The organism is Amycolatopsis alkalitolerans (assembly GCF_006152065.1).
Classification (GTDB): domain Bacteria; phylum Actinomycetota; class Actinomycetes; order Mycobacteriales; family Pseudonocardiaceae; genus Amycolatopsis_E; species Amycolatopsis_E alkalitolerans.
Genome location: NZ_VDFW01000007.1, coordinates 1 through 220,194 on the forward strand (window position 1 = coordinate 1; position 220,194 = coordinate 220,194).

The following is a 220,194-nucleotide window of genomic DNA, read 5'->3' on the forward strand; positions in this document are numbered from 1 at the left end:
GGCCTGCAACGCCATCCGCGCCGCCGCCGGATGATCCCCGTTGTAGGGGTCGGCCAGCGGGTGGGTGAGCACGACGGCGGGGTTGACCTCCCGGTAGACGTGCACGATCCGGTCCACCAGCTGCGGTGTCTCGAGCAGCGGATAGTCCCCGGCGTCGAGGAACTCGATCTCCGCCCCGAGCGCCCCGGCCGCGTTGGTGGCCTCCTCGCGCCGGATCGCCTTGATCTGCTCCAGGCTGTGCCCGGCCCGCCACGCCTTGGCCGACTCACCCCGCTCCCCATAGGTCAGGCACAACACCTTCGCCCGGTCCCCGCGAGCGGTGGCCAGCGCGATCGCCCCCGCCGCACGCCACACGAAATCACCTGCATGCGCACTGACCACCAGCAACGAACCCATAACAGCACCCTAAGAGCGGCGGGCGCCGTAGCACGACCTTCCCGCGACTGGTCTGGCATACGACATTCGACTCGGTCACGCGCGCACCCGCCGGTCGTCCCGGGAACCGTCATCAGGCCGTTTCCGCAGGCCGGGGAACGTTCTAGGGTGCAGGGCATGAACTGTCCACTCCGGACCTGCCAGGTGGCGCGGCGATGAGACGGGCGGCCGTTTCCGCGCGGTTCGACGATCTTCGCGCCGGCACCGCGCTGGGCTTCGCCGACCTCGCCTACGACCTGGTGGCTACGCGGCCCGAGCAGGTGCCGCAGGTGCTCGCCGAGGTCGAGCACGCCACCAGGAAGGGCTGGTGGGCGTTCGGGTTCGTCTCCTACGAGGCAGCGCCGGGCCTCGATCCTTCGCTCGTTACGCGCGAACCGGCGCCAGGGCTGCCGCTTGCGTGGTTCGGCGTGAGCGCGGGGCCCGAACCGGTCCCGGTGCTCAAACCTCCCGATGCGCGCGACTATCGCGTCGGGCGGTGGCGGTACGAGTGGGACGCGGCCCGGCACGCGCGCCAGGTCGGCGAGGTCCGGCGGCGTATCGCCGAGGGCGAGACCTACCAGTGCAACCTGACCACGAGGATGACCGCGGCGGCCGAGGGCGACCTGTCCCAGCTTTACGCGGACCTCGCACTCGGGCAGGGCGGCTCGTACAACGCCTACCTGGACCTCGGCCGGTACGTGATCGCGAGCGCCAGCCCCGAACTGTTCTTCGCCACCGAAGGCGACCGGATCACCATGCGGCCGATGAAGGGCACGACCCGCCGGGGACGTACCCCGGCGGAAGACGAGCGGCTCGTCGCCCGGCTGCGGGCGAGTGCCAAGGAACGCGCCGAGAACATCATGATCGTCGACCTCGTGCGCAACGACGTCGCGCGGCTGGCCGTCACGGGCAGTGTGACGGTCACCTCACTGTGCCGGCCCGAACGGTACGAGACCGTGCACCAGCTCACCTCCGAGGTGACCGCGAAGCTCCGGCCCCGCACCGATCTCGTGGAGATCTTCCGGGCACTGTTCCCGTGCGGTTCGGTCACCGGCGCGCCCAAACCCCGCACGATGCGGCTTATCCGCGAGCTGGAGGACTCCCCGCGCGGCGTCTACTGCGGAGCGATCGGGGTGGCCGGGCCCGCCGGCGCGCGGTTCAGCGTCGCGATCCGCACCCAGGCGATCGACCGCGACACGGGCATCGCCACCTACGGCACCGGCGGCGGGATCACCTGGAGCTCCCGCGCGGACGCCGAATACGCCGAGCTGGAGGCGAAGGCCGCGGTGCTCACCGCACGGGTCTGACAGCACGGGTGTTGGTCATTTGTCGCGGTCAATTCCGTTCCGATGCCGGACGAAACGAGCCGCCTCCTCGGCTGTACTGGGCTGGCGGGGTATCCCGCGTAGAGGAGGTAATGCCTAGTCATGGGTGCCGAGAGTCTCGAGGCCGCCATCGGCCGCGCCGGATCCGCGGTCGCGCTGCTGCGGAACTCGGCGGTGCGGCCGCACACCTTCCCGGTGGCGCCGGAGTTCACGAACTGGCGATCCGAGCAGCAAGCGTGGCGCACCTCCTGCGCCCTGCTCGACCAGTCGCACCATATGACCGACCTGTACCTGTCCGGTCCGGACGCGCTGAAGCTGCTGACCGCGTACGGAGTGAACAGCTTCGCGGACTTCGGCCCGGGCAAGGCGAAGCAGTACGTCGCGGTGAACGCCGAGGGCTACTTCATCGGCGACGCGATCCTCTTCCATCTTTCCGGCGGGAACTTCGACCTCGTCGGTCACCCGACCGTCCTGGACTGGCTGCAGTACCAGGCCGAGACCGGCGGCTACGACGTCACGCTGGAGCGGGACGACAACTCCGCGGAGCGGGCATCGGGCCCGCCGAAGGTCTACCGCTACGAACTGCAGGGGCCGAACGCGAAGGCCCTCGTCGAGGAGCTGACCGGCGAACCGCTGCCCGGCGTGAAGTTCTTCCACACCATCGAATTCACCATCGCCGGGCACCGGGTGCGTGCGCTGCGTCACGGGATGGCGGCCCAGCCCGGGTTCGAGCTGTTCGGTCCGTGGGCCGAAGGGGAGAAGGTCCTGCGGGGTATCCTGGAGGCAGGTGAACGGTTCGGTCTCGTCCGCGCCGGAGCCAAAGCCTACTCGACGGCGAACCTCGAATCGGGCTGGATCCCCGCCGTGGTGCCCGCCGTGTTCGGGCCCGCCGAGCGCGGGTACCGGGAATGGCTCCCGGCCGGCGCGCTCGGTTCGCTCGGCGGCAGCTTCGACCCGGCCGATATCACCGACTACTACTTCACGCCCTACGAACTCGGCTACGGCAAGACGGTCAGGTTCGACCACGAGTTCACCGGGCGTGCGGCACTGCAGCGAATGGAGCCGAGCCGCGAAAAGGTCACGCTCGTCTGGCACGCGGAGGACGTCGCCGCCGCGGTCCGGGCGCTGTGCGAGCCGGGGCTCCCGGCGAAGTACATCGACCTGCCGAAGGCGCGATACGCCTTCTACCAGGCGGACAAGGTGCTGGCCGGTGACCGGCTCGCCGGTGTCTCGACCGACGTCGGCTACCTCACGAACGCCCACGCCTTCGTGTCCCTCGCGGTCGTCGACAAGGCGGTGAGCGAACCGGGCAGCCAGGTCACGGTGGTCTGGGGCGAGGAGCCGAATTCGGCGAAGCCCGCGATCGAACCCCACCGGCAGGTGCGGATCCGCGCGACGGTCGCGCCCGTGCCCTTCGCCGCCCACGAGTCCTACCGCAAGCCCTGAACCCCTTTCCCCACGCAGACGGGATGCTGGAAATGACGAACCCCCGCCGGGAGGCCGCCGGCAACTCGCGCCGGCGCGCGAAACTCGCCGAACTCGTGCGCACCATGAGCTACGAGGTGATGCCGTTCAAGAAGACCGAGGAGGACGTGCTCGCCTTCGTGCCCAAGACGGTGCCGCTCACCGTCACGGTCACCGAGGCGAAGGGGATCGAGACGACACTGAGCCTGTCCGAACGCCTGCTCGGGCACGGCTACCAGGTCTCGCCACACCTGCCGGCCCGCCAGTTCGTCGACGAGAAGCACGTCGCCGATGTGGTGGCGCGGCTGAGCGAAGGCGGGTTCACGTCGGTGTTCGTCATCGGTGGCGACGCGCCGGAACCGGCCGGAAAGTTCACCGACGCGTACTCGCTGCTGCAGGAGATGGAGGCAGCGGGGCATCCGTTCCGCCAGGTCGGCGTCGGGGGCTATCCCGAGGGCCACGGGAAGATCCCGCAGGAGGCGATCGACCTGGCGCTCAAGCAGAAGGCGCCGCTGGCGACACGCGTGCTCACGCAGATCTGTTTCGACGCCGCGAAAACCGCGTCGTGGGCGGCCGGGATCGCGAGCGCGGGGGTGGACCTGCCGGTGTTCGTGGGGATGCCGGGGCCGGTGAACCGCCAGAAGCTGATGCGGATCTCGGCCGGGATCGGGCTCGGGCAGTCGGCGCGGTTCCTGCAGAAGCAGCAGAGCATGCTGTGGCGGTTCCTGCTGCCCGGCGGCTACCGCCCGTCGAAGTTCGCCCGGCGGCTCGCCATCGCGGCGCCGAAGACCAGGAACAACATCAGCGGGCTGCACATCTTCACCTTCAACGAGCTTCGCGGAACCGAGCAGTGGCGCCAGGAGATGCTGGCCGCCGTGTCCGAAAAGGATTGATATGAACGAGGACTACGGTCGCCTGATCGTGCAAGGCGCCGACCGGCCGGGCATCGTCTCGAGCGTGTCGACCGTGCTGGCCGAGCAGGGCGCGAACATCGTCGCATTGGACCAGACCTCGAGCGACCCTTCGGGCGGGCGGTTCTTCCAGCGCACGGTCTTCCACCTGCCCGATCTGTCCACGCGGCTGGCCGAGCTCGATCACGCACTCGAACAGAAGCTCACGGACGAGTTCGGCCTCAGCTACCGGCTCGTGGAAGTCAAGCGGCACAAGCGGGTCGCCATCTTGGTGTCCAAAGCGGACCACTGCCTGCTGGACCTGTTGTGGCGGCAGCGCCGCGGCGAACTGCACATGAGCATCCCGATGGTCATCTCCAACCATCCGGACCTCGGCGACGACGTCCGGCAGTTCGGCATCCCGTTCTTCCACGTCCCGGTGGAGAAGGACAAGAAGGCGATCGCGGAGAAGGAACATCTCAACCTGCTCAAGGGCAACGTCGATCTGGTCGTGCTGGCCCGGTACATGCAGATCGTGTCGGGGGAGTTCCTCGACGATGTCGGCGTACCGGTGATCAACATCCACCATTCGTTCCTGCCGGCGTTCATGGGCGCGGGCCCGTACCAGCGGGCGAAGGAACGCGGCGTCAAGCTGGTCGGCGCCACGGCGCACTACGTGACCGAGGACCTCGACGAGGGCCCGATCATCGAGCAGGACGTGATCCGGGTGTCGCACCGGGAGTCCGCGCGCGAGTTGCAGCGCAAGGGCGCCGACGTCGAGCGGCTCGTGCTCTCGCGCGCGGTCGCGTGGCACCTCGACGACCGCGTCATCCGCGACGGCAACACGACAGTGGTGTTCTAGTGGCCGCGGAGATTCTCGACGGCCGGGCCGTCTCGGCGAAGATCCTCGACCTGGTGACGAAGGACGTCGCCGACCTGGGGCGCAAACCGGTGCTCGCGACCGTCCTGGTCGGGGACGATCCGGCCTCGCGCACGTATGTCCGGATGAAGGCCGGCCGCTGCGCGAAGGTCGGCATGGAGTCGCGGCGGATCGAACTGCCCGGACAGACCACGACCGCGGAGCTGGTGGCGCGGATCCGGGAGTTGTCGGACGATCCGTCGGTCGACGGGATCCTGCTGCAACACCCGGTGCCGCACCAGATCGACGAGCGTGCCGCGTTCGAGGCGATCGCGCCGGAGAAGGACGTCGACGGCGTCACGCGGACCTCGTTCGCGATGATGGCCTTCGACGAGGGCGGGTTCGCCTCGGCCACCCCGGGCGGCATCATGGCACTGCTCGACGCCTATGAGATTCCCTTGTCCGGCAAGCACGCGGTCGTCGTGGGCCGCAGCCCGATCCTCGGCAAACCGGCCGGCTTGCTGCTGCTCGCGCGCGACGCGACCGTCACCTACTGCCACTCGCGCACCACCGATCTGCCCGCACGCGTCGCCGAGGCCGACATCCTGGTCGCCGCGGTGGGCCGGCCCGCGCTCATCCGCGGGAACTGGATCAAACGCGGCGCTGTCGTCATCGACGCCGGCTACGCGGACAACACCGGCGACGTCGAGTACGAAGCCGCCGCGGAACGCGCCTCGTTCATCACCCCCGTGCCCGGCGGCGTCGGTCCCATGACCATCGCCGTCCTGCTCGCGCAGACCGCGCGGGCGGCACGGCAGAAAAAATGAGAAAGAGGCGGATGGCTCAGGCTATGACTCAAGCACAGGACAACTACGTGCTGGGGCTGGAAGAGAACAGACGCGGGCTCGCGCTCAACCGGATGTGCGGTTCGCTCAAGCACGCCGGCAACCGCGCGAAGTTCAGCGAGGACGAGGCGGCCTACTGCGACGCCTACGGGCTCACCCCCGCGCAGAAGAAGGCCGTGCTGGAACGGGACTGGACCGGCATGCTGGACCTCGGCGCGTCCATCTTCTACACCTTCAAACTCGCCACGCTGGACCGGAAGTCGATCCAGTACCTCGGCGGTGTGTTCACCGGTATGACGGCCGAGGAGTTCACGGCCGAGCTGCGCGCCGGAGGGCGGCGGTTTGGCTGAGGTCATCTGGGGCCTCGCGACTTCGCACGTGCCCTCCATCGGTGCGGCGATGGACAACCACAAGACCGGGGACCCGTACTGGAAGCCGCTTTTCGACGGGTACGCGCCCGCGCGCGAGTGGATGGCGGAGCACACGCCCGACGTCGCGGTGATCGTGTACAACGACCACGCGAACGCCGTCGATCTCGATCTCGTGCCGACCTTCGCGATCGGCACCGCGCCGCACTACGGCGTGGCCGACGAGGGCTGGGGCCGCCGCCCCGTGCCACCGGTGGTGGGTGCGCCGGAACTGAGCGCGCACCTGGTCCGCGAACTGGTGGACGACGAGTTCGACATCGCCACCTTCCACGAGCTCGACGTGGACCACGGGCTCACCGTCCCGCTTTCGGTGTACTGCCCGGAGCCCGGCGACGCGTGGCCGTGCGCGGTGGTCCCGGTGCTGGTCAACGTGATCCAGCATCCGCAGCCGACCGCTTCGCGCTGCTACCGCCTCGGTGAGGCGATCGGGCGGGCGATCCGGTCCTACCCCGGGGATCTCAAAGTCGCCGTGTTCGGCACCGGCGGCATGTCCCATCAGCTCGCCGGCGGCCGCGCGGGGCTCATCAACGCCGAGTTCGACCGGATGTTCCTGACGGCGATCGAGCACGAGCCCGAAAAGCTCGCCACGCTGACCCGCGAGGACTACATTCGCGAGGCGGGCACCGAAGGGATCGAGCTGATCATGTGGCTCGTCATGCGGGGCGCGCTGAACCCGGAGATCACGCGGATCCACGAGACCTACCACGTGCCGGCGTCCAATACCGCGGCGGCACTGGCGCTGTTCGAGAACGGCGGGCAGGCATGAGCACTTTCGTTCTGCTGCACGGGGCCTGGCACGGTGGCTGGGCGTGGCAGCGGGTCGTGCCGCTGCTGCGTGCCGCCGGGCACGAGGTGCATGCCCCGACGCTGACCGGGGTGAGCGACCGCGCACATCTGCTGAACCCGTCGGTCGGGCTGAGCACGCACGTGCAGGACGTGGTGGCGCTCATCGAGGCTTTCGACGCCGACGACGTGGTGCTGGTCGGGCACAGCTACGCCGGGCAGGTCGTCACCGGGGTCGCGGACCGGATCCCGGAGCGGCTGTCGCGGCGGGTGTATCTCGACGCGTTCGTCGGGGACGACGGCGAAGCGGCGATCGGCCTGCTGCCGGCGAAGGTGGCCGGGCACTACCGCGAGTCGGTCGAGGGGCCCGGGTTCGGCTGGCTCATCCCGGTGCGCTCGCTGCACGTGCTCGGCGTGACCGAAGGGTCCGATGTGGACTGGCTGACCGCGCGCCTGACCCCGCATCCGTGGCTCACCTACACCGAACCGTTGCGGCTGACCGGTGCTGCCGATCGCGTGCCCGCGGCGTTCGTCGAGTGCACCGACTGGATGCGCGTGTTCTCCCCGCACGCGGAACGGGCCTCCGCGCGCGGCTGGCCGGTGCGGACCGTCCACACCGGACATGAGGCGATGGTCACCGCACCCAAGGAACTGGCGGACATGCTGATGGAGGTCTGATGGACGCGTCGTTCGGCACGATCTGGGAGGCGGTCGCGCGCAGCCTCCCGGACGAGGTCGTGATCTCCGAACCCGGGCGGGACCACACGTACGCCGAGTTCGACGACCGGTCCGCGCGGCTGGCCGCCGCGCTGGCCGAAGCGGGGGTCGGGCCGGGCGACAAGGTGGCCTGTTACCTCTACAACGGAGCCGCCTATCTGGAGACGGTGTTCGCGGCGTTCAAACTCGGCGCGGTGCCGGTGAACGCCAACTACCGCTACACCCAGGAGGAGCTGTTCTCGCTGCTGCGCGACGCGGACGCGGCGGCGCTCGTGTTCAGCGACGAACTGGCGGCGAACGTCGCGGACGCGGAGCAGCACGTGCCCACGCTGCGGCTGGCGGTCCGGGTGGACGAGCGGTACGACGAATTCCTGCGTGCGCACGAACCCCGGCCCGCCGAGCCGCGCCCGGGCTCCGATCGGCTGTTCATGTACACCGGGGGCACGACCGGGAAACCCAAGGGTGTCATCTGGCGGCTGGGCGATCTGCTGCACTCGGTCTTCGTCGCCGTGTACCGGCCGCTCGGCGTCCAGTCGCCGCCGGAGAACCTCGACGAGGCGGTCGCGATCGCGGTCTCCGCCCGGCGGGAGGGGCGGGCGCCGGTGATGATGCCGGTCGTGCCGCTCATGCACGGCACGGGCCTGTTCAACTCGCTGGGCGGGCTGCTGGTCGGCGGGCGGATCGTGACCGCGCGGCGTGGCGGGCTCGATCCACGGCACGTGTGGGAAACCGTTGCCGCGCAACGGGTCGGGGCGCTCCTGGTGGCGGGTACCGCGGTCTGCCGCCCGCTCGTGGACGAGCTGCTGACCGGGCGCCCGTACGATCTGAGCTCGCTGCGGGCGGTGATCAGTTCGGGTACGACGTTCGGCGACGACCTCAAGCGGGTGCTACACGAGCGCGCCCAGGTCACGATCACCGACGCGATCGCCTCGACCGAAGGCGGCCCGTTCGCGTTCGCCATCACGTCCTCCGTGGACGATCTGCCGTCGCGGTTCTTCCCGGTGCCCGCGACGAAAGTCGTTACGGCGGAGGGCAAGGAGGTCGTGCCGGGCAGCGGGCAGACCGGCGTGCTCGCGTACTGTGGGCCGATCCCGCTCGGCTATTACAAGGACACGGCCAAGACCTCGGCGACGTTCCGGACCATCGACGGGGTCCGGTACGCGATTCCCGGCGACGTGGCGGAGGTGGCGGCGGACGGTTCGCTGCGGTTCCTCGGGCGCGGTTCGGGCGTGATCAACACCGGCGGGGAGAAGGTGCACCCGCCGGAGGTCGAGGAAGTGCTGCTGGCGCATCCGGCCGTGACCGACTGTGTCGTGCTTGGCGTGCGGGACGAGAAGTGGGGCGAGCAGGTCGCCGCCGTGGTGGCCACCCCCGGCGGGGTCACTGAGCAGGAGCTGCGGGACTGGACGCGGCGGAGCCTGGCCGGCTACAAGGTGCCGCGAACCCTGGTGCTGCTACCCGAACTGCGCCGCACCCCCACCGGCAAACTGGAAGTCTCCTGGGCCAGGCAAATCCTCACCACCGCCCACCCCTAACCCCACCCATCCCCGCCGAGATCTACATTGGAGACGGCGAGATCGGCGTCTTGGATGTAGATCTCGCGCGGGGGCGGTCGTCGGGGGGTTAGCGAGAGCGGTAGAAGGAGGCGGCGGTGCCGTGCAGGACGGAGTGGCGGGCTTCGCCGGGGAGGGCGGCGAGCAGGCGCGCCGCGCCGTCGCCGTGGTCGTGCGGGTAGTCGCTCGCGTGCATGAGGAACTCCGGCGCCCGCATCATCTCCACCAGCTGTGACACCTCCTCCGCGGACTCGGGCAGTTGCGCCGGCTCCGTCGTCGAGCGGAAATGCCGGTACAGGTACTTCTCCGGCGCCTCCTTCACCCACGGCACCTCGCGCCAGACCGAGCGCCATTCCTTGTCGAACCGCCACAACAGCGCCGGCAGCCACGAGAAACCGCACTCCGACAGGCAGATCCGCAGGTCCGGGATCTCGCTGAAGACACCTTCGGCGATCAGGCTCACCACATGCGCCTGCACGATCTGCCCGTTGCTCACGTAGTCCTCGAGATACGTGTGCGTGAACCCGGTCGCCGTCGGCGAACTGGAGATACGGCCCCACGCGTGCAGCCCGACGACGAGCCCGTGCCGCGCCGCCGCAGCCAGCAGCGGGCGGAAACGCACGTTGCCATACCGCGCGTCCTGGCCCCGCACCGGCAGCAGCACCTGCGCGAACCGCTTGTCCGGGCCGAGCCGGTCGATCTCGGCGACCGCCGCGCCGACGTCCAGCGTCGGCACGACCATACTGGCGCGCAGCCGTTCGTCGGCGTCGAGCCACTCCGTGCGGATCCAGTCGTTGATCGCGCGGGTCAGGGCGATCTCGTAGTACGGGTTGCGGCTGATGTCGAACGAGGTCGTGCAGTTCAGCAGCGCCCAGTCGAGCCCTTCGCGGTCGAGGACCTGCTCGCGCAGCAGTTCGACGTTGTCCGGCGGGAACGCGCCCGCCTCGCGCGCGGCCGGGGTCGCGGACGTCGGCGCCCCCGGCGGGTAGGCGTTGCCGGCCGACGGCGAAAGCCGCAGCTGCGCATCCTCCACATAGGACCGCCAGTACCCGTCGAGATACGGGAACAGCGTCTGGATACTCGCGGGCGCGCAGTGGACGTCGGTGTCGATGTGCTGGGTCACGGGCGCTCCAGTCGGTGGTACAGCCGGTAGGCGTTGTGGTCCATGATCTCCTCGCGCAGGTCCTTCGGCAGGTCCCGCAGCGCGGTGGCGGGGGAGTCGAAGTCCCAGTGCGGGTAGTCCGAGGCGAACATGATCCGATCGGTCATCCCGGTGTGCCGCAACGCCATCGGCAGGTGCCTGGACTCCGGCGGCTCCTCGATCGGCTGCGTCGAGAACCAGAAATGCTCCCGGAAGTACTCCGAGGGCCTGCGCCGGAGCTTCGGCACGTCGGCACGCAACCGGGGCCACGCCGCGTCGAGGCTCCACATCAGCGGGGCCGACCACGCTATCCCGCCCTCGACGAGCACGATCTGCAGCTCCGGTACGTCCTCGAATACGCCTTCGCAGATCAGGTTCGCCGCGACCATCGCCATCACGTTCCCGAACCACGCATGGTGCTCCAGGTAGAACGACGGCCAGCCGTCGCCGCGGTGATGCTCTATCCCGCCGAGGTGGATCGCGACGGGCAGCCCCGCCTCCGCCGCCGCGCGGTAGATCGGCAGGTACTTCTGGTGCCCCAGGAAGGTTTCCGCGCCACCGGGGAACAGCACCTGCACGAACCGCGGGTCCCCGGCGTAACGTTCGATTTCCGCGATCGCCAGGTCCGGAGACTCGTGCGGCACGCAGAGACAGCTCACCAGCCGCGGTTCGGGCTCGAGGAAGTCCTCCAGCAGGCACTCGTTGAGCGCGTGGCACAGCGCGGCGCCGTAGTCGGGCGCCTCCGCGCCATAACTGTGGGCCTGCAAGGGAATCAGCACGCCGTAGCCGACGCCGTAGAGATCGAGCACCTGCTCGCGCAGCATCGTCAGGTCACTGCCCGGAATCCCGTTGGCGGGGAAGGAGTCCAGCCGCATCCCGCCGTTGCGCACGCGCGGGTACATCGCCGGCGGCGGCGCGATGCGGGTGCCGAACATCGTGAACCGGGTGCGCCACGGCTCGGGCAGCTTCCCGGCGAGCCTGCCCGCCGGGATGGTGGGGTGGATGTCGGCGTCGACGAGCGCGGTGCGCTGCTTCGGTTCGGTGGTGGTCACCGGGACACCTGCCTTTCTCCCCTGGCGGCCGTATCGACCACCACGTAGTCGTCTTCCACCCGTACGTCATAGGTCTCCGCGACATACGGACCGGGCACCCGGTCCGGGAACCGCACGCCGTCGCCGAGTTCCTCACCGTGCGCCACGCTCACGCCGTAACTGCGGACCGGGGCCTCCCCGGGGCCGAGATAGGACTGGCCGGTGGTGACGTCGTATTCCCAGCCGTGCCACGGGCACGCCAGGAACAGATCCTCGTTCACCGCGTAGTCGCCGGGACCGGTGGAGCTCGCCGTCGGCGCCGTGCGCCCCAGGCACAGCGGACCGCCCTGATGCGGGCAGTAGTTGTTGAGCGCGTAGAACTTCTCACCGATCCGGAACACTCCGATGGAGCGCTTCCCGACCTGGACGATCCGCCGGTCACCCGGCGCGAACTCGGAAACCGGGGCCACCACTATCCGCATTGATCACGTTCCTTCCGGCGCCGGGTCCAGCGCCATGCTCTGCAGGAGCGCTCCACCATCCACAGCGTAAACACTCCCGGTGACGAAACTCGATGCTCCGGACGCGAAAAGCAGGGCGAGACCCCGCAGCTCGCGAGGATCACCCATGCGGCCCAGCGCGACGCTCGCCCCCCACCGGGCCTCCGCTTCCGCGTTCGGCTCGCCGCCGCCGATGTTCGTCTTGAACGGCCCCGGCGCGATGGCGTTGACCCGGATCCGCCACCTGGCCAGGTCCAGCGCGGCCTGCCGGACGAGGTTGACCACCCCGGCCTTCGCCACCACATACGAGTAGGAGACGAACGGGTCGGCGCGCAGGCCCGCGGTCGAGGCGGTCACCACGATGCTGCCCGAACGCTGCCGTTTCATCGGCCGCGCTGCCGCCCGCACGGTGTGCGCGACCCCGTGCAGGTTGACCTCCAGCAGGGCGTGCCAGTCGTCGAGTTCGAACGCGTCCACCGAGCCCGCGGGCTGGGTGAGCCCGGCGCCGCGGGCGATCCCGGCGTTGGCGAACACCGTGTCGAGCCGCCCGTGGCGCCGCACCACATCGCTGACCGCGTCCTCGACCGCCGCGGCGTCCGAGACGTCGAGGGGCAGGGCGTCGACGTCATGCAGTTGCTTCAGGCGTGCTTCGTCGCGGTCGGCGGCGATTACCGTCGCCCCGCAGCCGGCGAGGGTCTCGGCGATCGAACGCCCCAGGCCCGAACCGGCACCGGTGACGAGCACGACCGTGCCGGTCACGTCGAAGACTTCGTCCGCGATGCTCACCGGCGCCTGCCCAGCTGCCGCGAGAGCACGACGGCGATCACCAGCGCGGCACCGTAGAACAGTTGCTGCACGTAGTTGTCCGCGCCCAGCAACTGCAGGCCGTTGACGCCGGTGGCCAGGAAGTACACCGCGATCCCGGTGCCGAGCGCGTTGAACCGGCCCGGTTTGATGCTCGTCGCGCCGAGGAACACCGCCGCGTAGGCCGGCAGCAGGTACGGCCCGCTCGCGGTCGGGTCGGCGGACCCGGTCGTGCCGAGGAAGAGGATGCCCGCGATCCCGGCGACGAACCCGCCCAGCACGAACCCGCCCCAGCGGATGCGCGAGACCCGGATCCCGCTCAGCCGCGCCACGTCCCGCGACTGCCCGACGAACAGCGACCGGAGCCCGAGCGGGGTGAACGACGCGACGTACCAGACCACCAGCATGATGATGAGCCCGTAGTAGAACTCGAGCGGGATACCGGCGAGCTTCGTGGTGAACGTCCACCGTGACAGGTGCTGGTCGATGCCGACGATCGTGTTCGAACCGGACAGGAAGTAGATGAGCCCGGTGAACACCGTCCCCATCCCGAGCGTCACGATCAGGGCGTTGGTGTCGCCGCGCACGACGAAGAGGCCGTTGAGGTATCCGGCGGCGACCGCGACCACGAGTCCGATCAGGCAGGCCGGCACGATGCCGACGCCGTGCTTCGTGTTGAGCACCCCGACGACCATCGCCGTCAGGCCCATGATCCCGCCGAGCGAGAGGTCGAAGTCGCCGGTCATCGACGGCATCAGCGCGGAGATCGCGAGTACGAACAGCACGGCCTGCGAGCCGAGGATGTTGGCGGCGTTGTCCCAGGTGAGGAACAGGTCCGGGGTGAGCACCCCGTACACGACGATCAGCGCGATCCAGGCGGCCGGCAGCGCCGAACGCTCGGCCAGGACGGCGAAGTCGGTACCGTGGCGTTGCTTCGGCCGCGTCTCGGTTTCGGTAGCTGGCATAGGTTTCACTCCTCGCTCCCGCCGAGCACGGCGGCGGCGCCGGTCGAGTAGTGGTAGACGGCCGAGCTGATCCGGTCCTCGGTGACCTCGTCGCCGGTCAGCTCCGCGCGTACGACGCCGTCGGCCATGATCAGCACGCGGTCGCAGATGGTGGCGAGTTCCTCGAAGTCACTCGAAACCCACAGGGTCGCCATCTCGGCCTCGGCCGCTTCGCGCACCAGGCGGTAGATCTCGGCGCGGGCCGCGACGTCGACGCCCTGGGTTGGCTCGTGCAGCAACAGCAGGGCCGGACCGATCTCCAGCCATTTGGCGAGCACGACCTTCTGCTGGTTACCACCCGAAAGCTGGCCCATGGTCGCGTCGGGGCGGCGGGGCCGGACATCGAAACGGTCCAAAAGGGACCGTACGAGCTTCGCGAGCTTGCCCAGCCGCAGCCGCCCGAAACTCGTGTAGCGGTCGTTGACCAGAATCGTGGTGTTCTCCGCGACCGTCAGCGTCGGGACGATCGCGTCACGGCGGCGGTCGGCCGGCACCAGCGCGACGCCGCGCCGCACCGCGTCGAACGGGCGCAACGACGACACGGCGATGTTTTTCTCGCCCAGGGCCAGGGTTCCGGTTTCGCAGTCCCGCTCGCCGAACAGCAGGTATGGCAGGTCCTCGGCGCCGGAGCCGAGCAGCCCGGCCACGCCGACGATCTCCGTCGACCGCAGCGCGAGATCGATCCCGCGGACCCGGCCGCCGCGCAGGTCCGTGACCTCGCACAGGGCCGGCTGGCCGGCGAGTGCGGAGCCGGCCGGACGGCGGTGCGTCCCGCCCACGGTCTTGCCGCTTGCCGGACCGACGATCAGCTCGACCAGCGCCGCGTCGTCGACCTCGCCCAGCCGCGCCTGCCCGGCGACCTCACCGTCCCGCAGGACGACCGCACGGTCGCACAGGGCGCGCACGGCGGACAGGTCGTGCGAGATGAACACCGTGCTCGCCCCGTCCTTCACCACCGTCCGCACCAGGTCGAAGAGGAACTCCACCTCGGCCTCGGGCAGGAACACCGTGGGCTCGTCGAGGAACAGGATCGAATGGGTCACGTCGCCGCGTTCGCGGTAGAGCTTGAGCTCCTCGGCCGCGCGCACGATCGCGACGAGCGCCTGCCCGACCGGCGGGAGCTGGTTGACGGGCACGGTCGGGTCCAGGTGCACCCGGTAGGACTCCAGCAGGGCCTCGACCCGGTTCCGCTCGGCGCGCCAGTTGATCGGCCTGCGCGAGTTCGCGCTGCCGCGCTCGCCGACCATCAGGTTCTCCACCACCGACAGCGTCCTGGCGAGCCCGAGGTCCTGGTGCACGAAGCTGAGCCCGAGCCCGCGGAACTGCCCGGGCGGCAGCGGCAGCGGCACCTGCCGCCCGCTCAGGTAGAGCTCGCCGCCGGGCTCGGGCGCGTTGACCCCGGCCAGCACCTTGACCAAAGTGGACTTCCCGCAGCCGTTCTCGCCCAGCAGCGCGACGATCTCGCCGGGCCGCACCTGGAAGTCCACGTTCTTCAGCGCGCGGAACGTGCCGAAGCGCATGGTGATGTTCCGCAGGTCCAGTGCGGGCGGGGTACCGCCGGCCGGGGTGACCCGGCCGGCTTGGGAAACCGCGTCGGCGCTCATGCTCAGCTCAGTCCCCAGAGCTTCTCGTACCCGGACGGGAACTCGGTGCCGAAACCGCCGTTGACGGCCGCGGCCTCCTGGTAGTTCTTGGTCGTCCACAGCCGCGACGGGTCCTGGTCCTTGTCGGCGGGGACGGCGCCGGCCCCCGACAGCACGCGCAGCGTCTGGTCCATCGTGGCGTAGGCGCGCCACAGGTGGGTCGGGCCGACGTTGGAGTCCATCGGGATGCCGCCGCCCATCTGCGCGATGTACTCCGGCGTGCCGCCATAGCAGCCGTAGAGCTTGACGTCGCCCCGGCCCGAGGCCTTGACCGCGGCCGAGGCGGGTGGGACCTCACCGTCGAAGATCGGCACCACGGCCTTGATCTTCGGATCGGCCAGGATGGCGGAGCTGACGGCCGACTGCACCTTCGTCGCCCAGTCGGGCACCGCGATGTTCACCGACTTGACCTTGCAGTCGGGGCAGTACTTGCCGAGTTCCTCGCGCAGCGCCTTGTCCATCACGACCCCGGCAGGCACCTCGTTCGAGGTGATCTCGAAGACGTCGAACGGGTTGCCCTTGTGCTCCAGGATCGCCACGTCGATCGAGCGGCGGATGGATTCGGCGTTGGGGATGTTGGTCTGCGCGGTCACCAGCGGGTCGGACTTCGCGCCGTCCTCGGTGTCGCCGAGCCCGGAGTCGATCACCGCGATCCCCGCCGCGGTCGCCGCCTGCACCTGCGGTTTGATGAGGTTCGGGTCGATCCCGCAGATCAGCACGATCGCGTCGTAGTGCTGGCTGATCGCCTGCTGCATGCCGGGAATCCAGCCCGACGGGCCGCCGGAGTTCTGGAAGTAGGTGCCGCTCATGCCGACCTTGTTCGCGAGCGTGACCATGTCCTTGCCGATCTGGTCGCACACCGGCAGCTGGCTCGCGGTCGGGATGACGAAGATCCGCTTGCCCTTCGCCTTGCTGATGTCGAACGCCGGGCCGGGGGCGACGAACGTCGGCACCTCGCTCGCCTTGTCCACAAGGGACTGAAGCTGGGCCAGCTGGTCGGCGGGCAGCCCGGCGCCGCCGGAGTCACCGCCGCTGCTCGAGTCGGTGGTGGTGCAGGCGGACAGCACCAGGGCGAGCACGGCGGCGAACACCGCCACGGCTCCAAATCGGTTCTTACGGTTCATCGCTCATACCTTCGCAACGTTGAGAAGAGCTGAATCCGGTGGGAAAGCGGAACCTTCGCGGGCCAGGACAGCCGTCCGCCACACGGAAAGTTCGTGGTGGACCGAGGATCGCCGTTCTAGAATAGATTGTCAACATTTTTGTTGACAACATTTGGGAGGCGTCATGGACAAGGTCAAGAACTCGCCCGCCGAAGCGGTGCGCGACATCCCCCACGGCGCGAGCATCGCGATCGCCGGGTTCGGGGTGGCGCACCGGTTTCCCTCGAGCCTCATCGTGGCGTTGCACGAGCAGGGCACGCCGGGACTGACGGTCTACTGCAACGGCCTTGGCCAGCCGGGCGCGCCGACCGCGCACCTGCTCGCCGAGAACAAGCAGATCTCCCGGCTGGTCACGTGCTTTTCGGCGCGCCCGGGTATCGTCTCCGAGGCCGAGCGCCAGATCCGGGCGGGCACGATGGAACTGGAGATGGTCCCGCAGGGCACCCTGGTCGAACGGATGCGCGCCGGTGCCGCGGGCATCCCCGCGTTCTACACCCCGGCGGGCGCCGGTACCGGGATCGCCGAGGGGAAGGACGTGCGGCATTTCGACGGCAAGCCGTACCTCCTCGAACACGCCATCAGGCCGGACGTCGCGTTCGTGCGCGGGCACCGGGCCGACGAGTCCGGCAACGTCCAGTTCCGCGGCGGCAGCCGCAATTTCAACGTGAGCTTCGCGAAGGCGGCCGCGCTCACCATCGCCGAGGTCGACGAAATCGTGCCGGTGGGCGAGATCCCGCCCGAGCACGTCGACCTGCCGGCCGTGTTCGTCACCAGGGTCGTGCGCAGCACCGTGCAGATGGACGTGCGGAACCTGCCCATGCGGCCCAGCCGGTCCGCCGACAGCGCGCGCGAGTACGGCGGCAAGCCGGGCCTCACCCGCGCAGAGATGGCACGCCGGACCGCGGCGCTGCTGCCCGACGGAGCGGTCGTCAACCTCGGCGCCGGGATGCCCACCCTCGTTTCCGATTTCGTCGGCGACCGCGCGGTCACCCTGCACAGCGAGAACGGGATCCTCAACTACGGCCCGATCATCCGCGACGACTCGTTCGACCCGGACGTCCACGACGCGGGCGGCTACTTCGTCGGCCTCCGCCCCGGAGCATCCTTTTTCGACAGTGTCACCTCGTTCGAGATCGCCCGCTCCGGGCGGCTGGACGCGGTCGTGCTCGGGGCCTACCAGGTGTCCGCGCGCGGTGACCTCGCCAACTGGACGCTGCCGGCGATGACCGGCGGCGGGATCGGCGGCGCGATGGATCTGGCCGTCGGCGCGAAGAAGGTCATCGCGCTGCTGGAGCACACGGGTTCGAACGGGCAGGCGAAGCTCGTGGAACAGTGCGAGTTCGAGCTCACCGCACCGTCCTGTGTGGACATCATCGTGACCGATCTCGCCGTGCTCACCAGGACCCCGGAAGGGTTCCGGCTCGACGAGGTCGCCCGCGGGTTCACCGCCGGGGAGGTCCGCGACCTCACCGCGATGCCGCTGACGGTCGCCGAGAAGGTCGGCACGATGCAGGACCGGTGGTGAGCCCAGTGGCCCGGACGCCGCGCCGGGCCACCACCGCACCGTCACGGCTCGTGGACGACGACACCGCGGATGATCCGGCCCTCGTCGAGGTCGGCGTACCCGTCGTTGATCTCGTCCAGGGTGTACCGGCGGGTGATCAGTTCGTCGAGTTTGAGCCGGCCTTCGCGATAGAGACCGAGCAGCCGGGGGATGTCGTAGAGCGGGTTGCACATGCCGAACACATGGCCCTGCACGTTCCGCTGGTAGCCCACCAGCATCCCGTTCGCGGCGAGCTGGACCTGGACGTCGGTGCTGCGGCCGACGGAGGTGACGGTGACCTGGGAGCCCTTGCCGACGATCGCAGTCGCCTGCGACACGACGTCCGCGGTGAGCACGCCGACCGTGCAGATCGCGTGGTCGGCCAGCTGCCCGCGGGTGAGATCCACGACCGCTTCCCGTGCCTCGCCGGCCTCGGCGAACACGTGCGTCGCGCCGAAGTCCTTCGCCTTGTCCCGTTTGAACGGAACCGGGTCGACCACGACGATATGCCGGGCACCCGCGTAGACCGCGCCCTGGATCGCGTTCGAGCCGACCCCGCCGGCGCCGAAGACGACCACGGTGTCACCGGCGCGCACGCCCGCGGCGTACACCGAGGAACCCCAGCCGGTCGGCACGCCGCAGCCGGTGAGCGCGGCGACGTCGAACGGGATGTCGTCGTCGATCTTGACGCAGGAGGCCTGCGAGACCACCGCGCGCTGCGAAAAGGTGCCGAGCATGCAGAACCCGCCGAGGTCCTCCCCGGCGTCGTCGTGGAAGCGGAAGGTGCCGTCCGAGAGCATGCCGGTGGCCATCTCCGCGCCCTGGTCGCACAGGTTCTGGTGCCCGGTCGAGCAGTAGCGGCAGGTTCCGCACGCCGGGATGAACGAGCACACCACGTGATCGCCGGGCCGGACCCGGGTCACCCCTTCGCCGACCGCCTCGACGACACCGGCACCTTCGTGCCCGCCCACGATGGGCAGCCGGCACAGACTGTCACCGGTGCGCAGATGTTCGTCCGAATGACACATCCCCGATACCGCGAACTTGATCCGTACTTCGCCGGTCTTAGGTTCGTCGAGCTCCAGTTCGGTGAGCTCCCAGGGCTTCCCGGGTTCGCGGATGACAGCTGCTCGAGTTCGCATATCTGTCAAACTACGGAACGGCCCGAGTCCCGAGCGATGGACGAATGTTGCCCGGGAATACGTCATGCGTCGCTCCCCGGAAAACGGGATCGATGCTATCCATGAGCTATGTCAGTCGAAACCCGGCACCACACACTGGATCGTGGCCGGTCCGCGCCGCCGGACGAACTGCGCAGGCGGGCGGACTGGATACGGCTGAAGACCGTCGAACTCATCGATCAGGCCGGGCTCGGCCACTACTCGAGCACGTTCTCCTGCGCCGAAATCTTCGCCACCCTGTATTACCACGCATTGCGGTTGCGCCCGGGCGAACCGGAATGGCCCGACCGCGACCGGTTCCTGCTCGGAAAGGGGCATGTCGCCACCGGATTGTGGCCCGTGCTGGCCGATCTCGGCTATTTTCCGGAGGAATGGCTCGGCCGGTTCGGGAAGGTCGGCTCCCCGCTCAACGACCACCCGAACATGCGGCTGGCACCGGGTATCGACTTCAGTTCCGGCGCGCTGGGGCACAACATGTCCGTCGCGACCGGGATCGCGCTGGCCGGGCGCATGTCCGGGCACGACTACCGCACGTTCGTCGTGACCGGCGACGGTGAGCTGCAGGAGGGCCAGGTGTGGGAGGCGGTGATGGCCGCCAGCCACTACCGGCTCGGCAACCTGGTCGCGATCGTCGACGCCAACGGGTTCTCCGGTGCGGGGCCGACCTCCGACGCGATGAACATCGAACCGCTCGGCGAGCGGTTCTCCGCTTTCGGCTGGCACGTCGAGGAAATCGACGGGCACGACGTCGAGACCCTGTGCGCGACCTTCGACGCGCTGCCCGATCCCGGCAGTGCCAAGCCGGTCTGCGTCATCGCCCGCACGCGCAAGGGCAAGGGGGTGGCGATGATGGAGCAGGCCCCGCAGGCCTGGCATCTCGGGCTCCTGGAGCCCGACCAGCGGGACGCCGTGCTCCTCGAGATCAAGGGAAGGCTCTGATACCCACGATGTCCACGCCGAAGATGGTCGACGTCTTCACCGACGCCGAGATCGACACCGCGCTCGCGACCAACCCGGCCGGCTACGCGATCGCCGCCATGGCCGACGAAGATCCGAGGATCCTGACCATGAGCGCGGATCTGGGGGCGACGCTGGCGGACTTCCGCGAGAAGTACCCGGATCGCTACCTCGAGTTCGGCATCGCGGAGACGAACTCGATCTCGGTCGCCGCCGGGCTCGCGACCTGCGGGTACGTGCCCTACATCTACTCGATGTCACCGTTCGGGGTGCTCAAATGCGCCGAGCAGTTGCGCACCGACGTCGCCTACACGCACCTGCCGGTCCGGCTCGTCGGGCGGCTGACGGGGCTGGCCATGGGCTATTTCGGGACGAGCCACCACGCGGTCGAGGACATCGCGGTCGCCAGGGCGATCACCGGGATGACCGTGGTGACCCCGGCCGACTCGGGCGCGGTGCTGAGCCTGATGCGCTCGACGCGTGACGTGGCGGGCCCGGTGTACCTGCGGATCGCGGAAGGGGCCGAGCCGGTCTATGAAACCCCGCCGGACATCGAGTTCGGCCGGTGGCCGCATCTGCGTGACGGCAACGACGTGACGCTGATCGCGCACGGTCTGGGTACCGGGCTCGCCGTGCGGGCGGCGGCACGACTGGAGTCGCAGGGCATCGAGGCCGATGTGTACGACGCGGCGTACCTCAAGCCGTTCGACGAGGAGGCGATCGTCGAGTCGTTGACGCGGACCGGGCGGGTGCTGACGGTCGAGGACCACAGCGAGGTCGGCGGGCTCGGCGCCCTGGTCGCGGAGGTCTCCGGGCGGCGCAAGCTGGGCGCCGACCTGTCGCGCCTCGCCTTGCCGGACGTGGATCTCGAGGTCGGCGTCCCAGCGGAGCTGTACGAGTACTACGGCCTTACGGCCGACAACGTCGTCCGCCGCACCCTAGCCCTGATCGACGGCGACTAACCCCCCGGCGTGTTGGCCCCTTACGTCGGTGAGTTGGCCGTCCACGGCCAACTCGGCGACGGTGGCGGCCAACTCGCCGTGCGGGCCCTTCACTCGTAGTGGATCAGGCCGCGGATGTTGCGGTGGGAGCGCATGTCCTCATAGCCCTGGTTCACCTGGTCGAGGGTGTAGGTGCGGGTGACCAGATCGTCCAGCAGCAGGTCTCCCTGCTCGTAGAGCTCCAGGAGCCGCGGCACGTCCGCGCGCGGGTTCGCGTGGCCGAACAGGCACCCGACGACCCGCTTCTCCCACGCGGTCAGCTCGAACATGGGCAGTTCGATCTGCCGCGCGGTGACCGGCGCCAGCGAGGTCAGCGCGACCACGCCCAGCTTCCCCACCAGGGAGATCGCGTCGGCGATGATCGTCGGGGTCGCGGTGTCCACAGTGATCAGTGCCTTGTTCGCGAGGCGGCCGCGCGTCATGTCCGGCAGCACTTCGAGAGCGTCCTTTATGGACGCGAAGGTGTGCGTCGCGCCGAAGCGGCGCGCCTGCTCACGGTTGAACTCGGCCGGGTCGATCGCGATGATCTTCGTCGCACCGGCGATCCGCGCGCCCTGCACCGCGTTCGCCCCGACGCCGCCGATCCCGAGCACCACGACCACGTCTCCGGCCCGCACCTGCGCGCCGTAGACCGCCGTGCCCCAGCCGGTCGTCACGCCGCACCCGACGAGCGCGGCCTTGTCCAGCGGGATGTGGTCGGCGATGCGGATCACCGAACTCTGGCTGACCACCGTGTACGGCGAGAACGTGCCCAGCATGCACATCAGCCTCGCGTCGGAGCCGCGCACATGGTGGCGCGAGGTGCCGTCGCGCTGCAGCCCGACCGACAGCCCGGCGCCCTCGTCGCACAGGTTCTGGTGCCCCTCGGCGCACCACGTGCACTCACCGCACGCGGGGATGAAGCTCAGCACCACGTGATCGCCTTCGCGTACCTTCGTCACGTTCGGCCCGACGCGCTCGACCACGCCGGCGCCCTCGTGGCCGCCGATGCCCGGCAGGGCTTCCAGCGGCAGATCGCCGACCCGAACATGTTCGTCGGAATGGCACAACCCGGACGCGGCGAGCCGGACGAGCACCTCGCCGTCGCGCGGCTCGTCGAGCTCGAGCTCCTCGATCTGCCAGTCTTTGCCGTACTCCCATAGGACAGCAGCTGTGGTCTTCACGGCAGCAAGTATGGGGCGGCTCGTCCGCTTCGCCCGCGGCCGCTCGAAGAAATACGTCAAAGGACTCATGCCGCGTGGCCACCGCGGCGCGCCCGCCGTCCGCTCTTCGCGTCAGCGGAGTTCCCAACCGCGGCGCCGTCGTGTTTCGTGATCCGCATGAGCGTGCGTACCCTCACCGAGCCTGCCCGGAATACGCCGATCTACGGGGAATTCGACGTCGTCGTCGTGGGTGGGGGACCGGCCGGGCTGATGGCCGCCGCCGCGGCCGGGCGGGCCGGGCGCTCGGTCCTGCTGATCGAACGGTACGGGTTCCTCGGCGGCGCCGGCACGGCGGGCGGGCTCAGCACGTTCTGCGGTCTGCACGCGAAGGTCCACGGCGAGCATCGCCGGGTGATCCACGGGATCGCCGACGAACTGCTGGAACGGCTGGAAAAGCTCGACGCGCTCAACAAACCGCATCTGACGATCAACGACGGCATCCTCGCGCAGGCCTTCGACATCTCCAGCTACAAGATCGCCGCCGACGAGCTTCTGACCTCCTCAGGCGTGCGGATCCTGTTCCACGCCATGGCCGTCGGTGTCGTGATGGCCGACGAGGACACGATCGAAGCGGTGCTCATCGAGTCCAAGTCGGGCCGTGCCGCGGTGCGCGGGCGGATGTTCATCGACGGCTCGGGCGACGGCGATGTCGCCGCGTGGGCGGGCGCGCCCTTCGAAAAGTCGCCGCCGGTTGACGGGATGCTGTACCCGTCGCTGATGTTCCGGATCAACGGGGTGGACGTCGAGGCGGCGGGACCGGCGCCGTGGAAGACGGTCGAGCGGCTCATGAACGAGGCCGAGGCCGCGGGCACGCACCATTTCCCGCGCAAGAAGCCCATCGTGCGCCCGCAGCGCAACCCGCTGGAATGGCGCGCGAACCTCACCCAGCTGTCCACACCGGACGGTGGCGCGATCGACGGCACGGACGTCGACCAGCTCACGCGCGGTGAGCTGCAGGGCCGCGCGCAGGCGCTCGACGCGTTCGAGTTCATCCGCGACCGCACGCCGGGGTTCCGCGAGTCCTACATCGTCGACATCGCCCCGCAGATCGGCATCCGCGAGACGCGCCGGATCGTCGGGCGTTACCAGCTGTCCGAGGACGACGTGCTCGACTGCGCGGACTTCCCGGACGCGATCGGGGTCAACGGCTGGCCCATCGAGGCGCATGTCGCGGGCACGGTCGAGTTCCGCTGGCAGCGCGGCGAGAACCCGCGCGGCTTCAACCAGATGCCGTTCCGGATGATCGTACCCGACCGCGTCCGCAACCTCTACGTCGTGGGGCGGTGCGCGTCGATGACGCACGGCGGGCAGTCCTCGGCGCGGGTCACCGGTCCGTGCTTCGCCATGGGGGAGGCGGCAGGTACCGCGAGCGACCTCGCGCTGTCGCTGGACACCGTCTCCGGCGGGGACATCGACGTTTCCGCGCTGCAGCAACGACTCGAGCGCAACGGGGCGTATTTGGGAGGGCAGGTATGAGCGGGCTGCGCAGCAACTTCGAGCCGGGCACGACGCGGTGGGCGATGCGCCGCGCGCAGTGGACGGCGCTCGGGATCACCGGCGAGGACCTGGAGAAGCCGAAGATCGCGATCGTCAACTCGTCTTCGGGGCTCGCGAGCTGTTTCAGCCATCTCGACGGGATTGTGCCGCCGCTCTCCGACGCGATCCGCGCGGCGGGCGGGGTGCCGTTCGAGGTGCGGACCGCCGCGCCGAGCGACGCGATCACGAGCGCGGGCGCCGCGGGCCAGTACATCCTGCCGAGCCGCGACCTGATCGCGAACGACATCGAGGTCGCGGTCGAGGGTGCGCTGCTCGACGGCATGGTGTGTCTGTCCTCATGCGACAAGACGACGCCCGCGCACCTGATGGCCGCGGGGCGGCTCAACATCCCGGCGATCGTCGTCGGCTGTGGTTACCAGCCTTCGGGGCGCTACCGCGGTGAGCACGTCGATTTCGAAGACGTGTTCCTTTACGCCGGGCATGTCGCGACCGGCAAGATGACCGTCGAAGAGCTGGCGGAGATGAGCTCGTGCGCGATTTCCGGGCCGGGCGTGTGCGCCGGGATGGGCACCGCGAACTCGATGCACATCGCCGCGGAGGCACTCGGGATGGCGCTGCCGGGCAGCACTCCGGTGCTCGCGAACAGCCCGCGCATGTGGGAAACGGTGGCCGAGGCCGGAAAGCGCATTCTCGACCTGATCGCCGCGGATATCCGGCCGCGCGCGATCATGACGGACGGAGCGTTCCGCAACGCCGTGACCGCGGTACTCGCGATCAGCGGATCGGTCAACACGCTCAAGCATCTGCAGGCGGTCGCGGTCGAGGCGGGCTGCGACACCGACGTCTACGGGCTCTTCGAGCGGCTTGCGCCGGAGGTGCCATTGCTGACCGCGGTGAAACCAAACGGGGAACGGCGGATCGACGAGTTCGAGGCCGCCGGCGGGACCTCCGCTCTGTTGCGGCAGTTGCGCTCGTTGCTGGACCTGACGCGGCCCACGGTCGGCGGGCGGACGATCGCCGAAATCGCCGAAATCGCCGAAACCGCCGAGGTGCGCGACGAGGACATGATCCGGCCGGTGGATCGGCCGCTGGCGCGGCATCCGGGCATCGTGCTCGTCCGCGGCTCGCTCGCGCCGGAGGGCGGGATCGTCAAGCGGACGGTCGCCGACGACGCGATCCACCGGTTCTCCGGGCCCGCCAAGGTTTTCCGCTCTCGCGAGGAGGGGCTGGCCGGGATCCGCGCCGGTGAGGTCGAGCCGGGGCAGGTGCTCGTGCTGACCGGTCTGGGCCTGCGTGGCTCGCCCGGGATGGGTTTCACCTCGGCGTTCGTGTTCGCGCTCGACGGGGCCGGACTCGGCGACAAGGTCGCGGTGGTGACCGACGGGCAGATGTCCGGTCTGGTCAACAAGGGGCTGTCCGTGGCCGAGATCAGCCCGGAGGGCGCGCTCGGCGGCCCGCTCGGCCTGGTGCACGACGGCGACCGGATCAGCATCGACGTCGACGCCCGCACGATTGAACTGGAGGTGCCCGCCGAGGAGCTGGAGCGCCGCCGTGCCGGGCTCCCGCCCCTGCCGCCCGCACCCGGCTGCAGCTGGCTTTCCGTCTACGCCCGCTCCGTCCAGCCCCTCGGCCGCGGCGCCACCCTGGGCGGCTGACCCGCGTGTTTGCCCGCCCCGCGCGCGTGTTTGCTCCTCGCGCTGCCGTGTTTGCTCCTCGCGCTGCCGTGTTTGCCCTTCGCGTCGGTGCGTTTGCCCTTCGCGTCGGTGTGTTTGCCCCGTGCGCGGCCAACTCACCGGCGTGGGGCGCCAACTCACCGGCGTGGGGCGCCAACTCACCGGCGGGGGAGGCCAACTCACCGGCGGGGGAGGCCAACTCACCGGCGTGGGAGGCCAACACGCCGGAGGGCTGGGCCCCGCCACCTACTTCAACCCGAGCGCGCGGACCGCGTTGTCCTTGAGCAGGCCCGGTTTCACCTCTTCGCGGATGCCGGTCTTCTCCAGATCCGACAGCCAGCGTTCCGGGGTGAGCATCGGGAAATCGGTGCCGAACAGCACCTTCTCCTTCAGCAGCGTATTCGCGTACTGGACCAGGATCGGCGGGAAGTATTTCGGCGACCAGCCCGACAGGTCGATGTACACGAGCGGTTTGTGCAGGGCGACCGAAATGGCCTCCTCCTGCCACGGAAACGACGGGTGCGCCATGATGATGGTCAGGTCCGGGAAATCGACGGCGACGTCGTCGAGGTGAATGGGATTGGAGTAGCGCAGCCGCAGCCCGCCACCGCCGCGCGTGCCGGCGCCTGCCCCGGTCTGCCCGGTGTGGAACAGCGCCGGTAACCCGGCTTCCTGGATCACCTCGTAGAGCGGGTACGCGGCGCGGTCGTCAGGTTGGAACGCCTGCGCGCTCGGGTGGAACTTGAACCCGCGCACACCGTAATCCTCGATCAGTCGGCGTGCCTGCGCGACACCTTCCTTGCCGCGCGCGGGATCGATGCTGGCGAAGGGAATCAGCACATCGGAGTTCGCGTGCGCGCGCTCGGCGATCTCCTCGTTCGTCGGCTGGTCCGGGCGGTGCGGCGCACCGTCGACGTCGACGGTGAACGTCACGGCGGCCATGTCCTGCCCGCGGTAGAACTCCGCCAGCTCGTCGACCGTGTAGCTCTTCGCGTCGGCCTTGAAGTACTTCGCCATCGAGGCCATCGCTTCGTCGGACTCGTCCGGCGAAGCCGCCCGTACCGAGCGCTGCACGTGGGTGTGCACGTCGATCGCGCGGAGCGCGTCTACGTCCAATGTCGCATTCCGTCCGGGACTGTTCATGTACGTGCTCCGAATTCCTCGAGGAATACCTCGTCGCAGGATTTCACGCGACCGGAATCGTTGACAAGAAAGAAATCCGCTCGTTAGGCTCGATAATCATTTTCCTCACCGGACGAGCGGAGCCGGGGCCGATGAAAGCTGTGGTGTGCGCGGGGCGCGAAGCCGAACTCGCCGAGATCCCCGACCCCGCACCCGTTCCCGGCGAGGTGGTCGTCGAGGTCGACGCGTGCGGGCTGTGCGGTTCGGACGTGCACGCGCTGGCCGAGGGCAAGACCGCCGAAGGCCAGGTGCTCGGGCACGAGTTCGGCGGCCGGGTCGTCGAGCCCGCCGGGCCGTGGCGTGCCGGGGACGTCGTGGCGGTCAACCCGCTCGGTTCGTGCGGCCGGTGCCGCGAGTGCGCGAAGGGGCTGCATTTCCGTTGCGCGGCCAAGCCGAACGTGGGTATCACGGCGCCGGGCGCGTACGCGCAGTATGTGGCGGTCCCGCACGATCAGCTCGTCGCGTTGCCGGACGGGCTGCCCGCGGAACTGGGCGCGCACGCCGAACCGCTCGCCGTGGCCATCAACGCGGTCCGCCGCGCGGCGATCGATCCGGGCGACCCGGTGCTCGTCTACGGCGTGGGCTCGATCGGGCTCAACGCGATCATGGCGCTGCGGCTCGCGGGCGCCGGCGTGGTCGTCGCCGCCGGGCGGTCGCCGGGCCGGCGTGCCGCCGCCGCGAAGGTCGGCGCGGACGAGGTCCTCGACACCCGCGAGCTGACCGTGGCCGAGTACGCGCGGCGGACCGGCCGCCGGTTCGCGGCGGTGCTGGAATGCTCCGCCGCCCCCGGCGCGATCGCGGAATCGCTCGACGTGCTCGAGCCGGGCGGTACCTGTGTGGAGGTGGCACTGACCGATGAGATCGCCGGGGTGCCGCTGGGCCGGCTGGTCGCCGAAGGCTTGCAGGTCAACGGAAGTTGCGCGTTCCCGGCGGAGGTCTACGACGAGGCGGTCGGGCATATCGCCGCCGGCCGGGCGCCGGTGACCGACCTGATCAGCGAGCGCGTGAGCCTCGCCGCCACGCCCGACGCCCTAGTGCGGCTGCGGGCGCCGGGCGAACTCGTACGTGTGCTCGCGAAACCGAACGAAAGGGAGTTCTGATGCGGGAACTGGGCGGCAAGGTCGCCGTGATCACCGGCACGGGCAGCGGCATGGGCCGGGCCTTCGCGTACCGGTTCGCGGCCGAGGGCATGAAGGTCGTCGCCGCCGACATCGACGAAGCCGCGCTCGGCGAAACCGTAGCCGGGATCCGCGCGGCGGGCGGCGAAGCGGCCGGCGTGCCCACCGACGTGTCGGACCCGGCGGCGGTGCGGAGGCTGGCCGCCGAGGCGACGGCGAAGTACGGCCCGGTGCACCTGCTGTGCAACAACGCCGGGGTGGAGGGCTATCTCGACGGCGCGATCTGGGAGGCGGGCGACAAGGACTGGACCTGGACCGTCGACGTCAACTTCTGGAGCGTCGTGCACGGCGTCCGCACGTTCGTCCCGCTCATGCTCGAACACGGGGAAGACGCGCATGTCGTCAACACCGCGTCGATGACCGCGGTGATCACCCCGGGAAACATGTACGGCATCACCAAGCACGCGGTGCTGGCGCTCACCGAGGTGCTCGGCGCGGACCTCGCCGCGCGCCGCGCGAACATCGGCGTCACGGCGCTGTGCCCCGGCACGATCGCGACGAACCTGTTCCACGGCAGCCGCAACCGCCCCGCGCGGCTGCGCACCGAGACCGGGCAGTCGGCCACCGGGAAGGAGCTGCGGGAGCGTATGCACGCGACGCTGGCGGAAGGGATGTCGCCGGACGAGGTCGCGGCGAAGCTCGCGGACGCGGTGCGATCCGGCGCACCGTACCTGCTGACGGATCACGACTGGGACGAGCGGATCATCGCGCGCCACGAGGCCATCCTCGGCGGCGCGGTCGACGCGGTGGAGGTGGCGCGGTGAGGTTCGACGGGCGGGTTGCGGTCGTGACGGGTGCGGCGGCGGGCTTCGGCCTCGCGGTGTCGACGCGGCTGACGGCCGAGGGCGCGAAGGTCGTGATGGTGGACCGGGCGGCCGAGCAGCTGGAAAAGGCGGCGGCCGGGCTGGCCGGCGCGCTGCCGGTGGTCGCCGACGTCAGCGTCGAGTCCGAAGTGGACGGATACGTCGCGAAGGCGGTCGAAGCCCACGGGAAGATCGACCTGTTCTTCAACAACGCCGGGATCGAGGGCCGCATGGCGCCGATGACGGAGCTGGCGGTCGAGGATTTCGACCGGGTGTGGGCGGTCAACGCGCGCGGGGTGTTCATGGGCCTGCGGGCGGTGCTGAAGGTGATGAAGCAGCACAAGAGCGGCGCGATCGTCAACACCGCGTCGATGGCGGCCATCCGCGGCGCGGCGACCTTCTCCCCGTACGTGGCGGCGAAACACGCGGTCGCCGGGCTGACGAGGTGCGCGGCGCTGGAGGGCGCGCCGTTCGGCATCCGGGTCAACGCGGTCGCCCCCGGTCACATCGACACCCGGATGGCTCGGGACCTGACGGCCCAGATCAACCCCGACGACCCCGACGGGGTGTTCGAGCGCACTTCGGCGAGTGTCCCGCTCGGCCGTTACGGCACCGCGGAGGAGGTGGCGAACCTCGCCGTCTGGCTCCTGTCGGAGGAGGCCTCCTACGTTTCCGGCGCGACCCACCTCATCGACGGGGCGCTCAACGCCTGAGCGGTGACTCGAATTCGGCCAGCCCGCGCAGCACCTCGGCCTCGGCTTCGAGATGCTCGCGCATCGCGCGTTCGGCTCCCGCCGTGTCGCGGGAGCACACCGCGTCGATCACGCGGACCTGCTCGCCGGCGCCCCGCACCGCGCGGCCCGGCAGCAGCGCGATCTGGAACTGGTACCGCATGCTCTGGTAGCGCAGGCGTTCCAGGATCGCCGAGACCGTGCCGTGCCCGGCGATCTCGCGGATCCGCAGGTGCGCTTCCTGGCTCAGCCTGCCGTAGGAGACGACGTCGCCGCCTTCGGCCGCCTCGGTCAGCCGGCGTGCGACGAGGCGCAGCCCGCGGCGTTCCGGGGCCGTCGCGGCTGTCGCGGCCTTCGCCGCGCACAGGCCCTCGAGCATGGCCCTGACCTCGGTGATCTCGATCGCCTCGGTGAGCGGGACCGGCCGGACGTGGGCCCCTCGGTTGCGTTCACGCGTGACGAGACCTTCGTTCCCCAGCAACGTGATCGCCTCGCGAACGGTGCCGCGCGAGGCACCGTGCCGCCGCGCGAGTTCGGCCTCGACCAGCCGCTGCCCCGGCACGAGCGCACCCTGGAAGATCTCCGTCCGCAGGATACCGAGCAGGGCGTGTGCGGCGGACGATCCAGGAGCGACCATAATGTGATTGTGGGGCGGGAAATGCGGGCATTACGAGGCTGATCGCCCACACTTCGGCGGAATGCCCGGCGCGCCACGCGACATTTGTCGCGCCGGCTGCGGGACGGCCGGTCACCGGGCCGGTAAACATCCGGTCACCCCCTTGCGGCCACGCCTGTGGCCTGCACAGACTTGGGGCGCCGGCTCCGTGCCACCCGGCACGGAGAACGCTGCACGAAGGAGTTCAGCGTGACGCATGTGACGACCAACGAGGCGGGGGTGTGCCCTGCCTGCGGCAGGCCGCCGGGCGAGGACGAGCGCCGTGGGCAGCTCAGGCTCGCCGCGATCGCGCGCGCGGCCTCCAGCGTGGCCGACGCCGCGTCGCTCAGCGTGACGCTCGATGTCGTCGCGCGTGAGGTCGTGCAGGCCACGCATATCGCGGCCGTCCAGATCCTGAAGGTCGAGCAGGGCAAGATGAGGGTCGTCGGGAAGGCCGGGTTCACCGACGCCGACGACTTCGCCGAGCGGCTCGAAGAGTGCCGCCAACTGGGCGCCCGGATGATGTTCGTGGAAGCCTTCGAGGCGGAGAAGCGGATCGTGGTGCCGCACCGCAAGGCCGCCGTGCTGGCCGACCCGAAATGGGGCCCGCTGCACCGGATCATGGGCGCGCCGGACTGGGACACCTTCGTCGCGGTCCCGCTCGTGGTGCGCGGGCGCGCGGTCGGCGTGCTGAACGCGTTCTACTCGCCCGGCGAGGACCCGGTCGACGAGACACTCGAATTCCTCGAGGCGATGGCCGACCAGGCCGCCATGGCGGTCGACTCAGCCGAGCTGCTGGGCCGGTCCCGGCGCGAGGCCCAGCTGCACGAGCGGGCCAGGCTCGCCCGCGAGCTGCACGATTCCGTCGTGCAGCAGGTGTTCTCGATGCGGATGCAGGCGAAGGCGTTGCGGGCCCAGGTGGGTACCTCCGAACACGTCCAGGACGTCGCCGACGAGCTGCTGGAACTGGCGCAGAACGCACTGGCCGATCTGCGCGGGCTGGTCCTGCAGCTGCACCCGCTCGATCTCGCCGGGCGCGACCTGGCGGGCGCGATCCGTACCCTCGCGGAGTCGGTCCAGGCGGCGTCGGGAGTGCGGATCCAGATTTCGGCCACCGACCTGCCGCCGCTGCCGACCGATCTCGCCGACGACGTGTACCGGATCGTGCAGGAGGCGCTGAACAACGTGGTCAAGCACGCGCAGGCGACCTCGGCGGAGGTGAGCGTCGCCGCGGCGGGCGGGAAGCTGACGGTCGAGGTGACCGACGACGGCGTGGGCCTGGCGGGCGAGCCACGGCCGCAGGCGCTCGGGCTGGTGTCGATGCGGGAGCGAGCACAACGATGGAGTGGAACCACGGAGATCGGCAACAGCACCGGCGGCTGCCACGTCAGGGTCCGGATGACGCTGCCCGCGGACGGCCGGCCGTGACCGCCGCGATGACCGGACGCGACCAGATCGGCGTGATGGTGGTCGACGACCATGCGGTCGTGCGGCGCGGGCTGGCCGCGTACCTGGAAAGCGCCGACGGGATCGAGGTCGTCGCCGAGGCGACCGACGGGCAGGACGCGCTGGCGCGGCTCGCCCGGATGGCCGCGCAGGGGTGGTTGCCGCAGGTCGTGCTGATGGACGTGCTGATGCCGCGGATGGACGGGATCTCCGCGCTGTCGCTGCTGGCCGCGAAGTACCCGGACGTGCGGGTGGTGGTGCTGACCAGCTTCGGCGAGACCGAACGGGTGCACGCCGCGCTGCAGGCCGGTGCCGCGGGATACCTGCTCAAGGACGCGGATCCGGACGAGGTCGCGGCCGCGATCAGGGCGGCCGCACGCGGTGAGGTGCACCTGGACCCGGCGGTGGCCGGGCGGCTGACCAGGCAGCTGGTCTCGCCGCCGATGGGCCTCGCGGCGCTGACCGCGCGGGAGCGCACGATCCTCACGCTGGTCGGGCGCGGCATGTCGAACCGCCAGATCGCGACGGAACTGTCGATCAGCGAACGGACCGCGCGCACGCACGTGAGCCACGTGCTGACGAAGCTGCAACTGCCCTCCCGGACGCAGGCGGCGCTGTTCGCGATCCGCGAGGGCCTGATCGACGCGCCGAGCTGAGGCCGCCAGGTGCCGGGTGGCCATCCCCTGCCCGGTCCGGCGACGGTTTCAGCCCGCCGTGCGGGGCCGGGCCCGCGGCGTGGTGAACCACGCGTCCCCGGCCGGCAACCCGCGCCCGGCCAACGTCCGCGACAGCGAGCGTGCGGTCTCCATCAGGATCCGCGCCAGCGCGCGCGGGCGCGCCCGGACGGTCTCCACGACGACGCTGATCGCCGCGGTCACGTTGCCGTCGGCGCCGGTGACCGGCACCGCCACGACCATGTCGTCGACCGTGATCTGGCCGCGCGCCACCGCGACGCCCGTCTGCCGGATCCGGGCCAGGTGGCGTCGCAGCTCCGCCGGGTCGGTCACGGTCAGCGGCGTGAACCGCTCCAGGGGTGAGGCCAGCACCTCCGCCTGCAGGTCACGGTCCGCGTGCGCGAGCAGCACGAGACCGGTGCCGGTGGCGTGCATCGGCCAGCGGTCGCCCACGCGGCTGCTCACCGCCTTGCGGGCCCGCAGCGTCTCGACGTAGACCACCTCGAGACCGTCCCGGACGCCCAGATGCACGTTGCCGCGCGTGGCCTCGTGGAGATTGTCCAGGTACGGGAACGCCGCTTCGCGTAGCTGCAGCCCGCGCGGGGCGAGCGCGGCCAGTTCGAGCAGGCGCAGACCCACCGAATAGCGCCCGTCGGCATCCCGCTCGAGACCGCCCCAGTCGACCAGTTCCCGGATGAGCCGGTGCGCGGTCGGCAGGGTCAGCCCGGCGCGCCGGGCGATCTCGCTCAGCGAGAGGGTACGGTGCCGGGGCCCGAACGCGCTGAGCACCGCCAGTACACGCATCGCGGCGGTCGGCCGCGCCGGGGAAACCCCCACGGGCGCCGTGGGAACGGACATGTACACACCTCCGCAAGACTCCGCTGTCCGCACCGTCCGAAGTGGATCGATCTCCGGACAGGACAGGTGCTCGTCCGATTCTTCCCAGGCCAGAACGCACGCACAAGACACTTGCCGGAAGCGCTCACGGCTCCCGCGACGGATGTTGTAGGCGCGTTCTCCTGTCCGGGCAGGACGCCGGATCGTCTTCCGCCTCGCGAAATCCCGTGTTGCCGGGGCAGGGTCCGCTGTTCAGGCTGAGCGGCACCCAAGTGAGCTGTGTCACCTGGCCGGATTCGACTGTGGGAGGACGCAGGTGAGAACGAAGATTCGATGGTTAGCGCTCCTGTTCGCCACGATGCTGGGGCTTGCCGCGTGCGGCGGCGGCACCGGTGGTTCGGGCGGCAACGGCGCCACGCCGGCCGGGCCGCCGCAGCGCGGCGGTGAGATCACGGTGCTTGAGGACGGCGCGTTCGCCGGCGGCTGGCCCTCCGGTCTCGACCCGGCCACCAACACCACGGGCGGCGCGAACATTTCGCAGATGTACGCGATTTACGGCGGCCTGTTCCGGGTCACCGCCAACGACGACGGCAGCAACGCCAAGGTCGAGCCCAACCAGGCCGAGAGCTACCAGGTGCTCGACGGCGGCAGCACGGTCAAGATCACCCTCCGCGACGGCATCAAGTTCTCCGACGGCACGCCGATGGACGCCGAGGCCGTCGCGTTCAACTTCCGCCGCGACGTGACCGCGACCTGCACCTGCGCGCCGCAGTGGCAGCTGGCGAAGGACGGCATCTCGACCGAGGGGCCGCGCACGGTGGTGCTGAAGTTCGCCCGCCCCAACGCGACCGCGATCAACGCGTTCCCGATCTCGAACGTCAACTGGATCGTCTCGCCGACCGCGCTGCAGAAGATGGGGCCGGACCAGTTCAAGATCAATCCGGTGGGCGCGGGCCCGTTCACGGTCGTGTCGGACCGGTTGAGCTCGGAGCTGGTGCTGCAACGCAATCCGAACTACTTCAAGCAGGGCCTGCCGTATCTGGACAAGCTGACGTTCAAGTCGATCGGTGGCGACCAGCCGGCGTACCAGGCGCTGCAAGCCGGGCAGGCGCAGGCGTACGAGGGGCTGAGCACGGTTCCGCTGCTCGATCAGGCGACCTCGAACAGCCAGCTCACGGTGACTTCCCAGCCACCGACCTCCCCGTATGTCATCCAGCTGAACACCAAGACCGCCCCGTTCGACAACCAGCTGGCCCGCGAGGCGATCTACTACGCCACGGACTTCGACGCGATCTCGCGTGGTCTGTTCAAGGGCAAGTATCCGGTCAGTGAGAGCTTCACCGCTCCGGGCGGGCTGTTCTACCACCAGAAGGTGCCCGGCTACCGGACCTATGACCTGGAGAAGGCCAAGCAGATCGTGCAGCAGCTGGGCGGGCTCAACATCACGCTCGGCACGCTGGGCGCGTATGTGGCGCAGCAGGTGGTGACGGCGTTGCAGACGCAGTGGAAGGCCGCCGGCATCAACGTGAACATCGAGACCTACCAGCTGTCCTCGCTCGTGCAGCAGTTCAACTCGGGCAAGTGGCAGTCGATGCTGCAGACCGCGGGCGCGTGGGATCCGGCGGCCGGGGTCGGCGTGGCGTTCCGGTTCGCCTCGACCTCGCCGTTCAGCGGGATCTCCGATCCGCATGTGGACGATCTGCTGAACCAGGCTTCGGCCACGATCGACATGAGCAAGCGCGACGCGTTGTATCAGGAGGCCGGCAAGTACATCAGCGACAAGGCCTACGCACCGTTCGGGCTCGCCTTCGCAGCGTCGAACCTCGCGGTGAAGGGCGTGTACGGCCCCGGCCTGACCACGAAGATCCCGCCGCTCGTCGTCAACGCCGGTGTCCTGTGGGACGAGGTCTGGAAAGCGAAGTAACCCCACCCCACCCGCTGAGATCTACGTTCGGGACGCCGAACTCGTCGTCTCGAACGTAGATCTCGGGGTTAGGGGTAGATCGAGTTGTGGAAGGTGACTTCCGCGTCGAGCATGCGCGTCCGCGGTGCTGGACACGGCGCGGCGGCTGCCCCTGGTGCAGCTGGACCGGTTCGTCGGCGGCACGAGCACGGACTGGGTCGGCGTGGACGACATCGCGGCGATGCGGCTGGTGCTCGATCACCTGCACGAGACCGGGGCACGGTCGGTCGCGTTCGCCGGATCGCTGCTGACGAACTCCTCGACCGAGCAGCGGCTGGCCGGATTCCGGCGGCGCGCCGGGGAACTCGGGATGACGGCCGGGCCGGAATCGGTGCAGCTTGGTGACTACAGCGTCGAATGGGGGGAGGAGGCGGTGGCGCGGCTGGTCGGGGCGCGCGCCCTGCCGGACGCCATCGTGTGCGCGGACGATCTGATCGCGCTCGGGGTCACCCGCGGCTGCCGCGCGCGTGGCCTGCGCGTCCCGGAGGACGTGCAGGTGACCGGATTCGACAATATCGAGTTCGCGCGGTTGAGCGATCCCGCACTGACCACAGTGGACCAGCCGACCGACCGGATCGCGGCCGAAGCCGTCCGGTTGCTGACCGCCGCCGGCAAGGGCGACCGCGACGCGAGCGCCCATATCGCGCTCGTGCCGAAGTTGGTCGTGCGGCAGCGCACGCTTACACTCCCCGCTCATGACCGGCATCGACGAGCAGGGGCGCCCCGAACCTCCGGCGGCGGCGGGTGAGGTCGACACGCTGCTGGGGTTCCTGGACTTCCAGCGCGCGACGTTCGAGTGGAAGTGCTCGGGCCTGGACGCCGCCGGGTTCGCGGCGACGGTCGGCGCCTCGTCGATGACGCTCGGCGGGATGGTCAAGCACCTGGCGCTGGTCGAGGATCACTGGTTTTCCCATTGGCTGCACGGAAACGACCGGCGGCCGCCGTGGGACGCGGTGGACTGGCAGGCCGATTTCGACTGGGACTGGCATTCCGCGGCCGAAGACAGCCCGGCGCAGTTGCGGGCGCTCTGGTGGGACGCGACCGAGCGCTCCCGTACCCTCACGGCCGAAGCGCTGGCCGATGGCGGGCCGGCGCGCGTGTCGCGGCGGACGTGGCCGGACGGGCGCGCGGTGAGCCTGCGCTGGATCCTGTGCCACATGATCGAGGAGTACGCGCGCCACAACGGCCACGCCGACCTCATCCGCGAGTCCATCGACGGCCTGACCGGCGAATAACGGAACGGCCGGCGTGTCACACTCACTCGATGGAATGGGCGCCGGATCGCGACGCGCAGCACAGGCTGACGGGTACCCGCGGCACCGGAAGGATTCGCCTCCTCCGAATCACCCCGGTACGTCGGTCGCGCCGTCGCGGCGCTCGCCGCGGACCCGAAGCGGGCGAGATGGAACCAGCACTCGGTCACTTCTGCCCAGCTCGCCCGGGAGTACGGATTCCGCGACATCGACGGCTCCCAGCCGGACGGCTGGGCTCAGCACTGAGCGGTCACCGTCCAGTGTGGACGACGCGGCCCCGCTACGCGGCGGGCCTGCGCCGAGCCGCGGGCGGGAGCAGTGCCTCCTCGCCGGCGGGCCAGGCGAGCGGATCCGGGCCGAGCGGGACCAGTTCGGCCACCTGCTCGGCGCACCACGGGGAAACCGCGCGCCGCCCGGCGAGCACGTCCTCGGCGAAGGTGATCCAGTCCACCCATTCGCAACTGTCCACTTCGGACGGATCGGGTGCCGGGTCGGTTCCGGTGCGAGCGCGGAAGACCGGGCACATCTCGTTCTCGACGATCCCGTCCGCCATCACCGCGCGGTAGCGGAACCGCGGCAGCACGAGCGTGATGTCGCTGATCTCGGCACCGAGCTCCTGCCCGATCCGGCGCTCGACGCTCGCCACGATGTCCTCACCCGGCGCCGGATGGCCGCAGCAGCTGTTGGTCAGCAGCCCGGGAAAGGTCTTCTTCGTACGGGCGCGGGTGGTCAGCAGCAGCCGCCCGTCCGGGCCGAACAGGTAGCACGAAAACGCCAGGTGCAGCGGCGTCTCCGCGTGATGGACCTCCGCCTTGTCCTGGACACCGTTCGCTTCACCGGATTCGCTGAGCAGCACCACCTGTTCCATGGTCCTGATCCTAGGGCAGATCACCGCCCGGCGAGCCGATGCGGCCGGTCGGTGCCGACCGCGAACGTCAGCCGCACCCGGAGGTCACCACCGCCATGCCGCCGAGGGTGTCAGCGCCAGCGCAGCGATTCGACGATCCGGCGCCACGCGGCCTCGTTGTCCGCGCCGAGCGGGCTCGACAGGGTCAGCGTCACCTGGTGGCCGGCTCGCCAGAATTCGTACCGCTCGACGCCGAGCAGGACCGGTGACGGGGCCGAGGTGGCCTGCGCCTGGTAGGTCACGCGGATCGCGGGTCCCGCCCCGGTGCCGGCCGCGGTCACCGAACCGAGCACGAAGCGGTCGTTGGTGGTGCGCAGCACCGGCACCACCTCCGCGGTCACCGAATCGACCGAAGGGGCCCGCGTCGTCGCCGAGGTGTCCACGGCGACGCTGTCGAAACCCGAGGTGAACAGCAGCGAGCTGCCGCCCGCCGTGCGCAGCCAGCCCTCTGGTACGTCGACGGAAGCGGCCCCGTCCGCCGTCTGCACCGTGACATAGGGCTGGTTCGCCGGAATGGCGCCGATCGCCGATGTGGGCGGGGGAACGGCGGCCGGTTCGCCCGGCGGCGCCGCACACGCGCCGAGCACGGCTACCGCGGCCGTCACCGAAACGGCGCAACGGATCACGTCGCGCATGTCCCCCTCCTTCCGCGCCGCCCCACGCGGGTCCACCTTCGACGGTAGGGCTTCGCATGGCATGACGAAACGGCCATACAGGGCACATTCACTCGGTCGACAGCCGGTAGCCGACTCCGCGTAGTGTCTGGATGAACCCGGGCCCGATCTTCCGCCGCAGGTAGCCGACGTAGACCTCGACGATGTTCTCGTCCCCGTCGTAGTGCGCGTCCCAGACGTGCGTGAGGATCTCGTGCTTGCTCAGCGCCTCGCCGCGGCGCCGCAGCAGGAACTCGAGCAGGCCGAATTCGCGCGCGGTCAGCTCGATCTCTTCCTGTCCTCTGTGGACGGTGCGGGCGGCCGGGTCGAGGCTCAGCTCGCCGAGGGTGAGCACGGCGGGCCGTTCGGGTGCGCCGCGGCGCAGCAGCGCCCGCAGGCGGGCCACGAGCACCACATAGGAGAACGGCTTCGTGAGGTAGTCGTCGGCGCCGAGGTCGAACGCGTCCGCCTCGTCGTACTCGCCGTCCTTGGCCGTCAGCATCAGCACCGGCGTCCAGTTCTCCCGCTGCCGCAGGCTTTTCAGCACCGCGTAGCCGGACAGGCCGGGCAGCATGATGTCGAGCACGATGACGTCGTAGGTGTGCTCGCCGGCGAGCCAGAGCCCGTCGGGCCCGGTGTGAGCGACCTCGACGGTGAAGCCTTCGGCGGTCAGCCCCTTGCGCAGAGTCTCGGCGAAGGCCTGCTCGTCCTCGATGACCAGGATGCGCATTACGTGGTGTCCTTCAACGGAAGCCGGATACGGAAGTGTGCCCCCGGATAGCCGGGATCGCCCGCGCCGGCGCATTCGGCCGTCCCGCCGTGGCGCGCGGCGATCCCGGCGACGATGGCGAGCCCGAGCCCCGCCGAGCCGCCGGTGCCCGGCCCGTGGTGGCGGGCGTCGTCACGGCGCACGAACCGTTCGAAGATCCGCTCCCGGTCCGCCGCGGGTACGCCCGGGCCGTCGTCGGCGACCTCGACGAACGCGATCCCGCCCGCCGTGCCGGTCCGCACCAGGACGCGCTCTTTCGCGTGCTCGCGCGCGTTGTCGACGAGGTTGCGGATCGCGCGGCGCAGCTGCGCGGGATTCCCGCTCACCTTCGCCGGCCACGTGTCGATCTCGACCTGGAGTTGCGTGGCGCGGGCGCGCTCGGCCTCGCTGCGGGCCAGATCGTCGAGGTCGACTTCGGCATGCGGCGGGTTGTCGCTCGTGTCGTCGGTGCGGGCGAGCAGCAGCAGGTCGTCGACCAGTTCGCGCAGGCGCGCGGTTTCCCGGGACACGACGCCGAGCAGTTCGGCCGTGCTCATCGCGCCCGGATGGTGCTCGGACACCTCAAGGGCGGTGGTGATGGTGTTCAGCGGCGAGCGCAGCTCGTGGCTCGCGTCCGCGACGAAGCGCCGCTGCGCGCCCTGGGCCGAGGCGAGCCGGTCGAGCATCGAATTCAGTGTCGTGGCGAGGTTGTGCAGCTCGTCGTGCCCCGGCGGCAGGCCGACCCGGTGGCCGAGGTCGCGGGTGGAGATCTCGGCTACCGTGCGCCGCATCCGCTCGACCGGCAGCAGCGCCGAGCCGACCGCCCGGTATACCGCGAGCGCGGCGATCGCGAGCAGCGGGATCGCCGCGAGAGCCAGCAGCAGCGTGAGCCGTTCCGAGGCTTCGCTCACCGGCGCGAGCGAACGGGCCGAGATCACCGTGTACGGGCCGCCCGGTCCGGCGACCCCGGTCGAGACGAGCCGGTAGTCGTCGTCGGTGCCGTTGACCGGCATCGCGATCGTCTCGACCGTTTCGTGTCCGGGCGCCGGGCGTGCCGTGGTGAGCGGCGGGCGCCCGGCGATCGCGGGGTCGCTCGCGATCGGGCCGCCGGCCGGCCCGAGGATCTGGATCACCGAAGCGCTGTCACCGGTGCTGGCCACGTCGCTCGCGGTGAGGTCGCGCGCGCCCTCCTTGGCGATCTCCTTGATCACCTGGCGTCCCGCGCTGCGGGCGTTCTCGGTGGTGGCCTTGTCCAGCGACCAGCCCAGCAACAGCACCACCACGATCCCGGCCAGCAGGAGCGAGGCCGCCATCGCCACGACGGCGACGATGGTCGTGCGGGTACGCAGGCCCGGCCGGGGAACGGAAGTTGGCACCGGCGAAGCGTAGGCGCGAATCACGCCCGGTGCCCGCCCTTGACCGCGCGCAGGCGTTCGGCGCGCAGCGTGCTCACCTCGTCGAGCGGCAGGGCGGCCGGCGGGGCGCCGAGCACCCAGCCCAGCAGCAGGTCGGCCAGGGCGGGGTTGCGGGCGAGCACCGGGCCGTGCAGGTAGGTCGCCAGCACCCGCCCGGTGACGGCCCCGTCGGTGCCGTCGCCGTTGCCGGTGCCCGCGAGCACCCGGCCGAGCGGACGGCTGCCCTCGCCGAGCGCGGTCAGGCCCAGGTGGTTTTCGAACCCGGTGAGCGGCTCCACGCCGAGCCCGGAAGCGGCTTGGACGAGTACTTCGCCGACGGCCCGGCGCTTTCCCGGTGACGTCTCGGCGTCGAGCAGGCCAAGCCCTTCGTGCCGGACACCGCCGGAGGTGAGGAAACCGGTGCTCAGCAGCTGCAGCCCGGCGCATACCCCGAACACGACGGCGCCGCGCGCGGCGGCCCGCTGGATCCCCGGGTGACTCCGCAGATGGTCGGCGGCCAGCGACTGGGCTTCGTCCTCACCGCCGCCGAGCAGGTACAGGTCGAGCGACGAAGGGACCGGCTCGCCGTAGTGGATCTCCGTGACGGCGGCGGGGATTTCGCGCCACACCAGCCGCCGGCACAGCACGGTGGCGTTGCCGGAGTCGCTGTAGGTGCCCAGCACGTCGGGCAGTACCAGCCCGATCCGGACGGCGGAGTCACCCATCGCCGAATCGCTGCTTCAGGCCGCGGAAGGCCGTGTAGTTCGCGACGAGTTCGACCGATTCCCCGGCGAGCGAGCCGACCGCGGCGAGCGGGTCACGCGCGACGGTGTGCTGGACCTCGGCATAGGTCAGGCGGACGGCGAGGTCCGTCGCCCGCTCGCCCGCGGCCACCACGGGCCGGCCGGCCAGCAGCTCGAACGGGACGTCCCACAGCCACGACATGTCGCGGCCGTCGGCCTCGCGGCTGTTCACGGCGATGACGACCGGCGTATACGGCTCCAGCAGCCGCAGGGTCTCCCGCCAGCCTGCGGGGTTCTTCGCGAGCAGGAGCCGCACCGAGTGCCCGGCCACGCGGGCGCGGCGGTAGCGGCCGGCCACCGCGTCGATCGAGCGCACCCGCTCGATCGCGGTCTCCTCCGGGACGCCGAGCCGGACGGCCGCGGCCACGGCCATCGCGGCGTTGGCGGCGTTCGCCCGGCCCGGCAGGCCCAGACCGAGCGGGACTGACCCGCTTCCGGGCAGGCCGAGGCGGTCGCCTTCGAGGGTCCACCGCGGATAGGGGCGGGCGAGCCCGCACGTGCACCGCCAGTCCACGCCCTCGTGCGTCATCGCCTGCCCGCACCGGGCGCAGGCGAGGGCGTCCCCGTGCCAGCCCTGCCCGGCGCCGACCCAGACCGGATCGGCGCAGGCCAGCGCCGCGGACGCGACCAGCGGGTCGTCGCAGTTGGCGACCACGGTCGTACCGGGGAGGCGGGACACGACGGCCCGCAACTCGCGTTCGGTGGCGCGGACCTCGCCGACGCGGTCGAGCTGGTCGCGGCTGAGGTTGAGCAGGACGAGACAGGCGGGCCGCAGTTGCGTGGCCACCTCGGACACGTAGTTCTCGTCGACCTCGAGCACGGCCAGCGGCGCTTCCGGTGCGGCGACCAGGGCCGCGAGCACCCCGTCGGGCATGTTCGCGCCGTCGGCGTTGGCCGCGACCGGTCCGAGCGAGGTCAGGATCCGGCTCAGCATCAGGGCGGTCGTGGTCTTGCCGTTCGTGCCGGTCACCAGGACCACGGTGCGGCCGCGGCCGAGCCGCTCCAGCGCGCGGGGATCCAGCTTGAGCGCGACCCGGCCGCCGATCACCCCGCCGCCGCCGAGGCCGCAACGGCGCGAGGTGGCGCCGGCGAGCCGGGCACCGGCGATCGCCAGCCGCGTGCGGCGGGGGAGCGCGCGTACCAGGGGCGATACGAGCACCGGTTCACCGAGGCCGGCCGGCGAACTCGGGGTCACGTTCTGGGCTCCTTCGGGTCGGTCCAGGGGCGGTTCGCCGTCACTCTTCGTCACGGATGCTGTGAGGACCCTGAGAAGCACGGAACGAAAAGGATGGTCCACGCGAACCGGTCGGAACGCTCCCCGTCCGGAGGGTAGTCACCGGTTCCTGAGTGGACGCTGAACGCCATGGAGCGCCTGGCGCGCAAGGAAAGATCGCTAGATTGTCGGCCGTGCACGCCTCCACCATCCGGATCGACACCCTGCCCGCCGTCGTCGCCGGCGCCGTGCTCGCCCTCCTCTGCGTCGCGGCGGTGCCGTGGGCGTGGGACCGCTGGCGCCGGAAGGTGCCAGGGCGGATGGCGACCACGGTCCTGGCGGTCGTCGCCGTCGTCGCGGCCTGCGGGCTCGCGGTGAACGCCGCCGGCAGCTTCTACCCGACCCTCGGCTCGCTGCTCGGCACTTCGCCCAACCCCGAGGAGGGCACGGTCGCCGACGCCGGCCCGGACGGCCGCGATCTGGGCCGGACGCTCGCCACGGCCGCCCAGCGGTCGGCGAACGGGCAGGGTTCGCTGCTGCACCTGACCGTCACCGGGGCACGGACCCACCTGACCCGCGATGTCGACGTGTACCTGCCGGCGGGCTACACCTCGCCCGGGTACGCGGGGTTCCGGTTCCCGGCGATCGAGTGGATCCCGCATTTCCCGGGCGAGCCCCGCCAGGTCGCGACGCTGTACGGGCTCCCGGACCTGCTGGACAAGGCGATCGCGAGCCACCGGCTGCCGCCGACGGTGGTGATCATCGCCGACCCCAACGGGGAGCCGAGGCTGACCCACGACAGCGAATGCGTCGACGCCGTGGGCGGGCCGGCCAACGACACGTTCCTGTCCGCGGATCTGCGGTCGTGGGCGTACCGGACGTTGCGGGTCCGGACCGACCGGGAAGGCTGGGCGATCGCCGGCTGGTCGTCGGGCGGCTACTGCGCGCTGAACCTGACCGTCCGGCATCCGCAGTGGTTCGCCGCGGCGGTCAGCATGAGCGGCTACGACGCCACGCCCCGCGACGTCGAGACCGGGGACCTGTTCCATGGGCGCAGGGATATCCAGCATGCCAACGATGTAAGCGCCACGCTGCGTGAACATCCGTCCGCGGTGCGGTTACTGGTCACCGCGGACGGCTCCGCGGGGGACGAGCGGGCCGCGCTCGAACGGCTGCGCGCGGCCGCCGCGCCGCCGGTCGAGCTGACCACGTGGACGCTGGCGCCCGCGGGGCACAACCTCGCCGCGGTGCGCGAGGAGCTGCCCGCCGTGCTCGACTGGCTCGACACTCAGCTGGGCAATCCGGTGCCGGCCGGGCGTCTGCCGGCCGGCCAGGTCACGGCAGCCGGCGTGTGGCCGCTGCCGGACGTCGGGACCCCGGGCAGCCTCCGCGGCGAGGACGCGACGCCGTAAGCGTGCCAAGTGGCTCCCGATAGGGCCACACTGGGAAGATGGACGGCCCAGCCAAACGCCGCGCGGAGCTGAACCTGTCCCGCGTGCTCGGACTCGCCGCGCTGGCGGCGGGAATTCTCGCCGCGGCGGTGAACGCCGACGCGTGGTGGTTCCTGCTCGGCGTGATCGCCTTCGTGTTCCTGTTCGTCGCCGGCGAAGGCTGAGGTGACCCGTTCGCGCGCTGCAGACGGCTGAAGCCGCTCACCGGCACCGTCCCGTGGCACGCACGGGTCACCAGGTGACGGGCAGCTCGTACACGCCGTAGACGGAACCGTCGTGTTTGAACGGGATCTTCTCCAGTTCCGTCGCCAGGCGCAGGGTGGGGATGCGCCGGTAGAGCGCGCCGTAGACGACCTGCAGTTCCAGGCGGGCCAGCGGCTGGCCGAGGCACTGGTGCACGCCGAAGCCGAAGGCCACATGCCCCCACGTGTTCCGGCGGAGGTCGAGGCGGCCGGGGTCGGGGAAGACGGTGGCGTCGCGGTTCCCGATGTCGTTGGCCAGGATGACGCCGTCCCCGGCCCGGATGGTCCGCCCGCCGATTTCGATGTCCTCGAGTGCAGCTCGTGGCGGTCTCGGCGGTGATCGGCGCGGGCATCGGGTTCGCCTACGGGGCGTTGCCGGCGCTGATCATGGGCGCCGTGCCGGTGTCCGAGACCGCGGCGGCGAACAGCCTGAACACCCTGATGCGCTCGATCGGCACCTCGATGGCGAGCGCGATCGCGGGCGTGATCCTGGCCCAGCTCACGACCACCTTCGGCGCGGTGGAACTGCCCGCGCAGAGCGGTTTCCGGATCGTGCTGGGCATCGGCGCCGCCGCGGCGCTCGTCGCGCTGGGCATCGCCGCCTTCCTGCCGGGGAAGGTACCGCCGCCGGACGACCAGCGGCGGCCCGCGCCGACCGCTAGCGCCTCACGCGGTGGCGGAGGTAGACGACTCCCGAGCTGAAGGTGCGGGTCTCGACGAGTTCGAGATCCACCCGGCGCTCGTGCTGGGGAAAGAACGGGATGCCACCGCCGACGAGGACCGGGTGCACCCTGGCCCGGTACTCGTCGATCAGGCCCAGGTCGGCCGCCTGGGCGGCGAGCGTGGCGCCGCCGATCGCGATGCCGCCGTCTCCCGGTTCGGCTCGCAACCGCTCGATCTCCTCCGCCAGGCTGCCGGAGGCCAGGCGCGCGTGGCCCTGCACCGCCGGCAGCGTGGTGGAGAAGACCACCTTGGGGAGCGGGTTCCAGAGCGCGGCCCACTCGAGCATCGGCTCGTCGAGCGAGGGATCCTGGTCGGCGGTCTCCCAGTACAGCATCGTCTCGTACAGCCGCCGCCCCAGCAGGTGCACGCCGACCTCCCGGATCTCGTCGATGGCGAAGCGAAACAGCTCCTCCGGGGGCGCCGTCCAGTCGAAGCTGCCGTCCGGCCCGACGATGTAGCCGTCGAGCGACATATTCATCGAATAGGTCACGCTGCGCATGGGAAGTCCTTTCGCTACTTGCTGGCCACCCGCCGGTACCGCGCCGTCGCCAGCGGGGCGAAGATCGCGATGATCGCCACGCAGCACAGCACCGAGTAGAGCGCGGCGTGCTCGGCGGGCCAGCCGGCCTGCGGCGCGCCGAACCGGTTGCCGAACAGTTCGCGGGTCGCGTTGATCACGGCGGTGAACGGGTTCCATTCGGCGATCGCGCGCAGCGCCCCCGGCAGCTTGTCGAGCGGCACGAAGGCCGAGGAGACGAAGCTGAGCGGGAACATCCAGATGAGCCCGGCGCTCTGGGCCACCTCGACACTGCGGGCGGTGAGCCCGATGAGCGCGCCGACCCAGGACAGCGCCCACGCGAACATCAGCATCACCAGGTAGCCCAGCACCGCGTCGGCGAAGCTGCCGCGGATGCGCCAGCCGACGATGAGCCCGCACAGCGACATCACGATCAGCGCGACCACGCTCACCACGAGGTCCGAGGTGGTGCGGCCGAGCACCACCGCGAGCCGCGACATCGGCAGCGAGCGGAACCGGTCGATGATGCCCTTCTGCAGATCGTTCGCGAACCCGATCACCGTGAAGGCCGAGTTGAACGCGACCGTCTGCGCGAAGATCCCGGCGATCAGGAACTCCCGGTACGCCGCGCCGCCCGCGTCCCCGCCGATGGCGTTGCCGAAGACGTAGGCGAACAGCAGCACGAACATGATCGGCTGCAGCGTCGCGGCCATCAGCCAGTCCGGGTTGCGCCGCACGTTCATGAGGTTGCGCCAGGTGATGACGCCGCCGTCGGACAGGCCTTTCGCGATCGCGTTCACTTCTCCTCCTCGCTCGCGCCGTGGCCGGTCAGCGAAAGGAACACGTCGTCCAGCGTGGGCCTGTGCAGCCCGACGTCCTGCACGACGATGTGCTCCGCGTCGAGCCTGCGCAGGGCCTCGATGAGCGCCTTCGGCCCGGTGTCGACGAGGATCTCGGCGCGCCTGGTGTGCTCGTCCGCGGTGGGTTCGCCGGAGCCGACCTCGCGCAGCACGCGCAGCGTCGCCGGCAGGTCTCCGGCGGAGGCGAGCACCAGCTCGAGCCGTTCGCCGCCGGTCTGGGCCTTCAGCTCGTCGGCGGTGCCGCGCGCGATCACCCGGCCCTTGTCGATCACCACGATGGTGTCCGCGAGCTGATCGGCCTCCTCGAGGTACTGGGTCGTGAGCAGCACCGTGGTGCCGTCCGCGACGAGTTCCTTGATGACCTCCCACGTGTCGATGCGGCCCGCCGGATCCAGCCCCGTGGTCGGCTCGTCGAGGATCACCACGGCCGGCTCGCCGACGAGGGCGCCCGCCAGGTCGAGCCGCCGCCGCATCCCGCCGGAGTACCCCTTCGCCGGCCTGTCGGCGGCTTCCTGCAGCTGGAACCGGGCGAGCAGCGCGCGCGCCCGCTCGCGAGCGGCGGCCCGCTTCCGCCCGTAGAGCCGGCCCACCATGTACAGGTTCTCGTAGCCCGTGAGGTTCTCGTCGACCGCCGCGTACTGGCCGGACAGGCCGATTTCCCGGCGCACGGCGTCGCGCTCGGTGACCACGTCGTGCCCCGCGACCCACGCCTCGCCCGAATCAGGGCGCAGCAGCGTGGTGAGGATGCGCACGGCGGTGGTCTTGCCGGCGCCGTTCGGGCCGAGCAGGCCTAGCACATGCCCGGTTGGGATCTCCAGGTCCACCCCGTCCAGTGCGCGTGTCTGACCGTACGTCTTGACCAGCGCGCGCGCCCGGACCGCGATTTCCGGTGGCGACATTGCGATGTTCCCCCCTTTGTCCTCCTTGTCGAGGACCAACATAAGGGCAGGCACCGACAAAAACGTCAGGGTTTTTCCCTGGCTCGACCGGCCACTCGATCCGGGCGCCCGCGGCTTCCCGGCCCGGCCGGGCGGGACGAGATCGGTCCGCCGACGGGCGCGGCGGTGGTGAGGATCCGCACCGCGACCGCCATCCGGGCCTCGGCCCGAAATGCGACCTCTTCTCCGTTCACCTCCGCGTCGCCAGAGGATCACCGGAGTGGAAGCAGAACGGTGTTCTCCGCGGGGCCGACGCGAGGGTGAGAGGATTCAGGCAACCACCCGATCGGAGCAGAGTCCTCACCCACAGCTTCGAACCCGGGCCATATCCGGCCGTCTTCTCACCCTCGGTGAACAACGGCCGGAGTCGCGCCGGGCCTCCGTCGCTCCTTCGAGGAAAACGGATCCAGGTTTTCTACCGGAAATGCACGTGCACGTGGCGCGTGCATTTACCCGTGCAGCCGGCGGTGGTAGTTTGCTGGCTGCAAGATGCACGTGCATCCCAGGCTCCCTCGCGGGTACGAAGGACGGCGATTCGACCATGGGCTCCACGCACGACACAGACACGGTCGAAACCCGGCTGATGGACCTCATCGGCCGCGGTTACCGCTTCATCCATCCCCGTGACTCGGACGGCGCGGTCGTCGCGGTCGTCGGAGTCCGCCCCCATGGCACCGTCATCGACATTCTGCGCCTCGACGCCGAGAACGACGCCACCGCCCTCCGCGTGCCCGCCGACGAGCAGGATCCGCTCACCCCGACCCGCACCCTCTGGCACTGTCACGGCGCGGCCGATCAGGTGCTCGACAAGCTGCTCGCGCTCCCCGACGAGGCGGCCGCGATCTCGCCCGCCGGCTGATCCTTTCGCCCCAAAGGGAAGATCCGGGGTTCCGCTCGCGCGGCGCATGGCTCAGGATGTCGCGGTGCACAGTGTGGCTGCGTTCGGTGATGGTGCTGAGATTCCCTTGAAAAGACAGGCGGAAACCGCCGGTGAACCCGATCTGCTCATAGCGTTGAAGGCCGCGCAGGGCGGCGACGAGGACGCGTTCCGCCGGCTCTACCGCGCGATCCAGCCGGGTATGGTGCGGTATCTGCGCGTTCTGACCGGTGAGGACGCCGAGGACGTCGCTTCCGAGGCGTGGCTGCAGATCGCGAAAGGACTGTCGTCGTTCAAGGGCGATTTCGACGGGTTCCGTGGCTGGGCAACGACGATCGCCCGCAACCGGGCGCTGGATCATCTCCGCCGCCTGCGCCGCCGCCCGCTGGCCGCCTTCACCGACGAAGAGCTCATGGAACTTCCGGGCCGCGCGGACACCGCGGGGTCCGCTGTGGACTCGCTCGGCACCGACGCCGCGCTCGCGCTGATCGCGAAGCTGCCGCGCGACCAGGCCGAAGCCGTGCTGCTGCGAGTGGTCGTCGGGCTCGACGCGGCGGGTGCCGCGAAGGTGCTCGGCAAACGTCCCGGTGCCGTCCGCACCGCGGCCCACCGGGGGCTGCGGAAGCTCGCCGAGTACCTCGGGGAGGCCCGGTGAACGGCGGGAGTGACACTTTCGACGGCCGCGACGCTGAAGGACATGAGATGAGCGCGAACCGATCCCGTCGCATCGACCGGCGCACCGCTGAGCAGCTGCTTCGCGGTGAACCGGACCGTATGCGCGAGACGGAACGGGATGCCCTGAGCGAACTGCTCTCGGCGGCCGCCGCCCCCGCGACCGAGGGCGAGCTCGCCGGCGAGCAGGCCGCTCTCGCGGCGTTCCGCGCCGCTCATCCGGTCCCCGTCCTTCAGCCCCGGAGAACCTCGATGATCAAGACCACGCTGGCGAAACTGCTCACGGTGAAGGTCGCGGCCGTCGCCGCGGGCGCCGTGGCGGCAGGCGGCGTCGCGCTCGCCGCCACGACCGGCACCCTGGCCCCCCATTCGGGCGGCAGCACTCCCGCGCCGGCAGCCACCAGCCACGCCCCCGACGTGGCGCCCACCCCGCAGAACGATCAGTCCGTTGCGGGACAGGACAAGCAGACCGGCGCCGGCGGCAGCGACGCCACGCCTTCGCCGTCGCTCATCGGACTGTGCCAGGCCTACACCGCCGGCGCGGGCTCGGACCACGGCAAGGCGCTCGACAATCCCGCGTTCTCGGTCCTGATCACCACCGCGGGCGGCAGGGACAAGGTGGCGCAGTACTGCACCGGCCTGCTGAGCGACCACGGGAAGCCCGAGACCACCCACCCGGCGGCGCCTTCGGCGGCCGACAAGCGTCCTACCGAGACACATCCGACCGGCGCGCCGGCCACGCATCCGTCCGGCCCGCCGGAGACGCGTCCCAGCCACTGACCGCCGCCCCCCAGCGGCGACGGCTCCCACGCCCACTTCTTCCACGGGAGCCGCCGCCTGTGGACGAGCGGCGGGTACCGCCCCCCAGGCCCGCCGCTCGTCCCCCTTCAAACTGGCCGATCGCAGGAGAGGCGCGATGCTGAACTCTTGCCCGCACACGGTTGCGGCCGCGAGCTACCTGCTCGGCGTGCTACGCCCGGCCGAAAGCGAGGAATTCGGGCGCCATGCCGAGGATTGTCCTTACTGCCGCAGGGAAATCGTGGAGCTGCGGCCGGTCACGCGCGTGCTCGGTGAGGTCAAGGCACAGGCGCGCCCGTGAGTCATTCGCCGCGCAGCGAACGCCGGATCTCGGCCAGTTTCTCCTTGGCGACGCGATCGCGTTCGGCGATCCGTTCGTCGACCTCGGTCGTGTCACCGGACAGTTCGGTCATGCCCTCGGCGACGGCGGCGCGGTGCTCGATCCGGTCGCGGACGTAGTCGAAGGTCGGCACCCCGTCTCCGGTGTAGTCGCCCTGGATCTGCGGGTCGTCGGTCATGGGACCAGTCTGCCACCGCCGCCTACCCTTGCCTCATGAAACGGACTTCGTTCGCGAACTGGCCGTGTTCCATCGCGCGCACGATGGACCTGCTCGGCGACTGGTGGACCCCGCTCGTGCTGCGCGAGGCGTTCTACGGCGTCCAGCGGTTCGACGCGTTCCAGCAGACGCTGGGCATCGCCCGCAACACGCTCGCGGAGCGGCTTCGCCGCCTGGTCGGTGAAGGGCTGCTGGAGAAGCGGCCGTACCAGAGCGAGCCGGTCCGGTACGACTACGTGCTGACCGAGAAGGGCAAGGACTTCTTCGGCGTGCTCGCCGCGATGTCGCGCTGGGGCGACCGCTGGCTCGCGGGCGAGGAGGGCGTGCCGGTCGTGTTCCGGCACCGCGCGTGCGGGCACGAAACCCACGCCGAGGTCGTGTGCGCGCACTGCGGAGCCCCGCTCACGGCCGAGGACACCACGGCCGGCACGGGGCCCGGCTTCCCGGAGCGGCTCAAGGGGAATGCCGAGGTGCGGCGACGGTTCTCCCCGGCTTGACAAGCTGAGTCCTGTTGAGAAACTCTGTCCGTCATGGAGTGGACGGGGGCGCGGTACGCCGACCGGCCCACGGTCGAGGTGTCGACCTGGGTCGGCGCGGCACCGGACCGGGTCTGGGCCCTGGTGGCCGACATCGGACTGATGCCGCGGATGAGCGGCGAGTTGCGGTCGGTCGAATGGCTCGACGGCGCCACCGGTCCCGCGCTCGGCGCGAAGTTCGCCGGCCACAGCCGGCACGAAGCGTTCGGCGAATGGTCGACCACCTCGCACGTCGTCGAGTACGAACCGGGGCGGGTGTTCGGCTGGGCAGTGGAGGATCCGGGCCATCCCAGCTCGCGCTGGCGGTTCCGGCTCGAACCCGCCGGTGAGGGCACGCTGCTGTCGGAGTGGATGCAGGTCGGGCCGGGGCGTTCGGGGCTGTCGATGGCGATCGACCGGATGCCGGACAAGGAACAGAAGATCGTCTTCGTGCGGCTGCGCGAGCTCGAACGGAATATGACGGCGACGCTGCGGCAGCTCAAAGAGCTCGCGGAGGCCTGATGCGCACGGCCACCACCGTCGAGGCTTCCGGTGGCGACAACTGGCGCGAAACCGCCGATTTCGTGGTGGAGGCCGAAAAGCTGGGGCTCGACGTCTGCTGGGTGGCTGAGGCCTGGGGTTCCGACGCCCCGTCGGCGCTCGGGTTCTACGCGGCCCGGACCGAGCGGATGCTGCTCGGCTCGGGCGTCATCCAGGCCGGCACCCGCACCCCGGTCGCCATCGCGCAGGCGGCCATCACCCTGTCGAACCTGTCTGGCGGGCGGTTCCTGCTGGGACTCGGCGTGTCCGGGCCGCAGGTGATCGAGGGCCTGCACGGGGTGCCGTTCGCGCGGCCGCTCGCGCGCCTGCGCGAGACGGTCGAGATCGCCCGCCGGGTGTTCGAAGGCGGCAAGATCTCCTACTCCGGTTCGCGGTTCCAGATCCCGTTGCCGGGTGACGCGGTGCCGATGCGGCTGTCGATGCGCGCGCACCACGAGATCCCCGTCTACCTGGCCACCCTCTCGCCCGCGATGCTACGGCTGACCGGGGAGATCGCCGACGGGTGGCTGGGCACGAGTTTCGTGCCCGAAGGCGCGCCGGGAGCGTACTTCGCCCATCTCGGCGAAGGACTCGCCCGCGCCGGGCGGTCGCGGTCCGACCTGGATGTCTGCCAGGGCGCCGAGGTGGCGTTCGCCCGGGACGAGGATGCCTTGCGTGTCATGGTGGCCGGGCGGAAGAAGGAACTCGCGTTCAGTCTCGGCGGGATGGGTTCGTCGTCGGCCAACTACTACAACCAGGCCTACGGCAGGCAGGGATGGGCCGAGGTCGCCGGCGAGATCCGCGCGCGGTGGCAGGCGGGTGACCGGGACGGCGCGGCGGGTCTGGTCACCGACGAGATGGTGCTGGGCACCACCCTGATCGGCACCGAGGCGATGGTGCGCGACCGGCTGCGCGTATGGCGCGACGCCGGGGTGGACACGGTCCGGCTGTACCCGGCGGGGGAGACCCTGGATCAGCGGCTGTCCACTTTGTCCCGCGCGATCGACCTCGTGCGGCAGGCGTAACCCTCCTGCGCGAACCGCGCACCCCCGAACGCCGAACTCACCCGCAGCGAATTCCGACTCGCGCGTCTTGAAAGCCGGACTCGCGGGTGTGTCGCGAGTCCGGCTTTCGGCGCGCGCGAGTTGGGGTTTCGTCGTTGCGCGAAGTGCGCAATTTGACATAGTGTTGCGCATATAGCGCAGCCCGGTCGTCCCCGGGCTTGACACGTTCAAGGAGGAGCGTCGTGGCCGTTCCCATCAAGCGCCGACTCGAAGCGATCCCGGGCGGGATGATGATCGTCCCGCTGCTGGCCGGGGCGGTGCTCTACACCGTCGCCCCGGGCACCGGGAAGTTCTTCGGCTCGTTCACCGGAGCCCTGTTCTCCGGCTCGCTGACCATTCTCGCCGTGTTCTACGTCTGCATGGGCGCCGGCATCGAGGTCAGGGCGACGCCGTACATCCTGAAGAAGGGCGGCGCGCTGTTCGCCGCCAAGGTCGCGGTCTCCGTGATCGTCGGGATCATCCTCGGCCGGCTGCTGGGCGAACTGCCGATCGGTTCGGGCGCGTTCGCGGGGCTGTCCACGCTCGCCGTGGTCGCCGCGATGAACGACACCAACGGCGGGCTGTACATGGCGCTCATGGGCCAGTTCGGCAAGGGCAAGGACGTCGCCGCCTACTCGATCATGACCATCGAGTCCGGCCCGTTCCTCACCATGCTCACCCTCGGTGCCGCCGGCCTGTCCGCGTTCCCGTGGCAGACCCTCCTCGGCGCGGTCCTGCCGCTGCTGGCCGGCATGCTGCTGGGCAACCTCGACCCCGACATGCGGGCCTGGCTCGGCCGCGCGGTGCCGGTCCTCATCCCGTTCTTCGCCTTCGCGCTCGGCTCGAGCATCAACCTGAAATCGGTGTGGCGCGCGGGCCTGCTCGGCATCGGGCTCGGGCTGTTCGTGTTCCTCGTGACCGGCGTCGTGCTGCTGCTCGCGGACAAGTTCACCGGCGGCAACGGGGTCGCGGGTATCGCGGCCGCCTCCACCGCGGGCAACGCCGCGGCGGTACCGGCGATCGTGGCCGCGGCCAACCCCGCCTATCACGCCGCGGCGGCGCAGGCGACGATTCTGGTGGCGGCTTCGGTGGTGGTGACCTCGCTGCTGGTCCCGTTCGCCACCGCATGGTTCGCCGCCAGGGCCAGGGAAGGGCAGATGATCGAGCAGGAGCAGTCGTGACCGGCCGCCTCGTCATCGTCGCCGACGATCTCACCGGGGCCGCCGACGCCGCGGCCGCCTTCGGCCCGTTCGCCGAGGTCGCACTCGACGCCTCGGCCGCGCTGCCGGGCGCCGAAGTCGTCGCGGTCGACACCGACAGCAGGCACCGCGGCGCGGCGTTCGCGGCCAAGGCGGTGACCGCCGCGGTGCGCGCGGCCGCCGCCGCGGGTTTCCCGCTGTACAAGAAGATCGATTCGACCCTGCGCGGCAACATCGCGGCCGAGATCGGTGCCGCGCTGCACGAGCTGTCGGCGACCGCGCTGCTCGCCCCGGCCTTCCCCGGCACGGGACGCACCGTGACCGGTGGCGTCCTCCGGGTCGGCGGCGCGCCGCGAGGCGATCTGCGTGAACTGTTCGCCGGAACTGGTTTGCCCACCGCGCTGATCCCGCTCGAAACCGTCCGCAAAGGACCGTCCGAAGTGGTCGGAGCGCACCGGGCGGCCGGGGTCGCGGTCGTCTGCGCGGACGCCGAGACCGACGCGGATCTGCAGATCCTGAACGCCGCCGCGGCCACGCTTGGCCCCCAGGTGCTGCTCGTCGGATCCGCCGGGCTGACCCGGGTGGCCGCGCGGGCGCGCGGTGCCGGCCCGCGGCCGTTCCCGCCGGCGCCGGATGGAGCGGTGCTCACCGTGCTAGGCAGCTACTCGGCGCTCGCCGCCGAGCAGCGCGCGGCGCTCATGGCTTCCGGCGAGGTCACCGCCGTCCCGCTCGCGGCGCCGTTCGGGCTCGCCGAGCGGAACCGGGCCGCCGCGATGCTGGCCGCGACCGACGGGGACACGCTGCTCGTCCCCGATCCGGGCGCACCGGTCGAGCGCGCCCGCGCCGCGGACGTCGCGGACGCACTGGCCGCGGTCGCCGCCCGTTGCCTGAGCGCGAACCGGGAGCGGCTGTGCGGACTGATCCTCACCGGTGGCGAGACCGCGCGGGCAGTCCTGCTCGCCGCCGGGGTCACCGGATTCGACGTGCTCGGCGAGGTCGAACCCGGGGTGGTCCGCGCGAGCGTGCCCGCGCTCGGCGGACTGCCGCTGATCACCAAGGCAGGCGCGTTCGGCGGGCCGGGCACCCTCGAGCACGCGCGGCGCAGCTTGCACGAGCGGGCCGTTCATCCCACGGCCACGCATTGAACAGGAGGAGGGACCTTTCCATGGCACGACCCATCGTCGCCATCACCATGGGGGACGCCGCGGGCGTCGGACCCGAGGTCGTGGTCAAGGCGCTGGCGCATGAGGAGCTGTACGGCTCCTGCCGTCCGCTGGTCGTCGGCGATGTCGCGCGGCTGCGCAAGGCCATCGGGATCACCAAGGCCGCACTCGAGGTCCGGGCGGTCGCGGCACCGGAGGACGGCGCCTACACGCCGGGCGTCATCGACTGCCTCGACCTGCGCGTCATTCCCGAGGACCTGCCCTTCGGCACGCTGTCGCCGGTCGCGGGCGAAGGGGCCTACCGGTTCATCGAGGCGGCGACCGAACTCGCGGTGTCCGGCCGGGTGCAGGCGATCTGCACCGCGCCGCTGAACAAGGAGGCGCTGCACGCCGCCGGACACGCGTTCCCGGGCCACACCGAACTGCTCGCCGCGCTCACCGGCACGCCCGAGGTGTCGATGATGCTGTCCGCGCCGAAGCTGCGCGTCGTGCACGTGACCACGCATATCGGGCTGGTGGACGCGGTCGTGAAGATCGAACCGGGCCTGGTCGCGCGCACCATCCGCCGCGGTGAGGAGACCCTGCGCCGCTCCGGGATCGCGCGGCCCCACATCGCGGTGTGCGGGATCAACCCGCACGCGGGGGAGAACGGCCTGTTCGGTCACGGCGAGGAGGAGGAGAAGATCGCCCCGGCGATCGCGGAATGCCGTGCCGAGGGCATCGACGTCGACGGCCCGCTGCCCGCCGACACCGTGTTCTTCCGTGCCGTGCGCGGGGATTTCGACCTCGTCGTCGCGATGTATCACGACCAGGGCCACGGGCCGGTGAAGGTGCTCGGGCTGGATGCCGGGGTGAACATTACGATCGGACTGCCGGTGATCCGCACCAGCGTGGACCACGGCACGGCGTTCGACATCGCCGGCAGCGGGAAGGCCGACGAGGCCAGCATGCTGGAGGCACTGCGGCAGGCGGTCGAGCTGGCGCCGGAGGTGAAGGAGGAGCAGGCTTCGTGAACGCGAGCGCACGGCGGGCGGCGATCCGCGATCTGCTGCGAACCAGGCCGGCCGGGGTCGACGAGCTCGCCGTGCGCTTCGACGTGACCGCGTCGACCATCCGCCGCGATCTCGCCGTGCTCACGGAATCCGGCGAGATCGTGCGCACCTACGGCGGCGCGCTCGCACCCGGCACCGACGAGCAGCCGCTGCACGAGCGCGAGACGATGGCCGGGATCGAGAAGGCCGCGATCGCCCGCGAGGCGGAAAAGCACGTGAAGCCGGGGCAGTTCCTCTTCTTCGACGCGGGCACGACGGTGGGCGCGCTCGCCGCGCGGCTGTCGGGGTGGAGCGGGATCAGCGTGGCCTCGACGGGGCTGACCACGCTCAACGCGCTTGCCGACGCGCAGGGGGTCGAGCTGATCGCGCTCGGCGGGGTGGTCCGGCATATCAGCCAGAGCACGGTCGGTCCGCTCACCGAGCTGGCGCTGACCCGGCTGACCGCGGACGCGGTGTTCCTCAGCGGGGACGGGGTGACGGCGGACCGCGGGGTGTGCGAGGCGAGCGCCGAGCAGGCGTCGGCCAAGCGCCGGCTCATCGAGCAGGCGGGCGAGGTCTTCGTGCTGGCCGACGCGAGCAAGCTCGGCCGGGCCGGCTCCCACTGGTGGACGCCGCTGCCGCCCGCGTGGACGCTGATCACGGACTCGTCGGCGGCGGCCGGGCAGCTCGCCCCGTTCCAGGCGCTGCCCGGCGTCACGGTGATCGTCGCGGAACCGGGCTGAGGTTCAGTCCCCTTCGGGCACCGGGGTCCACAGGCTCGGGAGGTTGACCACGATGCCCTCCTGGCTGCTGCGGGCGATGATCACCACGGCGTCCTCGTCGCCCGGGTTCTCCTCCCGGTGCGGCACGTACGGCGGCACGAACACGTAGTCGCCCGGGCCGGTCTCGAGCCGGATCTCCTCGTCGCCGTCGGCGAACACGAAGACCGGATGCCCGGACTTGACGTAGATCGCCGTCTCCGCCTCGCCGTGATGGTGGTCGCCGGAGTTGGTGGCCGGGCCGACGTGCGTCTCGCCCATCCACACCTTCGACGAGCCGGCGGTCTTGCCCGAGATCGCTTCGAGCCGCCGCATCCCGCTCGTCTGCGTGGTGTCCCCGGACAGCTCGCCGCCTTTGATGTGCCGGAGCGGCCGGTGCCAGTCGTCGGTCATGGCACTGATCAGCCGGCCGAGCGGGCCGGGAGCTTCCAGCCGGGACGGACGAAGTGGCAGGTGTAGCCGTTCGGGTAGTGCTCGAGGTAGTCCTGGTGCTCCGGCTCGGCCTCCCAGAACGGCCCGGCGGGGGCGACCTCGGTGACGACCTTGCCCGGCCACAGCCCGGACGCGTCCACGTCGGCGATCGTGTCCTCGGCGACGCGCTTCTGCTCGTCGCCGGTGTAGAAGATCGCGGACCGGTAGCTCAGGCCGATGTCGTTGCCCTGACGGTTCTTCGTCGTCGGGTCGTGGATCTGGAAGAAGAACTCCAGCAGCTGCCGGTAGCCGAGCTTCGCCGGGTCGTAGACGATCTCGATCGCCTCGGCGTGGGTGCCGTGGTTGTAGTAGGTCGCGTTCGGCACGTCACCGCCGGTGTAACCGACGCGGGTGGCGACGACACCGTCGATCTTGCGGATCAGGTCCTGCATGCCCCAGAAGCATCCGCCGGCGAGGATGGCCTTCTCGGTGGGCGCTGTCATAGCCGTCAACTCCTTCTCGCGGGTTCGCCTCGGCCAGTTTACCGGGGCGAACGCGACCGGGACCGGGCTCGCGAGGACGGTAATCCGCCGGTAAGGACGAGAAGTAGAACCTGTTCTGTCATGGCTTGCGGGCGTCGCTGTCAACACCTTGTTCGCGGTGCGGTCTTATGCTCTACTCCTGATAGAACTTGTTCTAGCAGGAGGTGTGCGACGATGCGAACCCGTGCGGCGGCGCTGCTCGAGCAGCCGGGCAAGTGGCAGCTCGTGGAGGTCGAGCTGGACGAACCTCGCGCCAACGAGGTGCTGGTCCGGTTCGAGGCCGCCGGCCTGTGTCATTCCGACGATCACGCCGCGACCGGGGACATGCCGGTCGGGCGGCTGCCGCTGATCGGCGGGCATGAGGGGGCCGGCGTCGTCGAGGCAGTCGGTCCCGGGGTGCGCTCGCTCGCGGCCGGTGATCACGTCGTGGCGCAGTTCGTCCCGTCCTGCGGGCGGTGCCTGCCGTGCGCGTCCGGGCGCGGGAACCTGTGCGACCTCGGCATCTACGCGCTCGCCGGCTCGCAGGCCGACGGGACCTACCGCGCCCATCTGGACGGCGCCGAGGTCGGGCAGATGACCATGGTGGGCACCTTCGCCCGCCACGCGATCGTGTCGGAGTTCTCGCTGACCAAGGTCGACGACGACATCCCCTTCCACGTCGCCGCGCTGCTGTCCTGCGGGGTGCCGACCGGCTGGGGCTCGGCGGAGTACGCGGCCGAGGTCGAGGCCGGGCACACGGTGATCGTGATGGGCGTCGGCGGCGTGGGGATGAACGCCGTCCAGGCGGCCGCGACCCGCGGCGCGTCGCACGTGATCGCGGTGGATCCGGCGGCGTTCAAACGTGAGCAGGCGGCGACCTTCGGCGCGACGCACACCTTCGCCGACATCGACCAGGCGGCCGACTTCGCCCGCTCGGTGACCGGCGGGCAGGGCGCGAACTCGGTGATCGTGACCGTCGGTGTCACCACCGGCGAGCACGTGGCGCAGGCGGTGAACGCGGTGGCGAAGTTCGGCACGGTCGTGGTGACCGGGATCGGCGACGTCAAGGCCGAGGGGCTGCCGATCAACCTGTGGCTGCTCTCGATGATGCAGAAGCGGATCCAGGGCGTGATCTTCGGGATGGGCACGCCGAGCTTCGAGATCACCCGGCTCGCCGGGATGTACAAGGCGGGGCGGCTCAAGCTGGACGAGCTGATCACCAGGACTTACCGCCTGGGCGAGGTGAATCAGGCCTATGCCGACATGCATGCCGGCAGCAACATCCGCGGCGTGATCCTGCACGAATCCTGAGGCCGGGAGTATAACGACCTATACGGCGGTGAATGTTTGCCTGAGCTTCGCCGCGAGGTCGTTTTCGCGCCGTGCACGGTGATCAGACTGGTCGGTCGACGGCGGGCGCCGAACCGCCCTGACGATCCCCGGAAAGAGACGTGTTCATGACCGACCTCAACCGCCGCCGGTTCCTGCAAGTGGCCGGTGGTACCGCCGCGGCGACGATGCTGACCGACAGCATCGCCCGCGCGGCGGCCATCCCCGCCAACCACCGCACCGGGAGCCTGCGCGACATCGAGCACATCGTCGTGCTGATGCAGGAGAACCGCTCGTTCGACCACTACTTCGGCTCGCTTCGCGGCGTGCGCGGTTTCGACGACCCGCGGCCGGTGGCGCTCGCGAACGGCAAACCGGTCTGGTACCAGCCGGACGGGACGAAGGACGTCCTGCCGTTCCGGCCGCAGGTCGGCAACCTCGGCCTCCAGTTCATCCAGGACCTCCCGCACAGCTGGACCGACACGCACGCGGCGTGGAACCAGGGCAAGTACGACAACTGGGTCCCCGCGAAGGGCACCACCACGATGGCGTACCTGACGCGCGAGGACATCCCGTTCCACTACGCGCTCGCCGACGCGTTCACCATCTGCGACGGCTACCACTGCTCGTTCCTGGGCTCGACCGACCCGAACCGCTACTACATGTGGACCGGGTACACGGGCAACGACGGCAAGGGCGGCGGCCCGGTCATCGGCAACGACGAGAAGGGATACGGCTGGACCACCTACCCCGAACGCCTCGAGGAGGCGGGGGTCTCGTGGAAGATCTACCAGGACATCGGTGACGGCCTCGACGCGAACGGCTCCTGGGGCTGGATCTCCGACGCGTACCGCGGCAACTACGGCGACAACTCGTTGCTGTACTTCAACCAGTACCGCGACGCCCAGCCGGGAAACCCGCTCTACGACAAGGCCCGCACCGGCACCGACATCAAGAACGGCGGCGGGCTGTTCGACGCGTTCAAGGCCGACGTCGAGGCCGGGCGCCTGCCGCAGGTCTCGTGGGTCGTCGCGCCCGAAGCGTTCACCGAGCATCCGAACTGGCCCGCGAACTACGGCGCCTGGTACGTCTCGCAGATCCTCGACGCGCTCACCGCGGTGCCGCAGGTGTGGAGCAAGACCGCACTGCTGGTCACCTACGACGAGAACGACGGGTTCTTCGACCACGTCGTGCCGCCGTACGCGCCGCCGTCGGCGGCCCAGGGCGCGTCCACTGTGGACACCACGGGAGAGGTCCTCGACTCCCTGCCCTACGGCCTCGGCCAGCGCGTGCCGATGCTCGTGGTCTCGCCGTGGAGCAAGGGCGGGCGGGTCTGCTCGGAGGTGTTCGACCACACCTCGATCATCCGGTTCATCGAGCGCCGCTTCGGGGTGCACGAGCCGAACATCTCCACGTGGCGCCGCGCGATCACCGGCGACCTGACGTCCGCGTTCGACTTCTCGCGCACGGAGACCTCGGTGCCGGCGCTGCCCTCGACGGCCGGTTACGCACCGCCCGACGACAAGCGCCACCCCGACTACGTGCCCACCCCACCGGGCAACCCCGCGCTGCCGAAGCAGGAGCGCGGCCGCCGCCCCGCGATGCCGCTGCCGTACGACCTGAGCGTCGACGCGTCGGTCGGCGGCGGCACGCTGACGCTGCGGTTCGCCAGCAACGGCACGGCGGGCGCGGCTTTCCACGTGACCTCGGCCGGCGGCGCGACCGGGCCGTGGAGCTACACCGTCGGCGCCGGGCAACAGCTTTCCGCGCAGTGGAGCCTTTCCGACGGGGCGTACGACTTCACCGTGCACGGCCCGAACGGCTACCTGCGGCGGTTCGCCGGCGGCGGCACCGGGGTCGAGGTGGCCGCCCGGCCCGCCGGCGACAGCGGTGACCTGATGGTGGTCCTGACCAATGGGGGCGAGGCCACGGCGCTCGTCGCGGTCGCCAACGCGACCGGGTACGGCTCCACCCGGCCGGTGTCCTACCGGCTGCGCCCGGGCGCGCGGGTGGTGCACACCGTGCGGACCGCGCAAACGGCGGGCTGGTACGACCTGTCCGTCACCGACGGCGCGTTCGTGCGCCGGCTCGCCGGACACGTGGAGACCGGCCGGATCACGCTGTCGGATCCGGCGCTCGGCGCGCGCTGACCTGCCGCGGCGGGATCCCGGTCACCGCAGGCGGAAACCGAGATCCCGCCCGGCTTCGCGCAGTTCCTCCCGGACGCCGGGATGCGCCACCTGGTCGATGATCTGCTGTGCCTGATCCGCGGCGTCGTGCCCCCAGATCGTCGCCGTGCCCTGCTCGCTGACGATGAAGCTGTGCTGGAACGAGGTCACCGGACCGGTCAGCCGCGGCACGACGGTCGACACTCCGGCCTTCGGATGCCACGACGGCAGGGCGATCACCGCGCGCCCGCCCGGAGAATGCAGGGCGCCGACGACGAAATCCGTCTGGCCGCCGAACCCCGAGTAGATGACCCCGCGCACGCGGCCCGCGTTCGCCTGCGCGTACAGATCGACCTGGAGCGCGCCGTTGATGGACACCAGCGCCGGCTGCCGGGCGATCAGTCCCGGATCGTTCGCCTTCTCCGTGCGCAGCATCCGGACTCGCGGGTTGCGGGCGACCCAGTCGTACAGTTCCGCGCCGCCGAACGCGAACGAAGCCGTCACCGGCACGTCCGGATCGAGCGCGCCGGCTCGCTCCAGGGCCAGCACGCCGTCGCTGAACATCTCGGACCAGATCTTCAGGCCCCGGCGGTCCGACAGGGCCTCGAGGGTCGCGTCGGGCACCCCGCCGATCCCCAGCTGCAGCGTCGCGTTTGCCGGCACCAGTTCGGCGACCCGCGAACCGATCACCCTCGACACCTCCGCGGGCGGGCGCGGCGCCGGGCTCGGCAGCGGCTCGTCGACCTCGATCGCGTAGTCGATCTCGTCGAGGGTCAGGACGGCGTCGCCGAAGGTGTAGGGCATGCGGGGATTCACCTGCGCGACGACGATCCCGCCGCGGGCCCGGACCGCCTCGACCGCGGCGGGCAGGATGTTGACCTCGGTGCCGAGCGACACCGTCCCGTCACTGGGCACGCTCGTGTGCAGCAGCACGATGTCTGGTGGCAGCGCATCGCCGAGCAGGTGCGGCACCAGCGAAAGCCGCGACGGGAAGTAGCGGAGGCCGGGCTTGCCGCGCATCCCGCTCCCGACGAACGGCGTCTCGAGCGTGACGCCTTCGCGGTCGGGAATTCCCGCCTGCGCGTTGAGCATGAACAGCCGGTACTCGGCCACCGCCTTGTCCAGGATCGTCAGTGCTCCCGATGGCGTGGCGAAGTTGCCGCTGGCGACGACGCGCGGCACGCCCGGTACGCGGGCAAGGGTCGCGGCAAGCTGGTTCTCGGTGATCGTCCGCACGTGAGGATTCTCCCGGCTCAGGCGTGCAGGTGCGCTGCCCAGTCCTGCGGCACGCGGCCGGCCGGGCCGGGTGCGGTCTGGTCGAGCGGGCGGTGTTCGGGCCCGGCAAGCGCCGGACCGCGTTCGTACGCGGTCTCGTCGCGATAGTCCCAGAACCATTCCTCGCCCGGCTCGAAGCTGCGGACGAACCGGTGGCCGGTCTCGGCGAAATGCGCCGTGGCGTGCTGCATCGGCGAGGAGTCGCAGCAGCCGATATGCCCGCAGGTCGCGCATCGCCGCAAGTGGAACCACCAGCCGGGCGGATCGGCCGCCTCGCAGCCGGCGCATCCGGTACCGCTGGGCCGCGCGTCCGGTTCGATGCCTTCCATGCGCTCACGATACCCAGCCGGAAGCTGAACGTGGTGGGCGCGGACCGGGACGATCGTTTCCTTGTCGCGGCGGCCGGCCGGACGTGTGTCCGCCTGGGCTTTTTCAGTGCTTGACTTCCCGGATCCGGCGTACAAAGGTAGCGGGCGTACAGTCGTCCGTCTAGCGGACAGTCGTACGGATCTTGACACGAAGGAGCGTCGCGATGAACCAGCCGAACGAGTTCGCCCCTGGCCGGCCCGTGGTCCTGCGCGGTGGCACCGTCCTGACGATGGACGCCGGCCGCCGGGTGTACGAGCGGGGGGACGTTCTCGTGACCGGCGACCGCATCACCGCGGTCGGGCCCGAACTGGAGGCGCCCGCGGACGCGGTGGTGATCGACGCGAGCGGCGGCATCGTCATGCCTGGCATGATCGACACGCACCGGCACCTGTGGCAGACCGCGATGCGCGGCTACGGCGCCGACTGGACGCTCACGCAGTATTTCGTGTGGTACTACCTGGAAAGCGGCAAGCTCTTCCGGCCCCAGGACGTGCACGCGGGCAACGTGCTCGCCGCGATCGAGGCGCTCGAATCCGGCGTGACGACGGTGGTCGACTGGTCCCACGGGCTGCAGACGGTCGAGCACGCCGACGCGGCCGCCGACGCGCTGCGGTCGGTGCCGGGCCGGTTCGTCCTGGCCTACGGCAACATCCAGGCCCCGCCCGCGGAATGGACCGGCGCGCCCGAGTTCCGCGACTTCGTCAACCGCCGCGTGACCGGTGACGACATGTTCGGCTTCCAGATCGCCTTCGACGTCACCGGCGACCCGGCTTTCCCGGAGAAGCCGGCGTTCGAGGTCGCCCGCGACCTCGGCGTCCCCGTCACGACGCACGCCGGCGTGTGGGGCGCGACGGGCGACGAGGGCATCAAGCTCATGCACGACCACGGTTTCATGACGCCGGAAACCATCTACGTGCACGCCGCCTCGCTCTCGGCGGACTCCTACCACCGGATCGCGGCGACCGGCGGTTCCATCTCCGTGTCCACCGAGAGCGAGCAGAGCGCGGGCCAGGGCTACCCGCCCACCTGGCAGATCCGGGCCCACGGCATCCCGGTCTCGCTGTCCATGGACACGTCGGTGTGGTGGAGCGGCGACCTGTTCTCCGCGATGCGCACGACGCTCGGCGCCGACCGGTCGCGCGAGCACCTCGAGGCGCACGCCACGGGCGAAACGGTCACGCACGCGAGCCTGCGGGCCGAGCACGTCGTGGCGTGGGCGACCCGCGGCGGGGCGCACGCGCTCGGCCGCGAGTCCGATCTGGGCACCCTCGAACCGGGCAAGAAGGCCGACATCGTGCTGATCAAGAACGACGACTCCGCCGTCTCGTTCCCGTTGCTCAACCCCTACGGGCACGTCGCGTTCCAGGCCCAGCGCGGGGACGTGCACACGGTGCTGGTCAACGGCAAGGTGGTCAAGCACGAGCACCGCCTCGTCGGCATCGACCTGGCCGCGGTGCGCCGCGAGATCGACGAGACCGTCGGCTACCTGCGCTCGACGCTCGGCGCGGAGGCCTGGCAGCAGGGGATGAACCCGGACGTCCCGGAGACCAAGATCCTCGACAACCCCTACACATACACCGAATATCGCAGCGCCGCGACGCACACGAAGGCCGGTTTGAAAGGAAAAGAATGACGGGTCCACTTGCCGGAATCCTGGTCGCGGACTTCTCCAGGATCCTCGCGGGGCCGTACGCGACGATGCTGCTCGCCGATATGGGCGCCGACGTGGTGAAGGTCGAAGGCCCTCGCGGGGACGACACCCGCACCTGGATGCCGCCCGTGCGCGACGGCGTCTCGACCTACTACCTCGGCGTGAACCGCGGAAAGCGCTCCATCGCACTGGATCTGCGTGACGAGGCGGACGCGAAGATCGCGCGGGAACTCGCGCGGCGCGCCGACGTGGTGATCGAGAACTTCAGACCGGGCGGGCTCGCGAAGTACGGGCTCGACTTCGAGACCGTGCGGGACGGCAACCCCGCGGTGATCTACAGCTCGATCAGCGGGTTCGGTTCCGGCGCAGGGAAGGACGTGCCGGGCTACGACCTGATGGTGCAGGCGATCTCGGGGCTGATGAGCCTCACCGGCGACCCGGCCGGCCCGCCGTACCGGGCCGGGATCTCGGTGTTCGACGTGATGGCCGGGAACCACGCCACGATCGGCATCCTCGCCGCGCTGCGGCACCGGGACGCCACCGGGCAGGGCCAGCACGTCGAGGTCAACCTGCTCTCCTCGGCGCTGACCGGGCTGGTCAACCACAGTTCGGCGTATGTCGCGTCCGGCACCGTGCCGTACCGGATGGGCAACGCGCATCCGAGCGTGTTCCCGTACGAGCCGCTGCCCACCGCCGACAACGACCTCATCATCACCGCCGCGAACGACGGTCAGTTCCGGAAACTGTGCGAGGTGCTGGGCATTCCCGAGATCGCCGACGATCCGCGGTTCGCCCGCAACGCCGACCGGACCGAGCGGCGCGAGGAGCTGCGCCCGATCCTGGCCGAACAGCTGCGCAAACGTGGCGCGCTGGAATGGTTCGACCTGCTCGTCGAGGCGGGTGTCCCGAGTGGACCGATCAACACGATCGACGGCGGGTTCGCGATGGCGGAACGGTTCGAGCTCGACCCGGTCGTCGAGGTCGCGGGCGTGCCCACGACGCGGCATCCGATCCGGTTCTCCGAAACCCCGGTGAGCTACCGGCTCCCGCCGCCCGGGCTCGACGAGCACGGCGCGGAACTGCGGAAGTGGCTGGAGGGTCCGGATGACTGAGTACCCGACCGCGCTCGGCGCGTCCTCGCTGGAGAAGATCACCTTGCTGGGCCAGGATCTGGCCGGCGACGTGATGGGCAAGGTGTCCTTCGGGGAGCTGGCTTTCTGGCTCGCCACCCAGCGCCGCCCGGCGCCGGGGGAGACGCGCGTGTTCGAGGCGGTGCTCGCGGCACTGGCCGATCACGGGTTCACCCCGACCGCGATCGTCACCAGGCTCACGTACCTGTCCGCGCCCGACTCGATCCAGGGCGCGCTCGCGGCGGGGCTGCTCGGCGGGGGCTCGCGGTTCCTCGGCGTCACCGAGGACTGCGGGCGTTTTCTGCACGAGGTGCTCGCCGGTGCCCCGCTGCCCGCCGACGACGAGGGCTGGGACGCGCTCGCGCTGGAAACCGTGAAATCCCGGCGGGAAGCCGGAAAGTTCATCCCCGGGCTCGGGCACCATGTGCACAAGGACGGCGACCCGCGCACGCCGCGGCTGTTCGAGATCGCCGCCGAGGAGAACCTGTACGGTCCGCACCTCTCGCTGTTCGCGGCGATCGGGCGCGTGCACCCGCAGGTGCTCGGGAAGACGTTGCCGCTCAATGGCGCCGGCGTCTGCGGCGCCGCGCTCGCCGATCTCGGGTTGCCGCTGGAACTGTTGCGCGGCTTCGCGTTGCTCGCGCGTACGGCGGGGCTGATCGGGCAGCTCGCGGAGGAACTGCGGAACCCGGTCGCGAACGAGATCTTCCTGTCGGTGGATCTGCACAACGCATCCGTTCCCCCGGAACCCTATGGAGGTTCACATGGCTGAGCTGGTCGCGGTGATCGCGTCCACGCACCACCCGTTCTACTACCGCGCCAGCACCGCCACGGGCGAGGACCGGCCGCCGTTCGCCGACGAATGGGTGCGCAAGGTGGAATCGTTCCGCGAGACCCTGGCCAGGGCGCGGCCGGACGTGCTGGTGATGGTCGGCTCGGACCATTTCCACCAGCTGTGGCTGGACAACATGCCGCAGTTCCTCGTCGGCAAGGCGCCGGTCTACGACGCCAACTGGTACAACGAGGAACGCGAGTTCGGGCTGCCGCGGATGGTGTTGAAAGGCCAGGAGGACCTTTCGGCGTACGTGCTGCGCGAGGGCCTCGACGCCGGGTTCGACCTCGCGTTCTCCAACGAGCTGCGGATCGACCACTCGATCACCTGCCCGATCATCACCCTGCGCCCGCAGAACGATCTGCCGATCGTGCCGGTCTACACGAACATCTTCGCCCCGCCGCTCCCGCAGCCGAAGCGGTTCGTCCAACTGGGACAGACGATCCGGCAGCTGATCGAGTCCTGGCCGTCGGACAAGCGGGTCGCCGTGATCGGCACCGGGCACCTGTCGCTCGAGCTTGGCGGGCCACGGCAGTTCGGGCCGCACGGGCCGGACCCCGAGTTCGACCGCAAGGCGGTGGACTGGATTTCCGGCGGCGACATCGAGAAGTGCCTCGGCGAGGTGACGCTGGAAAGCCTGCACCTGCCTGGGAACGCGACGCACGGGTTCATGGACTTCATGCTCATGATGGGTGTCGCGGGCGAGGGCGCGAAGGCGGATTACGTCGACACCTACGACCTGTTCCACACGATGGAGGCCTACTTCACCTGGTACCCCGGCGGAGGTGTGCGGTGAGCAAGTACCTGCTGAACAAGTTCCTGTTCACGATCGACCGTGATCCGGAGCTCGTCGAGCGCTACCGCGAGGACCCGGCGGGCACGGTTTCGTGGTGGGAGGCCGAGCAGGCCAACCGGATCCTCGCCTGCCACGACGGCGAGCGCTCGACGTGGCAGAGCTTCGACGAGACCGAGCGGCTGGCACTGTCCACTCACGACTACCCGAAGCTGTTCGAGCTGGGCGCGCACCCGTTCCTGACGCTGACGCTGTTCATCGGGATATTCGAACGGGACCACGAACCGCTGGGCTTCCAGACCGAATACGCCCGCGCCCTCTCGCGATTCACCCTCCCCTACCCCGACATCGCCACCTGACCAGTTCGACGTTGGGTGGTGGGTCAGGTGGCGACGGTCTCCAGAGGGCGGGCGTGCCAGGCGTCCCAGTCGGCGCTGATCGCGCTGGCCGCGCGCAGCAGCAGCGGCAGGTGGTGGTCGACGAGGGTCTCCATCGTCGTCTCGGCGGCGTGGGCGTTGACGTTCACGGCGGCGACCACCTTGCCCTCCCCGTCGCGGATCGGCGCGGCGACCGAGCGGATGCCCAGCGCGAGCTGCTGGTCGGTGGCCGCCCACCCGCGGGCGCGCACGTCCCGCAGCGCGGCGTCGATCTCGTCGCGCTCCGGCGTCCACCGCTGCGGCACGCCCGAGCGGCTCGGTTCGGCCAGCACCCGGTCGAGCTCCCCGGGGCTGAGCGCGGCGAGCAGCACCTTGCCGAGCGAGGTGGGCAGCGCCGGGAAGCGGGTGCCGATGGTCACGGCCAGCGCGACGAGCTTGGGCACCGCGACCCGGGCCACGTACACGATGTCGGACCCGTCGAGCTGGGCGATCGAGCAGGACTCGCCGGTCTGGCTCACCAGCTCGCGCAGATGCGGCCGGGCGAGCTCCCACAGGTTGACCGAGCCGATGTAGGCCATGCCGAGTTCGAGCACGCGCGGTGTGAGGGAGAAGGTGCCGTCCGCACTGCGGACATAGCCGAGCTGCTCGAGCGTGATCAGGATCCGGCGCGCGGTGGGGCGGGCCAGCTCCGTGGCGGCGGCGACCTCGCTGAGCGTCATGGCCGGTCGGCCCGGCTGGAAGCAGCGCAGGACGTCGAGCCCGCGGGCCAGGGCTTCGATGAACTCGGGGTTGCCGTCTCGCCGCATAGGGAGAGGCTACCCGCTGGCCCAGCCTTTCGCGGACAGGTGTCCGTCACATGGCGACGACGACCTTCGCGCGGGCGTGCTCGTCTTCGAGGTAGCGGATTGCCTCGGGCGCTTCGCTCAGCGGGTACGTCCGGTCGATCACCGGGGCCACCTTGCCCGATTCGACGAGCTCACGCAGGGTCGCGAGGTTCTCCCGGCTCACCTTGGCGGTGAAGGCCCGCACCCGCAGGCGGGTGAACCGGTCCGCCAGCGCACCCCTGACGAACAGCGCCACGGGCCCGAGAAAACGGCCGCCCGCCCACATCCCGCCGCCGGAGAGCAGCAACTGGCCTCCCGGCGCCAGGACGCGTCGCAGCCCGGCCAGCGAACGGTTGCCCACCAGATCGAGCACGAGGTCGTACCGTTCGGTGCCCCGGGTGAAGTCCTCGCGCGTGTAGTCGATGACCCGATCGGCGCCGAGCCCTTGGACCAGTTCCACGTTCCGGGTGCCGCATACCGCGGTCACGTTCGCGCCCGAGGCTTTCGCGATCTGCACGGCGAAGGTGCCGACCCCGCCGGAGGCGCCGTTGATCAGCACGCGCTGCCCGGCCCGGACGTGGCCCGTGTCGCGCAGGCCGGTCAGCGCCGTGTTGCCGGCGAGCGGGACGGCCGCCGCCTGCTCGAAGGTCAGGTTCGCGGGCTTGCGGTCCACGGCGTCGCCAGGCACGCACACGTACTCGGCGAACGTACCGTCGGCCTCGCCGTACACCTCGTCACCGGGCCGCAGGCCGGGACTGTCGCCGCTGACGACCTCGCCGGCGAAGTCCCGGCCGCGGACCTGCACCGCAGGGCCGCCGAACCCCATCGGATGGCCCATGAAGCGGGCGACATACGGGTCGCCGCGCATCAGATGCCAGTCGTAGGCGTTGACCGAGGCCGCCCGGACCCGGACGAGGACTTCGCCAGGTCCGGGTGCGGGTTGGGGAATTTCGCGCAACGCCAAGGCTTCGGGTGCGCAGTACCGGTCCTGGACGATCGCCTTCATCGGGTCTCCCGGTGCTCCAGCCGCCAGTGCCGCCGACGTTAGAACACCGGGAGAATCCGGACATCAGGGAAAAACCCGGGTGTGTGGCCCCTCACCGCAACAGGTTCCGCACCAGGCCGCGCACCCAGCCGGGTTCCATGGGCTCGGTGGTGAACAGCGCGCGGTAGTACAGCGGGCTGAGCAACGCGTCTGCCGCGGTCTGGACGCCGGGCGCCTTCCCGCCACGGGAGCGCTCGCGCTCGAGCATCGCGTCGAGTTGGGCGTGGCGGTCGCCGACGCAGGCGCAGCCACCTTCGGCGGCCGAGCCGAGCGTGGCGCGCATCAGTGCGACGGTGTCCGGGTCGGACAGGTCGGTGCTCACGTCGATCGCCCAGCGTTCGAGGTCCTCGCGGAGGCTGCCCGAGTCCGGCACGACGATGTCGCCGCTGAACCGGCTCGTCGCGACCTCGCTGAGCAGTTCCGCGAGCGAGCCCCAGCGGCGGTACACCGTCGTCGGATGCACGCCGGCGCGGGCGGCGATGAGCGGCAGCGTCACGGCTTCGGCCGGGTTCTCGGACAGGAGTTCCTCGACCGCATGGTGGACGGCCGCGCGGACCCGCGCGGAGCGGCCGCCCGGCCTGGTGCTGGTAGTGCTGGGCATGAGGTTATTATCGCACCGATCGCTGCGTTTGCGCTAAGCTAGCTCCAAACGCATCGATCGTTGCCTTTGAGGAGTGGTCTTGTCCGAGCCAGTACTCGCCGCGACGCTGGGGGAGCCGGCCGCGGTGCGCAGACGCCTGCCGCATGCGGTCAGCTTCGTGGCCATCGCGGCGATCTTCGTCATGTTCATGGCCGCCTCCAGCGCGCCGTCCCCGCTCTACATCGTCTACCAGCAGGCTTGGCATTTCTCCGCCACGACCCTCACCGCCGTGTTCGCGGTGTACGTGCTCGGGCTCATCGCGTCGCTCCTCGTGCTGGGCGCGCTTTCCGACCACATCGGGCGACGGCCCGTGCTCGCTTCGGCGGTCGCCCTGGAAGCGGTCGCCCTGGTCCTGTTCTTCGTCGCCGGAGACGTTTCGGTGCTCTTCCTCGCCCGGCTCGTGCAGGGCGTCGCGACCGGCGCGGCGACGACGACCCTGGCAGCGGCGCTCGTCGATCTGAACCCACCGCACCGGCCGGGCCGGGCCGGTGTGGTCAACGGGGTCGCGCCGGTCGGCGGGCTCGCGGTGGGCGCGCTGGGCTGCGGCGCGCTCGTCGAGTTCGCGCCCGCGCCGACCCACCTGGTGTTCGCCCTGCTGCTGGCCGGCATGGTGCTCGCGGGCCTGATCGTCGTAACCATGCCCGAGACCTCCGCGCGCCGTCCCGGCGGTATCCGCTCGCTCGTGCCGCGGCTGGGCGTACCCGCCCGGTTGCGCCCGGACTTCTTCGCGCTGATCCCGATCATGGTGGCGAGCTGGTCGCTCGGCGGGCTCTACCTGTCGCTCGGGCCGTCGGTGGCGGCCGGGGTGTTCGGCCTGACGAACCATTTCGTCGGCGGGCTCGTGGTGACGCTGCTGTGCGCGACGGGTGCGCTGACCACGTTCGTACTCCGGAGCCGCCCGGCCGGGCAGGTCCTGCGCGCGGCGGCGCCGCTGCTGGTGGCCGGACTCGTCCTCACGCTGGCCGCGATGGCCACGGGTTCGATCGCGCTCGGGATCGTGGGCACGATCGTGGCCGGGATCGGGTTCGGCGCGGCGGCGCTGGCGATTTTCGGGACCATGGGGCGGATTTCGGCGCCCTCGGAGCGCGGTGAGCTGTTCGCCGTGGCGTATGTGGTCTCGTACCTGGCGTTCAGCGTGCCCGCCGTCGCGGCCGGCCTCGCGGCGACTAGCTTCGGCCTCCGCCCGACCGCGATCGTCTACGCGGGCGTGCTGGTCCTCGTCGCCGCGGCGGCTTCGGTGATCGGGCAGGTGCGGGCGCGCCGTTGACGTCGCGCCCTCAGCGCTCGACTCGCCCGACCCCGCCCGCGATGATCGCGCTCGCCTCGTCTTCGTCGTCGTGCTGGTGGTCGGGATCGTCGGGATGCCAGTCGGTCACCGGGCAGACGCCGGGCGGAACCAGCACGGTCCCGCCGAAGAAACGCTCGATTTCCTCGATGGGGCGCGGGTAACCGTTCTCGCTGACGGTCTTGTTGTAGACCTGGGCGGCCTCGGTCTGGAGCTCACGCACCCGTGAACTCGGCGCGCTCCTGCCGTGGCTGATGGCGAGATGGCTGCCCGGCGCGAGCCGGTCCACGTAGCCGCGGACGAGCCGAGCGGTCTGCTCGGTGTCCGGGAGGAAGTGCAGCACCGCGATCATCAGCAGCCCGACCGGCTCGCCGAAGTCGAGCAGCCGCCCCACCTGAGGATGCGCGAAGATCTCGCCGGGCTCGCGCAGGTCGCCGAGCACGCAGGTGACGTCCGGATCGTCCGCGAGGATCGACGTGCTCACGTCCACGGTGTCCGGCTCGTAGTCGACGTACACCACGCGCGCGCCGGGCGCGACCTCGTGGACGTTGCCGGAGCTGGGATATCCCGACCCCAGATCGAGGAACTGCCGGACGCCCTGGCCCGCGAGGTACCGCACGGCCCGCTGCAGGAACTGCCGGTTGTACCGCATGGTGCGGGACGCCAGCGGGAACGCGCGCTGGCTGGCGATCGCCGCCTCGGCGTCGACCTGCTGGCTGTACTTCCCGCCGAGGAACCATTCGTAGACACCGGCCGCGGTCGCCCGCGTTCGGACCGGGCGGGGACCTTCGTTGGTGGTGGACATCCGCGGCCACCTTTCACTGGGGGATGCGCGGTTTCATCATGGCACCCGGTTCGGCGCCGCGAGCGGTCACCGGATGATTCTCGCGTGCGCGCCGGTACCGCTGCGGGCTCAGGCCGTACTCGCGTTTGAACGCGGTGCTGAGCGCGAACGCGCTGCCGTACCCGACCTGGTGCGCGATGGCGCCGACCGTCGCATCGGGACGCTGGCGGAGCAGGTCCGCCGCGAGCGCGAGCCGCCATCCGGCGAGGAACGCCATCGGCGGCTGACCGATCGCGGTCGCGAAGCGCCGCGCGAGCGTCGCGCGGGAGACCCCGGTCCGTGAGGCGAGGGAGGTGACCGTCCACGGCTCCGCCGGGGCGCTCTGCAGCAACCGCAACGCCCGGCCCGCCACCGGATCGTGATGCGCCCGGTACCACGCGGGCGCGTCGCCCTCGCGGCGGGCGAACCACGTGCGCAGCACCGAGATGAGCAAGAGGTCGAGCAACCGGTCGAGCATCGGCTCCTGGCCGGGCTCGTCGCGGCCGATCTCGTCGGCCAGCAGGCCGACCAGTGGGCTGTTCCAGTCCTCGTCGCGCAGCACCAGTACCGGGGGCAGCGCTTCGAGCAGCCGGCGGCTGATCTCGCCCGGCATCGGGTACGTGCCGGTCAGCAGCACGGTCGGGCCGTCGGGCGCGTCGCCCCACGTTCGTGACGATGAGCCTCAACGTGCCGCTCAACAACGCGCTCGACGCGGGTGGCGCGGATTTCGCCGCCGTCCGCGCGCGGTTCGAGACCGCGTGGGTGCGGTGGAACAACGTCCGCACGGTGCTTTCGCTCGCGGGGTTCGGGTGCCTCGTGTGGTCGCTGGTCGTGCACGTGCGGAGTTGACACCGGGATCCATTCATCTATTGTGCTAGTTACCTAGATGAATGGAGGACTCGGTGATCGAGTTCCATCTCGACACGCGGTCGGGCGTATCGCCGTACCTGCAGCTCGTCCGCCAGGTGCGCCAGGCGCTGCGGCTGGGGGTGCTGCGCGAGGGAGATCAGCTCCCGACGGTCAAGGAGGTGGTCGCGCGCGTCGCGATCAACCCGAACACGGTGCTGAAGGCCTACCGAGAGCTCGAGCACGAGGGCCTGGTCGCCGCCCGGCCCGGAGTCGGCACGTTCGTGACGCGGACGTTGAGCGACGCCTCGCTCGCCGCGCACGGCCCGCTGCGCCACGAGTTGCGCCGGTGGCTGGCCAAGGCGCGCCGCGCCGGGCTCGACGACGAAAGCATCGAAGCCCTCTTCCTGACGACCTTTCGGGCCGGCGCCCAGGAGGACATAGCATGACGAGTGCACTCGAAACCCAGGCGCTGGGCAAGCGGTACGGCCGCCACTGGGCGCTGTCCGGCTGCACGCTGGACATCCCGGCCGGGCGCGTCGCCGGGCTCGTCGGGCCGAACGGGGCCGGCAAGTCGACCCTGCTCAACCTCGCCGCGGGCCAGCTGTCGCCCACCGAGGGCAGCCTGCAGGTGCTCGGCGAGCGCCCGGCTCCCGGCTCGGCGAAGATCGGCTTCGTCGCCCAGGACACCCCGACCTACGGCGGGCTGACCGTCGGCGAGCACCTGCGGCTCGGCGCCAGGCTCAACCCGCGATGGGACGCCGCCGCCGCGCGGGCGCGGATCGAACGGCTCGGCCTGGACCCCGGTCAGCGGGCGGGAAGGCTGTCCGGCGGCCAGCGCGCTCAACTGGCGCTGACCCTCGGCATCGGCAAGCGGCCCGAGCTGCTGCTGCTCGACGAACCGGTCGCCGCCGTGGATCCCTTGGCGCGCAGGGAGTTCCTGCAGGGACTGATGGAGGCGGCCGCCGAATACGAGCTGAGCGTCGTACTGTCCTCGCATCTGGTGACCGACCTGGAACGCATCTGCGACTACCTCGTCGTGCTCGTCGACTCGCGTGTGCGGATCGCCGGGGACGTCGACGACCTGCTCGCCACCCATCGCCTGCTCACCGGGCCGCGCCGCGATCCGGACGCGTTGCCAGCCGGCCAGCAGGTCGTGTCCGCGAGCCACACCGACCGGCAGAGCACGCTGCTCGTCCGCACCGGAGAACCCATCCTTGATCCACAGTGGACGGTCGAGCCGGTCGGGCTGGAGGACCTCGTCCTCGCCTACATGAGCGCACCGCCCGCCCGTCCCGCGCTGGAGGTCCTGAAATGATCTGGCTGACCTGGCGCCAGTTCCGCCTGCAGGCATTCGTCGTGTTCGGGGGCGTCGCCGCGCTGGTGGCCGCCCTCGCGATCACCGGGCCCGGCCTGGCGGAGCTGTACCACTCGGGTCTGGCCGCGTGCCAGGCGCACGGTAGCTGCTCGGCGTTCACCACCGAGTTCTGGCGCGGCCATCAGGGCGTCTTCTTCGGGCTCGCGATCGTCACGATGGTGGTACCGGGCCTGCTCGGGCTGTTCTGGGGCGCGCCCCTCATCGCGCGCGAACTGGAAACCGGGACGCACCGGCTGGTGTGGAACCAGAGCGTGACCCGGACCCGCTGGCTCGCGGTCAAACTCGGGCTCGCCGGGCTTTCCGCGATGATCGCCGCCGGGATCGTCAGTGCCGCCGTGACCTGGTGGTCCGATCCGATCCAGCAGACCAGCGCCGAGTCCCCGAGACTTTCCCCGGTGCTGTTCGCCGCGCGGGACCTCACGCCCGTCGGGTACGCCGCGTTCGCCTTCGCGCTCGGAGCGGTGACCGGGATGCTGGTGCGGCGCACGATTCCCGCGATGGCCGTGACACTCGCCGTGTTCGTCGGCATCCAGCTCGCGATGCCGTTGTGGATCCGGCCGCATCTGATGCCGCCGGTGCAGACCACCGTGGACATCACGGCGGAGAACCTGCACGGTATCGGCGGCGGCCCGGCCGGCATGACGAGCCTGGACGTGGCCACCGATCAGGCGGGCGCGTGGATCCTGTCCAGCGTGACGGTCGACCGCTCGGGGCAGGTGGTGCGGACGCTGCCCTCGTGGATCGACGACTGCATGGGACCGCCGCGGCAGGAGTCCGGAGTCGCCCAGGCACAGCGGGCCTGCTTCTCCCGGCTCGCCGATTCCGGCTACCGGCAGCGGATCAGCTACCAGCCCGACAGCCGTTTCTGGCTCTTCCAGTGGCTCGAGACGGGGGTGTTCCTGGTGCTCACCGCCGGACTGTGCGGGTTCGGGTTCTGGTGGATCCGCCGGCGGTTGTCGTGACGCACCGCCCTGGCCCCCGCGCCGGGGCCAGGGCGGCGGGGCGGGTCACGAACCGGTGAGCGCCGCCTCGTCCAGGCCGAACACCTCAATCGCGTTGTCCTGGTAGAACTGCTTGAGCTCCGCGGGGGTCAACGGCAGCGCGTCCTGCATGCGGACCTCGTCGGGGACGTACTCGTAGGGGTAGTCCATCGCGTACATCACGCGGTCCGCGCCGACCACTTCACGGGCGTACATGATGGTCGGTGCCCACGGCATCCCGCTCGTGGTCAGCCAGATGTTGCGCCGGAAGTACTCGCTGATCTTCAGCTCCAGCGGCTTGATCGCCTCGTACCGCTTCGCCTTCACCTGCCCGGCGTGCATGTAGTCGAGGCGGTACAGCCAGTACGGCAGCGCCTCGCCCAGATGCCCGACCACGAGCTTGAGCCGCGGGAACCGGTCGAACACCCCGGCGGTGATCATCCGCAGCAGGTGCATCGCGGTCTCCACGCCGAAGCCGAAGATCGCCCCGTCGAGGCCCGCCTCGTAGAGCGGTTTGATCATGTCGTTGTTCGGCGTGTTCGGGTGCAGGTACACCGGCACGCCGAGGGATTCCGCCGCTTCCAGGATCGGGAAGAACCGCGGCTCGTCGAGGTAGTGGCCCCTGATATGCGAGTTGCAGATCAAACCCTTGAGCCCCAGGGACGACACCGCGCGTTCGAGCTCCTTCACCGCGGCCGGGACATCGCCGAACCCGACGGCCGCCAGGCCGGAGAACCGGGACGGGTACGTGCGGGAGGCCTCGGCGATCCGGTCGTTGGTGATGGCGGCGATCTCGCGCGCTTCGTCGTCGCCGAGCACCTGCGTGCCGGGCGAGGTCAGCGCCAGCACCGCGTGGTCGATCCCCGCCGCGTCCATTTCGGACAAGCGTTTCTCGCCCGCGTCCTGCAGGCGATCGCGGACGAAGCGCGGGCGCTCGGCGTCGCTGGTCAGGTAGTGGCCCATCAGGCTCGAGAAACCGATGTCTTCGGTGGTCTCCAGTGCCGTGACGAACGCCTCGATCAGCTCGGGCGGGGCGTAGGCCTCCTCAGTGGCGATCCGCAGATAGCCGGCCTGGCCGCCCGTCGTCAAGGGTTCCGTCATACTCGTCCTTTCTGTCCATAGTGGAAATTCCGCGGCGGAAGGAGACCAGCGCCACGGCGGTGATCGCCGCGACGCTCGTCGCCACCACCATCACCACGAACACCACCGAGGTCGCGCCGTGGGTCCAGTCGAGTAGCCAGCCGATGAGATACGGGCCGAGGATGCCGCCGACGCGGCCGACGCCGAACATCATCCCGGTGCCCGTACTGCGCAGGTGTGCCGGATAGGTCTGCGCGGACAGGGTGTCCAAAACGGACTGCCCGCCGATGATGCCGAACCCGGCGAACCCGGTGAAGACGAGCTGGACGGCCGCGCCGGTGCTCACCCCGACGACCACGACCGCGACGGCCGCGACGATCATCAGCACGACCAGGCCCCGTGCGAGATCGCCGCGGCGGCGGTCGCAGACGAAGGCCACGGCGACCCCGCCGACGATCCCCGCCAGCTGCATGATCGCCAGGAACGAGAACGAGGCGGCGAACCCGTTCCCGCGGCTTTCCATCACCGACGGCAGCCAGCCCGACAGTCCGTAGATGCAGAACAGGATCATGAACGCGCACACCCACAGCGCGATGCTCGTGCGCCGGTACCGTGACCCCACCACGGTCCCGATCATCTCCGCCGTCGACGCGCGTTCGCGCGGCCGCACGAACCGTTCGCCGGTGTAGCTCCGGGTGGGGTTGATCTTCCCGAGCGTCCTCGCGACGTCGTCGTGGCGCTCGCGCATCACCTGGTACTGAACGGATTCCGGTAGCAGCGGGAACAGGAGCGCGCCCAGCAGGAGCGGTGCCGCGCCGATCCAGTACAGCGAATGCCAGCCCCAGTGCGGGGTCACGTAGATGCCCACCAGCGCGGCGAAGAGGCCGCCGAGGCTGAGCCCGCCCACGGCGAACGCGACGACGCGGTTCGCCGAGCGCGCCGGGGCGAACTCGTTGATGTACGCGGTGCCCAGCGGCATGATCACGCCGAGGAAGATCCCGGTGAGAAAGCGCAACAGGATGAACGGCCCGAAGGCGTTCGCCAGGCTCGCCGTGAGCAGGCTCAGGAAGCCCGAGCCGAACAGGGCGCCGAGCAGCACCGGGCGGCGGCCGATGCGGTCGGCGACCGGACCGTGCGCCAGCGCGCCGATGAGGAAGCCGATCAGCCCGGAGGAGACCATGAGCCCGGTCGAGGCATGGCTGAGGCCCCACGGTTTCACGGTGTAGTGGATCACGTACGCGGCGTTGAGCGTGTCGTATCCGTCGAAGATCATCGCGAGCATGATGCTCACCACGAGGATCAGGTGGAAGCCGCCGAAGCGGGCGGTCCGCAGTTCTTCGATCGCGTCGATCGGCTGGGGTCGTGACACCGTCGTCTCCTGCCTCTGTCGAAGGCCTGGATCCGAGCGAATCACGGGTTTTGCCAGAGCGGAAGATTTGCACGGTACATTTCCGCTATGGCGAAATCGCGCCCGGGGCTCAGTTCGGTGGACAACGCGCTCCAGCTCGTCCGGTTGCTGGCCCAGCACCGCGCGCTGCGCCTGTCGGAGGTTTCGGACCTGCTCGGGGTCGCGCCCTCGACCGCGCACCGGTTGCTGAACTCCCTGCGCGCACAGGGTTTCGCGGAGCAGGAGACGCGCAACGGGCCGTACCGTCCCGGTCCGGTGCTGCGTGAGGTGGGGCTGGCCAGTGCCGGGATGGATGTGCGGCAGGTCGTGCGGCCGGCGCTCGAACGGCTCTCGGCGCGCACCGGCGAGACGGTGAGCCTCGGCGTGCTGGAAGGGCGGAACATCCGGTTCGTGGACGGGATCGAGGGCACCCAGACGGTCCGGGTCGGCAACCGGACCGGGGTGCTGATTCCCGCGCACTGTACGGCGGCGGGCAAGGCGATCATGGCCGTATTGTCCGAAGTGGAGTTCGAACGCCGGTTCGCCGGGCGCGGCCTGGAGCGCCGCACCCCCGAGTCGATCTCGGCCTGGCCGGAGCTGACCCGCGAACTGACCGCGATCCGCAAGGCGGGCTTCGCGATGAACGTCGAGGAGGGCGAGAAGGGCGTCAGCGCGGTCGGCGCCGCGGTGTGCGACGTGGTGGGCGCGCCGGTCGCCTCGATCAACGTGGTGCTGCCGTCGACCCGGATGCCGACGAAACGGGTCGGCCGCGAGCTCGCCGGCATGGTCCTCGACGCGGTCGCGGACGCGTCGGCGGCGCTTCGGGAGATCACGCGCTGAGCGCCGGCCGAGCGGCTCCACTTCGGACCGCATGTCATCATCGGGCCCATGCGCGACGCCCGAGAGCCGGAGCTCAACAGCGGAATCCTGCCCGGCAATGTGCACGCGGACGACTGGATCATGCTCGTGCTCGCGGTGATCTCCGTGGGCCTGCCCGCGTACCTGATGCTGAGCCCGACCCCGCATGAAGCCGCGATGTGGTTCTTCTACACCGACGCGGGCGTCTGCGTGGCGTTCCTCGGGGACTTCCTGTGGAGATGGCGCCGGCACGGCTGGCGGAAGCGCTTTCTCGCACGCAACTGGTACGAGCTGTTCGCGATGGTCCCCGTCGCGCATCCGGTGCTGCTCGGCGGGCACCGGTTCGTCGTCGTGGTGCTGCTGCTCGTGCGGATCGGCCGGGCCGTCGACCGCGCGCTGGGGGAGCAGTTCACCTACCGCCTCGTCGACAAGCTGTCCGACCCGATCGTGCGCGCGGTCAAGAAGCCGGTGACCATCGCGGTCCTCGACGAGGTGGTCAAGGTCCTGGAGACCGGCAACTACCCGGAGAACCTCGCGCGCTCGCTCGACGCGCACCGTGAGGAGCTGCGCGCGATCATCACCGAGAAGGTGTCGCAGGACCGGCAGCTCGGGCGGCTGCGGCGGGTGCCGTTCCACGGCGAGATGGTGCGCGGCGTCGTGGACACGTCGTTCCGGGTCGTGCTGGAGGTGCTGCTGGATCCGCGTATCGACGAGTTCTTCTCGACCGTCGTCCGCGAGAACAGGGAACAGATCCGGCGCGCGGTGGAGCTGGGGCTGAACGAGCTGGAGGAGAGCGAGCTGGAGGAGCGGCTTCGCGTGCGGACCCAGCGTTCGGCCGTCAAGGAGTTCGACCGGCGCCATCGCCGGTGAGCACGGCCCACACCGTCTTCCCGCCGCCCGGCCGCGCACGGCTGCCCCACACCTCGGCCAGCCGCCCGACGAGCATGAGCCCGCGGCCACGGAGGTCCGTGACGCCCGATTCGCGCCGTTCGGGCGGCTCGTCGCTGGCGTCGTCGACCTCGACCAGCAGGCGGCCCCGCCCCGGCTCATAGGCGAGCCGGATCCCCAGGGCACCTCCGGCGTGGTCGTAGGCGTTGGTGACCAGTTCGGTCGCCACGAGCTGCGCGTCGGAGACGAAGCGCGGCGCCGCGCGCGGCAGGGTCTGTGCCGCCCACCGCCGCACCGCGACCAGGGGAGGCCGGTGGTCCGGTGTCAGGTCGAGCAGCAGTGACGGGGTTTCACTCATCGTTCCCAGCGCCGTCCAGTCGTGGCCGTCCTGGCTACCCCGTCCGGCGCCGGTCCAAACCCGGCCGTGCCCGGTGCCGCCCGGTGTCCACTTCGGACTCATGTCCGGCCCTCGCAGGCCGCCCCGCGGCGAAGATCACCACGACCAAGTTCCCCCGAACGAGGTCCTGACCCGCTGCGGACGGGACCGTCCTGTCGCGGCGATTCCGGTGGCGTTCGCCCACCGGGGACGGTTCGGGCAGTACCATCATCCGGTGGGGTTCCGCCCGCGCGCCGTCCGAGGGGGAGAGATGAGCTATCCAGGCCAGCAGCCACCGCAGTTCGGCGGGTACGGCGAGGGCCAGCCCGGGTACGGAGCTCCCCAGCAGCCCGGGTACGGGTCCGCGCAGCAGCCTGGTTACGGCGCTCCGCAGCAGCCGGGCTACGGTACGCCGCCGCAGTACGGCTACCCGGCCCCTCAGTACGGGTACGGGCAGCAGGGGCCCTGGGGTGCGCCGCCGGCGCGGAACAACATCCCGGCCGCCGTCGTGGTGATCCTCGGCGGTCTCGCCGGGGTGCTGCAGTTCTTCCTCGAATGGTTCAGCGACCAGGGGCGCGCCCTGACCGGCATGGACATCGCCAAGTTCGCCGGCCAGGCGAGCGATCTCGGCGCGTCCGAGGGCACGATCATCCAGATCGGCGTGTACCTGGTGCTGATCGGCGGCGGCGTGGCGATCCTCGGTGGCGCGGTCATGTTCGTCCCGGTGCGCAACCGCCGGATCACGGGCGCGCTGATGCTCGTGGTCTCGCTCGTGATGATCGCCGGCATGGTCTTCTGGCTCGCCAACGGCGAGCCGAATCCGGACAGCACCGGCCCCGGCTACTACTTCTTCCTCGGCGCCGGGGTCGTCAGCCTCATCGGCTCGATCATCGGGCTGATCAAGCGCTAGTCCACCAGCCCAGCGCCGGGCCGGGCTTCGCGGAACGCGGCGTGCGCGTAGAGCCGGCGGGCCATCTCGGCCGAGGTGCCGAGCAGATCGCGCGCGAACAGCATGCGTCCCGGGCCCTGCGGGGCGGCTGTGCGCGGGGTCCGCTTTTCCACATACGCCTCGTATTTGGCGCGCTGCGCCGCGGTCGCTGAATCGGTCGGGATCACCACGAGCCCCTGCGAGACGCGGGCCCGCTCGCCGTCGGGATGATGCGCCCGGAACATGCGGACCTGCGCCAGCTGGATCTCGGCGAAGTCCTCGGACTCCTCGGCCCGGATGACGCTGCTGGTCAGGAAGTTCATCCCGTGCTCGCCGGCCCACCGCGCCGAGCGCAGGCTCGCGCCGCCGTACCACAGGCGCCCGGCGAGCCCCGGCTGCCGTCGGGTAACGAACGGCGCGGTCACGATCTCGGCCGCGAGATTCTGGCAGGCGCGTCAGGTCCGGCGGCGGACGAGGTCCTTGCTCCGTTCCGGCAGCCCCTCGGCGGCGAGCAGGCGCGGCAGCAACTCGGGCTCGCGGGTGACCGCGCGGAAGGCCAGCGTCACCGTGACCTCGTGCGGGGGCCGGTGCACGATCTCGACCCGGTCCCCGGCCCGGATCTCGCCGGGCTCGATCACCCGCAGGTACGTGCCGGGCCGGCAGGCCGACACGAATTCCGCGATCCAGCCCTCGCGGCGCAGCCAGCCCTGGAAGGTGCCGCACGGGATGCGGGGACAGGACACCTCGAGTACGACCTCGCGCCCGATCCGCCATCGCTCGCCGATCAGGGCGCCGTTGACGTCCAGGCCGCCGGTCGTGAGGTTCTCGCCGAAGGTGCCGTTTCTCAGCTGCCGGCCCAGCTTGGCTTCCCAGTGGTCGAGGTCTTCGCGCGCGTAGGCGTAGACGGCCTGGTCGGGGCCGCCGTGATGCTTGACGTCGTGGGCGCGGTCCCCGGCGAGGCCCACCTCGCCGGTACCGGTCGTGGCGGGGGCGTGTACGGCCACCGGACCCCTGACGGGCCGCTTGTCGATCCCGGTGGTGCGCACCCGCTTCCACGGGTTCGCCCTGGGCTTCCCGACGTTGACCGACAGCACCTCCATGCCTTCACCGTACGGCTTCGGCGGGCACCCGATCAGACTCCCAGGCCGCCGTTACCCGAGCAGCTCCGGCCGCTGCCATTCCTTTCCGAGGACGTGGCTCGCCAGGAAGGCCAGCACGGTCTGGTACCACACCTTCGCGTGGTTGGGCGTGAGCACCCAGTGGTTCTCGTCCGGGAAGTAGAGGAACTTGTGCGGGCTCGAGCCGTCCTCGGCGGCCGAACGCGACACCAGGTCCCACCACAGCCGCAGGCCCTCGCCGATCGGGACGCGGTAGTCCTTGTCGCCGTGGATGACGAGCATCGGGGTGCTGATCCGGTGCGCGGACAGGTGCGGCGAATTGCGCGACGATGCTTCCGGGCTCAGCTCGCGGCCCCACCAGAACGCGCCGTCGGTCGTCCCGCCCATCTGATCCAGCGCCCACAGGGAAGCGTGCGTGACGATCGCCTTGAAGCGGTCCGTGTGGCCGGCCACCCAGTTCGCCAGGTAGCCGCCGAACGAACCACCCATCGCGGCCGTGCGGTGCTCGTCGATGTCCGGCCGCTCGATCGCCGTGTCGGTGATCGACATGAGGTCCGTGTACGGCGCCGCGCCCCAGTCACCCCAGCCGCGCTGGATGAAGTCCAGACCGTACCCCACCGAGATCGCCGGATCCGGCAGCAGCACGGCATACCCCTGCGCCACCGCGAGCCATGGGTTCCACCGCCACTGCCAGGCGTTCCACGAACCCAGCGGGCCACCGTGAATCCACAGCAGCAGCGGCGCAGGCGCCTCGGCGCTCGCGGACCGCGGAAGCGCCAGCCACGCGCGCACCCGCGCGCCGTCGGACGCCGTCGTGACGACCTCTTCCACCCGGCCGGGCACCTCGACCGCCGGTCCGGGACCGGGCAGCGCTTCGGCGGCGCTGCCGTCGATCGCCACCCGGTACGGCGCGGGCGGGCTGTCCACAAAGGACCGCAACGCGTAGACCCACCGCCCGTCGGGGGAGATCCGCACATCGCTGTACGCGCCGGACACGGTCAGCCTCGTCACGGCACCGGTGCTCGCGTCGACCCGCCAAAGCGGCGCGTGCCCGAGGTCGTCCGCGACGACCACCAGCGCGCTGCCATCCGGTGTCCACTCCGGACCGTGTGGCCACCGGTCCCACGACTCGGTCAGCGCGCGTGGCTCGCCGCCGCCGGCCGGCAGCACCGCCAGCCAGCTGTCACCGATCTTCGACGCCGTGGGGCGCTCGTGCACGACGACCGCGATCCGGCTGCCGTCAGGCGAGAAGCGCGGCTCGCTGTATTCGTGGTCGGCGTCTTCGGCGAGCACGCGCCGCTCGCCGGTCCCGACGTCGATCGTGGCGAGCGTGTCACGCTGGGAACCGCCGGGCTCGGCCACCGTCCACGCCGCGACGATCGTGCGCCCGTCCGGTGAAACGTCCCAAGTGGACTCGAAATCGAGCGCGCGGCCGATGTGCCCGGTGACGTCCCGCAACTGTTCGCCGGGCAGGCCCGCGAGCAGCCGGGTGCGGCCCGAGCCGAGATCGTGGTCCCAGTACCGGATCGGGTACTCCTCGTGCAGGATCGCCGAGACCGCGGCCTCCTTCCGCTGCTCGCGCAGCCGCTCGTCGTGCTCGGCATCCGCGGCCGAGGGCAGCATCGGCGAACCCGCCACCACCACGCCCGCCTCACGTGCGACGACCACGCCGGCCACCCCGCCGGGCGGCGACGCGATCACCTCCGGGTCCCCGCCGCCGGCCGGCATCCGCCACAGCGACGCCGCCCCGTCCCCGTCCCCCTCCGCGTCCGCCGCCGGGCGCGAAGAGACGAACAGCAGATCGCCGCCGGGGGTGAACACGGCGCCCGATTCGCCCTGTTTGCTGCGGGTCAGCCGCCGGGCCGGGCGCTCGCCCGCCGGGTCGACCTCCCACAGGCCGGGTACCCATTTGGTCTTCTTCGCGTCGAGCGTGGACACGCCCACGACAAGGCGGCGCCCGTCCGGTGAGAGGGCGAGGCCGGCGGCGCGGGGGATGGCGACGTAGCCGTCGAGGTCGGCGAACGGAGAGTCGGTGGTCACCAAACCTTCCTACCACCCGGGTGTGACATCGGTCCGCGCGTTTTCCCATGATTCGAGGCTGCGAAGCGTGGCGCGGCTAGCCTCTGGACGTGGTCGACCTGAACCGGCATCGCTACGGAAACGCCGACGCGCCCATCACGGTCGTCGAGTACGGGGACTTCGAATGCCCGTACTGCGCCGCCGCGGCGCCCGTGCTGCGCGAGCTCGGCGACACCTCCGAAGGCCGCGTGCGGCTGATCTTCCGGCATTTCCCCCTGTTCCAGAAGCACCCCTTCGCGCTCACCGCGGCCCTGGCCGCCGAAGCGAGCGGTGAGCGCTTCTGGCCCATGCACGACCTCTTGTTCGCCCACCAGGACCGGCTCACCGACGCCGACCTCGCCGGGTACGCCGCCCGGCTCGGCGTGACGGGCGCGGTGGGTGACGCGGCGCAGGCGTTCCGGCCGGGCGTAGAGGCCGACTACGCGGCGGGCGGGGAGGACGGGGTCCGCGGCACACCGACGCTTTTCGTCGACGGCCGCCTTTACACCGGGCTGGTCGAGCTCGCCGCGTTGCGTTCGGCGCTCGGGCTGGGCCGCTGAGTCACGCCGCCGTCGGGTCGCGCCACGGACCGGACGGCAGCGGCGGCGGGCCCTCGGTGGTTTCGAGCGAGCACAGCGGCAGACGTTCGCCGAGGTACCGCAGCAGGAGCGAACCGAGCACGGCCGCGACGAGCGATCCCGCCAGCACGCCGATCTTCGCGTCGGCGCGCAGGCTCTCGTCGTCGAACGCGAGGTCGGTCAGGAACAGCGAGATGGTGAACCCGATCCCGGCTAGCACCGCGCCGCCGATCAGGTGCCCGTACCGGACCCGGCCCGGCAGCTCCCCGAGTCCCGTGCGCAGGGTCAGGCCGGCCAGCACCGAGATGCCGATCGTGTCCCCGGCGATCAGCGCGACGAACACGCCGAGCGTCACACCCGAGGTCAGCGCGCCGTGCAGGACCTGCCAGTCCAGCCGCACCCCGGCGTTCGCCATACCGAACAGGGGCACCACGAACAGCGCGCTGAACGGGTGCACCGCGTTCTGCAGCCTGTCCCCGGCCGGGACGGTGGCACGCACCGCGGCCGAGGCCAGCCGGGCGCGGACCGGATCGGCGTGCTCGATGACCGCGCGCCCGTAGAACCGGAGCCGCTCGTGGGCGTGGGTGTCGCGCTGGACCACCGGCACGAGCAGCCCGACCAGCACACCCGCGAGCGTCGGATGCACCCCGGAGGCGTAGACGGCGAACCACAGCGCGAGCCCGGTCGCCACATACGGACCGAGCTGCCATACCCCCGCCCGCCGCAGCAGCACGAGCACCACGACGAGCAGGATCGCGACCGCCAGTGCCACGAGCGACACCTGCGCGGTGTAGAAGACGGCCATGACGGTGATCGTGCCGATGTCGTCGACGATGGAAAGGGCGAGCAGGAACAGGCGCAGCTGGTCCGGGCAGCGAGGGCCGAACAGCGCGAGGATCCCGATCACGAACGCGGTGTCGGTGGACATCGGGATGGCCCAGCCCGCCGCCGCGGGCCCGCTGGGGGAGAACGAGAAGTACAGCAGCGCCGGCACCGCCATCCCGCCGAGCGCGCCGAACGCGGGCACGACGACGGTCCGGCGGTCGCGGAGCGAGCCCACCGTGACCTCGCGGCTGATCTCCAGGCCGATGGTGAGGAAGAAGACCGACATCAGCAGGTCGTTGAGCCAGTGCCGCAGATCGAGCACCATTTCCCAGGAGCCGACGCGGACCATCGTCTCGGTCGTCCAGAACGCTTCGTAGCCGGCGCCGGGGATGTTCGCCCACAGCAGGCCGGCGATGGTGCACCCGAGGAGCACCGCGGCGCTGCTGGACTCTTCCGCGAGGAAGCGCTTGAGCCGCGGGGAGAAGTACGGCAGTGGCGCCGACGCGATCCCGCGGCTGCCGGGCCGTGGCGGTAGCGGCGTGCCGGCGCCCATCACCTGCCTCCTAGCCGATCGCCGGACAGCCTTTCACATGGTCGTCGACCACCCCCACGGCCTGCAGGTAGGAGTAGACGATCGTGGTGCCGGTGAAGGTGAACCCGCGCCGTTTGAGGTCCTTCGAGACGCGGTCCGACAGTTCGGTGCTCGCCGGGAGAGCCGCACCCGGGCGGCGGCGGTTGACGACCGGGCTGCCGTCCACCCATTTCCACAGGTACGCGTCGAAACTGCCCCATTCGTCGCGGGCGGCGAGGAAGGCCCGCGCGTTCTTGACCGTCGAAGCGACCTTGAGCCGGTTGCGGACGATGCCGGGTTCGGCCATCAGCTCGTCGAGTTTCTCCTGGTCGTAGCGCGCGATCCGGGTGAAGTCGAACCCGTCGAGCGCGCGCCGGTAGTTCTCCCGCTTGTTCAGCACGGTCGACCACGACAGCCCCGCCTGCGCACCCTCCAGGAGCAGGAGTTCGAACAGGTACGCGTCGTCGTGGGACGGGCGGCCCCATTCGGTGTCGTGATAGGTGATCATCAGCTCCGAGCCCATGGCCCAGGCGCAGCGGGTCACGCGGGTTCCTCTCGTGCGGCGGTCACCCCCGACCTTAACGGTCTTCCAGCGGCACGGTGATCCAGAGGATCAGGTAGATCAGGAACTGGGGACCCGGCAGCAGGCAGGAGAGCACGAACAGCAGCCTTACCGTGCCGGGCCGCCAGCCCAGCCACTCGGCGAGACCGCCGCAGACACCGCCGATCATCCGGTGGGACCGGGACCTGGTCAGCCGTTTCGGGTTCGTCATGGGTCCACGATGTCGTGGCAGGCGCCGCGGCGCATCGGGAACTCCCCGGATCCGGACCCGGAATCCCGGCTCAGGTGACCAGCAGGTCGAGCAGGTGCCCGCGGTCCGGCCCCGGCAGCGGGCGCGGCGGCTGGGCCTGGTTCGCGATCCGTTCGGCGATCGCGGGCCTGCGCACCACTTCCTGCGGTAACGCCAGGCACAGGACGGTTTCCAGCGCGGCGCGGAACACGTCGGGATCGTAGGCCGCGGCCATGAACAGCTTGTCTACAATGGAGGGTTCTTGGGCCGGGGCCCGGCCGTCGCGCACCGCTTCCATCGCGGAGATCCTGGCCCGGTCGGCGCGGATCTGGTTCCAGTAGAACGGAGCCACCAGCCGTTCGGTCGTCGCGTCCCAGGCCTGGGCGAACTCGAACGGGTCATCGAGGTGGTCGCGGACCGTGTCGCGCAGGAGTTGCCCGTGCAGCAGGCCGACGCTCAGTCCCCGTCCCGCGGTCGGGTTCGTGCACGCCCAGGCATCGCCGAGCGCCGCGTAGCCCGTCGCGACCGGGAGCCCGTCGACGGTGAAGCGGTGGTACCGGTCCAGGATCCCGCCCAGCGGCATGATGCCGGTGACCGGGGTGCCGTCCAGCCAGTGCGCGTAGAGCGGGCAGGCCTGCACCACGCGGCGGAAGCACTCTTCGTGCCGGAGCGCCTTCATCGCCTTGTCGTGACTGGACGCCCACAGCGTGACCGACCAGGTGTCGTTGTCGCCCATCAGGGTCAGCAGCGAGAACGTGCCGAACGGCCCGAGTGGCCCGGCGAGTGCCTTGGGCCGCTCGGGACCGGTGAAGTACCTGCTGTAGTACATGAACCCGACGTCCGAGGCGTCCACGACCGGGGGCCGGGCGCCCAACGCGGCGAGCAGGTCGCGGCTGGGGGAGCGGCGGCCCATCGCGTCGACCACGAGGTCGCCGCGCAGTTCCTCGCCCGCGGCCGTCCGCACCCCGGCGACGTGCGGGATGCCCTCGCGGGCCTCGGGTCCGGGCAGGAAGGCGGCGACGCGGACACCGCGGCGCACGGTCACGTGCGGCTCCTCCTCCGCGACGGCCGCGAACACGGCCTCGAGCACGGGTCTCCGGCCGGTCACGAACCGGAACTTCTCGTCGCCGGGCCGTGCCGAGCGGTCGGCGATCATGGGCGGCATGCCGGCGAGCGCGTCGACCCTGGCGCAGCCAGCCTCGACGAGCCGGCCGGTCAGCCCGGGTATTTCCTCGTCGGCGATGATCCGGAACCGGGAGAACAGGTTATGCGGCTGCCGGAATTGCGCGACCCCTTTTCGCTGCCAGCTCTCCCAGGCCGTGACCGGGGTTTCCGGGGCGGGCTGCGGATCGCTTTCCAGCACGGTGACCACATGCCCGCTCCTGGCCAGGATGACCGAGGTCAGCAGGCCTATCGGGCCTCCGCCGCAGACAATGATCGACGCCATCGCAGCCTCCCCGTGAGAATGGCTGGGAAAGCTCGATGGTCTCACCCGCGGCGGTTCCGGTCCACATTTACATCGAATTTCCCGGTCGCCGCGAAGGTCGTTCATTCTCAACCGGGAACCAATTCGGGGAATCACGGTCCGGCCGCCCGGTGCGCGGATGCCCGGTTCCCGACGAAAGCCGGGCATCGTGAGGTGGTTCGGTCCAAAGCATTGACCGGCGACAATGGTCTAGTCCATATTACGGGGAAGCGCAGCTCCCGTTCCGAGGAGGACACGTGCATCGCCGGAAACTCGCCTCGATACTCGCCGCCGCGACGGTCGCCGCCGGCACCGCCCTCACCCTCGTCACCCACGCCGGCGCCGCCGCCGGTGCGACGGCGGCCCTGAGCAACAACTGGTACGCGTCGGCCCCCTACCTCATGCCCCAGAGCAACAACCCGCCCGATCCCGCCGCCGTGATGGCCGCGACCGGGCAGAAGGCCTTCCAGCTCGCCTTCATCCTCGCTCCCGACGGCGGTGGCTGCTCGCCCACCTGGGACGGGACCTCCGCGGTCTCCGCCGACACCACCGTCGCGGGGGTGATCGGCAAGATCCGCGGCGCGGGCGGGGACGTCTCGGTCTCCGTCGGCGGGTACGGCGGGACGAAACTCGGCCAGACCTGCTCGGGCGCCTCCGGAACCGCCGCCGCCTACCAGCAGGTGATCGACAAGTACGGCCTGCACGCGATCGACTTCGACCTCGAAGAGCCCGAGTACGAGAACGACGCCGCGATCGGCAACGAACTCGGCGCCGCGCAGATCCTGCAGCGCGACAACCCCGGGCTGTTCGTGTCGGTGACCATGCCCGGCACCTCGGCCGGCACCGGCTGGTTCGGCACCCAGTTGCTGGACAAGTCGAAGAGCCTCGGCTTCACCCCGGACAACTTCTCGATCATGCCCTTCGACGGCGGGTTTGACGGCGCTTCGAGCCAGACCTCCGCGCTGGAGGCGTTCCACTCGCTGCTGATGAGCCACCTCGGCTGGGACAGCGCGGCCGCCTACGCGCACGAGGGCTTCTCCGGGATGAACGGCAAGAGCGACGCGGCCGAGTACTTCTACCAGGCCGATTTCCAGACCGTGCTCGACTACGCGACGAGCCACCACCTGGGCCGGTTCACGTTCTGGCCGGTCAACCGCGACCGCGCCTGCACCACGACCACCGACAACGGCGTGTGCAGCAACGTTTCCCAGAGTGACTGGGACTTCACGAAGTTCACCGCCAAGTTCGCCGGTGCCACGCCGCCCACCACCACCACCACGACCACGACGCCCGCGGGCAGTTGCGCGGTCGCGGCGTGGAGTGCCACCACGGCGTACAACGGCGGCGCCGTCGTTTCCTACGACGGACATGCGTGGACCGCGAAATGGTGGACCTACGGCGACATCCCGGGCGGCGGGGCCGGCGTCTGGATCGACAACGGCGCCTGCTAGGTGGTCTGGACAGCGGGGGCGGGTGGCCGTTCCAGGTGACGAAGCACGAGGACGCGGCGCCCAGTTCCAGCACCACGCGCCCGTTCGGCGGCGCCAACGGCATCGGGCTCGCGCAGGCCTGTCCGGACGTCTCGTCACTGGCTTCGGCCTACCGCAAGGTGATCAGCACCTAGCAGTTGTCCAAAGTGGATTTCGACATCGAGGACGGCGCGCTCGGTGACATCGCGGCCAGCACGCGACGCGCCCAGGCGATCGCCCAGTTGCAGAAGCAGCGGGATCTCGACGTGTCGTTCACCCTGTCCGTGCGGTTGGACGCGGTGAACGTCATGGCGATGGACTACGGCGACGGCGCCGCACCGAGCCCGTCAGGCCGGATGGGCCCTGGCCGGCCATGTGGTCGGCGGCCCGCGACCAGCAGCCGCTCGATTTCACGAAGGGCCCGGAGACGGAGCGGTTACGCTGGCGGGATGAAGGCCGCGGAACTGAAGAGGACCTGCCTGGGCCTGCCCGGGGCACGTGAGGAGTTCCCCTTCGACGAAGGCACCAGCGTGTTCAAGGTGGCGGGCAAGATGTTCGCGCTCAGCGCGTTGCGCGGCACCCCGCTGCGGGTGAGCCTCAAATGCGAGCCGGACCTCGCCGTGCAGTTGCGGCAGGAGTACCCGGCCATCACCGCCGGGTACCACCTCAGCAAACGGCACTGGAACACCGTGCTGCTCGACGGTTCGGTTCCCGGCCGGCTGGTCCGCGAAATGATCGAGGACTCCTACGATCTCGTGGTCGCGAAGCTTCCCCGCCGGGAACAGGAAAAGCTGAACTGGATCGCACTCGCCCGGGAATGATCTTCGTCGGCCGGTTCATGGCGCGAAACTCCGGCGAAGTTCCCCCGATTTCCACTTTTCTCACCTTATCGTGCAGCCCGAGTCGACAAGTTGACCTCATTCCGTGTTTGGTTTGGAGGCAGGGTTGCGCTATCGGGTGCTGCGGCCGCCGTACTGTTACCGCTGGGCGATCTTGCTGAGCGCGCTGGTGGTGGCGATCGCGGCGATGGTCTCGGCCTTCAGCTCCGCCGACGGCGCGCCGGCGCAGGCCCCGGCTCCCGCGGCGAAGGCGGTCGCGACCACCCCGGACGGACTCGTGCGCGAGACCGCGCGCGAGGGCAAGTTCGTCGCGCTCACCTTCGACGACGGCCCCGACCCGGTGTACACCCCGCAGATCCTCGACGCGCTGTCGCGGGCCGGTGCGGTGGCGACTTTCTGTATGGTCGGCACGAACGTCGCCCGCCATCCGGATCTGGTACGCGCGGTGCTCTCGCGCGGGATGCGGTTGTGCGACCACACCCTGAGCCACGACGAGGACCTGAGCAAGCGCAGCGAGCAGCGGGTCACCGCCGAGATCGCCGGCTGCTGGTCGGACCTGCAGGTCGCGGCCGGCGCCGACGTGCCCGTGCCCTACTTCCGGGCGCCGGGCGGGATCTGGTCGGACCCGGTGCGCCAGATCGCGGCGCGGCAGGGGATGAAAGCGCTTTCCTGGAGCGTCGACGCGCGTGACTGGGCCCTGCCCGGAACCGCGAAAATCGTCGAGACGGTGCGGCAGTCGGTCCGGCCGGGCGCGGTGATCCTCCTGCACGACGGCGGCGGCAAGCGAACCCAGACCGTCGAGGCCCTCAACCAGTTGCTGCCGTGGCTCGTCGCACAGGGGTACCAGTTCGACTGGCCGGGCTAGGCGTGGGGCGTGTAACAGCCCGCCTGGGCACGGCGACTACCTGGCACACGGGGAACATGCCGGTTTTTGCGGCGGTGGCTACCCGTCTCGCCTCGCGCTCGGACTCCCCCTCGGAGCGTCGCGGCGGGCGAGTGCTCCCGTGCGCGGGCTCCCTTGTCCCCCCGCGCCGGGAGTCACTTGCCGCGCATCCAGCTGTCCAGCACCATCAGCGTCTTGGTACTCGTCACCCGGTGGCTCGCGCGGATCTCGTCGACCAGCTTCTGCAGGTGCGCCATGTCCCGCACGCGCAGCCACACGAGCGCGTCCGGGTCACCGGCGATCGTGAACACCGCCTGGGTCTCGGGCATGCGCGTGGTCGTCTGCAGGATCTCGGCGACGTTCGTCGTGCCGAAGAACCGGATCTCGGTGAAGGCCTCGATGCCCCAGCCGAGTTTCGCGTGATCGACCTGCACGGTGAACCCCGTGATCACCCCGGTCTCCCGCAACCGGTCGATCCGCCGTTTCACGGCCGCCGTCGACAGCGTGACGCGCCCCGCGATGTCGGCGAGCGTGCGGCGGCCGTCCTCGCGCAGGAGGTTCAGGATCTCGTGATCCGTCGCGTCCAGGGGTTCTGCCATGCGCGCATCGTACGCAAAGAACCGACCGGCAAGCAGGCTCGCGGCTCCCGAATCTTGCGTCTTCCGCGCTCATACCCCGGTGCCTCTTGCGTGTGACCTGGCTCATTGCCTGTGCTGTGCGGCATGAGCTTCACGCTGGAGGACCGCTATCACCGCGAGGACGGCACGATCTACGTCACGGGCGTCCAGGCCCTGGTGCGCCTGGTGCTCGACCGCATCCGCCACGACCGCCGCGCCGGGCTGCGCACGGCCGCCTTCGTCTCAGGCTACGAGGGCTCGCCGCTCGCCGGGTTCGACCTGGAGCTGGCCCGCCAGGCGAAGCTGCTCGACGAGTACGACGTCGTGCACCGGCCGGGCCTGAACGAGGAGCTGGCCGCGACCTCGGTGATGGGCAGCCAGCTCGCCGAGGCCGCCGGGCTGCGCAGAGACGGCGTGACCGGATTCTGGTACGGCAAGGCGCCCGGGCTCGACCGCGCCACCGACGCGCTGCGGCACGCCAACCTGGCCGGAACCCACCCGCGCGGCGGGGCGGTCGCGTTCGTCGGCGACGACCCGAACGCGAAGTCCTCCACCGTGCCGTCCGCGTCCGAGGGGGCGCTCGCCGATCTCGCGATCCCCACCTTCTTCCCTGCCGACCAGCAGGACGTGCTCGATTTCGGCCGGCACGCGGTCGAACTGTCCCGCGCGACCGGCCTGTGGGCGGCGATGAAGATCGTCACGAACGTCGCGGACGGGGCGGGCACCGCGCTGGTGAGTCCGAAGTGGACGCCGCCGGAGCTACCGGGAAGCGCTTACTCGCACCGGCCCAGCTCCCGCCTCCTCGGCGCGGAGCTCACGGGGCTGGAGCAGAGCCTGCACGAGGTGCGGCTGCCGCTCGCGGTCGAGTACTTGCGGGCCGCCGGGATCAACCGGATCGTGCGGCGGAGCGATGGTGACCGGATCGGCATCGTCGCCGCCGGCAAGGCCTATCTGGACCTGCGGCAGGCCTTGCGCACGCTGGGGATCGACGACCTGGAGCCGGCCGGTATCCGGCTGCTCAAGCTCGGCGCGGTCTACCCGCTGGACCCGGTCGCGATCCGCGAGTTCGCCGATGGTCTCGACGAGATCGTGGTCGTGGAGGAGAAGCGCGCGTTCCTCGAACCGGCGGTCAAGGAGGTGCTCTACGGACGGGCCGGCGCCCCCCCGGTCCACGGGAAGGCCCTGTTCAGCGCGGTGGGGGAGCTGGATCCGGACACGATCGCCGGTGGCCTGAGGTCCACGCTGGCGCGCTACGCGAAGCTCGCCCCCGCCCGCGCCCGCCGTGAGCGCATCTCCCTGCCGCTGCTCGCGCGCACCCCGTACTTCTGCTCCGGCTGCCCGCACAACTCCTCGACCAGGGTGCCGGAGGGGACCATCGTCGGGGCGGGCATCGGCTGCCACACGATGGCCATGTTCATGGACCCCGAGTCCGTCGGGGACGTCGTCGGGCTGACCCAGATGGGCGGCGAGGGCGCGCAGTGGATCGGCATGGCGCCTTTCGCCGGCAACCGGCATTTCGTGCAGAACCTCGGCGACGGCACGTTCGCGCACTCCGGCAGCCTCGCGATCCGCGCCGCGGTGGCCGCGGGCGTGCACATCACCTACAAGCTGCTCTACAACTCGGCGGTCGCGATGACCGGCGCGCAGGAAGCCGTGGGCGGGCTGGCGGTCGAACAGGTGGCGCGGCTGCTGCTGCTCGAAGGCGCCGCGAAGGTGGTGATCACCAGTGACGCGCCGCGGAAACTCAAGCGCACCAAGGGTGTCGAGATCCGCCACCGCGACGAGCTGATGCGCACCCAGGAGGAGCTCGCCGCGGTCCCGGGCGTCACCGTGCTCATCCACGAGCAGGAATGCGCGGCGGAGAAGCGCCGCAAACGCCGCCGTGGCAAGGCGCCGACACCCGAGACGAAGGTGGTCATCAACGAGCGCGTCTGCGAGGGCTGCGGCGACTGCGGCACCAAGTCCAACTGCCTGTCGGTGCGGCCCGTGGCCACCGAGTTCGGCCGCAAGACCCGGATCCACCAGTCTTCGTGCAACCTCGACTACTCGTGCCTGGCGGGGGACTGCCCTTCGTTCCTGACCGTCGTGCCCGGCGGCGAGCGGCCCCGGCCTCACCTGCCGGAGCCCGGTGAGATTCCCGAACCGCGGCGGAAGACCGGGGATTTCACCGTCCGCATCACCGGGGTCGGCGGTACGGGTGTCGTGACCGTCGCGCAGATCCTCGCCGCCGCCGCGGTCATCGACGGCAGGTACGTCCGCATGCTCGACCAGACCGGCCTGGCCCAGAAGGGCGGCGCGGTGGTCTCGGACCTGAAGATCACCGATCAGCCGGTCGAGCAGGCGGCCAAGCTCGGCCTCGGCGAATGCGACCTGTACCTCGCGTGCGACGCGCTCGTCGGCGCCGACCCGGGCCAGCTCGCGGTGACCGACCGCGGCCGCACGACCGCCGTCGTGTCGACCACGGAGGTCCCGACCGGGCGCATGATCATCGACCCGGACGTGTCCTTCCCGGCGCAGGACGGGATCCGCGCGACGATCGACGACGCGACCGCCCGGGCGTTCTACTTCGACGCCCGCGGTCTGGCGGAGACCCTGCTCGACGACGACCAGTTCGCCAACATCCTCCATCTCGGCGCGGCGTACCAGGCGGGTGCGCTCGGGGTGAGCGCGGCGAGCATCGAGGAGGCGGTTCGGCTCAACGGCACCGCCGTCGAGGCGAACCTGCGCGCGTTCCGCCACGGCCGCCAGATCGTCGCCGCGCCGCCGGAGCCCGAGGTGCCCGGCACCGGGCTGGACCGGCTGCTGGAGATCCGCGTTCCGGACCTCACCGAGTACCAGGACGAGCGGTACGCGCGGGAGTACGCCGAGTTCGTCGAGCAGGTGCGGCGGCAGGATCCCGTGGTCGCCGAAGCGGTCGCCCGCAACCTCTACAAGCTCATGGCCTACAAGGACGAGTACGAGGTCGCGCGGCTGTCGCTCGATCCGAAGCTGACCGACGACATCGAGGCCCGCTTCGGTACCGGCGCCAAGGTCTCCTACCGGCTGCACCCGCCGGTCCTGCGGGCACTCGGCCTTCGCCGCAAGATCAGCCTCGGCCCGTGGTTCCGCCCGGTGTTCCGGATGCTGCGCGCGATGCGGCGACTGCGCGGCACGAAGCTGGACGCGTTCGGGTACGCCCGCGTCCGCCGCGTCGAGCGCGCCCTGATCGGGGAGTACCGCGACGCGGTGAGCCGGGCGCTCGCGGCCGCCCCGGGCGACCCGGCCGTCCTCGAACTGGCGGAGCTGCCCGATCTGATCCGCGGGTACGAGGAGATCAAGCTCGCGAACGTCGCTCGCTACCGGGAACGGCAGGCGAACCTTCTCGCAAGATTTGACGTGGATATATTACGAGTCTCGTAGTACATTCGAGGTCATGACAGATCAGGCACAGAGCTACCGGCGCAAGGTCAACTCGATCAACAAGGTGATCACCGGGCTGCAGCGGGCCGGGCTCGCGTTCGGCCCCACCCAGTTGCTGCACGTGAAGGGGCGGCGCAGCGGGCAGTTGCGCACGTTCCCGATCGCGGTGCTGCCGCTGACCGGCGGGAAGTACGTCATCCAGGCGTTCCCGAAGGCGGCCTGGGTCGCGAACGTGCGCGGCGCGGACACCGTGACGCTGGCCCGCGGGCGGCGCTCGAGCACGGTGCGGCTCGTCGAGCTGCCCGTGGAGGAGCGCCGCCCGTTACTGCACGAACTCGTGCGCACCAGCCCGAAGAGCGTCGGAAGGCGGTACGTCACCACGGGCCTGGCCGAATCGTCGACGCCGGACGGCGTCGCGGCGGCGGCCGAACGGATCGCGGTCTTCCGCGTCGAACCGGTCTAGCGGAACGCAATCGACGAAGCCCCCGGGCTGCCCGTAGGGTTTCCTCGTGAGCCAGCCCATCCTGATGACGGTCGACGACGACCCGGCGGTGTCCAGATCCGTCGCCCGTGATCTCCGCCGTCGTTACGGCCAGGACTACCGGGTCGTGCGCGCCGGTTCGGGTGCCGACGCGCTCGACGCCCTCCGCGAGATCAAGCTGCGCGGGGACGCGGTCGCCGCGATCCTCGCCGACTACCGGATGCCGCATATGGACGGCATCGCGTTCCTGGAACAGGCCATGGACCTGTTCCCGCACGCCCGCCGTGCCCTGCTGACCGCGTACGCCGACACCGACGCGGCCATCCAGGCGATCAACGTGGTCGACGTGGACCACTACCTGCTCAAGCCCTGGGACCCGCCCGAGGAGAAGCTGTACCCGGTCGTCGACTCCCTCGTCGAGACCTGGCGCGCGATGGGGGACCGGCCGGTCGAAGAGGTCAAGGTGATCGGCCACCGCTGGTCCTCGCCCTCGTACAAGGTCCGCGACTTCCTCGCCCGCAACTCGGTGCCGTACCGGTGGTACTCGGTCGACGAACCCGAGGCCGCGCGCCTGCTGGAGGCCGCCGGGGCGAGCGCGGACGAGATCCCGGTCCTCGTCACCCCGGACGGCGCGGTGCTGCGCAAGCCCAGCGGCGAACAGATCGCCGGCGCCGTGGGGCTCTCGACGCGTCCGGCGGAGCAGTTCTACGACCTCGTGGTCATCGGCGGCGGTCCCGCCGGTCTGGGCGCGTCCGTGTACGGCGCGTCCGAAGGCCTGCGCACGGTGCTCGTCGAGCGCCGGGCGACCGGAGGCCAGGCCGGGCAGAGCTCGCGCATCGAGAACTACCTCGGCTTCCCGGACGGGGTTTCCGGCGCGCAGCTGACCGACCGCGCCCGCCGTCAGGCCCAGAAGTTCGGTGCCGAGGTGCTCACCGCGCGCGACGTCGTCGGCCTCGAGGCGCGCGGCTCGGCGCGGGTGGTCAAGTTCGGCGACGGCACCGAACTGGCCGCGCATTCGATCGTGCTCGCCACCGGAGTCTCCTACCGCACGCTCCCGGCCGAAGGCTGCGCCGAGCTGACCGGCCGCGGCGTGTACTACGGCTCCGCCTCGACGGAGGCGCCCGAATGCGCCGGGCAGCACGTGTACATCGTCGGCGGGGCCAACTCCGCCGGGCAGGCCGCGGTGTTCTTCTCGCGCTACGCCGAGGACGTCACGATCCTGGTGCGCGGCGAGTCGCTGCGGTCCTCGATGTCGCACTACCTGATCGAGCAGCTCGACCAGATCGACAACGTGCACGTGCGCACGCACACCACGGTCAAGCAGGTGCACGGTGAGGAGCATCTGGAGAAGATCACCCTGTGTGACCGGCACGGCACCGAGGAAACGGTCGAGACCAGCCACCTGTTCGTCTTCATCGGCGCCGCCCCGCGCACCGAATGGCTCGGCGAGGAGGTGGTCCGTGACGAGCACGGGTTCGTCTGCACGGGCCCGGATCTGCTGGTCGAGGGCAGGCGGCCGCCGGGCTGGACGCTGGACCGCGACCCGCAGCATCTGGAGTCCTCGATTCCCGGTGTGTTCGTCGCCGGCGACGTACGCTCGCAGTCGGTGAAGCGCGTCGCGTCCGCGGTCGGCGAAGGCGCGATGGCGGTCACCCTGGTGCACCGATACCTGGAGCAGCGATGACCGAACCCGCACTGACGCGAGAGTTCCTCCGCGAGCTGTTCCTGTTCGCCAGCCTGTCCGACGCCCAGCTCGACTGGATCCTCGAGCACGCGACGATCGAGCAGTACCCCGGCGGGGGCAAGGTGATCAGCGAGGGCGACCCGGCCACCTGCTTCTACGTGCTGCTCTCGGGTGCGCTGCGGATGACCAAGCAGGATTCCGGCGGCGAGGTCGAGACGACCCGCTCGGACCAGCGCGGCGCGTACTGCGGGGCCACGCAGTTCTTCTACGGCCAGGATCAGCAGCGCTACGGGGCCTCCATCTACGCGCTGAGCGATCTGACGTTCCTGACCCTGCCGGCCCGCGACTTCGCCGAGAAGTTCCGCGCCTGGTTCCCGATGGCGACCCACCTGCTGGAAGGTTCGTATCTCGGCTGGCGCAATTCCGACGCGCTCATCGGCCAGCGGCGGCGCCTGCTCGCGCTCGGCCAGGTGTCCGCGGGCCTGACGCACGAACTCAACAACCCGGCCGCCGCGGCGGTCCGGGCGACGGCGGCGCTGCGCGAGCGTGTCGCGGGCATGCGGCACAAGCTGGCGATCCTGGCGAAGAAGGACATCGACCCGAACCTGCTCGAGCAGCTCATCGACGTCCAGGAGCAGCTCGTGAAGCAGGTCGCCTCGGCCCCGCCGCTGACCGCGATGCAGCAGGCCGACCGTGAGGACGAGATCGGTGACTGGCTCACCGACCACGGCCTGGAGCAGGGCTGGGACCTCGCGCCGATCTTCGTCGGCGCCGGGTTGTCGGCCCAGAACCTCGACGAGGTCCTGGATTCGGTCGGCGAGGAGCTCATCGACGGCGCGGTGCGCTGGCTCGCCTACGCGCTGGAGACCGAGATCCTGATGGGCGAGATCGAAGACTCGACCACCCGGATCTCCACGCTCGTCGGGGCGGCGAAGCAGTACTCGCAGATGGACCGCGCGCCGCACCAGTGGATCGACGTGCACGACGGGCTCGACTCGACGCTGGTGATGCTCGCCGGCAAGATCGGCGACGGGATCGAGCTCGTCAAGGACTACGACCGCACGCTGCCGGACGTACCGGCCTATCCCGGTGAGCTGAACCAGGTGTGGACGAACCTGATCGACAACGCGATCGGCGCGATGAACGGTTCGGGCACCCTGACCGTGCGCACCGCGCTGGTGAAGGATCAGCTGTGCGCCGAGATCTCCGACACCGGGCCGGGTATCCCGGAGGAGAACCGGCAGCGGATCTTCGAGCCGTTCTTCACCACCAAACCGGTGGGGGAGGGCACCGGGCTCGGGCTCGACATCTCGTGGCGGATCGTGGTCGAGCACCATCACGGCGATCTGCGGGTGCGCTCTGAGCCGGGGAACACCCGGTTCCAGGTGCTGCTTCCGCTTACGGAGCAGGCTTCGGAGTGAGCGCGAGCTTCCCGGCCAGCCTGTCCAGGTAGGCGGCGACCTCCTCGGGCGCGCGGTCGGGAAGTCCGAAAAGGACCTCGGTGACGCCGAGTTCCTCGTACCGGGTAAGCACTTCCGGCTGCGGCTTGCCCGCGAGCACGATGATCTCGGGTTCGCCTTCGCGGCCGGCGTCGCGCCACACCCGGTGCAGGAGCGTGATCTTCTCCTCCAGATCGCCCTCCATCGGCGTGGTCAGCCAGCCGGCCGCGGATCGCGCGATCCAGCCGAACGTCTTCTCCGTCCCCGCCGCGCCGACAACCACCGGCACCTCCCCGGCGGGTTTCGGCCATGCCCAGCTCGGCCCGAACTCGACGAATTCGCCCTTGTACGAGGCTTCTTCGTCCGTCCACAGTGCACGCATCGCGTCGAGGTACTCGCGCAGCATCGTGCGCCGCCGCCCGGGCGGCACGCCGTGATCGGCCAGTTCGTCGGTGTTCCAGCCGAAGCCGACGCCGAGCGTCACCCGCCCGCCGGAGAGGTGGTCGAGGGAGGCGATGGTCTTGGCGAGCGTGATCGGGTCGTGCTCGACGGGCAGCGCGACGGCGGTCGAGAGGCGGATGCGGGTGGTGACCGACGCGGCCGTCGCGAGCGCGACCCACGGGTCGAGCGTGCGCAGGTAGCGGTCGTCGGGCAGGGTCGCGTCGCCGGTGCGCGGGTGCGCCGCTTCGCGCTTGACGGGGATATGCGTGTGCTCGGGCACGCTGAACGAGTCGAATCCAGCTTCCTCGGCCGCCCTCGCGGCCTCGGCGGGCGAGATCCCGCGGTCACTGGTGAACAGGACGATACCGTGGCGCATGCCTCAGATTAGAACACGTTCTACCTGTCGTTGGCGAGTGGTCAGGTGGTGACGTGCACGTAGTCGACGACGAGTTGCTGTGGGAACCGGGTACCGCCGTCCGGCGAACCCGGCCAGTCGCCGCCGACGGCGAGGTTGAGGACGATGAAGAACGGGTGGTCGAACACCCAGCGGTTGCCGTTCAGGTCGGCCGGGGTCCTGGTCTGGTACAGGTTCCCGTCGACGTACCACTTGATGCTGTCCGGCGCCCAGTCGACGGCGAAGGTGTGGAAGTCGTCGGAGAAGTTCGGGCCCGTATACGGCGCGCCGATGCCGCCCGAGCCCGAGTAGCCGGGGCCGTGGATCGTGCCATGCACGGTGGTGGGTTCGCGGCCGATGTTCTCCATGAAGTCGATCTCGCCGCAGTCCGGCCAGCTGTTCGTGCCGATGTCGTCGCCGAGGGCCCAGAACGCGGGCCACATGCCCTGGCCGCGCGGCAGCTTCATCCGGGCCTCGAAATGGCCGTAGGCCTGAGTGAACTTGCTGGCGGTGTTGAGTCGGGCCGAGGTGTAGGTGCACGGGCCGTACCAGCAGTCGTGGCCGCCCTCCTGGCGGGCGGTGATCACCAGGTGGCCGTTGCCGTCGAGCGCGGCGTTCTCCGCGCCGGCGGTGTACCACTCCAGTTCGTGGTTGCTGACGTTGTCGCCGGTCTCGTTCGTCCATCTGGACGCGCCGACGGCCGCGCCGGCGGGGCCGTCGAAGTCGTCGCTGAACACCGTGGTGGCGCTGGCGTGGCCGGGCGCCACCACGGCGGCGGCGACCGCGAGCGCGGGCACGCCGATTCGCAGGAGGCGGGACAGGCGGGCGGTGGTCTTCATCGACGTTCACTGCCTCTCGTTCAGCCCTTTGTTGCGTTCGGAAACAAAAGTATGCCCGCCCTTGGTCCAGACCATCAACCAACTTAGGTAGGTTGGGGACGATGAAGTCGGCGTTCGCTGTGATCCAGGGAACTTGAGCCACGCCCTGGCGGCCCGCGGCGCCGCACCGTGCCGATAATCGGTCACCGTGACCCTGACCCTGCCGGCGCTGCTGTTCCTGGTCGTCGCCGGGGTCGGGGCGGGGCTCACCGGGTCGGTCGCGGGCCTGGCCTCGCTCGTGTCCTATCCCGCGCTGCTGGCCGTCGGGTTGCCGCCGCTGTCGGCCAACGTCACCAACACCATCGCGCTGCTCGGCACGACCGTCGGCGCCGCCGCCGGCTCGCGGCCGGAGCTGACCGGGCAGCGGGACCGGCTCAAGCGGCTGTGCGCGGTCACCGCCGCCGGCGGGGCGCTGGGCGCCAGGCTCCTGCTCTCGACCCCGCCTGGCGTTTTCACCGCTATCGTTCCGTTCCTGATCGCAGGTGCGTCGATTCTCCTGTTCCTCGGCCCGCGACTGCGGAAGAACCACGGCCACGGTCAAGCGCTCAGCCCGATGGCGGGCGCCGGCGCGTTCGCGGTCGCGATCTACGGCGGCTACTTCGGCGCCGCGGCCGGGGTTCTGATGCTCGCGCTGCTGTCGACGGTCTGGACGCAGTCGCTCGCCCGGTCCAACGCCGCGAAGAACATCGCCACCGGCGCGGCCAACTTCATCGCCGCGGTCGTGTTCGCCTTCACCGGCAAGGCCGCCTGGCCCGCGGTCGTCGCGCTGTGCCTGGGATCGGTGCTCGGCTCGTGGCTCGGGCCGGCGATCGTCCGCCGCGTGCCCGCCGCGCCGTTACGCGTCCTGATCGGGCTCGGCGGGCTCGCGCTCGCCGGGACGCTCGCATACCGGGCCTTCGCCGTGTGACGAGAATTCCGCCCGCCGTAAGACAAAAGTCTCCAGGGGTATGTTGGGTCCAGCCGTGAGGCATGATCTTCGAGGTACCCACCAGTTGGAGGCCCTAAGTTGAGCATCGTCGGTACCAGGGTGGTCCGGATCGAGGACCAGAAGCTGATCACGACAGGCGGGATCTATGTCGAGGATCTTCGTGAACCGGCACTGACGGGCGCCGTGCACGCGATGTTCGTCCGCAGTCCCATCGCGCACGCCCGGATCACATCCATCGACGCCTCGGCCGCCAAGGCCGCGCCCGGGGTGGTCGCCGTCTACACCGCGGCGGATGTCGATCTCGGCCCGCGCGAGGCGGGCCCCGTCGTCGAGCCGTGGCTCGCGTCCGATGTGGTGCGTTACGTCGGCGAGCCGGTCGCGCTCGTGCTCGCCGAAGAGCGTTACCAGCTCGAGGACGCCGCCGAACTCGTCGACGTCGACTACGACCCGCTCGACGCGGTCGCGAGCCTCGACGCGGCGCTGTCGGACGAGGCCGTGCTGTTCCCGGACAAGGGCACGAACGTCATGCAGGTCAACGGGATGGCCGAGCTCCCGGCCGACAGCTTCGAGGGCTGCGAAGTCGTGGTGACCCAGACGATCCTGAACCAGCGCGTCGCGCCCGCGCCGCTGGAGGTACGCGCTTCCGCGTGCGCCTGGGGCGAGGACGGCCGCCTCACCGTCTGGCTGTCCACCCAGAACGCGCAGATGGCCCGGAGCCTGTTCGCCGCCGGGCTCGGTGTCGGCGAGGAGAAGGTCCGCGTCATCACCCCGGACGTCGGCGGCGGCTTCGGCGGGAAGATCGGGACCGACCCCGAGCCCATCGTGCTGGGCTGGGCCGCGCGGCGCAGCGGCCGCGCGGTGCGCTGGACCGAGACCCGCAGCGAGAACCTCACCTGCATGACGCACGGCCGCGCGCAGCAGAACACCGTCACGGTCGGCGGCCGCCGCGACGGCACCGTCGAGGTGTTCCGCCTCGACATCGTGCAGGACGCGGGCGCGTACCCGCGGACGCTGTTCCTGCCCACCCTGACGGAGCTGATGGCTTCGGGCGTCTACCACTTCCCGAAGGTCGAGACGCGCAGCCGCGGGGTCGTCACCACGACCACCCCGATCTCGGCATACCGGGGGGCCGGCCGTCCCGAGGCGACCGCCGCACTCGAACGGGCGATGGACCTGTTCGCCGCCGAGATCGGGATGGACCCCGCCGAGGTCCGCAAGGTCAACTTCATCCGCCCCGAGGAGTTCCCGTACCAGACGAAGTCCGGCGCGAACTACGACACCGGCGAGTACGCGGCGGCGCTCGACCGGGTGCTCGACGCGGCGGACTACGCCGGGCTGCGCGCCGAGCAGAAGCGGCGGCGCGAGGCCGGTGAACCGGTCGCGCTCGGGCTCGGCATCGCCAGCTACGTCGAGATCACCGGCGGCGACGGCGGCGGCGAGAGCGGCCGCGTCGACATCAACCCCGACGGCACGGTCACCGCGTACACCGGGAGCTCACCGCACGGCCAGGGGCTCGCCTCGTCGCTCGCGATGCTGCTGTCGGACCAGCTCGGCATCCCGATGGACCGGATCACCGTCAAGCACGGCGACACCGACGACGTGCCCAAGGCGGTCGGCACCTTCGGTTCTCGTTCGCTGCAGCTGGGCGGTTCCGCCGTGCGGGAGGCCGCGGAGAAGGTGATCGCGAACGCCCGCGAGATCGCCGCGGACATGCTCGAAGCCTCCCCGGAGGACCTCGAGCTCAACGTAGACACGGGTGCCTGGCAGGTGAAGGGCGCCCCGGCGAGCGGTTCGGTCGACTGGGTGCAGCTGGCCGCGCGCGCCGAGGAAGGCACGCTGTCGGCGGACGTGTGGTTCGACAAGGGCAAGCCGACGTTCCCGTTCGGCTCGCACCTCGCGGTGGTGGACGTGGACACGGAGACCGGCAAGGTCGTGGTGCGGCGGATCATGGCGGCCGACGACGCCGGCCCGGTGGTCAACCCGCTGGTGTTCCGGGGCCAGCGGCACGGCGGGCTCGGCCAGGGCATCGGGCAGGCGCTGCTCGAGGTCATGGCCTACGATCCCGACGGCAACCCGACGACGGCGACGCTGGCGGACTATTCATTCATCACCGCGACCGAGCTGCCCGATTTCGAGCTGCTGGACTCGGCCACGCCGACGGACCGGAACCCGTTGGGTGTCAAGGGAATCGGCGAGGCCGCGACGATCGGTTCGACTCCCGCGGTGCACAACGCCGTGGTGGACGCGCTGGCGCACCTGGGTGTGCGCCATCTGGACATGCCCACGACCCCGCTGCGGGTGTGGGAAGCGCTCTCTGCGAAAGGTGAGGCGAAGTGAAGGTCTCCATCGAGGTCAACGGCAAGGCGGTGACCGAGGAGGTCGAGGACCGCACGCTGCTGGTGCACTTCCTGCGGGAGAACGCGGGGCTGACCGCCACGAACATCGGCTGTGACACGACGTCGTGCGGCGCGTGCACGGTGCTGCTCGACGGCGAGTCGGTCAAATCGTGCACGGTGCTGGCCGCGCAGGCCGACGGGCACGAGGTCACCACGGTCGAGGGGCTGGGCGGGGAAGGCGGCGAGCTGCACCCGGTGCAGCGCGCGTTCCGCGAGCAGCACGGGCTGCAGTGCGGGTTCTGCACGCCGGGCATGATCATGGCGTCGGTTTCGCTGCTGGCCCACAATCCCAAGCCCACCCGCGAAGAGGTCCGAGCCGGGCTGGAAGGCAACCTGTGCCGCTGCACGGGGTACCACAACATCGTCAGCGCCGTGATCGACGCGTCGGGACAGGAGGTCGACCGGTGATCCCGGCCCAGTTCAGCTACCGCCGTGTGTCCACTGTGGAGGAAGCGCTGAGCGTGCTCGGCGAGCACTGCGACGAGGCGCAGGTGCTCGCCGGCGGGCATTCGTTGCTGCCGTTGATGAAACTGCGCTTCGCCACGCCCGAGATCCTGGTGGACGTGGCGCCGCTCGCCGAATTGCGTTACGTGCGCGTCGAGGACGGCACGGTCGCGATCGGTGCCCTGTCGCGTTACCACGACCTGCACCACGACGAGGTCCTCCGCCGGCACGCGCCGCTGCTGGCGCACGTGTCCGGCTCGGTCGGCGACCAGCAGGTACGTCACCGCGGCACCATCGGCGGCTCGCTCGCGCACGCCGACGCGGCCGCCGACCTGCCGGCCGCGCTGCTCGCCTCCGGTGGTTCGCTCGTCGTGCGCGGGCCGGGCGGGCAGCGGGAAATCCCGGCGGGGGAGTTCTTCCTCGGCCCGTTCACCACCCCGCTGGAGCCGGACGAGCTGATCACCGAGATCCGCGTGCCGGACGCGGCCGGCACGGGCTGGGGCTTCGAGAAGTTCACCCGCCGGGCGATCGACTGGGCCATCGTGGGTGTCGCGGTGCTCGGGCAGTCGGTCGGCCTGATCAACATGGGCGGCACCCCGTTGCGCGCCACCGCGACCGAGCGGGCGCTCGCCTCCGGTGCGTCCATCGAGGACGCCGCGGCACTCGCGGCCGACGATGCGAGCCCGCTCACCGAACCGCACGCGAGCGCCGAATACCGCTCGCACCTGGCCCGCGTCCTCACCGCGCGAGCCCTCACCGCCGCCGCGGCCTGATGCCGTGAGGGACCCCCTCATGCCCTCCTGGGCCGTGAGGGGGCCCCTCACGGCACTCAAGCGGTCTTGGCCGCCGGGACCTCGGACTCCAGGGTGACCTTGTCGCGGGTAAGCGAGTCAGTCCATGACGCCGTGCCGGCGGCGGTACCACACGTTCAGCCGGGCCAGGGATCGCACGTGCGCCGCGCGCAGTGAGGGCGGCACGAGCGCCCCGACGAGGCGGACCGCGCGGCAGAACCGGCGGAACCGCCGTTGCTGCGGGGGAGTCCACGGGATTCCCAGCCGGTCCCGGAATCTTGGGGGCAGGGTCGCGGCGATCAGGAAAAGCTGCAGCCGCGCCTGCCGTTCGCGCACCCACGGCCAGAGCGCGTCGGGCAGCCAGCGGACCGGTTTAGGCACGGTGCGGATCGTTTCCAGCAGCGTGCCGATCGTCGCGTTCGGACCGAAGCCGTTGACCATTTCCTCGTAGTAGCAACGGAAATCCCGCCAGTCGCGGGGCATGTGGTGATCCTTGACGCCCAGCATCGCGCCGACCTCGCGCATCTGCGCGTAGTACTCGTCGACCTCGTCCGGCCGCATCCCGCGCCCGAAGAACTCCTGCGTGTCCACGGCGAGTTGCACGAGCGTCGCGTGCACCCACGCGTAGGCGTGCGGATCGAGCGCGGAGTACCGGCGCCCGTCCTCGCGGACGCCCGTGAATGCGCGATGCACCTCCCGCAGGCGCCGCGCCTCGAACTCCGCGCCGCCCGGCCCGCCGTAGACGTAGATCGACAGCGAGGCCGCCGTGCGCATCAGCCGGGTCCACGGATCGTCGGTGTAGTCCGAGTGATCCCGCACCCCGGCCGCCACCACCGGATGCGCCACCTGCAGCACGAGCACCTGCCCGGCGAGCAGGATCGCCCGGAAGTCGCCGAAGTACCGCCAGGCGGGCGTGCCGGGGGCGATCACCCGGTCAGCTCCTCTCCTTCCCGGCCGTCGCGCGTGTGGTGCGGGATGCCGTGCACCGTGTGGCCGGCGAACTCCAGCGCCTGCGCGACCAGTTCGGTCAGGTGGTCGCTGGTGATGCGGTAGAGCATCCGGCGGCCTTCCCGCCGCGCGCGGACCAGCCCGGCGAACCGGAGCCGGCCCAGATGCTGCGAAACCGACGAGCGGGACGCGGCGACCTGGGCGGTCAGCGTGCTGACGTCCTGTTCCTCGGCGAGCAGCCGCAGCAGGTGCAGGCGGGTCGGGTCGGCCAGGTGTGCCAGCACCTCCGCCGCGACGTCCAGCTGTTCGTCGTCATGCGCGCGCATGCTTGCATAATGCCGCTGAACAGGCCATTCTGGCAACATGCACGCTCACGGGCACGGTCACGGGCATTCGAGTGCCGAGCGGGTTGACGAGGTGCTGGAGACCAGCAAACGCGGCCTTCGTACCCTGGGGGGTTCTTTCGCGGTGCTGTTCGTGACCGCGGTCGCGCAGCTGGCGCTCGTGCTCGTCACCGGCTCGGTCGCGTTGCTGGGCGACACGATCCACAACTTCGCCGACGCGCTGACGGCGGTGCCCGTCGGGGTCGCGTTCCTGCTGGGGCGGCGGGCCGCGACGCGGCGCTACACCTACGGCATGGGGCGTGCGGAAGACCTCGCGGGCGTCGTGGTCGTGCTGATCATCCTCGCGTCCGCGGTGTTCGCCGGGTACGAGGCGGTACTGCGGCTCGTCCAGCCGCGCCCCGTCGAGCACCTCTGGGTGGTGGCGGTCGCGGGTGTTGTCGGCTTCGCCGGCAACGAGCTTGTCGCGCGGTGGCGGATCAGGGTCGGGCGGCGGATCGGCTCGGCCGCGCTCGTCGCGGACGGCGTGCACGCCCGCACGGACGGCTTCACGTCGCTGGCGGTGGTGTTCGGGGCGGGCGGGGTCGCGCTCGGCTTCCCGGCGGCCGACCCGGTCATCGGCCTGGTCATCACCGGCGCGATCCTGTTCGCGTTGCGAGACGCGGCGCGGGAGGTGTTCCGGCGGTTGATGGACGGGGTGGACCCGGCGTCGGTCGACCTGGCCGAGCACGCGGCCGCGCAGGTGCCCGGGGTGCTCGGCGCTGGTTCGGTGCGGATGCGGTGGATCGGGCACAGCCTGCGCGCGGAGCTTTCGGTTACCGTCGACGCCGGGCTGACCGTGCAGGAGGCCCACCGCCTCGCGCACGAGGTGGAGCGCATGCTCGTGCACACCGTGCCCCGGCTGACGGCCGTGGTGGTGCACACCGAACCGGCCGTCGGGGCGCAGAGCGCCCACGAGATGGTCTGATCATTCGAAGCGGGAAGGATCACCCGCGCCGCGGCGCACGATCACCGGCTCGTCGTCGGAGAAGTCGACCACCGTGGTCGGTTCCGTGCCGCAGTCACCGGAGTCGATGACGGCGTCGAGGACGTTGTCGAGCTCGTCCTTGATCTCCCAGCCCTGGGTCAGCGGCTCTTCGTGGTCGGGCAGCAGCAGGGTGCTCGACAGCATCGGCTCGCCGAGCTCGGCCAGGAGGGCCTGGGCCACCACATGATCGGGGATGCGTACGCCGACGGTCTTCTTCTTGGGGTGCAGCAGGCGGCGCGGGACTTCCTTCGTGGCGGGCAGGATGAAGGTGTAGCTGCCCGGAGTGGACGCCTTGATCGCGCGGAACACCGCGTTGCCGATGTGCACGAACTGGCCCAGCTGCGCGAAGTCACGGCATACCAGGGTGAAATGGTGCCGGTCGTCGAGATGGCGGATCGCGCGGATGCGGTCGATCCCGTCCTTGTTCCCGAGCTGGCAGCCCAGCGCGAAGCACGAGTCGGTGGGGTAGGCGATCAGCCCGCCGTCCCGGATGATCCCCACCACCTGATCGATAGAGCGCCGCTGAGGGTTGTCCGGGTGCACATCGAAGTACTTCGCCATTGGCTCAGGTTAAGGTGATCCATAGGCTTTCCGCACCACGGACACGGCCGTTTCTTCATCGGCCCCGATCTCCTTGGCGGCGCTCACGAATTCGGCCGCGGCGGCGCGCAGCAGCGCGGCCGGATCGGACCGCTCGGCGGTCTCGGCGACGACGGTGCCACGGGCGCGCGCGGTGCGTACCCAGCCCGCGGCCTCCAGCTCGCGGTACGCCCGGGCGATCGTGCCCGAAGCCAGCCCGAGGTCGCCGGCGAGCTGGCGGATCGGCGGCAGGCGCGTGCCCGGGGCGAGCGCGCCGCGCGAGATCAGCCGGATGATCTGGTCCTGGACCTGCCGCCACGGGGCGAGCCCGCTGCTCGCGTCGACGACGACCCGGACCGTGCTCATACGAGCGCGGAGGCGGAACGCCGGTCCGGGGCCGCCACCGCGATGCCCGCGGCCAGGCTCACCACGAGCAGCAGCATCGAGGGAAAGCTCGTCACGTGCTCGCCGATCCCGGGCAGCACGATCGCGAGCCCCGCGGCCACCCGCGCGCTACGGGCCCGCAGGACGAGATCGACCGCGGCGTCCCCGGCTGCGGGGCGGCGCAAGGCGAGTACGAGGACCACCCCGACGACGACGGTGCAGCCGATCGTGACCCCGAGCTGTGGCCACTCCCGCTCGATAATGGTCCGGACCATACCGCCCGCGAGGGAGGCCGCGAGCAGGATCAGGGCCCAGGCGGGCACGAGATCGGTGAGGACGCGGCGGGACAGCATCGCCTCGCGGCGCGCGTGCACGGGCGGTCGCCAGGCCAGGAGTTCGCCGAGGAGGGCGCCGAGCAGCATGGTCCCCCCGATGGCCCAGATGCCGGATTCGTGGCCGAGGCCGGTCAGCGGGATGACGAAGAACAGCCACGGGTACCAGAACCGGCGCCGCTTGAGGTAGCGCACGGACTCGTCGATGTCCATTTCGGACGGTGAGGTGACGCCCCAGCGCTGCAACAGCCGACGGCCGTGCTTCGGGCCGGGCCAGAGCACGATCAGGATCGCGAGGCCGTACAGTCCCATGATCGCGGCAACGCCGAGCGTGGTGTCCCAGGCCATCGCGGCACCTCCCTTGTGTCAAGTGCATGATACAAGGCGGGGTGGCCCCGGTGCCATGATGAGCTCGCGACGTGTCGAGTGTCCGGTTTCACGCGGCGCGGAGGCTCGGCTCGCGGGGCGTGAATGCCGAACTCACGAGCGTTGGCCGCCCGACTCGCGGCCGGTGAAGGGTCGGACTCGCGCGCCGTGAAGGCCGAATTCGCGGGCGGTGAGAGCCGAACCCACCGGCCGCGGAAGCCGAACTCACCGGCCGCGGAAGCCGAACTCGCGGCGGGGGCGGGGGGCGAGGCGGGCGTGGGGGGTCAGAGGTTTTCCAGGGCTTGCTGGGCTAGTTCGTCGCCGCGGTCGGCGGCGCGCTGGTACCAGCTGCGGCCTTCCTCGAGGTTGCCGCGCTGCCAGTGCAGCGCGCCGAGGTTGACCTCCGCGGGCAGGTGCCCGGCCCGCAGCGCGCGGTAGTACCAGCTCTCCGCGTCGTCGAACTCGCCGCGTTCCTGCAGCGCCGCGCCGAGGTTGAGCATCGCCTCCGGCAGGCCGTGCTCGGCCGAGCGCCGGTACCACTGCTCGGCTTCCGCGGCCCGCCCGCGCTGTTCCAGCAGCACGGCGAGCCCGAACTCAGCGACCCGGCCGTTCTCACCTTCGGCCGCGCGCCGGAACCACGTCTCCGCCGCGTCGAGATCGCCCTGGTTCCACAGGTTCCGCGCCAGATCCAGCGCCGTCTCACCGTCGCCGATCTCCGCGGTCAGCCGCCGCAGGGCGTCGACATCCGGCCGGTGCGCTTCCCGCTCCCCGGTATCCGAGAGCAGCCCCATCAACCGCACCGCCGCCGGGTCCCCGGTCAGCGCGACGCGGCGCAGCAGGTCGGCGCCGCGTTTCCGGTCGCCGTGCAGCAACTCCAGCACGGCCTCCTTGCGCAGCCCGTTCGGATCCCCCGCCGAAGCCGCGCGCCGGTAGGCGTCGCGTGCCTCGCCGATCCGGCCGGTCTGCGCGAACAGGCCGCCGAGGTTCGTCATCCCGGTGGTATCCCCGGCATCGGCCGCCCGCTGGTACCACAGTTGCGCCACCGAGACGTCACCGCGGCGCTCGGCGATCGCGCCCAGACTGGACATCGCCCAGCTGTTGCCGGCGTCGGCCGCGCGCAGGAACCACTGCTCGGCGTTCGCCTCGTCGCCGCCGGCCTGCGCCGCCCAGCCCAGGTTGAACAGCGCGAACTGGTCGCCGGACTGGGCCAGCTGGGTCCACAGCCGGACCGCATCCGGAAGACGTCCGAACCGGACCGCGGCGCGCGCGACCCGGAACCGCTGGCCGGCGGTCAGCAGATGCGTGCCCAGCAGCCCTTGCCACGCGGCGTCCGGCACGTCGGCGGTCGCGGCATCGACGAGGTAGTCGAACGCGACGTACCGGTCCTGCCCCGCGCGCACGAGGCACGGGCTCGCGCCGCGCACGGGCCGCACCGCCCAGTCCAGCGCGCTCGCCAGGTCCGTCTCGCCGAGCCGGCGGCGGAAGTCCTCCGACAGGTACCAGGTGTGCAGCGAGACCAGCCAGTCCAGCGGCACCGGGTCGAGATATCCGGCCCGCCGGAGATCGACGGCCGCGCTGACCAGCGCGGCGCCGGCTTCGTTCTCGCCCGAGCGCCACCGCTGCAGTGCCTCCGGCCCGGCGGCGATGTGCTCGGCCAGGCCCGCACCGGCGATCAGCGCCCCGGAGATCCGCGGATCCGTCCGCATCCGGTGGGCTCCCACGGTTTCGGTGCGGTCGAGCCGCCGCTCGAGCGTGATCGGGGTGATCCGGGTGAGCAGGCGGCGGGACCGCCCGTTCGCGCCGTCGGCGTCGATGCCGAGATCCTCGCGGGCGCGGGTGCGCAGCGTCGCCAGCACTACGCTGCCGGATCGCGGGCGCGGGCTCAGTGCCTTGAGGAGGACGTCGTCGAGGCTGTCGGTGGTGAGGTAGCGTTCGAGATCGTCCAGCCACACCACGGTTTTCGCCGGGCTTTCGCGCGCCAGTTCGCGCAGCCCCGCCTCGTCGCGCGGCACGGTCACCGACTCCCAGCCGAGCCGGAACGCGTTGCGCAGCACGGCATCATAGGCGGTGCGTGTCTTCCCGGCGGCCGCCTCGCCCTGCACGAGCACGAGCCCGCCGTGCGCGAGCGCGCGGTCGAGCGCGGAGTCGGCCGTGCGCGGGACATACGGCGGGATGGGCGCGCCGCCGGGCACGGTCCAGGCCGGGAGCACGCCCAGCCGGACGGGGTCCAGTTCGGTGATCCGCAGGACCTGGCTCGCCCGCGCGCCGCCGGGATCCGGCCGCGGCGCGGCATCGGGCTCGCCGCGCCGGGGTAGGAACGCGAGCAGCACGAGCAGCCCGGCCGCGGCCGCGGCCAGCACTTCGACCGGCCAGCCCACCGCGCCCGGGAGCGTGCCCCGGCTGGTGAAGAGCCCGGCCACCACGGCGACCGCGGCCGCCACCGCCGCGCCGGCAAGGCGTACCGTCCTGCTTCCCGTCTCGAGCGACATCGCGGTAACTTTCCCATAGCCCGCGCCGGGAGACGCTCAATGGTCGACGGTGGTCACCGTCGCGTTGCCGACGGCTACCCGCGGTACCGGCTCCCGCAGCCGGGGATCGGCTGTCGTCATGGCGACCCGGACCGGCCCGCCATGGGCGACGAGGATCAGTTCCCGCCCTTGACCGGCGTACTCCTTGAGCGTCCCGTGGATACGCTCGTAGAGATCCGTGATGCTCTCGCCGTCGCCGGGGCGCCGCCACGGCTCGCGCCACAACCGTTCGATCTCGTCGTGCACGACGCCTTCGCCGAGCGGGTCGGCCAAGCGCAGCCCTTCGAGGCAACCGAGATCCTGCTCGCGCAGGCGTGGATCCTCGCGCACGGGCAGGCCGAGCGCCGCGGCGATGACGTCCGCGGTCTGCCGGGCGCGGGGGAGATCGCTGGAAAAGATCGCCTCGGCGCGCGGATTCCGCTGCGCGAGCAGCGCGGCGGCGCCCGCGGCCTGGTCGAGCCCGCGCGGGGTGAGTGCACCGGCTTCGGGCGACTGGCCCTGCACACGGCCGGCCAGGTTCCATTCGCTCTCGCCGTGGCGCACCAGATGCAGTGTGGCCATCAGTACTGCAACCGCGGGTCGTCGTAGTTCTTGAACTCGATCACGTTGTTCGAGGGGTCCGCGAGCGCGAGCGTGCGGTGCTGCTCGGCCGTTCCCTCGAACCGCACCGAGGGACCCGTGAGCACGCGCAGCTTGCGGGTCTCGACCAGCCGTGCGAGCCGGTCGAAGTCCTCGGGACGAGCGAAGCTGACGCCGAAATGCCGCGGGTACATCACCGCTTCCTCCGGGACCTCGTCGGAGAGGTGGCAGACCAGTTGGTCACCGAAGAAGTCGAAGGTGACGCGGTCGGCGTAGCGGCGGGCCATCTTCACGCCGAGGCCGAAGACGTAGAACTCGACCGCCTCGTCGAGGTCCCGCGCCGGGATCGCGACGTGGCAGGCGTCGTGCGTATCGCGCATCGAATCTCCTTTGTGGACAGATATCAGACGAGGGAAACCGTGCGGGGCAGCGTCATCTGGAGCAGCGTGTCCCCCCGGACGCCGCGGCGCAGCGTCTCGACCCCGACCAGGTCGGCGGCGGCGATGTTGCCGAGGTTGACCTCGGGCCCGAGCGCGCGGATCAGCTCGACCTGCAGGTCCTTGGTCGGCGCCTCGAACAGCAGGCGCTTGGTGTCGGCGTGGGCGAGCACGGCCTCGAGCACGTCGTCGCGCAGATGCCCGTCCGGGCGAGCCATCCCGCTGCGGCCGCTTTCCCGGGTCTCGGTGATCACCAGTTCCGCGCCGGCGTCGAGATCCTCGTGGATCGCGCCTGCCCAGTCGGCGGGCGAGAGCCGCGCCGAACGTTCGGCGTCCTTGTAGCCGACCTCGGCGAGCACCGGCCGGTACCGCGACATCCGCCGCACGTAGCCGGCCTTGCCCTCCTGGTCCAGCGGGATCGTGCCGTTGGAGACCTCGATATGGGTCGCGCCGGTGCGCTCCACCAGGTCGAGGTAGTCGCCGAGCCGGTCCTGCACGACGTACCACTCGAACAGCGTGCCGCCGAAGTAGTAGCCGATCCCGGCTTCGCGCAGCGCGGCGATCTTGTGGTCGAGGTCGCGGGTCACCAGTGCCGTGCCCCAGCCGAACTTGACCAGGTCGACGTATTCGCCATGGCTGGCGATCACGTCGGCGAACAGGGCGGTCGGCAGGCCGGGGTCGATCATCATGGTGATGCGGCTCATCGGGCTCCTCCTGTGTTGGCGAGTGCGAGGTCCTTGGGATCGGGCGGGGTGGTCGGCCGGGTACGCCGGGACCACGCGCGGCCGGTGAGCGCGAGGCTCACCGGGGTGCGCCGGGCGGCGGCGGTGACGAGCCCGGACACGAGGTAGATCAGGGGCAGGAGCACCAGTACGAGCAGGGCCACCACCAGGTCGTACGGCACTCGCTGGGCGTCGTCGATGAGGCCGATCTCGGTGGCGGCCAGCAGCGCGCCCTGCAGCACCAGCGGGTGTATCAGGTACACGCCGAACGAAGCGTCCGAGGTCGCGACGACGAGCTTTTCGGCGAACCGCCCGTGCTCTTGCCACACGAGCCCGATGGCGAGGAAGGCCCACCCGATGGCGACGCTTTCGACGGTCACCACCGGCTGGAACACGGCACTCGCCTCCAGCGGGTTCTCGCCCCGGCCCCACACGTGGACGAGGTACACGACGATGGCCATCGCGACGACGCTCGCCGCGCCGCCCAGCACCAGTCGCGCGCGCTGCCGTGTCCACGCCACCAGCTCGTCCCGGTGCCAGGCGGCGACCGCCCCGGCCAGGACGTAGCCGAGGTAGCTGGGCAGCAACGCGTCCGGAGATCGGACCCAGCCCGACAGCGGGCCGAGGTCCCACTGGTGCTGGACCGCGTAGGTGAAGGTCAGCTGGAACACCGCGGCGAACACCAGCAGCGCCCCGTGCCGGCGCTCGGTGGCCCGCAACAGCATCCGGATCAGCGGGAACACCAGGTAGATCTGCATCGACACGAGCAGGAAGTACAGGTGGTACCGCGCGGTGCCGGTGAGCAGCTGCTCGACGAACGCCCGCCCGAAGTACGGTCCGCCGTCGGCGAAGAAGTACAGCACGGTCCAGACCACATACGGCACGACGACGAACAGGTACCGGCGCCGCCAGAACTTCGGCCAGCGCACCTTCTTGCGCCCGGTGCTGTAGGTCAGCACGAACGCGGTGAGCAGGAAGAAGACCTCGCGGCTGACGTGGAAGACCATACCGAGCGCACCGAGCGGCACCGTCGGCGGCACGGGGGCGAACGAAAGCACGTGCGTGCCGATCACGAGCGCGACCGTCAGCACACGGATCAGGTCGACGTAGTACAGATGTTCTCCGCGTCGGCTCACTGACTGCCCGCCAGCTCGGACCGGAGCGCGCGGCGCAGCACCTTGCCGGTCGGGCCGACCGGCAGCGCGTCCGTGATCTCCACCACCGTGGGGCGCTTGTACCGGGTCAGCCGCCCTTCACACCACGCGAGCAGGGATGCCTCGAGCGCCGGGGGATCGGACCGGCGGGTGGTGACGAACGCGACCGGGACCTGGCCGAGCCGTTCGTGCGGCGCGCCGACGACGGCGACCGCCGCCACATCGGGGTGCGCGAGCAGGACGTTCTCGACCTCCTGCGGGTAGATCTTCTCGCCGCCGCGGTTGATCACGTCGTCCACGCGGCCGGCCAGGCGCAGGAATCCCTCCTCGTCACGAATGCCGACGTCGCCGGTGCGCAGCCAGCCGTCCGCGTCCCGCGCCGGGCGGGTCCGCTCGGGGCCGTGCTCGCCGAGTTCGAGATACTCGCGGACGATCTGCGGGCCGCGCAACAGCACCTCGCCCTCCTCGCCGGGGGAGGATTCGCGGCCGTCCGGCCCGGCGACGATCAGGTCCACCTCCACGGGCAGCCCGACCGAACCGGCCCGGCGGCGCCGGGGATCCAGGGGGTTCGAGGTGATCTGACCGGCCGCCTCGGACATGCCGTAGGTCTCGAGCACACCCAGCCCGGTGTGCTCGGCGAACGCCCGCGCGGTCGCGGGCGGCAACGGTGCCGAGGCCGAGCGGACGAACCGGATGCCGTCCACGACGTGGCCGGGCGGTGCGGGGCGCTGGGCGAGCGAGGCCAGGATCGCGGGGACCGCGTTGAGCCAGGTGGGCCGGTGCCGCTCGACGCGCGCCCAGTACTCACCGGCCTCGAACCGGCGGTCGATCACCAGCGAGGCCCCGCTCTCGACCGTCGCCAGCAGACCCATGACCTGGGCGTTGACGTGGAACAGGGGGAGCGGGGTGTAGCCGCGCTCGCCGGGACCGAACCCGTGATGCCGCGCCACGCGCCCGGCCGCGTGCATCAGCTGTCGTTCGGTGAGCGGGATGCCCTTGGGGCGGCCGGTCGTGCCGGAACTGGTGAGCAGCACGGCCGGCCGCAGCGCGGCGCCGTCGCTCGGGCGGTTCGCCGTGGTCGTGGTCCAGACCCTCCTCGGGCCGGCGAGGTCCACCAGCACGGTGTCGAGCCCGGGGGAGATGACCGGGTCCTCCTGGTCGGTCGCGAACACGTCGATCCGCAGCCTGGCCAGCACATCGGACAGCTCGCCCGGGGTCAGTCGCGGATCGATCGGCGCGGCCGTCAGCCCGGCCGACAGGCAGCCGAGGTAGGCCGCGGTGAACGTCAGCGGGTCGGCGATCACCAGGCCGACTCTGCTGCCGGGTGGCGCCATGTCCCGCCAGCCCGTGGCGTGCTCGGCCACCGCGCCCCAGGTCAGCGCCTGCTCACCCGCCCCGGACAGGAACGCGACCGATCCGGGGCGCTCGCGCGCCCTGGTGGTCAGCAACCGGGACACAATCGCCATGAAAACCCTCCACACACTTTTCGCTGAACCCTGCCGAGTCTGGACAGCTTTCCTATGCGCGTGCTGGCAGCCTCATGAGAGTCACCTGAGAAGAACCCCCCGGTTCACGCTGGCTTTCCGGACGTGGCAGGCACAATGTCCGCATGAACTTGGTGGGCCACCAGCACGTTTCGCGAGCTACCGGACGAATGCGACGCCTGGTCGTGCTGATCGCCGCAGCCACCACCCTAGCGGCCTGCGCGTCGCCTTCCGGCAGTGAGCCCGTCCGGTCCGTCGAGCCCGTTCAGCCCGCCGAGCACACGGCGACCGCCGCGCCGGCGGTGTCGACGGGCGCCGGGACCGTGCAGCGGGAGCTGACCGTGGATGGGATGAAACGAACGTATCTCGCGGTCCGGTCTGCCAAGTGGCATAAGGGACTTCCGTTGCTCATCGTGATGCACGGCCGCGGGATCACGGCACAGCTCGAGTCCCGCCGCACGGGCTTTCTGCCCTACGCCGAGGGCGGGCTGGTGAACATCGTGTACCCCATGGGGATCGCCAGATCCTGGAACGCGGGGTACGGATGCTGCGGGGTGGCGGGCAAGGAAGGCGTGCACGACATGGCTTTCCTGACCGAGGTGGCCGCCGACGCGTCCCGGTACTTCGAAAGCGACTTGCGCCGGACCTACCTCGTCGGCTATAGCAACGGCGCGAGACTGTCCTTTTCGGAGGTTTGCGGTCATCCGGGCGTTTTCGCCGGACTCGCCACATACGGAGCGGTTCCGCTCGCCCCGTGCGCCGGCGGGCGGCCGATCCCGGCGCTGCTGGCTGACGGCAGTGACGACGCCGTCGTACGTAACGAGCATTTCTCGCCGAGTTCGACGATCGCGCTCAGCCAGGCGGTCACCCGGTGGCAGGGCCAGAACGGTTGCACCGGCCCGGGGGCCGTGCGGCATATCGGCGCGCTCACGCTCAGGTCGTGGACCGGTTGCCGCAGCGGCGCCGACCTGTCCTCGGCTGTCTACTCAGGACTGACGCACTTCTGGCCGAGGGGCACCCACGAGGCCGTCCCGTACACGACCTATGTCGGCCCCGAGGCCGCCGCCTCGACGATCATGTGGAGCTTCCTCAGCCGCCAGCACCTGAGCTGACGCGCGTGTTTGCCCGCTACGTCGCCGTTTTTGCGCATCGTGTCACTGATTTTGCGCCGCGCAGCCAATTCACCGACCGGAGCGGCAAACACACCGACGGGGACGGCCAACACGATCAGGGGGTGAACAGGGCGCTGACGGATTCGCCGTTGTGGATGCGGCGGATCGCCTCGGCCAGTGCGGGCGCGATCGACAGCACGGTGAGCTTCGGCGCCGCCTGCTCGGGGTGGACCGGCACCGTGTTCGTGCAGACGATCTCCTGCACCTCTGGCTGGTCACCGATGCGCTTGAGCGCGCCACCGGCGAACAGCCCGTGCGTGCACGCGACCCGGACCGAGCGCACGCCGCGTTCGCGCAACCGCGCCAGCAGTTCCAGCACGGTGCTGCCCTTGGCGATCTCGTCGTCGAGCACGATCACGTCCCGGCCGGTCACGTCGCCGATGATCGAGCTGATGGTGACCCGGTCGTCGGCGAACCGCTCCTTCGCCCCGGCCGCGACCGGGACGCCGAGCAGCCGCGCGAAATGCGACGCGGGCTTGGCGTTGCCGAGATCGGGGGAGATGACCGTCGTGTTGCTCAGATCGTAGCGGCGGAAATGCCCGGCCAGCTCGCGCAGCGCGTGCAGGTGATCGACCGGCACGCTGAAGAATCCGTGCACCTGCGGCGAATGCAGGGTCATCGTCAGCACCCGGTTCGCGCCCGCGGTCACCAGCAGGTCCGCCACCAGGCGCCCGCCGATCGAGATGCGCGGCGCGTCCTTCTTGTCCGAGCGCGCGTAGGCGTAGTGCGGCATGACCACCGTGGTGCGGCCCGCGGACGCGCCGCGCGCCGCGTCGAGCATGAGCAGCAGCTCGACCAGGTGCTCCTGCACCGGCGCCACGATCGGCTGGATGAGGAACACGTCGCGCTCGCGGCAGTTCGCCTGCAACTGCACCTCGAGGCAGTCGTTGGCGAACCGGTGCACGCTGACCGGTTCGAGGTCGACACCCAGCTGGCCGCAGATCTCCGCGGCGAGCTCGGGATGGGCAGTTCCGCTGAAGACGGCGATCTCCCGCACGCAAAGAATGCTACCGCCGCCCGGTTTGGGGTATCTGTAGGACATGATTCCGGTCCACGACGTCAACCCGCTGCGCCGCACGCCGTGGATCACCTACGGCCTCGTCGCGGCCAACGTGGTGGTGTTCCTGCTGATGCCGGCCGCCGCCCGCACCCTCTACGGCAACACGAACCTCGCGCAGCTGTGTGACCTGCAGGCCTTCGTCGAGCGGTGGGGCGCGGTGCCGCACGAGCTGCTGACCAACCAGCCGCCCACGCTCGTGCCGACGGGGCAGGCCGTGGTGAGCGGGCAAGGGCCCGGCTGCCTGCTCGGCCCGCCCGGCTACCACAAGGTGCCGGCGCTGTCCGTGCTCACGTCGATGTTCCTGCACTCGAGCTGGGCACATCTGCTCGGCAACATGCTGTTCCTGGCGATCTTCGGCAACAATGTCGAGGACCGGCTGGGGCGCCTGCGGTTCCTGCTGTTCTACCTGGTGTGCGGGTACGCGGCCGGGTACGGTTTCGCGCTGACCGACCCGTCGTCCGCGCAGCCGCTCGTCGGCGCGTCCGGTGCGATCGCCGGCGTGCTCGGGGCGTACATCGTGATCTACCCGCGGGCCCGGGTGTGGGGGCTGATCCCGGTGCTGTTCTTCCTGCCGCTGCGCGTACCGGCCTGGCTGATGCTCGGCATGTGGTTCATCCTCCAAGCCTTCTACGCGACCGGCTACGGCACGGCGCAGGCCGGTTCGGTCGCCTACGCCGCGCACGTCGCCGGCTTCGTCGTCGGGGCACTGCTGGGGTTCACCCTGCGACGGCGTCCGCGGGCTCGGCCGGGCGGGCGGTGAGCCTGCCGAGGCGGGCCGGCACGTTGAACCCGATCAGCAGAGCGGTGACGAGCGTCAGCCCGCCGGCGAGCCACACCAGCGCGGGGCCGAGTCCGATATGCCCGGACACCTGCGCGCCCGCCAGCGGCGCGACCGCCCCGCCGAGCGCGCCGACGTTGTAGGTGAAGCCGAGGCTCGCCGCGCGCAGCCGGACCGGGAAGTGGTCGCCGATGTACTTCGGCAGCAGCCCGGAGATGCCGGAACTGGTGGCCTGCAAGGCGAACAGCAGCACCCACACCGCGACGATGCTGCCGCCCCCACCGAGCGCGAACGCGGGGAACACGAACACCAGCGACGCCAGCAGCCCGCCGACGTACGTGGTGCGGGTGCCGAACCGGTCCCCGGCGATGCCCGCGAGGCAGGAGCCGAGCGCGTAGCCGAGCCCGGCCCAGGTCAGCGCGTTCGCCACCTGGCCGGCCCCGTAGTGCAGATCGGTCTTGAGGTAGGTCGGCAGCAGCGACTGGATCGGCCACGAGTACAGGAACGCGCAGAACACCGTCGCCATCAGCCCGACCACCATCGGCCAGGAGCGGCCGCCGACCTGGACCGCGAACGCGACGAACCCGAGCACGCACAGCGCGATGTAGAGCGGGTAGAGCGAACCGGCGTGGCCCGAGAAGATGAGCACGAGGCTGACCGCGACGACCAGGCCGATGACGATATTGGCCACGGTCCACCTGCGGTTCAGCAGCGCGCTCGCGCTGGTCGTCCGCTCCCCGGCGGAGGCGACCTCGTCGGTCCATTCCTTCGCCTCGGGCAGGGCACGGCGCAGCCACAGCGCGATGAGCACCGGCACGATCCCGATCCAGAACAGCCAGCGCCAGCCCAGATGCGGCACCACGAGGTCGTACGCGCGGGCGGCGAGGATCGTGCCGATCGGGTAGGCCGACAGCAGGAAGCCGCTCGCGCGGTTGCGCAGGGCTTTCGGCCAGCTCTCCATCACGTAGGTCGCGCTCGAGCCGTACTCACCGGCCATCCCGACGCCGACGATGGCGCGGAACGCGAACAGCGCCCAGTAGCTCCAGGCGAAACCGCACAGCGCGCTGCCCACCGCGTAGCAGAGGATGCTCACGATCATCGCCGGGCGCCGGCCGAAACGGTCACCGAGAGCGCCGAGCGCGAGCCCGCCGAACCACCGCGACACGAAAGCCGCCGACACCAGCGTCGCGGCACCGGCCAGCGACAGGTGGAACTCGGCGCGCAGTTCGGTCAGCACCAGCGTGATGAGCACGAAGTCGAAGCCGTCCAGCAGGTAACCGAGCCAGGCGGCGCTGAACGCCTTCCACTGGGGCCGGCCGATCTGGCGGTGCCAGGGAACGCGGGACGGCGTGGCAGCCATGTTCACCTCTTCGTCGAGGAACGTCATTCGTAGGACGTTGGACGTCGTATGATGCTCCGGTACGCTAGCTCACACGTCGAAGCGAGGGCAAGAGTGCGGGTCACACGAGGTCAGGAGCTGGTCGACGCCATCATCGAGCTGATCGACCGGCGGAAGCTGCGGGCGGGCGACCCGCTCCCGACCGAACCGCGGTTGATGGAGGAGTTCGGGGTCGCGCGGAACTCGGTGCGGGAGGCACTGCGGACGTTGCAGGCGCTCGGGATCGTCGAGATCCGGCACGGCTACGGCACCTTCGTCGGCGAGGCGAGCATGGCCGCGCTGAGCCCGTCGCTGCTGTTCCGGACCCGCGCGCGCTCGCGTGAGGACCTGCGGGGGCTGAGCGATCTGCTGCAGGTGCGCCAGATCCTGGAGACCGAGCTGACGCGCAAGGTCGTGGGGAACGGGGCGCTGCTCGCGTCGCTGAGCGAATGCGTCGACCGGATGGCCGACCCGGCCGCCGCGGCCGCCGCCGACCGGCGGTTCCACGAGCTCATCGGCGAGGCGGCCGGCAACGAGCTGGCGCTGGAGCTGATCCGGCTGTTCTGGGACGTCTATCGGCAGACGGAGTCCCTGATCGGCACCCCGACGTCCGAACGGGCGGCACTGGTGGCCAAGCACCACCGTATCCTCGAAGCCATCGCCGGCGGCGACAGCGCGGAGATCGGCGAGGCGGTGAACGAGCACTTCGAAGAGATCCGGAAGCGGATCGCCGCGCGCTGACGCCGGTTGACCCGCGAATCATCCGGAGCCTATCGTGGCGACATAGGACGTCCAACGTCCTATGTCTCATCTCGCGAACGGAGTCGTATGCCTGCCCCTGTCCTCGACCACGGTGTCGTCCCGCCCCTGTGCACGCCGCTCACGCCGGAACGCGAGCTCGACGTGCCTTCCCTGGAGCGGCTGACCGGGTTCCTGCTCGACGCCGGGGTGCACGGCCTCTTCGTCACCGGCTCCACGGGTGAGGTCGCCTACCTGCCCGACGACGCCCGCTACCGGGCTCTCGACGTCGTCGCCGGGATGGCGGCCGGGCAGGTGCCGGTGCTGGCCGGCATCGTGGACACCGCGACCCCGCGGGTGATCGCGCACGCCCACGCGGCGAAGGCCCACGGCGCGCGGGCGCTGGTGGCGACCGCCCCGTTCTACGCACCGACCGCCGCCGTCGAGTTCCCCGCGCACTTCCGTGCCATCCGGGCCGCGGTCGACCTCCCGCTCATCGCCTACGACATCCCGGGCTCGGTGCACGCCAAACTCCCCGCGACCGTCGTTGCCGAGCTTGCCGCGGACGGGACGCTCGACGGCGTCAAGGACTCCAGTGGCGACCTCGACGGGCTCCGCACCCTGCTCGAACTCGTCGACGCGCCGGGTTTCCGCGTGTTCACCGGTTCCGAGACGATGGCGGACGTCGCGATGTTCCTCGGCTCGCACGGGCTGGTGCCGGGCCTCGGCAACGTCGACCCGCACGGCTTTGTCCGCCTCTTCGAAGCCGCCCGCCGCGGCGACTGGACGGCCGCGGCGGCCGAGCAGCGGCGCCTGCGCGAACTGTTCCGGATGATCACGGTCGGCGGCACGCGGATCGGTCCGTACGCCTCGGCCGTCGGCGCGTTCAAATACGCCCTGGTGGCGCGGGGGATCATCGCCGGCAGGACGACGAGCCTGCCGATGGCCGCGCTGGACGACGCCGAGCAGGCGACGGTCCGCGCGTACCTGGAACGCGCCGGCCTGAGCTGAGCTACGCCCTCGGCACGGCGGAGGAGACGATGTCGCCGGCCAGCGGGGCGACGGCGGCGATGATCTGGTCCACCGTGGGGCCCGGTACCCCGGCTTGGCGCAGCGAATCCGACAGCAGCGTGGCCACCCGGTCGAAATGCGCCTGGCCGATGCCGCGCCCCCGATGGGCTTCGCGCATGCTCAATCCGGCGTAATGGTCCGGACCACCGAGCGCGCCGCAGAAGAACTCGACCTGCCTGCCCTTCAGCCGGTTCATGTTGGCCCCGGCGAAGAAGGGCGCGAGGTCGGCGTCCGCGAGGACCCGGAGGTAGAAGTCGTCGACGACCGCGGTGATGGCCTCCTGGCCACCGATCTGGTCATAGATGCTGGTCATGGCCGTCTCCGATCCTGGTGTGAGAAGTAGTCGGGCAGTTGCGCGAGCTTGTCGACCTCGTTGGCGAACGCGTCCGAAGCCGCGTGCAGCTGGACCTGGACCGCGTGGCAGAACGCGCGCAGCCACGCGAGCCGGCGTTCCATCTCGTCGATCTCGTCGGCGTACCGGCTCCCCGGTGGGCCGTGCCCGGCGCCCGCCACTTCCTGCGCCGCGATGTCGGCCTGCTGCTCGGCGTCCGCCAGCAGCGTCAAGGCCTGGCGGCGCGCGTCACCGGTGAGCCGCCGGCACTGCGCCTCCGCCTGCGCGATGTACGCCTCGGCCTGCAACTGCGCCTCGGACAGCAGGTTCACCGCCTCGACGTCCGCCTTGAGCGGGATCAGCGACGGGTCGACGTTCTCGCCGTGGCTGCGGTACCAGTCGCGCAGCCGGTCGATCTCGGCGCGCAGCCGCGCGTTCTCCGCCTCGCCCGCGGCGATCTCCTCGGCGAGGCGGTGCTGGAACAGTTCGACCTCGCTCGGATCGACTCCGCGCCGGCCCAGCGGGGACTTGCTGAACGTGATGCTGCGGATCCGCTCGGGGGTGAGCATCCGCCGGACCGCGGGTTGCCGCCGGTCACCTGCCTGCAGTGTCATGCTGGGTGATCCCTAATCCTGGTCAGAAGGCCGATCCCGGCCCCGCCGCCGGGTCCTGGTAACCGGTGAATTCCTCGGAATGGACGCGCTCGGCGCCGATGCCGGCCGCGTACAGCAGTTCCCGGGTCCCGGCGACCATCGCCGGCGACCCGCACACGTAGATCTCCTGATGCGGCCACGGGCCATGGCGTACGGCGGCGTCGGCGGCCAGGCCCTGCATCCCGGAGAATCGCGGATCGTCGGACACGACGGGGGTCACGCGCAGGGTCGGCAGCGCGCGGTCGAGCGCCTGCAGCGCAGGCGTGTCGTAGAAGTCCCGCGCCGCGCGGGCGCCGAGGAACAGATGTGCCTTGCGCGGCATGGGTTCCCGGGCGATCTGGCCGAGCAGCGCCTTCAACGGCGCGAGCCCGGTACCCCCCGAGATCAGCACGACGTCGCGGTCGTGGTCGAGCGTGAGCCGGGAGCCCACCGGGGAACCCAGCCGCAGTACGTCGCCAGGGGTGATCGCCTGCACGAGCGCGGAACTGACCGGGCCACCGTCGACCAGCCGGACGTGGAACTCGACGAGGTTGTCCGGTTGCGGTGGCGTCGCCGGCGAGTAGTACCGCCAGATCCGGGGCCGCAACTCGGTTTCCACCGCCATGCTCTGCCCCGGCAGCCAGTTCAGCGGCTGGTCGGGGCGCAGGGTCAGCACCGCGATCTCGGGCGTGCGCCGCTCGTGCCGGACGACTTCGGCGTTCCACCACGGCGGTGAGTTCTGCTCGTCCTCGCGGGCCGCGGCCGTCATGACGTCGGCCACCAGCTTGTACGCGGCGCTCCAGTCGGAGGCCAGGTCCGGGGTCCACTCGTCGTGCAGGAAGTGCTCCAGCGTCGAGAGGAGCGCGTGCCCGACGGCGGGATAGTGCTCGGCGGTGACCGCGAACTTGCGGTGATCCCGGCCCAGTTGCTGCAGGAACGGGACCGCGCTGTCGAGGTCGTCGACGTGGGCCACGACCGTGCCGAGCGCGCGGACGAGCTTGTCTCGCTGCGACGACATCCCGGCGGGAAACATCTCTCGGAGTTGAGGATGGGTGAGGAACAGGGTCGAATAGAAGAACAATGGCACTCCGCCACCGAAAGCCGCGACCGTGTTCCAGCTGCTGCGCAGCCGAGCGGTGTCCACCGTGGTTCTCGTTTCCCTTCTGGTACCCCGGGAAGGCCGGTCCGCGCTGAAGCGTAAGGCGAAGGCAATTTGCATTCAAGGGGTTGCCGCTGGGGGGAAAAAGTTTCGGTACCTCTTTCCTGAACGGTCAGTAGGTAACGACGTGGCTACGGTGCGCTATTCGAACATCCAGGTGAAAATCTGGTACCGGGGCCTTCGCGGTCACGTTTGGCCTGGTTGGCGGCCCGGGCAGGATCGACCCCACCTCCCCGCGTACCACGCTCAGCGTCGGCTCACCTGAGTCAGGCGGTGCGGACGGCGAGGTCGGCGCGGTACTCGTGGATCCAGCCGATCCGGCTCGGCAAGCCCGTCAGCTGAACACCGACGCACCCGGGACGGCATCCAGCAGCTGGCGGGTATAGTCGTCGGCCGGCGAGGTCAGCACTTCGTCGACGGGCCCGTGCTCCACGACCCGGCCGTCCTTCATCACGAGCACTTCGTGCGCGAGCGACCGGACCACGGCGAGATCGTGCGAGATGAACAGGTAGCTCAGTCCTAGTTCCCGCTGCAGCGAGGAAAGCAGGCTCAGGATCTGGTCCTGGACCAGAACGTCCAAAGCGGACACCGCCTCGTCGCAGACCACCAGGCGCGGGCCGAGCGCCAGCGCGCGGGCGATCGCGACCCGCTGGCGCTGGCCCCCGGACAGTTCGTTGGGGTAGCGGTGCGTCACGCTCGAGGGCAGCGCGACCTGATCCAGCAGCTCGGCCACCCTCGCCCGCCGTGCGGGCCGGTCCCCGATCCCGAAGGTGCGCAGCGGTTCGGTGATCAGCCGCTCGACTGTCCACATCGGATCGAGCGACGCGTACGGGTCCTGGAACACCGGCTGCATCGCCTTGCGGGCCGCCTTCAGCCGGGCACCGCGGAGCCCGACCACCTCGGCGCCGTCGAGCCGGATCGTGCCGGCGGTCGCCGGCACCAGGCCCAGCACCATCCGCGCGGTCGTGGTCTTGCCCGAACCGGACTCGCCGACGATCGCGGTGGTCCGCCCGCGCCCGACGGTGAACGACACGTCGTCCACCGCGCGCAGCAGCCCGCCGCGGCCGCGGATCCGGTACTCCTTCGACACGTTCGACACCTCGAGCACGAGGTCCGAAGTGGACTCCGCCGCACGCGTGGCCCCGCTGAGCGAAGGTGCCGCGGCCACGAGCCGCTGGGTGTAGCTGTGCCGCGGCGCGGTCAGCACCTCCCGCGCGGGACCGGTTTCGACCACCTCGCCCTCGGACATCACGACGATCCGGTCGGCGCGATCCGCGGCCAGCCCCAGATCGTGCGTGACCAGCAGCAGCGCGGTGCCCAGCTCGCGGGTGAGCTTCTCGAGGTGGTCGAGGATCTGGCGCTGGACGGTCACGTCGAGCGCGGACGTCGGCTCGTCGGCGATCAGCAGATCCGGCCGGCAGGCCAGGCCGATCGCGATGAGCACGCGCTGCCGCATCCCGCCGGAGAACTCGTGCGGGTACTGCCGCGCCCTTCGCGCCGGTTCGGCGATACCGGCCTGGCCGAGCAGGTCCACCGCCCGCGCCCAGGCTTCCCCGCGCCCGCAGATGCGGTGGGCGAGCAGGGTTTCCGCGACCTGGCGGCCGACCCGGGAGACGGGATTGAGGTTCGACATCGGATCCTGCGGAACCAGGCCGATCTCCCGGCCGCGCAGGCGGCGCAGCCGTTTCTCGCCCGGGTCCGTGATGTCCTCGTCGCGCCACCGGATCGTGCCGCCGGTGACCCGGCCGGATCCGGGCAGCAGGCCCATGATCGCGTGCGCGGTGGTGGACTTGCCCGAACCGGACTGGCCGACCACGGCGATCCGTTCGCCCGGCGCGAGGCTCAGGCTCGCCCCGCGCACCGCGTTCGTGCCGCCGAAGGCCACCGACAGATCGCTGATCTCCAGCAGGGTCATGAGGCACTCCTCGGGTCGAGCGCGTCGCGCAGGGCGTCGCCGAACAGGTTGAAGCCCAGGCAGATCAGCGCGAGCATGACGCCGGGGAACATCGCGGGCCACGGGGTGCGGAACAGGTACTGCTGGGCGTCGGAGAGCATGATGCCCAGGCTCGGGTCCGGCGGCTGGATGCCCAGGCCGAGGAACGACAGGATCGCCTCGCCGATGACGGCGGTCGGCATGATCACCGTGGCCTGCACGATGATCGCCGACAGCGCGTTGGGCAGCACGTGCTGGCCGAGGATCCGCCGCGCCCCGGCGTGCATCGTGTGCGCGGCGAGCACGAAGTCCGTTTCGGACAGTCGCAGCGTGTCCGCGCGCACGACCCGGATCATCATGGGGATATGCGCGATGCCCAGCGCGATCGCGGCGTTGGCCAGCCCGCCGCCGTTGATCGCGGCCAGCCCGACGGCGAGGATCAGGAACGGGAAGGCGAGCATGAGGTCCGCCAGGCGCGAGACCAGCGCGTCGAGCCAGCGCCAGTACCCCGACAGCAGACCGAGCGGCACCCCGACCACGACCGCCAGAAGTACCGACAGCGCACCGACTTCGAGCGAGGCGCGCGTGCCGTAGAGCACGCGGGAAAGGATGTCGCGGCCCAGATCATCGGTGCCGAGCGCGAACCCGATCGTGCCGGGCTGCTGGAAGGGCGTCGAGAAATGCACTTCGGTCGGCGCGTACGGCGCCAGCAGCGGCGCGAACACTCCGGCCACGACGACGATCAGCAGCAGCACGCCGCCGAACACGCCCATCGGATCGCGCGCGAGCCTGCGCAGCGTGCGGCCGCGGGTCCGGGCCAGCGGGGCGGGGGTTCCGGCGATGATCGTCATCGGGCTGTCCTCCAGACGCGCATACGTGGGTCGATGACGGTGTAGAGCACGTCGACGAGCAGGTTGATCACGATGTAGGCGGCGGTGATCACCAGCACCACGGCCTGGATCACCGGATAGTCGCGGGTGAACACCGAGTCGAGCGTGAGCTTTCCGATGCCGGGCAGGCTGAAGATCCGCTCGGTGACCACCGCGCCCGCGATGAGCCCGCCCAGCTGGAGGCCGACGATGGTGGTGACCACGATGAGGCTGTTGCGCAGGCCGTAGCGGAAGATCACCGCGCCGCGGCCGAGCCCCTTGGCCCGCGCGGTGCGGACGAAGTCGGCGGTCAGGGTCTCCACCATCGACGAGCGGGTCTGCCGCTGCACGACGGCCGCGTGCGCGAGGCCGAGGATGACCGCCGGCAGCGTCAGGTAGTAGACGCCGCGCAGCGGATGCTGGAACGGCGAAACATAGCCGGAGGCGGGAAACCAGCCCAGCTGCACGGAAAGGTAGAGCACCGCGATGATGCCCACCCAGAACGTCGGCACCGACAGCGCGAGCAGCGAAACGCCGTTCGCCGTCCATTCGGGCCAGCGCCCGCGGAACACCGCCGCGATGACGCCGCCGGCCATCCCGGCGAGCACCGCGATGATCGTCGCGTACAGCGCGAGCTGCGCGGTCACCGGCAGGGTCGCGCCGATCATCTCGCTGACCGGGGTGCCGGTGCGCGCCGACCGGCCGAAGTCGCCGGTGAGCGCGTGCCCGGCGAACTTGAGGTACTGCACGGGAAGCGGCTGGTCGAGGCCGAGCTGCGCGCGCACGGCGGCGATCGTCGCCGGGTTCGCCTCCTCCCCGGCCATCGCGGTCGCCGGGTCACCGGGCAGGGCGCGCACCCCGATGAACACGACGATCGACGAGAGCACGAGCGTCAGGGCCGACTGCCAGAGTCGGTGGAACAGGTAGCGCAGCACGGCTCAGCCCTCCTGGGTCTTCAGGTATGCGGCGTTGCCGAGCCGGACCACGCCGTCGGAGTAGACCTGGATCCCGGTCACCTGCGCGGACTGCACCGTCAGGTTGCGCAGGCGGTAGGTGTACACGATGGGGTTCTGCTGCTGGATGAGCCGCGTGGCCTGCCCGTACAGCTTGGTGCGCTCCCCGACGTCGATGCTGCGCGAAGCCTCCGACAGCAGACTGTCCAAAGCGGACGAGCTGAACCCGCCGTAGTTGCCGCCGGATCCCGTGGTCAGGAACCGGGAGATGTTGGCGTCCGGGTCGATCCGGCCGGACCAGCCGAGCATGAGCGCCTCGAACGTGCCGCGCTTCTGCACGTCCAGCAGGGTCGAGTACTCCACCGGCACGATCTTCAGATCGAACCCGCCCTCGGCGACGCTCGCCTGCAGTGCCTGGGCGTAGCGCAGCTGGTCCTGGGTGTTGGACACCTGCATTGAAACCGGATAAGGAATCCGAACCCCGGCTTCCCGCAGCAGCTGCCGCGATTTCCGGGGATCGAAGGCAGGGCAGGCATTGCTGGCGTCCGAGGCGTACGGCGTCTGCGGCGCGACGGGGGAGCACGCCGGGTCGAACCAGTTGTTGAACACGGTGTCCACGAGCGTCCGGCGGTCGATCGAGAGCGAGAACGCCTGCCGGACCCGCGGATCCTTCGCGATCGGCGTGTCGATCTGCTTCCGGGGCGTGCCGACGCCGTCGACGTTTCCGGTGTTGATCGTGACACTCTGGTAGCCCAGCGACGGCGACTGCAGCACCCGCAGCTTCGGGTCCTTCGCGAGCGCGTCCACGTCCTGCGGGGAGATCGTGTCCGCCACCTGGATATCGCCCGAGCGCAGGTTCGCCGCGCGGATGTTGGCGTCCGACATGATCCGGTAGGTGATCTTGTCGAGGTGCACGTCCTTCGCGTCGTAGTACAGCGGATCCCGGACCACCGTGATCGAGGTCTGCGGCACGCGGCCGGCGAACTTGAACGGGCCGACACACACCGGGTGGTCGCCGAAGTTGACACCCTCTTTGGCGAGCGCGGCGGGCGACATGATCATCCCGGCCCGGTCGGCGAGCGCGGCGGTGATCGGTGCGAACGGGCGCTTGTAGGTGATCACCACATGGCTCGCGTCGGTCGCCCGGATGTCCTTGACCGGCCCCATTTCGCTGCGGCGCTGGGAGGTCTTGAGCGTGAAGTGCCGCTGGAGGCTGGTCGCGACCGCTTGCGCGCCGAACGGTGTCCCGTCGGCGAACCGGATTCCCGTGCGGACCGGGATGGTCACGGTCAGCCCGTCCGGGGAGGTGGTGGGCAGCGCGGTCGCCAGCTGGGGGACCAGATGGCTGGTGGAGTCGATATCGTAGAGCTTCTCGCAGATCGTGCTCATCACGTAGCGGGTGTACAGCGAACTGGACGTCGTGGGGTCGAGGCGGTCGGGCTCGTTGGACAGGCCCATCACGAGCTCGCCGCCGTTTTCGACCGCCTGGTGGCCCACGGGAGTGCCGAAGTCGTCGCGGTGCTCGCCGCGCGCGCCGGGGTGCTGCACGGGAACGCACGCCGTCAGCACCACCGTCGCCAGCGTGGCGAATATCACGGTAAGAGACCGGGGGGACATGCGGACAAAGGTACGACGGTTTTTCCCCGACCCTATTTCCAGGACGTAAATGTGTGTTAATATCGTTATTTTTCGAAATTGCATGAGAAACAGCGGGCCGCCGATTCCGGCCCGCTGTTCCGTGGGAGCTTTTCGATTATCTGCCGGCCGCGTATCCCTGCATTCCGCGGGGGTTGGCGGCGGCCGAGAGCACGCCTGTCTCCGGGTCGCGCGCCACGGCGCACAACCTCCCTTCGGACCAAGGTTCTCCGACGTTCACGTCGTGCCCGCGCCCGTTCAGGGCGGCGATGATCTGCTCGCCGATCCGCGATTCCACCGTCACGCTGCCCGGCACCATTGCGCGCGGGTAGAAAGAGCTCGGGAAACTGTCGTTGTGCCAGTTCGGGGCGTCGATGGCGCCCTGCAGGTCGAGCCCGCCGCGCACCTTTTCACGTAGTGCGACGGCGAGGAGGAAATGTAGGCTCCACTGGTCCTGCTGGTCGCCGCCCGGCGTGCCGAAGGCCATCACCGGCACCCCGTCGCGCAGCGCGAGCGACGGGGTCAGCGTGGTACGCGGGCGCTTGCCCGGTGCGAGCGAGTTCGGCAGCCCGGGGTCGAGCCAGGCCATCTGCAGCCGGGTGCCGAGCGGGAAGCCGAGCGCCGGGATGACCGGGTTGGACTGCAGCCAGCCACCGCTCGGCGTCGCCGCGATCATGTTGCCCCAGCGGTCCACGACGTCCAGATGGCAGGTGTCGCCGCGGGTCGCGCCGTCCTCGGCGACCGTCGGTTCGCCGGCGCCGGCGGGGGTGAGGATGGTGCCACCGCCGGCGACGAACTCGACGTGCTTGGCCAGCTTCGGGTCCCGCCCGTCCGGCCGCCCGGCACGCAGTTCGCGAGACGCCTGGTCACCGATGAGCGCGCGGCGAGATTCGTTGTATTCCGGGGAAAGCAGCGCTGCCGGCGACATGTCGGCGCTGTCGCCGTACCACGCCTCGCGGTCGGCCATGGCGAGCTTCGTGCCCTCGATGAGCGTGTGGTAGTAGTCCGGCGTCGCGTACTCCAGCCCGTCCGGCAGGAGCGCGAGCTGTTGCAGGAACACCGGTCCCTGGCTCCACAGCCCGGCTTTCGCGACCGTCCAGCCGTTCCAGGTGAAGGTGACAGGGTCCTCATAGGACGCTTCGAACGACGTGAGGTCGTCACCGGTCAGCGTGCCGGGGTGGCGTTCGCCGGAAGTGTCCATTGTGGGCTTCGCGGCGAACTCGGCGATCGCCTCGCCGATGAAGCCTTCGCGCCACACCTTCCGCGCCGCGTCGATCCGCGCCTCGCGGCTGGGGCCGGCGGCCTCGGCGAGCAGGCGGCGCCAGGTGGCGGCGAGCGTGGGGTTGCGCAGCAGCGCGCCGGGCGCGGGTGGTTCGCCGCCCGGCAGGTAGATCTCCGCGGACGTGGTCCATTCGGTCTCGAACAGCTCGCGCACCGTTTCGACGGTGCTGCCGATGCGCTCGACGGCAGGATGCCCGTGCTCGGCGTACCCGATGGCGTACTTCAGCACGTCGTCGAGGGTCTTCGTGCCGTGATCGCGCAGCAGGAGCAGCCACGCGTCGACCGCGCCGGGCACCGCGGCGGCCAGCGGCCCGGTGCCGGGCACGAGGTCGAGCCCGAGCGACGTGTAGTGCCCGATCGTCGCCCCGGCCGGCGCCGGGCCTTGCCCGCAAAGGACTTTCGGCGCGGATCCGGCCGGCGCGACGATCATCGGCACCTCGCCGCCGGGCCCGTTCAGATGCGGTTCCACCACGTGCAGCACGAACGCGGCCGCGACCGCCGCGTCGTAGGCGTTCCCGCCGTCCTCGAGCACGGCCATCGCAGTGGCCGAGGCGAGCCAGTGGGTGGAGGAGACCATGCCGAAGGTGCCCTGCAACGTGGGCCGCGTCTGGAACATCCCAGCAGTGTCCCCCGCGGCCGGTCTCGACGTCCAAGACATCTGAGACACCATTCCGATAGCGTCAGGCTATGGAACGCCGGCAGCTGGAGTACTTCGTCGCGATCGTCGAGCACGGCGGGTTCACCCATGCCGCGCGGGCGCTGCGGGTGGCTCAGCCCTCGCTGTCCCGTGCGATTGCCAATCTCGAACGTGAGCTGGGCGTCGCGCTCTTCCACCGCGTGGGGCGCAACGCAGTGTTGTCCAGCGCGGGCGAGCTCATGGCCGAGCGCGCCCGGCTGGTCCTGCGGGATCTCGATGCCCTGCGCGCCGCGGCGCGTGCCGTCGGCGACGGGGCGGTCGGGCGGGTCGATGTCGCCGCGACCTCGTCGTCCGCGCTCGAACCGGTCATCAGCATCATCGCCGAACTGAGGGAGCGGCATCCCGGCGTGCTCGTCAGCACGTCCTCGGCGCTGTCGGCGGCCGAAGTGGTGGCGATGGTCGTGCGAGGCCGCTGCGAGGTCGGCGTGTGCGGGAGCGCGGAGCGCCCGGCCGGGCGGGGGCTCGTCGCGCATCATCTGCGGGACGAGGAGTTTCTCCTGGTCGCTCCGCCGGGCACCGAGATGGGCACGGGCGACACCGTCGCGCGCGAAGATCTCGGGGGGATGCGGTTCGTCGTGACGAAGCCGGCGACCGCGGTGCGCGCGCTGTTCGACCGGCTCGCCGCGAGCGTCGGCGACCTGCCGATCGCGGCCGAGGTGGGGGATCGCAGCGTCGTGCTGCCGATGGTGCTGCGGGGGATCGGGGCCGGGCTGATGCCCGACGGCTGGGGCGAACTGGCCCGCCGCGCGGGCGCGCGGGTGTACCGGTTCGCCCCGCCGGAACGGCTGCCGCAATGGCTCGTGCACAGGTCTGGACCCATCACCGCGGCGACCCAGGCCTTCGTCGACACGACCCTGTCCCGGCCCGTTACCAGAACGTGAACAGACCTGCGGGCTGAATCGATACCGAAACCTTCCGGTAGGCCATTCGGGGAAGTATGTTGTCGAACACAACATTCAAATGTTGCCGACCACAACATTTCCTGTAGGGGACGCAATGAAGCGGAGAAAGACCCTTGCCCTGCTGGCCGCCGGCACGGGCCTGGCGCTGGCGCTGACGGCCTGCGGGGCCAACAGTTCGAGCGGTTCGAGCAGCGACAACTCGGGCGGCGCGAGCAATGGTGGCCCGAAGGTGGGCGTCATCCTTCCGGAGACCGCCACCTCCGTGCGCTGGGCCGCGTTCGACCAGCCGATGCTGCAGGCGGCGCTCACGAAGGCGGGGATGAGCCCGATCATCGAGAACGCCCAGGGCGACAACCAGAAGTTCGTGCAGTACGCCGACAGCATGCTCAGCCAGGGCGTGAAGGTGCTCATCATCGGCGCGCCCAGCGGTGACGTCGGCGCCACGGTCGAGCAGAAGGCCGCGCAGCAGGGCGTCCCGGTCATCGACTACGACCGGCTCAACCTCGGCGGCAGCGCCAACTACTACGTCAGCTTCGACAACACCCGCGTCGGTGAGCTGCAGGGCGAGGCCCTCAAGAACGCGCTGGCCAACAAGCCGGGCGCGCAGGTGATCGAGATCGAGGGCTCGCCCACCGACAACAACGCGACCCTGTTCCACAACGGGCAGGAGAACATCGTCAAGCCGCTGTACGACTCGGGCGCGCTCAAGCTCGTCGCGAGCCAGGCCATCGACGGCTGGGACAACCAGAAGGGCGGCACCACGTTCGAGCAGTTGCTGTCGGCCAACGGCGGCAAGGTGGACGGCGTGCTCGCGGCCAACGACGGCCTCGCCGGCGCGATCATCACCGTGCTGCAGAAGAACGGGCTGGCCGGCAAGGTGCCGGTGACCGGGCAGGACGCGAGCGCCGCGGGCCTCAAGGCCATCCTGCAGGGCACCCAGTACTCGACGGTGTTCAAGCCGATCCAGCAGGAGGCCGACGCCGCCGCGCAACTGGCCGCCGCGCTCGTCAAGGGCGACACGGCCGGTGCCGACAAGATCGCGAAGGACTCTTCCAACGACCCGAAGAACAACCGTACCGTGAAGTCCGTGCTGCTCACACCGCAGACGATCACGAAGCAGAACGTGAAGACCGTGATCGACCAGGGCTATGTCAAGGCGAGTGAGGTCTGCACCGACAGCGCCGCCGCGGTGTGCGCCCAGCTGGGCATTTCCTGACCCTCGCGCGAGCCGTGGGAGAGCAGCCGCTTTCCCACGGCTCGCCCCCCGACGATGTGGAGGTACCGCGGTGAACGAGCCGATCCTCGAACTACGCGGTGTGAACAAGAGTTTCGGCCCGGTCCACGTGCTGCACGATGTGGACCTCACGGTGCGCCCGGGGGAGGTGACGGCCCTCGTCGGCGACAACGGCGCCGGCAAGTCGACGCTCGTGAAGGCCATCGCCGGTATCCACGGCATCGACAGCGGTGAAATCATCTTCAACGCCCAGACCGTGCACATCCACAACCCGCGCGACGCCGCCGCGCTGGGCATCGAGGTCGTGTACCAGGACCTCGCGCTGGCCGACAACCTGGACATCGTGCAGAACATGTTCCTCGGCCGGGAACGCATCAAGAACGGCCTGCTCGACGAGGCGTCGATGGAACTCGACGCGCGCAAGACGCTCGCCTCGCTGTCGGTGCGCACGGTGAAGTCCGTGCGGACGCCCGTCGCCTCGCTTTCCGGCGGGCAGCGGCAGACCGTCGCGATCGCGAAGGCCGTGCTGTGGAACAGCAAGGTGGTGCTGCTCGACGAGCCCACCGCGGCGCTGGGCGTGGCGCAGACCCGCCAGGTGCTCGATCTGGTGCGGCGGCTGGCCGAGCAGGGCCTCGGCGTCGTGCTGATCAGCCACAACATGAACGACGTGTTCGAGGTCGCGGACCGGATCGCGGTGCTCTACCTCGGCCGGCTCGCCGCCGATGTCGCGGCCAAGGACGTCACCAACAACCAGGTGGTCGAGCTGATCACCGCCGGCCGGTCGGGCGATCTCGGCCTGGCCCGGCCCGAAGTCGCGGCCGTGTAGGCGAGGAAACCGAAAATGACTGAGACACCCATCAAGCCGTCCGGCCCCGACTCCTCGGCGGTGGCCGACTTCGGGATCGACACCACCTCGCGCACCACCGGCGAGGCGATCGGCGACTACTTCCGGCGCCTGCGCGGCGGCGAACTCGGCGCGGTGCCGGCGCTGCTCGGCCTGGCGCTGCTGGTGATCGTGTTCACCAGCCTGTCCGACTCGTTCCTGACGCTGAACAACATCGCGAACCTGTTCACCCAGGGCGGCGGCCAGACGATCATCGCGATGGGCATCGTGCCGGTGCTGCTGCTCGGCGAGATCGACCTGTCGGCGGGCACCGCGTCCGGCGTGGCCGCCTCGGTGCTGGCGCTGCACTGGACCCAGCACGGGAACCTGCTCGGCGCCATGGGCCCGACCATGTTCTACGGGTTCATCGTCGGTTCGGTAGTCGCGGTCGCGCTGTGCGTGATGATGCGGATCTGGATCGGCGCGGCGCTTTCCGCGGTCGCGCTGCTGTTCCTGGTGATCGGGATCGCCGCGAACCCATGGGTCGAGATCGTGCTCACGATCACGATCGGCACCGTGATCGGCGTGCTGACCGGCGCGGTCGTGTCCAAGATCGGCATCCCGTCGTTCGTGGTGACGCTGGCGCTGTTCATCGCGTGGTACGGCGTCGTGCTCGCGCTCGTCGGGCAGGGCGGCACGATCCCGATCCGCGACAGCAAGGTCCTGTTCGACGTGGCCAACGGCAACCTCGGTGTGGTCGCCAGCTGGATCGTGTTCATCGTGGCCGGCGGCGGGTACGCGGTCATGGTGCTGTTCCGGCACTTCTCGCGGCTGCGGAACGGTCTGGTCGCGCAGCCGACCGCGCTCATCGCGATCAAGGTCGGCGCGGTCGTGGTGCTGGGCGCCGTCGCGACCTACCTGTTCACCATCAACCGCTCGCCCAACCCGAACCTGACCACGATCTCGGGCATCCCGTGGGTCGTGCCGATCATCCTGGTGCTGCTCGTGGCCGGCACGTTCGTGCTCGACCGCACGCGCTACGGCCGGCATGTGTACGCGGTCGGCGGCAACAAGGAAGCCGCCCGCCGGGCCGGGGTGAAGGTCGACAAGATCCGGATGAGCGTGTTCGTGATCTGCTCGTCGGTCGCCGCGGTCGGCGCGATCGTGTACAGCTCCAAGGTCGGTTCGGTGGACGGCAACGCCGGTAACGGGAACACGCTGCTGTTCGCGGTCGGCGCCGCGGTCATCGGCGGGACCTCGCTGTTCGGCGGCCGTGGCCGGATCCGCGACGCGGTGATCGGTGGTCTCGTGCTCGCGACCGTCCAGAACGGACTCGGCCTGCTCGGCTACCAGGCGGACACGGTTAACATCATCACCGGGCTCGTGCTGCTGGTCGCGGCGGCCGTGGATGCCCTGTCGCGCAAGCGTGCCGCAGCCGCGCGCTGACCGTGACGAGAGGACGAGGAGACGACCGCAGCAAGGAAGCCACAGGGTGACGACGACATCGACCTCCGGGACACGCCCGGACGACGTTCGCCGTCACAACCGGGCGGCCCTGCTGCGGCGCCTCCACGTCGAGGGGCCCTCCACCCGCGCCAGCCTCGCCACGTCGCTCGGGCTCAACCGCAGCACGATCAAGGCGCTGGTGGACGGGCTCGCCGAGGACGGGGTGGTCGAGGAGCGGGTGCCCGCGCAGCGCAGCGGGGCCGGGCGCCCGTCGCTGCTGGTCCTGCCGCAGCCACAGGCCGCGGTGGTGCTCGCGATCGACATCCGCGTGGAGCGCGCCGCGATGGCGCTGGTCGGGATCGGCGGCCAGATCCTCGGCCGGGACAGCTGGCGCGTGCGCCGCGGGCACGGTGAGCCCACCGAGGTGTTCACGAAGATCATCGACTACGTGGGGCCCCTTGTCGCCGAACAGGAGGTCGGCCCGGTCGCGGTCGGGGTGTCGGTGCCCGGCGTCGTGCGGCGTGCCGACGGGTTCGTGCACGAGGCGCCCAATCTGCATTGGACGGACGTGCCGCTGGGCGGCTGGCTGTCCCACGCGCTCGAGCTGCCCGTCCACATGGGAAACGACGCCGAACTCGGTGCGCTGGCCGAACATCTGCGCGGCGCGGCCCGGCATGCGGACGACGTCGTGTACATCAGCGCCGACGTCGGGGTCGGCGGGGGCGTGATCTCGAACGGCGTGTCCATGCGCGGCGCGGGCGGGCACCATATGGGCGAAGTCGGGCATATGGTGGTCAGGCCGGGCGGGCGGCAGTGCTACTGCGGTTCGCGCGGCTGCTGGGAAACCGAGATCGGCGAGCGCGCGTTGTGCCGTGCGCTCGGCATCGACGAGGATTCCCCCGTGGGGGCGATCGTCGCGGAGTTGCGCGCGCTGGGCAGCGCGGGGGAGGCGGCGCTTTCGCGGCTCGACGAGTTCGTCGAATGGCTCACGCTGGGGCTCGGCAATGTGGTGAACCTGCTGTGCCCGCAACTGGTGGTACTCGGCGACCTGTTCACCGCGCTGCCGGCGCCGCTCGTCGAGCGGGTGGAACGGACCGTGCGGGAGCGCAGCCTCGTCAGCCGCGCGCTCGGCGGCACCCGGGTCTGCACCTCGACCCTGGGCACGGACGCGAAACTGCTCGGCGCCGCCGAACTCGCCTTCGAAACCGTCCTGTCGGACTGGTGATCACCGCACGGGTTGTGTTGGCCCGCCCGGTCGCCGTGTTGGCTCGCCCCGTAGGCGTGTTGGCCCGCCCGGTCGCCGTGTTGGCTCGCCCGGTCGCCGTGTTGGCTCGCCCGGTCGCCGTGTTGGCTCGCCCGGTCGCCGTGTTGGCTCGCCCGGTCGCCGTGTTGGCTCGCCACGGCGGCTCCGGCCCGAGGAGGCAAAGTCACTGTCGTGGGGAGCAAAATCACCGACGGGACGGGCCAACACGAAACGGACCTGCCTTGGCACGGATCCAGACTAGCCGCCCGCCATGGCACCGACGACGAGGAACGGCTCGTGCCCGCTGGCGACCCGCTCGGGCAACGGCGTGTCGGGCGCTTCGTGCGAGAGGTCTTCTTCGCAGGCGAAGAAGCGCACGAAAGCCCGGCGTTCGTACGTCGACTGGTCACGAATCGTGCCGCGCAGCATCGGATACCGCGATTCGAGCTCGTCGAGCACGGCCCGCTGCGTCGCCGGGCCGTCCAGCTCGATCTTCACCTCACCGTCGATCCGCGCGAGCGTGCGCAGATGCGCCGGCAGCACCACGCGGATCATGGCAACGTCTGGACTTCGACCGACAGGACGGCGGGCAGATCGCGGACAATCGGGGCCCAGCTGTCCCCGGCGTCGTCGGAGGCGTACACCTGGCCGCCGGTGGTGCCGAAGTACACGCCGCACTCGTCGAGCCGGTCCACGGCCATCGCGTCGCGCAGCACGTTGACGTAGCAGTTCTCCTGCGGCAGCCCCTTCGTCATCGGCTCCCACTCGTCCCCGCCGCTCCGGCTGCGGTAGACGCGCAGCCGCCCGTCCGGCGGGAAGTGCTCGGAGTCGCTCTTGATCGGCACGACGTACACCGTTTCCGGGTCGTGCGCGTGCACGTCGATCGCGAACCCGAAGTCCGTGGGGAGGTTCCCGCTGATCTCGCGCCAGTTCTCCCCGGCGTCGTCGGTGCGCATCACGTCCCAGTGCTTCTGCATGTACAGCGTGTCCGGGCGGGCGGGATGCTGCGCGAGCCGGTGCACGCAGTGCCCGACCTCGGCGTCCGGGTCGGGAATCCCCGCGGACTTGAGGCCGTGGTTGATCGGCTGCCAGGTCTTGCCCGTGTCGTCGCTGCGGAACGCGCCCGCCGCCGAGATCGCGGTGTAGATCCGCTCCGGGTTGCCCGGATCGAGCTTGATCGTGTGCAGGCACATCCCGCCCGCGCCCGGCTGCCATTTCGGGCCCGAGCCGTGGGTGCGCAGTCCCGGCAGCTCCTGCCAGGACTGCGCACCGTCGACGGACCGGAACAGCGCGGCGTCCTCCACACCGGCGTAGACCAGGTCCGGATCGGACGGGGAGGGCTCCAGGTGCCAGACCCGGGCGAACTCCCAGGGATGCGGGGTGCCGTCGTACCACTGATGGGTGCCGGGCGTGCCCTCGTACTCGAACTTGTTGCCCATCGGAGCCCACGTCGCGCCGCCGTCGTCGGAGCGCTGGATCAGCTGGCCGAACCAGCTTGTGGACTGCGAGGCGAACAGCCGGCCCGGCTCGGCGGGGGAACCGGTGAAATGGTAGATCTCCCAGCCCGCGAAATGCGGGCCGTCGACCTGCCAGTGCTCACGCTTGCCGTCCGAGGTGAGTATGAACGCGCCCTTGCGTGTGCCGACCAGCACCCGTACGCCGCTCATCGCCGCTCCTTTCGCCCGAGTTGACCCAAATCTAAGCGGTGCGGCGGTGGGCGTCTTCTCCAATCTTGCGCGATCGGCCTTCCCGTTTCGCGCGGCGAGCCGGTTTCCCTATCCGGCAGGCCCTTCGGCGAGGGTCACGGTGGCGGACTGCTGCTGCCCGGTCTGGTCGATCCAGCTGAGGGTGACCTTGTCGCCGGGATGGAAGCCGTCCATCAGGGTGGTGAGCGTCGTGGCCGAGCCGATCGTCTGGCCGTTGAGCCCGGTCAGCACGTCCCCGGCCGACAGGCCCGCCTGCGCCGCGGGCGCACCCGAGACCACTTGCTGGACGATGGCGCCCTGTCCCGAATCTGCGACCGAGACACCCAGGAACGCGGTACCCCCGATGTGCACCGTCGAGGAAGCGGACTTCGCTTCGATCTGTTTCGCGATCGACAGTGCCTGGTTGATCGGGATCGCGTATCCGGTGCTGCTCGCGTCCTGGCCCTGCTGGTCGCCGAGGCGCCCGCCGCCCCGGCCGAACTGGTAACCGCTCGAGGCGGCGGTGTTCATCCCGACGACGTGGCCGTTGGCATCGGCGAGCGCGCCGCCCGAGTCGCCGGACTGGATGTTCGCGTCGACCTGGATGAGGCCCTGGAGCTTTTCGGAGCTGCCGGTCGACTGGTCGCTCGCGGTGATCGACTGGTCGAGCGCGGTGACGGTGCCGGGCGCGACGCTGGGCGCGCCGCCGGTGCCGCCCGCGTTCCCGATGCCCACGATCGCGTCTCCCACCTTGACCTGCGACGAGTCACCGGTGGTCACGGTGGCCAGCCCGGAAGCACCCTGCAACTGGAGGACCGCGACGTCGTGGCTCCGGTCGTAGCCGACGACGCTCGCCCGGTACGTCTTGCCGTTGCCGATGTCGGTGACCGAGATACTGGTCGCGCCCTCGACCACGTGGTTGTTGGTGAGCACTTCGCCGCCGGGCGTCAGGACCATCCCGGTGCCCGCGGCCTGCGCGTTCTGGTAGCCCAGGGTCGTGTTGATGTCGACGAGACCGGGTTTGACCTTGTCCGCGACGGCACTCGCGTCGAGGGATTGCGTCGTGTTCTGGCTCGAACCCCCTGGCGAGTACAGGTCCAGCGACCGCATCGAAGGCGCCCGGTGCAGGCCGCCGACCAGGAACGCGGCCCCGATGAGCGCGGCGAGCAGCACCGCGGCCATCACGAGGCCGAAGGTGCGCAGCGGGCCGGGCTGGCTGCGCTGCGGCGGAGGCGGCGGGTAGTAGCTCATGGGTTCAGTGAACGCCCGGGGGCTGAGAGCGGGCTGCGCCGGAACCATGAAAAACCTGAGAGGTTTCGTGAACTGGTCCCGGCGGCGGGGCGTGTACAGGGCGGAGACGACGCCCGCACGAGGGAGACCCAGCCGTGGAGCCAGGGCATCACCAGCGCACTCGCGTCCAGAACCGGCCTTATCAGGCGCGGCACCGGCCGGTTGCCGAGGATCTCGTGGCCACGCTGGTCAACCGCGCCGACGCTCGCCGGCGGGTGGACCGGCGGCGGTTGGCCCGCCGGGCGCTCGCGGCGGCGGCGGCCGTCAACCTGCTTGCCGTCAACGTGCTGTACTTCACGACGCTGCCGGGTGCCGACCTGCTCATCGAGATCGGGCGCTTCTTCGCGGTCAACGCCACCTTCGTCCTCGCGCTGCAACTGGTTCTCGTCGCGAGGATCCCGTGGCTCGATCACCGGATCGGTACCGACCGGCTCACTTCGTGGCACCGCCTGACCGGCATCACGCTGATCGGGACCCTCGTCTCGCACGGCGTGTTCATCGTGCTCGGCTACGCGGACACCAACGGCACATCGCCGCTCGCCGCGGCGGCCGACCTGGAGTCGACGGTCGACGGTGTGTTGCTCGGCACGGTCGCGGTGGTCCTGCTCGTCCTCGTCGGGGCGGTCTCGGCGCGATTCGCGCGGCGCAGGCTTTCCTATGAGGTGTGGCATCGCATCCACATCGGCACCTACGCCGCGGTGGTGCTCGGGTTCCTGCACGAGCGTGCGCTCGGCACGACGTTCGCGCGCTCAGCCGCGACCGGCCTGTACTTGGACGTGCTGTGGTTCGGTTCTCTCGGGGCGCTGCTCACCGGCCGGTTGCTGCTGCCGCTCGCGCGGAACCTGCGGCACCGGCTGCGGGTCAGCGAGGTGCGGCTCGAGACGCCCGACGTGGTGTCGGTCCGGATGACCGGCCGCGACCTGCGGCGGCTGCGGGCCCGCGCGGGGCAGTTCTTCCTGTGGCGGTTCGCGGCGCCGGGCCTGCGCTGGCAGGCCCACCCGTACTCGCTTTCCGCGGCCCCGCGCGGGAACGAACTGCGGATCACGGTCAAGGCGCGCGGCGACGGCAGCGCACGGCTGCGTGCACTGCGGCCGGGCACGCGCGTCTACTTCGAGGGACCGTACGGTGCTTTCACCGGCCTGAACCGCCGGCGGGAGACGGCCCTGCTCATCGCCGGCGGCGTCGGGATCACCCCGATCAGGGCCCTGCTGGAGGAACTGCGCGGTCATATCGTCGTGCTCTACCGCGTCCGATCGCCGGGGGAGGCCGTCCTCGTCCGCGAGCTGGACGCGCTCACCAGGCGCCGTGGCGCGGTGCTGTACCTGCTGACCGGTCCGTCGGCGGTGCCCACCCCGCGCGGTCCGGTGCTCGGCCCCGCCAGCATCGCCTCGCTGGTGCCGGACGTGCGCGGCCGGGACGTGTTCGTCTGCGGCCCGGAGGGCCTGACCGAGACCGTCCGGCGGACCATGGACATCCTCCGCGTACCCGCGGCGCAGGTCCATTCGGAGCGGTTCGAGTTCGCCACCTGAGCCTGATCCGCACGGTGTGACGGTTGCGCTAGGCCACGCTCTCCAGATACTTCTCGGCCTGCTCGGGCTCGAAGAACCAGTCCGCCATGTCCGGCGGGTTGTTGAAGCCGTTCGCGAAGCGGTTGGCGACCTTCTGATTGGTCTGGGCCACCCCGAGGATCTGCTGGACATGCTCTGGCGGCGGCATCAGCATCGCGTTGGTCAGCCGCACGACGTGCTGCGCGTACTCCCAGTACCGGTCGAACGCCGCCTGCATCCACTCGCGGTCGAACGGCTTGTCCCCGCGCTCGAGGATGCTGCCCAGGTACGATTCGGCGCATTTGGCCGCGTTGTTCGCGCCCTGCCCGGTGATCGGATCGTTGGCCACCACCACGTCCGCCATCCCGAGCACCAGCCCGCCCGAGGGCAGCTCACCGACCGGGCGCCGCACGACCGGCGGGTACCCGCCGACGAGCACCCCCTTCGCGTCGGTGAGCTCCGCCTTGCGGTACCGCTCGTACTCCCACGGCAGATACCGCCGGAAAAGCTCCAGATGCCGCCGGAACTGCTCCTGCGCCGGCGGCCGGTCGGCGAACGCGTCCAGCGGCCCGCCCGGGATTCCCGACACGTAAAGGATCTGGCACGGCCCCGACAGCGTGTACCCCGGGATCGAGATGTGCTCGCCGACCCCGGGCACCATGTTGATCCACACGTCGACGTCCCCCGGCGTCTCCGGCCGGGACTCGACACCGTGCACATAGGACACCGAAAGCGCCCGCTGTGGCTTGGTGAACGGGGAACGCGACGGGTCCCGGTCGAACAGCTGCACCAGTTCGCCCTTGCCCGCGGCCACGATCACCAGGTCGTACATGCTCGCGAGCGAGTTCAGGTCGGCCGTGGTCACCCCGTGGGTGATCACGTTGCCGCCAAGATCCTCCAGCAGTTCCAGCCAGGCGGCCATTTTCACCCGCTGGTCGATCGACTGCGCGGGCCCGGCCTCCCATTCGCCCAGCCAGTTCAGCGCGCGCTCACCGTCCGGCCCGGCCATCGAGAAGCCCTGGCCGCCCGCCGCCGGAGCCACGTCGTCCCACAGGTTCAGCCCGTGCTTGCGCTCGATGCCCAGCGAGTCGGCGAACATGCACTGGGTCGAGGTGACCCAGCCGCCGCGGATCTCATCCGGCGTCTTCGCCGACATGAGGGTGACGTCGTAGTCGTGCGCGCGCAAGGTCAGCGCCAGCTGAAGCCCCGACTGTCCCGCACCGACGATCAGGATCCTACGCATGAGAGGATCTTACTCCGCGGCGGGAGACATTCCCACGCTGGCAAGGTATTCGTCGGCCTTGGCCGGGTCGAGGAACCAGTGCTGGTAGTCGGTCGGATCGGAGAAGCCGTTGACGAACCGGCGCGCCACCGTGTCGTTCTCTTGTGCCGCACCGAGAATCCGCATCACGTGCGGGGGCGGCGGTTGCAGCAGCGCGTTCGTCCAGTTGGTGCAGTGCTGCGCGTCCTCCCAGTAGCTGTCGAACGCGCCCTGCATCCACTCGCGGTCGAACGGCTGGTCGCCGTTCGCGAGAATGCTGTCCAAATAGGACGCCGCGCATTTGGCCGCGTTGTTCGAGCCCTGGCCGGTGATCGGGTCGTTGGCCACCACGACGTCGGCCATCCCGAGCACGAACGCGCCCGAGGGCAGCTCACCGACCGGATGCCGCACGACCGGCGTGTAGCCACCGGCGAGCGTGGCCTTGTCGTCGGTCAGCGTCGCGTTCCGGCAGCGCTCGTACTCCCACGGGAAGTACTCCCGGATGAGCGCGAGCGTGCGGTCGAGATGGTCCTGCGGCGCGGGCTGATCGCCGAAGCAGTCCAGCGGCCCGGCCGGGATCCCTTCGAAGAACAGGATGTCGCAGTTCCCGCTGAGCGTGTACGCGGGAATCATGAACAGCTCGCCCACTCCGGGGTGGACGTTGAACCGCACGCCGGGCGAGTGCGGATGCTCCGGCCGTGGCCCCACGCCGTGGGCGTACACCACCGACAGCGCGCGTTGCGGTGCCGTGTAAGGAGATCGCGATTCGTCGCGGTCGAACAGCTGCACCAGTTCGCCCTTGCCGGCGGCCACGATCACGAGGTCGTAGTGCGCCGGCAGCGCGTCGAGGTCCGCGGTGGTGACCCCGTGGATGATCACCTGCCCGCCCCGCTTCTCCAGCAGTTCGAGCCAGCCGGCCATCTTGACCCGCTGGTCCACCGACTGCGCCGGGTGGTCGAGCCTGCCGAACCAGTCCAGCGCCCGGCCGCCGTCCGGCCCGGCGATCGACACGCCGAGACCCTCGATGTTCACCGTCTCGGACTCCCACAGGTTCAGCCCGTGGTCGCGCTCGTGCTGCAGCGCCAGGTGGAACATCGCCTGCGTGGACATCACCTTGCCGCGCCGGATCTCCTCCGGGGTGCGCGCGGACATGACCGTCACGTCGTAGTCGTGCTCTCGCAGCGTCAGCGCCAGCTGCAGGCCGGACTGGCCGGCCCCGACGATCAGGATCTTAGGCATGGGCGCGAACCCTCCCGGACTCGGAAACCTCCGCGAGCGACAGCGTATGGGAAACCAGTTCCTGCAACGCGGCCACCGCGGAGGCGGGTTCGCGCGCGTCGCACGTGATGAGCGGGATCTCCGGGCGCAGCGCGAGCGCTTCCCTGACCTCGTCGAGGTCGTGCGCCAGTTCGCCGTCGAAGAGGTTGACCGCGACGATGAACGGCAGTTCGGAGTCGTTCTCGAAGTAGTTGATCGCCGCGAAGGACTGGTCGAGCCTGCGGGTGTCGACCAGCACGATCGCGCCGAGCGCGCCCCGCGAGAGGTCGTCCCACAGGAACCAGAACCGCGACTGGCCCGGCGTGCCGAACAGGTACAGCATCAGATCCGGGTACAGCGAGATCCGGCCGAAGTCCATCGCCACCGTGGTGGTGGTCTTGGTGCCGTCCGGGGGCAGGTCGTCGACGCCTTCGCTCGCTTCGGTCATCCACGCCTCGGTGTTGAGCGGGGGAACCTCGGACACCGACCCGACGAGCGTCGTCTTTCCGACACCGAACCCGCCGGCCACCACGATCTTCGCGGAGATCGTGAGCAGGCCGGGCTCAGACGGGGAGCTGCTTGAGTCCATTGAGGATCCTCTCGAGCACGTTCCGGTCGTGGTGGTAGGCGTGGGCGGTGGGGTGGATGAAGACCGCGCCCTGTGCCGCGAGATCGCTCACGAGCACCCGCACGACGCCCAGCGGGATGGACAGCAGGGAGGACAGCTCGGCGATCGACACCTGGGACCGTGCGCGTTCGTAGAGCGCCTTCGACTCGGGCATGAGCCGGTCCGAGAGCGCCGGATCGTACCGGGGCACCGAGATCAGGGTTTCCACCAGCAGCTGGTGCCGGCCCCGGGTGCGCCCACCGGTGAGCGTGTACGGGCGGATCCGCTTGCTGCGCGGTTTCTTCACCGCCTGGCCCCGACCCGGATCTTGGGACATCGTGATCACTTCCTTCGTCGGGCGGTGCCTGGCTATCCGAGCGGTCGGCGGGCGGTGAGCACGCGGCGGAGATCCGCGCGCACCTCGGGGGTGAGCGCGTGTCCCGCGCCCGTGACGAACTTGGTCATCTCGTAGGCGACGACCTTCATATCGCAGTCGTGGCCGGTCAGCACCGCCAGCCCGGCGCCGGTGTCGATGCCCATGAACAGGAAGTAGCCCCCGGTGAGCCGGATGATGATCTGCTCGCAGGCGCCCTTGCCGAACAGGCTCGCGCTGTTGCCGGCGAGGCTGAGCAGCCCGCTGGCGATGGCGGCGAGCTGCTCGCTCTCCGTCGTGTTCATCGCGTCCGACGCGGCGAGCGGGAACCCGTCGGAGGACATGATCAGCGCGTGGCTGACGCCGTGCACCTGGTGGACGAAGTCGTTGATCAGCCAGGTGAAGTCCTGGTGGTTGGTCGCCGTCACTGCTGGGTTCCCTCGTCCTCGTCCGGTTCGCGCTGATCGGCCTTGGCGGCGCGCTCGCCGTCGGAGAACGCGCCGAGGTCGGCGAGCAGTTTGTCATGCCCGGCCGTGCGGTCGGCTTCGGTCCCGGGCGCAGCCGGGGCGGGATGCCCGTTGGGGGCCTTGATGCTGCGGGAGATCCGGCGCGGCAGCCCGCTCGCCGTGGTGCCGCCGATGGCCGGTTCGGCGGGCGGGCGGGGCCTCGGTGACGGTGGTGGCGCGGGCGCGGCGCCGCGTTCGGCGCCGGCCGCGACCGCGCGGGCCGGTGCCTCGGCCGCCGCGCCGTCGCTCCCGGGCACGGGGAAGGTCACCGTCTGGGCCCCGGACCAGCTGGCCTCGGGCAGTTCGCTGACGACCGCGGCCGGCAGCAGCACCGAAGCCGTGGTGCCGTGCGGGACACGGCGGTCGAGCCACACCTTCAGCTCATGGCGCGCGGCGAGCCGGCGCACCACGGCGAGCCCCATGTTCCGCACCGCGGAGTCGTCGAGCACGGGTTCGCCGGACAGGCGGACGTTGAGCTCGCGCAGGCGTTCCGGCGGGAGCCCGATGCCTTCGTCCTCGATGCGCAGGAGCACGCTGCCGCGTTCGGTCAGATGCGCGCTGACCCGGACCGGGGCGTTCGGCGGTGAGGACTTCGTCGCGTTGTCGAGGAGTTCGGCGACCAGGCGGCTGAGATCCTCGGCGGCGAACCCGACGACACCGAGCGAAACGACGCGGCCGATCGTGACCCGGGAGTAGTGGTCGATCGAGGACATGGCCGCGCGGATCACGTCGACGAGCGATGAGGTCTCCGGCGTCGAGTCGCTCGCGTCGCGGCCGGCGAGCACGCGCAGGTTCTCCGCGTTGCGCCGCAACCGGGTCGCGAGGTGGTCGAGGCCGTAGAGCTCGGCGAGGCGGTCGGTGTCCTCCTCCTTCGCCTCCATCTCTTCGAGCTGGGAAAGCAGGGAGTCGACGAGGTTGAGGTCGCGCAGCGCGACGTTCGCGCAGATCGCGGCGAGCGTTTCCCCGTTGACCCCCACCGGTTCCGGCCGGTGCGGCGCGCTTTCGAGCACGAGCGGCCGGGGCGGCTGATGGGGGGTGCCGAGGAACTGCGAGGCCGCCTCACGGGAGCGGTCCAGCAGTGCTCGTGAGCGCAGCAGCAGTTCCCGGGCCCGCGTAGCCATACTCCCACAACTTTCTCATCGCAATACGGGTTTCTGACAACCCCGGAGCGACCTCGTCCCGCTACCCCGCCCCGGCTGCATCATGCAATCAGAGACCGGGCGCCGTGTCCAGCGTGTGACAATTTCTCTACGGAGCGTGCGGGGTGAAATCACTGACCGCACACGGAGTAAGCGCTTACGCCAACTGCACGTCGTGGCGCGTCCAGGCGCCGTCATCGACGCGCACGACCGCGCGGTTCGGCGCGTAACTCGTTGCCACCACGGTATAGGTCCCCGGTTCGAGATCGCCGAAGGCGTAGTGCCCGGACTCGTCGGCGACAGTGGTACGGACCACGTGCCCGCCTTCCCCCAGGAGTGCGACGGTGACGACGGGCCGGGGGCCGTCGGGCACACGCACGGTACCGCGGATGACCGCGCCGTCGGCGAGTTCGACGTCCTGCTGGGCCGTTCCGGTGTCCGCGCTCGTCACGGCGAGTGCGGTCGGCCGGTAGCCGGAAGCGTTGACGGCGAGCACGTAGGTGCCCGGCGGCAGGGACGTGAAGGCGTAGTCCCCGCCGGGACCGGAAAGCCGCGAATCGACGACGTCGCCGCGCGGGTCGGTGAGCGTGACGGCGGCGTTCATGATCGGAACGCCGGTGGTCGCGGCGCGGATCACGCCGCTCAACCCGCCCGCGCCGCGCAAGGTGATCTCCAGCCGCACCGGCGAACCGGCGACGGCCACCGTGGCCGCGTCGGGCTGGTGCGCGGACGCGGACGTGATCAGGACGTACGTACCCGCGCCGGGAGCGAGGAACCGGAAGTGCCCGCCCTCGTCCGACGCGACGCGGCCGGTCTGCCGCCCGGCCGCGTCGACGAGGGTCACCGCGGCACCCGCGATCGCGGTGCCGCCTGCGTCGTAGACCCGGCCGGAAACCTCGAGGCCGCGCCGGTTCTGCGCCGGGATCGTCACGACGCCGCGTCCGCGCGCACGCCGGTGGCCAGTTCGACGTCCACGTCCGCCGGCTCTCCGGTGGACAGGTCCACCTGGCGCACCCCGGGTTCGTAGAGGCTCGTCACGACGGTGTACTCGCCGGGCTCGAGATCGCGCAGCTCGTACTGCCCGCCGGCGCCGGTCAGCGCGGTCGCGACCGGGCGGCCCAGGCTGTCACTGATCGTCACCGTCGCGCCGGCCAGCGGGCGCCCGTCCGGGCCGGTGACCGTGCCGTGCAGGACGCCGACCGCCTCGACGAGCAGTTCCACCTCGGCCGGGTCGGCCGCGCCGGCGAGCACGGTGACCGCGTGCGGGCGGTGGTTGTCCACGTTGGCGGTGATCGTGACCTCGCCCGCGGGCAGGCCGCTCAGCAGGAACTTCCCGTCGTGCGCGGTGCTGGTCTGGCCGACGACCTGGCCGCCCGGGTCGGTCGCGAGCACCGTGGTCCCGGCGACCGGTTCGCCACCCGAGCGCCGCACGGTCCCGGCGACGACCCCGCCGCCGAGGATGACGAAGTCGTGCATCGCCCCGAGCCCGTTCACGGTGACCGAGGCCGCGGCGGGCTGGAACCCGGGCGCCGTCACGATCAGGGTGTAGGTACCGGACGAGATCCCGTCGAGCGCGTACGCGCCGGAGGAGTCCGCGCGGGCGCGGCCGATCTGCATCCCGTCGGCGCCGGTCACGGTGATCACCGCATCGCTCACCCCGGAACCCGCGGGGGTGCGCAGGTGGCCGCTGATCTCACCGGGACGGCCCGGTGCCCGCACCGGCACGGGCATCTGGTCGACCAGTTCGCCCGCTTCGGAGGCGAGTTCGGCGCCCACCGACTCGCGCGGCGCGCCACCGGCCGCGAGCCGCGGTTTGCCGACGAGCCACGAGCACACCGCGGCGACGACGCACACGATGATCGCGAACCAGAACGCGGCGGTCAGGCCGTCGGAGAACGGGCCGGAGATCAGGTTCGGGAAGAAGCTCCGGCCGGTCAGGAACGACGCCTGGTCGGCGGGCAGGTGGCCCAGCACGGGGCCGAGCAGTTGCTGGATCGGGTTGTAGCCGAGGAAGGCGGCGAACAGCACCCCGACCGGTGGCAGATGCGCGACTTCGCCGGCGGAGGCGGCGGGCACCCCGTGCGCGGTGAGGCCCTGCGTGAGCGCACCGGGCAGGTGGCTGGACAGGCCGGCGATCATGAGGCTGAAGAAGAAGCCGATCGACAGCACCATCGCCGAGTTCTGGAAGGTCGCGGTCATCCCGGCGCCGGCGCCGCGGGAGTTGGCCGGCAGGCTGTTCATGATGTCGGCGCGGTTCGGCGAGGCGAACAGTCCCATCCCGAGCCCGTTGACCAGCAGGATCACCGCGAAGGCCCAGTAGCTGAAGTTGACCGGCAGGATTTCCAGCAGCAGGAAGCTCACCGCGGTGGCGAGCATGCCGGCCGTGGCGAGCGCCCGGCCGCCGAGCCGGTCGGTGATCACGCCGGAAACCGGCGCGGCGACCAGGAACCCGATCGTCATGGGCAGCATGTAGATGCCCGCCCACAGCGGGGTCTGCTCGAAGCTGTAGCCGTGCTGCGGCAGCCAGATGCCCTGCAGCCAGATGATCAGGATGAACTGCAGTCCGCCGCGCCCGAGCGAGGCGAGCAGGTTGGCCGCGTTACCGAAGCTGAACGCGCGGATCTTGAACAGCCCCAGGTTGAACAGGGGGTTGGCGACCCTGGTTTCGATGAACCCGAAGATGAGCAGCACGATGACGCCGCCGATGAGGCAGGACAGCACGAACGGGCTCGTCCAGCCCATGGTGTGCCCGCCGTAGGGCTGGATGCCGTAGGTGATGCCGACGAGTACGGCGATCAGGCCCACCGCGAAGGTGATGTTGCCCCACCAGTCCATCTTCGCGCGGTGTCGCTCGCTGGTGTCGTGGAGTTTGAGATACGCCCAGATCGTGCCGAAGACGCCGAACGGGACGGAGACGAGGAAGACCAGCCGCCAGTCGACCGGGCCGAGCAGGCCGCCGATGACCAGGCCGAGGAACGAGCCCGCGATCGCGGCGACGCCGTTGATGCCGAGCGCGAGACCTCGCTGGGAGACGGGGAAGGCGTCGGTGAGGATGGCACTCGAGTTGGCCATCAGGAAGGCGCCGCCGATGCCCTGGATCACGCGCCAGCCGATGAGCCAGAGCGCGGCGCTGGTGCCGTCCATCCAGGTCACCGCGAGCAGGACCGAGGAGATCGCGAAGACCGCGAAGCCCAGGTTGTACATCCGCACGCGGCCGAACATGTCGCCGAGCCGGCCGAAGCCCACCACCAGCACGGCCGTGACCACGAGGAACCCCATCATCATCCACAGCAGATAGCTGGTGTTGCCCGGCTCCAGCGGGTTGATGTGGATGCCGCGGAAGATGTCCGGCAGCGCGATCAGCACGATCGAGGAGTTGATCGTGGCCATGAGCATGCCGAGCGTGGTGTTCGAGAGCGCGATCCACTTGTACTGCGGGCCGAGTTCCTCGACCGACCACGTCCGCTTGTGCCGGCGGGATTCCACCGGGGCGTCCACCGTCTGCTGGGCAGACTGCACTTCCATCACTCCAACCAGGGAAGTTCACGTCGCCGTTGACTACACGGAGAAAAATTAGTTGACCTATGCTAACTGATTTTCCCTCGACGAGGCGACAGTGATCACTGGGTGAGATGGGTGATCCGTATCGCAGAGGACTCGGTGAGTGCCGTGAGGGACCCCCTAACGGCCTATTTGGGCATCAGGGGGTCCCTCACGGCCGTGCGATGCGGCGCAGGAGGTCGGCGAGAGTCGCGCGTTCGGCCGCGTCCAGGGGGGCGAGGGTCTCGTCGTCGATCTTCGACGCCAGCGCCGCGGCCTCGCCGAACGTCTTCAGCCCCTCGTCGGTGAGCACCACCAGCCGGGTGCGCCGGTCGTCCGGATGCGGGTCGCGGCGCACGAGGCCCGCCGTCTGCAGGTCGTCGACGAGCGCCACGACCGCGCTCGGATCGATGCCGAGCAGGTCGCCCAGTTCGCGCTGGGCGAGTCCGCCGTGCTGGGCCGCGGCCATCAGGACCGTGTAGTGCCGGGTGCGCAGGCCGAACGGCTCCAGGCCGCGGTTGAGCCCGCGGATCGCGCGGCCGCCCGCGCGCGCCAGCAGGAAACCCACGCTGTCGTCCAGAGTGGGACGTGTGCCGTTCTTCGCAGTGCCGATGACTCCTCCTCGTGCCCGCGGTCATTGTGCCAGCAAACCGCGTGATGAAAGCAATGGTTGACAACAAGAACGATTGATGAGTACATCTATCGGCGGAACGACCTGACGGGGGAGGAGCCGTATGGACCTGACGGGAAAGGTCGCGATCGTCACCGGCAGCGGGCGGGGGCTCGGCCTCGCCTACGCGAAGCGGCTCGCCGGATGCGGGGCGAAGGTCGTGGTCAACGACGTGGATCCCGGGACGGCCGACGCCGCGGTGAGGGAGATCGCCGCCGCGGGCGGTACCGCCGTCGCCGAGATCGGCGCGGTCGGGAGCACCGAGACGGCCGAGGCGCTGGTGAACCGCGCGGTGGCCGAGTTCGACCGGCTCGACGTGCTGGTCACGAACGCGGGCGTGCTGCGGGACCGGGTGCTGTGGAAGATGAGCGACGACGACTTCGACACCGTCGTCAACGTGCACCTGCGCGGCACCTTCACCTGCGCTCGCGCGGCCGTGCTGCGGATGCGGGAGCAGGGCGAGGGCGGCCGGCTGATCCTCATCGGCTCGCCCGCGGGCCAGCGCGGCAGCTTCGGGCAGACCAACTATTCGGCGGCCAAGGCGGGCATCGTCGGGTTCGCGCGGACGTGGGCGATGGAACTGGCGCGGGCGGACATCACCGTCAACGCCGTCATCCCGGTCGCCGCCACCGCGATGACCGCGACCATCCCGGCGCTCAAGAAGTACGTCGACGCGCTGGCGGCCGGGGAGCCGATGCCGCCGTTCGCCCGCAAGGCACTGGCGTTCGGCGCGCCCGAGGACGCCGCCGGGCTCGTCGCGTTCCTCGCGTCCGACGCGGCCGCGGAGATCACCGGGCAGGCCATCGGGATCGGCGGCGACCGGCTTTCGCTGTGGTCTCACCCGCAGCAGGTCGCCGCCGCGTACGCCGACGGAGGCTGGAGCGCGGACGCGATCGCCGAAGTGTGGCCGACGACGGTGGGCGCCCGGCCGGAGACTGTCGGCGAGAACCTGCCGACGGAATAGGGAGAAGAGCGTGGATCCCCAGCAGCTCGAAGCGATCGACGTGCACGTGCACATCGAGACCGACGAACGCGGCCACCTGTCGCTGCCTGACGAGTTCCTCGAGGCGGCCTCGAAGCACTTCGGTGCCGACACGAAACGGCCCACCCTGGACGAGATCGCGGAGTACTACCGGGAACGCCGGATCGGCGCGGTCGTGTTCACCGTGGACATCGAGTACTTCAGCGGGCACCAGGCACTGTCGAACGAGGAGATCGCCGAAGGTGCCGCGAAACATCCCGACGTGCTGATCCCGTTCGCCAGCATCGACCCGCACAAGGGCAAGGCGGGGGCGCGGCGCCTGCGGCGGCTGCTGGAGGACCACGGCGTGCGCGGGCTGAAGTTCCACCCGAGCATCCAGGACTTCGCGCCCGGAGACGGCACCGCCGACCCGTTGCTGGAAGTCGCGCAGGAGTACGGCATTCCGGCGCTGTTCCACACCGGACAGACGGGGATCGGCGCGAACATGCCGGGCGGCGGGGGAGTGCGGCTTTCGCGGTCGAACCCGATGCTGCTCGACGATGTCGCGGTGCGGTTCCCGGACCTGACGATCATCATGGCACACCCGTCGTTCCCGTGGCAGGACGAGGCGCTTGCGGTCGCGACGCACAAGCCGAACGTCTACATCGACCTGTCGGGCTGGTCGCCCAAGTACTTCCCGCCGCAACTGGTGCGGTACGCGAACTCGCTGCTGCAGGACAAGGTGCTGTTCGGATCGGACTACCCGCTCATCACCCCGGACCGGTGGCTGGCCGACTTCGCGAAGCTCGACATGAAACCGCACGTGCGCCCGAAGATCCTCAAGGACAACGCGGTGCGCGTGCTCGGACTGGAGGACAGGTGAAGGTCGGCTACGAAGAGCTCAAGACCCTCGCGGGCACCGAACTCGGGCCCGGCGAATGGAAAACGGTCGAGCAGGACCGCATCAACACCTTCGCCGACGCGACCGACGACCACCAGTGGATCCACACGGACGTGGAGAAGGCGAAGACCGGCCCGTTCGGCGGCCCGATCGCGCACGGCTACCTCACCCTCGCGCTCGTCATTCCACTGTGGACCGAGCTGCTCGACGTCGACGGGGTCACCACGAAGGTCAACTACGGGCTCAACAAGGTCCGCTTCCCCGCGCCCGTGCCCGCCGGTTCGCGTATCCGGCTTTCGGGCAAGCTGAACGACATCGAGGAGATCTCCGGCGGCGTGCAGTTCACCGCCGACCTCGTGATCGAGATCGAGGGCGGCACCAAGCCCGCCTGCGTATGCCAGCCGGTCTTCCGCTTCTACAGGTAGGCGACATGATCTACCGCAGCCCGCTGCCCGACATCGAGATCCCGGACGTGACGCTCACCGACTACGTGATCGGCGGCGCGGAGCGGTACGGGGACAAGCCCGCCCTCGTCGACGCGGTGACGGGGGAGACCATCACCTATGCCGGGCTGCGGTCCTCGGTGTACGCCACCGCGGCCGGGCTCGACGTCGGGCCCGGTGACGTGGTCGGCCTGATGAGCCACAACCAGCCCCGGTGGGCGGTCGCCGCGCACGCGGTGATCGCGACCGGGGCCGCGGTCACCCCGGTCAACCCGGTGTTCACCGCGGCCGAGATCACCAAGCAGCTGACCGCGGCCAAGGCGAAGCTGCTGATCGCCGCGGAAGAAGTGGCCGGCAAAGCCCGCGAAGCCTTCGGCACCGTGCTGACGATCAGCGACCTGCCCACCGGCGGTACCCGGCCCCTGCCGCGGCGCGACCCGGCCACGACCGTCGCGGTGCTCCCGTTTTCCAGCGGTACCACCGGAACCGCGAAGGGTGTCCGGCTGACCCACCGCAACCTCGTGGCGAACCTCGCGCAGACCCGCGTGGGCTGGCCGATCGGCCCGGCGGACGTGCAGGCCGCGGTGCTGCCGTTCTTCCATATCTACGGGCACACCATCGTGCTCAACTCCGGACTGCTCGGCGGCGCCACCGTGGTCACGATGCCCCGGTTCGAGCTCGGCAGGTATCTGCGCACGCTGGCCGAACATCGTGTCACACGGGCATATTTCGCGCCCCCGATGGTGCTCACGCTCGCGACCGCCCCGGAGGTCGAGGACTACGACCTGTCCTCGCTGCGGTATGCGCTTTCGGGCGCCGCCCCGCTGGACGTCGAGGTGACCGAGCGCGCCGAGCAACGCCTCGGCTGCCTGATCCGGCAGGGCTACGGGATGACCGAGGCGAGCCCGGGTACGCACCAGGTGTACGACGACGCGTTCACCACCACCCCGCCCGGCAGCGTCGGGCGGCTCTCGCCGAACACCGAAGCGCGGCTGGTGAAACCGGGCACCGACGAGGACGTCGCGGCCGGCGAGACCGGGGAGTTGCTGATCCGGGGCCCGCAGGTGATGGCGGGCTATCTGGACAATCCCGAAGCGACGGCCGCGACCGTCACCGGCGGCTGGCTGCACACCGGCGACCTCGCGCGGGTGGACGGCGAAGGCGTGTTCTGGATCGTCGACCGGCTCAAGGAACTCATCAAGTACAAGGGCTACCAGGTGGCACCCGCCGAGCTGGAGTCGGTCCTGCTGACCCATCCCGCCGTGCTCGACGTGGCGGTGGTCGGCGTACCGCACACCGAAGGCGGCGAGGCCCCCAAGGCGTTCGTGGTCACCTCGCGCCCGGTCGAGGCCGCCGACCTGATGGCGTTCGTCGCCGAACGGGTCGCGCCCTACAAGAAGGTCCGGTTCGTCGAGTTCGTCGCCGAGATTCCCAAGTCGCCCACCGGGAAGATCCTCCGGCGCCTGCTGAAATGAGTTCGTGCACGCGGTGACCGGGTCGGCGTCCTCCCGCAGGACGAGAAGGACACTGTGATGATCTGTGTTCCCGCCGCCGCGGGACCAATCAGGCGCGGGAGGTGCAGCTCGCGGTACCGGCGGGTTCACTCGACTACTGGCAGCGGCGCCTTGGCGAGCACCACGTCGGGGCCTCGAACATCGAAGTGTTCGACCGGCGGCGGCTGGTGTTCCGGCATCCGTCCGGGATCGAGTACGTGATGGTCGGCGTCGAGGGCGACACACGCGAGGGCTACACCGGCGGCGGGGTGCCCGCCGAGTACGCCATCCACGGGATCCACGGGGTCGGCGTGCACGTCGCGAACCCGGAGAACATGGTCGAGTTCCTGTCGGATTCCTTCTACGGCAAGGCTTTGCTCGAGGAAGGCGACCGGATGGTGCACACCGTCGGGCAGCCGGGCCGGGGCGGCGCGGTCGAACTGGTGGTGAACCGGCGCGAGGAACCGGGCACGTGGCGGTACGGTTCGGGCACGATCCACCACTTCGCGTGGAACGCGGAGACGTTGGAGAACCAGGACGAGCTGAAGTTCGAGATCGAAGGCGTGGGTTATACCGACATCTCGGAGCTGAAGGACCGCCGGAGCAGTTCGAGCACCGCCGCGAAGAGATCTTCTCCCAGCTAGAGCCCATCAACCGTTAGCAGACGCCGGGCTTCGGCGATCTCGTCGTCGTTCACGAGGTGCTCCTTGTCGTCGTAGACGCTGAAGGTCACGTCGGCGTCCATGGCACGCAGGAGCCCCGCGGTCTCCTCGGCGCGGGCCAGCGGCACCCACCCGTCGTACCGGCTCGTGCCGAGGAACACCGGCATGCGGCCGAAGGAACCGTTGGGGGAGCGGCGATCCGGGCCGAGATAGCCGCCGGTGAGGATCGCCGCCCCGCCGAGCCTGCGCGGGCTGCGCACGAGGAACTCGGTGAGCAGGCACGCGCCCTGCGAAAAGCCGATGAGGAAGGTGCGCTCCGCCGGGATCCCGGCGTCCGTGATGCGGTCCAGCATGACCGCCATCGTTTCCAGGGCGTGGTCGAGCCACGGCTGGTTGGCCGCGACCGGCGCCAGGAAGCTTTGCGGGTACCACGTGTTGCCCGCGGCCGCCGGGAGCAGGTACGCCAGTTCGGGCCGGGCGATCCGGTCGAGGATGGTCGTCATGTAGTCCGGCGTCTGGCCACGCCCGTGCACGACGAGCGCGGCCGCGGGCGCCCCGGCGAGCGCCGCCCCCGCCGTGACGGCCGGTTGCCCGAGATGGGGATTGCTCATGGGCCGATCGTATCGGCCGTGACCGACGTGTCCCGGATCTAGCGTGACGGCATGAGTACCGCGAAGGCCCGGTTCGCCGCCCTCCACCGGCCCCTGCTGCTGCCGAACGCGTGGGACCACGCCTCCGCGTCGGCGCTCGTGGCGGCCGGCTTCCCCGCGATCGGCACCACGAGCCTCGGGGTCGCCGCGGCGGCGGGGCTTCCCGACGGCACGGGCGCGACCCGGGACGAAACGGTCGAACTGGCGCGGCGGCTGGCGGGCCTGCCGTGCCTGCTGAGCGTCGACATCGAAGCGGGCTTCAGGGACGATCCGGCCGAGGTGGCGGCGCTGACCGGCGAGCTGGCCTCGCTGGGCGTGGCGGGCGTCAACATCGAGGACGCGATGGGCGACGTGCGGCACCGGTGTGAACTGGTTTCGGCCGCCGCGACGAGCGGCCTGTTCGTCAACGCCCGCATCGACACGCACTGGCTCCCCTCGTCCGCCGACCCGGACCGGGAAGCGCTCGCCCGAGCCGAGTCCTATGTGGACGCCGGCGCGGACGGCGTGTTCGTGCCGGGGCTGACCGACGAGAAGGTCATCGCCGCGCTCGTCTCGGCGGTCGACGTTCCGGTGAACATCCTGTACTCGCCCGCGGGACCGGGCTTCCCGCGGCTCGCGGAACTGGGCGTGGGCCGGGTGAGCTGCGGTTCACTGCCGTTCCGGGCCGGCCTGGACGCCGCCGTCCGTACGGTCCGGGCCATCGCGGAGGGCGGCCCGGTCGCCGCGGACGTGGTGAGTTACGCGGAGGTGGTCAGCTGGGCGAGCGCCGCCGCGCCTCGTCCCCGGTGAGGTACAGCCTGGTCGTCCCGCGCCCGGCGCCGCGTGTCGTCGCGCCCATGTCTCCGGGATGCACGATTCCGATCATGGCTGGTGTTTCGTGATCTTGTTGTCTTTGCGCGCGGGTGTGTTTGCTTGCCAGGGTACTGAGTTGGCCCTTGGCGTCGCTGAGTTGGCTCGGGGCGTTATCGAGTTGGCCGGCCGCTGTCGCCTAGGGCAAAGTCAGCGACCGGACCAGCCAACTCGACACCGCAGCGGCAAACCCACCGACCCAACGGGCCAACACGGCAACGTAAACACGACACTAGGCTTCGTGCAGCTCGATCACGTTCCCCGAGGGGTCGGCGAGGAAGCTCTGCCGTGCCTTCCCGACCGGCACCGGATCGCTCACCTCGACCCCGGCCGCCCGCAGCCGCGTGACCGTTGCGTCCAGATCGCCGACCAGCACGGCGAAATGCTGGCCCCGCGCGGGCGGCGGGGTCCCGGACACGAGATGTACCTGCTGGCCCCCGATATCGAGCCACACGCCGGGGCTCAGCGTGCCGGGGCGGTCGCTCCGTTCGCGAAGCCCGAGTACCCGCGTGTAGAAGTCCCGCGCGCCGTCCAGGTCGCGCACCGTGATCGCGACGTGGTGGATGGCCTTCACCCGCCTGGCCGCATTCCGTGCAGGGCGCCCATGTCAGGCGCCTCGATCCGGTCGAGCTCATGCCGCAAAGTGTCCAATTCGGACCCTCCTGCCATGTGATGGGTCAGCTCTTCCAGCGTGAGCGACGCGCGCCCGGTATTCAACTCCACTTCGCCCTGACGGAGCACCACGAAATGATCACCGACCAGAAAGGCGTGGTGCGGGTTGTGCGTGATGAAGATGACGCCGAGCCCCGCGTCGCGCGCGGCGGCGACGTACTTGAGCACCACGCCCGACTGCCTGACCCCGAGCGCGGCCGTCGGTTCGTCGAGGATGAGCACGCGGGCGCCGAAGTAGATCGCCCGCGCGATCGCGACGCACTGCCGTTGCCCGCCGGACAGGCTGCCGATCGGCTGATCGACGCCGGGCAGTTCGATGCCCAGCTTCCGCAGCTCGCGATCGGTCGTTTCCCGCATCCCGCGCACGTCGAGCCGCCGCACCGGCCAGACGCCGTTCGTCCGTTCCGAGCCGAGGAAGAAGTTCCGCCATACCGGCATCAGCGGAACCACGGCCAGATCCTGGTACACCGTGGCTATCCCGCGGTCGAGCGCCTCGCGCGGGGACGAGAAGCGCACCGGTTCGCCGTCGACGAGGTACTGCCCGGTGTCGTGGCCGTGCAGCCCGGAGATGATCTTGATCAGTGTCGACTTGCCGGCGCCGTTGTCCCCGAGTACGCAGGTGACCTCCGCCGCTCGCACCGCGACGTCGACTCCGCGCAGCGCCGTGATGTTCCCGTAGCTCTTGCCCACGCCGGACAGTTCGAGAATCGCGGTCACGGTTCACCTCCGCGAGGTGCGCAGCCGCACCCACATGTTGAGCAGTGTAGCCAGCAGCAGGGTCGCGCCGACGAAGAACTTGAGCCAGTCCGGGTTCCAGCCCGCGTACACGATGCCCTGGATGGTCATCCCGTAGATGAGCGCGCCGATCCCGCCCCCGATCGCCGAACCGTAGCCGCCGGTCAGCAGGCATCCGCCGATCACCGCCGCGGCGATGTAGAGCAGTTCGTTGCCGATGCCGAGCCCGGACTGCACCGTGTCGAACGCGAAGAGCTGGTGCATGGCGACGAACCAGGCGCCGGCCCCGACCGCCATGAACAGCCCGATCTTGGTCCACCGCACCGGGACGCCGACCGCGCGCGCCGACTCCGCCTGCCCGCCGACGGCGTAGATCCAGTTGCCCGCCTTGGTGCGCAGCAGGATCCAGGTCGCGATCGCGAGGAACAGGATCCACCAGAACACGGTCACGTTGACGGCGACCGCGCCGACGTGCACCTCCGAGGCGAACACGGCGCGGGCGGAGCCGAACCCGTCCATGTCGGCGATCGAGTCGGTGGCGACGTTGCCGGTGACCAGTTTCGTGACCGCGAGGTTGAGCCCTTGCAGCATCAGGAAACTCGCGAGCGTGATGAGAAAACTCGGCAGTTTCGTGCGCATCACGAGGTAGCCGTTGGCGAACCCGATCGCGAGCGACAGCACGAGCGCCGCCCCCACGCCCACCCAGACGTCGAGGCTGAGCTGGAAGGCGACCATCGCCGCGGTCAGCGACGAGGTGGTGACCGCGACACCGGCCGACAGGTCGAACTCGCCGCCGATCATCAGCAGTGCCACGGGCACCGCGACGATCCCGATCGTCGAGCTCGAATAGAGCACAGTGGACAGTGAGGCAGCCTCGCGGAAGGGCGGGGCGACCGCGAAGAACAGGACGAACACGGCGACGGCGCCGAGCAGCGAGCTCAGCTCCGGCCGCGCGATCACGCGGCGGCCGAACGAGCGCGGCGCGACCTTGGCCGGTGCGGCGAGTGCCTGCGTCATGGCTCCTCCTACCGGGTGCCGGCTTCGGCGAACTTGGCGACCGAATCGATGTTGTCCTTCGTGATGAACGCCGGACCGGTCAGCGTCGCCTTGCCACCGCCGAGGGTGTCGCCGTTGACCTTGTACAGCCACAGGGAATCCACGGCGAGGTAGCCCTGCAGGTAGGGCTGCTGGTCCACCGCCCACTGCACGGTGCCGTCCTTGATGGCCTGAACCAGTGCCTTGTTCGTGTCGAACGTCGCGACCTTCGCGGAGCTGCCCGCGCCGGTCACCGACTTCACGGCCAGCAGCGCGACCGGCGCGCCCAGCGTCACGACGTAGTCGATCCCGCGGTCCTGCTGCAGTTTCGCCTGGATGGTCGACTGCGTGGCGGTCGAGTCCTGGCCGTTGACGTAGAGATCTTCGGTCTGCCCCTTGAAGGTCTGCTTCACCCCGGCGCAGCGGGCTTCGAGGGCGACCTGGCCCTGCTCCTGCAGCACGCACAGCGCGTGTTTGGCCCCGACCTGGTTGAGCCGTTCGCCGAAGTCCTGCCCGGCGAGCGTTTCGTCCGAGCCGAAGTAGCCCAGGAGTCCCTGCGAAGCCCAGTTGTCGATGCCGGAATTGAAGCCCACCACCGGGATGCCCGCCGCTTTCGCCTTCGCCACCACCCCGGCCATCGCGTCCGGATGGGCCAGCGTCACCGCGATCCCGTCGACCTTCTGGTCGATCGCGTTCTGCATGAGGTTGGCCTGGTTGGGCCCGGCCGGATCGCTGGAGTAGACGAGGTCGACGTTGTCCTTCGCCGCGGCGGCCCGCGCGCCCTTCTGCACGATGTCCCAGAACGTGTCGCCGGGCGTTTCGTGCGTGATCATCGCGATCTTCATCCGCGGGGTGTTCGCCGTCCCGGCTGTCGCCGTCCCGGCTGACGCCGCGGCGTTCTGCTGTTCGGCCTGCTTGCCGCCACTGCTGCTGCACCCGGCGACGGCGAGCGCGGCGGCCATGAGCGTCGCGGCGAAGGCGATCAGGCGTTTTCTGCTGTTCATCGATGCACCTCTTTGTGCGGACGGAAGCGGGCTGTCGCGCGCTACTAGCGCGCTCTAGTAGGCGGAACTATGCTGTGTCTCACACCGCATGTCAAGACCTTCCGTGCGGCGGTGGTGTCACGGACAAGGCAGGATCGGCGAATGGCAGGCAACCGGACCCGGCGCCCGACGATGGCCGATGTGGCCGCGCGGGTCGGGGTGTCGCGTGCCCTGGTGTCGCTGGTGTTCCGGAACGAACCCGGCGCGAGCGGGGAAACGCGCGACAGGGTGTTCGCGGCAGCCCGCGAACTGGGCTACCGGCCGGACAGTGCCGCGCGCCTGCTCGCGCGCTCGCGCAGCCGGATGATCGGGGTCGTGTTCACCGTGCGCAATCCGTTCCACGCCGATCTCGTCGAGGCGCTCTATCCCGCGGCGGAACGGTTCGGGTACGAGTTGCTGCTGTCGGCGGCGGTCCCGATGCGCGACGAGCGCCGGGCCGCCGAGGCGTTGCTCGGGCACCGGTGCGAGGCGCTGCTGGTGCTCGGCGGTTACCTGGACGCGGGCTACGTCGCCGCGCTGGGCGCGCGGATGCCGGCGCTCGTGGTGGGCAGGCGGTACCCCGGGGCGGGGGTCGATTCGGTGCACGTGGCCGAGGCCAGGGGGGTCCGGCAGCTCATCGCGTACCTCGTCGGGCTGGGGCACTCGTCGATCGTGCACATCGACGGCGGTCACGAGGCGGGTTCGGCCGAGCGGCGGCGCGCGTATCTCGGCACGATGCGGCGGCACGGGCTGTCCGCGCGGATCCGGGTGCTGCCCGGCGATCACACGGAGGACTCCGGCGCGCACGCCGCGCGCGAGTTGCTCGCGGATCGCGCCACGCTGCCGACCGCGGTGTTCGCCAGCAACGACCGCTGCGCGCTCGGGTTCCTCGACGCGGCCAGGCGCGGCGGGCTGGACGTACCGGGCGACGTGTCCGTCGCCGGGTTCGACGACAGCTCGGTGGTCCGCCTGGCGAGGATCGACCTGACCACCGTGCGGCAGGATCCGGAGCGCCTGGCCGAGCTGGCGGTCGGCCGGGTGGTCGAGCGGCTGGAGGATCCGGAGCCGGTCCCGCGCGAGCTGGTGCTGCGACCGGAACTGATCGTGCGCGGCAGCACCGGCGCCCCTCGTATGGTCTAGACCTATTCTGGTTCGTCGGGTATCGTCGGCGGTATTCCGCCTGTCCCGAGGAGTACGTGATGCCAGAGCGCCTGGTGATCGTCGGTTCGCCGGTGGGCCTGCATGCCCGCCCGGCCGCCCTGTTCGTCAAGGCCGCCGCCGCGCAGCCGGTGCCGGTGACGATCGGCGTCGGCGAGGGTGCGCCGGTGGACGCGCGAAGCCTGCTTTCCGTGATGGGCCTGGGCGCCCGCGGCGGCGACGAAGTGGTGCTACGCGCAGACGGTCCTGGCGCCGAAGCAGCGCTCGCCGCCCTCGCGACCGTCGTCGCCGCGGATCACGACTCCTAGACCGCGCGCAGCGCGCCGCCCGATTCGCGGCGCAGGCGGTCGAACGCCGCGGCGGTCTGCTCATCGGCGGGGAGGAAGACCACGATCTGCCGGGCGTCCTCCCCGGACAGTTCCATGACCTCGCGGTTCCACCGCATCAGGCCGGCGGCCGGATGGTCGAGCCGGAGCGCGCCGCGCGCCGGTGGCACGACCTGATCGCGCCGCCGGGTGAATTCCGCGACCTGCGCCAGTTCCGCCCGGAACCGGTCCACGCCGGCCCGCGGCGGGCAGAGCCAGAGATCGAAGGCCTGCTCATCGGCGACCTGGTCCCAGTCGACGAAGGCGCGTTTCGCGCGCGGATCGGTGAACACGTATCGCGTCAGGTTGGGGGAGTCGCCGTCGAGCAGCCCGGTCTGGCGCATGACGAGTTCGAACCCGGTCGTGTGGGCGAGCACGTCGCCGAGGCGGTTGGTGAGCAGCGCGACGCCGGGTTCGAGCATCCCGAGCAGGTCCCGTACGGCGGGCCGCACCTCGCGCGAGGGCGCGGCCCCGACGTGCGCGGCGCACTCGCCACTGGTGGCCTTCGCCAGGTGACGCACGTGGGCGCGCTCGGCGCTGTCGAGGCTCAGCGCGTCGGACAGCGCGTGGATCACCGACGTGGAGGGATGGCGGTCGCGGCCCTGCTCGATCCTGGTGAGGTACTCCACGCTGATCCCGGCGCGGTCGGCCAGTTCCGAGCGGCGCAGCCCGGGCACCCGCCGGCGGTCGCGCGGCGGCAGGCCCAGGTCCTCAGGCCGGAGGCTGTCCCGCTTCGCGCGGATGAAGTCTCCCAACGGGCTCCCCATGTTCCGAGCGTACGTGGGCCGGGCGAGCGGAGCATGGCCCTGCGGGGGCCAGCCTGCGCCCGGTCTGGTCACACTCGCCCCGGCGGCCGATCGTCGTGGCATGAGCCAACGAAGCAATCTGGTCATCCTCGTCGGCAGCGTGCGGGAAGGAAGGTTCGGACCGGTCGTCGCCTCGTGGGTGGCGGACCAGGCCGGGGCGCACGGCGGGTTCGAGGTCGAGGTCGTCGACCTGGCCGGGATCGAGATCCCGCTGGCATTGCCGGCCGCGTCGCCGAAGCACGCCGGTGACGGCTACCCACGTCCGGACAGCATGAACGCCGTCACGGCGAGCTTGGCGAACGCGGACGCCTTCATCATCGTCACGCCCGAGTACAACCACAGCTACCCCGCTTCGCTGAAGGCGCTGATCGACTGGCATTTCACGCAGTGGGCGGCCAAACCGGTCGCCTTCGTCAGCTACGGCGGCGCCGCGGGCGGGCGGCACGCCGTGCTCCACCTGGAGAACGTGCTCACCGAATTGCACGCGGTGACCATCCGGGACGGGCTGGCGTTCCCGAACTACTTCACCACCTGGGAGAACGGGGCGCCGCTGGACGCCGGCACCGCGGGCTACGCCAAGACGCTCCTGGAACAACTCGCCTGGTGGGCGGAGGCCCTGCGCACCGCGCGCGACGCGGCGCCCTACCCGGGCTGAGCGTAGGCGGGCGCGAGCAGGCGGGCCGCCTCCAGCAGGTGCGGGACGCAGGTGAGCAGTTCGCCGGCCGACGTCTGGAACGTCAGCGACGAGACGCTGACCCCGCCGACCGGGCCGCCCGCGCCGTCCAGCAGCGGCGCAGCGACGCAACGGACGGTTTCCTCGTTCTCCTCGTCGTCGAGGGCGTAACCGCGGGCCCGCACCTGCGCCAGTTCGGCTTCGAGGGAGTCCGGATCGGTGCGGGTGCGGGCGGTCCGCGCGGGCAGGCCCGTCTCGGCGAGCACCGCCTGCCGCCCCGGCGGGTCGAGATGCGCGAGGATCGCCTTCCCGATCGCCGTGCAGTGCAAGGGAATCCGCCCGCCGACGCGCGAGGCCATCCGGTACGGCCGGTCGCTGTCGAGCTTCTGCACGTAGATCGCCTGGCTGCCGCTGCGCAGCGCGACGTGGACGGTCTGGCCCGTCTGCTCCCGCAGGCGCCGGAGCACCGGCTCGTCGTGCTGCCCGGACGTGAACAGCGCCGACAAGGCGAACGCCCGTGGCCCGAGGCCGTACGTGCCGTCGCCGCCGCTCAGCACGTACCCGGCCTCGACGAGCCCTTGCAGGATCCGGTGCGTGCTCGGCTTGGTCACCCCGGCTTCCCGGGCGATGCGGCCGAGTTTGTGCGGCCCGCCGGGCGCCCCGACCGCTTCGAGCACGCGAAGCGCCCGCAGCGCGCTGCCCTCGGCGCTGACCGGCATTGACGCCCCTTCCTCGCGAGATCTAGGCTTCATTCGGTTCAGCGAAATACTATTCCGTTTTACGGAACGGTCAAGGGGCGAAGTTGACGACGCGCGTGCTCGCCATCGGCGAATGCATGATCGAGCTGACGCACACCGGCAGCCGGACGCTTTCCCTCGGCTACGCCGGGGACACCTTCAACACCGCGGTCTACCTCGCGCGGCTCACGTCGCCGGCCGCGGTCGAGGTCGGCTATCTGACCCGGCTCGGTGACGACGGGTACAGCTCGGGCATCCTCGCCGCGATGCGCGCGGAAGGGCTCGGCACCGGCCTGATCGACCGTGTCCCCGGCGCCCATCCCGGTCTGTACCTGGTCCGCACCGATGCGCGTGGGGAGCGGAGTTTCACCTACTACCGGTCGGAATCGCCCGCCCGCAGGCTGTTCGAGGGCCCGGTGGACCTGTCGGGCTTCGACGTGCTGTATCTCTCGGCGATCACGTTGCAGCTGCTGAGCCCGCCCGCGCTCGATCGTCTGTGGGCGGAGCTGGCCGCCGCCCGCGGCAGGGGAGCGCGGGTCGTGTTCGACAGCAACTACCGTCCGGCGGGCTGGGCGTCGGCGGACGTGGCACGCGAAGCGGTGCGGCGGACGTGGGAGCTGACGAGCATCGCCCTGCCGACGTTCTCCGACGAGCGCGACCTGTTCGGCGACCCTTCACCCGTGGCGACGCTGGAACGCCTGCGGGCGCTGGGAATTGCGGACATCGCGGTGAAGGACGGCGGGAACGGCTGCGTCGTGGCGGACGGCACCGTGGTCCCCGCCCGGGCCGTCGAGTCCATAACGGACACGACGGCGGCGGGCGACGCCTTCAACGCCGGGTACCTCGCCGCCCGCCTCGACGGTGCGTCCCCGGTCGCCGCGGCGGGTGCCGGGCACGCGATCGCAGCGCAGGTGATCGCCCACCCCGGCGCGATCATCCGCGATCCGTCGCTGTCGCCTCGTGGAGCTGGCTAGGTGTGATGTCCGGGTGGGTTGTCCGAGGTGCCCACGCAGGTGCACGATCTTGCGCACCGTCGGCTTGGGGCTTCTTGGCCGCTTGCGTCCGCCGAGGCGAGGGCAGATCGGTCATTCCCGCCAGGCCCTCCGTGACCATCGCGGCGATCAACGAATGGCTGTAGCCGACTCCAACACAGCCCCTAGCGGCGGATGAGCCTCTCCAGGACATCGACGGCGACCGGGAGCGCGGCGTCGAGGAGTTCGCCGTCGCAGGTCAGGGAGGTGGAGCCGCCGGTCTCCTCGATGTCCACCTCGACACCCTGCGCCAGCGCCGTGCCCCGCAGCACCTGCTTGACGCGCTCGGTGAGTTCGGCGTTCACCGCGCCGTCGCGCGAACGCGCTTCGCAGGTCAGCTCCGCCAGCGCGGGCACGATGTTCACGTTGCCGCCGGCTTGCAGCGTGCCGACGTTGACCCGGGTGTCCGCGGTCGAAAACCGGGGCAGGCCATGGATGCCGAGGACCGCTGCCGCCGCGGCGAGCAGCGCGTTGCGGCCGTCCTGCGGCGCGGCGGCGGCATGCGAGGCCACGCCGCCAAAGCGGGCACGCGTCTTGGTCGTCGCGAAGATGCCGGTGATCCCCGCCCCGACGGTACGGGCGGGCAGATCAAGTCCTAAATGGACGGCGGCGAACCGGTCCACGCCCTCGATGACGTCGGCGCCGGGCATCGCCCGCGCGCCGCGGCCGCCATCCTCTGCGGGCTGGAACAGGAACCGGACGGTCCCGGCGAACTCGCGGTCCGCGAGCCGCTCCGCGAGCGCGAGGCCGATCGTGACATGCCCGTCATGCCCGCAGGCGTGCATGAACCCCTCGTAGGCCGACCGGAACCCTTGTGCCGCGGGGAAATGCTCGGTGCCGGACGCCTCGGTCACCGGCAGCGCGTCCATGTCGAACCGCAGCGCCCACGTGGGCCCGGGCCGCGAACTCTCGAGGTCGGCGACGATCGCCGCGCCTTCTTCGGCGAGGGCTGCGGCGTCGGTGGCGTCGGTGGCGTCGGCACCGCTGCCGATCGCCAGGCCGGCGAACCGCTCGAGCGTCGCCTCGTCCGGCGCCGGTCGCTACTAATCCGACCACAGTCACGGCTATCCGGCTTGTGTAGCAGCGGTTACGTGCTGCCCGGGGTCTGCCTGCTTTTTGGTCGGATTAGTAGCACGCAAGTAACGGCGGATAACCGCGCGGCAATCTCCGCGACGCATGCTCGCACCACTTCGACGGTGGGAGGATCCCGTGACATCGACCGCCAAACCGGCACTCGTGACCGCGACCCATCCGCTCGACCCGCTCTCGCCGGGAGAGATCGCCGCGGCGAGCGCGATCCTGCGCGAAGCCCGCGGGCTCGCGCCGACCGCCCGGTTCGTCTACATCGAGGCGGCCGAACCCGAGAAGTCCGTGGTGACCGGCTTTTCCCGGGGGCAGGACTGGGACCGGTGCGCCGCCGTGATGCTGCGCGAGCGCGCGGAGCGGCGCACGTACGAGGCTGTCGTGTCACTGTCTCGCGGGGAAGTCGTTTCCTGGAAAGAGATCCCGGGCGTGCAGCCGCCGATCACGCTCGAGGAGTTCCTGGCGTGTGAAGCGCTCGTCCAGGCCGATCCGCGCTGGCAGGAGGCGATGAGCAAGCGCGGGATCACCGATTTCTCGCTCACCATGGTCGATCCATGGGCCTCGGGCTACCGCGGTCCGGAAGACGACCCGGCGCAGCGGCGGCTCGCGCGGCCGCTGACGTTCGTCCGGTCGAAGCCCGACGACAACGGGTACGCGCGGCCGGTGGAGAACGTGATCGTCACGGTGGACCTGGACACGATGGACGTGCTCGACGTCGAGGACCACGGCGTCGTCCGGCTGCCGCCGCGGCCGGGCAACTACGACCCGGCGATCGCCTTCGAGACCGGCAACGTGCCCGCGTTCGGGCAGGCGCGCGAGGCCGCGAAGCCGATCAGCATCACCCAGCCCGAGGGGCGCACCTTCACGGTTGACGGGCACGCCGTTTCGTGGGGCCCGTGGCGGCTGCGCGTCGGGTTCACCCCCCGTGAGGGCCTGGTGCTGCACGACATCGGCTACCTCGACCGCGGCACCCTGCGGCCGGTGATCCACCGCGCGTCACTGTCCGAAATGTACGTGCCGTACGGCGATCCGGGTTCCACGCACTGGAACAAGAACGTGTTCGACATGGGCGAGTACGGGCTCGGCGTGCTCGCGAACTCGCTGCAGCTGGGCTGCGACTGCCTCGGCGAGATCCACTACTTCGACGCGTGGGTCAACGACCAGGACGGCGAGGCGCTGCGGCTGCCCAACGCGATCTGCATGCACGAAGAGGACTTCAGCATCGGCTGGAAGCACACGGACTTCCGCACGGAGAAGGGGGAGGTGCGGCGTAACCGGCGGCTGGTCGTCTCGTTCTTCGCGACCGTCGGCAACTACGACTACGGGTTCTACTGGAACCTGTATCTGGACGGCTCGATCGAGTTCGAGGTCAAGCTGACCGGGATCATCTCGACCGGCGCGGTGCCGCCTGGGGAGGCGCCGGAGTACGGCACGCTCGTCGCGCCCGGCCTGTACGGGCCGAACCACCAGCATTTCTTCAACGTCCGCCTGGATATGCGCGTCGACGGCGATCGCAACAACCTGTACGAGCTCGAGTCGTCGGCGGCGCCGATGGGCGAGGACAACCCGTACGGCAACGCGTGGCGGCAGGTCAAGCGGCAGCTGACGAGCGAGTCCGAGGCGAAGCGGGTGATCAACCCGCTCGCCGGGCGGTCGTGGCTGATCACGAGCGCGGACCGGCGGAACGCGCTGGGCGGCGAGGTCGGGTACAAGCTCGAGCCGGGCTCGAACGTCCTGCCGTTCTACCAGGAGGGCTCGCAGCAGTTCGCGCGCGGGCAGTTCGCGATGAACCATCTGTGGGCGACCCCGTACACGCCGGGGGAGCGGTTCGCGTGCGGGGACTACGTCGCGCAGAACCCGGGCGGTGCCGGGCTTCCCGCGTATACCCGGGGGAACCGGTCACTCGAGGACGGTGATCTGGTCGTCTGGTACACGCTCGGCGCGCACCACGTCGTGCGCCCGGAGGACTGGCCGGTGATGCCCGTGACGAGGGTGAACCTGCACCTCAAGCCCGCGGGCTTCTTCGACGGCAACCCGATGCTCGACCTGCCCCCCGAACCCGGCTCCCCGCACTGCCACGCCTGACCCCGCGAGATCTCATCGCACGGGCGCGGGTCGGTGACCGCGACGTCGGCGTCGGCGGGGAAAGCCGCTTACGCTTCCGCAGCTGCCGCGCCGGGCCGGGACCGGCGTAACCGCCACCGAGATCACGGCCCGCGCGGGGTCACCCGTGCTCGCGTTCTTCCTCGTCTTCGGGGCCGCCGACCTCACGCCACTGCTCGGCGACGTCGCCCGGATCCGCCTCGGCGGGCACCTCCGGTTCGGCACCGCCTTCGAGATCCCGGCTCTGCTCCAGCAGGTCCTCGGCCGGTGTCTCGTCCGGTCCGGTCATCAGCTCACCCCCTTGCCCAGTTCGGCGACGGAGTTCCGTACGGCGCTCACCACGTCGGGGTGGCCGAGCGGGAGTGGCGCCGGGATGCGGTCGCGTTCGCCGCCGCTCGAGTGGGCGATCACGCGGACGTCCACTCCCGAGCGGGCCAGCGCTACGCGCCGCTGTTCACTGTCGGCTTCCCAGCGCTCGTCCGCGTCCGCGCCGTCACCGGCCTCGACGAATCCGGTCGCGCCCGGGTCCACCAGCAGCACCGAGCGGACGGCGGTGGGGTGCGCCTCGGCGAGCCGGAGCACTTCGTCGGCGATGGGGCCGCTGGTGAGCACGTGAACAGATTTCGCGGCCGCGTCGGCGAGGATCTCGTTGGCGGTGCCGAGGCCGCCCTCGACGGGGGTCCGGCACCACACGACGCGCCAGCTGTCCAGGTGTGCGCGCCAGGTGGCGGGAAGGCCGGCGTGCTTGGCCTCCCCGGCCGGATCGAGTACCAGCACGATCGGCCCGCCGAGGGTACCTTCGGTGACAACGGCGGGGCCGCCGGCGCGCATCGGGTCGGGGGAGTAGGTCATCAACTGCTCCTTTCTCCGGTGCCCGGTTACCCCGGGCGAGCGCCCGCTAACCGGCTCCGCGACCTTGAGGAGGGGAAACCTATGCGAGACAACGGGTTCACGGCGACCGCGACGTCGCACGAGGCCTTCGACGACACGGCCGCGGTGCTCGACCAGCGGCGCCGCGCGGTGCGCGCGGTCGCCTCGGCGGCCGCGAACGCGGACGACTGCGCGCTGCTGCTCGACGCGCTCGGCCTCTCACCGGCCGAGGGAACGGCGACGGTGCCGGGGCCGCGCAGCGCGGACTGAGCGCGTGTGGCGTCGGTCACTTCGGTGGGAAAGTGACCGGGGTGGGTCCGTACCGGCTGATCATCTGGTGAAGGATGGGCCCATGACACTCGGCGAGATCTCGTTACGCGCGCTTTCCGGTGAACCGGCGACGCTCGGCGGCCTCGGGCGCAAGGCGCTGCTGGTGGTCAACGTCGCCTCGAAGTGCGGGCTGACGCCGCAGTACACGGCGCTCGAGCGGCTCCAGGAACGCTTCGGGGACAAGGGGTTTTCGGTCGCGGGGTTCCCGTGCAACCAGTTCGGCGGGCAGGAGCCGGGCACTTCGGAGGAGATCGCCGAGTTCTGCTCGGCCACCTACGGGGTCACGTTCCCGATGTTCGAGAAGATCGATGTGAACGGCCCGGACCGGCATCCGCTCTACGCGGAACTGACCCAGGCGCCCGACGCCGAGGGCGCGGCGGGGGATATCCAGTGGAACTTCGAGAAGTTCCTGGTCAGCGGAGGCGGGAAGATCCTCGCGCGCTTCCGGCCGCGGACCGAGCCCGAGTCGGCCGAGGTCGTCGCCGCGATCGAGGCCGCGCTCGCCTGACGGGCGGGATCCGATGCCGTGGAGGTCGGAGCAGATCGGGGCAGCCACGAGAGATCCAGGCCCCCGAACCCCGCCGCGGCGACCAAGCCTCACACCTTGGTCTTCCGATCCCCGTACCGAGAAAAAATCAAAGATTTGACTAAAAGCGGCGCTTTGCGTCGTTCGCCGCGGAACTCGCCGTCAGCTTCTCCAGCAGCCCGATGAGGATCGTGCGCTCGGGCTTGGACAGCGCGTTGGCCCACGCCTGCTCGCGCTCGTTGTGCGCCTGGTACGCGCTGGTGATCGCCTCGTGGCCGGCATCGGTCAGTGTCAGGAGCACCGCGCGACGGTCGTGCTCGGCCTGCCGGCGCGACACGAGCCCGTCCCGCTCGAGCGTGTTCACCAGTGCCGACACCGCGGCCCGGCTCATCCCCGACAGCCGCGCCACCCGCTTCGCTTCCAGCGGCCCGGCCAGCCACAGCACGAACAGCACCCGGAACCCGCCCCAGCTGAAGCCGCGCGGCCGGTGCACCGTCGACTCCCAGTCGTAGACCAGCGCGCTGGTCAACCGGTGCAGGGTCAGGCCGAGGCGCATCGCGACCGGATCGACCTCGGGTAGTTCCGCCGTCGTCTTCGAAATCGCGTAGTCGACGAAGGTCAGGTAGTCGAGATCGTCGGTGGTGGCCGGTTCGGCTGGCATGCCACCAGGCTAGCGACGCGTAGGCTTCCGTTATGGCGTGACCCGCGTTACTCTCCGATAGTAAAGACTTTTACTACGTTGGAGGTGGGACATCGTGGCTCAGAAGGCTTTCGCGTCCTCGGCGGATCTGGGGGAGAAGGAGCAGACCCTCGAAGTGCTCGACGACGGGGTGTACGCGCTGACGGCCGAGGGCGACCCGAACATCGGCGCCATCGAGGGCGAGGACTTCGTGGTCTGCTTCGAAGCACTGGCGACCCCGGTCGCGGCCGGCGACTGGCTCGCCAAACTCCGCGAACACACCGACAAGCCGGTGCGCTATCTCGTGCTGTCGCACTACCACGCCGTCCGGGTGCTGGGCGCATCGGCGTTCGACGCCGAGGTGATCGTCGCCCACGAAAACACCCGGGCGCTGGTCGCCGAGCGCGGCAAAGAGGACTGGGAAAGCGAGTTCGGCCGGATGCCGCGCCTGGCCAAGGCGGCCGAGTCGGTGCCGGGGCTGACCTGGCCCACCCTGACCTTCTCCGACCGGCTCACCATCGACCTCGGCGGGGACCGGGGCGATCTCGTGCTCCAGTACTGCGGCCGCGGCCACACCGAGGGAGACATCGTCGCCTGGCTGCCCCGCCAGAAGATCCTCTACGCCGGTGACCTCGTGGAGGCGGAAGCGGCCCTCTACACCGGCGACGCCTTCCACCGCGAGTGGTCCTCGTCCACTTTGGACAACGTGCGCGCGCTGGGCGCGGAATCGCTGATCGGCGGGCGTGGCGGTGTGAGCAAGGGGCGTGACGCGGTCGAGGCCGCCATCGAGCAGACCCGCGAGTTCCTGCGCGTGATGATCCGGGAAGTCGGCGCCGTCCAGGAGGCCGGAGGCACGCTCAAGGAGGCCTTCGAACGCACCCACGCCGCCCTCGCTCCGCGCTACGGCAGGTGGCCGATCTTCGAGCACTGCCTGCCGTTCGACGTCTCCCGCCTGTGGGACGAACTGTCCGGTATCGAGCGGCCGGTCGTCTGGACCGCCGAGCGGGACCGCGAGGTCTGGGACCAGTTGCAGTCATGATGCCCGTGGTCGTCATCGGCAACGGCCCGGTCGGGCAGACCACGGCCCTGTTGCTCGCCCGCTGGGGCGTGCCGGTGGTGCTGCTCGACGGCCGCGAGGAGCGGGATCCGGTCGGCTCCAAAGCCATCTGCCAGCAGCGCGACGTGCTCGACATCTGGGAGGCGGTGGGCGCCGGCCGCCGCATCGCCGACGAGGGCGTCACCTGGACGACGGCGCGCACCTACTACCGGAACAAAGAGTTGTTCTCCTACGCGCTCGGGGACGCCGGGCGCTCTTCGTTCCCGCCGTTCGTCAACATCTCCCAGGCCCGGACCGAGCAGATCCTCGACGAGCGGATCGCCCGCGAGGCACTGATCGACGTGCGCTGGGGCCATCAGGTCGTCGGGCTGCGGCAGGACGCGAACGGGGTGACGGTGCGCTGCGCGGGTGGGCAGGAGGTCCGTGGCGCGTACGCCGTCGCCTGTGCCGGGGCGCGCGGCGACGAGATCCGGCGGATGCTCGGGGTCTCCTTCGGCGGGCACTCGTTCGACGACCGGTTTCTCATCTGCGACATCCGCGCCGACCTGCCCGGCTGGGCGCACGAGCGGCGCTTCCACTTCGACCCGTCGTGGAACCCGGGCCGTCAGGTGCTCATCCACCCGTGCCCGGACTCGACCTTCCGCATCGACTGGCAGGTGCCGGGCGGCTACGACGTGGCGGCCGAGGAGGCGAGCGGAGCGCTCGACCGCCGGATCCGCGCCATCATCGGGGAGGCACCGTACGAGATCGCGTGGAAGTCGGTGTACCGCTTCCAGTCCCGGGTGGTGGACCGGATGCGCGCCGGCCGGGTGCTGCTCGCCGGGGACTGCGCGCATCTCGTGGCCCCGTTCGGCGCCCGCGGCCTCAACTCGGGCGTCGGCGACGCGGAGAACGCGGCCTGGAAACTCGCCTACGTGCTGCGCGGCGAGGCGGGGGAGGACCTGCTCGAGTCCTATCACGAGGAGCGGCACGCGGCGGCACTGGAGAACCTCGAGGTCACCACGGCGACGATGGATTTCCTGGTGCCGCAGGACGAGAAGCAGCGCAAGACCCGGCTGCGCGTGCTGTCGGCGGCTGCGGCTGACCCCGCGATGGCGGCCCGGGTCGACTCGGGCCGGCTCTCGGAACCGTTCTGGTACGACACGTCCTCGCTGACGACACCGGACCCGGCGCGGCCGTTCGCCGGACGCCCGCCACGCGGGCAGGTCCCCGCGACCGGGCCGGGCATCCTGCTCCCCGACGTTCCGGTGTCCACTGTGGACAACCGACGGTTGCGGGAACTGGCCAGGGACGGGTTCCTCGTGCTCGCCGTGCCGGGCACCGACGTGACCGGGCTCGGCGTGCCCGCCCTGTCGCTGGCCGAGATCGAGGAGTTCGGCGCCAGACCGGGGGAACTGTGGCTCATCCGCCCGGACGCCTATGTCGCCGCCGTCGTCACCGAGCGCGCCGCGCTCGGCGAGGCACTGCAGCGGGCGCTCGGCCGCGTTGTCATCCCGCAGCGCTGAGCGCGGCCAGCGGGCATGCGCGCCACCGGCCGGCGCGGACACCAAGTTCGCGTCGCTCGCGCTGCCGACCGAGACCTCGCCGAGCTGCACCCGAGCCCGCCGCCGGCCTCGCGTGCGAGGCCCAACAGGCGGATATCATCGGTACTCGCCTGTACCCCCACTTTGGCAACGGAGGCCTTTTCCTCCCCGAGCCCACCTTGAAAAGGCCTGATGCAGCTAGCCACCGAAATCGTCAGCCTCGTCGCCGTGGTCCTGGTGGTCACCGGGATCGCCCGCCGGCTGGACTGGTCGCCGCCGCTCCTGCTCGTCGTGGTCGGCGTCGGCGCGTCGTTCGTCCCCGGCGTCCCCGAATTCCAGCTCGACCCCGAACTCGTGCTCGTCGGCCTGCTCCCGCCGCTGCTGTACGCGACCGCGCTGCGCACGTCGCTCGTGGACATCCGCGTCAACCGCGCCCCGATCGCACTGCTGTCGGTCGGGCTCGTCATCTTCACCACGCTGACGGTGGGGGTGGTGACCTGGCTCGTCGTGCCCGGCCTGCCGCTCGCCGCCGGGTTCGCGCTCGGGGCCGTCGTCGCGCCGCCGGACGCGGTCGCCGCGAGCGCCGTCGCACGCCGGGTCGGCATGCCGCGGCGGGTGGTGCGGATCCTCGAGGGGGAGAGCCTGCTCAACGACGCGGCCGCGCTGGTCGCGCTGCGCACGGCGATCGCCGCGATCTCCGGTTCGGTCGCGCTGTGGGAGGCCGGCCTGGACTTCCTGCTCGCCGCGGTCGGCGGCGCGGTGGTCGGCTGGCTGATCGGCTGGGGCGCCGGGCAGTTGCGCAAACGGCTGCGGGATCCGGTACTCGACACGGCGTGGTCGTTCGTGGTGCCCTTCGTCGCGTACCTTCCGGCCGAGGAGATCCACGGCTCCGGGGTGCTCGCGGTCGTGGTCGCGGGCCTGGTCATCAGCCAGCAGACGCCGCGGCTGCTGTCCGGGCCGTCGCGGCTGGCGAGCCGGCTCAACTGGCGCACCATCCAGTTCCTGCTGGAGAACCTGGTCTTCCTGCTGATCGGCTTGCAGCTGCGGCGGATCGTGACCGAGGTGGCCGACAGCAACCTGTCCGGCTGGGCGATCGCCGGGATCTGCCTCGCGGTGCTGGGCGTGACGATCGCCAGCCGCATCGCCTGGGTGTTCGCGGCGGCGACCCGGCGGGTGCTGCCCGCCTGGGCGCTGCCATGGCGGTATTCGGCGGCGATCGCGTGGGCCGGGATGCGCGGGGTGGTCACCCTCGCCGCCGCGTTCGTGCTGCCCGCGGGCACGCCACAGCGCGGGGTGCTCGTCCTCGCCGCGTTCGTCGTCGTGGCCGGCACTCTGCTGCTGCAGGGCACCACGCTGCCCAAGCTGGTCCGGCGGCTCGACCTGCCCGCCCCGGACCCGGGCGAGGACGCGCTGCAGAAGGCCGCGCTGCTGCACGACATGACGCAGGCCGGGCTCGCGCGGCTGAAGCAGGTGCAGAGCGCCGAGGACCCGCCCGACGTGATCGCCCGGCTCGAAGACAAGCAGACCTACCGCTCGGACTCGGCGTGGGAGCGGCTCGGCACCGGCAGCGACCTGCACGAGACGCCGAGTGCGGCGTACCGGCGGCTGCGCATGGCGATGCTCGAAGCCGAACGGGAGGTCCTGCTGACCGCCCGCGACCGCGCCACGGTCGACGACGAGGTCCTGCGGTCCGTGCTGGACCAGATGGACGTCGAGGAGTCGATCCTGGGGCCGGGCGAGACCGTGGTCCGCGCGACCGGCCGCGAGCTGCGCACCCCGGAGGCCACCGCCGGTACCTGCGCCCATCTCGCCGACCCTGGCGAGGCCACCTCCGACGCGGCCGGCTGCGAGGACTGCGTGCGCGAGGGCTCGACGTGGGTGCACCTGCGACTGTGCCTGACCTGCGGGCACGTCGGCTGCTGCGATTCGTCCGAGCGGCGCCACGCCACCCGGCACTACCACGAGACCCAGCATCCGGTGATCCGCAGTTACGAGCCCGGCGAGGACTGGCGCTGGTGCTTCATCGACCGCACGGTGGGCTGAGCGACCGCGGTCAACCTTTCAAGGGCGGGCGTAGCTTCTGGCTATGACGGAGGAAGGCAGCGGGTGGGGCGGCGAGCTGTGGGCCGCCGCCGATCTGGTGACGCCGATGGCGATCCGCGTGGCGGCGACCCTGCGGTTGGCCGACCACATCGCCGCCGGCCGGCATACGGTCGAAGCGCTGGCCGTGGCGGTGGACGCCGATCAGGACGCGCTGGGCCGGGTGCTGGAGCACCTGGTGACCGCCGGTGTGCTGGTTCGTGCGGGCGCGGGCGCCTACGGGCTGACCGGGCTGGGCGAGCAGTTGCGTGAGGACGATCCGCCGGGAATGCGGGCCTGGCTCGATCTGGAGGGGTCCATCGGGCGCGCCGATCTGTGCTTCGTCGAGCTCCTGCACACCGTCCGGACCGGCGACGCGGCGTTCCCGCGGCACTTCGGCCGGTCCTATTGGGACGACCTGTCGGCTGACGCGGGGCGCGCGGCGTCGTTCGACGCGCTGATGGGGGCACGGCTGGCGGCGGACGCGCCCGCGATCGCCGTCGCCTACCCCTGGGGCGAACTGGGGCACGTGGTCGATGTGGGTGGCGGCGACGCCAGCCTGCTGATCGAGATCCTTCGCGCCCATGACGACCTGCGCGGGACGGTGCTCGACCTGCCCGGCCCGGCCGGCCGCGCCGGGCGTGCGATCGCCGCGGCCGGTCTCGGGCACCGTGCTGGCGCCCAAGCGGGCAGTTTCTTCGACGCGCTTCCCGCCGGAGCGGGCGGTTACGTGCTCTCGGGCATCCTCCACGACTGGCCGGACGAGGACGCGCTGCGCATCCTGCGGCGGTGTGCGGAAGCGGCGGCGGGGACCGGAAAAGTGCTCGTCGTGGACCACCTGCGCGACGCCGGGGGCGTCGACCCGAGCACCGAGGGGGACCTGCGCATGCTGTGCTACGTCCGCGGCCGGGAACGCACCCTCGGCCAGCTGGGTGAGCTGGCCCGGGCGGCCGGTCTCCGGATCGGCCCGACGCGGCCGGGCGGCTCGCGGCTGATCGCCGAGCTGCGCGTTTGACAGGTTCTCGAACACGTGTTCGACTATGGGTATGAGGTGGGACGGTCAACGCGCGGGCGGCGATAACCGGCGAGACCCGCAGCAGGCCCTGCTGGGGCTGGACGGGCTGGTGCGCTCGGTGCGGCCGCCGGAGTTCTCCGGGGTGACCTTCCACGAGGTGCGCGCCCGCTCGGTGCTCAACCGGGTGCCGGGCACGTCGCGCATGTCGTTCGACTGGACGGTCAACCCGTACCGCGGCTGCAGTCACTCCTGCGTGTACTGCCTGGGCGGGGAAACCCGGATCCTGATGGGGGACGGCCGCACGAAGGCGCTCGCCGAACTGCGGACCGGGGACGAGATCTACGGCACCGGGCCGGGGCGCCTGGTGCGCACGAAAGTGCTGGCGCACTGGCGAACCGTCAAGCCCGCCTTCCGCGTCCGGCTCGCGGACGGCACGGAACTCGTCGCGAGCCGGGATCACCGGTTCCTCGCCAGGCAGGGCTGGGTGTACGTCCGTGACCTGGCCGTGGGGGAGCGGCTGCTCGGCACCGGTCCTTTCGTTTCCCCGCCAACCGAATCCGCCGGCTACCGCGCGGGGTACCTGCACGCGATGCGGGGCCGCCTCGCGTTCGGGCACGCCGAGGCGCTGGACAGGACGGCGCGCTACCTCGCCGAACCGTCCACAGCGGAACCTGGGGAAGGCTGGCGAGAGGGTTTTCTCGCCGGGGCCTTCGACGCCGACGGCGGGTGCGCGCACGGCGCGGTGTGCGTCGCGAGCGCCGATCACGACCTGATCGAGGAGTTCTGCCTGGCGCTCAAGCATTTCGGCTTCGAGTTCGACCTCGCCGGCGCCGGGTCCGGGGTGCGCGTGGTCCGGCTCGGCGGCGGGCTCGCCGAACAGCTGAGGTTCCTGCACACCGCGGATCCGGCCACGAGAAGCAAGCTGTCCCTCGAAGGCCTGCCGGTCGCGGCCGGCGCGGCGGTCGTGTCGGTCGAGCCGGCGGGCACGAAGCAGCTCTACGACATCACCACCGGCACCGGCGACTTCATCGCGAACGGCGTGGTGAGCCACAACTGCTTCGCTCGCAACACGCACACGTACCTGGAGTTCGACGCGGGGCACGACTTCGACAGCCAGGTCGTCGTGAAGATCAACGCGCCCGAGGTGCTGGCCGCGCAGCTGCGCCGGCCGGGCTGGCGGCGCGAGCACGTCGCGATGGGCACGAACACCGACCCCTACCAGCGCGCCGAAGGCCGCTACCGGCTCATGCCCGGCATCATCGGCGCGCTCGCCGGGTCGGGCACCCCGTTCTCGATCCTCACCAAAGGCACCACGATGAGCCGGGACATCCCGCTCCTGCGGTCGGTCTCGACGGAGGTGGACGTCGGGCTGGCGGTCTCGATCGCCTTGCTGGACCGGGATCTCCAGCGAAGCGCCGAGCCCGGCACACCGAGCCCGCAGGCGCGGCTGGAGCTGGTGCGCCGTGTGCGCGAGGCGGGGCTGCGGTGCGGCGTCCTGCTCGCGCCCATCCTGCCCGGGCTGACCGACTCCACCGAGCAGCTCGACGCGCTGCTGGCCGCGGTCGCCGAAGCCGGGGCCACGAGCGCGACACCGCTCGCGCTTCACCTGCGCCCGGGAGCGCGCGAGTGGTACGCGCGATGGCTGGCGCGCGAGCATCCGGAGCTGGTGCCGCGGTATCGCGAGATCTACGGTCGCGGCAGCTACGCCGCCGGCCGGTACCAGCGGCTGCTCACCGCCCGGATCGGGCCGTTGCTGCGGCGGTACGGCTTCGGCCGCGACGACGACACGCGCCGGATCCCCGGGCCCCGCGAGGCGGATTCGGCGCCCCAGCCGGAGCAGATGAAGCTGCTCTGAGAAACCTGGTGGCGGCACCCCCCGGTGCGTTCGTTAGCCTTGACGAGCAGCGATTCTGCTAGTCACCGTTCCGTCAAGGAGAGCAACCGCAGTGCTTCGCACCCACGACGCCGGCACCCTGCGTGCCGGGCACGCCGGCCAGATCGTCACGCTCACCGGGTGGGTCGCCCGGCGGCGCGATCACGGTGGGGTGATCTTCATCGATCTGCGGGACGCCAGCGGCGTCGCCCAGGTCGTGTTCCGCGAGGGTGAGATGGCCGAGCGCGCGCACCAGCTGCGCTCGGAGTACTGCGTCCGGGTCACCGGCGAGGTGAGCAAGCGGCCCGAGGGCAACGAGAACACCGAGATCGCCACCGGCGCGATCGAGGTCCTCGCGACCGAACTCGACGTGCTCTCGGAGTCGGCGGTGCTGCCGTTCCCGATCGACGACCGGGTCGACGTCGGCGAGGAGGTGCGGCTGAAGTACCGCTACCTCGACCTGCGCCGCAGCGGCCCGGCGTTCGCCATGCGCCTGCGTAGCGAGGCCAACCGGGTGGCCCGCGAGACGCTGCACGAGCAGGACTTCGTCGAGATCGAGACCCCGACGATGACGCGCTCCACCCCCGAAGGCGCCCGCGACTTCGTGGTGCCCGCGCGGCTGCGGCCCGGCTCGTGGTACGCGCTGCCCCAGTCGCCGCAGCTGTTCAAGCAGCTGCTCATGGTCGGCGGGATGGAGCGGTACTACCAGATCGCGCGCTGCTACCGCGACGAGGACTTCCGCGCCGACCGGCAGCCCGAGTTCACCCAGCTCGACATCGAGATGAGCTTCGTCGACCAGGACGACGTCATCAAGGTCGGCGAGCAGATCGTCGCGGCGTTGTGGAAGCTGATCGGGCACGAGGTGCCCCGCCCCATCACGCGCATGACCTACGCCGACGCGATGTCCCGCTACGGCACCGACAAGCCGGACCTGCGCTTCGGCCTGGAGATCACCGAGCTGACCGACTACTTCGCCGACACCCCGTTCCGGGTGTTCCAGGCGCCCTACGTCGGTGCCGTCGTGATGCCCGGCGGCGGCAGCCAGCCGCGCCGGCAGCTGGACGCGTGGCAGGAGTGGGCCAAGCAGCGCGGCGCGAAGGGGCTGGCGTACGTGCTGATCGGCGAGGACGGCACGCTGTCCGGCCCGGTCGCGAAGAACATCTCCGACGCCGAGCGCGAAGGGCTGGCCGGGAAGGTCGGGGCCAAGCCCGGTGACTGCGTGTTCTTCGCCGCGGGCGCGCCCAGCGGTGCCCGCGGCCTGCTCGGTGCCGCGCGCGTCGAGATCGGCCACCGGCTCGGCCTGATCGACGAGAACGAGTGGTCGTTCGTCTGGGTCGTGGACGCGCCGCTGTTCGCCCCGGTGGAGGAGAGCGACGACGTCGCGGTCGGTTCCGGCAGGTGGACGGCCGTGCACCACCCGTTCACCTCGCCCACCCCGGAGTGGATCGACAAGTTCGAGCAGGACCCGGCCGGCGCGCTCGCCTACGCCTACGACATCGTCTGCAACGGCAACGAGATCGGCGGCGGCTCGATCCGTATTCACCGCGCTGACGTGCAGAAACGGGTCTTCGACGTGCTCGGCATCGCCGACGAGGACGCGCAGGAGAAGTTCGGCTTCCTGCTGGACGCGTTCCAGTTCGGCCCGCCGCCGCACGGCGGGATCGCGTTCGGCTGGGACCGGATCGTGATGCTGCTCGCGGGCGCGGACTCGCTGCGCGAAGTGATCGCGTTCCCGAAGACCGGCGGCGGCTACGACCCGCTGACCGGCGCCCCCGCGCCGATCACCGCCCAGCAGCGCAAGGAAGCCGGGATCGACGCCAAGCCCGCCCTCAGGGCGTGAGCCGGTGCTGCACCTGCGGGTGATCAGCCCCGCCGGGAGCACCGCCGAAGCCGTCGAGCGCCTGCGGAGCCACGCGGGCACGGCACATCTCGTCGTGCACCACGGTGTCGCGGTCGAACCGGACGGTGACCTCGTCGAAGCCGACGTGGCGCGGGAGGCGGCCGACGAGGTGATCGACCTGCTCTGCGGGCTCGGCATCGACCACGACGGCGGGATCACCCTCGAGGCGCTCGACGCCGCGCTGTCCGACTCGGCGGACCGGGCGGAAGAGGCGGCGCCGGGCGTGGGCGCCGACGCCGTGGTCTGGGAGGAACTGGTCAGCCGCAGCGGTGAGGAATCCCGCCTGAATGCGACGTTCCAGGCGTTCCTCGTCATCGCGTGCCTGCTCGCCTCGGTCGGGGTGATCACCGACTCGCCGGTGACGATCGTCGGCGCGATGGTCGTGGGCCCCGAGTTCGGGCCGCTGGCCGCCCTCGCGGTCGGGCTCGTGCTGCGGCGCCGGGACCTGATGCGCCGCGCCGGTCTCGCGCTCGGTGTCGGTTTCCCGCTCGCGATGGTCGTGACGGCGCTGGTGACCTTGCTTAGCGAAGCCGTCGGCCTGCTCGACGTCACCGCGTTCCGCGAGGGGCACGCGGCCGTCGACTTCGTCTATCACATCGGCTGGTATTCGCTGATCGTCGCACTGCTCGCGGGCGCGGCCGGGATGCTCGCGATGACCTCGGCGAAATCCGCCGCGCTGGTCGGCGTGTTCATTTCGGTCACCACGGTGCCGGCGGCGGGGTTCGCCGCCGTGGCGGCCGTCACCGGTGACTGGCTGCGATCGTTGGAGTCGGTGGGGCAACTGGCGGTGAACCTCATCGGCATCGTCGCCGCGGCGGCGGCGGTACTGGCCCTGCGCCGTCGGGGGCAACGCGTGCGGGCAGCCGGACGCCCGCTGTCCGCCGGCTGAACTTCGTGGTGGAGAAGGGTACGAGCCCGCTAGTAGGGTCGAAGACGATGACCGTGGACACTTCCAAACACAACACAGCAGGCACGGCAGCGGCAGAGGAGCCGGCCGTCACGGCCGCCGTCGCGGCTGGCGAAGTGGTGCTCGCGCACCGGTTCGGCAGCACGATCGCCCTGGTCGATCCCGAGCATCTGCCCGGCAGCGGCCCGGCCACGGTCGTCCGCGCCAGAATCGCCACCTCGCCCTTCGGGCTGCCCAGAACCCTGGTGATCAAGCACTACCCGGATCCGGCACCCAGGGGCGCGCCCGACCCGTTCGCCCAGGAGGCCGTGAGCTACCAGCTGTTCACGGCGCTGCCGCCCGAGGAGCGGATGTGCCCGGAGCTGCTCGCTCACGACGGCGCGGAGCGCGTGCTGGTCATCGACGATCTCGGGAAGGCGCCCACGCTGCGGGACACGCTGCTTGGCCGTGACGCCCGCGCGGCCGAACGGTCCCTGCTGTCCTGGGCGCGGTCCCTGGGCCGCATGCACGCGACCACGGCGAGCCGAGAGGCGGACTTCGACGCGCTGCTGCGCCGCCTCGGCGGACCGGTCAAGCACGAGGACACCGCCGCGCCGACGGCGATCGCGCAGCTGCCGGGGCTGATCAGGGAGCATTTCGGGGTGGCGACCCCGGATGCGGTGCGCCGCTACGCCGAGGCCGCGTGCCAGCGCGCGCGGTCGCTGGCCTACCGCGCGTTCAGCCCGGTGGATCTCAGCCCGGACAACAACCTCATCACCGGCGGCGGGGTCCGGTTCCTGGACTTCGAACGCGGCCGGGTGCGCAACGCGCTCGTCGACGCCGCGCACCTGCGGGTGCCGTTCGCCACGTGCGCCGAGCCGCTCGCGCTGCCGGCTGGGATGAGCGAGGCCATGGTCGCGGCGTGGCGCTCGGAGGTGGTCGGTGTGTGGCCGGGACTGTCCGATGGCGACGTGCTGTTCGCGCACCTGCTCGACCACCAGCTGCTGCTGGTCTGGGTGAGCACGTGGACGGTGCTGGCCGGCCGCTCGGAGAAGCCGGCCGCGCTGGTCACCTGGTGGCGCAACCTCGGCGCCGAAGCGGCGCGGGCGGGTGAGGACGCGGTCGCCGCGCACGCGCGTGAGGTGACCGCCGCGCTCGATGAGCACTACGGCCCCGGGCTGGAGCTGCCGCTGTACCCAGCATTTCGGTAAGAGGTCTTGACCTCGTTACCCTGCGCTCACCGCGGGTGAGTGTGGATGACCGATGGTCTGTAGGCGTGAGCGCGCCAAGCGAGCAGATCCCCCCGACCGAAGCGATGTCCCGACGGGTGCGGCGGCTGGCCGTGCTCGGCGACTCCACCGCCGTGGGCCTCGGCGACCCTGTGCCCGGCCGCGGCTGGCGTGGTGTCGGCCCGTTCGTCGCACGGGCACTGGACATAGCACCCGCCGGCTACCTCAACACCGCCTTCACCGGCGCGCGCATGCGGTGCGTGCGCTACGACCAGCTGCCCGTCGCGATCGCGCACCGGCCCGACGTGGCGGTGGTGATCGTCGGGATGAACGACACCCTACGTTCGGACTTCGACGCGGCCGGGATGGCCGCGGACCTCGATCAGGTGGTGACCGAGCTGACCGCGTCCGGCGCGGTGGTCGTGCCGGTGCGGTTTCACGACCACGGCAAGGTGTTCCGGCTGCCGGGGCCGCTCTACCGCGCGCTGGCGGCCCGGATCGACGAGCTGAACGAGGCGGTCGACGGGATCGTGCACCGGCACGGCGTGCCGTGCCTGGACCTGGCGGAGATGCCGGGCGCGTACGACCTGTCGTCCTGGAGCGTGGACCGCCTGCACCCCTCCGAACTCGGGCACCGGATGCTCGCGCGGGGCTTCACCGACCTGCTCGCCGCGACGGGCATCACGGTCGCCGAACCGGTGAGCCTGGTGTGCTCGGGCGGGGTCAGCCCCAGCACCCTGGATCACGTGGGATGGCTTGTGGTGAAAGGGATCCCGTGGCTGTGGCGGCGCGGCCGGGACCTCCTGCCGTACGCGGCTGCCATCATGGCCGCCTCCGCGAAGCAGTCGTACCTGAACTGGCGTGCCGGCACTGAGGTCGCGGCGCCGGAGCCGCCGCCGAGCGCATTGCAGATCCGCTGAACCACGCTGCAGTAACCTCCTATAGGTGCAGCAGGACGAACTCTTCACGGTGAACCCGGACCTGGCGGACCGGCCCGACCGCGTCGAAACGCCGCGGGAGCCGGTGATCCCGCCGGGCACGCCCCTCGCCGTGCGGATGCGGCCGGCCACGCTCGACGAGGTGGTGGGCCAGCAGCACCTCCTGCGCGAGGGCGCGCCGCTGCGGCGGCTGGTCGAAGGTGCGGCACCCGCGTCCGTCCTGCTCTACGGCCCGCCGGGCACGGGGAAGACGACGCTCGCCAACCTCGTCTCCACCGCGACCGGGCGCCGGTTCGTCGCGCTGTCGGCATTGTCGGCCGGGGTGAAGGAGGTGCGCGGGGTCATTGAACAAGCACGGCGGAGGCGTCTTTATGACTCCGAGAACACCGTGCTGTTCATCGACGAGGTGCACCGGTTCTCCAAGACCCAGCAGGACGCGCTGCTGGGCGCGGTCGAGGACCGGACGGTCCTGCTGGTCGCCGCGACCACGGAGAACCCGTCGTTCTCGGTGGTCGCGCCGTTGCTGTCGCGTTCGCTGGTGCTGCAGCTGCGCCCGCTGACCGACGAGGACGTGCGCGAGCTGATCCACCGCGCGCTCGCCGACGAGCGCGGGCTGGGCGGGGAGCTGGGGCTGACCGGCGAGGCCGAGGAGCATCTGGTGCGCCTCGCCTCCGGCGACGCGCGCCGGGCGCTCACCGCGCTCGAAGCCGCCGCCGACGCCGCCGCGACCACCGAACACCGCACCATCGACCTGGCCACCGTCGAGTCCACAGTGGACAAGGCCGCGGTGCGTTACGACCGCGACGGCGATCAGCACTACGACGTGATCAGCGCGTTCATCAAGTCCATCCGGGGGTCCGATGTGGACGCCGCGCTGCACTACCTGGCGCGGATGATCGAGGCGGGGGAGGACCCGCGCTTCCTCGCCCGGCGGCTCGTCGTGCACGCGAGCGAGGACGTCGGCCTGGCCGATCCGACGGCGCTGCAGGCCGCGGTGGCCGCCGCGCACGCGGTACAGTTCATCGGCATGCCCGAAGGGCGGCTCGCGCTCGCGCAGGCGACCATCCACCTCGCGACCGCGCCGAAGTCCAATGCGGTCGTGACGGGTATCGACGGCGCGCTCGCCGACGTGCGAGCCGGGCACATCGGCACGGTGCCGCCCCACCTGCGCGACGGGCACTACGCCGGCGCGGCGAAACTCGGCAACGCCCAGGGCTACCGGTACCCGCACGACGTGCCCGAAGGTGTTCTGCCGCAACAGTATCCGCCGGACGAGCTCGTCGGGCGGGACTACTACCAGCCAACCCAGCGCGGTGCCGAGCGCACGCTGGCCGAGCGGGTGCCAAGGCTGCGCCGCACGGTCCGCGGTGAATGATGGCCAAGCCGTGAGACCGGCGATCTGCTCGCAGCCGCCGACCGCGCCGGTTGCTGGTGCAGGCGGCGGTCTTCCGGCGGCGACGTGCACGCCAGCTACGTGGCGGACGTCAAGGCGGACTTCGGCGACCCGGCCTCGCCGACGGTCGCGGCGGGCGGGTTTGCCCGGCGACGGCGCGGGGAATACGGGCGCGGGATCATCTACCGCGAGGAGCCAGGACAGATGACCGACACCACCGTCGCCGTGCTCGGCACCGGGATCATGGGCGCGCCCATGGCCACCAACCTGGCCGCGGCCGGGTTCAAGGTCCGCGCCTGGAACCGGACCCGCGCGAAGGCGGAGCCGCTCGCCGGGCGCGGCGTCGAGATCGCGGACACACCGCACGACGCGGTGGCGGGCGCGGACTTCGTGCTGACCATGCTGCCCGACGGTACGATCGTGCACGAGGTCATGGCGAGCGCGCGGCCGGGCGGGGCGGTCTGGCTGCAGATGGGCACCGTCGGTCTCGACTGGACCGTCAAGCTCGCGGCACTCGCCGCCGAGTCGGGGATCCCGTTCGTGGACGCCCCCGTGCTCGGCACCAAGCAGCCCGCGGAACAGGGCAAGCTCACGGTGCTCGCGTCCGGGCCGGAGGAGCTGAAGGACCGCTGCGCACCGGTGTTCGACGCGATCGGCGGCCGCACGATCTGGGTGGGCCCCGCGGGTGCTGGCAGCAAACTCAAGCTCGTGGCCAACGCATGGGTGCTCGCGCTGACCAACGGGACCGCGGAGAGCGTGCGCCTGGCCGGCCAGCTGGGCCTCGACCCGAAGCTGTTCCTCGATGCCATCTCCGGCGGTGCCCTCGACTCGCCGTACGCCCACGCGAAGGGCGGTGCGATGATCTCCGGCGAGCTGTCGCTCAGTTTCGCCACCAGCCTCGCGGCCAAGGACGCGCAACTCGTCCTCGACGCCGCCGGCGGCGAAATCGATCTCGGTGGTGTCCGCGCCGCGCTCACCCACCTGAAGGCCGCCATCGACGCCGGTCACGGCGACGAGGATATGGCCGCCCTCTACTACGGCACCCGCTGACCAACCCGCGGGTGGTGGGGCCCGGCTCGCGTGAGGGGTAGCCCAGCTGGAGGCCGGGCCGCAGGGTAGCCTGACCGGCATTCACGCCGTCGCCAGTTCTAGGAGGGTCCCCGTGTCGGCAGGGCAGATCGCCGCGCTCATCGCCGCAGGCGCATTCGTGCTGTTGGTGGTGCTGGTGGCGATCCCGTTGATCAAGCTCGGCCGCACTCTGGACGAGGCGACGATCGCGATCCGCAAGGCCCACGAGCGCAGCGATCCGCTGCTCATCGGCGCCAACGACACCATCACCCACGTCAACACCCAGCTCGAGCGGGTCGAGGGCATCACGGCCAACGCGCAGGCGGTGTCCGGCAACGTGTCCGCGCTGTCCTCGGTGTTCACCGCGACGCTGGGCAGCCCCCTGGTCAAGGCGGCGGCCTTCTCCTACGGCGTGAGCAAGGCGATCCGCGCGCGCCGGAAGGCAAAGGACGGCGCCGAGGGCAAGCACTCGCGCCGCGGTCGCAAGGGCAGCGGCCGGTCATGAAGCGGCTATTCTGGCTGGGAGTGGGTGTCGCGACCGGGATCGCGGTCACCCGCAAGGCGGGCCGGACGGCTCGCCAGGCGACACCGGCCGGGCTGGCGGAGAACCTCGGCGACGCGGCGCGGGAGCTGGCGGGTGCCATCGGTTCGTTCGGCGCCGACGTCCGGGCCGGGATGGACGAGCGCGAACAGGAGTTACGGGACATGGTGGAACAGCGGTCGGGAGTGCGCGCGCCGCACCCCGGCGAAGGCCGGCGCACCACCCGGCCGCGCCCGGCGCGAGCGCGCCGGGCGGAGAGCTGAGTGCCGCGGGCTCTCCGCCGTCGCCGTTCGCCCCGCCCGTAGACCCCAAGGAAAGACCAGTGGAAACACACGAGATCAGTAAGCGATTCCTCGAGCATTTCGAGAAGAACGGCCATACCCGCGTGCCCAGCGCGTCGCTCATCCTCGACGACCCGACGCTGCTGTTCGTCAACGCAGGCATGGTGCAGTTCAAACCGTACTTCCTCGGTGACGTCCCGGCGCCGTACCCGCGCGCGACGAGCATCCAGAAATGCGTCCGCACCGGCGACATCGACGAGGTCGGCAAGACCACCCGGCACAACACGTTCTTCCAGATGGCCGGCAACTTCTCCTTCGGCGACTACTTCAAGGAAGGCGCCATCTCCCTGGCCTGGGAGTTCATCACGAAGCCGCAGTCCGAGGGCGGGCTCGGCCTCGACCCGGACCGGATCTGGGCGACGGTCTACGAACACGACGCGGAGACGACGGCGTTGTGGCGCAAGGCCACCGACATCCCGGAGAGCCGTATCCAGCTGCGCGGCGCGGAGGACAACTACTGGGACATGGGCGTGCCGGGTCCCGGCGGGCCCTGCTCGGAGATCTACTACGACCGGGGCCCCGAGCACGGCCGCGAAGGCGGCCCCGCGATGGACGAGGACCGGTACCTCGAAATCTGGAACCTGGTCTTCATGCAGGAGACGCGGGGCGAGGTGAGCCCGAAGAAGGGCGGCCCCGTGCTCGGCCCGCTGCCGAAGAAGAACATCGACACCGGCATGGGCATCGAGCGGGTCGCGTACCTGCTGCAGGGCGTGGACAACGTCTACGAGACCGACCTGGTGCGCCCGGTGATCGCGAGGGCCGAGGAGTTCTCGGGCCGCCGCTACGGCACCGACCACACCGACGACGTCCGCTTCCGCGTCATCGCCGACCACGCGCGTTCCGGTGTGATGCTGATCGGTGACGGCGTCACCCCGGGCAACGAGGCTCGTGGCTACGTGCTGCGCCGCCTGCTGCGGCGCATCGTGCGCTCGATGCGGCTGCTCGGCGTCCAGGAGCCGGTGCTGCCCGAGTTCGCCGCGGTCGTGCGGGACGCGATGGCGCCCTCGTACCCGGAGATCGCCCGCGACTTCGACCGTATCAGCGACGTGATGCGCGTGGAGGAGGAGGCGTTCCTCGCCACGCTCACCAGCGGCTCGCGGATTTTCGACCTGGCCGCGGCGGACACCAAGGCCTCGGGCGGCACGGTCCTGGCCGGGGACAAGGCGTTCCAGCTGCACGACACCTACGGCTTCCCGATCGACCTGACCCTGGAAATGGCTTCGGAGCAAGGGATCGAGGTCGACGAGGCCGGTTTCCGCGCGCTCATGGAGGAGCAGCGCCAGCGCGCGAAGGCGGACGCGGCGGCCCGCAAGAAGGGCCACGGCGACCTTTCGGTGTACCGCGATCTGCTGGAGCGCCACGGCGAGACCGACTTCCTCGGCTACACCGACCTGCAGGCGACCGCGAAGGTGATCGGCCTGCTGAAAGGCGGGCAGAGCGCCCGCAGTATCCGTGCCGGTGACAAGGCCGAGCTGGTGCTGGACCGCACCCCGTTCTACGCCGAAAGCGGTGGCCAGGTCGCCGACACCGGTGTGCTCGTCGGCGACGGCGGCGAAGCGAAGGTGCTCGACGTGCAGAAGGTCGTGCCGGGGCTGTTCGTGCACCGCGTCGAGGTGATCGAGGGCGAGATCGGCCTGGACACCGAGGTGACCGGTTCGGTCGACGGCGCTCGCCGCGGGTCGATCGCGCGCTCGCACTCGGCCACGCACCTCGTGCACGCCGCGGTCCGCGGTGCCTACGGCCGTCGCGCGGCGCAGGCGGGTTCGCTCAACTCGCCCGGCCGGATGCGGTTCGACTTCACCACTCCCGGTCCGGTGTCGGCGGATGTGCTGACCGAGGTCGAAGAAGAGGTCAACGACTACCTCCAGCACGACGTCGAGGTGCAGAGCTACGTCACCACCAAGGACAAGGCCCTCGAGCTGGGCGCGGTCGCGCTGTTCGGCGAGAAGTACGGCAACGAGGTGCGCGTGGTCGACATGGGCGACTACTCGCGCGAGCTGTGCGGTGGCACGCACGTCGGCCGGATCGGGGAGCTGGGCCTGGTCAAGTTGGTCGGCGACTCGTCGATCGGTTCGGGCGTGCACCGGGTCGAGGCGCTGGTGGGCACCGACGCGCTCAAGCACGTGCGCAAGGAACAGCTGCTGGTCTCCCAGCTCGCGGGCACCCTGAAGGTGCCGACGGCCGAACTGCCCTCGCGCGTGGAGGACGTGCTGACCCGGCTTCGCAACGCGGAGAAGGAGATCGAGCAGCTCAAGACCCAGCAGGTGCTCGGCTCGGCCGGCTCGCTCGCGGACAAGGCGCGGGAGATCAACGGGATCCTGCTCGTCGCGGAGAAGGTGGACGGCGCGGTCGACGGTGGCGGCCTGCGGGCGCTGGCGGCCGAGGTGCGAGGCCGGCTCGGTTCGCGGCCGGCGGTCGTCGCGTTGTTCGCGTCACAGGGGGAGAAGGTGAGCTTCGTCGTGGCCACCACGCCGGACGCGCGCGACAAGGGCTTCGCGGCCGGCAAGCTCGTGCCCTCGTTCGCGCAGGCGGTCGGCGGACGCGGCGGTGGCAAGCCGGACATGGCCCAGGGCGGCGGTACCGACCCGGCCGGCATCGAGCAGGCGATCACGGCTCTGCGCTCCGCGGTCGCCGCCGGGTGAGCACACCGAACGCCGACCGGCCCGGGGAGTCCGATCCCGGGGCCGGCCGGCGGCTTGCGGTGGATGTCGGATCCGTCCGGGTCGGCATCGCGCTCAGTGATCCCTCCCCCGTCCTGGCGACCCCGCTCGTTACCCTGTCGCGTGATGCGCATAGGGACAGTGACCTCGATCAGGTGGCAGCGCTCGTTTCCGAGCACGAAGTGGTGGAGGTGATCGTGGGACTGCCGAGGACACTGGCGGACCGGCACGGTTCCGCCGCCGAGATCGCCGTTGCCTACGCCGGACAGCTCGCGGACCGGGTCTCTCCGGTGCCGGTACGGTTGGCGGACGAACGCTTGACCACGGTCAGCGCGGCCCGCATGCTGTCGCGGCGCGGAGTCAAGGGACGCAAGCAGCGAGCGGTGGTCGATCAGGCCGCCGCGGTCGAGATACTGCAGGGCTGGCTGGACGGCCGGGCTGCCTATCTGGCGCGGGAGGGTCGATCGTGAGCCGAGAGCTTCCGCCGCCTCCGCCCGGTGGCCGGCGTCGCCGCCCCGACGGCCCGCCGCCTTACGCGCCGCGGCACGCGCGGGCCACGCCACCGCCACCGCCACCGCCGCAGCCGCCCCCAAGCCGCCCCCCGATGCGGCGCCCCGGCCCCGACCACGGTCTCGACCTGTTCAACGAGCGCCAGCCGCCACCGCGGCGGCGACCACGGCAGATCCCGCCGGACGAGACACCGACCGAGGTCATCCCGTTCGAGGACGTCGAGTACTACGAAGACGAGTACGCGGACGACGAGTACGCCGAAGACGACGACTACGAAGAAGACTACGACGACGAGCGGGCCGAGCCGGAGTACATCGAGCCCCCCGACGGCCCGGACGAGCCGCCGCGGCGCGCGAAGCGGGGAAGGCGGATGTTCCGCTGGGTCGCCGCGCTCGCGGTGATCGCGCTCATCGGCGGCGGCGCCTGGTTCGGCATCGAGAAGATCTTCGGGTACGCCGACTACCAGGGCTCGGGGGATTCCGACGTCATCATCGAGATCGGCGACGGCGACTCGACGAACGCGATCGGGGCGGAGCTGACGAAGACGGACGTCGTGGCGAGCGCCAAGGCCTTCGTCAAGGCCAGCGAGGGCAATGCGAAGGTGCTGAGCCTGCAGCCGGGCTATTACGTCATGAAGACGAAGATGTCCGGCGCCGCCGCGGTCGCGAAGCTGACCACACCCGACGCGCGGGTCGGCGTGCTCCAGGTCCGGGCGGGCACCCAGCTCGACGACGTCACCCAGCCGGACGGCACCCTCACGCCCGGCGTGTTCACCTTGCTGTCCAAGGCTTCCTGCGCTCAGCTCAACGGCCAGAGCACTTGCATTTCCGTCGACGACCTGCGCAAGGTCGCGGCGTCGGCGGATCTGAAGGCGATGGGCGTGCCGGACTGGGCCGCGAACGTGGCGGCCAAGAGCACCGATCCCCGCCGGATCGAAGGGCTGGTGGCGCCCGGTGTCTACGACGTCAAGCCCGGCTGGACGGCCGACCAGCTGCTCGGGTTCGTCCTCAAGAACTCGGCGACGACGATCCAGGCCGCGGGCCTGACCGCGGCCAGCACGGTGGCCGGGCAGAATCCTTACCAGGTGCTGGTGATCGCCTCGCTGATCGAACGTGAAGGCGTCAAACAGGACTTCGAGAAGATCTCGCGCGTGATCTACAACCGGCTCGCTGTCGCCATGCGGCTGCAACTGGACTCCACGGTGAACTACCTGCTCGACAAACCGGTCGTGACCACCACCGACGCCGACCGTGCCCGTCCCGATCCGTACAACACCTACTCGGTCGCGGGCCTGCCGCCGACGCCGATCGGTTCGCCCAGCGCGGCGGCGATCCAGGCGGCGCTGCAGCCCGCGGACGGCAACTGGATGTACTTCGTCAAGTGCGAGAAGAACGGGTTGTCCTGCTTCGCGTCGACGCAGGCCGAGCACAACCAGAACGTCGCACTCGCGAGGCAGCGCGGTGCCTACTAGGGCCGCCGTCCTGGGCAAGCCGGTGGCGCATTCACTGTCCCCGGTGCTGCACGGTGCCGCGTACCGGGCGCTCGGTCTGGCGGACTGGACCTACGAGCGCATCGAGATGGACGCCGAAGGGCTGCCCGCGTTCGTGGCCGGGCTCGGCCCGGAGTGGGCCGGGTTGTCGGTGACCATGCCGGGTAAGCGGGCCGCGCTCGACTTCGCGGCGCGCGCGAGCGCGCGGGCGGTCGCGGCCGGCGCGGCGAACACCTTGGTGCGTACGGCATCCGGCTGGTCCGCCGACTGCACGGATATCGACGGGGTCGCCGGCGCACTGCGCGTCGCGGGTGGTTTCGCGGCATCGCCGGGCTCGACCGGGGTGATCCTCGGCGCGGGCGGCACGGCGGCGGCGACCGTGGTGACCTTCGCCGAACTGGGCATCACGCGGGCGCGGCTGGTCGTGCGGGATCCCGGGCGGGCGGCCGAGACCCTGGCCGCCGCCGCACGCGCCGGGGTGGAGGCCGAAATCCTGGTGTGGGCGGACACGGACTTCGCGAAGCTCGTCTCCGGCGCTTCGGTGCTCGTGAGCACGGTCCCGCCGGCGGCGATCGCCGCGCACGCGGCCGAACTCGCGACGGCTGAATGCGTTCTCGATGTCATCTACCACCCATGGCCGACCCCGCTGGCCGAAGCAGTCGCCGCACGCGGCGGCCGGATCGCGACGGGGCTGGACATGCTGCTGCATCAGGCTTTCGGGCAGGTCGAGCAGTTCACCGGGCTCCCGGCGCCGCGCGAGGCGATGCGCGACGCGCTGCGGCAGGCCACGGAAAACGTCTTGCCGCTGCCGCTGGGCTGAGTTGCCCGAGCGGGTAACGTCAGCCGCGTGAAGATCGCCATCCTCGACGACTACCAGAACGTGGCCTTGGACTTCGCCGACTGGAAGCCCCTCGGCGCCGAGATCGAGGTGTTCACCTCGCATATCGCCGATCCGGACGACCTGGTAGCCCGGCTCGCCGGGGCCGAGGTCGTGGTCGCGATGCGAGAGCGCACCCGCTTCCCGGCGGACCTGCTCGCCCGGCTGACCGATCTGAAGCTGCTGGTGAGCACGGGCCAGCGCAACGCGGCGATCGACCTCAAGGCCGCCGAAGAGCACGGGATCCTGGTGTGCGGCACCGGCTACCTGTCCCATCCGACGGCCGAGCACACGTGGGCGCTGATCCTCGGCGCGATGCGGCATCTCGACGTCGAACTGCCCGCGATGCGCGCGGGCGGCTGGCAGAGCACGGTCGGCATCCCGCTGCACGGGCGCACGCTGGGCCTGCTGGGGCTGGGCCGGCTCGGTTCGCGGGTGGCGAAGGTAGGGCAGGCGTTCGGGATGGACACGATCGCGTGGAGCCAGAACCTGACCGCCGAGCGCGCCGCGGAGCACGGCGTCACCGCCGTCGGGAAGGAGGAGCTGTTCGAACGCTCGGACATCCTCTCCGTGCACCTCGTGCTGAGCAGGCGCACCCGGGGCCTGGTCGGAGCCGCCGAACTGGCATTGATGAAGCCGGACGCGCTGCTGGTGAACACCTCGCGCGGCCCGATCGTCGACGAGGACGCGCTGCTGGACGTGTTGCGCCGCAAGGCGATCGGCGGCGCCGCGCTCGACGTGTTCGAGGTCGAACCGCTGCCGGAGGCCCATCCGCTGCGGGCGCTGGGCAACGCGCTGCTCACCCCGCACCTGGGCTATGTCACGAAGGACGTGTACGAGGTCTTCTTCCGCGACGCCGTCGAGGACATCGCCGCGTATCGGGCGGGTGAACCGGTGCGGGTGATGAGTCTCAGCTGAGCCGCAGTTCCGCCAGCACGGCGTCGGTGAACGGCGGCCAGAACTCGGCCGCCCAGTTGCCGAACGCGCGGTCGGTGAGCGCCACGCAGGCCGCGCCGGCGTCCGGATCGACCCACAGGAACGTGCCGGACTGGCCGAAATGCCCGAACGTGCGCGGCGAGCTGCGCGCCCCCGTCCAATGTGGACGCTTCGAGTCCCGGATCTCGAACCCGAGGCCCCAGTCGTTCGGCTTCTGGTGCCCGAACCCGGGCAGCACGCCGTTCAGCCCGGGGAAGGCGACCTCGGTCGCGGTGGCGAGCGTGGCCGGGTCGAGCAAGGTCGGCCGTTGCAGCTCCGCCGCGAACGCGATCAGATCGCGCAGGCACGAGACGGCACCGGCGGCGGGGGAGCCGTCGAGCTTGGTCGCGCCCATGCCCAGCGGGACGAACAGCGCCTCGGACTGGTACTCGGCGAACGGGATCCCCGACTGCTCCGTGAGCGCGTCCGCGAGTTCCTCGAACCCGGCGTTGGAGTAGAGCCGCCGCGTACCGGGTTCGGCCACCTGGCGGTGCTCGTTGAAGGCGAGCCCCGAGGTGTGCGCGAGCAGGTGACGGATCGTCGACCCTGCCGGCCCGGCGGGGGTGTCCAGTTCGGCGACGCCCTCTTCGAGCGCGATGTGCGCGGTGTACGCGGTGAGCAGCTTCGTCACCGACGCGAGCGGGAACTGCCGGTGCTCGTCACCGTGGCGCCCCGGCACGGTGCCGTCCGCGGCGATCACGGCCGCCGCCGCGTTGTCCACCGGCCACTCGTCGATCCCGCGCACGCTGTCCACGGGCTCACCCTACGTCGTGGGGCCGGGTGCGCATCCCGCGCCGGGCCCCATGGCTCAGGCGCTGGTGTCGCCCGCGTCGGTGCCTTCCTCCTCGCGACCCGGGGTCCGCAGGTTCCACTTCGTGATGACCCACCGGAACACGAAGTAGTAGATGGCCGCGTAGACCAGGCCGATCGGGATCAGCAACCAGGCCTTGCTCGCGGCCGGAGCCCCCGCGTTGAGCGCGAAGTCGATCGCGCCCGCCGAGAAGGAGAACCCGAGGTGGATGCCCAGCGCGTTGCAGATCGCCAGCGACAGGCCGGTCAGCACGGCATGCACGATGTACAGCGGCCAGGCGACGAACATGAACGAGAACTCGATCGGTTCGGTGACCCCCGTCAGGAACGAGGTGAGCGCGGCCGCGATCATGATGCCGCCGACCACCTTCTTCTGTTCCGGCCGGGCGGTCCGCCAGATCGCCAGCGCCGCCGCGGGCAGCGCGAACATGAAGATCGGGAAGAAGCCCGTGGTGAACGCGCCCGCGTGCGGGTCGCCGTTGAAGAAGTTGGTGATGTCACCGCCGTTGAAGATCAGCCACACCGGCACGTTGATCAGCTGGTGCAGGCCGAACGGCAGGAGCAGGCGGTTGAGCACGCCGTAGACCCCGCCGCCGACGATCGGGGCGCCGGTCACCAGGCTGCCCACGTGGTTGATGGCGTTGTCGATGGGCGGGAAGATCAGGCCGAAGACCACGCCCAGTAGCAGCAGCACGAACGCGTTGATGATCGGCACGAACCGGCGGCCGCCGAAGAACGCCAGGTACGGGGGCAGCTTGATGCGGTGGTACCGCTGCCACAGCACCGCCGTCACCAGGCCGACGATCACCCCGCCGAGCACGCTGTAGGGCCATTTGATCGGCTGCAGGTACCAGCCTTCCTTGAACCCCTGCAGATCGCTGATCGGGGCGAACACCTGGACGACCTTGTTGAACACGACGAAGCCGACGACGGCGGCGACCCCGGTGGAACCGTCGCCGCGGCGGGCGAAGCCGACCGCGATGCCGACGGCGAACAGCAGCGGGAGCCAGTCGAACAGCCCGCCACCGGCGGCGGCGAGCACCGCGGCGACCTTCTTCGTCGCGTCCCAGCGGCCGAGCATGTCGTCGCCCCCGAGCCGGCTCAGCAAGCCGGCGGCGGGCAGGGTCGCGATGGGCAGCATCAGGCTGCGGCCGAAGCGCTGCAGCCCGGCGACGCCCCTCCGCTGGCCTTTCGCCGGTCCTTCGGTGGTGGTGCTCACGGCATACCTCCGTGTTCAGGCGGGGATGGTCGGGTCCAGTTGCATGCTGACCTGGTACCGATCGGCCCGGTACCAGGACGTCATGTCCTCGGCCGGTTCGCCACGGGCGGTGGAGATCCGGCGGAAGACGAGGAGCGGGGCGCCGGTGCGGATGCCGAGCAGCCGCGCGGTCTCCCGGTCCGCCGCTTCGGCCCAGACGGTCTGCCTGGCGCGGTCGAAGCGGAGGTCGTACTTCAGTGCGATCTGCTCGTACAGCGACCGGCTGAGGTCCAGTTCGAGCAGCCCGGGCAGCGGCCCGGGGTGGTACCAGCCCCGCTCGAGCGCGAGCGGGACCCCGTCGGCCCGGCGCAGGCGGGAGAGCCGGTACGCCTGCGCTCCGGCGGCCAGGCCGAGCGCGTTCGCGTTCGTGCGTGGCGGGATCTCCAGCAACCTCGCGAGTACCTCGGTCGTGGGCACGAGACCGCGCCGCCTCATGTCGCCGGTGAACGACATGAGGTACGGCCGCAACTCCATCCGCCGCGTCGCGGTGAAGGTGCCCTTGCCCCGTGCCCTGGTCAGCAGGCCCTCCTCGACGAGCTTCCCGATGGCGGACCGCACGGTCAGCCGGGACACGGCGTAGCGCTGCGCCAGTTCCCGCTCCGAGGGGATCGCGGAGCCGGGTGAGAGCTCCCGCTCGATCGAGCGGCGCAGGATCTCCCGCAGCTGCGCGTGTTTCGGCGTGGGGCCGTCGACCACCCGCCCGGTGGCGGCGTCGGGTGCCGCCATGCCGCCACCTCCCCTATGTTTCGGCTTCGTCGCGAGGTCTCGCCCCCGGCGCCGAAGATTGGTACGTTCCGGTCTAGACCATTTCTTGATGGGGCAGAATGCTCCGAACACCGTTGAGGTGTCAACCACCGTTACGGGAACGTGTTCAGACCAGTGAGAAGGAGGCCGCCGTGGCCGACGACAGGCCGGAAAAGATCCTCGCGGCGCTGGGCGGCGCCGACAACATCATCGAAATCGAAGGGTGCATCACGCGCCTGCGCTGCGAACTGGAGGACGGCTCGGTGGTGGACGAAGCGGCGCTGAAGAAGGCGGGCGCGCACGGCGTGATGAAGATGGGCGCGGCGGTCCAGGTGATCGTGGGCCCGGAGGCCGACACGATCGCCTCGGATATTCAGGACCTGCTGTGACGACAGTCGTCGCGAGCCCGGTGCCGGGGCGGGCGGTGCCGATGAGCGAGGTGCCCGATCCCGTGTTCGCGCAGGCGATGGTCGGGCCCGGGGTCGCAGTGGAGCCCGCCGGCGGCGAGCAGGAGGCGGTGGCGCCGATCGACGGCACCGTGGTGACGCTGCATCCGCACGCGTTCGTGGTCGCCGGCGCCGACGGCAAGGGGGTGCTCGTGCACCTGGGCATCGACACGGTAAAGCAGAAGGGCGAGGGCTTCACGCTGCACGTGGTGAAGGGCGAATCGGTACGGGCGGGGCAGCCGCTGATCCGGTGGAACCCCGACGCGGTGCGCGCGGCCGGCTACTCGCCCGTGGTCCCGGTAATCGCGCTCGACGCACCCGCGGAGGGGTTGTCGCAGCTGCGCACCGCCGGTTCGGTGACCGCCGGTGCGCAGCTGTTTTTGTGGAATTAGGCGGTTACGACGTTGCTCCCGTCGACCTTGACGGGGATCGACGGCAGCGGCCTCTCCGCCGGGCCCTTCTCCACCGCGCCGGTGAGCGCGTTGAACACCGAGCCGTGGCACGGGCAGTTGAGCTGGCCGCCCGACGGTGCGACCGTGCAGCCCTGGTGGGTGCAGATGGCGCTGAAGCAGGCCGCGGTGGTGTCGGTCGGGCGTGCCAGGATCGCCGGCTGGCCGCTCACGGTCACCGATTTGGCCTGCCCGACCGGCACCTCGGACAGTGCGCCGACGGTGGCGCCTGAAGGAGCGGGCGCCACCGGCGCTCCCGAGCTTCCGCTGGAGGTGGAGTTGCCCGAGTCGGTGCCACAGGCTGCCAGCGCGACCGCACCGGCGGCGGCACCGGCCACGGCCACGCCAGAGGTCAGGACGGTACGACGGGTGGGTGTTTCAGCAGTCATGCCCGTGATCACGTACTGACCCCCGGATCGGTTCACTGAACCTCGGCGGGGGTGTCCTCGTGGAAACGGTTGTACGTTTCGGAGTCGAGGAGAGGGGCTGGGCATGGTGGCGTGGGTGCTGCGGGTCCTGGTGATCCTGGGCCTGCTCGGGTCGGCGTGGGTGCACTACGACCTCTACGCGAATCAGGGTTACTCCGATATCGCCACGATCGGGCCCTTGTTCATGGTGAACGCGGTCGCCGGGGTGGTGATCGCGGTCGCGGTGCTGGTGTGGCAGCACTGGCTGCCGGCGCTGGGCGCGATCGGGTTCGGCGCGGTGACGTTGATCGCGTACCTGATCTCGCTGACCCCCGGCGGCCTGTTCGGGGTGCACGAGCGGTTCACGATGGCCTCGGAGGTGTGGGGCGTGGTCACCGAGGCCGGCTGTGTCGTGTTCGGGGCCGCGCTGATCTTCGTGCGGTCGCGGAGCGGGGCGAAGGCGGTCGCCCGGGTATGAAGGAAGCCGCGGACGACCAGTTGATGCGCGCGCTGCACGAGGATCACGCGGCCGCGCTCTGGTCCTACGCGCTCAGGCTGACCGGCGGAGACCGGGCCAGGGCCGAAGATCTGGTGCAGGAGACCCTGCTGCGCGCGTGGAAACATCCGCGGGTGCTGGACCAGTCGCAGGGGTCGGCCAGGGCCTGGTTGTTCACGGTGGCGCGGCGGATCGCGATCGACGGCTGGCGCTCGGCGGCCGCCCGGTCGGAGGTGATGACCGACGCGCCACCGGAGCTGGCCACCCCGGACGGAACGGAGCGGGCGTTGCAGGGCTGGCTCGTGGCCGAGGCACTGGGGGAGTTGTCGGCGGCGCACCGTGAGGTGCTGGGGCTGTGCTACTTCCAGGGGTACTCGGTCGCGGACGCGGCCAAGTTCCTCGGCGTGGCGCCCGGCACGGTGAAGTCGCGGACGCACTACGCGTTGCGGGCCCTGCGGCTCGCGCTGGAGGAGCGGGGGGTGACCCAGTGAGCAGGCCGGCGGACCGGTTCGAAACCTATGACGCGGCGTACGTGCTCGGTGCGCTGTCGCCTGAGGACCGCGCGGCATTCGAGGCACATCTGAAGGAGTGCCCGGACTGCGCGCGATCGGTGCAGGAGCTGGCCGGGCTGCCGGGGTTGTTGGCACAGGTGGAGCCGGAGATGGTGGATCCGGCGGAGCCGCCAGGCGGCACGCTGCCCTCGATCGTGGGCACCGTCCGCAGGATCCGGCGCCGCCGCACGGTCGCGACGTTCGCCGTCGGTGCGGTGGCGGCCGCCGCGGTGGCGGTGGCGGTGGTGCTGCCCCAGGGGCTGGGCGGCGATGGTGTCCCGGGCAGCCCGATGACCTCGCTGATCGGTGCCCCGGTCCAGGCGACGGTGGCGGTCGCCAAGGTCGACGGCGGGTCCAGAGTGGACATGTCGTGCGAGTACAAGGGAGCGAAACAGGGGGCGGACTACGTGCTGGTAGCCATCCGGCCCGACGGCACGGAACGGAACCTCGCGACCTGGTGGGCGAATCCCAACCGCACGGCGACGATGTCGCTCGACACGTCGATGGCCCCGGACCAGATCCGGTCTCTCGAGCTCCGGAGCGCCTCCGGGCTGACGCTGCTGCGCTGGCAGCCCTGACGTTCCGCACGACTTGCCCACTCGTGCGCGCACCAGTGGGCAAGTCGTGCCGGGCCGTTCGTACCAATCCGACCACGGTCGCGGCTATCCGGCCTGCGTAGCGCCGGTTGCGCGGTGCTTCGGGTCTATCTACCTCTGGCCGGATCGGCACAACTCGTTCTTGCGAGCGCGATCGCCGCTGGTGAAGGCTCGAACGCGTGATCGAAGAACTTCGCCATATCGCCGGATTCGCCGTTCTCGCCGGTGCCGCCGGGCCGGTCTGCGCCGTACTGCTCGCCCTCGCCGGTGCGGCGCTGGCCATGCTCGGCTCAGCCGCCCTCGCCCGGGCACGTGCCCCGGCCCCCGTGCCGCTCGCCCCGGTCGCGGCGGTCGCGGCGGCGCTCGGGCTGGTCACGGCGTGGCGCTGGCTCGGTGGCGCCTGGCCGTTCTGGTGGCTCCCGGTCCCGTTGGCGCTGGCCGCGCTCGCGGTGCCGCTCGCCGCGGCCGATCTGCGGCACCGTCGCCTGCCCGACGCGCTCACGTTGCCGGCGTACCCGATCCTCGTGGCGGCTGTGTGCGCGGCGGCGCTCGCGGGTCCCGGTCCGGGCCTGGTGCTGCGCGCGCTGGGCGGTGCCGCGCTGTTCGGCGGCCCGCACCTGCTGGCTCATGCCCTGTCCCGGCGCTCGCTCGGCGCGGGAGACGTCAAGCTGGCCGGCGCGCTCGGCGCCGTGCTCGGCGCGGTGAGCTGGGTGTCGCTCGCGGTCGCGGCCGCGCTCGCCGCCATCGCCGCGGTGGTTCTGGCCGTGGTGCGCCGCTGGGAACGCGGGGTGCCGCACGGGCCCGGGTTGCTGTTCGCGACTTGGCTGGTCGCGGTCTTTCCCGGCACAGCCATGGGCGCTTGAGCCTGGCGACGTGCGACGTGACAGGATCGTGAGGTGTTGCGCTGGATAACCGCAGGTGAATCGCACGGGCCCGCGCTGGCCGCCGTGCTGGAAGGGATGGTGGCCGGAGTCGAGGTCACCACCGCCGAGGTGGGCGAGCAGCTCGCCCGCCGGCGGCTCGGTTTCGGCCGGAGTCCCCGGATGGGCTTCGAGACCGATCACATCGAGTTCCTCGGCGGTGTCCGGCACGGCCTGACCCAGGGCGGCCCCATCGCCGTCCACATCGACAACGCCGAATGGCCCAAATGGGAAAAGGTCATGGCGGCCGATCCGGTCGACCCGGCCGAGCTGGAGGGTCTCGCCCGCAACGAGCCGCTGACCCGTCCCCGCCCCGGCCACGCGGACCTGCCGGGCATGCAGAAGTACGGGTTCACCGAGGCCCGCCCGGTCCTGGAACGGGCGAGCGCGCGCGAGACCGCGTCCCGCACGGCGCTCGGCACAGTGGCGCGCGCGTTCCTGCGGCAACTGCTGGGCGTGGAGATCATCAGCCACGTGATCTCCATCGGCGCCGCCGAGGCACCGGAGGGCCCGCTGCCCGGCCCCGGCGACCTCGCGGCGATCGACGAGAGCCCGGTTCGGGCGTTCGGCCAGGAGGCCACCGGCGCGATGATCGCGGAGGTCGACGCGGTGCGGAAGGCGGGTGACACGGTCGGCGGCGTGATCGAGGTGATCGCGTACGGGCTGCCGCCGGGCCTCGGTTCGCACGTCCACTGGGATCGCAGGCTCGACGCCCGCCTCGCCGGCGCGCTGATGGGCGTGCAGGCGATGAAGGGCGTCGAGGTCGGCGACGGTTTCACCACGGCCCGCCGCTGGGGAAGCCAGGCGCACGACGAGATCGACCGCGGGTCCGGTCCCGTCGGCGTGACCCGGCGGTCGAACCGCGCGGGTGGTCTCGAAGGCGGCATCACCAACGGGGAACCGCTGCGGGTCCGGGTCGCGATGAAGCCGATCTCGACCGTCCCCAAAGCACTGTCCACTGTGGATGTCGCGACGGGTGAGCCGGCGGTCGCGATCCACCAGCGTTCCGACGTGTGTGCGGTACCGCGCGCCGGAGTCGTGCTGGAGTCGGTCGTCGCGCTGATCCTCGCCGACGCGGCGCTGGAGAAGTTCGGCGGCGATTCGCTCGCCGAGAGCAGGCGCAACGCCGAGGGCTACCTCGAGGCACTGGAGGAGCGGTGGTGAAGCCCTGCATCGTGATCGCCGGGCCGCCGGGGTCCGGCAAGAGCACCGTCGGCCCGCTGCTCGCGGCGGAGCTCGGCGTGCCGTTCCGGGACAGCGATGACGACATCGTCGCGCGCGCGGGCCGGCCGGTCGCCGACATCTTCGCCACAGACGGGGAGCCCGCCTTCCGCGAGCTCGAAGCGGAGGTCATCGCCGAGGCGCTGCGCGAGCACGAAGGCGTGCTGTCCGTCGGCGGCGGCTCGGTGCTGACACCCGTCACCCAGGACCGGTTGCGCGGGCATCACGTGGTGTTCCTCAACGTGGGTTTCGCGGTCGGCGTGCGGCGTGTCGGGCTGTCGACCGCGCGCCCGCTGCTGGCCGGGGTGAACCCGCGCGCCACGTACCGTGAGCTGCTCGAGGCACGGCTGCCGGTCTACCGCGCGGTCGCCACGATGGAGGTCGGCACCGACGAGCGCACGCCCGAAGAGGTCGTGGCCGTCATCGCGGCCCAGCTGACGGAAGAAGCGGAGAAGACGGGGGAGAAGACACGGTGACCGAACCGGTGCGGATCCAGGTCGCGACCGGCCGCCCGTACGAGGTGGTGCTCGGCCGTGGCCTGCTCGGCGAGCTCACCGACGTGGTGCGGGACGCGTCGAAGATCGCGATCTTCCACCCGCCCACCCTGACCACGACGGCCGAAGCGATCCGCGACGAGCTGGGCGGGGCCGGTCTCGACGCCCACCGGGTCGAGATCCCCGACGCCGAGGACGGCAAGGCGCTGACGGTGGCCGGCTTCTGCTGGGAGGTGCTGGGCCGGATCGGCCTCGACCGGCGGGGCGTGATCGTCGGGCTCGGCGGCGGCGCCGTCACCGATCTCGCCGGCTTCGTCGCCGGCACCTGGATGCGCGGGGTGCGGCTGGTCAACGTGCCCACCACGCTGCTGGGCATGGTCGACGCGGCGGTCGGCGGCAAGACCGGGATCAACACCGAGGCCGGCAAGAACCTGGTCGGTGTCTTCCACGAGCCCACCGCGGTGCTGGCCGACCTCACCACGCTGGAAACCCTGCCGCCCAACGAACTCGTCGCCGGGATGGCCGAGGTCGTCAAGGCCGGGTTCATCGCCGATCCGGCGATCCTCGACCTCGTCGAGGCCGATCCCGCCGGGGCGATCGACACCCAGGGCGAGGTCCTCGGTGAGCTGGTGCGCCGCTCGATCCAGGTGAAGGCCGACGTCGTGGCGGCCGATCTGCGCGAGTCCGATCTGCGCGAGATCCTCAACTACGGTCACACCCTCGGCCACGCGATCGAGCGGCGCGAGCGCTACCGGTGGCGCCACGGCGCGGCGGTCAGCGTCGGGCTCGTGTTCGCCGCCGAACTGGCCCGGCTCGCCGGCCGTCTCGACGACGCGACCGCGCACCGTCATGCGAAGGTGCTGAAGCTGCTCGGCCTGCCGACGAGCTACGACGCGGACGCGCTGCCGCAGTTGCTGGAAACGATGCGCGGGGACAAGAAGACGCGCTCGGGTGTCCTGCGGTTCGTGGTGCTGGACGGTCTCGCGAAGCCGGGCCGTCTCGAAGGGCCGGATCCGGCACTGCTCGCGGCCGCGTACTCGGCCGTCGCGGACGGCGAGCCGGGCCAGTCCGGGAGCGTGCTGCTGTGAAAGTGTTCGTGCTCAACGGTCCCAATCTCGGGCGCCTCGGCAAACGGGAGCCGGCCGTGTACGGCTCGACGACGTATGCCGATCTCGTGGAACTGTGCGTCAGGACCGGCGGCGAACTGGGCCTGGACGTCGAGGTACGCCAGACCGATCACGAGGGCGAAATGGTCGGCTGGCTGCACGAGGCCGCCGACGGCGGTTTCCCGGTGGTGCTCAACGCCGGGGCCTGGACGCACTACTCCGTCGCCGTCCGGGACGCTGCGGCCCAGCTGACCGCGCCCCTGCTCGAACTGCACATCTCGAACGTGCACAAGCGTGAGGAGTTCCGCCACCACAGCGTCCTGTCCGATATCGCGACGGCCGTCATCGCAGGTCTCGGCGTACCCGGCTACCCCCTCGCGCTGCGCTGGCTGGCCGAAAACGCGAAGTGACCGTTCCCGTCCTGCGCACGCCCCGGCTCAGGCTGCGCGGTCTTGACCCGTCCGACGGCGAAGCGATCCTGCGGATCTTCGCCGATCCCGGGCGGAGCCGGTACCTCGCGGCCGACTTCAGTGACCCGTCGCGGTGCCGCGCGATGATCGAGCGGCGCCTCGCCTACCGCGGGCCCGAAGGGCTCGGGCACTGGGCGATCGAGCGCGGCGGCACCGTGATCGGCGTCGCGCATCTGCGGCCGTCCGGCGTGCTGCCCGAAGGTACCGCCGAGATCGGGTACTTCCTCGACCCCGCGCACGGTGGCCACGGTTTCGCGACCGAAGCCGTCGCCGCGCTGCTCGACCACGGGTTCGCCACCGTGAGCCTGCCCGCGGTGTGGGCGCTCGTCCACGAGTCCAATGTGGCCAGTCTGAAACTGGCCCGGCGGCTCGGTTTCCACGATGTCGGTGCCGAGGAGCACTACGGCGCGCGGCACCGGGTGCACGTCGCGCTGCCGGGGAAACCCGGTCACCTGCACCACGTCGAGCTGTGGGTGCCGGATCTCGCGCGGGCCGAAGCCAGCCTCGGCTGGCTGCTCACCGAACTCGGCTGGCGCGAGTACCAGCGCTGGCCGGACGGCGTCAGCTGGAAGCTCGGCGCCACCTACCTCGTCGTCGAACGTTCACCGGCCCTGACCGCTGAGCAGCACGACCGGTGCCGCCCCGGGCTCAATCACCTCGCGCTGCATGCCGACACCGCGCGGCGCGTCGACGAACTCGCCGGGGCCGCCGCGCGGCACGGCTGGCGACCACTGTTCGGCGAGAAGTACCCCCACGCCGGCGGGCCCGCGCACTACGCCGCCTATCTGGCGAACGAGGACGGTTTCGAGATCGAGCTGGTGGCGGTCCGCGTCACCCCACCGGGCTAATCCTCTCTACACTTGGTGGGCCGTAAGAGAGAGGGTCACCACCATATGCGCGGGTTCCGTCATCGGCTGGCCGCTGCGCTGCTGACCGTCGCGCTCGGCGCGGCGGCGGCCGCCTGCAGCCCGGGCACCGCGCAGACCCAGGCCGAAGGCCCGGCCGGCGGGCTGGGCGGCACGCCGGCTTCCCGGGAGCCCGCCCCGTCGAACGTCGCGCTCAGCACGGCGGCCGACCGCGACAGTTCGGGCGTCGTGGCGGCCGGCGGAGCGGGCGCGCCCTACAACTACGGGCCGACCGTCATGATCGAGGGCGGCAAGGTCCGGATGTGGTGGTGCAGCCAGTACCCGTTCGCGCTCCCGCCGGGAGACGACATCCTCTACGGCGAATCGGCCTCGCTCGACGGCCCCTTCACCGGGCCCGGTGGCGGCGCGCCGCCCGCGGTGCTTTCGGGCGATCCCGGCCATTTCGACGGGGCGCACACGTGCGATCCCTCGGTCATCCGGGTCGACGGGATCTACTACCTCTACTACACCGGCGCGGCGGGCGATCACGCCCTCGGCAACGCGATCGGGCTCGCCACCAGCACCGACGGCCTCACCTGGACCCGGGTCCCGGGCCCGATCGTCAGCCCGTCGCACGATGTGCACCGCGACAACCTCTACGGCGTCGGCCAGCCTGCGGCGGTCTACCTCGACGGCTGGTTCTACCTGATGTTCACCGACACCACGGGCAGCGGCGCCGGGTGGAACGGGGCCGGCCAGTTCATCCTGCGCGCCAAGGACCCGACCTTCGCCGTCGGCGTAGAATCCTTGACGGGCAAGGGTTTCACCGCCGTCGCGAGCACCACGGCGCCACGCACGACCTCGGTGGTGGACGCCTTCAGCGCCGATCTCGAATGGGTCGACGCGCTCGGCGCCTTCGCGATCGCGCACGAGACGCAGGGCGGCACCACCCTCACCTTCTGGAACCGCGACTTCACCGCGCATCCCTACCAGGCGGTGACGATCCCCGGCCCCTGGCAGGAAGGCCCCGGCCTGGTTCGCCGGCCCGACGGCCACGCGCCCGCCGAAACGGCGGACCCCTGCGGCCGGGTCCCGTTCGACGTCATGCGCGCGACACGCGTCGGCGAGGCGAACGCCCCCACCGACCTGCGGCATTTCGGCCTCGACGTGACCGGCATCCAGGGCTGCGCGGACGCGCGGCGCACGCTCGGCGTGCTCGACGGGTTCGCCATGCCTTCGCCGGTGCGCACGATGGACCTCGTCGTCGACGGCAAGGTGGTCCGGATCGACCGCCGCTCGGTTGCCGAGCAACTCGCCACCCATGTGCTGGACCAGCGGATCGCCGCGCTCGACGGCGTGCCCGTGGCCGCGCACCTGGGCTCGGGTGCCCCCGCGGTGCAGGCACCCGGTCTTGGCCTCGGGTTCCTCCTGGACGGGAAGCTGTGGCCGGCGCACCCGAACTCGGTCGCGTCGCTCAACGGCTCCGCCGTCGAGCCGGTCAGCGCGGCACGGTGGCATTCCTACCCGCAGGCCGCGACGCTGGGGAACTAATCCTGCCTGGCTCGCGGTGAAGGCGAAGGCGCGCGCCGCCGCCGTGGGGTGGGGGACGGCTTTTCGTCCGCCGGAGCCGGTTCGGGCCGGGTGAGCCGGGCGCCGACGAACAGGCCGAGCCCCGCGGGCACCAGGATCAGCAGCGCGGTGAACGCGGCGCCGCCGGTCAGCGCCGGTTGTACCTCGGAGGTTCCGGCCTGGTCGACGAAGATGCCGCGGCCGATCACGTACAGCACGCCGGAGGCCAGGCCCGCGAACAGCGCGGCGATCACCCAGGTGCGCCCCGAGTCCGGGCGGCGAAGCCAGGCGTCGACCGCGCTCCACAGCGCGGCCGCGCCGACCAGCAGCGCGATCACGACGATCTTCGTGGTGAGCAGACCGGTCGGGTCGTACACGTTCGCCTTCGCCAGCGCGGTGTCGGCGACGCCGTGCAGCACCGCCATCAGGAGTCCGCGCGTCAACCAGGGCCGCATCGTGCCACTGTAAGACAACCCGCAAGTAAGGTGACCAGGTGCCTGATCTCCATGTTCCCCGCCGGGACGCGCTGCGCGAACTGGTCCGCCAGGCGGGAGCCGACGCGCTGCTCGTCACGAACCTGCTGAACATCCGCTACCTGACCGGGTTCACCGGCTCGAACGCGGCGCTGCTGCTCGACGCCGAAGGCGACGAACGCACCCTGTTCTGCACCGACGGCCGCTACGTCACGCAGGCCGGCGCCGAGGTGCCCGACCTCGAACTGGTCGATGACCGGGCCAGTGCCGCGGCGCTCGCCAAACGCGCGCGGGGGCGCACCGGTTTCGAAAGCCACCACGTCAGCGTCGAGCAGTTCGAAGCGCTCAAGACACTGGCCGACGAGGCGGAACTCGTCCGCCTGCCCGGTCTCGCCGAGCGGCTGCGGCTGGTCAAGGACGAGCACGAGATCGATGCCGTGCGCCGTGCCTGCGCCGCCGCCGACGCCGCACTGGCCGGCCTCGTCGAACGGGGCGGGATCCGGCCCGGCCGCACCGAACTCGAGGTCGCGCGCGAGCTGGAAAACCTCATGCTCGACCACGGTTCGGAGGCGCGGTCGTTCGAGTCCATCGTCGCGACCGGGGCGAATTCGGCGATCCCGCACCATCGGCCGACCGGCGCCGTGCTCGCCGCCGGGGACTTCCTCAAGCTCGACTTCGGCGCGACCGTCGAGGGCTACCACTCCGACATGACCCGCACGCTCGTGCTCGGCCACGCCGCGGACTGGCAGCGCGAACTGTACGAACTCGTCGCCGAGGCGCAGGCCGAGGGCACCGCGGCGGTCCGGCCGGGCGCGGTGACGAAGGAGGTCGACAAGACCGCGCGCGAGGTCATCGAGCGGGCCGGCCACGGCGACGAGTTCGCCCACGGTCTCGGGCACGGCGTCGGGCTCGAGATCCACGAGGCACCCAACCTGGCGAAGAAGGGCGACGGTACACTTGCCGCTGGTATGACGGTCACCGTCGAGCCAGGGGTCTATCTCGCCGGCCGCGGTGGCGTGCGCATCGAGGACACGCTGGTCGTGCGGGACCCGGCTCCCGAACTCCTCACCCTGAGCGGCAAGGAACTCGTGGTCGTCTAGGTGCGAGCACGGAGCGGACACTGAAAAATTCATTAGGAGAACTGGACTACCCGTGGCCACCACCAACGACCTGAAGAACGGCCTGGTGCTCAACCTCGACGGACAGCTGTGGTCCGTCGTCAGCTTCCAGCACGTCAAGCCGGGCAAGGGCGGCGCCTTCGTGCGCACCACCCTCAAGCACGTGCTCTCCGGCAAGGTGGTGGACAAGACGTTCAACGCCGGGACCAAGGTGGACACCGCCACCGTCGACCGGCGGAACATGACGTACCTGTACAACGACGGCACCGACTACGTGTTCATGGACGGCGAGACGTTCGACCAGATCACCGTCCCGCGCGCGACGGTCGGCGACGCCGCGAACTACCTGCTGGAGAACACCGAGGCCCAGGTCGCCACGCACGAGGGCGAGCCGCTGTACGTCGAGCTGCCCACGTCGGTCGAGCTGGTCATCCAGCACACCGATCCGGGCCTGCAGGGCGACCGGTCCACCGGCGGCACCAAGCCGGCCACGCTGGAGACCGGCGCGGAGATCCAGGTCCCGCTGTTCCTCTCGACCGGCGAGAAGGTCAAGGTCGACACCCGCGACGGGCGGTACCTGGGCAGGGTCTCGTCTTGAGTTCACCGGCAGGCAGGCGCGGTGGCCAGGTCGGCCGCCGCGCTTCGCGCAGGCGCGCGGTGGAGATCCTCTACGAAGCCGCGCAGCGTTCCCTCGATCCGGTGACGCTGCTGTCCGAGCGGGTCGGCTCGACGGCGGTGGAGCCGATCGGGGACTACACGATTTCGCTCGTCGAAGGCGTCGGGGCGCACCGCGAGCGCATCGACGAACTGCTCAGCGAGCACGCGCAGGGCTGGACGCTCGACCGGATGCCGCCGGTCGATCTGGCCGTCCTGCGGGTCGGCGTCTACGAGCTGCTCTGGGCCGCGGACGTGCCCGACCCGGTCGCGATCGACGAGGCGGTCGGGCTGGCCAAGGAGCTCTCGACCGACGATTCGCCCCGGTTCGTCAACGGCGTACTCGGCCGCATCGGCACGATCGCCGACCGCCTCCGCGCGGTCCTGTAAACGAGGGCCCGCGCTATCGGCACCGGGCGGGGTTCGCCCCCGGAGGGCACGATTTCGCCCGGCTCGCTCAGTCTTCCTTGGCCGGCCTGGCCTCGGGCGGCAGCACGCCCCAGTCGATGAGCTGCTCGGTGAGCTCACCCGGGGTCATGTCGTAGATGATCGCGAGCGAGCGCAGGTCCTCGGTGCGGATCGAGAGCACCTTGCCGTTGTAGTCACCGCGCTGGCTCTGGATCGTCGCCGCGTAGCGGGCGAGCGGGCCGACCTTCTCGGCCGGCAGCTGCTGGAGCCGCTCGAGGTTGATCACGATCTTCGTCGCGGGCTCGGCGCCCGAGGGGACGCGGCCCTCGGGGAGCAGTTCGACGACCGGTACACCGTAGAAGTCGGCCAGTTCGGCCAGCTTCTGTACGGTCACCGCGCGGTCCCCGCGCTCGTAGGACCCGACGACGACCGCCTTCCAGCGGCCCCCGGACTTCTGCTCGACCCCGTGCAGGGACAGGCCCTGCTGCTGGCGGATACCGCGGAGCTTGGCCCCGAGCGCCTTGGCGTAATCGCCCATCTGGTGGTTCTCCGTTTCCTCGCCCAGCCGGTCGGGAGGACCGCCGTGGGACTGCCGCACTGAATACTCAGAGTAATGGTTACGCATTGTCGTCACCAGGTCAAGCAATTGCTGCCCCGGGAAGGGGGCATACCACCCGCTCAGGCGCCCGGCACGCCCTGTTATTGTCAGGAGGATTTCCTGGCCAAGCAGGAGATCGACATCCTTTAAGGACCCGTCCCGTGAGGCGGGGAAGGAGTCTGCCGTGGCGTCACGCCCTCGTGGCGCGACGGAGCCGGGCGGCGAGCGCGAGTTACTCTCCTCCGGCGATGTCGCGCGCACCATCGCCCGAATGGCCCATCAGGTCATCGAGAAGACGGCCCTCGGTGCCGAGTCGGGTGATCTGCCCGTTCTTCTCGGAATTCCCACCCGCGGCACCTCGCTCGCCGGCCGCCTGGCCGAGCGCGTCGCCGAGTTCGCCGGCGTCGAACCGCCCACCGGAGCGCTGGACATCACGCTCTACCGCGACGATCTGCGCCGCCGCCCGACCCGGCCACTGGCCTCGACCGAACTGCCCGGCACCGGGATCGACGACCGGATCGTGATCCTCGTCGACGACGTGCTGTTCTCCGGCCGCACGGTCCGCGCCGCGCTCGACGCCCTGCGCGATCACGGCCGCCCGCGCGCGGTCCAGCTCGCGGTACTGGTGGACCGGGGCCACCGCGAGTTCCCCATCCGCGCGGACTACGTGGGCAAGAACGTGCCCACCTCGCGTGCCGAGGAGGTGCACGTGCTGCTGGCCGAGGTGGACGGGCGCGACGCCGTGGTGCTGCGCGGAAGGGAAGAAGGCGAATGAAGCACCTGCTGGCCACCGACGGGCTCGACCCGCAGGTCGCGACCGCCGTGCTCGACACCGCCGACGAGCTGAAGAAGACGCTGCTGGGCCGCGAGGTGCGCAAGCTGCCGACGCTGCGCGGCCGCACGGTCATCACGCTGTTCTACGAGAACTCCACCCGCACGCGGGTCTCGTTCGAGATCGCGGGCAAGTGGATGAGCGCCGACGTCGTCAACGTCTCCTCGGGCGGGTCCTCGGTCGGCAAGGGCGAGTCGCTGCGCGACACCGCGCTGACGCTCGCCGCGGCCGGTGCGGACTGCGTGATCATCCGGCATCCGGCTTCGGGCGCCGCGCACCGGCTCGCGGGCTGGCTGTCCGACGCGGGCACGGCCGTGGTCAACGCCGGCGACGGGATGCACGAGCACCCGACGCAGGCCCTGCTGGACGCGGCGACCCTGCGGGAGCGGCTCGGGAAGCTCGACGGCCGCCGGATCGCGATCGTCGGCGACGTGCTGCACAGCCGCGTCGCGCGCTCGAACGTCCACCTGCTCACCGCGCTCGGCGCCGAGGTGGTGCTGGTCGCGCCGCCGACGCTGCTGCCGGCCGGGGTCGAGGCGCTGCCGGTCACGGTGTCGCACGAGCTGGACGCCGAACTGCCCGGGGTGGACGCCGTGATGATGCTCAGGGTGCAGGCCGAACGCATGACCGGCGGGTTCTTCCCGTCGGCGCGCGAGTACTCGATCGCCTACGGGCTCAGCGAAACGCGCCTGAAGATGCTGCCGGAGCACGCCGTCGTCCTGCATCCGGGGCCGATGCTGCGCGGGATGGAGATCGCCTCCGCGGTCGCGGACGCGCCGTCGTCCGCGATCACCGAGCAGGTCCGCAACGGGGTGCACGTGCGGATGGCCGTGCTGTACCACCTGCTGGCGGGGGAGGAAGAGAAGTGAGCGTGCTGATCAAGGGAGCCCGGCTCTACGGCGAGGGCGACCCGGTGGATGTGCTGGTCGCCGATGGGCTCATCAGCGCTATTGGCGCGGTCGAGGCGCCCGAGGGTGCCGAGGTGATCGAGGCGGCCGGCCAGGCGCTGCTGCCCGGGTTCGTCGACCTGCACACCCACCTGCGCGAACCGGGCCGCGAGGACGCCGAGACGATCGAGACGGGCTCGGCCGCCGCCGCGCTCGGCGGGTACACCGCGGTGTTCGCGATGGCCAACACCGATCCGGTCGCCGACAACGCGGTCGTCGTCGAGCACGTGTGGCGGCGCGGTCGCGAGACCGGGCTCGTGGATGTGCACCCGGTGGGCGCGGTCACGGTGGGGCTCGCCGGGGAGAAGCTCGCCGAACTGGGCACGATGGCCAAGTCGGTGGCCGGGGTCCGGATGTTCTCCGACGACGGGCACTGCGTGTCCGACCCGCTGCTCATGCGCCGCGCGCTGGAGTACTCGACGGCGCTGAACGCCGTCGTCGCGCAGCACGCGGAGGAGCCCCGGCTCACCATCGGCGCGCAGGCGCACGAAGGCGAGACAGCCTCCCGGCTCGGGTACGCGGGCTGGCCCGCCTCGGCCGAGGAGTCGATCGTCGCGCGTGACTGCATCCTCGCGAAGCACGCGGGCGCGAAGCTGCACGTCTGCCACGTCTCGACGGCGGGCACGGTGGACGTGCTGCGCTGGGCGAAGGATCGCGGCACCGAGGTGTCCGCCGAGGTCACCCCGCATCACCTGTTGCTGACCGACGAGCGTCTCGCCACCTACGACCCGGTCAACAAGGTCAACCCGCCGCTGCGCACGGGCGGGGACGCGGCGCGCCTGCGGGCCGCGCTCGCGGAGGGTGTCATCGACTGCGTCGCCACCGACCACGCGCCGCATCCGGTGCAGGACAAGGACACCGAGTGGGCGGTCGCGAAACCCGGCATGCTCGGCCTGCAGACCGCGCTGTCGGTGGTCACCGAGACGATGGTCCGCACGGGCCTGCTCGACTGGCGCGGCGTCGCCCGCGTGCTGAGCGAGCGCCCGGCGGAGATCGCGGGACTGCCCGACCAGGGCCGCCCGCTGGTCACCGGCGAACCGGCGAACCTCGTGCTCGTCGACCCGGATGCCGAGTGGACGGTGCGGGGCGTGGAACTCGCGAGCCTCGCCGCGAACACCCCGTACGAAGGGATGCGGCTGCCGGGCGTGGTGACCCTCACGCTGCTGCGCGGGCGGATCACCGCGCGCGAAGGGAAGATTGAGTGATGGAACGCTTCGCGCTGGTCTTGATCGTGCTCGCCTTCTTCCTGCTCGCCGTGTGGGGTATGCGAGCCGGCTGGCGACGACGCGCGCGGTCGCAGAGCGTTCGCGTACCGCCGTTCCCGCAGGTGCCCGGCGAGCCGGGCGAGCCGGGCCTGGAGGCCGCCGGGCTGTATGTCAGCACCACGACGGCCGGCGACTGGCAGAACCGGATCGTCACCCGTGGCATGGGCCTGCGTGGCCGGGCGGTGTTGCGCCGCTACGCCGGCGGCGTCGAAGTCGACCGGGCGGGGGCGCCCGGGTTCTGGATCCCCGAGGACGCGATCGCCGGGGTCCGCCGCGGCAGCGCGATCGCCGGGAAGGTGATGGGCACCGACAGCCTCCTGATCATCACGTGGCGCCTCGGTGAGGTGGAACTCGACACCGGGTTCCGCGGGGACGACCACGGCGACTATCCACAGTGGATCGAGAGCTTGGGGCGCAGTACCGATCCGACCGAAAGTAGGCCGACGTGATCAACCGGAAGCCGACCTACGCCAGGCGGATCGCCGTGGCTGCCGGTCGGATTGGTATGGATCGACACAGTAAGGGAGGGGCCCAATGACGACACCGGCCGCGTTGGTGCTGGAGGACGGCCGGGTGTTCCGCGGCTCGGCGTACGGGGCGCAGGGCGCCACGCTCGGCGAAGCGGTGTTCTGCACCGGCATGACCGGGTACCAGGAGACGCTGACCGACCCGTCCTACTGCGGGCAGATCGTGGTGCAGACGGCGCCGCAGATCGGCAACACCGGGTGGAACGACGAGGACGACGAGTCGGCCCGGATCTGGGTGCGCGGTTACGTCGTGCGCGATCCGGCCCGCACGCCCTCGAACTGGCGCTCGCGCCGTTCCCTCGACGACGAGCTGTCGAGCCAGGGGATCGTCGGCATCTCCGGAGTGGACACTCGCACTCTGACCCGCCACCTGCGCGAACGGGGCGCGATGCGGTCCGGGGTGTTCTCCGGCGAGGCACTGGCCGATGTGGACACGATGGTGAACGAGGTGCTGGCCAGCCCACCGATGAAGGGCGCAAATCTGGCCGGCGCGGTCACCACGGCGCGGCCGTACGTCGTGCCGCCGGTGGGGGAGCGGCGGTTCCGCGTCGCCGCGCTGGATCTCGGCATCAAGTCGAACACGCCGCGGCAGATGAGCAGGCGCGGGATCGAGGTGCACGTCCTGCCCGCGTCGAGCACGATCGAGGATCTGCTCGCGGTCGAGCCGGACGGGGTGTTCCTGTCCAACGGCCCGGGCGACCCGGAGACCCAGGCGCACGCGATCGGGCTCACGGCGGAGACGCTGCGCCGCGAGCTTCCGCTGTTCGGCATCTGCTTCGGCAACCAGATCCTCGGCCGCGCCCTCGGGCTCGGCACGTACAAGATGCGCTACGGCCACCGCGGCATCAACATCCCGGTGATCGACATCGAGACCGGCAAGGTCGCGATCACCGCGCAGAACCACGGGTTCGCCCTCGAAGGCGAGCCGGGCCAGGTCTTCGACTCGCCGTTCGGCGCCGCGAAGATCAGCCACTACTGCCCGAACGACGGCTGTGTCGAAGGCATCCGCTGCACGGACGTGCCGGCCTTCTCGGTGCAGTACCACCCGGAGGCGGCGGCTGGGCCGCACGACGCCGCTCCGCTGTTCGATGAGTTCGTGACCTTGATGGAGGCTCGCGCGAGGCACGATCGCGCAGCCCAGCCCGCGGGGGCCGACCGGGTGCGGGTGTCCCGCATGACACAGGGAAAGAAATCCGACTGATGCCGAAGAGGACAGACATCGAGCACGTGCTCGTCATCGGGTCTGGCCCGATCGTGATCGGGCAGGCCGCCGAGTTCGACTACTCGGGCACGCAGGCCTGCCGGGTGCTGCGCGAGGAGGGCCTGCGGGTCAGCCTCGTCAACTCCAACCCGGCGACGATCATGACCGATCCGGAGTTCGCCGACGCCACCTACATCGAGCCGGTGACCGCGGACTTCGTGGAGAAGGTCATCGCGGCGGAGCGACCCGACGCGCTGCTGGCCACGTTGGGCGGGCAGACCGCGCTCAACACGGCGGTCGCGCTGCACGACCGGGGCGTGCTGAAGAAGTACGGGGTCGAGCTGATCGGGGCCGATATCGACGCGATCGAGCGTGGTGAGGACCGGCAGAAGTTCAAGGACATCGTCCGCGCGATCGGCGGCGAAGTGCCGCGCAGCAAGGTCTGCCATTCGATGGACGAGGTGCGCGCGACCGTCGCCGAACTCGGCCTGCCGGTCGTCATCCGCCCGTCGTTCACGATGGGCGGGCTCGGCTCCGGAGTGGCGCACACCGACGAGGAACTGGAGCGGCTCGCGTCGGTCGGGCTCGCGGAGTCGCCGGTCACCGAGGTGCTCATCGAGGAGAGTGTGCTCGGCTGGAAGGAGTACGAACTCGAGCTGATGCGCGACCGCCACGACAACGTGGTGGTGATCTGCTCGATCGAGAACGTCGACGCGATGGGCGTGCACACCGGTGATTCGGTGACCGTCGCGCCCGCGATGACCCTGACCGACCGCGAATACCAGCACATGCGGGACGTGGGCATCGCGGTGCTGCGCGAGGTCGGCGTGGACACCGGCGGCTGCAACATCCAGTTCGCCGTCAACCCGCGTGACGGGCGGCTGGTCGTGATCGAGATGAACCCGCGCGTGTCCCGTTCGTCCGCGCTCGCGTCGAAGGCCACCGGTTTCCCGATCGCCAAGATCGCCGCGAAGCTCGCGATCGGTTATACCCTCGACGAGATCCCCAATGACATCACCGGCGAGACGCCGGCCTCGTTCGAGCCGACGCTGGACTACGTCGTGGTCAAGGTGCCGCGGTTCGCCTTCGAGAAGTTCCCCGGTGCCGACCCGCGGCTGACCACGACGATGAAGAGCGTCGGCGAGGCGATGGCGCTGGGCCGCAGCTTCCCCGAGGCGCTCGGCAAGGCCATGCGGTCGATCGACACCAAGGCCGCCGGGTTCTGGACGCGTCCCGACCCAGAGGGCGCCACGCTGGAGAACACCCTCGAAACGCTGCGCAGCCCGCACGACGGCCGCCTGTACGCGGTCGAGCGGGCGCTGCGCCTGGGCGCGACCGTCGAGCAGGTGCACGAGGCGAGCGGGTACGACCCGTGGTTCATCGACCAGATCGCGCTCATCGGCGAGGTCGGCGCCCAGGTGCGGGACGCGCCGGTGCTCGACGCGGACCTGCTGCGCGTGGCCAAGCGCACCGGCCTGTCCGACCAGCAGATCGCCGCCCTGCGGCCGGAACTGGCGGGCGAGGACGGCGTGCGGGCGCTGCGGCACCGCCTCGGCGTGCGCCCGGTGTTCAAGACGGTGGACACCTGCGCCGCCGAGTTCGCCGCGAAGACGCCGTACCACTACTCGGCCTACGAATCGGACGCGGAGGCTGCCGAATCCGAGGTCGCGCCCCAGCGCGACAAGCCGAAGGTGCTGATCCTCGGTTCGGGGCCGAACCGCATCGGCCAGGGCATCGAGTTCGACTACTCGTGCGTGCACGCCGCGATCGCGCTGCGCGAGGCCGGGTTCGAGGCCGTCATGGTCAACTGCAATCCGGAGACCGTGTCCACCGACTACGACACGTCCGACCGCCTGTACTTCGAGCCGCTGACGTTCGAGGACGTCCTCGAAGTCGTCTACGCCGAGCAGAACTCGGGCACCGTCGCCGGGGTCATCGTGCAGCTGGGCGGGCAGACCCCGCTGAGCCTGGCCAAACGCCTCGGCGACGCGGGCGTGCCGATCGTCGGCACCTCGCCGGAGGCCATCCACCTGGCCGAGGATCGCGGCGCGTTCGGCGAGGTGCTCGGCGACGCGCGCCTGCCCGCGCCGAAGTACGGCACCGCCACCTCGTTCGAGGGCGCGAAGCGGATCGCGGACGAGATCGGCTATCCGGTGCTGGTGCGCCCGTCCTACGTGCTCGGCGGGCGCGGGATGGAGATCGTCTACGACGAGGCGTCCCTTGCCGGGTACATCCAGCGGGCCACCGAGGTCACGCCGGAGCATCCGGTGCTCGTGGACCGCTTCCTCGACGACGCGATCGAGATCGACGTGGACGCCCTCTACGACGGCGAAGAGCTGTATCTGGGCGGTGTGATGGAGCACATCGAGGAGGCCGGGATCCACTCCGGCGACTCTTCGTGCGCGCTGCCACCCATCACGCTCGGCCGCCAGGACCTCGAGACCGTACGTGTGTCGACCGAGGCCATCGCGCGCGGCGTCGGCGTGCGGGGGCTGCTCAACGTGCAGTACGCGCTCAAGGACGACGTGCTCTACGTCCTGGAGGCCAACCCGCGCGCCTCCCGCACGGTGCCGTTCGTGTCCAAGGCGACCGGCGTGCCGCTGGCCAAGGCGGCCTCGCTGATCATGACCGGGTCGGGCATCAAGGACCTGCGCGCCCGCGGCGTGCTGCCCGCCGAGGGCGACGGCGGGCAGCTGCCGGCGGACTCGCCGGTCGCGGTCAAGGAGGCCGTGCTGCCCTTCCACCGCTTCCGCACCCCGGAAGGCAAGGGCGTCGACTCGCTGCTCGGGCCGGAGATGAAGTCCACCGGCGAGGTCATGGGCGTGGACACCTCGTTCGGTGAGGCGTTCGCGAAGTCACAGGCCGGGGCCTACGGTTCGCTGCCGACCTCGGGGAAGGTGTTCGTGTCGGTCGCCAACCGCGACAAGCGCGCGCTGGTGTTCCCGGTCAAGCGGCTGGCCGACCTCGGCTTCGAGATCCTCGCGACCTCGGGCACCGCCGAGGTGCTGCGGCGCAACGGGGTGGCCTGCACCGAGGTACGCAAGCACAGCGAAGGGTCCACCGAGACCGAGCCGAACGTCGTGGACATCATCCTCGGCGGCGGGGTCAACATGGTGATCAACACTCCGTACGGCAACAGCGGGCCCCGCATCGACGGCTACGAGATCCGCACCGCCGCGGTATCGCGTGACATCCCGTGTATCACCACGGTGCAGGGAGCGGCGGCCGCGGTGCACGGCATCGAGGCGCTCATCCGGGGCGAAATCGGGGTCCGGTCGCTGCAGGATCTGCAGGCCGCGCTCCGGGCACGATCGTGACCGCGACGATGCCCGGCGGGGCAGAAACCGCTGCTCCATTCGGGCGAAGGTTGGCGGAGAAAATCCGGGCACGGGGAGCGTTGTGCGCCGGAATCGACCCGCATCCGGGGCTGCTGGACGCCTGGGACCTGCCCCGGACTGTGCCCGGACTGGAAAAATTCGCCCTCTCCGCGACCGAGATCCTGGCCGCCGAGGTAGCGGTGATCAAGCCCCAGTCGGCCTTCTTCGAGGCCTTCGGGGCGGGCGGGATCGCCGTTCTGGAGCGTGTGCTCGCGGTGGCCCGCGAGGCCGGCGCGCTCGTGCTGCTGGACGTCAAGCGTGGTGACATCGGCTCGACGATGGGCGCCTACACCGCCGCGTATCTGGACGGTCACAGCGCGCTCGCGGCGGACGCCGTGACGGTCTCGCCCTACCTCGGATTCGGCTCGCTCGCGCCCGCGATCGAGGCCGCCCGGGCCGGGGGGAGGGGCCTGTTCGTGCTCGCCCGGACCTCCAACCCGGACGCCGCTGCGCTGCAGAACGCGTTGCTGCCCAACGGAAAGACGGTCGCCCAGTCCATAGTGGACGAGGTGGCCGCCGTCAACGCCGGCACCGGGCCGCTCGGCGACGTCGGCGTCGTCGTCGGCGCCACGGTCAGCCCTGGCGAGCTGGACCTGAGCGCGCTGGGCGGCCCGGTGCTCGCGCCCGGTTTCGGGGCTCAGGGGGCCACCGTGAGCGATCTTCGGGCGCTGTTCGGCCGGGACCTGCGGGGCGTGCTCGCGGCGTCGTCGAGGGACCTGCTGCGGCGTGGTCCCGACCCGGCGGCGCTGCGCGCGGGGGTGCGCGAGATCCAGGCTTCGATCAGGTAGCAAAGGTGACAACAAGTATTCGAATGACGGGTAGTGGCCGGGCTCCGGAGGGTTAATATCAGGCCTCGGACCGGGAACTTACCGGCCACCCCCGCATTGTCGCGGGTATCCGGGGGTGGGTACCGTCGCGTCACCCACCCGGAATTTTGAGTACTACGGAGGAAAACGTGGCACTTCCCCAGCTGACCGAGGAACAGCGCAAGGCAGCGCTGGAGAAGGCCGCTGCCGCCCGTCGTGCCCGTGCCGAGCTCAAGGAACGCCTCAAGCGGGGCGGTACGACCCTGACCGACGTGCTCAAGCAGGCGGACGAGGACGAGGTCCTCGGCAAGATGAAGGTGTCCGCCCTGCTCGAGGCCCTCCCCGGCGTCGGCAAGAAGCGTGCCCAGCAGACGATGGAGCGCCTGGAGATCGCACCGAGCCGGCGCTTGCGCGGCCTTGGCGACCGGCAGCGCAAGGCGCTGCTGGCCGAGTTCAGCGGCGAGTGAGCGGCATACACGACGACCACGTGGCAGCGGCCGGTCCGACCGGCCGGGCGACGCACGGTGAGCCGGTTCCGGGGCAGCGCTCCCGGCGCCGGCTCACCGTCGTCTCGGGTCCTTCCGGCGTCGGCAAGTCGAGCGTCGTCGGCGAGCTGCGACGGCTGGACCCGGACGTCTACTTCAGTGTTTCGGTGACCACCCGGCCGGCGCGGCCCGATGAGGTCGACGGCGAGCACTACCACTTTATCGACCGGGCCATGTTCGACAAGATGGTCCGCGCCGGTGAGCTGCTCGAGCACGCGGAATTCGCCGGCAACTGCTACGGCACCCCGCGCGAGCCCGTCGAGCGGGCGCTCGCCGAAGGCAGGCCCGCGGTGCTCGAGATCGAGCTGCAGGGCGCCCGCCAGGTCCGCGCGGCGATGCCCGACGCGCGCCTGGTGATGCTGATGCCGCCCTCCTGGGAGGAGCTGGTCGGCCGGCTCACCGGCCGCGGCACCGAGGAGGAGGCCGCCGTCGAGGCCCGTCTCGCCGAGGCCGAGCGGGAGCTGGCCGCGGCGGGTGAGTTCGACGCCCGCGTCGTGAACGCCGACGTGACCGAGGCCGCGCGCCAGTTGTTAGACTTGATGAACACGGACTTCTCATGATTCGGGAGCACAACGAGTGACCGCAGCGCTGGGTACCCATGGTGACGAGCTCGAAGGCATCACCAACCCGCCGATCGACGACCTGCTGGCCAAGGTCAGCTCCAAGTACGCGCTGGTGATCTACGCCGCCAAGCGCGCCCGCCAGATCAACGACTACTACGCCCAGCTGGGCGAGGGGCTGCTCGAGTACGTCGGCCCGCTGGTGGAGCCGGGCCCGCGCGAGAAGCCGCTGTCGATCGCGCTGCGCGAGATCCACGGCGGCTTGCTCGAGCACACCGAAGGTGAGTGACCAGCCCCGGGTCGTCCTGGGCGTGGGCGGCGGGATCGCCGCCTACAAGGCCTGTGAGGTGCTGCGCGGGCTGACCGAGTCCGGTCACGACGTCCGCGTGGTGCCTACCGAAGCCGCGCTGAACTTCGTCGGCGCGGCCACGTTCGAAGCGCTGTCCGGGCATCCGGTGCACACGGACGTGTTCACCGACGTGCCCGAGGTGCAGCACGTCCGCGTGGGCAAGGAAGCCGATCTGGTCCTCGTGGTCCCCGCGACCGCCGACCTGCTCGCCCGCGCGGCGCACGGCCTCGCCGGTGACCTGCTGACCAGCACGCTGCTCACTGCGCGCTGCCCGGTCGCGTTCTTCCCGGCGATGCACACCGAGATGTGGGAGCACCCCGCCACCCGCGACAACGTGGCGCTGCTGCGTTCGCGCGGCGCGGTCGTCGCGGAGCCCGCGTCCGGTCGGCTCACCGGCGCCGACACCGGCAAGGGCCGTCTCCCGGACCCGTCCGAGATCGTCGACCTCGCCCGCCTGCTGCTCGCTGAGCCGCGCGCGCTGCCGCGGGATCTCGAAGGGCTGCGGATCGTCGTCTCCGCGGGGGGCACCCGCGAGCCGCTCGACCCGGTCCGTTACCTGGGCAACCGGTCCTCGGGCAAGCAGGGCTACGCGCTGGCCCGGGTGGCCGCGCAGCGCGGCGCCGAGGTCACCCTCGTCGCCGGGCACACCGCCGAACTGCCCGTTCCCGCCGGGGCCGGACTCCGCCGCGTGTCGAGCGCCGAGGAGATGCGCGTCGCCGTGCGCCAAGCCGCCGGGACCGCGGACGTCGTGGTGATGGCCGCCGCGGTGGCCGACTTCCGGCCGGCCACGCACGCGGACTACAAGATCAAGAAATCGGACGACCAGCCCGACCCGCTGATCACGCTGGAGCGCAACGCCGACATCCTCGCCGAACTGGTCGCGAACCGGGGGCCCCGCCAGACGATCGTCGGGTTCGCCGCGGAGACCGGTGATCAGGACGGCTCGGTGCTGGACCACGCGCGCGCGAAGCTCAAGCGCAAGGGCTGCGACCTGCTGGTGGTCAACGCCGTCGGCGAAGGCAGGGCGTTCGAGGTCGAGGACAACGCGGGCTGGCTGCTTTCGGCCGATGGCGCGGAACGTCCGATCCCGCTCGGGTCGAAATCACAGCTGGCGGCCACAGTGTGGGACGCGGTGGCAGACTTCATCCACCGGTAGCGGGTCGCCTGACTACGCTGGACCCGGGTTGGGCCCGATTGAGTTGATGGGATGTGACGAGCACCGTGACCGATTCGAGCCGCAGGTTGTTCACGTCGGAGTCTGTGACGGAGGGGCATCC

The 220,194-nt window shown here is 70.7% G+C and carries 225 protein-coding genes and 4 pseudogenes; 133 read left to right on the forward strand and 96 right to left on the reverse strand.

Features of this window, described 5'->3' with window-relative positions; translation table 11 throughout:
• Positions 1-396 (reverse strand): PIG-L deacetylase family protein (locus FG385_RS10430; RefSeq protein ID WP_139096460.1); only part of this gene is annotated, 396 nt, incomplete at its 3' end.
• A gap of 194 nt (positions 397-590) precedes the next feature.
• On the opposite strand from FG385_RS10430, the gene pabB reads away from it, so the two are divergent.
• The 9 genes from pabB to FG385_RS10475 all read left to right on the forward strand — a co-directional run bounded on the left by pabB (position 591) and on the right by FG385_RS10475 (position 9,260).
• Positions 591-1,721, forward strand: coding sequence for an aminodeoxychorismate synthase component I (gene pabB, locus FG385_RS10435; protein WP_139096461.1), 1,131 nt, complete (start codon positions 591-593; stop codon positions 1,719-1,721).
• Between the two features lie 120 nt (positions 1,722-1,841).
• The gene (locus tag FG385_RS10440) at positions 1,842-3,185 is read left to right on the forward strand and encodes an aminomethyltransferase family protein (RefSeq protein WP_139096462.1); all 1,344 of its coding nucleotides are present in this window, start codon (positions 1,842-1,844) and stop codon (positions 3,183-3,185) included.
• 32 nt (positions 3,186-3,217) lie between these two features.
• Positions 3,218-4,096, forward strand: coding sequence for a methylenetetrahydrofolate reductase (locus FG385_RS10445; RefSeq protein WP_139096463.1), 879 nt, complete (start codon positions 3,218-3,220; stop codon positions 4,094-4,096).
• Between the two features lies 1 nt (position 4,097).
• Entirely contained in the window at positions 4,098-4,955 is an 858-nt protein-coding gene (purU, locus tag FG385_RS10450; RefSeq protein WP_139096464.1) for a formyltetrahydrofolate deformylase, read from the forward strand.
• Positions 4,955-5,779 (forward strand): bifunctional 5,10-methylenetetrahydrofolate dehydrogenase/5,10-methenyltetrahydrofolate cyclohydrolase, encoded by an 825-nt coding sequence (locus FG385_RS10455; protein ID WP_139096465.1) that lies wholly within the window; start codon positions 4,955-4,957, stop codon positions 5,777-5,779. The genes purU and FG385_RS10455 overlap by 1 nt, the downstream gene beginning before the upstream one ends.
• Positions 5,780-5,802: 23 nt before the next feature.
• Positions 5,803-6,147: a protocatechuate 3,4-dioxygenase gene (locus tag FG385_RS10460; protein ID WP_139096466.1), complete on the forward strand. Its 345-nt coding sequence runs from the start codon at positions 5,803-5,805 to the stop codon at positions 6,145-6,147.
• Positions 6,140-6,991: a class III extradiol dioxygenase subunit beta gene (locus FG385_RS10465; protein WP_139096467.1), complete on the forward strand. Its 852-nt coding sequence runs from the start codon at positions 6,140-6,142 to the stop codon at positions 6,989-6,991. Before FG385_RS10460 ends, FG385_RS10465 begins: the two co-directional genes overlap by 8 nt.
• The gene (locus FG385_RS10470; RefSeq protein WP_139096468.1) at positions 6,988-7,686 is read left to right on the forward strand and encodes an alpha/beta fold hydrolase; all 699 of its coding nucleotides are present in this window, start codon (positions 6,988-6,990) and stop codon (positions 7,684-7,686) included. Before FG385_RS10465 ends, FG385_RS10470 begins: the two co-directional genes overlap by 4 nt.
• The gene (locus FG385_RS10475) at positions 7,686-9,260 is read left to right on the forward strand and encodes an AMP-binding protein (protein ID WP_139096469.1); all 1,575 of its coding nucleotides are present in this window, start codon (positions 7,686-7,688) and stop codon (positions 9,258-9,260) included. The genes FG385_RS10470 and FG385_RS10475 overlap by 1 nt, the downstream gene beginning before the upstream one ends.
• A gap of 88 nt (positions 9,261-9,348) precedes the next feature.
• Here the strand turns inward: FG385_RS10475 and FG385_RS10480 are convergent, their stop codons facing one another.
• From FG385_RS10480 to FG385_RS10510, 7 genes are read right to left on the reverse strand one after another with little or no spacing between them, the layout of a single operon-like run.
• Positions 9,349-10,401 (reverse strand): amidohydrolase family protein, encoded by a 1,053-nt coding sequence (locus FG385_RS10480; protein WP_139096470.1) that lies wholly within the window; start codon positions 10,399-10,401, stop codon positions 9,349-9,351.
• The gene (locus FG385_RS10485) at positions 10,398-11,471 is read right to left on the reverse strand and encodes an amidohydrolase family protein (protein ID WP_139096471.1); all 1,074 of its coding nucleotides are present in this window, start codon (positions 11,469-11,471) and stop codon (positions 10,398-10,400) included. The genes FG385_RS10480 and FG385_RS10485 overlap by 4 nt, the downstream gene beginning before the upstream one ends.
• A complete protein-coding gene (locus FG385_RS10490; protein ID WP_139096472.1) occupies positions 11,468-11,932 on the reverse strand; it encodes a Rieske (2Fe-2S) protein in 465 nt (154 codons plus the stop codon). Before FG385_RS10490 ends, FG385_RS10485 begins: the two co-directional genes overlap by 4 nt.
• Before the next feature lie 3 nt (positions 11,933-11,935).
• Positions 11,936-12,736 carry an SDR family NAD(P)-dependent oxidoreductase gene (locus FG385_RS10495; RefSeq protein ID WP_139096473.1) on the reverse strand — a complete coding sequence of 267 codons (801 nt, stop codon included), beginning with the start codon at positions 12,734-12,736 and terminating at the stop codon, positions 11,936-11,938.
• Positions 12,733-13,719: an ABC transporter permease gene (locus tag FG385_RS10500; protein WP_139096474.1), complete on the reverse strand. Its 987-nt coding sequence runs from the start codon at positions 13,717-13,719 to the stop codon at positions 12,733-12,735. The genes FG385_RS10495 and FG385_RS10500 overlap by 4 nt, the downstream gene beginning before the upstream one ends.
• Positions 13,720-13,724: 5 nt before the next feature.
• Positions 13,725-15,362: a sugar ABC transporter ATP-binding protein gene (locus tag FG385_RS10505; RefSeq protein WP_139096475.1), complete on the reverse strand. Its 1,638-nt coding sequence runs from the start codon at positions 15,360-15,362 to the stop codon at positions 13,725-13,727.
• Positions 15,363-15,364: 2 nt separating this feature from the next.
• Positions 15,365-16,525 carry a sugar ABC transporter substrate-binding protein gene (locus tag FG385_RS10510; RefSeq protein ID WP_139096476.1) on the reverse strand — a complete coding sequence of 387 codons (1,161 nt, stop codon included), beginning with the start codon at positions 16,523-16,525 and terminating at the stop codon, positions 15,365-15,367.
• 163 nt (positions 16,526-16,688) lie between these two features.
• Here FG385_RS10510 and FG385_RS35420 point away from each other — a divergent pair, with 163 nt between their 5' ends.
• A complete protein-coding gene (locus FG385_RS35420) occupies positions 16,689-18,089 on the forward strand; it encodes a 3-oxoacid CoA-transferase (protein WP_139096477.1) in 1,401 nt (466 codons plus the stop codon).
• A 41-nt stretch (positions 18,090-18,130) separates the two neighbouring features.
• Here the strand turns inward: FG385_RS35420 and FG385_RS10520 are convergent, their stop codons facing one another.
• A complete protein-coding gene (locus FG385_RS10520) occupies positions 18,131-19,249 on the reverse strand; it encodes an NDMA-dependent alcohol dehydrogenase (protein ID WP_139096478.1) in 1,119 nt (372 codons plus the stop codon).
• A 108-nt stretch (positions 19,250-19,357) separates the two neighbouring features.
• On the opposite strand from FG385_RS10520, the gene FG385_RS10525 reads away from it, so the two are divergent.
• A complete protein-coding gene (locus FG385_RS10525) occupies positions 19,358-20,227 on the forward strand; it encodes a transketolase (protein ID WP_139096479.1) in 870 nt (289 codons plus the stop codon).
• Positions 20,228-20,235: 8 nt separating this feature from the next.
• Positions 20,236-21,207, forward strand: coding sequence for a transketolase family protein (locus FG385_RS10530; RefSeq protein ID WP_139096480.1), 972 nt, complete (start codon positions 20,236-20,238; stop codon positions 21,205-21,207).
• Positions 21,208-21,296: 89 nt separating this feature from the next.
• On the opposite strand, the gene FG385_RS10535 is transcribed toward FG385_RS10530, so the two are convergent.
• The gene (locus FG385_RS10535) at positions 21,297-22,409 is read right to left on the reverse strand and encodes an NDMA-dependent alcohol dehydrogenase (protein ID WP_139096481.1); all 1,113 of its coding nucleotides are present in this window, start codon (positions 22,407-22,409) and stop codon (positions 21,297-21,299) included.
• A gap of 156 nt (positions 22,410-22,565) precedes the next feature.
• Here FG385_RS10535 and FG385_RS10540 point away from each other — a divergent pair, with 156 nt between their 5' ends.
• Both FG385_RS10540 and ilvD read left to right on the forward strand, forming a co-directional pair.
• Positions 22,566-23,924: an FAD-dependent oxidoreductase gene (locus tag FG385_RS10540; protein WP_139096482.1), complete on the forward strand. Its 1,359-nt coding sequence runs from the start codon at positions 22,566-22,568 to the stop codon at positions 23,922-23,924.
• Positions 23,921-25,600 carry a dihydroxy-acid dehydratase gene (ilvD, locus tag FG385_RS10545; protein ID WP_139096483.1) on the forward strand — a complete coding sequence of 560 codons (1,680 nt, stop codon included), beginning with the start codon at positions 23,921-23,923 and terminating at the stop codon, positions 25,598-25,600. The genes FG385_RS10540 and ilvD overlap by 4 nt, the downstream gene beginning before the upstream one ends.
• 264 nt (positions 25,601-25,864) lie before the next feature.
• On the opposite strand, the gene FG385_RS10550 is transcribed toward ilvD, so the two are convergent.
• Positions 25,865-26,761 (reverse strand): amidohydrolase family protein, encoded by an 897-nt coding sequence (locus FG385_RS10550; RefSeq protein WP_200834396.1) that lies wholly within the window; start codon positions 26,759-26,761, stop codon positions 25,865-25,867.
• 131 nt (positions 26,762-26,892) lie between these two features.
• Between FG385_RS10550 and FG385_RS10555 the strand changes: the two genes are divergently transcribed.
• From FG385_RS10555 to FG385_RS10565, 3 genes are read left to right on the forward strand one after another with little or no spacing between them, the layout of a single operon-like run.
• A complete protein-coding gene (locus tag FG385_RS10555) occupies positions 26,893-27,900 on the forward strand; it encodes a zinc-dependent alcohol dehydrogenase (RefSeq protein ID WP_160148762.1) in 1,008 nt (335 codons plus the stop codon).
• On the forward strand, positions 27,900-28,742 hold the full coding sequence (locus FG385_RS10560; RefSeq protein WP_139096486.1) for an SDR family NAD(P)-dependent oxidoreductase: 843 nt from the start codon (positions 27,900-27,902) through the stop codon (positions 28,740-28,742). Before FG385_RS10555 ends, FG385_RS10560 begins: the two co-directional genes overlap by 1 nt.
• The gene (locus tag FG385_RS10565) at positions 28,739-29,494 is read left to right on the forward strand and encodes an SDR family NAD(P)-dependent oxidoreductase (protein WP_160148763.1); all 756 of its coding nucleotides are present in this window, start codon (positions 28,739-28,741) and stop codon (positions 29,492-29,494) included. Before FG385_RS10560 ends, FG385_RS10565 begins: the two co-directional genes overlap by 4 nt.
• On the opposite strand, the gene FG385_RS10570 is transcribed toward FG385_RS10565, so the two are convergent.
• Entirely contained in the window at positions 29,484-30,149 is a 666-nt protein-coding gene (locus tag FG385_RS10570) for a GntR family transcriptional regulator (protein ID WP_139096488.1), read from the reverse strand. The two genes, FG385_RS10565 and FG385_RS10570, sit on opposite strands and share 11 nt — an antisense overlap.
• Positions 30,150-30,377: 228 nt before the next feature.
• On the opposite strand from FG385_RS10570, the gene FG385_RS10575 reads away from it, so the two are divergent.
• Both FG385_RS10575 and FG385_RS10580 read left to right on the forward strand, forming a co-directional pair.
• A complete protein-coding gene (locus FG385_RS10575; RefSeq protein ID WP_235022500.1) occupies positions 30,378-31,595 on the forward strand; it encodes a sensor histidine kinase in 1,218 nt (405 codons plus the stop codon).
• Between the two features lie 8 nt (positions 31,596-31,603).
• Positions 31,604-32,269 (forward strand): response regulator, encoded by a 666-nt coding sequence (locus FG385_RS10580; RefSeq protein ID WP_139096659.1) that lies wholly within the window; start codon positions 31,604-31,606, stop codon positions 32,267-32,269.
• Between the two features lie 48 nt (positions 32,270-32,317).
• Here the strand turns inward: FG385_RS10580 and FG385_RS10585 are convergent, their stop codons facing one another.
• Positions 32,318-33,145, reverse strand: a complete 828-nt coding sequence (locus FG385_RS10585; protein ID WP_139096489.1) for an IclR family transcriptional regulator — start codon at positions 33,143-33,145, stop codon at positions 32,318-32,320.
• Between the two features lie 295 nt (positions 33,146-33,440).
• Here FG385_RS10585 and FG385_RS10590 point away from each other — a divergent pair, with 295 nt between their 5' ends.
• The 4 genes and pseudogenes from FG385_RS10590 to FG385_RS34780 form a co-directional block, all read left to right on the forward strand.
• Entirely contained in the window at positions 33,441-35,048 is a 1,608-nt protein-coding gene (locus FG385_RS10590) for an ABC transporter substrate-binding protein (protein WP_235022501.1), read from the forward strand.
• 124 nt (positions 35,049-35,172) lie between these two features.
• Positions 35,173-35,835 carry a LacI family DNA-binding transcriptional regulator gene (locus FG385_RS10595; protein WP_139096490.1) on the forward strand — a complete coding sequence of 221 codons (663 nt, stop codon included), beginning with the start codon at positions 35,173-35,175 and terminating at the stop codon, positions 35,833-35,835.
• Positions 35,783-36,322: a DinB family protein gene (locus FG385_RS10600; protein ID WP_139096491.1), complete on the forward strand. Its 540-nt coding sequence runs from the start codon at positions 35,783-35,785 to the stop codon at positions 36,320-36,322. Before FG385_RS10595 ends, FG385_RS10600 begins: the two co-directional genes overlap by 53 nt.
• A 93-nt stretch (positions 36,323-36,415) precedes the next feature.
• Positions 36,416-36,586 (forward strand): annotated as a pseudogene (locus tag FG385_RS34780) (short-chain dehydrogenase); the annotation flags it as partial.
• A 34-nt stretch (positions 36,587-36,620) separates the two neighbouring features.
• Here the strand turns inward: FG385_RS34780 and idi are convergent.
• The 6 genes from idi to FG385_RS10635 all read right to left on the reverse strand — a co-directional run bounded on the left by idi (position 36,621) and on the right by FG385_RS10635 (position 42,040).
• Positions 36,621-37,208, reverse strand: coding sequence for an isopentenyl-diphosphate Delta-isomerase (idi, locus tag FG385_RS10610; RefSeq protein WP_139096492.1), 588 nt, complete (start codon positions 37,206-37,208; stop codon positions 36,621-36,623).
• 110 nt (positions 37,209-37,318) lie between these two features.
• Positions 37,319-37,882 (reverse strand): hypothetical protein, encoded by a 564-nt coding sequence (locus FG385_RS10615; protein WP_139096493.1) that lies wholly within the window; start codon positions 37,880-37,882, stop codon positions 37,319-37,321.
• Positions 37,883-37,970: 88 nt separating this feature from the next.
• Positions 37,971-38,630, reverse strand: coding sequence for a response regulator transcription factor (locus FG385_RS10620; RefSeq protein WP_139096494.1), 660 nt, complete (start codon positions 38,628-38,630; stop codon positions 37,971-37,973).
• The gene (locus FG385_RS10625) at positions 38,630-40,024 is read right to left on the reverse strand and encodes a sensor histidine kinase (protein ID WP_235022502.1); all 1,395 of its coding nucleotides are present in this window, start codon (positions 40,022-40,024) and stop codon (positions 38,630-38,632) included. Before FG385_RS10625 ends, FG385_RS10620 begins: the two co-directional genes overlap by 1 nt.
• Before the next feature lie 20 nt (positions 40,025-40,044).
• Positions 40,045-40,767: a type 1 glutamine amidotransferase gene (locus FG385_RS10630; protein ID WP_139096495.1), complete on the reverse strand. Its 723-nt coding sequence runs from the start codon at positions 40,765-40,767 to the stop codon at positions 40,045-40,047.
• The gene (locus tag FG385_RS10635) at positions 40,760-42,040 is read right to left on the reverse strand and encodes a MurT ligase domain-containing protein (protein ID WP_235022503.1); all 1,281 of its coding nucleotides are present in this window, start codon (positions 42,038-42,040) and stop codon (positions 40,760-40,762) included. Before FG385_RS10635 ends, FG385_RS10630 begins: the two co-directional genes overlap by 8 nt.
• Positions 42,041-42,252: 212 nt before the next feature.
• Between FG385_RS10635 and FG385_RS10640 the strand changes: the two genes are divergently transcribed.
• Both FG385_RS10640 and FG385_RS33855 read left to right on the forward strand, forming a co-directional pair.
• A complete protein-coding gene (locus FG385_RS10640) occupies positions 42,253-43,470 on the forward strand; it encodes an alpha/beta hydrolase (RefSeq protein WP_139096496.1) in 1,218 nt (405 codons plus the stop codon).
• A 38-nt stretch (positions 43,471-43,508) separates the two neighbouring features.
• Positions 43,509-43,673 carry a hypothetical protein gene (locus tag FG385_RS33855; RefSeq protein ID WP_160148764.1) on the forward strand — a complete coding sequence of 55 codons (165 nt, stop codon included), beginning with the start codon at positions 43,509-43,511 and terminating at the stop codon, positions 43,671-43,673.
• A gap of 67 nt (positions 43,674-43,740) precedes the next feature.
• Here the strand turns inward: FG385_RS33855 and FG385_RS10645 are convergent.
• Positions 43,741-44,073, reverse strand: a pseudogene (locus tag FG385_RS10645) (cytochrome P450); the annotation flags it as partial.
• Here FG385_RS10645 and FG385_RS10650 point away from each other — a divergent pair.
• Entirely contained in the window at positions 44,064-44,453 is a 390-nt protein-coding gene (locus FG385_RS10650) for an MFS transporter (RefSeq protein ID WP_407645483.1), read from the forward strand. The pseudogene FG385_RS10645 and the gene FG385_RS10650 sit on opposite strands and share 10 nt — an antisense overlap.
• Here FG385_RS10650 and FG385_RS10655 read toward each other — a convergent pair.
• Genes FG385_RS10655 through FG385_RS10665 form a run of 3 tightly spaced genes read right to left on the reverse strand, consistent with a single transcriptional unit; the run spans position 44,410 to position 46,750 of the window.
• Positions 44,410-44,973, reverse strand: coding sequence for a dihydrofolate reductase family protein (locus tag FG385_RS10655; protein ID WP_139096497.1), 564 nt, complete (start codon positions 44,971-44,973; stop codon positions 44,410-44,412). The two genes, FG385_RS10650 and FG385_RS10655, sit on opposite strands and share 44 nt — an antisense overlap.
• A gap of 14 nt (positions 44,974-44,987) precedes the next feature.
• On the reverse strand, positions 44,988-45,791 hold the full coding sequence (locus FG385_RS10660; protein WP_139096498.1) for an ABC transporter permease: 804 nt from the start codon (positions 45,789-45,791) through the stop codon (positions 44,988-44,990).
• Positions 45,788-46,750 (reverse strand): ATP-binding cassette domain-containing protein, encoded by a 963-nt coding sequence (locus FG385_RS10665; RefSeq protein WP_139096499.1) that lies wholly within the window; start codon positions 46,748-46,750, stop codon positions 45,788-45,790. Before FG385_RS10665 ends, FG385_RS10660 begins: the two co-directional genes overlap by 4 nt.
• A 580-nt stretch (positions 46,751-47,330) precedes the next feature.
• Here FG385_RS10665 and FG385_RS10670 point away from each other — a divergent pair.
• From FG385_RS10670 to FG385_RS10690, 4 genes are all read left to right on the forward strand, one after another.
• The gene (locus FG385_RS10670; RefSeq protein WP_139096500.1) at positions 47,331-47,648 is read left to right on the forward strand and encodes a hypothetical protein; all 318 of its coding nucleotides are present in this window, start codon (positions 47,331-47,333) and stop codon (positions 47,646-47,648) included.
• 106 nt (positions 47,649-47,754) lie between these two features.
• On the forward strand, positions 47,755-48,321 hold the full coding sequence (locus tag FG385_RS10675) for an RNA polymerase sigma factor (RefSeq protein WP_200834397.1): 567 nt from the start codon (positions 47,755-47,757) through the stop codon (positions 48,319-48,321).
• Between the two features lie 47 nt (positions 48,322-48,368).
• Positions 48,369-49,118, forward strand: coding sequence for a hypothetical protein (locus FG385_RS10680; protein ID WP_139096502.1), 750 nt, complete (start codon positions 48,369-48,371; stop codon positions 49,116-49,118).
• 136 nt (positions 49,119-49,254) lie between these two features.
• Complete coding sequence (locus FG385_RS10690; RefSeq protein ID WP_139096504.1) at positions 49,255-49,437, forward strand: hypothetical protein; 183 nt, start codon at positions 49,255-49,257, stop codon at positions 49,435-49,437.
• Between the two features lies 1 nt (position 49,438).
• Here the strand turns inward: FG385_RS10690 and FG385_RS10695 are convergent, their stop codons facing one another.
• Positions 49,439-49,654, reverse strand: a complete 216-nt coding sequence (locus FG385_RS10695; protein ID WP_139096505.1) for a hypothetical protein — start codon at positions 49,652-49,654, stop codon at positions 49,439-49,441.
• A gap of 35 nt (positions 49,655-49,689) precedes the next feature.
• On the opposite strand from FG385_RS10695, the gene FG385_RS10700 reads away from it, so the two are divergent.
• The 7 genes from FG385_RS10700 to FG385_RS10730 all read left to right on the forward strand — a co-directional run bounded on the left by FG385_RS10700 (position 49,690) and on the right by FG385_RS10730 (position 55,927).
• Positions 49,690-50,190, forward strand: a complete 501-nt coding sequence (locus FG385_RS10700; RefSeq protein WP_139096506.1) for a winged helix-turn-helix transcriptional regulator — start codon at positions 49,690-49,692, stop codon at positions 50,188-50,190.
• Positions 50,191-50,223: 33 nt separating this feature from the next.
• A complete protein-coding gene (locus FG385_RS10705) occupies positions 50,224-50,730 on the forward strand; it encodes an SRPBCC family protein (RefSeq protein ID WP_139096507.1) in 507 nt (168 codons plus the stop codon).
• The gene (locus FG385_RS10710; RefSeq protein ID WP_139096508.1) at positions 50,730-51,773 is read left to right on the forward strand and encodes an LLM class flavin-dependent oxidoreductase; all 1,044 of its coding nucleotides are present in this window, start codon (positions 50,730-50,732) and stop codon (positions 51,771-51,773) included. The genes FG385_RS10705 and FG385_RS10710 overlap by 1 nt, the downstream gene beginning before the upstream one ends.
• A 221-nt stretch (positions 51,774-51,994) precedes the next feature.
• Complete coding sequence (locus tag FG385_RS10715; RefSeq protein ID WP_139096509.1) at positions 51,995-52,972, forward strand: 2-keto-3-deoxygluconate permease; 978 nt, start codon at positions 51,995-51,997, stop codon at positions 52,970-52,972.
• Positions 52,969-54,135 (forward strand): four-carbon acid sugar kinase family protein, encoded by a 1,167-nt coding sequence (locus FG385_RS10720; protein WP_160148765.1) that lies wholly within the window; start codon positions 52,969-52,971, stop codon positions 54,133-54,135. The genes FG385_RS10715 and FG385_RS10720 overlap by 4 nt, the downstream gene beginning before the upstream one ends.
• Before the next feature lie 20 nt (positions 54,136-54,155).
• On the forward strand, positions 54,156-55,166 hold the full coding sequence (gene pdxA, locus FG385_RS10725) for a 4-hydroxythreonine-4-phosphate dehydrogenase PdxA (RefSeq protein ID WP_139096511.1): 1,011 nt from the start codon (positions 54,156-54,158) through the stop codon (positions 55,164-55,166).
• Positions 55,163-55,927, forward strand: coding sequence for a DeoR/GlpR family DNA-binding transcription regulator (locus tag FG385_RS10730; RefSeq protein ID WP_139096512.1), 765 nt, complete (start codon positions 55,163-55,165; stop codon positions 55,925-55,927). The genes pdxA and FG385_RS10730 overlap by 4 nt, the downstream gene beginning before the upstream one ends.
• Positions 55,928-55,930: 3 nt before the next feature.
• Here FG385_RS10730 and FG385_RS10735 read toward each other — a convergent pair whose 3' ends face one another.
• Together FG385_RS10735 and msrA are read right to left on the reverse strand one after the other, a co-directional pair.
• Positions 55,931-56,356: a cupin domain-containing protein gene (locus tag FG385_RS10735; protein ID WP_139096513.1), complete on the reverse strand. Its 426-nt coding sequence runs from the start codon at positions 56,354-56,356 to the stop codon at positions 55,931-55,933.
• An 8-nt stretch (positions 56,357-56,364) separates the two neighbouring features.
• Positions 56,365-56,877 carry a peptide-methionine (S)-S-oxide reductase MsrA gene (msrA, locus tag FG385_RS10740; protein ID WP_139096514.1) on the reverse strand — a complete coding sequence of 171 codons (513 nt, stop codon included), beginning with the start codon at positions 56,875-56,877 and terminating at the stop codon, positions 56,365-56,367.
• A gap of 213 nt (positions 56,878-57,090) precedes the next feature.
• Between msrA and FG385_RS10745 the strand changes: the two genes are divergently transcribed.
• Together FG385_RS10745 and FG385_RS10750 are read left to right on the forward strand one after the other, a co-directional pair.
• On the forward strand, positions 57,091-58,206 hold the full coding sequence (locus FG385_RS10745) for an NDMA-dependent alcohol dehydrogenase (protein WP_139096515.1): 1,116 nt from the start codon (positions 57,091-57,093) through the stop codon (positions 58,204-58,206).
• Between the two features lie 146 nt (positions 58,207-58,352).
• Positions 58,353-60,374 (forward strand): phosphocholine-specific phospholipase C, encoded by a 2,022-nt coding sequence (locus FG385_RS10750; protein ID WP_139096516.1) that lies wholly within the window; start codon positions 58,353-58,355, stop codon positions 60,372-60,374.
• Between the two features lie 21 nt (positions 60,375-60,395).
• On the opposite strand, the gene FG385_RS10755 is transcribed toward FG385_RS10750, so the two are convergent.
• Together FG385_RS10755 and FG385_RS10760 are read right to left on the reverse strand one after the other, a co-directional pair.
• On the reverse strand, positions 60,396-61,628 hold the full coding sequence (locus tag FG385_RS10755; protein ID WP_139096517.1) for an acetyl-CoA hydrolase/transferase family protein: 1,233 nt from the start codon (positions 61,626-61,628) through the stop codon (positions 60,396-60,398).
• Between the two features lie 17 nt (positions 61,629-61,645).
• On the reverse strand, positions 61,646-61,996 hold the full coding sequence (locus FG385_RS10760; protein ID WP_139096518.1) for a UBP-type zinc finger domain-containing protein: 351 nt from the start codon (positions 61,994-61,996) through the stop codon (positions 61,646-61,648).
• Between the two features lie 203 nt (positions 61,997-62,199).
• Here FG385_RS10760 and FG385_RS10765 point away from each other — a divergent pair, with 203 nt between their 5' ends.
• From FG385_RS10765 to FG385_RS10785, 5 genes are read left to right on the forward strand one after another with little or no spacing between them, the layout of a single operon-like run.
• Complete coding sequence (locus FG385_RS10765; RefSeq protein ID WP_139096519.1) at positions 62,200-63,669, forward strand: amidohydrolase family protein; 1,470 nt, start codon at positions 62,200-62,202, stop codon at positions 63,667-63,669.
• A complete protein-coding gene (locus FG385_RS10770) occupies positions 63,666-64,799 on the forward strand; it encodes a CaiB/BaiF CoA transferase family protein (protein WP_139096520.1) in 1,134 nt (377 codons plus the stop codon). Before FG385_RS10765 ends, FG385_RS10770 begins: the two co-directional genes overlap by 4 nt.
• Complete coding sequence (locus FG385_RS10775) at positions 64,792-65,589, forward strand: citryl-CoA lyase (RefSeq protein WP_139096521.1); 798 nt, start codon at positions 64,792-64,794, stop codon at positions 65,587-65,589. Before FG385_RS10770 ends, FG385_RS10775 begins: the two co-directional genes overlap by 8 nt.
• Positions 65,582-66,445: a DODA-type extradiol aromatic ring-opening family dioxygenase gene (locus FG385_RS10780; protein WP_139096522.1), complete on the forward strand. Its 864-nt coding sequence runs from the start codon at positions 65,582-65,584 to the stop codon at positions 66,443-66,445. The genes FG385_RS10775 and FG385_RS10780 overlap by 8 nt, the downstream gene beginning before the upstream one ends.
• Positions 66,442-66,801: a hypothetical protein gene (locus tag FG385_RS10785; RefSeq protein ID WP_139096523.1), complete on the forward strand. Its 360-nt coding sequence runs from the start codon at positions 66,442-66,444 to the stop codon at positions 66,799-66,801. The genes FG385_RS10780 and FG385_RS10785 overlap by 4 nt, the downstream gene beginning before the upstream one ends.
• A 23-nt stretch (positions 66,802-66,824) precedes the next feature.
• Here FG385_RS10785 and FG385_RS10790 read toward each other — a convergent pair whose 3' ends face one another.
• The 3 genes from FG385_RS10790 to FG385_RS10800 form a co-directional block, all read right to left on the reverse strand.
• Positions 66,825-67,625, reverse strand: a complete 801-nt coding sequence (locus FG385_RS10790; RefSeq protein ID WP_139096524.1) for an IclR family transcriptional regulator domain-containing protein — start codon at positions 67,623-67,625, stop codon at positions 66,825-66,827.
• 46 nt (positions 67,626-67,671) lie between these two features.
• Positions 67,672-68,649 (reverse strand): NAD(P)-dependent alcohol dehydrogenase, encoded by a 978-nt coding sequence (locus tag FG385_RS10795; protein WP_139096525.1) that lies wholly within the window; start codon positions 68,647-68,649, stop codon positions 67,672-67,674.
• Between the two features lie 91 nt (positions 68,650-68,740).
• Positions 68,741-69,289: a TetR/AcrR family transcriptional regulator gene (locus FG385_RS10800; RefSeq protein ID WP_139096526.1), complete on the reverse strand. Its 549-nt coding sequence runs from the start codon at positions 69,287-69,289 to the stop codon at positions 68,741-68,743.
• A 79-nt stretch (positions 69,290-69,368) separates the two neighbouring features.
• On the opposite strand from FG385_RS10800, the gene FG385_RS10805 reads away from it, so the two are divergent.
• A complete protein-coding gene (locus FG385_RS10805) occupies positions 69,369-70,595 on the forward strand; it encodes an MFS transporter (protein WP_235022504.1) in 1,227 nt (408 codons plus the stop codon).
• Between the two features lie 10 nt (positions 70,596-70,605).
• On the opposite strand, the gene FG385_RS10810 is transcribed toward FG385_RS10805, so the two are convergent.
• Positions 70,606-71,418: an SAM-dependent methyltransferase gene (locus FG385_RS10810; protein WP_139096527.1), complete on the reverse strand. Its 813-nt coding sequence runs from the start codon at positions 71,416-71,418 to the stop codon at positions 70,606-70,608.
• A 13-nt stretch (positions 71,419-71,431) separates the two neighbouring features.
• Positions 71,432-72,106: pseudogene (locus FG385_RS10815) on the reverse strand (cupin domain-containing protein); the annotation flags it as partial.
• A gap of 5 nt (positions 72,107-72,111) precedes the next feature.
• On the opposite strand from FG385_RS10815, the gene FG385_RS10820 reads away from it, so the two are divergent.
• The 4 genes from FG385_RS10820 to FG385_RS10835 are packed head-to-tail and all read left to right on the forward strand — an operon-like array spanning position 72,112 to position 74,622.
• Positions 72,112-72,285, forward strand: a complete 174-nt coding sequence (locus FG385_RS10820; protein WP_139096528.1) for an anthrone oxygenase family protein — start codon at positions 72,112-72,114, stop codon at positions 72,283-72,285.
• A 53-nt stretch (positions 72,286-72,338) separates the two neighbouring features.
• Positions 72,339-72,731: a GntR family transcriptional regulator gene (locus FG385_RS10825; RefSeq protein ID WP_139096664.1), complete on the forward strand. Its 393-nt coding sequence runs from the start codon at positions 72,339-72,341 to the stop codon at positions 72,729-72,731.
• A complete protein-coding gene (locus tag FG385_RS10830; protein WP_139096529.1) occupies positions 72,728-73,600 on the forward strand; it encodes an ABC transporter ATP-binding protein in 873 nt (290 codons plus the stop codon). Before FG385_RS10825 ends, FG385_RS10830 begins: the two co-directional genes overlap by 4 nt.
• Complete coding sequence (locus tag FG385_RS10835) at positions 73,597-74,622, forward strand: ABC-2 transporter permease (RefSeq protein ID WP_139096530.1); 1,026 nt, start codon at positions 73,597-73,599, stop codon at positions 74,620-74,622. The genes FG385_RS10830 and FG385_RS10835 overlap by 4 nt, the downstream gene beginning before the upstream one ends.
• Positions 74,623-74,667: 45 nt before the next feature.
• Here FG385_RS10835 and FG385_RS10840 read toward each other — a convergent pair whose 3' ends face one another.
• A complete protein-coding gene (locus tag FG385_RS10840) occupies positions 74,668-75,741 on the reverse strand; it encodes an amidohydrolase family protein (protein ID WP_139096531.1) in 1,074 nt (357 codons plus the stop codon).
• Entirely contained in the window at positions 75,686-77,089 is a 1,404-nt protein-coding gene (locus tag FG385_RS10845; protein WP_139096532.1) for an MFS transporter, read from the reverse strand. The genes FG385_RS10840 and FG385_RS10845 overlap by 56 nt, the downstream gene beginning before the upstream one ends.
• Positions 77,090-77,176: 87 nt before the next feature.
• On the opposite strand from FG385_RS10845, the gene FG385_RS10850 reads away from it, so the two are divergent.
• Both FG385_RS10850 and FG385_RS10855 read left to right on the forward strand, forming a co-directional pair.
• A complete protein-coding gene (locus FG385_RS10850; RefSeq protein ID WP_139096533.1) occupies positions 77,177-77,947 on the forward strand; it encodes an IclR family transcriptional regulator in 771 nt (256 codons plus the stop codon).
• 48 nt (positions 77,948-77,995) lie between these two features.
• Positions 77,996-78,835, forward strand: coding sequence for an ion transporter (locus FG385_RS10855; protein ID WP_139096534.1), 840 nt, complete (start codon positions 77,996-77,998; stop codon positions 78,833-78,835).
• Here the strand turns inward: FG385_RS10855 and FG385_RS10860 are convergent.
• Positions 78,804-79,313, reverse strand: a complete 510-nt coding sequence (locus FG385_RS10860) for an ATP-binding protein (RefSeq protein WP_235022506.1) — start codon at positions 79,311-79,313, stop codon at positions 78,804-78,806. The genes FG385_RS10855 and FG385_RS10860 overlap by 32 nt on opposite strands.
• 187 nt (positions 79,314-79,500) lie before the next feature.
• On the opposite strand from FG385_RS10860, the gene FG385_RS34785 reads away from it, so the two are divergent.
• Positions 79,501-80,139, forward strand: coding sequence for a hypothetical protein (locus tag FG385_RS34785; RefSeq protein ID WP_139096535.1), 639 nt, complete (start codon positions 79,501-79,503; stop codon positions 80,137-80,139).
• 26 nt (positions 80,140-80,165) lie between these two features.
• Here FG385_RS34785 and FG385_RS10870 read toward each other — a convergent pair.
• The 3 genes and pseudogenes from FG385_RS10870 to FG385_RS10880 all read right to left on the reverse strand — a co-directional run.
• Positions 80,166-80,567, reverse strand: a pseudogene (locus tag FG385_RS10870) (LLM class flavin-dependent oxidoreductase); the annotation flags it as partial.
• Positions 80,568-80,612: 45 nt separating this feature from the next.
• On the reverse strand, positions 80,613-81,257 hold the full coding sequence (locus tag FG385_RS10875; protein ID WP_139096537.1) for an MOSC domain-containing protein: 645 nt from the start codon (positions 81,255-81,257) through the stop codon (positions 80,613-80,615).
• 51 nt (positions 81,258-81,308) lie between these two features.
• Positions 81,309-83,315: a S9 family peptidase gene (locus FG385_RS10880; RefSeq protein ID WP_139096538.1), complete on the reverse strand. Its 2,007-nt coding sequence runs from the start codon at positions 83,313-83,315 to the stop codon at positions 81,309-81,311.
• A gap of 89 nt (positions 83,316-83,404) precedes the next feature.
• On the opposite strand from FG385_RS10880, the gene FG385_RS10885 reads away from it, so the two are divergent.
• Complete coding sequence (locus FG385_RS10885) at positions 83,405-83,893, forward strand: DsbA family protein (RefSeq protein ID WP_235022507.1); 489 nt, start codon at positions 83,405-83,407, stop codon at positions 83,891-83,893.
• Position 83,894: 1 nt separating this feature from the next.
• Here the strand turns inward: FG385_RS10885 and nhaA are convergent, their stop codons facing one another.
• The 4 genes from nhaA to FG385_RS10905 all read right to left on the reverse strand — a co-directional run bounded on the left by nhaA (position 83,895) and on the right by FG385_RS10905 (position 87,545).
• Entirely contained in the window at positions 83,895-85,289 is a 1,395-nt protein-coding gene (gene nhaA, locus FG385_RS10890) for a Na+/H+ antiporter NhaA (RefSeq protein ID WP_139096540.1), read from the reverse strand.
• A 10-nt stretch (positions 85,290-85,299) separates the two neighbouring features.
• Positions 85,300-85,851 carry a DNA-3-methyladenine glycosylase I gene (locus tag FG385_RS10895; protein WP_235022508.1) on the reverse strand — a complete coding sequence of 184 codons (552 nt, stop codon included), beginning with the start codon at positions 85,849-85,851 and terminating at the stop codon, positions 85,300-85,302.
• Positions 85,852-85,885: 34 nt separating this feature from the next.
• Entirely contained in the window at positions 85,886-86,080 is a 195-nt protein-coding gene (locus FG385_RS10900) for a PspC domain-containing protein (protein ID WP_139096541.1), read from the reverse strand.
• A gap of 70 nt (positions 86,081-86,150) precedes the next feature.
• On the reverse strand, positions 86,151-87,545 hold the full coding sequence (locus FG385_RS10905; protein WP_139096542.1) for an FAD-dependent oxidoreductase: 1,395 nt from the start codon (positions 87,543-87,545) through the stop codon (positions 86,151-86,153).
• 275 nt (positions 87,546-87,820) lie between these two features.
• On the opposite strand from FG385_RS10905, the gene FG385_RS10910 reads away from it, so the two are divergent.
• The 4 genes from FG385_RS10910 (at position 87,821) to FG385_RS10920 (ending at position 90,736) form a co-directional block, all read left to right on the forward strand.
• Positions 87,821-89,014: a carbohydrate-binding protein gene (locus FG385_RS10910; RefSeq protein WP_139096543.1), complete on the forward strand. Its 1,194-nt coding sequence runs from the start codon at positions 87,821-87,823 to the stop codon at positions 89,012-89,014.
• Positions 89,015-89,049: 35 nt separating this feature from the next.
• Positions 89,050-89,187, forward strand: a complete 138-nt coding sequence (locus FG385_RS33860; protein ID WP_160148766.1) for a hypothetical protein — start codon at positions 89,050-89,052, stop codon at positions 89,185-89,187.
• A 294-nt stretch (positions 89,188-89,481) separates the two neighbouring features.
• Entirely contained in the window at positions 89,482-89,853 is a 372-nt protein-coding gene (locus FG385_RS10915) for an MmcQ/YjbR family DNA-binding protein (RefSeq protein WP_139096667.1), read from the forward strand.
• A gap of 124 nt (positions 89,854-89,977) precedes the next feature.
• A complete protein-coding gene (locus FG385_RS10920) occupies positions 89,978-90,736 on the forward strand; it encodes a polysaccharide deacetylase family protein (protein ID WP_139096544.1) in 759 nt (252 codons plus the stop codon).
• Positions 90,737-90,909: 173 nt separating this feature from the next.
• Here FG385_RS10920 and FG385_RS10925 read toward each other — a convergent pair whose 3' ends face one another.
• The gene (locus FG385_RS10925; RefSeq protein ID WP_139096545.1) at positions 90,910-91,353 is read right to left on the reverse strand and encodes an Lrp/AsnC family transcriptional regulator; all 444 of its coding nucleotides are present in this window, start codon (positions 91,351-91,353) and stop codon (positions 90,910-90,912) included.
• 123 nt (positions 91,354-91,476) lie between these two features.
• Here FG385_RS10925 and FG385_RS10930 point away from each other — a divergent pair, with 123 nt between their 5' ends.
• The 4 genes from FG385_RS10930 to FG385_RS10945 are packed head-to-tail and all read left to right on the forward strand — an operon-like array spanning position 91,477 to position 98,356.
• Positions 91,477-94,770 (forward strand): indolepyruvate ferredoxin oxidoreductase family protein, encoded by a 3,294-nt coding sequence (locus FG385_RS10930; RefSeq protein ID WP_139096546.1) that lies wholly within the window; start codon positions 91,477-91,479, stop codon positions 94,768-94,770.
• 13 nt (positions 94,771-94,783) lie between these two features.
• Positions 94,784-95,233 (forward strand): nitroreductase/quinone reductase family protein, encoded by a 450-nt coding sequence (locus FG385_RS10935; protein ID WP_139096547.1) that lies wholly within the window; start codon positions 94,784-94,786, stop codon positions 95,231-95,233.
• 46 nt (positions 95,234-95,279) lie between these two features.
• Positions 95,280-96,935, forward strand: coding sequence for an FAD-dependent oxidoreductase (locus tag FG385_RS10940; RefSeq protein WP_139096548.1), 1,656 nt, complete (start codon positions 95,280-95,282; stop codon positions 96,933-96,935).
• Positions 96,932-98,356 carry an ATP-binding protein gene (locus FG385_RS10945; protein WP_139096549.1) on the forward strand — a complete coding sequence of 475 codons (1,425 nt, stop codon included), beginning with the start codon at positions 96,932-96,934 and terminating at the stop codon, positions 98,354-98,356. The genes FG385_RS10940 and FG385_RS10945 overlap by 4 nt, the downstream gene beginning before the upstream one ends.
• Here the strand turns inward: FG385_RS10945 and FG385_RS10950 are convergent.
• The gene (locus FG385_RS10950; RefSeq protein ID WP_139096550.1) at positions 98,334-99,191 is read right to left on the reverse strand and encodes an LLM class F420-dependent oxidoreductase; all 858 of its coding nucleotides are present in this window, start codon (positions 99,189-99,191) and stop codon (positions 98,334-98,336) included. The two genes, FG385_RS10945 and FG385_RS10950, sit on opposite strands and share 23 nt — an antisense overlap.
• Before the next feature lie 41 nt (positions 99,192-99,232).
• On the reverse strand, positions 99,233-100,048 hold the full coding sequence (locus FG385_RS10955; protein WP_139096551.1) for a glycoside hydrolase family 16 protein: 816 nt from the start codon (positions 100,046-100,048) through the stop codon (positions 99,233-99,235).
• A 193-nt stretch (positions 100,049-100,241) separates the two neighbouring features.
• Here FG385_RS10955 and FG385_RS10960 point away from each other — a divergent pair, with 193 nt between their 5' ends.
• The 4 genes from FG385_RS10960 (at position 100,242) to FG385_RS10975 (ending at position 104,628) form a co-directional block, all read left to right on the forward strand.
• The gene (locus FG385_RS10960) at positions 100,242-100,994 is read left to right on the forward strand and encodes a sulfite exporter TauE/SafE family protein (protein ID WP_200834407.1); all 753 of its coding nucleotides are present in this window, start codon (positions 100,242-100,244) and stop codon (positions 100,992-100,994) included.
• A 99-nt stretch (positions 100,995-101,093) separates the two neighbouring features.
• Positions 101,094-103,352 (forward strand): xanthine dehydrogenase family protein molybdopterin-binding subunit, encoded by a 2,259-nt coding sequence (locus FG385_RS10965; protein ID WP_139096553.1) that lies wholly within the window; start codon positions 101,094-101,096, stop codon positions 103,350-103,352.
• Positions 103,349-103,819: a (2Fe-2S)-binding protein gene (locus tag FG385_RS10970; protein ID WP_139096554.1), complete on the forward strand. Its 471-nt coding sequence runs from the start codon at positions 103,349-103,351 to the stop codon at positions 103,817-103,819. Before FG385_RS10965 ends, FG385_RS10970 begins: the two co-directional genes overlap by 4 nt.
• On the forward strand, positions 103,816-104,628 hold the full coding sequence (locus tag FG385_RS10975) for an FAD binding domain-containing protein (protein ID WP_139096555.1): 813 nt from the start codon (positions 103,816-103,818) through the stop codon (positions 104,626-104,628). The genes FG385_RS10970 and FG385_RS10975 overlap by 4 nt, the downstream gene beginning before the upstream one ends.
• A 117-nt stretch (positions 104,629-104,745) precedes the next feature.
• Here FG385_RS10975 and FG385_RS10980 read toward each other — a convergent pair whose 3' ends face one another.
• Together FG385_RS10980 and FG385_RS10985 are read right to left on the reverse strand one after the other, a co-directional pair.
• Entirely contained in the window at positions 104,746-105,576 is an 831-nt protein-coding gene (locus FG385_RS10980; protein WP_139096556.1) for an oxygenase MpaB family protein, read from the reverse strand.
• Complete coding sequence (locus FG385_RS10985; RefSeq protein ID WP_200834398.1) at positions 105,573-105,920, reverse strand: ArsR/SmtB family transcription factor; 348 nt, start codon at positions 105,918-105,920, stop codon at positions 105,573-105,575. Before FG385_RS10985 ends, FG385_RS10980 begins: the two co-directional genes overlap by 4 nt.
• 37 nt (positions 105,921-105,957) lie before the next feature.
• Here FG385_RS10985 and FG385_RS10990 point away from each other — a divergent pair, with 37 nt between their 5' ends.
• Complete coding sequence (locus FG385_RS10990) at positions 105,958-106,902, forward strand: cation diffusion facilitator family transporter (protein WP_139096558.1); 945 nt, start codon at positions 105,958-105,960, stop codon at positions 106,900-106,902.
• Here the strand turns inward: FG385_RS10990 and FG385_RS10995 are convergent, their stop codons facing one another.
• From FG385_RS10995 to FG385_RS11035, 9 genes are all read right to left on the reverse strand, one after another.
• Positions 106,903-107,523 (reverse strand): L-threonylcarbamoyladenylate synthase, encoded by a 621-nt coding sequence (locus FG385_RS10995; RefSeq protein ID WP_139096559.1) that lies wholly within the window; start codon positions 107,521-107,523, stop codon positions 106,903-106,905.
• 9 nt (positions 107,524-107,532) lie between these two features.
• Positions 107,533-107,907: a GntR family transcriptional regulator gene (locus tag FG385_RS11000; RefSeq protein WP_139096560.1), complete on the reverse strand. Its 375-nt coding sequence runs from the start codon at positions 107,905-107,907 to the stop codon at positions 107,533-107,535.
• A complete protein-coding gene (locus FG385_RS11005) occupies positions 107,904-108,605 on the reverse strand; it encodes a hypothetical protein (protein WP_139096561.1) in 702 nt (233 codons plus the stop codon). Before FG385_RS11005 ends, FG385_RS11000 begins: the two co-directional genes overlap by 4 nt.
• A 302-nt stretch (positions 108,606-108,907) precedes the next feature.
• Positions 108,908-111,112, reverse strand: coding sequence for a tetratricopeptide repeat protein (locus tag FG385_RS11010; RefSeq protein ID WP_139096562.1), 2,205 nt, complete (start codon positions 111,110-111,112; stop codon positions 108,908-108,910).
• Positions 111,113-111,148: 36 nt separating this feature from the next.
• Positions 111,149-111,712, reverse strand: coding sequence for a histidine phosphatase family protein (locus tag FG385_RS11015; protein WP_139096563.1), 564 nt, complete (start codon positions 111,710-111,712; stop codon positions 111,149-111,151).
• On the reverse strand, positions 111,712-112,110 hold the full coding sequence (locus FG385_RS11020) for a VOC family protein (RefSeq protein ID WP_139096564.1): 399 nt from the start codon (positions 112,108-112,110) through the stop codon (positions 111,712-111,714). Before FG385_RS11020 ends, FG385_RS11015 begins: the two co-directional genes overlap by 1 nt.
• Before the next feature lie 23 nt (positions 112,111-112,133).
• The gene (locus FG385_RS11025; protein WP_139096565.1) at positions 112,134-112,871 is read right to left on the reverse strand and encodes a phosphosulfolactate synthase; all 738 of its coding nucleotides are present in this window, start codon (positions 112,869-112,871) and stop codon (positions 112,134-112,136) included.
• Entirely contained in the window at positions 112,868-114,025 is a 1,158-nt protein-coding gene (locus FG385_RS11030; protein ID WP_139096566.1) for an acyltransferase, read from the reverse strand. Before FG385_RS11030 ends, FG385_RS11025 begins: the two co-directional genes overlap by 4 nt.
• Positions 114,022-115,509 (reverse strand): class I adenylate-forming enzyme family protein, encoded by a 1,488-nt coding sequence (locus FG385_RS11035; RefSeq protein ID WP_139096567.1) that lies wholly within the window; start codon positions 115,507-115,509, stop codon positions 114,022-114,024. The genes FG385_RS11030 and FG385_RS11035 overlap by 4 nt, the downstream gene beginning before the upstream one ends.
• Before the next feature lie 188 nt (positions 115,510-115,697).
• Here FG385_RS11035 and FG385_RS11040 point away from each other — a divergent pair, with 188 nt between their 5' ends.
• Complete coding sequence (locus FG385_RS11040) at positions 115,698-116,639, forward strand: alpha/beta hydrolase family esterase (RefSeq protein WP_139096568.1); 942 nt, start codon at positions 115,698-115,700, stop codon at positions 116,637-116,639.
• A gap of 115 nt (positions 116,640-116,754) precedes the next feature.
• Here the strand turns inward: FG385_RS11040 and FG385_RS11045 are convergent, their stop codons facing one another.
• Complete coding sequence (locus tag FG385_RS11045; protein ID WP_200834399.1) at positions 116,755-117,696, reverse strand: ribose-phosphate diphosphokinase; 942 nt, start codon at positions 117,694-117,696, stop codon at positions 116,755-116,757.
• A 43-nt stretch (positions 117,697-117,739) separates the two neighbouring features.
• On the opposite strand from FG385_RS11045, the gene FG385_RS11050 reads away from it, so the two are divergent.
• A complete protein-coding gene (locus tag FG385_RS11050; RefSeq protein WP_139096570.1) occupies positions 117,740-118,519 on the forward strand; it encodes a rhomboid family intramembrane serine protease in 780 nt (259 codons plus the stop codon).
• On the opposite strand, the gene FG385_RS11055 is transcribed toward FG385_RS11050, so the two are convergent.
• Complete coding sequence (locus FG385_RS11055; protein ID WP_139096668.1) at positions 118,476-119,897, reverse strand: sialate:H+ symport family MFS transporter; 1,422 nt, start codon at positions 119,895-119,897, stop codon at positions 118,476-118,478. The genes FG385_RS11050 and FG385_RS11055 overlap by 44 nt on opposite strands.
• Before the next feature lie 93 nt (positions 119,898-119,990).
• Here FG385_RS11055 and FG385_RS11060 point away from each other — a divergent pair, with 93 nt between their 5' ends.
• Together FG385_RS11060 and FG385_RS11065 are read left to right on the forward strand one after the other, a co-directional pair.
• Positions 119,991-120,656 (forward strand): FadR/GntR family transcriptional regulator, encoded by a 666-nt coding sequence (locus FG385_RS11060; protein ID WP_139096571.1) that lies wholly within the window; start codon positions 119,991-119,993, stop codon positions 120,654-120,656.
• Between the two features lie 87 nt (positions 120,657-120,743).
• Positions 120,744-121,664: a dihydrodipicolinate synthase family protein gene (locus tag FG385_RS11065; RefSeq protein ID WP_139096572.1), complete on the forward strand. Its 921-nt coding sequence runs from the start codon at positions 120,744-120,746 to the stop codon at positions 121,662-121,664.
• Between the two features lies 1 nt (position 121,665).
• On the opposite strand, the gene FG385_RS11070 is transcribed toward FG385_RS11065, so the two are convergent.
• From FG385_RS11070 to FG385_RS11105, 8 genes are all read right to left on the reverse strand, one after another.
• Positions 121,666-122,037 (reverse strand): group I truncated hemoglobin, encoded by a 372-nt coding sequence (locus tag FG385_RS11070; RefSeq protein WP_139096573.1) that lies wholly within the window; start codon positions 122,035-122,037, stop codon positions 121,666-121,668.
• The gene (locus FG385_RS11075) at positions 122,034-122,669 is read right to left on the reverse strand and encodes a DivIVA domain-containing protein (RefSeq protein ID WP_139096574.1); all 636 of its coding nucleotides are present in this window, start codon (positions 122,667-122,669) and stop codon (positions 122,034-122,036) included. The genes FG385_RS11070 and FG385_RS11075 overlap by 4 nt, the downstream gene beginning before the upstream one ends.
• A gap of 22 nt (positions 122,670-122,691) precedes the next feature.
• Positions 122,692-123,831 (reverse strand): globin domain-containing protein, encoded by a 1,140-nt coding sequence (locus FG385_RS11080; protein ID WP_139096575.1) that lies wholly within the window; start codon positions 123,829-123,831, stop codon positions 122,692-122,694.
• A 349-nt stretch (positions 123,832-124,180) separates the two neighbouring features.
• Positions 124,181-125,761 carry an ABC transporter ATP-binding protein gene (locus FG385_RS11085; RefSeq protein ID WP_139096576.1) on the reverse strand — a complete coding sequence of 527 codons (1,581 nt, stop codon included), beginning with the start codon at positions 125,759-125,761 and terminating at the stop codon, positions 124,181-124,183.
• Entirely contained in the window at positions 125,758-126,630 is an 873-nt protein-coding gene (locus FG385_RS11090) for an ABC transporter permease (RefSeq protein WP_139096577.1), read from the reverse strand. The genes FG385_RS11085 and FG385_RS11090 overlap by 4 nt, the downstream gene beginning before the upstream one ends.
• The gene (locus FG385_RS11095; RefSeq protein ID WP_139096578.1) at positions 126,627-127,583 is read right to left on the reverse strand and encodes an ABC transporter permease; all 957 of its coding nucleotides are present in this window, start codon (positions 127,581-127,583) and stop codon (positions 126,627-126,629) included. Before FG385_RS11095 ends, FG385_RS11090 begins: the two co-directional genes overlap by 4 nt.
• Before the next feature lie 3 nt (positions 127,584-127,586).
• On the reverse strand, positions 127,587-129,218 hold the full coding sequence (locus FG385_RS11100) for an ABC transporter substrate-binding protein (RefSeq protein WP_139096579.1): 1,632 nt from the start codon (positions 129,216-129,218) through the stop codon (positions 127,587-127,589).
• A gap of 136 nt (positions 129,219-129,354) precedes the next feature.
• Entirely contained in the window at positions 129,355-131,133 is a 1,779-nt protein-coding gene (locus FG385_RS11105; protein ID WP_139096580.1) for a gamma-glutamyltransferase family protein, read from the reverse strand.
• Positions 131,134-131,204: 71 nt separating this feature from the next.
• Here FG385_RS11105 and FG385_RS11110 point away from each other — a divergent pair, with 71 nt between their 5' ends.
• The 5 genes from FG385_RS11110 to FG385_RS11130 all read left to right on the forward strand — a co-directional run bounded on the left by FG385_RS11110 (position 131,205) and on the right by FG385_RS11130 (position 136,844).
• Positions 131,205-132,095: a LysR family transcriptional regulator gene (locus tag FG385_RS11110; RefSeq protein WP_139096581.1), complete on the forward strand. Its 891-nt coding sequence runs from the start codon at positions 131,205-131,207 to the stop codon at positions 132,093-132,095.
• Positions 132,096-132,210: 115 nt separating this feature from the next.
• Positions 132,211-133,332 carry a sugar ABC transporter substrate-binding protein gene (locus FG385_RS11115; protein WP_139096582.1) on the forward strand — a complete coding sequence of 374 codons (1,122 nt, stop codon included), beginning with the start codon at positions 132,211-132,213 and terminating at the stop codon, positions 133,330-133,332.
• Between the two features lie 70 nt (positions 133,333-133,402).
• Entirely contained in the window at positions 133,403-134,176 is a 774-nt protein-coding gene (locus FG385_RS11120; RefSeq protein ID WP_139096583.1) for an ATP-binding cassette domain-containing protein, read from the forward strand.
• Between the two features lie 15 nt (positions 134,177-134,191).
• On the forward strand, positions 134,192-135,619 hold the full coding sequence (locus tag FG385_RS11125) for a sugar ABC transporter permease (protein ID WP_139096584.1): 1,428 nt from the start codon (positions 134,192-134,194) through the stop codon (positions 135,617-135,619).
• 46 nt (positions 135,620-135,665) lie between these two features.
• On the forward strand, positions 135,666-136,844 hold the full coding sequence (locus tag FG385_RS11130) for an ROK family transcriptional regulator (RefSeq protein ID WP_139096585.1): 1,179 nt from the start codon (positions 135,666-135,668) through the stop codon (positions 136,842-136,844).
• Positions 136,845-137,120: 276 nt separating this feature from the next.
• Here FG385_RS11130 and FG385_RS11135 read toward each other — a convergent pair whose 3' ends face one another.
• From FG385_RS11135 to FG385_RS11145, 3 genes are all read right to left on the reverse strand, one after another.
• Positions 137,121-137,417, reverse strand: a complete 297-nt coding sequence (locus FG385_RS11135) for a MoaD/ThiS family protein (RefSeq protein WP_139096586.1) — start codon at positions 137,415-137,417, stop codon at positions 137,121-137,123.
• Complete coding sequence (locus FG385_RS11140; protein WP_139096587.1) at positions 137,414-138,529, reverse strand: WD40/YVTN/BNR-like repeat-containing protein; 1,116 nt, start codon at positions 138,527-138,529, stop codon at positions 137,414-137,416. Before FG385_RS11140 ends, FG385_RS11135 begins: the two co-directional genes overlap by 4 nt.
• Before the next feature lie 108 nt (positions 138,530-138,637).
• Complete coding sequence (locus tag FG385_RS11145; protein WP_235022510.1) at positions 138,638-139,798, reverse strand: S1C family serine protease; 1,161 nt, start codon at positions 139,796-139,798, stop codon at positions 138,638-138,640.
• 134 nt (positions 139,799-139,932) lie between these two features.
• Between FG385_RS11145 and FG385_RS11150 the strand changes: the two genes are divergently transcribed.
• The gene (locus tag FG385_RS11150; protein WP_235022511.1) at positions 139,933-141,366 is read left to right on the forward strand and encodes a ferredoxin reductase family protein; all 1,434 of its coding nucleotides are present in this window, start codon (positions 139,933-139,935) and stop codon (positions 141,364-141,366) included.
• Between the two features lie 28 nt (positions 141,367-141,394).
• On the opposite strand, the gene FG385_RS11155 is transcribed toward FG385_RS11150, so the two are convergent.
• From FG385_RS11155 to FG385_RS11195, 9 genes are all read right to left on the reverse strand, one after another.
• Complete coding sequence (locus FG385_RS11155) at positions 141,395-142,627, reverse strand: styrene monooxygenase/indole monooxygenase family protein (RefSeq protein ID WP_139096588.1); 1,233 nt, start codon at positions 142,625-142,627, stop codon at positions 141,395-141,397.
• A 9-nt stretch (positions 142,628-142,636) separates the two neighbouring features.
• The gene (locus FG385_RS11160; protein WP_139096589.1) at positions 142,637-143,884 is read right to left on the reverse strand and encodes a styrene monooxygenase/indole monooxygenase family protein; all 1,248 of its coding nucleotides are present in this window, start codon (positions 143,882-143,884) and stop codon (positions 142,637-142,639) included.
• Positions 143,877-144,491, reverse strand: a complete 615-nt coding sequence (locus tag FG385_RS11165; protein ID WP_139096590.1) for a GTP-binding protein — start codon at positions 144,489-144,491, stop codon at positions 143,877-143,879. Before FG385_RS11165 ends, FG385_RS11160 begins: the two co-directional genes overlap by 8 nt.
• Positions 144,466-144,846, reverse strand: coding sequence for a DUF742 domain-containing protein (locus FG385_RS11170; protein WP_139096591.1), 381 nt, complete (start codon positions 144,844-144,846; stop codon positions 144,466-144,468). The genes FG385_RS11165 and FG385_RS11170 overlap by 26 nt, the downstream gene beginning before the upstream one ends.
• A gap of 32 nt (positions 144,847-144,878) precedes the next feature.
• Complete coding sequence (locus FG385_RS11175; protein ID WP_139096592.1) at positions 144,879-145,310, reverse strand: roadblock/LC7 domain-containing protein; 432 nt, start codon at positions 145,308-145,310, stop codon at positions 144,879-144,881.
• Entirely contained in the window at positions 145,307-146,509 is a 1,203-nt protein-coding gene (locus FG385_RS11180) for a sensor histidine kinase (protein ID WP_139096593.1), read from the reverse strand. Before FG385_RS11180 ends, FG385_RS11175 begins: the two co-directional genes overlap by 4 nt.
• A gap of 175 nt (positions 146,510-146,684) precedes the next feature.
• Complete coding sequence (locus FG385_RS11185) at positions 146,685-147,458, reverse strand: MSCRAMM family protein (RefSeq protein WP_235022512.1); 774 nt, start codon at positions 147,456-147,458, stop codon at positions 146,685-146,687.
• Positions 147,455-150,052, reverse strand: coding sequence for an MFS transporter (locus FG385_RS11190; RefSeq protein WP_200834402.1), 2,598 nt, complete (start codon positions 150,050-150,052; stop codon positions 147,455-147,457). Before FG385_RS11190 ends, FG385_RS11185 begins: the two co-directional genes overlap by 4 nt.
• Positions 150,053-150,239: 187 nt before the next feature.
• The gene (locus FG385_RS11195) at positions 150,240-150,635 is read right to left on the reverse strand and encodes a MarR family winged helix-turn-helix transcriptional regulator (protein WP_235022513.1); all 396 of its coding nucleotides are present in this window, start codon (positions 150,633-150,635) and stop codon (positions 150,240-150,242) included.
• Positions 150,636-150,801: 166 nt separating this feature from the next.
• Here FG385_RS11195 and FG385_RS11200 point away from each other — a divergent pair, with 166 nt between their 5' ends.
• From FG385_RS11200 to FG385_RS11220, 5 genes are all read left to right on the forward strand, one after another.
• The gene (locus tag FG385_RS11200; RefSeq protein ID WP_139096595.1) at positions 150,802-151,701 is read left to right on the forward strand and encodes an SDR family NAD(P)-dependent oxidoreductase; all 900 of its coding nucleotides are present in this window, start codon (positions 150,802-150,804) and stop codon (positions 151,699-151,701) included.
• Between the two features lie 10 nt (positions 151,702-151,711).
• Positions 151,712-152,581: an amidohydrolase family protein gene (locus FG385_RS11205; protein ID WP_139096596.1), complete on the forward strand. Its 870-nt coding sequence runs from the start codon at positions 151,712-151,714 to the stop codon at positions 152,579-152,581.
• Positions 152,578-153,024, forward strand: a complete 447-nt coding sequence (locus FG385_RS11210; protein ID WP_139096597.1) for a MaoC family dehydratase — start codon at positions 152,578-152,580, stop codon at positions 153,022-153,024. Before FG385_RS11205 ends, FG385_RS11210 begins: the two co-directional genes overlap by 4 nt.
• Before the next feature lie 5 nt (positions 153,025-153,029).
• Entirely contained in the window at positions 153,030-154,517 is a 1,488-nt protein-coding gene (locus FG385_RS11215; protein ID WP_139096598.1) for an AMP-binding protein, read from the forward strand.
• A 101-nt stretch (positions 154,518-154,618) separates the two neighbouring features.
• Positions 154,619-155,179: a VOC family protein gene (locus tag FG385_RS11220; protein WP_139096599.1), complete on the forward strand. Its 561-nt coding sequence runs from the start codon at positions 154,619-154,621 to the stop codon at positions 155,177-155,179.
• Here FG385_RS11220 and FG385_RS11225 read toward each other — a convergent pair.
• A complete protein-coding gene (locus FG385_RS11225; RefSeq protein ID WP_139096600.1) occupies positions 155,176-155,808 on the reverse strand; it encodes an alpha/beta hydrolase in 633 nt (210 codons plus the stop codon). The two genes, FG385_RS11220 and FG385_RS11225, sit on opposite strands and share 4 nt — an antisense overlap.
• A gap of 51 nt (positions 155,809-155,859) precedes the next feature.
• Here FG385_RS11225 and FG385_RS11230 point away from each other — a divergent pair, with 51 nt between their 5' ends.
• On the forward strand, positions 155,860-156,636 hold the full coding sequence (locus tag FG385_RS11230) for an isocitrate lyase/PEP mutase family protein (protein ID WP_139096601.1): 777 nt from the start codon (positions 155,860-155,862) through the stop codon (positions 156,634-156,636).
• Between the two features lie 292 nt (positions 156,637-156,928).
• Here FG385_RS11230 and FG385_RS11235 read toward each other — a convergent pair whose 3' ends face one another.
• From FG385_RS11235 to FG385_RS11250, 4 genes are read right to left on the reverse strand one after another with little or no spacing between them, the layout of a single operon-like run.
• Positions 156,929-157,270 (reverse strand): VOC family protein, encoded by a 342-nt coding sequence (locus FG385_RS11235; RefSeq protein WP_139096602.1) that lies wholly within the window; start codon positions 157,268-157,270, stop codon positions 156,929-156,931.
• A complete protein-coding gene (locus tag FG385_RS11240; protein ID WP_200834403.1) occupies positions 157,267-158,085 on the reverse strand; it encodes an ATP-binding cassette domain-containing protein in 819 nt (272 codons plus the stop codon). Before FG385_RS11240 ends, FG385_RS11235 begins: the two co-directional genes overlap by 4 nt.
• Before the next feature lie 3 nt (positions 158,086-158,088).
• Entirely contained in the window at positions 158,089-159,120 is a 1,032-nt protein-coding gene (locus FG385_RS11245) for an ABC transporter permease (RefSeq protein WP_139096603.1), read from the reverse strand.
• Positions 159,121-159,128: 8 nt separating this feature from the next.
• Entirely contained in the window at positions 159,129-160,142 is a 1,014-nt protein-coding gene (locus FG385_RS11250; protein ID WP_139096604.1) for a substrate-binding domain-containing protein, read from the reverse strand.
• 141 nt (positions 160,143-160,283) lie between these two features.
• Here FG385_RS11250 and FG385_RS11255 point away from each other — a divergent pair, with 141 nt between their 5' ends.
• Both FG385_RS11255 and FG385_RS11260 read left to right on the forward strand, forming a co-directional pair.
• Positions 160,284-161,300: a LacI family DNA-binding transcriptional regulator gene (locus FG385_RS11255; protein ID WP_235022514.1), complete on the forward strand. Its 1,017-nt coding sequence runs from the start codon at positions 160,284-160,286 to the stop codon at positions 161,298-161,300.
• Positions 161,301-161,359: 59 nt separating this feature from the next.
• A complete protein-coding gene (locus tag FG385_RS11260) occupies positions 161,360-161,626 on the forward strand; it encodes an HPr family phosphocarrier protein (RefSeq protein WP_139096605.1) in 267 nt (88 codons plus the stop codon).
• Here the strand turns inward: FG385_RS11260 and FG385_RS11265 are convergent.
• Positions 161,623-162,450 (reverse strand): helix-turn-helix domain-containing protein, encoded by an 828-nt coding sequence (locus FG385_RS11265; protein ID WP_139096606.1) that lies wholly within the window; start codon positions 162,448-162,450, stop codon positions 161,623-161,625. The two genes, FG385_RS11260 and FG385_RS11265, sit on opposite strands and share 4 nt — an antisense overlap.
• A 100-nt stretch (positions 162,451-162,550) precedes the next feature.
• On the opposite strand from FG385_RS11265, the gene FG385_RS11270 reads away from it, so the two are divergent.
• Positions 162,551-163,144, forward strand: coding sequence for an NADPH-dependent FMN reductase (locus tag FG385_RS11270; RefSeq protein ID WP_139096607.1), 594 nt, complete (start codon positions 162,551-162,553; stop codon positions 163,142-163,144).
• Here the strand turns inward: FG385_RS11270 and FG385_RS11275 are convergent.
• Positions 163,132-163,881 (reverse strand): IclR family transcriptional regulator, encoded by a 750-nt coding sequence (locus tag FG385_RS11275; RefSeq protein ID WP_160148767.1) that lies wholly within the window; start codon positions 163,879-163,881, stop codon positions 163,132-163,134. The two genes, FG385_RS11270 and FG385_RS11275, sit on opposite strands and share 13 nt — an antisense overlap.
• Positions 163,882-163,964: 83 nt before the next feature.
• Between FG385_RS11275 and FG385_RS11280 the strand changes: the two genes are divergently transcribed.
• Positions 163,965-164,873 carry a sugar kinase gene (locus FG385_RS11280; RefSeq protein ID WP_139096609.1) on the forward strand — a complete coding sequence of 303 codons (909 nt, stop codon included), beginning with the start codon at positions 163,965-163,967 and terminating at the stop codon, positions 164,871-164,873.
• Positions 164,874-165,055: 182 nt separating this feature from the next.
• Here the strand turns inward: FG385_RS11280 and FG385_RS11285 are convergent, their stop codons facing one another.
• On the reverse strand, positions 165,056-165,928 hold the full coding sequence (locus FG385_RS11285; protein WP_327436831.1) for an amidohydrolase: 873 nt from the start codon (positions 165,926-165,928) through the stop codon (positions 165,056-165,058).
• 211 nt (positions 165,929-166,139) lie between these two features.
• On the opposite strand from FG385_RS11285, the gene FG385_RS11290 reads away from it, so the two are divergent.
• Positions 166,140-168,098 (forward strand): primary-amine oxidase, encoded by a 1,959-nt coding sequence (locus FG385_RS11290; protein ID WP_235022515.1) that lies wholly within the window; start codon positions 166,140-166,142, stop codon positions 168,096-168,098.
• Between the two features lie 139 nt (positions 168,099-168,237).
• Here FG385_RS11290 and FG385_RS33865 read toward each other — a convergent pair whose 3' ends face one another.
• The gene (locus FG385_RS33865; RefSeq protein ID WP_160148768.1) at positions 168,238-168,405 is read right to left on the reverse strand and encodes a hypothetical protein; all 168 of its coding nucleotides are present in this window, start codon (positions 168,403-168,405) and stop codon (positions 168,238-168,240) included.
• Positions 168,405-168,968 carry a hypothetical protein gene (locus FG385_RS11295; protein ID WP_139096611.1) on the reverse strand — a complete coding sequence of 188 codons (564 nt, stop codon included), beginning with the start codon at positions 168,966-168,968 and terminating at the stop codon, positions 168,405-168,407. The genes FG385_RS33865 and FG385_RS11295 overlap by 1 nt, the downstream gene beginning before the upstream one ends.
• 81 nt (positions 168,969-169,049) lie before the next feature.
• Between FG385_RS11295 and FG385_RS11300 the strand changes: the two genes are divergently transcribed.
• Both FG385_RS11300 and FG385_RS11305 read left to right on the forward strand, forming a co-directional pair.
• Positions 169,050-169,256: a hypothetical protein gene (locus FG385_RS11300; RefSeq protein ID WP_139096612.1), complete on the forward strand. Its 207-nt coding sequence runs from the start codon at positions 169,050-169,052 to the stop codon at positions 169,254-169,256.
• Positions 169,257-169,338: 82 nt separating this feature from the next.
• Entirely contained in the window at positions 169,339-169,824 is a 486-nt protein-coding gene (locus FG385_RS11305; protein ID WP_139096613.1) for a glutathione peroxidase, read from the forward strand.
• 139 nt (positions 169,825-169,963) lie between these two features.
• Here the strand turns inward: FG385_RS11305 and FG385_RS11310 are convergent, their stop codons facing one another.
• Positions 169,964-170,503, reverse strand: coding sequence for a MarR family winged helix-turn-helix transcriptional regulator (locus FG385_RS11310; protein WP_139096614.1), 540 nt, complete (start codon positions 170,501-170,503; stop codon positions 169,964-169,966).
• 94 nt (positions 170,504-170,597) lie between these two features.
• Here FG385_RS11310 and FG385_RS11315 point away from each other — a divergent pair, with 94 nt between their 5' ends.
• The 18 genes from FG385_RS11315 to FG385_RS11400 all read left to right on the forward strand — a co-directional run bounded on the left by FG385_RS11315 (position 170,598) and on the right by FG385_RS11400 (position 192,818).
• Positions 170,598-171,560 carry an MBL fold metallo-hydrolase gene (locus FG385_RS11315; protein WP_139096615.1) on the forward strand — a complete coding sequence of 321 codons (963 nt, stop codon included), beginning with the start codon at positions 170,598-170,600 and terminating at the stop codon, positions 171,558-171,560.
• Positions 171,560-173,083: an FAD-dependent monooxygenase gene (locus FG385_RS11320; RefSeq protein ID WP_456061871.1), complete on the forward strand. Its 1,524-nt coding sequence runs from the start codon at positions 171,560-171,562 to the stop codon at positions 173,081-173,083. Before FG385_RS11315 ends, FG385_RS11320 begins: the two co-directional genes overlap by 1 nt.
• Before the next feature lie 210 nt (positions 173,084-173,293).
• The gene (locus FG385_RS11325) at positions 173,294-175,144 is read left to right on the forward strand and encodes a Na+/H+ antiporter (RefSeq protein WP_139096617.1); all 1,851 of its coding nucleotides are present in this window, start codon (positions 173,294-173,296) and stop codon (positions 175,142-175,144) included.
• Between the two features lie 43 nt (positions 175,145-175,187).
• Positions 175,188-176,195, forward strand: a complete 1,008-nt coding sequence (locus tag FG385_RS11330; protein WP_139096618.1) for a methyltransferase — start codon at positions 175,188-175,190, stop codon at positions 176,193-176,195.
• Positions 176,196-176,226: 31 nt separating this feature from the next.
• Positions 176,227-178,050, forward strand: coding sequence for an intein-containing Rv2578c family radical SAM protein (locus FG385_RS11335; protein ID WP_139096619.1), 1,824 nt, complete (start codon positions 176,227-176,229; stop codon positions 178,048-178,050).
• A gap of 91 nt (positions 178,051-178,141) precedes the next feature.
• A complete protein-coding gene (aspS, locus tag FG385_RS11340; protein WP_139096620.1) occupies positions 178,142-179,908 on the forward strand; it encodes an aspartate--tRNA ligase in 1,767 nt (588 codons plus the stop codon).
• A gap of 4 nt (positions 179,909-179,912) precedes the next feature.
• Positions 179,913-180,857: a DUF389 domain-containing protein gene (locus tag FG385_RS11345; protein WP_139096621.1), complete on the forward strand. Its 945-nt coding sequence runs from the start codon at positions 179,913-179,915 to the stop codon at positions 180,855-180,857.
• A 47-nt stretch (positions 180,858-180,904) separates the two neighbouring features.
• Complete coding sequence (locus FG385_RS11350) at positions 180,905-182,065, forward strand: phosphotransferase (RefSeq protein WP_139096622.1); 1,161 nt, start codon at positions 180,905-180,907, stop codon at positions 182,063-182,065.
• Positions 182,066-182,169: 104 nt separating this feature from the next.
• Positions 182,170-183,003 (forward strand): SGNH/GDSL hydrolase family protein, encoded by an 834-nt coding sequence (locus tag FG385_RS11355; protein ID WP_200834409.1) that lies wholly within the window; start codon positions 182,170-182,172, stop codon positions 183,001-183,003.
• A gap of 25 nt (positions 183,004-183,028) precedes the next feature.
• On the forward strand, positions 183,029-184,396 hold the full coding sequence (locus FG385_RS11360; RefSeq protein WP_139096623.1) for a replication-associated recombination protein A: 1,368 nt from the start codon (positions 183,029-183,031) through the stop codon (positions 184,394-184,396).
• Between the two features lie 222 nt (positions 184,397-184,618).
• Entirely contained in the window at positions 184,619-185,464 is an 846-nt protein-coding gene (locus FG385_RS11365) for an NAD(P)-dependent oxidoreductase (RefSeq protein ID WP_139096676.1), read from the forward strand.
• 112 nt (positions 185,465-185,576) lie between these two features.
• The gene (locus FG385_RS11370) at positions 185,577-185,987 is read left to right on the forward strand and encodes a DUF948 domain-containing protein (RefSeq protein ID WP_139096624.1); all 411 of its coding nucleotides are present in this window, start codon (positions 185,577-185,579) and stop codon (positions 185,985-185,987) included.
• Positions 185,984-186,286, forward strand: coding sequence for a hypothetical protein (locus tag FG385_RS11375; protein WP_139096625.1), 303 nt, complete (start codon positions 185,984-185,986; stop codon positions 186,284-186,286). The genes FG385_RS11370 and FG385_RS11375 overlap by 4 nt, the downstream gene beginning before the upstream one ends.
• Before the next feature lie 59 nt (positions 186,287-186,345).
• A complete protein-coding gene (gene alaS, locus FG385_RS11380) occupies positions 186,346-189,006 on the forward strand; it encodes an alanine--tRNA ligase (protein WP_139096626.1) in 2,661 nt (886 codons plus the stop codon).
• Positions 189,003-189,494 (forward strand): Holliday junction resolvase RuvX, encoded by a 492-nt coding sequence (gene ruvX / locus FG385_RS11385; protein ID WP_139096627.1) that lies wholly within the window; start codon positions 189,003-189,005, stop codon positions 189,492-189,494. Before alaS ends, ruvX begins: the two co-directional genes overlap by 4 nt.
• 134 nt (positions 189,495-189,628) lie before the next feature.
• The gene (mltG, locus tag FG385_RS11390; RefSeq protein ID WP_139096628.1) at positions 189,629-191,005 is read left to right on the forward strand and encodes an endolytic transglycosylase MltG; all 1,377 of its coding nucleotides are present in this window, start codon (positions 189,629-189,631) and stop codon (positions 191,003-191,005) included.
• Complete coding sequence (locus FG385_RS11395) at positions 190,995-191,843, forward strand: shikimate dehydrogenase (RefSeq protein WP_139096629.1); 849 nt, start codon at positions 190,995-190,997, stop codon at positions 191,841-191,843. The genes mltG and FG385_RS11395 overlap by 11 nt, the downstream gene beginning before the upstream one ends.
• 27 nt (positions 191,844-191,870) lie before the next feature.
• The gene (locus FG385_RS11400; protein WP_139096630.1) at positions 191,871-192,818 is read left to right on the forward strand and encodes a D-2-hydroxyacid dehydrogenase family protein; all 948 of its coding nucleotides are present in this window, start codon (positions 191,871-191,873) and stop codon (positions 192,816-192,818) included.
• Here FG385_RS11400 and FG385_RS11405 read toward each other — a convergent pair.
• Genes FG385_RS11405 through FG385_RS11415 form a run of 3 tightly spaced genes read right to left on the reverse strand, consistent with a single transcriptional unit; the run spans position 192,811 to position 195,669 of the window.
• The gene (locus FG385_RS11405) at positions 192,811-193,629 is read right to left on the reverse strand and encodes a serine hydrolase domain-containing protein (RefSeq protein ID WP_139096631.1); all 819 of its coding nucleotides are present in this window, start codon (positions 193,627-193,629) and stop codon (positions 192,811-192,813) included. The genes FG385_RS11400 and FG385_RS11405 overlap by 8 nt on opposite strands.
• 54 nt (positions 193,630-193,683) lie before the next feature.
• Entirely contained in the window at positions 193,684-194,904 is a 1,221-nt protein-coding gene (locus FG385_RS11410) for a PTS transporter subunit EIIC (protein WP_139096632.1), read from the reverse strand.
• A gap of 15 nt (positions 194,905-194,919) precedes the next feature.
• Positions 194,920-195,669, reverse strand: coding sequence for a GntR family transcriptional regulator (locus tag FG385_RS11415; protein ID WP_139096633.1), 750 nt, complete (start codon positions 195,667-195,669; stop codon positions 194,920-194,922).
• Between the two features lie 98 nt (positions 195,670-195,767).
• Here FG385_RS11415 and FG385_RS11420 point away from each other — a divergent pair, with 98 nt between their 5' ends.
• Positions 195,768-196,076, forward strand: coding sequence for a glucose PTS transporter subunit EIIB (locus FG385_RS11420; RefSeq protein WP_139096634.1), 309 nt, complete (start codon positions 195,768-195,770; stop codon positions 196,074-196,076).
• Complete coding sequence (locus FG385_RS11425; RefSeq protein WP_139096635.1) at positions 196,073-196,525, forward strand: PTS sugar transporter subunit IIA; 453 nt, start codon at positions 196,073-196,075, stop codon at positions 196,523-196,525. The genes FG385_RS11420 and FG385_RS11425 overlap by 4 nt, the downstream gene beginning before the upstream one ends.
• On the opposite strand, the gene FG385_RS11430 is transcribed toward FG385_RS11425, so the two are convergent.
• Positions 196,522-196,971, reverse strand: coding sequence for a Rieske (2Fe-2S) protein (locus tag FG385_RS11430; RefSeq protein WP_139096636.1), 450 nt, complete (start codon positions 196,969-196,971; stop codon positions 196,522-196,524). The two genes, FG385_RS11425 and FG385_RS11430, sit on opposite strands and share 4 nt — an antisense overlap.
• 103 nt (positions 196,972-197,074) lie before the next feature.
• Here FG385_RS11430 and FG385_RS11435 point away from each other — a divergent pair, with 103 nt between their 5' ends.
• From FG385_RS11435 to FG385_RS11480, 10 genes are all read left to right on the forward strand, one after another.
• On the forward strand, positions 197,075-197,467 hold the full coding sequence (locus tag FG385_RS11435) for a hypothetical protein (protein ID WP_139096637.1): 393 nt from the start codon (positions 197,075-197,077) through the stop codon (positions 197,465-197,467).
• Positions 197,464-197,976 carry a sigma-70 family RNA polymerase sigma factor gene (locus FG385_RS11440; protein WP_139096638.1) on the forward strand — a complete coding sequence of 171 codons (513 nt, stop codon included), beginning with the start codon at positions 197,464-197,466 and terminating at the stop codon, positions 197,974-197,976. Before FG385_RS11435 ends, FG385_RS11440 begins: the two co-directional genes overlap by 4 nt.
• A complete protein-coding gene (locus FG385_RS11445; RefSeq protein ID WP_139096639.1) occupies positions 197,973-198,614 on the forward strand; it encodes an anti-sigma factor family protein in 642 nt (213 codons plus the stop codon). Before FG385_RS11440 ends, FG385_RS11445 begins: the two co-directional genes overlap by 4 nt.
• 197 nt (positions 198,615-198,811) lie before the next feature.
• Positions 198,812-199,495 (forward strand): prepilin peptidase, encoded by a 684-nt coding sequence (locus FG385_RS11450; RefSeq protein ID WP_235022517.1) that lies wholly within the window; start codon positions 198,812-198,814, stop codon positions 199,493-199,495.
• A gap of 33 nt (positions 199,496-199,528) precedes the next feature.
• Positions 199,529-200,716: a chorismate synthase gene (gene aroC / locus FG385_RS11455; protein ID WP_139096640.1), complete on the forward strand. Its 1,188-nt coding sequence runs from the start codon at positions 199,529-199,531 to the stop codon at positions 200,714-200,716.
• Positions 200,713-201,249 carry a shikimate kinase gene (locus FG385_RS11460; protein WP_200834404.1) on the forward strand — a complete coding sequence of 179 codons (537 nt, stop codon included), beginning with the start codon at positions 200,713-200,715 and terminating at the stop codon, positions 201,247-201,249. The genes aroC and FG385_RS11460 overlap by 4 nt, the downstream gene beginning before the upstream one ends.
• Positions 201,246-202,355 (forward strand): 3-dehydroquinate synthase, encoded by a 1,110-nt coding sequence (gene aroB / locus FG385_RS11465; RefSeq protein WP_139096641.1) that lies wholly within the window; start codon positions 201,246-201,248, stop codon positions 202,353-202,355. The genes FG385_RS11460 and aroB overlap by 4 nt, the downstream gene beginning before the upstream one ends.
• A complete protein-coding gene (aroQ, locus tag FG385_RS11470; protein WP_139096642.1) occupies positions 202,352-202,783 on the forward strand; it encodes a type II 3-dehydroquinate dehydratase in 432 nt (143 codons plus the stop codon). Before aroB ends, aroQ begins: the two co-directional genes overlap by 4 nt.
• The gene (locus FG385_RS11475; protein ID WP_139096643.1) at positions 202,780-203,691 is read left to right on the forward strand and encodes a GNAT family N-acetyltransferase; all 912 of its coding nucleotides are present in this window, start codon (positions 202,780-202,782) and stop codon (positions 203,689-203,691) included. Before aroQ ends, FG385_RS11475 begins: the two co-directional genes overlap by 4 nt.
• Before the next feature lie 45 nt (positions 203,692-203,736).
• Entirely contained in the window at positions 203,737-205,239 is a 1,503-nt protein-coding gene (locus FG385_RS11480; protein WP_139096644.1) for a glycoside hydrolase family protein, read from the forward strand.
• Here the strand turns inward: FG385_RS11480 and FG385_RS11485 are convergent.
• Positions 205,236-205,712 carry a B-4DMT family transporter gene (locus FG385_RS11485; protein WP_200834405.1) on the reverse strand — a complete coding sequence of 159 codons (477 nt, stop codon included), beginning with the start codon at positions 205,710-205,712 and terminating at the stop codon, positions 205,236-205,238. The genes FG385_RS11480 and FG385_RS11485 overlap by 4 nt on opposite strands.
• A 38-nt stretch (positions 205,713-205,750) precedes the next feature.
• Between FG385_RS11485 and FG385_RS11490 the strand changes: the two genes are divergently transcribed.
• Genes FG385_RS11490 through nusB form a run of 3 tightly spaced genes read left to right on the forward strand, consistent with a single transcriptional unit; the run spans position 205,751 to position 207,892 of the window.
• The gene (locus FG385_RS11490) at positions 205,751-206,830 is read left to right on the forward strand and encodes a M24 family metallopeptidase (RefSeq protein ID WP_139096645.1); all 1,080 of its coding nucleotides are present in this window, start codon (positions 205,751-205,753) and stop codon (positions 206,828-206,830) included.
• A gap of 52 nt (positions 206,831-206,882) precedes the next feature.
• Entirely contained in the window at positions 206,883-207,446 is a 564-nt protein-coding gene (gene efp / locus FG385_RS11495; RefSeq protein WP_139096646.1) for an elongation factor P, read from the forward strand.
• Positions 207,443-207,892 (forward strand): transcription antitermination factor NusB, encoded by a 450-nt coding sequence (gene nusB, locus FG385_RS11500; RefSeq protein ID WP_139096647.1) that lies wholly within the window; start codon positions 207,443-207,445, stop codon positions 207,890-207,892. The genes efp and nusB overlap by 4 nt, the downstream gene beginning before the upstream one ends.
• Positions 207,893-207,959: 67 nt before the next feature.
• Here nusB and bldD read toward each other — a convergent pair whose 3' ends face one another.
• Positions 207,960-208,448, reverse strand: coding sequence for a transcriptional regulator BldD (bldD, locus tag FG385_RS11505; RefSeq protein ID WP_020422358.1), 489 nt, complete (start codon positions 208,446-208,448; stop codon positions 207,960-207,962).
• A gap of 244 nt (positions 208,449-208,692) precedes the next feature.
• Here bldD and pyrR point away from each other — a divergent pair, with 244 nt between their 5' ends.
• From pyrR to coaBC, 11 genes are all read left to right on the forward strand, one after another.
• Positions 208,693-209,283: a bifunctional pyr operon transcriptional regulator/uracil phosphoribosyltransferase PyrR gene (gene pyrR / locus FG385_RS11510; protein WP_139096648.1), complete on the forward strand. Its 591-nt coding sequence runs from the start codon at positions 208,693-208,695 to the stop codon at positions 209,281-209,283.
• Entirely contained in the window at positions 209,280-210,209 is a 930-nt protein-coding gene (locus tag FG385_RS11515; protein WP_139096649.1) for an aspartate carbamoyltransferase catalytic subunit, read from the forward strand. The genes pyrR and FG385_RS11515 overlap by 4 nt, the downstream gene beginning before the upstream one ends.
• Positions 210,206-211,492: a dihydroorotase gene (locus FG385_RS11520; protein ID WP_139096650.1), complete on the forward strand. Its 1,287-nt coding sequence runs from the start codon at positions 210,206-210,208 to the stop codon at positions 211,490-211,492. The genes FG385_RS11515 and FG385_RS11520 overlap by 4 nt, the downstream gene beginning before the upstream one ends.
• Complete coding sequence (locus FG385_RS11525) at positions 211,492-212,001, forward strand: PH-like domain-containing protein (protein ID WP_139096651.1); 510 nt, start codon at positions 211,492-211,494, stop codon at positions 211,999-212,001. Before FG385_RS11520 ends, FG385_RS11525 begins: the two co-directional genes overlap by 1 nt.
• A gap of 85 nt (positions 212,002-212,086) precedes the next feature.
• Positions 212,087-213,280 carry a glutamine-hydrolyzing carbamoyl-phosphate synthase small subunit gene (carA, locus tag FG385_RS11530; protein ID WP_139096652.1) on the forward strand — a complete coding sequence of 398 codons (1,194 nt, stop codon included), beginning with the start codon at positions 212,087-212,089 and terminating at the stop codon, positions 213,278-213,280.
• Positions 213,280-216,597 carry a carbamoyl-phosphate synthase large subunit gene (carB, locus tag FG385_RS11535; protein ID WP_139096653.1) on the forward strand — a complete coding sequence of 1,106 codons (3,318 nt, stop codon included), beginning with the start codon at positions 213,280-213,282 and terminating at the stop codon, positions 216,595-216,597. The genes carA and carB overlap by 1 nt, the downstream gene beginning before the upstream one ends.
• A gap of 8 nt (positions 216,598-216,605) precedes the next feature.
• Positions 216,606-217,445 (forward strand): orotidine-5'-phosphate decarboxylase, encoded by an 840-nt coding sequence (gene pyrF, locus FG385_RS11540; protein ID WP_139096654.1) that lies wholly within the window; start codon positions 216,606-216,608, stop codon positions 217,443-217,445.
• 167 nt (positions 217,446-217,612) lie between these two features.
• On the forward strand, positions 217,613-217,930 hold the full coding sequence (gene mihF / locus FG385_RS11545; protein WP_139096655.1) for an integration host factor, actinobacterial type: 318 nt from the start codon (positions 217,613-217,615) through the stop codon (positions 217,928-217,930).
• Positions 217,931-217,950: 20 nt separating this feature from the next.
• The gene (gene gmk / locus FG385_RS11550) at positions 217,951-218,568 is read left to right on the forward strand and encodes a guanylate kinase (protein ID WP_235022518.1); all 618 of its coding nucleotides are present in this window, start codon (positions 217,951-217,953) and stop codon (positions 218,566-218,568) included.
• 16 nt (positions 218,569-218,584) lie between these two features.
• Positions 218,585-218,857 carry a DNA-directed RNA polymerase subunit omega gene (gene rpoZ / locus FG385_RS11555; RefSeq protein WP_139096656.1) on the forward strand — a complete coding sequence of 91 codons (273 nt, stop codon included), beginning with the start codon at positions 218,585-218,587 and terminating at the stop codon, positions 218,855-218,857.
• Positions 218,850-220,073, forward strand: a complete 1,224-nt coding sequence (gene coaBC / locus FG385_RS11560) for a bifunctional phosphopantothenoylcysteine decarboxylase/phosphopantothenate--cysteine ligase CoaBC (RefSeq protein ID WP_139096657.1) — start codon at positions 218,850-218,852, stop codon at positions 220,071-220,073. The genes rpoZ and coaBC overlap by 8 nt, the downstream gene beginning before the upstream one ends.
• Positions 220,074-220,194: the final 121 nt, after the last annotated feature.

Excerpts from the sequence above, each read along its gene's own strand:
- pabB (WP_139096461.1), top strand. The coding sequence starts at position 591 with ATGAGACGGGCGGCCGTTTCCGCGCGGTTCGACGATCTTCGCGCCGGC.
- FG385_RS10440 (WP_139096462.1), top strand. The coding sequence starts at position 1,842 with ATGGGTGCCGAGAGTCTCGAGGCCGCCATCGGCCGCGCCGGATCCGCG.
- FG385_RS10445 (WP_139096463.1), top strand. The coding sequence starts at position 3,218 with ATGACGAACCCCCGCCGGGAGGCCGCCGGCAACTCGCGCCGGCGCGCG.
- purU (WP_139096464.1), top strand. The coding sequence starts at position 4,098 with ATGAACGAGGACTACGGTCGCCTGATCGTGCAAGGCGCCGACCGGCCG.
- FG385_RS10460 (WP_139096466.1), top strand. The coding sequence starts at position 5,803 with ATGACTCAAGCACAGGACAACTACGTGCTGGGGCTGGAAGAGAACAGA.
- FG385_RS10470 (WP_139096468.1), top strand. The coding sequence starts at position 6,988 with ATGAGCACTTTCGTTCTGCTGCACGGGGCCTGGCACGGTGGCTGGGCG.
- FG385_RS10475 (WP_139096469.1), top strand. The coding sequence starts at position 7,686 with ATGGACGCGTCGTTCGGCACGATCTGGGAGGCGGTCGCGCGCAGCCTC.
- FG385_RS10490 (WP_139096472.1), bottom strand. The coding sequence starts at position 11,932 with ATGCGGATAGTGGTGGCCCCGGTTTCCGAGTTCGCGCCGGGTGACCGG.
- FG385_RS10500 (WP_139096474.1), bottom strand. The coding sequence starts at position 13,719 with ATGCCAGCTACCGAAACCGAGACGCGGCCGAAGCAACGCCACGGTACC.
- FG385_RS10505 (WP_139096475.1), bottom strand. The coding sequence starts at position 15,362 with ATGAGCGCCGACGCGGTTTCCCAAGCCGGCCGGGTCACCCCGGCCGGC.
- FG385_RS10510 (WP_139096476.1), bottom strand. The coding sequence starts at position 16,525 with ATGAACCGTAAGAACCGATTTGGAGCCGTGGCGGTGTTCGCCGCCGTG.
- FG385_RS35420 (WP_139096477.1), top strand. The coding sequence starts at position 16,689 with ATGGACAAGGTCAAGAACTCGCCCGCCGAAGCGGTGCGCGACATCCCC.
- FG385_RS10520 (WP_139096478.1), bottom strand. The coding sequence starts at position 19,249 with ATGCGAACTCGAGCAGCTGTCATCCGCGAACCCGGGAAGCCCTGGGAG.
- FG385_RS10525 (WP_139096479.1), top strand. The coding sequence starts at position 19,358 with ATGTCAGTCGAAACCCGGCACCACACACTGGATCGTGGCCGGTCCGCG.
- FG385_RS10530 (WP_139096480.1), top strand. The coding sequence starts at position 20,236 with ATGTCCACGCCGAAGATGGTCGACGTCTTCACCGACGCCGAGATCGAC.
- FG385_RS10540 (WP_139096482.1), top strand. The coding sequence starts at position 22,566 with ATGAGCGTGCGTACCCTCACCGAGCCTGCCCGGAATACGCCGATCTAC.
- ilvD (WP_139096483.1), top strand. The coding sequence starts at position 23,921 with ATGAGCGGGCTGCGCAGCAACTTCGAGCCGGGCACGACGCGGTGGGCG.
- FG385_RS10550 (WP_200834396.1), bottom strand. The coding sequence starts at position 26,761 with ATGAACAGTCCCGGACGGAATGCGACATTGGACGTAGACGCGCTCCGC.
- FG385_RS10555 (WP_160148762.1), top strand. The coding sequence starts at position 26,893 with ATGAAAGCTGTGGTGTGCGCGGGGCGCGAAGCCGAACTCGCCGAGATC.
- FG385_RS10560 (WP_139096486.1), top strand. The coding sequence starts at position 27,900 with ATGCGGGAACTGGGCGGCAAGGTCGCCGTGATCACCGGCACGGGCAGC.
- FG385_RS10570 (WP_139096488.1), bottom strand. The coding sequence starts at position 30,149 with ATGGTCGCTCCTGGATCGTCCGCCGCACACGCCCTGCTCGGTATCCTG.
- FG385_RS10580 (WP_139096659.1), top strand. The coding sequence starts at position 31,604 with ATGACCGGACGCGACCAGATCGGCGTGATGGTGGTCGACGACCATGCG.
- FG385_RS10585 (WP_139096489.1), bottom strand. The coding sequence starts at position 33,145 with ATGTCCGTTCCCACGGCGCCCGTGGGGGTTTCCCCGGCGCGGCCGACC.
- FG385_RS10600 (WP_139096491.1), top strand. The coding sequence starts at position 35,783 with ATGACCGGCATCGACGAGCAGGGGCGCCCCGAACCTCCGGCGGCGGCG.
- idi (WP_139096492.1), bottom strand. The coding sequence starts at position 37,208 with ATGGAACAGGTGGTGCTGCTCAGCGAATCCGGTGAAGCGAACGGTGTC.
- FG385_RS10615 (WP_139096493.1), bottom strand. The coding sequence starts at position 37,882 with ATGCGCGACGTGATCCGTTGCGCCGTTTCGGTGACGGCCGCGGTAGCC.
- FG385_RS10620 (WP_139096494.1), bottom strand. The coding sequence starts at position 38,630 with ATGCGCATCCTGGTCATCGAGGACGAGCAGGCCTTCGCCGAGACTCTG.
- FG385_RS10630 (WP_139096495.1), bottom strand. The coding sequence starts at position 40,767 with ATGGGTGACTCCGCCGTCCGGATCGGGCTGGTACTGCCCGACGTGCTG.
- FG385_RS33855 (WP_160148764.1), top strand. The coding sequence starts at position 43,509 with ATGGACGGCCCAGCCAAACGCCGCGCGGAGCTGAACCTGTCCCGCGTG.
- FG385_RS10655 (WP_139096497.1), bottom strand. The coding sequence starts at position 44,973 with ATGCGCAGCGTGACCTATTCGATGAATATGTCGCTCGACGGCTACATC.
- FG385_RS10665 (WP_139096499.1), bottom strand. The coding sequence starts at position 46,750 with ATGTCGCCACCGGAAATCGCGGTCCGGGCGCGCGCGCTGGTCAAGACG.
- FG385_RS10670 (WP_139096500.1), top strand. The coding sequence starts at position 47,331 with ATGGGCTCCACGCACGACACAGACACGGTCGAAACCCGGCTGATGGAC.
- FG385_RS10680 (WP_139096502.1), top strand. The coding sequence starts at position 48,369 with ATGAGCGCGAACCGATCCCGTCGCATCGACCGGCGCACCGCTGAGCAG.
- FG385_RS10690 (WP_139096504.1), top strand. The coding sequence starts at position 49,255 with ATGCTGAACTCTTGCCCGCACACGGTTGCGGCCGCGAGCTACCTGCTC.
- FG385_RS10695 (WP_139096505.1), bottom strand. The coding sequence starts at position 49,654 with ATGACCGACGACCCGCAGATCCAGGGCGACTACACCGGAGACGGGGTG.
- FG385_RS10700 (WP_139096506.1), top strand. The coding sequence starts at position 49,690 with ATGAAACGGACTTCGTTCGCGAACTGGCCGTGTTCCATCGCGCGCACG.
- FG385_RS10705 (WP_139096507.1), top strand. The coding sequence starts at position 50,224 with ATGGAGTGGACGGGGGCGCGGTACGCCGACCGGCCCACGGTCGAGGTG.
- FG385_RS10710 (WP_139096508.1), top strand. The coding sequence starts at position 50,730 with ATGCGCACGGCCACCACCGTCGAGGCTTCCGGTGGCGACAACTGGCGC.
- pdxA (WP_139096511.1), top strand. The coding sequence starts at position 54,156 with ATGGCACGACCCATCGTCGCCATCACCATGGGGGACGCCGCGGGCGTC.
- FG385_RS10735 (WP_139096513.1), bottom strand. The coding sequence starts at position 56,356 with ATGACCGACGACTGGCACCGGCCGCTCCGGCACATCAAAGGCGGCGAG.
- msrA (WP_139096514.1), bottom strand. The coding sequence starts at position 56,877 with ATGACAGCGCCCACCGAGAAGGCCATCCTCGCCGGCGGATGCTTCTGG.
- FG385_RS10745 (WP_139096515.1), top strand. The coding sequence starts at position 57,091 with ATGCGAACCCGTGCGGCGGCGCTGCTCGAGCAGCCGGGCAAGTGGCAG.
- FG385_RS10750 (WP_139096516.1), top strand. The coding sequence starts at position 58,353 with ATGACCGACCTCAACCGCCGCCGGTTCCTGCAAGTGGCCGGTGGTACC.
- FG385_RS10760 (WP_139096518.1), bottom strand. The coding sequence starts at position 61,996 with ATGGAAGGCATCGAACCGGACGCGCGGCCCAGCGGTACCGGATGCGCC.
- FG385_RS10765 (WP_139096519.1), top strand. The coding sequence starts at position 62,200 with ATGAACCAGCCGAACGAGTTCGCCCCTGGCCGGCCCGTGGTCCTGCGC.
- FG385_RS10770 (WP_139096520.1), top strand. The coding sequence starts at position 63,666 with ATGACGGGTCCACTTGCCGGAATCCTGGTCGCGGACTTCTCCAGGATC.
- FG385_RS10775 (WP_139096521.1), top strand. The coding sequence starts at position 64,792 with ATGACTGAGTACCCGACCGCGCTCGGCGCGTCCTCGCTGGAGAAGATC.
- FG385_RS10780 (WP_139096522.1), top strand. The coding sequence starts at position 65,582 with ATGGCTGAGCTGGTCGCGGTGATCGCGTCCACGCACCACCCGTTCTAC.
- FG385_RS10790 (WP_139096524.1), bottom strand. The coding sequence starts at position 67,625 with ATGCGGCGAGACGGCAACCCCGAGTTCATCGAAGCCCTGGCCCGCGGG.
- FG385_RS10795 (WP_139096525.1), bottom strand. The coding sequence starts at position 68,649 with ATGAAGGCGATCGTCCAGGACCGGTACTGCGCACCCGAAGCCTTGGCG.
- FG385_RS10800 (WP_139096526.1), bottom strand. The coding sequence starts at position 69,289 with ATGCCCAGCACTACCAGCACCAGGCCGGGCGGCCGCTCCGCGCGGGTC.
- FG385_RS10810 (WP_139096527.1), bottom strand. The coding sequence starts at position 71,418 with ATGTCCACCACCAACGAAGGTCCCCGCCCGGTCCGAACGCGGGCGACC.
- FG385_RS10820 (WP_139096528.1), top strand. The coding sequence starts at position 72,112 with ATGAGCCTCAACGTGCCGCTCAACAACGCGCTCGACGCGGGTGGCGCG.
- FG385_RS10830 (WP_139096529.1), top strand. The coding sequence starts at position 72,728 with ATGACGAGTGCACTCGAAACCCAGGCGCTGGGCAAGCGGTACGGCCGC.
- FG385_RS10835 (WP_139096530.1), top strand. The coding sequence starts at position 73,597 with ATGATCTGGCTGACCTGGCGCCAGTTCCGCCTGCAGGCATTCGTCGTG.
- FG385_RS10840 (WP_139096531.1), bottom strand. The coding sequence starts at position 75,741 with ATGACGGAACCCTTGACGACGGGCGGCCAGGCCGGCTATCTGCGGATC.
- FG385_RS10850 (WP_139096533.1), top strand. The coding sequence starts at position 77,177 with ATGGCGAAATCGCGCCCGGGGCTCAGTTCGGTGGACAACGCGCTCCAG.
- FG385_RS10855 (WP_139096534.1), top strand. The coding sequence starts at position 77,996 with ATGCGCGACGCCCGAGAGCCGGAGCTCAACAGCGGAATCCTGCCCGGC.
- FG385_RS10860 (WP_235022506.1), bottom strand. The coding sequence starts at position 79,313 with ATGAGTCCGAAGTGGACACCGGGCGGCACCGGGCACGGCCGGGTTTGG.
- FG385_RS34785 (WP_139096535.1), top strand. The coding sequence starts at position 79,501 with ATGAGCTATCCAGGCCAGCAGCCACCGCAGTTCGGCGGGTACGGCGAG.
- FG385_RS10875 (WP_139096537.1), bottom strand. The coding sequence starts at position 81,257 with ATGGAGGTGCTGTCGGTCAACGTCGGGAAGCCCAGGGCGAACCCGTGG.
- nhaA (WP_139096540.1), bottom strand. The coding sequence starts at position 85,289 with ATGGGCGCCGGCACGCCGCTACCGCCACGGCCCGGCAGCCGCGGGATC.
- FG385_RS10900 (WP_139096541.1), bottom strand. The coding sequence starts at position 86,080 with ATGACGAACCCGAAACGGCTGACCAGGTCCCGGTCCCACCGGATGATC.
- FG385_RS10905 (WP_139096542.1), bottom strand. The coding sequence starts at position 87,545 with ATGGCGTCGATCATTGTCTGCGGCGGAGGCCCGATAGGCCTGCTGACC.
- FG385_RS10915 (WP_139096667.1), top strand. The coding sequence starts at position 89,482 with ATGAAGGCCGCGGAACTGAAGAGGACCTGCCTGGGCCTGCCCGGGGCA.
- FG385_RS10925 (WP_139096545.1), bottom strand. The coding sequence starts at position 91,353 with ATGGCAGAACCCCTGGACGCGACGGATCACGAGATCCTGAACCTCCTG.
- FG385_RS10930 (WP_139096546.1), top strand. The coding sequence starts at position 91,477 with ATGAGCTTCACGCTGGAGGACCGCTATCACCGCGAGGACGGCACGATC.
- FG385_RS10935 (WP_139096547.1), top strand. The coding sequence starts at position 94,784 with ATGACAGATCAGGCACAGAGCTACCGGCGCAAGGTCAACTCGATCAAC.
- FG385_RS10945 (WP_139096549.1), top strand. The coding sequence starts at position 96,932 with ATGACCGAACCCGCACTGACGCGAGAGTTCCTCCGCGAGCTGTTCCTG.
- FG385_RS10950 (WP_139096550.1), bottom strand. The coding sequence starts at position 99,191 with ATGCGCCACGGTATCGTCCTGTTCACCAGTGACCGCGGGATCTCGCCC.
- FG385_RS10955 (WP_139096551.1), bottom strand. The coding sequence starts at position 100,048 with ATGAAGACCACCGCCCGCCTGTCCCGCCTCCTGCGAATCGGCGTGCCC.
- FG385_RS10985 (WP_200834398.1), bottom strand. The coding sequence starts at position 105,920 with ATGCGCGCGCATGACGACGAACAGCTGGACGTCGCGGCGGAGGTGCTG.
- FG385_RS10990 (WP_139096558.1), top strand. The coding sequence starts at position 105,958 with ATGCACGCTCACGGGCACGGTCACGGGCATTCGAGTGCCGAGCGGGTT.
- FG385_RS10995 (WP_139096559.1), bottom strand. The coding sequence starts at position 107,523 with ATGGCGAAGTACTTCGATGTGCACCCGGACAACCCTCAGCGGCGCTCT.
- FG385_RS11000 (WP_139096560.1), bottom strand. The coding sequence starts at position 107,907 with ATGAGCACGGTCCGGGTCGTCGTCGACGCGAGCAGCGGGCTCGCCCCG.
- FG385_RS11005 (WP_139096561.1), bottom strand. The coding sequence starts at position 108,605 with ATGGCCTGGGACACCACGCTCGGCGTTGCCGCGATCATGGGACTGTAC.
- FG385_RS11010 (WP_139096562.1), bottom strand. The coding sequence starts at position 111,112 with ATGTCGCTCGAGACGGGAAGCAGGACGGTACGCCTTGCCGGCGCGGCG.
- FG385_RS11015 (WP_139096563.1), bottom strand. The coding sequence starts at position 111,712 with ATGGCCACACTGCATCTGGTGCGCCACGGCGAGAGCGAATGGAACCTG.
- FG385_RS11020 (WP_139096564.1), bottom strand. The coding sequence starts at position 112,110 with ATGCGCGATACGCACGACGCCTGCCACGTCGCGATCCCGGCGCGGGAC.
- FG385_RS11025 (WP_139096565.1), bottom strand. The coding sequence starts at position 112,871 with ATGAGCCGCATCACCATGATGATCGACCCCGGCCTGCCGACCGCCCTG.
- FG385_RS11035 (WP_139096567.1), bottom strand. The coding sequence starts at position 115,509 with ATGGCGATTGTGTCCCGGTTGCTGACCACCAGGGCGCGCGAGCGCCCC.
- FG385_RS11040 (WP_139096568.1), top strand. The coding sequence starts at position 115,698 with ATGCGACGCCTGGTCGTGCTGATCGCCGCAGCCACCACCCTAGCGGCC.
- FG385_RS11050 (WP_139096570.1), top strand. The coding sequence starts at position 117,740 with ATGATTCCGGTCCACGACGTCAACCCGCTGCGCCGCACGCCGTGGATC.
- FG385_RS11055 (WP_139096668.1), bottom strand. The coding sequence starts at position 119,897 with ATGGCTGCCACGCCGTCCCGCGTTCCCTGGCACCGCCAGATCGGCCGG.
- FG385_RS11065 (WP_139096572.1), top strand. The coding sequence starts at position 120,744 with ATGCCTGCCCCTGTCCTCGACCACGGTGTCGTCCCGCCCCTGTGCACG.
- FG385_RS11070 (WP_139096573.1), bottom strand. The coding sequence starts at position 122,037 with ATGACCAGCATCTATGACCAGATCGGTGGCCAGGAGGCCATCACCGCG.
- FG385_RS11075 (WP_139096574.1), bottom strand. The coding sequence starts at position 122,669 with ATGACACTGCAGGCAGGTGACCGGCGGCAACCCGCGGTCCGGCGGATG.
- FG385_RS11085 (WP_139096576.1), bottom strand. The coding sequence starts at position 125,761 with ATGACCCTGCTGGAGATCAGCGATCTGTCGGTGGCCTTCGGCGGCACG.
- FG385_RS11090 (WP_139096577.1), bottom strand. The coding sequence starts at position 126,630 with ATGACGATCATCGCCGGAACCCCCGCCCCGCTGGCCCGGACCCGCGGC.
- FG385_RS11100 (WP_139096579.1), bottom strand. The coding sequence starts at position 129,218 with ATGTCCCCCCGGTCTCTTACCGTGATATTCGCCACGCTGGCGACGGTG.
- FG385_RS11105 (WP_139096580.1), bottom strand. The coding sequence starts at position 131,133 with ATGTTCCAGACGCGGCCCACGTTGCAGGGCACCTTCGGCATGGTCTCC.
- FG385_RS11110 (WP_139096581.1), top strand. The coding sequence starts at position 131,205 with ATGGAACGCCGGCAGCTGGAGTACTTCGTCGCGATCGTCGAGCACGGC.
- FG385_RS11115 (WP_139096582.1), top strand. The coding sequence starts at position 132,211 with ATGAAGCGGAGAAAGACCCTTGCCCTGCTGGCCGCCGGCACGGGCCTG.
- FG385_RS11125 (WP_139096584.1), top strand. The coding sequence starts at position 134,192 with ATGACTGAGACACCCATCAAGCCGTCCGGCCCCGACTCCTCGGCGGTG.
- FG385_RS11135 (WP_139096586.1), bottom strand. The coding sequence starts at position 137,417 with ATGATCCGCGTGGTGCTGCCGGCGCATCTGCGCACGCTCGCGCGGATC.
- FG385_RS11140 (WP_139096587.1), bottom strand. The coding sequence starts at position 138,529 with ATGAGCGGCGTACGGGTGCTGGTCGGCACACGCAAGGGCGCGTTCATA.
- FG385_RS11145 (WP_235022510.1), bottom strand. The coding sequence starts at position 139,798 with ATGAGCTACTACCCGCCGCCTCCGCCGCAGCGCAGCCAGCCCGGCCCG.
- FG385_RS11155 (WP_139096588.1), bottom strand. The coding sequence starts at position 142,627 with ATGCGTAGGATCCTGATCGTCGGTGCGGGACAGTCGGGGCTTCAGCTG.
- FG385_RS11160 (WP_139096589.1), bottom strand. The coding sequence starts at position 143,884 with ATGCCTAAGATCCTGATCGTCGGGGCCGGCCAGTCCGGCCTGCAGCTG.
- FG385_RS11165 (WP_139096590.1), bottom strand. The coding sequence starts at position 144,491 with ATGGACTCAAGCAGCTCCCCGTCTGAGCCCGGCCTGCTCACGATCTCC.
- FG385_RS11170 (WP_139096591.1), bottom strand. The coding sequence starts at position 144,846 with ATGTCCCAAGATCCGGGTCGGGGCCAGGCGGTGAAGAAACCGCGCAGC.
- FG385_RS11180 (WP_139096593.1), bottom strand. The coding sequence starts at position 146,509 with ATGGCTACGCGGGCCCGGGAACTGCTGCTGCGCTCACGAGCACTGCTG.
- FG385_RS11190 (WP_200834402.1), bottom strand. The coding sequence starts at position 150,052 with ATGGAAGTGCAGTCTGCCCAGCAGACGGTGGACGCCCCGGTGGAATCC.
- FG385_RS11200 (WP_139096595.1), top strand. The coding sequence starts at position 150,802 with ATGGACCTGACGGGAAAGGTCGCGATCGTCACCGGCAGCGGGCGGGGG.
- FG385_RS11215 (WP_139096598.1), top strand. The coding sequence starts at position 153,030 with ATGATCTACCGCAGCCCGCTGCCCGACATCGAGATCCCGGACGTGACG.
- FG385_RS11225 (WP_139096600.1), bottom strand. The coding sequence starts at position 155,808 with ATGAGCAATCCCCATCTCGGGCAACCGGCCGTCACGGCGGGGGCGGCG.
- FG385_RS11230 (WP_139096601.1), top strand. The coding sequence starts at position 155,860 with ATGAGTACCGCGAAGGCCCGGTTCGCCGCCCTCCACCGGCCCCTGCTG.
- FG385_RS11245 (WP_139096603.1), bottom strand. The coding sequence starts at position 159,120 with ATGACGCAGGCACTCGCCGCACCGGCCAAGGTCGCGCCGCGCTCGTTC.
- FG385_RS11250 (WP_139096604.1), bottom strand. The coding sequence starts at position 160,142 with ATGAACAGCAGAAAACGCCTGATCGCCTTCGCCGCGACGCTCATGGCC.
- FG385_RS11255 (WP_235022514.1), top strand. The coding sequence starts at position 160,284 with ATGGCAGGCAACCGGACCCGGCGCCCGACGATGGCCGATGTGGCCGCG.
- FG385_RS11260 (WP_139096605.1), top strand. The coding sequence starts at position 161,360 with ATGCCAGAGCGCCTGGTGATCGTCGGTTCGCCGGTGGGCCTGCATGCC.
- FG385_RS11265 (WP_139096606.1), bottom strand. The coding sequence starts at position 162,450 with ATGGGGAGCCCGTTGGGAGACTTCATCCGCGCGAAGCGGGACAGCCTC.
- FG385_RS11270 (WP_139096607.1), top strand. The coding sequence starts at position 162,551 with ATGAGCCAACGAAGCAATCTGGTCATCCTCGTCGGCAGCGTGCGGGAA.
- FG385_RS11275 (WP_160148767.1), bottom strand. The coding sequence starts at position 163,881 with ATGCCGGTCAGCGCCGAGGGCAGCGCGCTGCGGGCGCTTCGCGTGCTC.
- FG385_RS33865 (WP_160148768.1), bottom strand. The coding sequence starts at position 168,405 with ATGACCGGACCGGACGAGACACCGGCCGAGGACCTGCTGGAGCAGAGC.
- FG385_RS11295 (WP_139096611.1), bottom strand. The coding sequence starts at position 168,968 with ATGACCTACTCCCCCGACCCGATGCGCGCCGGCGGCCCCGCCGTTGTC.
- FG385_RS11300 (WP_139096612.1), top strand. The coding sequence starts at position 169,050 with ATGCGAGACAACGGGTTCACGGCGACCGCGACGTCGCACGAGGCCTTC.
- FG385_RS11305 (WP_139096613.1), top strand. The coding sequence starts at position 169,339 with ATGACACTCGGCGAGATCTCGTTACGCGCGCTTTCCGGTGAACCGGCG.
- FG385_RS11310 (WP_139096614.1), bottom strand. The coding sequence starts at position 170,503 with ATGCCAGCCGAACCGGCCACCACCGACGATCTCGACTACCTGACCTTC.
- FG385_RS11320 (WP_456061871.1), top strand. The coding sequence starts at position 171,560 with ATGCCCGTGGTCGTCATCGGCAACGGCCCGGTCGGGCAGACCACGGCC.
- FG385_RS11325 (WP_139096617.1), top strand. The coding sequence starts at position 173,294 with ATGCAGCTAGCCACCGAAATCGTCAGCCTCGTCGCCGTGGTCCTGGTG.
- FG385_RS11330 (WP_139096618.1), top strand. The coding sequence starts at position 175,188 with ATGACGGAGGAAGGCAGCGGGTGGGGCGGCGAGCTGTGGGCCGCCGCC.
- FG385_RS11335 (WP_139096619.1), top strand. The coding sequence starts at position 176,227 with ATGAGGTGGGACGGTCAACGCGCGGGCGGCGATAACCGGCGAGACCCG.
- FG385_RS11350 (WP_139096622.1), top strand. The coding sequence starts at position 180,905 with ATGACCGTGGACACTTCCAAACACAACACAGCAGGCACGGCAGCGGCA.
- FG385_RS11355 (WP_200834409.1), top strand. The coding sequence starts at position 182,170 with ATGTCCCGACGGGTGCGGCGGCTGGCCGTGCTCGGCGACTCCACCGCC.
- FG385_RS11365 (WP_139096676.1), top strand. The coding sequence starts at position 184,619 with ATGACCGACACCACCGTCGCCGTGCTCGGCACCGGGATCATGGGCGCG.
- FG385_RS11375 (WP_139096625.1), top strand. The coding sequence starts at position 185,984 with ATGAAGCGGCTATTCTGGCTGGGAGTGGGTGTCGCGACCGGGATCGCG.
- mltG (WP_139096628.1), top strand. The coding sequence starts at position 189,629 with ATGCGGCGCCCCGGCCCCGACCACGGTCTCGACCTGTTCAACGAGCGC.
- FG385_RS11415 (WP_139096633.1), bottom strand. The coding sequence starts at position 195,669 with ATGGCGGCACCCGACGCCGCCACCGGGCGGGTGGTCGACGGCCCCACG.
- FG385_RS11420 (WP_139096634.1), top strand. The coding sequence starts at position 195,768 with ATGCTCCGAACACCGTTGAGGTGTCAACCACCGTTACGGGAACGTGTT.
- FG385_RS11430 (WP_139096636.1), bottom strand. The coding sequence starts at position 196,971 with ATGACTGCTGAAACACCCACCCGTCGTACCGTCCTGACCTCTGGCGTG.
- FG385_RS11435 (WP_139096637.1), top strand. The coding sequence starts at position 197,075 with ATGGTGGCGTGGGTGCTGCGGGTCCTGGTGATCCTGGGCCTGCTCGGG.
- FG385_RS11440 (WP_139096638.1), top strand. The coding sequence starts at position 197,464 with ATGAAGGAAGCCGCGGACGACCAGTTGATGCGCGCGCTGCACGAGGAT.
- FG385_RS11480 (WP_139096644.1), top strand. The coding sequence starts at position 203,737 with ATGCGCGGGTTCCGTCATCGGCTGGCCGCTGCGCTGCTGACCGTCGCG.
- FG385_RS11485 (WP_200834405.1), bottom strand. The coding sequence starts at position 205,712 with ATGCGGCCCTGGTTGACGCGCGGACTCCTGATGGCGGTGCTGCACGGC.
- bldD (WP_020422358.1), bottom strand. The coding sequence starts at position 208,448 with ATGGGCGATTACGCCAAGGCGCTCGGGGCCAAGCTCCGCGGTATCCGC.
- FG385_RS11515 (WP_139096649.1), top strand. The coding sequence starts at position 209,280 with ATGAAGCACCTGCTGGCCACCGACGGGCTCGACCCGCAGGTCGCGACC.
- FG385_RS11525 (WP_139096651.1), top strand. The coding sequence starts at position 211,492 with ATGGAACGCTTCGCGCTGGTCTTGATCGTGCTCGCCTTCTTCCTGCTC.
- carA (WP_139096652.1), top strand. The coding sequence starts at position 212,087 with ATGACGACACCGGCCGCGTTGGTGCTGGAGGACGGCCGGGTGTTCCGC.
- carB (WP_139096653.1), top strand. The coding sequence starts at position 213,280 with ATGCCGAAGAGGACAGACATCGAGCACGTGCTCGTCATCGGGTCTGGC.
- pyrF (WP_139096654.1), top strand. The coding sequence starts at position 216,606 with ATGCCCGGCGGGGCAGAAACCGCTGCTCCATTCGGGCGAAGGTTGGCG.